Source organism: Polaromonas sp. (genome assembly GCF_012927455.1).
Classification (GTDB): Bacteria; Pseudomonadota; Gammaproteobacteria; order Burkholderiales; family Burkholderiaceae_C; genus Polaromonas.
This window is the reverse complement of sequence record NZ_JABBPE010000015.1, coordinates 1-227,860: the sequence shown is the minus strand read 5'-3', so window position 1 is coordinate 227,860 and position 227,860 is coordinate 1. Positions and strand designations below refer to the sequence as shown.

Genomic DNA, 227,860 nt, shown 5'->3' with positions numbered 1-227,860 from the left:
TTCCATCAGCGCTGTAAAGCGATCGAACAGATATGAAATATCGTGGGGGCCGGGCGACGCTTCAGGATGGCCCTGAAAGCAGAACGCCGGCTTGTCGATGCGGGCCAGCCCCTGCAGCGTACCGTCAAAAAGGCTGATGTGCGTTGGCCGAAGGTTGGCCGGCAGCGTTTTTTCATCCACTGCAAAGCCGTGGTTCTGGCTGGTGATGCTGACTCGGCCGCTGTCCAGATCTTTGACCGGATGGTTGGCGCCGTGGTGGCCAAACTTCATCTTGAAGGTTTTGGCGCCGCCTGCCAATGCCATGATCTGATGCCCCAGGCAGATGCCGAAAGTCGGGATGCCGGTTTCAATTAGCTCGCGAACAGCGTCAATCGCGTAGTCGCAAGCTTGTGGATCACCCGGGCCGTTGGCCAGGAAAATACCGTCGGGTTGCAGTTTGAGCACGTCGGCAGCAGGAGTCTGCGCCGGCACCACGGTAATGCGCGCGCCGCGCTCGGCAATCATGCGCAAAATATTCTTCTTCACGCCAAAGTCAAACGCGACGACATGAAAGCGAGGAGTGATCTGCACGCCGTAACCCGGCTTGCCATTGCTGCTGAGCAGCTTCCACTCGGTCTGGTTCCATTCGTAGGTCTGCTTGGCAGAAACTACTTTGGCCAAGTCCATTCCGTCCATGCTGGGAGCGTCTTTGGCAGTTGCAACCGCCTTGGCTATCGCCGACTTACCCACAGCCTCACCGGGCGCAAGGGCCACAATGCAGCCGTTTTGTGCGCCGCGAATTCGCAGGTGACGCGTCAATTGACGGGTATCAATCCCGGCGATGGCCACGATGTTTTCCTTCACCAAATACTCGGCCAGGGTCATGGACGCGCGGAAGTTGGATGCCAACAGCGGCAGATCCTTGATGATCAGGCCGGCGGCATGGACTTTTTCAGCCTCGACGTCTTCAACATTGACGCCGTAGTTGCCGATGTGGGGATAGGTGAGCGTGACAATCTGCTGGCAATAGCTGGGATCCGTGAGGATTTCCTGGTAGCCGGTCATGGCAGTGTTGAACACCACCTCGCCGATCGTGGAGCCCGCAGCTCCAATCGAATTGCCGATAAAGACCGTGCCGTCTGCGAGCGCCAGTATGGCGGGAGGAGTATTTCCCTTTAGAGACAAAAGCACTGGGTTCTCCGAATGGGTTACGGTTCGCCCAAGCGTGCGCAAGAAATGTCTCTATCGAGACCTTTGCAGGCTGCTATTGTGAGGGATTTGGCTTTGTCTGCGCTTGGGCGAAGCTGTGTTTTGAAAAGCCACTGATTATATAACGCCCCCAACCTGTGCTCACCGCGTGGGGCTCTCTGCCCCCAGGAAGGCTGGACTTGCTTGGACCGGCCCTGCGCTGCGGCCGCTGGTGCCCACTCTTTACCTTTCTCTCACAGGCTGAGAAGCTTTCAAATTCGTTGCCGGACCAGCGCGCTCGCATACAGGCAAATAGCCGCAGCGGCAGCCACGTTCAGCGATTCCTCACCGCCGGGCTGGTCTATGCGAACCTTCAGGCGAGCCCTGGCTATCAGTTCGTCACTGACGCCCTGCCCTTCATGGCCCATGGCCCAGGCGCAGGGCATGGGAATCGGCTGTTGGTGCAAAAAGCTGCCGTGGTGCGAACTGGTGACCACAATCGGCACTGTCAATGCTGCCAGGGCCTCGGGCTCAACACCTTCAACCAGCTGCAGGGCAAAATGCGCGCCCATGCCGGCGCGCAGCACCTTGGGTGACCACAGCGCGGCCGTTCCCTTGAGGGCAATGATCTGGCTGAAACCGAATGCCGACGCACTGCGCAAAATGGAGCCGACATTTCCGGCATCCTGCACGCGGTCCAGGATGACTGAAGCCACACCAAGCTGCAGGGGGCGCACCGAGGGCAGTTCCATCACAAAACCCATGTGCGCGGGCGACTCCAGGCTGCTGATCTCCGGCAGCAGTGCATCCGCAATTACTATGTTTTTGATAGCTGCTTGCGCCCATTGCGTATGGGCTAGAGGCCAAAAAGACTCCGAAAACACGGCCAGTACCGGTTTGCAGCCCCGTGCCAGCGCGGCGCGGCACAAATGATCGCCTTCCAACCACACACGGCCCTGCTTGCGGTAGGCCGTGCTGTCTTTGGAGGACTTGCGCAACTCTTTGATGAGCGGGTTGTCACGCGAAGCAACATGCGTGACGGGCACGGAAAAACCGGCGGTCACTTCAGCACCTTTGCAACCGGTGCAAAAGATTTGCGATGCTGAGGACAGGCGCCGTGCTCCTGCAAGGCGATCAAATGTGCGACGGTGCCATAGCCTTTGTGGCCGGCAAAACCATATAGCGGGTATTCCAGGTGGTAGTCGGCACACCAGCGATCGCGGTAAACCTTGGCCAGGATCGAGGCGGCAGAGATGCAGGGCACCAGCGCGTCGCCCTTGACAATGGCTTCGGCCAGAACCACCAGTGTCGGCAGGCGGTTGCCGTCAACCAGCACCTTGTTGGGCTTGAGCCGCAGACCTTCCACCGCCCGTTTCATCGCCAGCATGGTGGCCTGCAAGATGTTCAAGGCGTCAATTTCTTCGGCCGTTGCCAGCGCAATCGAGCAGCACAACGCTTTGGCGCGAATTTCGTCGTAAAGCTTTTCACGCCGCAAGGCCGTCAATTTTTTGGAATCGGCCAATCCCTTGATGGGGTTCAGGTCGTCAAGAATGACGGCGGCCGCCACCACCGGCCCTGCCAATGGCCCGCGCCCGGCCTCGTCGACACCCGCTATCAACCCCGGGATGTACCAGGACAAGGGGGTTTGCTCAGCCTTCAAGAATTTGCTGGATCGCATCGGTGGCCAATTGGGAAGTATCGCGCCGCAGTTCGGCATGCAACTGGGTGAAGCGCTGTTCAACAGCCGCTATTTTGTCGGGCGCCGCCGATTTTGCGTCAACCCACTGCAGTAACGCAGTGGCCAGCGCCTCGGGCGTAGCCGCACCCTGCAGCAGTTCGGGCACGACAAAATCCTTGCAAAGAATATTGGGCAGTCCAACCCAGGGCTGCAGTTTTTTGCGCCGCATGATCTGCCACGACAACCAGTTCATGTTGTAAGCGATCACCATGGGGCGCTTGAACAAGGCGGCCTCCAGCGTAGCGGTGCCGCTGGCGATCAGCGTAACGTCGCAGGCTGCCAGGGCGGTGTGCGACTGCCCTTCAAGAATTTGCAGGCCAGATTCTGAACCAGCTGCAAAGCCGGCCTCCCCGGCCAGCCGCTCAATCTGTTGTTTCAACAAAGGCACTGCGGGCACTATGAATTTGATAGCTGGCCGCGCCCGTTTTACAAGGGCTGCAGCCCGAAAAAACCGACTGGCCAGGTACTGGATTTCAGATAGACGGCTGCCCGGCAAAATGGCAATGACGGTATCTTCATCGCGCAGGCCTAGCTTGCGTCTGGCGCCGGCCCGGTCGGGCTGCAGCGCAATCACGCTGGCCAGCGGATGCCCGACATAAGTTGCGGAAATCCCGTGGGCAGCCAGCAAGGCGGGTTCAAACGGAAAAATGCACAGCACGCGGTCCACGCTGCGCCTGATTTTATCGACCCGGTCGGCACGCCAGGCCCAGATGGAAGGGCTGACAAAATGAACGGTTTTGATGCCGTCGGCCTTCAACGCGGCTTCAAGATCGAAGTTGAAGTCTGGGGCATCCACGCCGATAAACACATCGGGACGCTGGCCAGGCTCGTTAAGCAGGCGCTTTTTCAGTTGCGCGCGTATGCCGACGATTTCACGGTAACGACGAAGCACATCCAGGCCATAGCCGTGCACCGCCAGCTTGTCGCTGGGCCACCAGGCCTGAAACCCCCGGCTCGCCATCTGCGGCCCGCCTATGCCGCTGCACGTCAATGCAGGCCAGCGCGCTTTCAGGCCATCAAGCAGCAAACCCGCAAGCAAATCACCTGAAGTTTCGCCGGCGACCATGGCTATGCGCGGAGCGTTATTCAAGGTTTGCCTTGTGACGGCGGTCCCGGCAGCCTCTATACCGGCCGGCAGAGGGCCAGGCGCAAGTAACATGGGCGCTTAGCGGACGATACCGCGCTGCGGCGCGGTTTGCTGCAAAAAAGAGAGCATCATCTGCACGTCGGGCACGGACTCCGGGTATTTTTCAGGCAGCTCGGCAATGCGCAGCCGGGCCTGGTCCAGCGTGAGATCTTCGCGGTAAAGCGCCTTGTGCATAGCCTTGACGGCGGCAATCCGCTCGGGCGAAAAGCCGCGGCGCCGCAGCCCTTCAAAATTCATCGAACGCGCCTCGGCCGGCTGGCCCTGCGACATCACGAAGGGCGGCAGATCAGCAAACAGCAGAGAGCACATGGCCGTCATGCTGTGCGCGCCCAGTCGCACAAACTGGTGCACTACCGTGAACCCACCCAAAATGACCCAGTCACCCACATGCACATGACCGGCCAGCTGGGTGTTGTTGGCAAAAATGGTGTGGTCACCGACCAGGCAGTCATGCGCCAGATGCACGTAAGCCATGATCCAGTTGTCATCGCCGACACGGGTGACGCCAAGGCCGCCAGGCGACCCAATGTTGAAGGTGCAAAACTCGCGAACGGTGTTGCGGTCGCCAAGGACCAGTTCGCAGGGCTCGCCGGCGTATTTTTTGTCTTGTGGAATCGCCCCCAGCGAGTTGAACTGGAAAATCTGGTTGTCGCGGCCTAGGGTGGTGTGGCCTTCAATGACGCAGTGGGCACCGATGGTGGTGCCCGCCCCCACCCTGACGTGGGGCCCAATTACGCTGTACGGTCCGACGCTGACCGAGCTGTCGAGCTGGGCCGCGGGATCGACCAGCGCGGTGGCGTGAATGCGCGGCGCGGCGGTTGGCAGTTTCGTGTTCAAGTGCAAGCTCAAATGCGGGACGGCTTCAGGCAAGAGTGCGCATCGTGCACATCAGTTCGGCCTCGCAAGCAAGGGCCTCGCCGACGCGCGTCACGCCTTTGAACTTGAAGATGCCGGACTTCATGCGCTCCAGCGTCACGTCCATGATCAGCTGGTCACCAGGCTCTACAGGCCGCTTGAAGCGCGCGCCATCGATACCGGCAAAGTAGTACACGGTTTTCTCGCTGGGACTGACGCCCAGCGTGTCAAAAGCCAGCAAAGCCGCAGCCTGCGCCATGGCCTCCAGCATCAGCACGCCCGGCATTACCGGGTGATGGGGAAAATGCCCACTAAAAAAGGGTTCATTGATCGAGACGTTTTTTAGCGCCTTGATGCGCTTGCCCTTTTCGAGTTCCAGCACACGGTCGACCAGCAAGAACGGGTAACGATGCGGTAGCTGTTTGAGAATTTCGTGAATGTCCATCATGATTTATCTTGAAGATGCGAGAGAGCCTTTTCGGCCTGTTTGAGTCTGTCACGCAAAGCGTGAAGCTGCTTGAGCGTTACCGCATTTTTTTCCCAAGCGGTATTGTCGTCTATGGGAAAGAAGCCGGTGTAGTGCCCCGGCTTCAAAATGGAGCGCGTCACCACAGACGCAGCAGAAACATGCACATGATCGGCCAGCTGCAAATGGCCCAGCACCACGGCGCCGCCACCCACCGTGCAATGCGCGCCCAGCGTTGCGCTACCCGCCACACCAGCACAACCTGCCAGTGCCGTATGTTTGCCGATACGCACGTTATGGCCAATCTGCACCAGGTTATCGAGCTTGACGCCGTCTTCCAGCACGGTGTCTTGCAAAGCGCCGCGGTCAATGCAACTGTTTGCGCCGATTTCCACGTCATTGCCGATTCGCACCCCGCCGAGTTGCTCGATCTTGATCCACTGGCCCTCATGCAGCGCGAAGCCGAAACCATCTGCACCAATCACCGCGCCGGGATGGATGATGCAACGCTCGCCAATGCTGCACCCGTCTGCCACGGTGACCCGCGCTGACAGGCGGCTGTCCGCGCCAATACACACGTGTTGGCCGATCACGCAATGCTCGGCAATACGCGCGCCCGCAGCGATCTTGGTCCCCGCGCCAATACAGGCAAACGCACCTATGGCAACGCCGGGCGCCAACGTGGCATTGGAGTCGATAAAAGCACTGGGATGGATGGTTGGCGCTGCCAGCGGATCATGCCGCCGTTTCCACAGTTGCGTAATCAGGGCAAAGTAATGGTAGGGATCGTCCACCACGATGCAGACACCACGCTTCTGGGCCGCTTCACGCGCACTGGGGCCAACCACCACGCAGGCGGCCGCAGACTGCGCAAGTTGGCCAAGATACTTGGGGTGACTGAGGAAACTCAGATCGTGGGGGCCAGCGGCCTCCAGTGTGGACAGGCGTTCAATCACGACGTCCGGGTGACCCAGCAGTTCAGCATCGGCGTTGCCGGCCAGGGACTGCAGAATGTCGACGAGGCGCAACGTCATACGGCGCCTTCGATGTTGCTGACCGCGCGGCCGATGAACACCCGCAATTAACGGGCGGCGTTCAGCGCCTTGATCACCTTGTCGGTGATGTCATGCTTGGGATTTACATAGACCGATTCCTGCAGGATCAAGTCGTATTTTTCAGCTTCAGCCAGGGTCTTGACGACTTTGTTGGCGCGCTCAATGACTTGCTGGAGCTCTTCGTTTTTACGCGTGCTCAAGTCTTCCTGAAATTCGCGTCGCTTAGTCTGGAAAGTGCGATCCTGGTCGACCAGTTGCCGCTGCCGCACGGTACGCTGGCTTTCCGCCAGGGTCGGCGCCTCGCGCTCGAATTTCTCGGACAGTGTCTTCAACTGTGCCGAGATATCGTTCAGCTCCTTTTCGCGCTTGCTGAACTCCTGCTCCAGTTTGGTCTGGGCGGCCTTGGCAGAGTTGGCTTCACGGAAAATCCGGTCGAGATTGACAACGCCGACCTTAAACTCCTGCGCACCAGCGGAGAAACCCGCCAGGGCGATGGCAAGAGTAAGGGCAATTTTGCTTGAAAAGTGTTTCATTAGAAAGATGTACCAATTTGGAATTGCAAACGCTCTATTTTATCGCCTGCTTGTTTGCGTAGGGGCACCGCATAGGCAATACGAAGAGGTCCAACGGGCGAAATCCAGCTGATGCCCAGGCCGGTAGAAGCTCTAAGGCCGTCCGGACCATTCAAACGATAAGTATCTTTAAAGACATTGCCCGCGTCGACAAAGCCGTAGACGCGCAGCGTTCGGTCATTTCCGGCGCCCGGAAAAGGTGCGACCAGCTCGGCGTTGAGCGTGAGCTTCTTGGGGCCTCCGGTCGACAGCTCGGAGGAATCCTTGGGACCAAGAGAGCCCTGTTGAAATCCGCGAACTGACCCCAAACCGCCCGAATAGTAATTCTTGAACAGCGGGTAGGGCTGACCCTTCAGGCCTTTACCCCAGCCCAACTCCCCATTCAAGGCGATCGTAAACTGCTTATTCAGTGGTATGTATTGCTGGATCTGGTAATTGGCGCGCACAAACCGGATATCACCTGCAATTCCCCAGTCGCCATAGACACGCTGAAAGCGCCCCGAGGTCGGCACAATCGCACTGTCTCTGCTGTCGCGCGACCAGCCGACGGTCAGGGGAATGGAATTGCTCCGGTCGCCGAAGGTATTAGCGTAGTCCGCGTAGCTGGTAGGAAGGTTGGTGCCCCGGACGATTGTCAAGGACTCGTAGCCAGTACCAAAATACACCGTGTCGGTTTCGGTAAACGGAACGCCGAAACGGATACTGGCGCCCCGCGTTTTGAGGGCATAGTCACCGCCTTGGCCAGACAAGGGCTTGGACGTCCGGTCGTACACATCGATGGAGCGGGAAATCCCATCGGCCGTGAAATAAGGATCTATCGTATTCAAGACAAGCTGACGATTGGACCGGCTGGTGTTGAGTTCAATGCCGAGGTAGTTACCCGAGCCGAAAACGTTCTCCTGTTTGATGCCGAAGAGTACGGAAACACTGTCAGCACTGGAATAACCCGCGCCTAATTGCAAATTTCCAGTGGGCTTCTCAGCCACGTTCACGGTCACGTCGACCTGATCGGCTGTCCCGGTCACCTCCTGCGTCTCGACATTCACATCGGTAAAAAATCCCAAGCGGTCAACGCGATCACGCGACAGACGAATCTTGTCGCCGTCATACCAGGATGATTCGAACTGGCGGAACTCGCGTCGTACGACCTCGTCGCGCGTTCTGTTGTTGCCTGCCACATTGATGCGCCGCACGTAGGCGCGGCGCGAGGGCTCTGCCTGCATCACGAAAGCCACCCGGTTGTTGACCCGATCAATTTCGGGTGTCGCCTCGACCTTGGCAAAGGCATAGCCAAAGGTACCGAAGTAGTCGGTGAAGGCCTTGCTTGTTTCAGCGACTGCATCGGCGTTATAAGGCTCGCCGGCCTTGATGGTCACAAGGGACTTGAATTCTTCTTCCTTGCCCAAGTAGTTGCCTTCAAGCTTGATGCCCGACACCACGAAGCGCTCTCCTTCGGTGATGTTGACGGTGATCGCGATGCTTTGCTTGTCGGGAGAGATCGCGACTTGGGTTGAATCGATCTTGAACTCAAGGTAACCGCGCGCGAGATAATAGGAGCGAAGTGTCTCGATATCCGCATTGAGTTTGGTCCGGGAGTAGCGGTCAGACTTGGTGTAGAAGCTCAACCAGCCGCCGGTGTCGAGATCAAACAGGCCAAGCAATCTGGACTCGCTGAAGGCCTTGTTGCCGGTGATGTGAATTTCCTTGATTTTGGCCACATCACCTTCAACGACGCTGAAAGTAAGGTTGACGCGATTGCGCTCAATCGGGGTGACGGTGGTGACTACCTCGACACCGTACAGGCTCTTGTTAATGTACTGGCGCTTGAGCTCCTGCTCGGCCTTGTCGGCCAGCGCCTTGTCAAAGGGCTGACCGTCGGCGATACCGGCCTCGCGAAGCGCTTTCTTGAGAACTTCCTTGTCGAATTCCTTGGTCCCGAGAAAATCCACCTCGGCCACGGTGGGTCGTTCTTCAACAATCACTACCAGCACGTCGCCGCTGACTTCAAGCCGCACATCTTTGAACAAGCCCAATCCGAACAGCGCACGAATAGCCGTCGAACCTTTGTCGTCGTTGTAGGTTTCACCGACACGAAAAGGAAGCGAGGCAAAAATCGTTCCGGGCTCGACACGTTGCAAGCCCTCAACCCGAATATCCCGGACTGTGAAGGGATCAACGGCCCAGGCGGAGTGGGCTAAAAACAAACTGGCGATGGCGCAGACTGCACGAACTTTGAATCGAGTTAATTGTTTTTGCATGAAAGGAAAAGAGTTAGCCGAAAAGCCGGGTGATATCGTTAAACAGGGCGATAGACATCATGCCCAGCAAGATTGCAACGCCACCACGCTGCAACCGGTCCATCCACGCGTCAGACACGCTTCGGCCAGTGATTGCTTCCCAAAGATAATACATCAGGTGCCCACCGTCCAAAACCGGCAGCGGCAGCAAGTTGAGCACGCCAAGACTGACACTAATCAAGGCCAAAAACAGCAGGTAGGCACTCCATCCCAGGCTGGCCGACTTGCCGGCGTAGTCCGCGATGGTGAGTGGCCCGCTCAGATTTTTAAGAGAGGCTTCGCCGATCACCATCTTCCCCATCATTCGGAGCGTGAGAAGGGAGACTTCCCAGGTGCGAACGGCCCCCTGCCATAAACCATCCACCGGCCCGTAGCGTACCGTCACAAATTCTGGTGGTGCTCCTACATAAGCGCCTATTCGGGAAACAGTAGCCCCACCCTCCTGCTTGAGTTCAGGGCTCACCTGCAGCATCAGGGGCTGGCCGTTACGCAATACTTGCCAGCGCTGCGGCCCATTGGCTGCAGTGCCGTTCTTGCCAACCGCCGCGGCCCGCGCCGCACCACCAAAACCACGTATTACTTCGCGCAACTGCTGCCCATCAACAATGTAGGTGTCGCCCACGCGCTGGACCAGATCCCCCGCTCGCAGCCCGGATTTATCGGCGGCGCCACCGACCATAACCTCACCAATTACCGGCTGGGTCCATGGGCCCACGATGCCAATTTTTCGAAACAATTGGGCGTCCGCGTCGGTGGCTCCCAGCTTGCTCAATTCGAGCTGCACCGTCCGCCGGGCGTTCGCATCAGCGCCTACTTGCAGCAGCACGTCGCGCCCATTCAGCGCGCCCTGCGTAAGCCGCCAGCGAAGGTCTTCAAAAGAACGTACTTCTTGCAGTTCATCGCCCTCAAAGGCCGCCTGCTGAACGATTTCCTGGCCGCGCAGGCCGGCTCGCTCTGCGATGGAGCCCGCCACTGGACTAGCCAGAACCGCCCGGGGTTCCTGCATGCCGATCCAGTTGACCAGGGCATAGATCAGCACTGCCAATAGCAGATTGGCCGCGGGACCAGCCGCCACGACCGCGACGCGCGACTTGAGCGGCTGCGTGTTAAAAGCCAGGTGGCGCTCGGCCGGATCGACAGGCGCTTCGCGCTCATCGAGCATTTTGACGTAGCCGCCCAGCGGTAGCATGCCGATGGAAAATTCCGTGGGCTTGTTCTTGAGCCGCCAGCTGTAGATCGGCTTGCCAAATCCAATGGAAAATTTCAGGACCTTGATACCGCACGCAACCGCAACCCGGTAATGACCATACTCATGTACCGCGATCAGGATGGCTAGCGTTACAACAAAAGAAATCAGTGTCAGCATTTCAGGCTTCCAGACGTTCAATTATTTGACAGGCAACGCGGCGTGCCCGCGCATCCAGCGCCAGCAAACCCTCGATATCGTTGACTTCAGAGAGCGCCACGGCATCTAAAGTTGCATCATTTACATCATGAATATGGTCAAACCGAATTCGCTTGTTTAGAAAGGCGGCTACTGCCATCTCGTTGGCCGCATTAAGCACTGCCGTGCTGCCCACAGGTGCATTCAACACCTTCCAGGCCAGCGGCAAGCCAGGGAAAAGCTTGTCATCAGGCACCTCAAAGGTCATGGTGGCCAAAGCGGTAAAGTCCAGTGCCTTGGCGCCTGAAGTGATGCGATCCGGCCATGCCAGGCCGTAGGCGATGGGAACCCGCATATCGGGCGTTCCCAGTTGTGCTACTACGGAAGTATCGCGGTACTGCACCATCGAGTGAATGATGCTTTGGGGGTGGATGACCACCTCGATTTGCTGCGGCGTCAAACCGAACAGGTATTTGGCTTCAATGACCTCCAAGGCCTTGTTCATCATGGTGGCCGAGTCGACCGAAATCTTGCGGCCCATGACCCAGTTCGGATGCGCGCAGGCCTCGTCGGGGGTGACATGCCGCAGGCTGGCTGGCTGGCGCGTGCGAAACGGACCGCCCGACGCGGTCAGGATGATCTTTTCAACGCGTTGCGGCCAGCTTGCTGGATCTTCCGGCAATGACTGGAAAATGGCCGAATGCTCACTGTCAATGGGCAGCAGCTTGGCGCCGCCCGCGCGCACCGCTTGCATGAACACGTCGCCACCAACTACCAGCGCTTCCTTGTTGGCCAGCAACAGACGCTTGCCTGCCTTGGCGGCGGCCATGCAAGGCGCCAGCCCGGCAGCACCCACAATGGCGGCCATCACGGTGTCCACGAGCTCGTGAGACGCTATCATTTCAAGAGCACCTGGCGCCCACAGTACCTGGACCGACAGCCCATTAGCCTTGATTTTTTCAGCCAGCAGGCGGGCCGGCGGCTCGCTCACCATCACGGCATAGGTAGGCTTGAACTGTTCGCACTGTGCCAGCAACAACTCGACCTGGGTCGCCGCGCTCAGCGCAAACACCTCAAATCGTTCGAGGTGGCAGGCGATGACGTCCAGGGTATTGACGCCTACAGAGCCGGTAGAGCCCAGAACCGTGACGCGCTGCTTTTTGAATGTCATGAAGTAAGCGTAGCCATAAGCCTAAAGAGCAGCCAGCATCATGGCCAGCGGCAAGGTCGGCAACAAGGCATCAACGCGGTCCAACACGCCGCCATGACCCGGCAACAAGCCACTGGAGTCTTTGACGCCCGCGCTGCGCTTCACCAGCGACTCGACCAAATCCCCCACCACACTCATGGCTGAAAGAAAGACCACTGCCAGCAACATCATCGCAACGCCATGGTGCTCGACCAAGCGACTGTAAAGCGTCTGCCCTGCCGGAACAACGGTGCCAGATCCGCTGCCGGCATCGCCTGGCCCCATTGCGCCACTCAGGACGAGCCAGACCAGCGACAGAACCACCACACCTGCCATGCCGCCCCACACCCCTTCCCAGCTTTTTCCCGGGCTGATGGAGGGTGCCAGTTTGCCTTTGCTGAAGCGACCACCGAACGTGCGGCCCGCAAAGTAAGCAAAGATGTCGGCTACCCAGACCAGCAGCAGCACCGATAACAAAAAGTTGATGCCGATCACCCGCGCCTGCGCGACGGCCAGCCAGGCCAGACAAAGAGCCAGCAGCCCGCCAGACACGCGCAGCGCTGCAGGAATGCGCGGCCATCCAATCACGCCGTTGCGGAGCAGCCAGCCGCCTGCAAGTACCCATGCCGCGCCGGCCGCAGCCCATAACAAAGGCAAAGGCTTGTCAAGCCATCCACCGTACCAGGCCAGCCCACAGATCAGCACGCAAACTATGGCAAGCCCAACAGACGCCGAGGGGCCCAAGGCATTCAGACGGCCCCATTCCCAGGCGCCGGCTGCAATCAACAGCAGCGCAACTGTGCAAAACGGAGTCGCTGTCTTATAGAACAGCGCAGGCAACAAAATCGCCAGCAGGACCAGCGCCGTGATCACACGCTGCTTCAGCATCAGGCGGCCTTTTCCTTCTGGCTTTTGTCAGGCGCGCTAAGCTGCGCAACGACCTGCGCAGAGGTCTGGCCGAACCGGCGCTCGCGGGCGCGAAAAACAGCAATCGCTTCATCCAGCGCTGCCTCGTCAAATTCGGGCCAAAGCTTGTCGGAAAAATGCAATTCCGAGTACGCCGCCTGCCACAACAAAAAGTTGCTGATGCGCAGTTCACCGCCGGTACGAATCAGCAAATCCGGGTCGGGAACGTGAGCCAGCGCCATAGCGCGGTCCAGCGACAGCTCACTAATGGCTTCGCCCCGGCTCACCAGTTTCTGCGCCGCCTGGGCAATATCCCAGCGCCCACCATAGTTAAAGCACACGTTAAAAATCAAACGCTGGTTGCCTGCAGTACTGGCCTCGGCCTTTGCCAGCCCTGCCTGCACTTTTTCAGAAAGCTGCGCGCGATTTCCTACGAAATGCAGCCTGACCTTATTGGCATTCAGGCTCTTTACTTCTTTGGCCAAGGACAGAACCATCAATTCCATCAGGCCAGAAACTTCTTCGGCGGGCCGGCTCCAGTTTTCCGAAGAAAACGCAAACACCGTCAATATGCCGATGCCGCGCTCCACGCAGGCTCGAACACAGCGGCTTAAGGAGTCAACGCCCTGCTTGTGGCCGGCGATGCGCGGTAGAAAGCGCTTGGTGGCCCAGCGGCCATTGCCATCCATGACGATGGCTACATGGTGCGGAACAAGGGTGCGAACAGTGCCCATGGTCGGTTCAGGCCAGCTTAAGCGGGGTCAAACCGCCATGATGTCATGTTCCTTGCCGATGACCAGTTTGTCGACCTCAACAATGAATCGGTCCGTGAACTTCTGGATCTCGTCCTGCGAGCGGCGCTCGTCATCTTCAGACGCGAGCTTGTCCTTGACCAGTTTCTTGACTCCCTCATTGGCATCGCGGCGCAGGTTGCGAATCGCCACCTTGGCGTGCTCGCCTTCTGCCCGCACTACCTTGGTGAGTTCCTTGCGGCGCTCTTCGGTCATGGCGGGCATGGGAACGCGAATCAGATCGCCCTGCGCGGCCGGGTTAAGGCCCAGATCGGAATCACGAATGGCTTTTTCGATCTTGGCGCCCATGCCCTTTTCCCAGGGTGACACGCTGATGGTGCGCGCATCGAGCAGGGACACATTGGCTACCTGACTTATAGGCACCATGGAGCCATAGTAGTCAACGTGCACGGTATCGAGAAGGCCCGGGTTGGCTCGACCGGTACGGATTTTCGTCAAACTATGTTTGAACAAGTCCACGGACTGCTGCATCTTTTGCTCTGCATGCTGTTTGATCTCAACAACGCTCATGGTCGAATCTCCGAATTGATAGATGCAAAAAGTACAAAAGCACGGCCTTGGCGGGTTAGACGTGAACCAGGGTTCCTTCGTCCTCACCTTGCACCACGCGCTTGAGCGCACCATGCTTGAAAATGCTGAAGACCTTGATGGGCAGCTTCTGGTCACGGCACAACGCAAACGCGGTGGCGTCCATGACTTCAAGATTCCTGCTCATGGCTTCATCAAAAGTAATGTTGGTGTAACGCGTGGCGTTCGGATCTTTCTTGGGATCCGCGCTGTACACGCCATCGACCTTGGTAGCCTTCAAAACGATTTCTGCGCCCATTTCAGCGCCGCGCAATGCAGCTGCCGTGTCAGTCGTGAAAAATGGATTGCCGGTGCCGGCTGCAAAAATAACGACCTTGCCTTCCTCCAGGTATTGAAGGGCCTTGGGTCGGACATAAGGCTCCACCACGCGCTCAATGGCGATGGCAGACATGACCCGTGCAATCAGGCCGGCCTTGTCCATGGTGTCACCCAGCGCCAGCGCGTTCATCACGGTTGCCAGCATGCCCATGTAATCGGCGGTAGCCCGGTCCATGCCGACCGAGCCGCCCGCCACGCCGCGAAAAATATTGCCGCCGCCAATCACCACAGCCACCTGCACACCCATGCGGGTGATTTCGGCAATTTCTTCCACCATGCGCACAATGGTCGCGCGGTTGATGCCGAAAGCATCATCGCCCATGAGGGCCTCACCTGACAGTTTTAACAAGATCCGCTTGTAGGCTGGCATGCGAGGGCTTTCCATGAGTGAATTTGACTGAAGTTTAGCGGCCTTCCGGCGGGACTGAAATGCGTAGCGGCTTTGGTCGCTCTGCGGTTTTAACCGTTCAGGCAGCCTTTGCGGCAGCAATCTGGGCTGCGACTTCGGCGGCGAAATCATCAACCTTCTTCTCAATGCCCTCACCCACCACATACAGCGTGAAAGACTTGACAGTGGTGCTGCGCTCCTTGAGCATCTGTTCGACCGTCTGCTTGTCGTTCTTGACGAAGTTTTGGTTGTGCAGGCTAACTTCTTTGAGATACTTTTGAACGCCACCCTCAATACGTTTAGCAACAATTTCGGCAGACTGAACTGGCTTGCCTTCGGCTTGCGCCTTGCTGGCATCTTCGGCAGCTTTAGCGGCAGCAACTGATCGCTCTTTGGCAACCAGCTCTGCCGGCACGTCGGCACTGGAAAGCGAGACCGGCTTCATGGCGGCCACATGCATGGCAACGTCTTTGGCGGCGGCTTCGTCTCCCGCAAACTCGACCACAACACCGATACGTGTGCCGTGCAGATAAGTCGCCAGCTGACTGCCGGAAAAATGCTTGAAGCGACGCACGCTCATGTTCTCGCCGATCTTACCAATCAGGCCTTTGCGCACATCTTCCACCGTCGGGCCAAAGCCGTCCAGCGACAGCGGCATGCCACCAACAGCCGCCAGATCGGCAGGGTTGTGCTTAACAATACCTTGCGCCACGGCTTGCGTAAACGCCAGAAAGCTGTCGTTTTTAGTCACAAAGTCGGTTTCGCAGTTGACCTCGACCAGTGCACCCACATCGCCTTCACGGTGCACTGCAACGACACCTTCGGCGGTGATACGGGAAGCCGCCTTGCCGGCCTTGTTGCCAAGCTTCACGCGCAGAATTTCTTCGGCTTTGTCAAAGTTACCTTCGGCCTCGGTCAGTGCTTTTTTGCACTCCATCATGGGGGCGTCGGTCTTGGCGCGCAGTTCAGCGACCATGCTTGCAGTAATTAATGCCATTTTTCAATCTCCATTTGTCGTATTGACTTCGAGGGATGCTGACGTCGCACCCCCTACACCATCGGTCTGTCGTATCTTCAAGTTGCGAAAAAGGGGCTACGCGAGCCCCTTTTTCGCGTCTGGCGCAGCGCCGCAGTAATCAAGCAGCCGCGTTTTGCACTTCTACAAATTCGTCCGAGCTCTCAGCGGAAACCGCCTTGACGACATCATTCATGGCATTGGCGCGACCTTCGATGATGGCGTCAGCGATACCACGGGCATACAGGGCGACGGCCTTGGACGAGTCGTCGTTACCGGGAATGACGTAGTCAATGCCGATCGGGGAATGGTTGGAATCGACCACGCCAATCAGCGGAATACCGAGCTTCTTGGCTTCCAGCACCGCGATTTTGTGGAAACCCACGTCAATCACAAAGATGGCGTCTGGCAACGCAGCCATGTCTTGTATGCCACCAATGTCTTTTTCAAGCTTGTCGATTTCGCGCTTGAAGGTCAGTTGTTCTTTTTTGCTGATGGTGTCGAGGCCGGCTTCTTGCTGGGCCTTCATCTCTTTTAGGCGCTTGATCGAAGTTTTGACCGTTTTGAAGTTGGTCAGCATGCCCCCCAGCCAGCGCTGGTCAACGTAAGGAATCCCGGCGCGCTGGGCTTCCAGGGCAACGGTTTCGCGGGCGGTGCGCTTGGTGCCGACCATCAGGATGGTGCCGCGGTTGGCCGCCAGCTGCTTCGCGAACTTCATCGCGTCCTGGAACATCGGCAGCGATTTTTCCAGGTTAATGATGTGAATACGGTTGCGATGGCCAAAAATATAAGGCGCCATCTTCGGGTTCCAGAAGCGGGTTTGGTGTCCGAAATGGACGCCGGCTTCCAGCATTTCACGCATGGTGGTTGACATAGCTAATACTCCAAAGGTTGTGTCTAAAATCAGCGCTTATCGCCCGATTGCATTTAAAAAGCTACGGAACGACACCTTGAGTGGCTGATTTGCGATTTGCCCAGCAAACAACATAATCGTCATTCACAGAGCCTGTCGAGTATAACATTCCTCCTGCCCCATGAGTTCACTTAGCCAGCCGCGCATCCCAAGCGACCTCCACGCCACTCGCCAGGCGATTCAATCTGGTCAGACCAGCGCCCGGCAGGTCTTCGAGCGGGCCGCTGGTATCGCCAACAGCGCGGAGGGTCAGTATGTTTTCATGCCCGGCTCGGCACCCTCCCTTCTATTAACAACCCCAGCACCGCAACCATCGGCCTTCAATGATCCGGCCCAGCCGCTAGCCGGCATTCCGATTTCGATCAAGGACCTGTTTGACGTCGCTGGCGAAGTCACTGCAGCTGGCTCGACCGTGCTCGCGGGCGTCGCCGCCGCGGCGGCAGACTGCCCAGCCGTGGCGCGCTTGCGCGCGGCCGGGGCGGCGCTGGCCGGGCGTACCAACATGGTCGAGTTCGCCTTTTCAGGCGTGGGCATTAACCCACATTACGGCACACCGGTTAACCCGGGTGACCGCAGTGTGGACCGCATCCCGGGCGGCTCGTCGTCAGGCGCAGCCGTGTCGGTCGCCACCGGTGCTGCCTTGGTGGGCTTGGGCTCGGACACCGGCGGCTCCATCCGCATTCCGGCAGCGCTGTGCGGGCTGGTCGGTTTCAAAAGCACCGCGCGGCTGGTGCCGACACAGGGAGTGCTGCCGCTATCCACCAGCCTGGACACCGTATGCGCCCTGACGCGCTCGGTACGCGACGCGATCACGGTGCACCAGGTGCTGGCGGCCCGCAGCGTGCAACTCAGCGGCAAACCGCTGTCAACGTTTCGCCTTGCCGTGGCTCGCACGCAATTGCAGGATGGGCTAGACGACACTGTGGCCCAGGCTTTCGACCACAGCCTTGACGTGCTGCGCCGGGCCGGTGCACATATCGAAGACATCGCCCTTGAAGAAATCGGCGATCTGGCCGCCATCAACGCCAGTGGCAGCTTGTCGGCTGCAGAAAGCTATGCCTGGCACCGCAACCTGATTGGCAAGCATCAGGCCGAGTACGACCCCCGGGTGGCGCTTCGGATTTTGCGCGGCGCCAGCATGAGCGCCTACGAGTACGTCGACTTGCTGGCGGCACGCAAGCAGTGGATTTTCCGCATGGAAGCCAGTTTGAGCGGCTTTGACGCGGTGTTGTCGCCTACGGTGCCCATCGTCGCGCCGTCGATTGCCAGCGTGCTGAACGATGACGACGAGTTTTTCCGGGTCAACGGGCTGCTGCTGCGCAACACCGCGGTAGTGAACATGCTCGACGGTTGCGCGATTTCCCTGCCCTGCCACAGCCCCGACCAGTTGCCCGTGGGCCTGATGCTCTGGCACGCGGCGCTGCACGACGACACGGTGCTAGAACTGGCACTTCAGGTCGAGGCGGCGCTGCAGCAGTCGCTACACAAATGATAGCTGCTTGCGCCCGTAGCTATTGGTCTAAAGGCCTATTTTCTTCCTAAATTGGCGTTTTTGACCGACGCCAGCAACAACGAACAGCCACAGTGAACCACCTGAATTTCCGCTCCTGCTTTCCCGGCGCTATGCACAATCGCAGCGCATGAGGGTTGCTGTCATTGGCGCCGGCATCATCGGCATCACCACGGCCTATGAACTGGCAGCTGACGGTCACGAAGTCACCGTTTTTGAACGCCGTGGCGCTGCGGCAGAAGAAAGCAGCTTTGCCAACGCCGGCGTGGTCGCGCCCGGCTACGTCACGCCGTGGGCGGCCCCGGGCATGCCGGGCAAGGTTTTTCGTTCCCTCTTCAGCCGCCACGCAGCGGTCAAGGTCGGTCTGCCCTTGTCACGCCACGAGTTGGCGTGGATGCGGAAATGGTTTCACGCCTGCAATCTGGAGAGTTACCGGCTTAACCGCGCGCGCATGCAGCGCCTGGCCTTTTACAGCCGTGAAAGACTGCACCAGCTCAGCGTCGAGCTGGAGCTCGACTACGACTGCAGCCCGGGTTACTTGGTGCTGCTGCGGGCTGAAAAAGACTGCCGGCTGATTGAACCCGGCTTGCAGGTATTGCGCGACGCGGGCGTGGGGTTTCGGCAAATCAATGCAGATGAGGCGCGGCTGATCGAGCCGGCTCTCAACCCCGACACCGCCTTGGTCGGCGCCGTGCACCTGCCCGATGATGGCGTGGCCAACTGCCGCCAGTTTGCCCTGCTGCTTAAGAACGAAGCCCAGCGCATCGGCGTCATTTTTCAGTTCAATACGGCTGTAGCCCAATTGAGTCCGGCGCAACCCGCTAGCATTTTAATAGCAGGCGAGGGCTTGCCACGGGCCTTTGACAGCGTCGTGTTGTGCGCCGGCTTGGCCAGCGCGGCATTGCTGCGGCCGCTCGGGCTGAAAATTCCGATGATCGCCGTGTATGGCTACTCCATCAGCGCACCGATTCGCGAGCCACTCAATGCGCCGCGCAGCGCGCTTATGGATGAACGCTACAAAGTGGCCATCTCTCGTCTGGGCAACCGCGTGCGCGTGGCCGGCAGCGCCGAACTCGGCGGCTCGCTCGATAACAAACGCGCCTCGTCAATCCAGACCCTCTACAAGGTCTTGCAGGACTGGTTTCCCGGCGCAGCGCAGCTTTCCAACCAGGGTGCCACCGTGCAGGAGTGGAAAGGCGCGCGGCCGATGCTGCCCGATGGCCCGCCCATCATCTGCCACAGCGGACTGCCCGGCCTCTGGCTCAATCTGGGTCATGGCTCCAGCGGCTGGGCGATGAGCTGCGGCAGCGCGCGCGCCCTGGCCGACCTGATGGCGGGTAAAGCGCCTGACGTTGACATGGAAGGGCTGGACATCAGCCGCCTGACGTAAGCCCGCAGCCAACGCGGATTTGTCCTACACGCTTTTGTTGGAAGCCGGCGCGGATCTGTCATGGCGTGGCGCTAAAGTCAGTTCAACCCGGCAGTTGGTGTCGGGCACACAACCACTGATTGGAGCATCCATGGGCATGTTAAGTTTTATCAAGGAAGCCGGCGAAAAGCTGTTCGGGCGCGGCGAGGCCAAGGCCGCCCAGGAAGCCGCAGCAGCGACGCCGACGCCGGAAAACATCGCAGCACTGAGTAAAACCGCCGGTGACGCGATTGAGACCTATATCGGCACCATGGACCTGAAAGTCGAAGCGCTCGATGTCAGCTTTGACGCTCCCAGCGGGACAGTGACGGTATCGGGCGTAGCACCGGACCAGCAGACCAAAGAGAAAGTGGTTCTGTGCTGCGGCAATGTGGCGAATGTTGCGGCGGTGAATGACCTGATGACGGTGGCGAACCCAGAGCCTGAATCGCAGTGGTACGTAGTGGTGAGCGGCGACAACCTGTCCAAAATCAGCAAGCAATACTACGGAACACCGAACAAATATACGCAGATCTTTGAGGCCAACAAGCCGATGCTGACCCACCCTGACAAAATTTACCCGGGGCAAGTCCTGCGCATTCCGCCCGAAGCCTGAGAACGGCACGGTGCGCCAGACGATGAGCGCATCAGTCCGCGAGATTTTTGGTTGCCACAATGATCTGGAAGTTGCCGAAGAAAACCGTGCGGCGCTCACAGGTAAAACCACCCATGGTTTCGAGCTGCATGAGTGGGTCGTGCGTATCCCAGAGCGCCAGCCCCAAGGGCTCGAAGACCTTGAAGTAAGTCCAGCTCAGGGTACGCAGCACCCACACATCAGGGCGATGAAATTCGGCCAGATAGAGCTTTCCGCCCGGTGCCAGCACCCTGCCCGCCTCGCGCAAAGCCTCGCCCTTGAGATGGTGCGGAAGTTCGTGCAACAGGAAAAAAATCACGTTGGCCGCGACCGAGCCATCGGCTTGCTTCATGGCCGTGGCGTTCTCTTCCAGCAATTCCAGTTTTCCCGGGAGGGACGCCAGCTTGCTTTGGGCATGTGTCAGCTCGTTCTTGATGATGTCGGCAATCAACACCCGGTGCGCGCCCGATTCGATGGCCGCCGTGACGACGCGCGGGATCACATTGCCGAAGGCACAAGACGTAATCAGCACACGCTGGCCGGCCAAGTCCGTGTGGCGCAGCCCGCTGGTGATGGCAGAAACCAGCCGGTCGTACTGAAACAGCAAAATGGCGGCAATGATCGGCTGAAAATCGATCAGCTTGATCAGTCGCATATTGGAATAGATCGGATAGACATGCGCCGTGTCGTTGCCCAAGCTGCCCATGGCGCCGCGCACAAGCAAGGCACCGCGCGTCAGCGTGAAGAAGAAAAGTGCAGTGCTGGCAAGAATGAAAATTACCGAAAAAACGCCGTACAACAACCAGACTGGCATAGTGTTCCTATGAAATTAAAGAGGACATGGCAATCAGCATGCCCATGACCCAAAGAGCCGTGCTGCACGCCAGAAGACTAGCATCTTCATATGCGCCACAAGTACAGCAGCGCCAAAGCCGTGCCTGCCGCAGCGACAAGATAGACCACAACGGCAACCAGATGGTCCTGGCGCAAACCGAAGTCATGCAGCGTTACGCGTAAACGATGCGCTGCATGCCAAAGAAAAAGCGTAATCACCGTCAGCAAAAACAGTTTGCCCAGCCAGTTAGCACCGAACGCATGCAACTGTTCGTAGCCCAGCAGGCCGGGTCTAAAGCCCAGCGCCGTCAGCAAAAAAAGCACTACCAGCACCGGCGCCAAAAAGGCCGCCAGCGTACCGCCTGCGGCGAAAAGGCTCCAGAAAATGGGCTTGTTGGACTTGGCCATGGCTACACCACTCCCGCAAAGAACAGCACCGCCAGCGAAGCCAGAACCCACACGGCATAGTGCGCGCCGACGATGTACTTGCCAGCCAGAAATTCCTCGCCGATCTGCACCGGCAGGGCTTTGGGTGTCACGTTAAACCAGCTGGTGGCGTTGTGCACGGCAAATGCCAGCACCACGGTCAATCCCACAATGCCCCACGGCCCTTGCAGCGAAACCAGAAACGACTCATAGGCAGCCTGTCCCTGCGACAGGCGCTCCACGGCGCAAAGCAGCAGCAGCGCGAAAGCGCCAATAAAAATGCAGGTTACTTCACGGGACATGTAGCGCAGGTAGCGCGGATGCTTGAAGTACCAGCCGGTTTTGGAAACCTCGCGCACAAATGGTTTGCGGCTCATGATTTAACTCCAGATAGCAGGTGTTCCTTAAACCAATCGATGGTGCTGGCCACTTTGACCTGTTGCAGTGCGCCGGCCGGGTCTACCGCCTTGGGGCAGACCTCGGAGCAGGCGCCTACAAATGAACACTCCCACACGCCTTCGTTGGTGGCGATGACTTCCTGCCGCTCCGCCCTGCCGCCGTCGCGCGAGTCCAGGTTGTAGCGGTGCGCCAGCGTGATGGCGGCCGGGCCGATGAACTTGGGTTGCAACGCATATTCCGGGCAGGCGGCGTAACACAGCATGCAATTGATGCACATGGAAAACTGCCGGTACTTCATGAGTTGCGCGGGCGTCTGCTTGTACTCGCCCTCGTCGATCGATTTCTTATCCCTGGGGATCAGATAGGGTTTGACGCGCTTGAGCTTGTCGATGAAGTCATCCACCACCGTGACCAGGTCGCGCTCGATCGGAAAGTTGGCCAGCGGCTCGACGCGAATCACGCCTTCATAATCACGCAAAAAGGCGTGGCACGACAGCTTGGGTTCGCCATTGATCATCATGCCGCAACTGCCGCAGACTGCCATGTGGCAGGACCAGCGATAGGCCAGCGTTGGATCCATGCTTTCCTTGACGGCATTGAGCGCGTCCAGCACCACCCACTCTGCCTTGCACAAGACATCGTAGTGCTGAAAGTGCGGCTCGGAATCCGTTTCCGGGTCGTAGCGCAGCACTTCCAATTGAACCAGGCGCTCTTTCATTTGTGGTCTCCCGAATAATCACGCACGCCAGGTGGTGACTTGGTGATGACCACGTCGAGGTAGTCCAGACGCGGGGCATTCAGGCCCTGGTAATAAACCATACTGTGGCGCATGTAGCTGGCGTCATCGCGCTGCACGAAATCGAGCCGCTGGTGGGCGCCGCGCGACTCCTTGCGCGCCAGGGCGCCCACCGTCAGCGCCTCGGCGCAATCGAGCATGCAGCCGAGCTCCAGCACCTGAAACAGATCGGTATTGAAGACATTGCTTTTGTCGTTCACTACCACGTTCTGGTAGCGCAGGCGAAGCGCAGCAATCTTGTCCACGGCTTCCTGCAGCCCGGCCTCGTTGCGATAGATGCCGACGTTTTTCTCCATCGTGTCCATCATCTCCTTGCGCAGGCCGGACATGGATTCGGTGCCATCGGTGCGTGAGAACAGCGCGCGGATGCGGGCCTGGCTTTCGCCAGCCCTGGCCGCTAGCGCTGCGGCATTCGCGACGTTCGCGGCAGGCAGAGCCTGAATGTGCTTGATGGCCGACAGCGCCGCGCTCTTGCCAAACACCAGCAGTTCCACCAGCGAGTTGGAGCCCAGACGATTGGCGCCGTTGAGGCTGACGCAGGCGCATTCACCGGCGGCAAACAAGCCTGGCAGCGGTGTTGCGGCCTGCATGTCGGTCGAGATGCCGCCCATCATGTAGTGAACCACCGGACGGATAGGCACCGGGTCCTTGACGATGTCCACGCCCAGGTAGGCGATGGCCAGTTCACGCACCAGCGGCAAGCGCTCATTGATGCATTTTTCGCCGAGGTGGCGCATGTCCAACATCACGCATTCGCCCCACTGGGTACTGACGGTGTTGCCTTTTTGCAGCTCGTGCCAATAAGCTTGGCTGACGCGGTCGCGCGGGCCCAGCTCCATGGTCTTGAGCTGCGGCTTGCCCAGTGGCGTTTCCGGGCCCATGCCGTAATCCTGCAGGTAGCGCCGTCCGTCCTTGTTGACCAGCACGCCACCTTCGCCGCGACAAGCTTCGGTCAGCAGGCTGCCAGTATTGGGCAAGCCGGTCGGGTGGTACTGCACGAACTCCATGTCCTTGAGCGGCACCCCGGCGCGGTAAGCCATGGCCATGCCGTCGCCGGTCTTGATGGCGCCGTTGGTGGTGAATGGGAAGATGCGCCCGGCGCCGCCGCCGGCAATGATGACCGCCTTGGCGTTGAACTGTTTAATCATGCCGCTGCGCATTTCCATCGCCGTGAGGCCCTGGCAGCGACCCTCATCGACCAGCAGATCAAGCGCGTAGTACTCGTCAAAGCGGGTGATGGACGGGTACTGCAAGGTCGTTTGAAACAGCGTGTGCAGAATATGAAAACCTGACTTGTCCGCTGCAAACCAGGTGCGCTGCTTTTGCATGCCGCCAAAGGGCCGCACCGCCACTGAGCCGTCAGTCTCGCGATTCCAAGGGCAGCCCCAATGTTCCAGCTGGGTAAGTTCTTTGGGCGCCTCCTTGACAAAATACTCGACGCAATCCTGATCAGACAGCCAATCGCCACCGCCCACGGTGTCGTCAAAATGCATATCGAGGCTGTCGTCGGATTTGATGACGCCTGCTGCCCCGCCCTCGGCCGCGCAGGTGTGGCTGCGCATCGGATAGACCTTGGAGATCAGCGCAATGCGCAGCGTCGGGTCGGCTTCAGCCAGTGCAATGGCCGCCCGCAAACCGGCGCCGCCCGCGCCGATGATTGCGACATCCGTGTTGATCAGTTCCATGATTGCCTTTCCATCACCGCATTAACTTCAATCTTGCAATGATCAGCCACCGGTAAAGAACCCGATCCCCACGAGGGTCAGCAAACTCAGGCCCATTGCGATCAGCGTAAAGCCCAGCACTTTGGAAGCGGCTAGCTTGGCTGAAGATGGCGCAGCCACCAGATACTGCTCAAGCTCGCCGGCATCGACCAGGCGCTGGTATTCCACCGCGTGCTCACGCTTGAATTCTTCCAGCGAGAAGGTGCCGGTAAACATCACCACTTCGAGCGGGAATTTATCCGGACGAAAGTGGTTGTTGAAGAAGTGCACGGTGAACAGGAAGACCACCGCCAGGAAGGCTTCTTCGCCGTGGAAGATCGCCGCAACGTTGAACACCCAGCCCGGCAGGAAGGCGCCGAACACATTGGGCAGCCACATGATCAGGCCACTGACGCCAATGATGGTCACACCCCAGAACGGTGCCCAGTAGTCAAACTTTTCCCAATACGTCCAGCGGTCAAACACCGGGCGTTGGCCCTTGCCGAAGAACCACTTGAACATGCCCAGCATGTCCTTGCCGTCCTGCAAGTTCGGAATCAGCGAGTTCGGGCCGAAGAACCTGAAGTTCTTCCAGTCGCGTGCAATGCGCACGGCGATGTAAAGCAGATGCCAGAAGAACACAGCGGCAAAAATGACGGCGTTGACGCGGTGGATGTTGCCAGCTATTTCGGGGCCACCCAGAAGCCTCATGAGACCCGCTGCCCACGGCGCGTCAGGGTAGAACAGCGGCATGCCAGTGAGCGTCAAAATCATCAAGCTCAAGGCGAAAGTCAGGTGCGCAATGCGCCAGGTCAGGCTGAAACGTTTGACGTGCCTGCCCTGCAGTTCGGCGGGCAGTGCTTCGGCCTTGATGCGCGGATGGCGGCTCAGCTGCCGGCGTTCCTTGTACTCGCGGTAAAACCACAGCGCCGTGTGCAGCCAGAAGAAGGCAAAGGTGCCCACCAGCAACTGCAGCATGATCTGCCATGCGACCCAGATTTGTGGGTAGCGCTCAAAATCTCCCGAATGCCCGTGCGGCTGAAAGCTGGCAAAGCCCACAGGTGCGTCAGCGAGTTCCTTCTTGCCGTTGTGGCACTGGCGGCAAGTCTTCATGCGGTTGTCAGAATGGACCTTGGACTGCGCATCCTTGGCCTCCAGTATTTCATGACTGCCATGGCAGTCAAAGCACTTGGCCGTGTTGGCATAACCCAGCGTGGTGATCTGGCCGTGGTAGGTGGCCTTGTAGGACTTGAGATTGGCCTCATGGCAAGAGCCGCAGTTTTCCGCGACGCCCAGCTTGAAAGGAATGGCCGACGAGTTGCCCACCTCATGGGAGCCGTGGCAATCTGAACACACGGCCGACTTGACGTTCTGTTTCTCGCTGATTTCCTGGCCGTGCACGGAGGCCGCGTAGGTTTCGAGCTGCTCCTCATGGCAGTTCTCGCTACAGGTTTTTGGAACACTCAGGCGCCACTGCGCGTACTGCGGCGAATCCTTGGCTGGTACGTTAAAACTGTGGGTGTCATGACAGTTGTCGCAGGAGGCATTCGGTTTGCTCTTGTCGTCGGCATTGGGTCGCGCATGAAAAGATTTTTTGTAGGCTTCGATGTTCTTGACGACCACCTCCAACCGTGGTTTGTCTTTGGCCGTGCCGTCATTTTTGGCCGCGTCAAAAAGGCCTTGGTGGCAACCCGCGCAATTCACCTTGTTCAGCGGCTGGGCCGGGTTTTTCTGGTGGACATTGGCGGTTTCAGCGTTGTCCGTGATGTCGGTGTGGCAAGCCACGCATTGCATCTTGGCGTGCACGCCTTTGCCGAATGCTTCGGAAACCACGCTTTTCAAGGCGCGTTTCGTGTCTTCAGGGCCCGGCCCTTCCAGTTTGCCCTTGCTGCCATCATGACAACTCTGGCACCTGACGTTGTCCAGCTTGGCGACAGGCGCCGGGGCCGGCGTAGCACCGGTGGCGGCCAGGGCCACCGGGCTCAGGAAGGCGGCAAGCAACCACGATAGAAGCACGCGTGCAGGAAACGACGGGAGTCGCATGATCAGGGGTATCCAAAAAAACGTAACAGCAGCGCTTTGCCAGGCCACCTACAAAGCCCGAAGCAACAACACCCTTGAAAGCGGACCTGCCTCAAGGGGCAGGTACGGGAAAGAAGCAAGGCAGCCCACAAAACCGCTTCTTGTTTAAGAAAACTCAATGCGACAAGTACCAGTCGGCCAGGTTCTTCAGCTCTTTGATATCTTTGGTGTCGATGATCTTGTGATCTTCTTCAGTGCCGTCTTCCAGCTTGACTTTCTGGCCGGCTGTCATGTTCTTGATGGCTTTTTCCTGACCTTCGGGCTTGCCCCGGTATTTGTCAGATATCTTCTTAAGTGAAGGCCCTTTTTTGGTCTTGTCGATGGCGTGGCACTTGAAGCAATCATTCTTCTTGGCCAGTGCCTTTGCGGCGTCAACATCGATCTCGGCCTGTGCAGACGTCATAGCGGCAAAGAAAAGCGCGACAGCGCTGAGAATCAACGCGAGTGGACGGTGTTTCATGGATAGTCCTGGAAGTATTGATAAAAATTTGGTAACTAAAATCGATTTTATTAGTTACATCAGTTGCACCTCTTGACAGATATCAAACTTACGCAAGCGATTGGTGGATATATGCCTGCAGTAATGCAATCGCGCAACAAAATCGCCTCCACACCGCCGAAGCTCAGCGCTATTTCTAAGGCAGCTGGTAGATATACGTGACCCCAATGAAGCTGACCTTTTGTGTCGCGTTCTGCGCCACGGTTGTGCCATCCGAGTAAGCGAACGGCACGCCGTTGTAGCCCCAGGTCCAGTCATCGACGCTGGCTCGCTGGTGAACCAGATTGATGCGCACGGCAGAACGCTTGCTCAACGCGTACTTGCCAAACAGGCTCAACGAGGTCTGGCGGTACACCACATTGGGCAGGCCGCCGGTGGCAGCCAGCAGGGCCGCGCTGTCAGCACGCGCGAAGGTATCCAGGGTCTGGGCGTAAATGCTCTTGTCGCTCGCATATGACAAGTTGCCACCAACTTCCAGCTTGCTAATGGGTTTGCCTGTGATGCCAATGCCGGCGTTCAGGCTGGTGTTTTCAAATGCCATCACCGCACCGCCAAAGCGTGACTGGTTGAGCGTCTGAACGCCTCTGGAAGCAAAGGCGTTCAAGGCCCACCTGGAGGACAACTCATACCCCATGTCCACGCTGAACTGATTCATATCGGTCTTTTGAAGACCATAGGATGTTGGGGCGCTGTAGCTGTCTTTGCCAGCTTCCACACTGAACTGAAGCGACAAGTCCTTGTTCGGCTGCCAGTCAGCAAACAGCTTCGCCTTGTCGCGTTGACGGTCGGCCAGCGTGGGCATGAAGATCGACGACGACAAAAAGCCGGTGGCCGGATCATTCGGGTTGGCGACTTCGGTCACGCCCCCGGCCACACCGTTGGGCCTTAACCAGTTCGAGCCGTCGCGGCGGCTGCTCGACAGCGTGAGGGCCGTACTGAAATCTTCTGACATGGCGCGGCGCAGTTCTGCGTTAACGCCGGTCTCCTGGGTTTTCTGGCGCAGCGCACTAGTACCAAAAATAGCGCCGGATGACGTGAAGACGCCGCGATCAATGGCTTCAAAGTCGGCGCCAATACTGCCCCGATAGTTGCTTGAAAACTGCCAGCCCGCCTGCAGCTTGCCATGCGTCTTTTTGTAGGGGAGCGCCCGGTTGGTCCAGGTCCGTGAGCCCAACGCGTTGTACGCGGCTATCGGCGTGTTGTCGTCCTTGTTTTCATAGCGCCAGTCGGCCAGCAGCGAGAGCTTGGGGATAGGCCGCGAGGTGACGCCGAACTTGGCCAGCGTCGTAACGGCCTCGCCGTCCAGGCTGGCACGACCCGCCGGGGCGCCGACCAGGCCAGCGCCAGCATAACTGTTGTCTTGCGTGGCCTTGGTATACGCCAGCTTGAAGTTGCCCGTTGTTTTTCCGGTGAAGCGGTAGCTGCCGCCCACGTCAAGCTGATGCGCCTGGTTGTCCGGCGCCAGGGCCACCGGCTGACTCAGCATCGCCCGCAGGCCGGGGTTCAGCGTGAAAGGCGAACCGACAGGGTTATTCAAACTTCCAGGGATCGTGGGAATCAGGGTGGCGTTCTCATTGCGGTAGATCGAGCCGTAATAACCGACGTTGACGCGAAGTTTCTCGAGGGCATAGCTCAGCCGAGCTTCCACCTGAACGTGGTTGGCATTGATCGGCTCTGGCAGCAGGAGTGCCGCCCAACCCGTGCTGGCGCCACCGATGCCGCCACAGGGCGCAAACGCTGACACGCAGGTCGCGCCTATGCCGAACAAACGAGCGCCCTCTTTTTTCTCTGTCTTCACGTCCATTTCAAACTGAAGCGCCGGCGAAAGCCATTTCGTCATGCCGACGCCCAGGCCAGTGCGCTTGGTCTTCAGGTCAAAGTCAAAGCCGCTTCCCAAGGTGGGCAGGAGCACCACCTGCGGCGTGGTCGATCCGGCGCCCAGCAGGCCGGTGTTGACCGTATAGGGGTCATAGCGCACCAGTTCGTTGTAGTCGGCCGTGAACTTCCAGTCGCCCGGGTGCTTCACAACAAGGTTCATCTCGCGCGTGTCGCCCAACAAATTGGCGCCCAGAAAATCCACCCAGCGCGCAGTTGCTTCGTCGCGCAGCGTGTAGTCCACGTCCAGCGTGGCGAAGGCGCTGTGCTTGCGCAAGCCGTTGTACTGGCCGAACTGGGCGCGGTCAGCCTTGGAGCCATCGATCACGCCTAGGCCGGCGCTGATGGTGGTTTCGGTGACTTTGGTTTGCGCATGCACCGGCACAAACAGGGCGCACACGGCCAGGGCCAGCACGGTGCGGTGAAAGCGAAATGAGGAATTGGAACGGGTCATCATGGCTCTCCGTGTTTCAACGCTGCAAGAGCTGTGGCGTCGGGTTGCTGGTCGACGGGTTGTTGGAACCATGAATTTGCGTGTGGCAATTCATGCAACTGCGGCCCTGCCACATATTGATGACGTTCTTGCCATCCGTGGTGCGGTTGATCAGCGCTTGAGACTGGCCGGGCGCGGCAGGTCCAAACACACCGCGCTGGCCACCAACAGCACCAACGCCACCGGCCTCGTGCGGCGTATGGCATTGCTGGCACAGCATCGGTGGGCGCGACTTGAGCATGCCCGCAACCGTGCTGCCATGCGCGCTGTGGCAAATCGCGCAGTCTTCGGCGACCGGTTCATGCTGGCGTACGAACGGCCCTTGTTTTTCAGCGTGACAGGTGTAGCAGGTGGCGTTGGTGCTGTCGCGCTTGGCCAGCTTGGGCCCTGCCGATCCGTGCACGTTGTGGCAATCCGAGCAAGTCATCTTGCCTTCAGGAATTGGATGACGCGAAGTCCGGCTGGCTTGCGCCCGCTGCTCTTTATGGCAGGTGTAGCAAAACTCAGCCTGCGTGGCCTTCTTCAAGACCTTGTCACGGTTGGCATGCACGATGTGGCAGGAGTCGCAAGCAACATCAGCCGTCTGGTGCTGGCTGCCTTCCCAAAGCGCACGCTTGGCGTCCTTGTCATGACAGGTCTGGCAGACCTGGTTTCTGTCGTGGGCCGCCAGCTTGGTCAGCTTGCCCCGTATCTTGCCGAAGGTGAAGTCCGGCTTGGGCAGCTCTTTGACATCTTTCGGCTTGTGTGCATGCGCTTCACTGGCGCCGTGGCAGCTGATGCAGTCGGGTGCACGCTTGTCGGCCGCAAAACCGTGTTGGGACCGGCTCATGTCCGTCAGGTCGGTGTCGTCGTGGCAGGTAATGCAGAACGCCGCGCCCTTGGGCTCAGGCTCGGTCTTGGGCTCCGGCTCTGCACCCCAGGCTGACCCGACCAGCCCGAGCAGACAAAGGCCGACAGCGGCTATTGCTGTTTTTGCACTCTTGATTCGCATCCCAAACTCTCCTGAACAAATTCCGATAGCTGGCGTAACGCCGAAGACATGGCGGTCACAAAAAAAGGGAGGACTGGTGACAGCCCTCCCGTTCTTGCGACCACGGCGTGTTTACTTCTGATCGTGGACCGTGTCCACACCCTTGAAGCCGCCGCTGGCGTGGCAGTCTTCACAGGTTTCGCGCGGCAGAGCAGCGATCTGCGCCTGAGTTTTGTCTCCGACCGCGGCACCACCGAAGCTGGTCACATGGGCCATGGCCTTGCTGGAGTCGTGACAAGCGGTGCAACTGGCGGCCTTGGGCGAGATCACAAGCCAGTTGTTCGGGTTTGCGTCGGCGGCGACAGTGAACCCACTACCCACCAAGGTGACGGGTCCTTTCAGGACGACGGCGCCCAGCGGTCCCAAGTCCTGCTTGTACGAGTTGTTGACATGGCATGCGTTGCAGTTAACGCCAACGCCCGGCCATGCGACCTCGGCTGCGTAGTTCTCTACGGTGCTTGCAAGCGAGGTACCACCGGTGGTCACCGACGTGCCGTCCTTCTTAAACGCCCCTACCACTTTGTTGCCATAAGTGAATGGGTAGCTGCGCTTGGTGTTGCCGTGGATGCCGTGGATCAGCCTCTTGAACTGGTAAGACTCGTTGTAAGCCAGACCATTGGTCATGACGGTCGACGAAGGCCGATTTGCGTCGTGGCAAACAACACAAGCCTCGACCGTATTGCGGGCGCCGCTGTGGAAGGCCTCGGGGAGCGTGTTTGCACCTGAAGTGGTTCCCAGCGAACCATGGCAGACGTTGCATTTCTCGTTGGAAACGATGACGCGGCGTGGGTTCAAGGTACCGGCCAGGGCCAGTTCTTTGAATGTGTGCTGCACCACGACGTTGACGAGCGGAATGGGGGTCACGGAATCATCGACTGGCCGCGGCTCTACATTCGTCTTCACTTTCAGTTTGGGCTCCCTGATCTGGCCAATGCTGACGACCCGGGCCGTTCCCGCTGCGACAGATATGCCCGAAACATCGGGAGGCAGCGGGATGTCTACTGTGTAGTGGTTGCTGCCATCATTGCTCCCCATGTGGGCAAAGGCATTGGCATTGCTGCCCCCGTTGTTGTATGAGGAGTACTCAGTGACAGCAGCTGACTGACCAACCATGTTCTGGTAAGCAAGAAAGAATCGTAGATTGCCGAATTTCGTATTGCTGATCGGGCGGGTGCCGGCGGGCATGCAAATACCGGGAGTTCCCGTAAACGTACAGTCAGGCGTCACCAGGTTATAGGCTGAATTGCCATTGGTCGGATCAGAGAGAAAGTATTTGACCGTCACCTTGCGCGCGCCTGCGTCATAACTGGTGCTCTCAATGTTCATCTTGTACTTGGCAGAGTTCTCTTCGTTCTGGTTCCAGTGCACGCGTTCTGAAGAAATGGCGCCTACGTGGCAATTGACACACTGCGCGTTCGGCAGTGCCTTGGCGGCAGCTCCAGCACCCACGAAGGTGCCAGCGAACACCTTGTGGCTGGTATCCCAGGCAGAACCCGCGTTGTTCGCATGGCAGGTCAGGCAGGCTTCCTTGCTGGGCTTAGTCTTCCAGTTGTCACCCTGAGGTGTTTTGGGGTTGGCCGCGGTGTGGCAAACGGTGCAGTTGCGCAGATCCTGCGGGAAGCCGACTTCGGCATAGTTGTATTTTTTGCTGCTGTAGCCCCAGATCGTGTAGTCCTCACCACCCGCAGCGAGCTTGCTCTTGAGCGACTTGCCCGAGTGGATCTTGTGGACCATGGTGGCCAGGTTGAGGTTGTTGCCGCTGTTGGCGTCGGTGGTGCCCGGGTTGTGGCACATCACGCACCACTGGGTATCAACCCATCCGCCACCGTGCAGGGCCAGTTTTTCGTGGCAACCGTTACACGACGCGACGTCGGTCATCTTGCGCGTCTTGGCCGGGTCGGTGACTGCGACAGATTTGCCATCCACGACGGTGAAGTCGAAGTAAGGGTTGACCAGCACCGTTTCACCGGCTGCGTTCTTGTAGCTGAGCATCATCGCGATGCGATGGGTCAGCCCTGGCTCAAAGACCACATTGTTGGTTTTAGTCGGATCTGTGATGTTGGTTTTGAAGGTGTAGCTGAAGTAGCCATCAGGATTGAAGGACAACTGCCCTGTCAGCCCGGCGGCCGTCAGTTCTGTCGCCGACATTTTTCCGTCGGTGGCGGCTTGCATGGCCGTGGCCAGCACGGGCGTGGGCGGAGTACCCGGGCCAACACCAGCTTTCGCCGTCTCTTTGTTGTAGACGTAGTTCACCCACTGGTCCGGATTGCCATTGGTGCCAGGCACTAACTTGGCGATGGCAAAGCGCACATCGGCAATGACCACATCGGTTTTAGCCTTGCCATCGGAAAACACCGCGAAATTCACCACCGGCGGGCTGTTGATGGTGACGGCTGGTATGCCGGCATCTTGCAGAACCGTGAAAGACGCCGAGGTGTTGGTGGCCGTATCGTTGGACGGCACTGCAGCGGCGGCACTGATGGAAGCAGCAGGCGTCCCTGCGGGAGCCGTACTAACTGTGCCTCCGCCACCGCCGCCACCGCAACCAGCGAGAGCTGCGGCCAACAGGCCAGCTGCGCTCCAACGAACCAGTAATGAATGTTTCATTTAATCCTCCACCCTTTTATTAACCGTGTTGACATTTGCTGTCTTTAACCGCGCTTGAGCATTGCTCCGTCCAAAAACCTATTGGGACAAAATCCGGTTGGCGCTCAGCATGAGCGAGAGTGGACGGAGTTTCTTGAAAGTTTTAGAAAATTCAGGAGAGAAGCGCGACTGGATTTAATTTTATTGATCACATCAGTTGCATCATTTGACATTTATCAAACTAAAGCCAATGTCAAGCGAAGGGACATTTAGCGCTGCAGGCAGCCTGACCTGTCAGCGCTGTGGCGGCGCACAATCGCTCGATGCAAAAGATCTCCAGCCTCTTGAGCTACCCGCTGCACAGCGTAGCGGCAACACAACAAATCGAACGCCAGTCCGCCATCAGCTTGGCGCCGCACACGCTGATGCAGCGTGCCGGTCTTTCGGTTGCCCGTCTGGTGCTGGCACTGGCGCCGCACGCCCAGCGCATCTGGATTGCCTGCGGGCCCGGCAACAACGGGGGCGACGGTTTTGAAGCGGCGCTGCAGTTGCACCAGTGGGGCAAGGCGGTCGTGGTGACCTGGACCGGTTTGCCCGGCGGAAAAACAGAGTCGCCGCCCGATGCCCGCGCTTCCCGGGCGCGGGCTTTGGCCGCTGGCGTGCCCATGGCCACCGAGCCGCCGTCCGATTTTGATTTCTGCATCGATGCCCTGCTCGGCATTGGCGCCAGGCTGGATCCGAAACGCGACGGCAGCGCGCTGATGCTGCATTGGCTGGCGCGTATGCAGGCCAGTCCGGCACCGCGGCTTGCGGTGGACATTCCAACCGGACTGGATGCTGACACGGGCTCGGCAGCTCCTGTCGCTCCTTCACCTGACGCTATTAAATCAATAGCAGCTTGCGCCCGTCCCTATTGGGCTGGAGCCGTTTTTACCCTAACTTTATTAACATTAAAGCCGGGACTGTTCACCGCCAGTGGACGCGACCGTTCCGGCCAGGTGTGGTTTGATGACCTGGGCATCACAGCGCAAGCGGCCGGCGCCCTAGCGCAGCCCTGCGCCTGGCTGCTGGGCGCGGACCGCGCCAGTCCGGGGCTGCGCAGTCACGCCGCACACGCCAGCCACAAAGGCAGTTTTGGCGACGTGGCCGTTTTGGGCGGCGAATCCTCAATCGCCAGCCACATGACGGGTGCTGCCTTGCTGGCCGCCAGGGCGGCACTGCATGCCGGGGCGGGCCGGGTCTTTGTGGCCTTGCTCGGCAAGGCCGCTCTGAACGTCGACCTGCAGCAGCCCGAACTGATGTTTCGCGCGCCCGAGGCGCTGGACTTGAAGCACCAGGTGGTGGTCTGCGGCTGCGGCGGTGGCGACGCCGTTAGAAGCGTCATAGCCAAAGTGCTGGCAACGGCGCCGCGGGCGGTGCTGGATGCCGACGCACTCAATGCAATTGCTCTGGATTCGCAATTGCAGGACCAGTTGCAAGCCCGCCACCACAGGGGTTACAGCACGGTGCTGACGCCCCACCCGCTGGAAGCGGCTCGCCTGGCAGGAAGCAGTGCCGCGCAGGTGCAGGGCGACCGCCTGGCAGCAGCGCGCCAGCTGGCCGAGCGGTTTCAGTGTGTGGTGGTGCTCAAGGGTTCCGGCAGTGTCGTCGCCGCTCCCGGCCAACCCCCGTTCATCAACGCCAGCGGCAATGCCTTGCTGGCCACGCCGGGTACCGGCGATGTACTGGCCGGCATGATCGGGGCCTACCTGGCCAGTGGCTTGAGCGCTTTTGCGGCGGCCTGCAGCGCGGTGTTTGCGCACGGACAGGCAGCCGATGCGTGGGCAACCCAGCGGCCAGGCCAGCCTTTTACGGCCTCGGCGCTGGCGCGCCTAGACCAAAACCATCATGCCGATTTGCAGCAGCAGCAACAGCACCAGCGCTGACAAATCCACGCCGCCTATGGTGGGAATCACACGCCGCAGCGGCGCCAGCAAGGGATCAGTGAGGCGAGCCAGCAACACATAGGCGGACGAACCGGGCTGGACCCATGACAGGATGGCAAAACCCAGAACCAGGATCAGTAGGGTTTGCAGCGTCACCCGGATTAGCATCTTCAGGGCAAAACCCAGCAGCGCCAGCAAGACCGTCAGCTCGAAACCCGAGGACCAGGATGCCGCCAGCACGCCGAACAACGCCGCCCACACCAGGGCGTAGATGAGGGCCAGCAGCACGGCGGCCAGCACGCTGGCCCAATCCAGCCGTGACTGCGCCAGCGCCTTGGGCAAGACACGTCGCAGCGGTTTGACCAGCCAGTCGCTCACGGCCATCACAAAATGACCCGGTTGCGCGCTCATGTTGATGCGCAGCCAGTTCATCCAGGCACGCAGCAGCGCCGCCGCAATCAGCACGAAGAACAGGGTTTCAAGCAAGAAGCCAAGGACACGGATCAGCATAGATTCCTTAGCCTTCAGGAAATGAAAAAAAACAGGTCATGGGAATCCTAGCGACGTGGCTTTTTGCCCAGCTTGCGTCCAGTGTTGCTCGCGGCCTTTTTGACTGCCGCTTTCAGCGCCTGGATAGGCGATTTCGGCGCCCTGTCTGACCCGGCATCGCGGCCACCGGAACGCGACTCTGAACGCTTGCCCGCGCCTTTTTCACTGGCTTGGCCCGCACCCCTGCCGCCCGCTTGGCGCGGTGCACCGCGTTCCTGCGCTGGCGACTCTGCGGCATGGCTGCCGTTCTTGTCTTTCATGGCCCGGCCCACCAGATCTTCGCCCTCATTGACCAGACGAAAATCAATTTTGCGGCCATCCAGGTCAACCCGACTGACCTGCACCCGCACCCGCGTTCCGATGGCATAGCGCAGACCGCTGCGCTCGCCGCGCAACTCCTGGCGGGCTTCGTCGAAGCGGAAATATTCGCTGCCGAGTTCGGTGATGTGCACCAGACCTTCCACGTACATGGCGTCCAGCGTCACAAAGATGCCAAAACCGGTGGCCGCCGTGACCACACCGCCAAATTCTTCGCCCAGATGCTCGCGCATGTATTTGCACTTAAGCCAGGCCTCGACATCGCGGCTGGCTTCGTCAGCGCGGCGTTCGTTGGCGCTGCAATGCAGGCCCGCAGCCTGCCAGGCCAGTTCGTCGGCCGTGGCTTTTTTGGGTTTCTGCGTCGGTTCCTTCACATCCCTGATGCGCGAGGCCAGCCGTTTGGACAGCTTGGCCTCGGCCTCGCCCGGCGTCGGCAAGGTCGGCAACTGATATTTGCCCTTGTTCAGGACGGCCTTGATGACACGGTGCACCAGCAGGTCCGGATAACGCCGAATCGGGCTGGTGAAATGCGTGTAGGCCTCGTAAGCCAGCCCAAAATGACCGCTGTTCATGGGGGTGTAAATAGCCTGCTGCATGGAGCGCAGCAGCATCGAGTGGATCTGTGGCGCATCCGGCCGGTCTTTGGTGGCCATGGCAATCTGCTGGAACTCACCAGGGGTCGGGTCGTCGCTGATGGTCATGCCCAGGCCAATCGCCTTGAGGTAGGCGCGCAGCATGTCCTTTTTCTCGGGCGTCGGACCTTCGTGCACGCGAAACAGACCAATGTGCTTGCTCTGCGCGATGAAGTCGGCCGAGCAGACGTTGGCTGCCAGCATGGCCTCCTCGATCAGGCGGTGCGCCACGTTGCGGGTGCGCGGCACGATTTTTTCAATCCGCCCGACTTCGTCGCAAACAATCTGGGTTTCGGTGGTTTCAAAATCCACCGCGCCGCGTACGCCGCGCTCCTTGAGCAGGACCTGGTAGACCTCGTTCAGATCCAGCAAATGCGGCACCAGCGCCTTGCGTTGCGCGGCTTCCGGGCCGCGTGTATTGGCCAGGATGGCGGCCACTTCGGTGTAGGTAAAGCGGGCCTGGCTGAACATCACGGCCGGGTAAAACTGGTAGGCGTGCACCTCGCCTTTGGCGTTGACCAGCATGTCGCACACCATGCACAGGCGCTCAACATTGGGGTTGAGTGAGCACAGACCGTTGGACAGCTTTTCCGGCAGCATGGGAATCACGCGGCGCGGGAAATACACGCTGGTGGCCCGGTCGTAGGCGTCAATATCGATGGCGCTGCCGGTCTCCACGTAGTGACTCACGTCAGCGATGGCCACCAGCAGGCGCCAGCCTTTGCCTCGTCCGACTTTGGCGGGCTCGCAGTAAACGGCGTCGTCAAAGTCGCGCGCGTCTTCACCGTCAATGGTGACCAGCGGCACATCGGTCAGGTCAATACGGTGCTTTTTGTCAAGAGGTCGCACGGCGTCCGGCAAGGTGCGGGCCAATGCCAGCGCCTCGTCGCTGAACTCGTGCGGCACGCCATATTTGCGCACCGCAATTTCAATTTCCATGCCCGGATCGTCAATCTCGCCCAGCACTTCCTTGACCCTGCCCACTGGCTGGCCAAACAGGGCGGGCGGCTCGGTCAGCTGCACCACCACGATCTGGCCAGGCTTGGCGGTGCCGGTAGCGGCTTTGGGAATTAACACATCTTGCCCATAGCGCTTGTCTTCGGGCGCGACCAGCCAGACACCGCTTTCCTGAAGCAGCCGACCGATGATGGGGTTGGACGACCGCTCGATGATTTCGGTCACGCGGCCTTCAGGCCGGTTCTTGCGGTCATGCCGCACGATGCGCGCTTTGACACGATCCTTGTGCAGCACAGCGCGCATTTCATTGGGCGGCAAGTAGATGTCGGCTTCGCCGTCGTCACGCTGAACAAAACCATGGCCGTCGCGGTGGCCGGAAACAGTTCCCTCGAATTCAGCGAGGAGTCCGGACGATGTGCCGGATAGTTGGTGAGTTGTTTTGATAAAAAAGTCTCTTTCGTGAGATGCCCTGGCAACACGTGGCTAAACCAGAAGCATGAATAAGTAATGAATGAAAAGGGTCAGGTCGGGACCGGTTTTGTATAGTTGCTCATGCAGATACTAGCCGCGATTCATGACATACCGGCCTGCCGCATCGGCGCAGTTCAGGCAGGAAGATGGCAGAGCTCTCCGCCCGCCTTAAGTGCATGCAGTTTTTAGGCATGGAATTGCGCATGACACTGAAATATTTCAGAGGCGTGACCCGTTAAAACGTTGATGTAATGGTACACTGCTTGATGTGCCCGGGTGGCGGAATTGGTAGACGCGCACGGTTCAGGTCCGTGTATCGCAAGATGTGGAGATTCGAGTTCTCTCCCGGGCACCAAAATTACTCAAGCGTCTAAATATTTAACTGATTTTCGTTGAGTTAGCGAAATTAAGGCCACTGCCAAACAGTGGCCTTTTTGCTTTCCAAGCCGCATGTCACGGCCACTCGCCAACATGCTGACTTTCAACATCAGCCTCGCGACGGCTCAGGCAACGCATCCGGTAACGGAACCAAAGTATCAGCCCACAAACCGTGTCCACAAACGTAGTTCAGACCGGTACAGCGATCAGGTCGTGGCCCTGGGTTCCGACGATGCGAGCCTTGGTGAATTCACCCACCTTCAGCGTCTTGCTGATTTTCTCCGGCGGCAGCAGCTTGACCACGCCATCAATCTCGGGCGCGTCGGCATAGGAGCGACCGGTACCGCCTTTTCGACCCAGCGCCGGCGCCGAGTCCACCAGCACCTGCATGATGGCGCCGATGCGCTGCTGCAATTTTTGGCTTGAGACGGCTTCGGCCACAGCCATGAAACGGGCTCGTCTCTCTTCACGCAAGGCCAAAGGAAGCATGCCGGCAATGTCATTGGCAGCAGCGCCCTGCACCGCGCTGTAGGCAAAGCAACCGGCGCGGTCAATTTTTGCTTCGCGCATGAAATCCAGCAGATGCTCAAATTCGGCTTCGGTTTCGCCCGGAAAGCCGGCAATGAAGGTGCTGCGAATGACAATCTCGGGGCAGATCTCGCGCCAGCGCGCAATGCGTTCCAGGTTTTTCTCGCCGCTGGCTGGCCGCTTCATGCGCTTGAGCACATCCGGGTGGCTGTGTTGCAAAGGCACGTCCAGATAGGGCAGCACCTTGCCGGTTGCCATCAAGGGCAGCACTTCATCCACACTGGGATAGGGATAAACGTAGTGCAAGCGCACCCATGCCCCGTAGGGCTCAGCGATATCACCCAGGGCCTGGACCAGTTCCAGCATACGCGTCTTGATCGGTTTGCCGTCCCAGAAGCCGGTGCGGTATTTCACATCCACGCCATAGGCGGAGGTGTCCTGGCTGATCACCAGCAGTTCCTTCACGCCACCCTCGAACAAGGCACGTGCTTCGTTGAGTACATCGCCAATAGAGCGCGACACCAGGTCACCACGCATTGATGGAATGATGCAGAAGGTGCAACGGTGGTTGCAGCCCTCACTGATCTTCAGGTAGGCATAGTGCCTGGGAGTGAGCTTGATGCCGGCAATGCCAAAGGTGTTGGGCACCAGGTCAATAAACGGGTCATGCGGCTTGGGAAGATTCAGATGCACCGCATCCATGACTTCTTGCGTGGCATGGGGGCCGGTCACCGCCAGCACGCTGGGGTGCATCTGGCGCACCAAATTGTCACCGCTTTCGCCGGCCTTGGCCCCCAGACAGCCGGTGACAATGACCCTGCCATTGGCGGCCAGCGCTTCACCGATGGTGTCCAGGCTTTCCCTGACGGCATCGTCAATAAAGCCGCAGGTATTGACAATCACCAGGTCCGCGCCTTCAAAGGTTTTGGAGGTCTGGTAACCCTCGGCACTCAGTTGCGTGAGAATCAATTCGGAATCCGTCAGCGCCTTGGGGCAACCCAGGCTGACAAAACCTACGCGCGGGATGGATTTTGCGGGATTGGTGGCTGAAATAGGGGGTGGGGTAAAAACGTCGCTCATGGCCTCTATTGTCTCAGAGCAGTCCAGGCGGCAGTCCTCGGCCTCGAATAGATCCTAAAAAGCAAGCCCAAAGTCAGCGCTTCAGACCAAAGGCCGAGAGCATTTGTTCGCTCTGCTTTTGCATTTGCTCCTGCATCTGTGTAAATACGTTCTTGGACTGCTCGACATAGTTGCCCATCATGCCCTGCATCATGGGCGATTTGGCACTCATGACTTGCGCCCACATTTCGGGGCTCAAGCCCTTCGATTGCTCAGCCATCTTGACCTGCAGATCCATGAAAGTCTGCACGTTTTTTTCGAGATACGCACCCATAAAGCTTTGCATCGCGTTACCGTAGAAACGGATGATGTTGGCGAGCACAGCCTCGGTAAACATCGGGGCTCCGGCCGTCTCTTCTTCAAGAATAATCTGCAGCAGGATGCTGCGCGTGAGGTCTTCATTGGTCTTGGCGTCGCGCACCACAAACTGCGCGCTGGCCATCACCAGGTTTTGAACGTCGCTGAGCGTGATGTAAGCCGAAGTCTCGGTATCGTAAAGCCGCCGATTCGGATACTTTTTGATGACACGGGTGGGTGCAGAACTTCCTTCATCCGCCTTATTGTCATCGGCGGCAATGTTGTCCGCAGCAAAGCCGTCCGGCGTGGCTGGCACGCGGGACTTGGCACTGACGGATTTGCTTTTTTGCACTGAATATTCCTTTGAATGACGCCCTGCGTCATAGCGCCAGGGTTATGTACATTCTAGGAACTCTGAACGGTCGCAATCCCCTTGGTTTACCCTGCCGCAAAAAGACTACATCCCGAAGGAATATTCTTAAGAAACAGGAAACGATTTAAAGGAATTGGTAGGCGCGATTGGACTCGAACCAACGACCCCCACCATGTCAAGGTGGTGCTCTAACCAGCTGAGCTACGCGCCTAAGGACTGTTCGAAGCAATGATTGTAGCAGGGCAGAACACCAGTATTGCCTTGCTCCATAAAATTACCAAATAAAAACCAAACTGCGAATCAGCGTCTCCGGGCTGAGCGCACGCCCGGCACTTCAGCCACCAGCCCCAGCACCTGATTGAGCCGGCCCGATTGCGCCACCTCCACCGTGAAGGTCATCCACGCAGTGCCACCGCGATTGTCTTTGACCGACTGCGTTTGCACGCCAATGACGTTCATTTTTTCCTTGGTAAACACTTCGGAAATATCGCGCAACAAACCTTGCCGGTCGGCTGCCTCAATGGCCACATCTACCGGGTAGACCGAGCCGTCTTGCGTACCTGGCAAACTCCATTGCACCTCGATTACCCGGTCGGGACTACCGCTGGCCATGTTGCGGAAATTGCTGCAATCGGCGCGATGAATACTCACTCCCCTGCCCTTCGTGACAAAGCCGAGAATCTGATCCGGTGGCGCTGGTTTGCAGCACTTGGCCAGTTGAGTCAAAAGAGAGTCGATGCCTACCACCAGCACGTTGCCCTTGCCGCGCTGGCCAGAGCGTTCGGAATGCCGTATTTTTTTGGGCAGCACGAAGTCGCCCGCAGGCACCACGGGCTCTGGGGGGCGCAGCATGTTTTCAATAGTGCGCAACGACAACTCGTCCTTCCCCACGACTTCAAACAAATCCTCAGCCGTCTTAAAGCCCAAAAGCACCGCGAGATCGAGCAGCTTCATGGCGGTTTTACCTTCGCGCTGCAGCAGCTTTTCAACCGCCTCCCGACCCTTCGCCATCGTTTGCTCCATCGCCAAAGCGTTGAACCACGCACGCACTTTCGATTTCGCCCGGTGGCTGGACAAAAAGCCCAGTTCCGGGTTAAGCCAATCGCGCGACGGCCCGCCTTCCTTGGCCGTAATCACCTCCACGGTCTGGCCGTTTTGCAACGGCGTGTTGAGCGGCACCATCGCGCCGTCGACACGCGCGCCGCGGCAGCGGTGTCCCAGGCTGGTGTGCACGCTGTAGGCAAAGTCCACCGTGGTCGCGCCCTGCGGCAATTCGACGATGACCGCATCGGGCGTCAACACGTAAATGCGGTCTTCAAACAGGCCCTGATTGGCGTCCCGCGCGCGCTGCGCAGCCGGCACCGACAGGTCGCGCTCCCATGCCAGAAGTTGCCGCAGCACGGCAATCTTGGCGTCGTATTCGCTGCTGGCCGATACGCCGGCGTAGCCCTTGGTGCCGGCCTCCTTGTAAGCCCAGTGCGCTGCCACGCCGTGTTCTGCATGGTCGTGCATGGCTTGGGTGCGAATCTGGATCTCGACGGCCCGCCCCGCCTCGTCGCGCACCACGGTGTGCAAAGACTGGTAACCATTGCTCTTGGGTTTGGCGATGTAGTCATCAAACTCGCCAGCCACCGGTGAAAAACGCGAATGCACAAAGCCCAGGGCCGCATAGCACCCCTTCACGTCGGCCGCAATCACGCGCAGGGCGCGTATATCAAAAACATGATCAAAGTTGAGCGACTTGCCGCGCATTTTTTTGACAATGCTGTAGATGTGCTTGGGCCTGCCTTGCACCAGCGCGGCGATACCGCCTCGGTTCAGCTCGCGCTCCAGCTGCGCGCGCAGGGCCTCCATGAAGCCTTCGCGCTGCACCCGTTTTTCATCAAGCAGGCGGGCCGTCTGCCGGTACGTCTCGGGTTCCAGAAAACGAAAAGCCAAGTCTTCCATTTCCCATTTAACCTGCCAGATCCCCAAGCGGTTAGCCAGCGGCGCAAACACATGCAGCGACTCATGCGCCAATACGGCCGGCGCAGCCTGTTTGGTGGCGGCATAGTGGCGCAAGGTTTGCAGGCGCGAGGCCAGCCGCAGCATGACCACCCGCAAGTCGCGCGAGAACGCCAGCAACATCTTGCGTACGTTTTCGGTCTGTGCCGCCGGGTCGTCCAGCAGTTGGGCTTTGGCCTGCGCGCCGCGTGCCTGGCGCTGCACGTGGACCAGCTTGGTCGTTTCCATGGCCAGCGCAGCAAAATTGGCACCAAAGGCCTTGGCAATAACTTCCTGCGGCTTGTTCAGGTGCTGGCACGAATGCACCAGGTAGGTAGCGGCCTGCATGGCTTGCGAGCCGCCAATCGCCTTGAGAATGGCAGCCACCGCATCGGCGTGTGCCAGAATATTTTCGCCTGTGTCCAGCGTTTCACCCGCAATCAGCGGTTCGGCAAAGGCGCGCGCGCGCGCCAGCGCATCGGGCTGGTCCGGCAGACTGTCAGCGGTGGCCGTCATGATGGAAGCGTTGGCGCCCCGGGCTATGGCCGGCCCACCCCGCCCTGCCTCGTTGCTTTTCATGAAAATTCGATCAAGTTGCGATCGCGTTTGATCACGTTCACTCACGTTGTTACCCGGCATCAGGCCAGAAGAAAACCCACCACCACGTCGAGCTGATCTTGCGCTATCAGCGTGGGCACATGCCCGACCCCTTCAAATTCAACCAGGCGGGCATGCGGGCCGCGTTCAGTCATGGCCTGGGCGGTTTCAACACCCAGCAAATCCGATTGGGCACCGCGCAGCAGCAGCGTTTCGGCCTCGATATTGTCGTAGAGTTGCCAAAGCAAGGTCTCGCCTTGCTGCGTAGACGCTTCGGTAGCCGCCTTGAACGGCACGGAGATCGCCGGGTCGTAATGAAGTCGCCACAAGCTGCCGGCAACGGTGGACACCGGTCGAACCATGGGCCGCGACAGGGCGAGCCATTGCTCGGGGGTATGCGGACCAAAGCCTCTGGATATTGCCCACATCGCGTCGGCCGCCGCTTGCACTGAGCTGAAATGCCCGGCTTCCCCCAAATAGGCGCTGATCCGCTCAATCGCCCGCCACTGCAGCGCCGGTCCAACATCGTTGAGCACCAGCCGGCGCACCGGCACGGGTAACGCGGGTTTACCCCCCAGGCTGGCCGCTCCACTTGCCGCTCCACCGGCTGCACTGCCCGCCGCAGGCTGCGCGGCGCCACGAAGGGCCGGCTGGCCGCACACCACCACGCCAATCAGCCCCCCCATGCTGGTGCCAACCCAGTCCAGCGAGCTGACGGGGGACTGCTTGTGCAGTTCGGCCAGCAGCACCAGCATGTCAGCCGCATAGGCCGCCACTTGGTAGCCCATCGGATCTTTCAGCCAATCGCTTGCGCCACGGCCCACTACATCCGGGCAGATCACCCTGATACCGCCCGGCTGCTGCATGCCCTGCGCGCAAAGCGTTTGCGCCAGCACGTCAAAATCGCGCCCCTGGCGCGACAGGCCATGCACGCACAGCACGACATGGGCGCTGTCCGGCTGGCCCCATTGCCAGTAGGCCATCCGGTGGCCGCCGGTAGCATCGGGGCAATTGACGTAGTTCAGGCTGGGTTCATTCATGGTGCAGGCAATCCGCATAAATTGGTTGATGGGCTTTGAGAAGGCTTGATAATCACGTCGACAATTTTTTTTGGGAAGCGCGTCATTCGCAGAAGCGGCCCAAATTTCACTTCAACCATCGTAAGTCATCCGGAGAAATTTCATGCTCAAAGGTAAAACAGCGCTCGTCACCGGCTCCACCAGTGGTATCGGCTTGGGCATTGCGAAAGCACTGGCCGCACAGGGCGCCAACATCGTTCTGAATGGTTTTGGTGATGTGGAGGGTCCCAAGGCCGAAATTGCTACGCTGGGCGTGCAAGTGGCGTACCACGGCGCCGACATGAGCAAGCCCGCCGACATCGAAGACATGATGAAGTTTGCCGCGGCGCAGTTCGGCCAAGTTGACATTCTGGTCAACAACGCGGGCATTCAGCATGTCGCCCGAATCGAAAACTTCCCGGTTGAAAAATGGGACGCCGTGATCGCTATCAACCTGAGCAGCGCCTTTCATGCCACCCGACTGGCGCTGCCCGCCATGCTGGCGGCCGACAAGGGCAAAGGCTGGGGCCGCATCATCAACATCGCGTCGGCGCACGGTCTGGTCGGCTCGCCGGAAAAATCGGCCTACGTGGCCGCCAAGCACGGCATCGTTGGGCTGACCAAGGTCACCGCCCTGGAAAACGCCACCACCGGCGTGACCTGCAACGCCATCTGTCCGGGCTGGGTACTGACGCCGCTGGTGCAAAAACAGGTGGATGCAAGGGCCGCAGCGGGCGGCATTTCGATTGACGCGGCGACGCAGCAACTGCTGGGTGAGAAAGAACCTTCGCTGCAATTCACCACGCCCGAAGAACTGGGCGCACTGGCGGTATTTTTCTGCTCCCCCGCCGGCAACAATGTGCGCGGCGTGGCCTGGAACATGGACGGCGGCTGGGTCGCGCAATAAACCAATTCTGCCCGGTTCAGACCAACTGACAGACGTACTTACCAATCGCCAGGGAACTCGTGAGCCCCGGCGATTCAATACCAAACAGATTGACCAGCCCGGGTACACCGTGCACGGCCGGGCCCTGAATCAGAAAGTCCCGGGCCGGCTCGCCGGGTGCCTGGATTTTCGGGCGTATGCCGGCGTAGCCCGCCATCAGGGCGCCATCAGGCAGCGCTGGCCAGTACTTGCGCACTTCCGCATAAAACGCATCCCCACGCGCCGGGTCCACCAGCAAATCGTCGGGCGAGTCGACCCACTGCACATCGGGACCAAACTTGGCCTGGCGCGCCAAGTCGATCGTCATATGAACGCCCAGGCCTGCGGCCTCCGGCACCGGATAAATCAGGCGACTGAAAGGTGAACGGCCCGTGAGGGTGAAGTAATTGCCCTTGGCGTAATGGCTGGGCGGCACAAACTGCGCAGCCAGTCCGGCAAAGCGCCGGGCCAGCACCTGGGCATGCAGGCCTGCCGCGTTGACCACGATGTTAGCCTGCAATTCAGTGCCGTCTTTCGCTATCAAAGTGATAGCACCTTGCGCACATTCTGCTTGGGCTAGCGGCGTATTTAGCACTACCAAACCACCGGCGTTGTGCAGATCCCCCTGCAACGCCAGCATCAACGCATGGCTGTCGACAATGCCCGTGCCGGGTGAATGCAGCGCGGCCAAGCATTCGAGTTGCGGCTCCAGCGCCCTGGCCTGCTCGCGCGTCAGCAGCACCAGGTCATGCACGCCATTGGCCACCGCCTTGGCCAGCATGCCGTGCAACTGCGCCACCTGCGCGTCGCTGGTGGCCACGATCAGCTTGCTGCAACGGCTATGACCAATGCCACGCGCGGCGCAATAGTCGTACAGCATCGCCTTGCCCGCCACGCACAAGCTGGCCTTGAGTGAGCCTTCCGCGTAATAAATGCCCGAATGAATGACCTCGCTGTTGCGCGAACTGGTGCCGATGCCAATCGCCGGCGCAGCTTCCAGCACCATCACTTCCCTGCCCTGCAGCGCCAGGGCGCGCGCCACCGCCAGCCCCACAACGCCCGCGCCTATCACCACGCAATCCATCTGATCCATTCAACAGTCCCCAAGACTTTGAGTTATTTACGCCGCCCGAAAAACAATTCAAAGCGCACGGGGATCGGTTTTCAGAAGCACCTCCACCAGCGTACGCAACGTGTCCTTCAGGGGCCCGAAACCCGGCGTCAGCGCCAGCGTCTCTTCGTTCATATAGAGCTTGCGGTTGATTTCCAACTGCAGGCTGTGCCGCTGCCCGGCCGGGTTGCCGTACCTGCGTACCAGCTCCACACCCTTGTAGGGGTGGTTGTATGACACGTTGTAACCCCGTGCGCGCAAGTGCTGGCACACCAGATCGGACAACGCCACGCTGGCCGTACTGCCGCCCCGATCGCCCACCACAAAGTCCGCATGCGCCTCACCCGGAAAGTCGGTGGCGCTGCCAGACGCAATAGCCGGCATCGAGTGGCAGTTGATGTGGATGCTGTAGCCGTGCTGCAAATGGGCAGCATCAATGGCACGCGCCACAGCCGCGTGGTAAGGCTTCCAGCACTGTTCGATGCGCCCCTGCACCTCGGGCACCCCGAGCTTGCGCGCGTAAATCGGCGCGCCTTCGTCGGTGGTGCGCCAGACCAGCCCTTTGCCGAGGCGAACCTTGGAGAGGATGGCGGGGTCGGTCTCCACCGGGTCCGGCCAGAGCGCGTCAAACAGGGAAATGTCGATTTCGGTCGTGTTGCGGTTGGCGTCCAGATAGCTGCGTGGAAAATGCGCTTCAACCCAATGAACGCCCAAGGCGGGGGCGAAGTCGTAGAGTTTTTCGACATGCGTGTCCTCGGCGCGACGCAAGGTGGCCATATCGCAAGCAGGCAGAAAGTCCGGCGGATAGATGGTCCCGCTGTGCGGCGAATCGAGTACCAGAGCGGTATGCCCAGGCTTGTGGGTGATGAACTGCATAGCGCAACTTTAGCAGCAGCACTTAAGCGCGTACACAGGCGTCACTTTTAAATTTTGAGCCGGAAACCGAGTTTAAAACTCCGCCATTTACCCCGACCTGTCATTTTGAAAATCTCCCTTTTTCCCATAGTTTTTTACGTCTTGTACCCATAGCCACACTGGCTTTACTGCTCTAGAATAAAAGTTAAAAAGCAAAAAAAAGAGCTTTTCCCTTGAGGTGTCGGCAACTTTATCCATTGAAGGAAGCACCATGCACTCACTCACTCGAACCTTGTCAGCTACCCTTTTGGCGCTCGCCGCATTGGCGGCCGCCACCGGTGCGCAGGCCCAGAGCGGCAACTACTCCCTCTACGCGCCGGGCGCCAGCTATGTGGGACTGAACGCCGGCAAGTCCGACTTTTCACTGGGCAGTGGCATCGGAAATTTCACGTCCGACAAGCGGGACACGGTGTACAGCATTTATGCCGGGAGCTACTTCAACCCCAACCTGGGCCTTGAACTGGGCTATACCAATTTGGGCAAAATCAACCGGGCAGGCGGCAACACCAAGGCGGCGGGCGCGAACCTGAGCCTGGTCGGCAAATTGCCAGTGGGCTCTTCGTTCAACCTGCTGGGCAAATTAGGCACCACCTACGGCCGAACCGACGTGAGTTCCGCGCCCGGGTCGGGCATCGTGGCTGGTAACGAAAGCGGCTTTGGGGTGTCTTACGGTCTGGGCGCCGAATACACCTTCAACCCCAACTGGTCGGCCGTGCTGCAGTACGACGCCTATGACCTGAAATTCCCCGGCAGCGGGCGCGACCGCGTGAGCGCAGCCACAGCCGGCCTGCGCTACCGGTTCTAGCGCTCAGAGCGCGCCCCCAGCGCCGCCCGATACAAAGTCTGCAAACCAATGGGTTGCAGACTTTTTTGCTATTAAATTAGTAGCGTATTGCGCCCGTACTGTATGGGCCAGGGCCGCATTCCTAAGTGAAACCAGCTTGGCCAAGTCAATCCCTCCGCCGCCCGGACCCGTCTAGTTTAAGGACCATTCGCGCGGTCCAGCAGCAATGCGCTGGTTTGCACCACCTCAAACCGCCCTGTCGCCGCGCGGTAGTCCCAACGCTGCAACTGGCACTGCTGCGGCAGGCTGCCAGCGTCATAGCGCAGCAGGTTCACCGAGTTGGGCGCCTCCTGGCGCACCCGCGACGAAAGTGCGGTGCCCGCCTGCACGCACCAGATGCGCCTACCCAGGCCAGCCACGCAGGATGACAGCTCGCTCACGTACGGCAGGTGAATGTGCCCCCCCATCACGATGTCGGCCCCGGCGGCCGCCCAGGCGCGCACCGCAGCTTCCCAGCCGCGCAGGCGGTCATGCTCATCTTCGGCGCGCAAAACATACACCGGCTGGTGCACCACCACCACGCGCAACTGCCCGGGCTCCGCCTTCTGCAGGTCAGCCACTACCCGCGCTATCTGCGAGGCCGACACCTCGCCGTTTTTATGGCGCCAGCGCCGCGTGGTTTTGACACTGACCATGCGCAGCCAGGGCGTCTGCAAAGCGCTTTCCAGATCCGGACCAAAGGCACGCAAGTAGCGCGCATATGGGCTGCACAACCTTTGGAAGGGGTTGAACAGGGGAATGTCATGATTTCCCGGCAACGACAGCATGCGCGGGATCCCCAGGCGGTCGCAAAATGCTCTTGCCTCACTGAACTGCGTAGCGCCCGCGCGCTGCGTGATGTCGCCCGACAGCACCAGAATGTCGGGGCGTTGCGCCTGTGCCAGCTGAAACAACGCCTCCATCACCAGCGGCAGCGCGGTACCGAAATGTGGGTCTGAAATGTGCAGCAAGCTCCGCATAGAAGGTTCAGGCCACTTCGGCCCGGTCAGCTGGCGCGGGAACTAGCAACAGCAAGGGCTCGGCTGCCACCTGAAACAGCAGCGGCGGCTGCATCCAGACGGTCTCGCCATCGGTGGCCACCTTGATGCGATTGCGGCGTTTCCGGAGTTTCGGCGTCACGGTCAGGCGGCGGAAGGAAAAGCTGCTGACATGATCAGCATCGCCCAGCCGCCCCAACACGCCGCGCAGCAGCAATCCCAGCATCGCCAGCGAGCCAATCGGTCGCACCACGATGCCGGCCAGTTCGCCAGCTTGCAGCGCCTTGACTTCCTTTTCGTCAATGCCGACTCGGGCTAGCTGCAACCGGTTATTGCCGACGAACAGCGTGGGCGTGCGCAGGGTCGCCGTTTGACCGGCCGACTCGATGTTCAGATGCAGTTGCTTGCGCCACTTCAGCAGCGTCGCAATTCCTGAGACAAACGCCACAATGCGGCTGCGCCCCCACTTTTTCTTCCAGGCCTCCCGGTCTTCCAGCAATTGCGGATACAGGCCCACACTGGCATTGACCAGAAATACCCGCCCGTTGACCTGCCCGACCTGTACCGGCGTGATGCTGGCGCCGAGAAGCGCGCGGGCCGCCGCCTCGGTATCTTGCGGAATCGCATTGTCACGGCCAAAATAATTGAAGGTCCCCTCGGGCAAGACGCCAAAAGGGCAGCCACTGCCAAGTACGGCGCCGGCCACTGCACTAATGGTGCCGTCCCCGCCAGCCGCCACCACCACGCCGCGTCGTGCCTGCGCCAAAGCAACCGCACTATTGGCAATTTCGTTGATGTGGGCGGTATCCTTGATGTGCAAAAACTCGAACTCGCGCCCGGCCTGGCTGAAGACCTGCGCCATTACCTGCTGTTGAGAGCCCTTTTGGTGGCGGCCCGAGCCCGCGTTAAGCACCACGAACAATGGCCCGCTGCGTGCGGCGTCTTGCGCGAAAGGGTCAACGGTATTCATGCAGAAAGCATAAGCGCGGCCACGCTGGGGGTCTGTCAGCCGAGCACCCATTCGGCCCGTGCATCCAATCTGACCGTGGCAGTTGGACGCACCCGAGTAAGCGCGTCTGTTGTTGCAGGCGCCGCGCCAAGCCGCACTACTTCATCTGCACCGAGCCGGACACCGTGACGAGCACCGTGCTTTTTCCGGCCTCCACGGGGATGGACGACTCCGCCATGTCGGACTTGGCCTGCATGGCCATGACGCGAGGGCGCGGCGTGTAGCCCTGATCGTTGGCGTTGATCGACACCTCACGCAACGAGTAGCTGGAAAAACCAAAACTTTTGGCGATCTCGCCGGCTTTGACCCGAAAGCGTTCAATCGCCAGGGTTTGCGCTTCGCCCTCGACTTTGGTGCGCTGTTCGCGGCTCAGGGCAAAGCTCACACCGCCCATGGTCAGGGTCTGGATCTTGCCGGCGGTACTGGTGATGCGCGGGAAGTCCTTGCCTTCCAGCACCAGCTCGGTAGAGCCTTGCCAGCCGTTGATTTTTCCGTCTTTTCCATAACGCGGGTACAGACTGAAATTGCCGGTGCGCACCTCCATCTGGCCCGGCACTGCAGCCTGTTTGGCCAAGGCCAGCGCGCTATCGAGTGCCTGCTTGAGCTGGCTCTGCACGGCCGTGGCATCAACACCGTCGCGCGTGCTGTTCATGGAAATGGACAGCAAGTCCTGCTGCACTTCGACCGAGCCGCTGGCTGAGAGCTGGGCCACGTTCTGCAGCGGTTCACGCGGCGCTGGCTGGGAAAAAGAGCCTGCAGACCAGGTAAACAGGGCGCAGGCAGCTATAACTTTGATAGTAGAGATGAATCGATTCACAACAGGTTGACCTTTCGGTTAGTCAGAAGTCAGCAAAAAAAGTTGAGGAAATGAGTGTTCGGCCATCGGTGCAAGCGCGCATGGTGCGGGGCAAAGGTCCTGATGGCACCGCCAGTATCCGGCAGCCGGCCAGGTGCGACTGATTTCTTTCGTCCCCTTTGGCACACAAAGAAACACCACAATCACCGAATTGCACCGGCCCGGGCTAACGCCAACGACCAAGAAACGATTATGTCAAGGCAGCGCGAAGGCAAGCGGCCCGGCCGTTTTTGTTTTTTTTGAAGGGCATGCCGCACAAAACTGCTGCGACCAGACATCGCATTTTCAAGGTTTTTAGGACAGCGCAGAAGCTGTCCCACAAGGGGTACGAGCCCCTCGATCAAAAATTGCGTTCATCCGCAACTTTTGTAACAGTGTGTCAAAGTCCTCAAAAAAAACCACAACATATGATTTCAGCCTTCAAAATGGCTCTGTTACAAATAACTAAATAATCATGATCCAAGCAACAACCAACGCTCGTGCCGACAAAATCCTGATTCTTGATGACGATGCGCGCATACGCGATCTGCTGCGCCGCTATCTGGCGCAAGAGGGATTTGAAGTCATTCTTGCAGAGGACAGCAAGGCATTGAACCGCATCATGCTGCGCGACGCGGTCGACCTGATCGTGCTTGACCTGATGATGCCCGGCGAGGATGGCCTGTCTATCTGCCGCCGCCTGCGCGCTGCCAATGACCGCACCCCCATCATCATGCTGACGGCCAAAGGCGAAGACGTGGACCGCATCGTCGGTCTGGAAGTTGGTGCAGACGATTACCTGGCCAAACCCTTCAACCCGCGCGAGCTGCTGGCCCGCATCCACGCCGTGCTGCGCCGCCGGCCCACAGCCGAAGTGCCGGGCGCGCCTTCCAGTGACCAAGAGGTGATTACTTTCGGACCGTTTTCATTTGACATGGGCCTGCGCACCCTGCATAAAAACGGCGAAGAGTTACCGCTGACCACGGGCGAATTTGCCATGCTCAAAACCCTGGTTCGCCATCCGCGCCAGCCGCTGTCGCGCGAAAAGCTTGCGCAACTGGCACGCGGGCGCGAGTTCGAACCGTTTGACCGCAGCCTGGACGTGCAGGTGTCGCGCCTGCGCAAGCTGATTGAGGTGGACGCGGCCGTGCCCCGCTACATCCAGACTGTCTGGGGTATCGGCTATGTGTTTGTACCGGACGGAACCAACTGAACTTTAGTCCAAGAATTACCCCGCAATCGGGATTGGCCAAGGCAAGCCCGATAGCCCCGCCGCCTGGCTTAGCGCGCATGACGGCGCTAGGCATGCTTCCTCTGGCTGTCTCTTCTCTTCCATTTCTTTTTTTCTAGGCCTGCCAAGGCTCTCCAATGGAAGATACCAATCCGATTCCGCTTGAAACTGCCCCAGCGCCGCTGGAGATGCGCGCACGCCGGGGTTTCAACCTGTTCTGGCGGACCTTTTTCTTTCTGGCGCTGCTGCTGTTTGGCTCTATCGTGGCGTGGCTTCAGACGTTCCGCGCACTGGAGTCCGAACCGCGTGCGATCCAGAGCGCGCAACAACTGGCCTCAATGGTCAACCTCAGCCGCGCCGCGCTGCGCTACTCCGACTCCATCGCCCGCGTCTCGCTGATCAAGACCCTGGCCGATGAAGAACAAGTGCGCATCACGCCACGTGAGCCCAAGGACAAATTCGAGCTGTTTGGCGACGACGAGTTTGTCGAGCGCATCGCCGGCGAACTGAAAACCCGGCTGGGCAGCGGCACCGTGGTAGCCAGCATGGTGAATGGCCAAAAGGGCCTGTGGGTAGGCTTTGCCATCGACGGCGACTCCTACTGGCTGCTCACCGACCCGTCCCGGGTAGGCCCGTCGCGCAACACCACCTGGGTGATCTGGCTCGTTATCGCCGCCGCCTTGTCGCTCACCGGCTCGGCCTTCATCGCACGCCTGATCAACCGTCCGCTCAAACAGCTTTCGTTTGCGGCCAGCCGCATGCGCGACGGTGATTTCGATGCCAGCCTGCTTGACGAAAAAGTCGCCACCAGCGAGATCCGCGAGGTCAATATCGGTTTCAACCGCATGGCCGAGCAACTGTTCAAAATTGAGCAGGACCGCGTCATCATGCTGGCCGGCATTTCTCACGATTTGCGCACGCCGCTGGCCCGGCTGCGCCTGGAAACCGAGATGAGCGTGGCCGATCCCGATGCGCGCGAGCACATGGCCGCCGACATCGCCCAGCTTGACCGCATCATCGACAAGTTTCTCGATTACGCCCGGCCCGAGCCGCCGCGCCTGGAGCGGGTGTCACTCAATGCCGTGGTGGACGCTGCAACGTACGCCGTGGCCGACTATGACGACATGCGCGTCACTGTGAGCATCCCTGAAAACCTGGCCGTTCTGGCCGATGAAGTCGAGTTGTCCCGGGTCATCTCCAACCTGCTGGAAAATGCCCGGCGTTATGGCAAAACGCCGGATACCGGCGTGGCCCTGGTCGACATCGCCGCCAAAACCCGGGACCAGTGGGTGTTGATCAAAATACGCGACCACGGCACCGGCGTTGCGCCGGAAACCCTGTCCAAGCTGACACGCCCGTTTTTCCGCGGTGACGCGGCGCGTACGGCCGCTACCGGCGCCGGACTGGGCCTGGCGATTGTCGAAAAAACCATTCACCGCATGGGCGGCATGTTTACTCTGGCCAACACCAACTCGGGCGGGCTGGCGGCGCATATCAAGCTGCGCCGGAGCTAAGCCGCTGGCTTCCGCCCTGGCCCTGTCTGGCTTACAAAAAACAGTCATTTAAGCCTATAGCCCAATCAACACGGGCGTTAACAGCTATTAAAAACGTAGCATCAGAAAAGCAGCACGACGGCCCGGGCTTCCATGCTCAAGCCCTGCCCGACCGGCCCCAGCTTTTCGGCGGTCTTGGCTTTAACGTTGACCTGGCCGGCTTGCAAACCCAGCGCCTCGGCGATGCGCGCGCGCATCGCTGCAATATGGGGGGCGAGTTTTGGCGCCTGCGCTACTACTGTGCTGTCGATGTTGCCAATCTGGTGACCTGCATCGGCCAGCAGGCGCCCAACCTCGCGCAGCAGCGCCATCGAATCGGCACCCTTGAATCGCTCATCGGTATCGGGGAAATGCTTGCCAATGTCGCCCAGCCCGGCGGCACCGAGCAAGGCGTCGGTGATCGCATGCAGCAGCACATCGGCATCCGAATGTCCCAGCAAGCCCTGCGTATGCTCAATTTCAACGCCGCCGATGATGAGCTTGCGCCCGGGAACCAGCGCATGCGTGTCCCAGCCTTCGCCAATACGAAACGGGGGAAACCTGGCGGGCTGGGGCGCTGGGGCAGCATTCATGGCGTCGGCTTTCATAGTGAATGGAACATCGCGTTTGGCGTTGCAGGCGCGGCAGGGGTTGGCATCAGCCAGCACCGTGCCGGCTGGTCAGAATTGCTTCGGCCAGGCCGAAATCCTCGGGGTAGGTGACCTTGAAATTTTGCGCGCTGCCGGCCACCAGTTTCGGCGCCAGCCCCAGCGCTTCGATGGCGCTGGACTCGTCGGTGACAGCCCCGCCGGCAGCATCAAGCGCTTCCATCAGCATGCCGATACGAAACATCTGCGGTGTCTGCGCCAGCCATTTGTCGCTGCGGTCCAGCGTGGCCGCCACACGCGACTCGCCCACTTGCTGCCCCGCTTGCCAGCCCGAGCGCCTGAGCTCGCTCTTCAGCGTGTCCGGCAGCTTGTGCGCCAACAGCCCGCCCACCGCATCGTGCGCGCAGGCCTCCATCAACTGCCTGATTTGTGCCGGGGTGACCAGGCAGCGGGCTGCATCATGCACCAGCACCCAGTCGTGGGCGCCTGCTCCGGCATCGAGCAGCGTCTGCAGGCCATTGCGCACACTGTCGGCCCGGCTGGCGCCACCGCACGCGGCCACGTCAAACGAGCTGTGCGGCAGCGCCTCAAAAAACCGGTCGCCGGGGGCGACCACCACCAGCGTTCTGGACAACTGGGCCACGGCCGAAAAGGCCGCCAACGTGTGCAGCACCATGGCTTGGCCGGCAATCACCTGGTACTGCTTGGCCCCTGGTGATGCGGCACGGCTGCCTTGCCCGGCGCAAGGAATCAGCGCAAAAAAAAGAGCCTCTAAAGGGGGATAGGCGCGGTTTATCGTCATCGCTTCATCATAGATTCTAAAATCGGGGCTTGAAGCCAAGGAAGTAGCACCCGACGGCACCCCACTCCAGATGGTTTGGGGTGCTTGGCTTTTTCCGCCTGCTTTGGCTAAATCCTGATTTCCTGACGGCGCACTTAACCCATGCAATTACCTTCACTCGTATCCGGCAAACGCTACACCCTGCCCCAGCCGGCCGGCTCAGCCGATGCCTTGCTGCTGGCCCGCCTGGGGCAACGCGAAAAAGCCTCCGGTAAGCTCACCGCCATCATCACGGCTGACGCCAGCACCGCACAGCGCTTGATGGACGAGATTGCCTTTTTTGCGCCCGAGCTGCGCTGCGCCCTGTTTCCCGACTGGGAAACCCTGCCCTACGACACCTTTTCGCCGCACCAGGACCTGATTAGCGAGCGGCTGGCCACGCTCTGGAGAATCCAGCAGCGCGACAAGGAAACCGGCGCTGACGTCGTCATTGTGCCGGCGACCACCGCGCTGTACCGGCTGGCGCCCCCCAGCTTTCTGGCGGGCTACACCTTCCAGTTCAAGGTCAAGCAAAAGCTCGACGAAGCGCGGCTGAAAGCCCAGCTTACGCTGGCCGGCTACAGCCACGTCACGCAGGTCGTCAGCCCAGGCGAGTACGCGGTGCGCGGCGGCCTGATTGATCTGTTCCCCATGGGTTCCCAGGTTCCTTACCGGGTTGACCTGTTTGACGACGAGATCGATTCCATCCGCACCTTTGACCCCGACAGCCAGCGCAGCCTATACCCGGTGCCCGAAGTGCGCCTGCTGCCTGGGCGCGAGTTTCCGATGGACGACGATGCCCGCGCCAAGTTCCGCAGCCGCTGGCGTGAACTGCTTGAGGGCGACCCGACCAAAAGCCGCATCTACAAAGACATGGGCAATGGCGTCGCCACGGCGGGCATCGAGTATTACCTGCCGCTGTTTTTTGAAGAAACCGCCACGGTGTTTGACTACTTTGGCAGCCAGGCCACGGTCGTCTTGCACGGGGAACTGGAGCCCGCGTTTCAGCGCTTCTGGCAGGACACCAAAGACCGCTACCGGCTGGTACGCGACGCACCTGATCGCCCGGCCTTGCCGCCCGAATCGCTTTTCCTCAGCACCGAGCAGTTTTACGCACGCGCCAACGGCTACGCCCAGCTGGCGCTGCGTGCCTCTATAGAAGATGTTCCCGACAATGCCCAGTTTCAAAAACTCGGTGAAATGGCGGTGCAGCGCGGAGCCGAAGACCCGCTGGCCGGCTTCAAAAAGCACGCCCGCAATACCGCGCACCGCGTGCTGTTGCTGGCCGAAAGCGATGGCCGGCGCGAGAGCCTGCTCGACTTCCTGCGCGCCAGCAATGTCAGCCCGCCGGCGTTTGATTCGCTGGAAGATTTCCAGACCAGCCGCGAAATGCTCGGCATCGCCACGGCGGCGCTGAACACCGGCTTCAGCTGGCTGGAAGAAGGCATTGACTTCGTCACCGAGACCGAGCTGTTTGCCGCCGGCGTCACCATACGCCGGCGCAACAAAAGGCAAGAGCAGGTCAGCGACGTTGAAGCGCTCATCAAGGACCTGTCAGAGCTCAACGTTGGCGACCCGGTGGTGCACAGCGCCCATGGCATTGGCCGCTACCGCGGGCTGATCAATATGGACCTGGGCCAGGGGAAAAATCCCGATGGCACGCCGCTTCTGCAGGAATTTTTGCATCTGGAATACGCCGACAGTGCCACGCTGTATGTGCCGGTCAGCCAGCTGCACCTGATCAGTCGCTACACCGGCGTCAGCGCCGAAGAAGCGCCGCTGCACCGGCTGGGTAGCGGTCAGTGGGAAAAAGCCAGACGCAAGGCGGCCGAGCAGATCCGCGATTCGGCCGCCGAACTGCTCAATATCTATGCCCGGCGCGCCGCGCGCGAAGGCCACGCCTTTCGCTACTCACCGGGCGACTATGAAGCTTTTGCCAATGATTTCGGTTTTGAGGAAACCCCGGACCAGCGCGCCGCCATTCATGCGGTGATCCAGGACATGATCAGCCCGCGCCCGATGGACCGGCTGGTCTGCGGCGATGTGGGCTTTGGCAAAACCGAAGTGGCCCTGCGCGCCGCCTTCATCGCCATCATTGGCGGCAAGCAGGTGGCCTTGCTGGCGCCCACCACGCTGCTGGCCGAGCAGCATTACCAGACGCTGGTGGACCGCTTCTCCAAGTGGCCGGTCAAGGTTGCCGAAATGAGCCGCTTTCGCTCGGCCAAGGAAATCAGCACCGCCATCAAGGGCCTGGCCGACGGCAGCGTCGACATTGTGGTGGGCACGCACAAGCTGTTAAGCCAGGACGTGAAGTTCAAGCAGCTGGGCCTGCTCATCATTGACGAAGAGCACCGCTTTGGCGTGCGCCACAAAGAGGCCATGAAAGCCATGCGCGCCGAGGTTGATGTGCTGACGCTGACGGCCACGCCGATCCCACGCACGCTGGGCATGGCGCTCGAAGGCCTGCGCGACTTGAGCGTGATTGCCACCGCGCCGCAACGCCGCCTGGCCATCAAGACCTTTGTCCGCACGGAAGGCAACGGCGTGATCCGCGAAGCCGTGCTGCGCGAATTGAAGCGCGGTGGGCAGGTCTATTTTCTGCACAACGAAGTCGAAACCATCCAGAACCGACGCCAGAAGCTTGAAGAGCTGCTGCCCGAGGCGCGCATTGCCGTGGCACACGGCCAGATGCCCGAGCGCGAATTGGAGCGCGTGATGAAAGACTTTATCGCCCAGCGTTACAACCTCTTGCTGTGCTCGACCATCATTGAAACCGGCATTGACGTGCCGACCGCCAACACCATCGTGATGAGCCGCGCCGACAAGTTCGGCCTGGCGCAACTGCACCAGCTGCGCGGCCGCGTCGGCCGCAGCCACCATCAGGCCTATGCCTACCTGATGGTGCCCGACCTTGAAGGCCTGACCAAACAGGCCAGCCAGCGACTTGACGCCATCCAGCAAATGGAAGAACTCGGCTCGGGTTTTTACCTGGCCATGCACGACCTGGAAATTCGCGGCACCGGCGAAGTGCTGGGCGAAAGCCAGAGCGGCAACATGATGGAAATAGGCTTTCAGCTGTACAACGAGATGCTCAACGAAGCGGTGGCCTCGCTCAAGGCCGGCCGCGAGCCCGATCTGCTGTCGCCGCTGAGCGCTACCACCGAGATCAATCTGCACGCACCGGCGCTGCTGCCTAGCGACTTTTGCGGCGACGTGCATTTGCGCCTGTCCTTCTACAAAAAGCTGGCCACCGCCAAAAACACCGACCAGATCGATGCGCTGCTGGAGGAAATCGTCGACCGCTTCGGCAAGCTGCCGCCGCAGGCGCAAACGCTGATTGACGTGCACCGCCTGCGTGTCATTGCCCGGCCGTATGGCGTGGTCAAGGTCGATGCGGCGCCCGGGGCGATCACGATCACCTTCAAGAAAGACCCGCCCATCGATTCGCTGGCCATCATGCAGCTGATCCAGAAAAACCGGCACATCAAACTGGCCGGCAACGACAAGCTGCGCATTGAGCGCGCGCTGGAAAACCCCAAGGACCGTGCGCAAATGGTGCGGGATGTGTTGCGTAGTCTGGGGCAACCCAAAGCTGTGGAAGTGACGGCATAGGCTTTAGCCTATGCTAGGCCGCAGGCAGCCATATTTCAGGAGAAGCACCATGCCTCACGCCTCTGAAAAACTACCACCACACACTGCTGAAACACCCAACGACGCAAAAGAGCGCCATGCGCGCCTGTTTCGCAATGGCGCAAATCAGGCCGTGCGCATTCCCCGCGAGTTTGAGTTGGCCGGAACCGAAACGGTGATGCGAAAGGTAGGCAATACGCTGGTCATAGAGCCCGTCGCCGTGGAGTACCCCCGGGGGTCACCGCAGGCTTTCTTGCAGGCCCTTGACGAAATCGCCAAACTAGGGCCCTGCGACGAGGAGTTTCCCGACGTAGACACTGGCCTGCTTTCGCTTGACGACATCGTGCTGTGAGCGGGGCTGCAGACATGGCATCAGGCCCTTTTTTGCTTGACACCAACATCATCAGCGATCTCATGAAGGGCGCAGGCAGCCTGGCAGCACAGCGCGGCCGCCTGGCAATGCAAAGTGGCAAAGTAATTTGTGTGTGTACCAGCGTAGTCGTGCAACGCGAATTGGTGCTTGGCCTGACAAAGCGGCCTTCAGCCCAACTGCAAGCCGCTTACGATCTTGAAATGGCCAGGTTGCAGATACTTCCGCTCACCGACAGCGTACCGCTGCACTACGCCCGTCTGCGCGCCCACCTTGAAGCGATCGGCCAGCCCATAGGCCCCAACGACGCCCTGATTGCCGCGCACGCACTGGCCATAAATGCCATTCTGGTGAGCGCCGATGCCAAATTTCTCCGGGTACCGGGTTTGCGGGTCGCAAACTGGCTTTCTACTGAAAAAGATGCTGAAAACAGCCTCTAGCCCAATAAATACGGGCGCAAGCAGCTATCAAAATAATAGTGAACTACCTATGACTCCTATCGAAACCGCCTCCGGCCTGGTCATCAACATCGCCACGCCAGACCTCAAACTCAGCGACTTCAAGCTGATCGCCTTTGACATGGACTCCACGCTCATCAACATCGAGTGCGTGGACGAAATTGCCGATGCCGCAGGCCGCAAGGCAGAGGTAGCCGCCATCACCGAAGCCGCCATGCGCGGCGAGATTGCCGACTACAAGGACAGCCTGCGCCAGCGCGTTACGCTGCTCAAAGGCGTCAGCGTGGCGCGCTTGGAAGAGGTCTACCAGCGGCGCCTCAGGCTGAACCCCGGTGCAGCTGAACTGGTGCATGCCTGCAAGTCCGCCGGCCTGAAGACGCTGCTGGTGAGCGGCGGCTTCACCTTTTTCACCGACCGCATTCGCGACGAGCTGGGCATTGACTACACCCGTTCTAACGTGCTGGAAACGCGGGACGGCCTGCTGACTGGGCGCATGGTGGACCAGCCCTGGGGCGACATTTGCGATGGCGAAGAAAAACGCACGATGCTGCTGCAAACCTGCGCAGCACTTGGCATTACCTCGCAGCAAGCCATTGCCATAGGCGACGGCGCCAACGATCTGCCGATGATGGGCGTGGCCGGGCTGTCAGTCGCCTACCACGCCAAGCCCACGGTGCGCGCCCAGGCGATGGTCGCTATCGACGAAGGCGGGCTGGACCGGCTGCTTGAAGTGCTGAAATAGCCTTCACGCGCATGACGCGTGCGCGGGTCTGAACGCCAAGGCCACAGCCGCTTATCGGATTGAAGTAGAAATGGAATCAGGCAATTGGCGCCGGATCTGCTTCCTTGCGCCTGACCTGGCCGGGAGACGCTGATGCTGGAACCAGACCGGTCGCATGTCTCTGCCCATTGCAGAGCTCGTGGCTGATGGCCAGATTCTCGGCGTGGCTATTGCCGCCCTCGCTCAGCGGCTGAATGTGCTCCAGCGTGGCGGCCTCGGGTGTGACGTGCTGGCCGCAGACCCAGCAGGGCACCATACCGTGCAGCTGGCGCGCCAGCGTCTTGTACATCTTGTCGCGGGTATGACCGAGACGACTCATCGCGGCGCGCCTGAAAAAGAAGGAACGCAGGCGCCCGGGTGAACTTGCCGGCCAGGGCGCGCCACAGCGTTTTTATTCAAGCCGCGCTGGCCGCGTGTCAGCCGGATGAATGAAAGAGTCTTCCCATTGCACGGCAAGCCGGTCCGGCTGGTCAGCCTTGTTCGGGACGGCGCCTTGTGCGCCAACGCCGGCCTTGCGGTCCAGTGCTGCGGGTATACGCTGCTGCTCGTCTTTGTTGAGTTCTTTCAGCGCTACGAGTTTGGCTGTTTTCATCTTCTGCCGGGTAAAGGCATCTACTTCTGCGTTAAAGCTGCTGTCTCCGCCGCGCGTCTCGCGAAACGCCCGCACTTGTTCGACCGCGCTTTCGCCCAGAAAGGCAGCGCGCATGGCAATGCTGGTGGGCAGCTGGACGCCGCGAACCACGGTGTAGGCAATGCCGCAGTCTGCCAGCAAGGCTTCCTTCACTTCGAAATCGTCTTGGCTCAGCCCGCGTTTGCCGGGGACATCGACACAACCCACCACTTTGCCGTCGGTCGTGGAGACGGTGAAGGTCGTATAAATCCCAGTAAGTAACTCCAGCAATTGCTTACTTTGTGCCTGGCCCCTGCCGCCGCGTTTGCCATTTCCCCGGTCAAGCGGCGTGGTGAAACGCTGCACCGGTATCTTCACCAGCACGACATGGTCATGAAAGGTGTGGCGCAGCCAGGTCCAAACTTCGTGTTCATGGGTGGTCACCAGCCCGCGTGGGCCCAGCGGCCACTTGCCGACAGAGCGCAGCTCGACGCCGGCTTTGCGCCGCAGCCACCACACGCAAATCAAAGCGCCCAGCAGCAGGCCTATGGCCACGTCCAGGCCCGTCATTAGCAGTGTCGTCAAATTCACGATGGTCTCATTTCATTTTTCAGATCGCTGCGACAGGAGCAGCTACCACCTTGAGCAGCACAGAGAAGTGCTCGGCACGCCAGCATGATGCAGCACGTCTGAACACCATTACAACAGGAATTCCCCGAATTTCCACCCAATTAATACCCTAAAAGCGATGCTAGCCCAAAGGCAGCGGGCGCAGACAGCTACATTTTTTATAGCACACAAGGCTTCCCGCGGGGCGCCGGGACGGCCAGCGTGCGGGCATGGCGGATGCGGCCCTTGGCACGCCTGCCCGGCCCAAGCAGCGCGAAGGCGTGCGCGCGCTTACAGGCGTTACCATTGGCGCACTTCCGTTGCCGCGCTTTAACGCGTTTCGTTTCAACCCTTTTCACGCCACCCCGAGATCTGGCAGTCGCAACCATGAACCTTCCTCAAAAAATCGCGGCTCCGGCCAGCGCGCGCACCAGCCGCAAACGCCTGCTGGCCGAAGACCACGCTGGCCCGCCTTGCCAGTCCATTAAGTCCTGAGTACACCGGTTATGGATCAAGTTCTCTGGTTCGGCTGGTTTCGCGCCGACATCATTACCCAGTATGCAGGGCTGTTCTGGCAGGGCCTGCAAATGACCGTCCTGATCACGCTGATCTGCATTGTGCAAGGCACGGCGCTGGGTCTGGCGGTTGGCCTGGCCAATCTGGCTGAAGCGCGCCGCGCCCCGGCCAGGCAGCTTTGCAAATACGCCTTGCGCTGGCCGGCGACAGTTTTTGTCAGCTTTTTTCGTGGCACGCCGCTGTTTGTGCAGATTTTGCTGATTCACTTTGCCGTGCTGCCACTGTTTATCAACCAGGCCGACGGCCTGCTGATTTCGGGCGAAGCGGCGCGCAACATCAAGCAAAACTACGGTGCCTTTTTGTCGGGCGTGGTGGCGCTCACGCTGAACGCGGGTGCCTATATTTCCGAAATTTTCCGCGCCGGCATCCAGTCGATCGACCGCGGCCAGGTAGAAGCTTCGCGCTCGCTCGGCCTGTCATTTCCGCGCACCATGTACCACGTCATATTGCCGCAGGCATTTCGCAGAATGCTGCCACCGCTGGGCAACAACGCCATCGCGCTGCTGAAAGACTCCTCACTGGTTTCAGCAATTGGCCTGGCCGAGCTGGCCTATGCCGCGCGCACCGTGGCAGGTGCTTATTCGCGCTACTGGGAACCCTACCTGACGATCTCACTGATGTACTGGGTATTGACGCTGGGCCTGGCCTACGTCGTGAAGAAACTGGAGGATCGTTATGGACGAGGTGATACGCGTTAAGGCACTGACCAAGCGCTTTGGCCAGCTTGCCGTGCTGCGCGGCATTGACTGCGCCATCAAAGCCTCGGAAGTGGTCTGTGTGATTGGGCCTTCGGGCTCAGGCAAGAGCACGTTCTTGCGCTGCCTTAACGGCCTGGAAGACGCCTCGGGCGGAGAGGTGCTGGTGCATGGCGTTTCAGTGCACGAGGCTAAAACCGATGTCGATGCGCTGCGCTCGGAAATCGGCATGGTGTTTCAGCGCTTCAATCTTTTCCCGCACAAGACCGTGCTGGAAAACATCACGCTGGCGCCCACCAAGGTGCGCGGCTTGACCACCGCACAAGCGCATCTGCGCGCCAAGGAGCTGCTCGACAAAGTCGGGCTGATCGACAAGATTGACGCCTATCCCAACCAACTGTCGGGCGGGCAGCAGCAGCGCGTGGCGATTGCACGGGCGCTGGCCATGCAGCCGCGCATCATGCTGTTTGACGAACCCACCTCGGCGCTGGACCCGGAAATGGTCGGCGAAGTGCTGGCCGTCATGCAAGCCCTGGCTGAAGAAGGCATGACCATGGTGGTCGTCACGCATGAGATGGGCTTTGCCCGCCAAGTGGCCGATCGTGTGCTGTTTATCGACGAGGGCCTGGTGGTCGAAGAAGGAACACCGGCCGACATCTTTGACCGGCCGCAGGAAGAGCGCACGCGCAAATTTCTGAGCAAGGTGCTGTAACAACCGCTTCCGCCCGTTCGCCAGTTTCTACAAGAAAATAGCCTGCAGCCCAATAATGACGGGCGCAATCAGCTATTTTTTTTATAGCATCCTGACGTCGAACCAGCCCTCCCTCACACTCCCCACGGTGTGCAGCGACTGGGCAAGCCAGTCAAGAAAGATACAGGGCGACAAGCTGATGGGCGCAGGGGCAGCTACAGCAAGGTTTGAGAAATCAATACTTTCCCCAAGCCATCCCTGCCGGATTCGCTGCCCGGGCGATGCGTAACGAACGCCTGACCGGGCAGAGCAAGCACCGGTCAAAGTCCGGAACCTCGGGTGAGCCTTATCGTGACGCCCACTTCACGGATTTCCGAATCGCTACAGGCTAGTTGATACTTTATATTACATATCGCACATTTATTGCTGTAGCGAACTGTGATGAAAACATCCGCACTCTCAAAATGTGGCAAATATGACCTGAAATTTTATTTTTGGATTTGAACTTCGACGCCATTTTAATCGATACATTTAGAAATATTTGTTAACACTAAAAGGCGAAATTGCCCGAAAAACATGACGCGTCGGGTGCAATAGCCCAACATGTGCCAGCGCGCACAGCAAACCACGCAAGCCGAAAATTCAGTGCTTCCAGCCTCTTGATTGGCCTCGCCGTTTTCGTTTTTGCCGGACACGCCCGCGCTCAATCCGCACCTCAGCCACCTCCCCTGCCCGCTATCGTGCTGGCTCCGCAAAGCAGCGATGCGCAAGAGCAGCGCCGTGTGCAAGAGCGCGATCGCGCGCTACGCGAGCAGCAAGAGCGCGGACCAGACGTGAGGTTACCCAAGGCTCCAGAAGCCGAAGCCGGAAAATTGCCCAGAGTTGAGTCACCCTGTTTTGTGATTCATCAACTCACGCTCAAGTCTGCCGCCAGCGATAAATCCACCTCGGCTTACCCATTCGCCTGGGCGCTGGATGCGGCGGCAGGCCCCGACCGAAGCGACTCTCCACTGGAACGCTGCCTTGGCGCTGAAGGCATAGGCCTTGTGATCAAGCGGGTACAAAATGCTGTCATCGCAGGCGGCTATGTCACCACCCGCATCCTGGCTGAGCCGCAGGACTTGCAAAGCGGCGTATTGGCGCTCACGGTTATTCCTGGTCGCATTCAGGCTATCCGGTTTGCGCCAGGCAGTGGCGCCCGCGGTAACGCGTGGAACGCAGTGCCGGCCAGGCCTGGCGACATCCTCAACCTGCGCGATATCGAGCAGGCACTGGAGAATTTCAAGCGTGTACCGACGGCCGAAGCCGACATTCAGATCGAGCCGGCGGCCGGCCCTGATGCTCAGCCAGGGCAAAGTGATCTGGTGATCAGCCATCAACAACCGTTTCCTTTCAGGCTCTCACTGAGCGCAGACGACAGCGGCTCTAAAGCAACTGGCAAGTATCAGGGCGGTATGACGTTGTCTTACGACAACTGGTGGACGCTCAACGATCTACTGTATCTCTCGCTCAATCGCGACCTGGGCGGCGGCTCGTACGGGGACCGCGGCACCCGTGGCAACACGGCGCATTATTCGGTGCCGCTGGGCTACTGGCTGCTGGGCACCACCGTCAGCAACAGCCGCTACCGTCAATCAGTGGCCGGTGCCAGTCAGACCTATATGTACGGCGGCACCAGCAGCAACGTGGAGGCCAAACTGTCACGACTGGTTTACCGCGATGCTGCGCGCAAGACCACGCTTGCTTTGCGGGCGTTCCAGCGCACCTCGAATAATTTCATTGACGACACCGAGGTTGAAGTGCAGCGCCGTAAAGTCGGCGGCTTTGAGGCGAGCGTCAATCACCGCGAATTCATCGGCGCGGGAACCCTGGATATGAATCTGGCTTACAAGCGCGGCACCGGTGCTTTCGGTTCGCAGCCTGCACCCGAAGAAGCCTTTGACGAGGGCACCTCGCGCATGAAAATCACCACGGCAGACGTGACCCTCAATGCGCCATTCAAAGCGCTTGACCAGCGCTTCAGATACACCGGCATTCTGCGCACCCAGTTCAACCACACCCGCCTGACACCGCAAGACCGGTTTGCCATTGGCGGGCGTTACACCGTGCGCGGTTTTGACGGCGAATCTTCGCTATCGGCAGAGCGTGGCTGGCTGGTTCGCAATGAACTAAGTGGCGCATTGGGTGCAAGCGGACAGGAAGCTTATATCGGCCTGGACTACGGCAGGGTGGGCGGGCCAAGCAGTGAATTTTTGCTCGGCAAAAGCCTGGCCGGTGCGGTATTCGGTGTGCGTGGCGCCGTTAAAAATCTTCAGTACGACCTCTTTCTGGGCAAATCACTCAGCAAACCCGCTGGCTTTCAAACTGCTTCCGTGACTGCCGGTTTCAGTCTGAATTACAGCTTTTAGTTTCCGAATCTCAACATCGAGCCCTTCTATGAACAAGCACCTGCACCGCATCATCTTCAACCCAGCGCGCGGCCTGCGCATGGTCGTACAGGAAACGGCGACCAGTGCAGGTAAAGCCAATGGAGCGACACGAGGATCGCGCCCAACAGTTGGTTTCGCGCCTGCAGGAGTTGGCTACGGCCGCCTGGCCCATCTTGCGTTCGCCGTGTTGTGTCTGCTGGGTGTGCCGTTGCAGCTGACCTCAATGGCGCACGCGCAGATCGTGGCCGATCCCAACGCGCCGCGCAATCAGCAACCGACCGTTTTGAACACGGCAAACGGTCTGCCCCTGGTCAATATCCAGACGCCTAGCGCAGCCGGTGTTTCACGCAACACCTACGGCCAGTTTGACGTCAATGCCACCGGCGCTGTCCTCAACAATTCTCGTACCAATACGCAAACGCAGCTTGGCGGCTGGGTACAGGGCAACCCCTGGCTGGCTACCGGCAGCGCCCGGGTGATTCTCAACGAAGTCAATTCGAGCAACCCCAGCCAGCTGCGCGGGTTTGTCGAAGTGGCCGGTAGCCGAGCCGAAGTCATCATCGCCAACCCGGCTGGCGTGAACATTGACGGCGCCGGGTTTATCAACGCCAGCCGCGCCACGATCACCACCGGCACCGCGTCTGTGTCGGGCGGCAACCTCGACGGCTATGTGGTGCAGCGCGGCCTGGTCACCATTAACGGGGCCGGCCTCGATGCGCGTCAGACCGACTACACCAGCATTCTGGCGAGGGCCGTCGAAGTCAATGGCCAGATACTGGCCAACGAACTTAAAGTCATCACAGGTGCCAACCAGATAGACGCGGCGCAAACCAGCGCCACGCCGGTCGCAGGCACTGGTGCCGCGCCCGCCTTCGCGCTGGACGCATCGGCCCTGGGCGGCATGTACGCCGGCAAGATCACGCTGATCGGGACCGAAGCCGGCGTGGGCATGCGCATCGGCGGCGTCATAGGAGCCACCGCAGGCGACGTTGTCTTGCAAGCCAATGGCTGGCTGACCAATATCGGAAGCATTCAGGCCACCGGCAATGCGCAGATCAATACCGGCGGCAGCGTTACCAACCGCGGCACCGTTTATGCCAATGGCAACACCGGTCTGGCGGCGGTTGACGGCATCACGAACACCGGTCTGGTTGCGGCGCAGGGCAACACCAGCGTGCAAGCCACCGGCGCAGGCGCGCAGATCAGCGCCAGCAAGGGCTCCGTCATCGCAGCCGGCCTCAATCCTGACGGCACCCTCAGGACCAGCGGCGACCTCATCGTCTCCGGCACTGCTGCCGTGGCCCTAATTGGCCAAACGATTGCCGGCGGCAACGCCGAGGTCTCCGGTGCCCGGCTTGACTTGTCCGGCGGCAAACTCGCCGCGCAAAACTTCACCTTGAGCGCCGCAGCCGGCGACATGGACGCCAGCCAGGCCGGCATCAGCACCCAGGGCGTGCTGGCGATCAGTGCCGCGCAGACCGTGCGCACCGATGGCGCAACCGTTGCAGCCCAGCAACTGAGCCTGAAGGCGCGCGACCTGTCTAACATGGCTGGCGAGATCGTCCAGACCGGCAATACCGACCTGGCGATCTTGCTCTCATCGCCGACCGGCACGCTGGACAATACGCGGGGCCGCATCGCCGTCAACAGTCAAAACCTGACGCTCAGCGCCAACACCCTGACCAACACCGACGGCAAGATCGAGCACGCTGGCTCCGGGACGCTGGCTATTGATGCCACAGTGCTCAATGACCAGCGCGGCCAGATCACCGGCAACGGTGCGCTAAGCATCACTGCGGACAGCATCAACCACCAAAACGCCCACAGCCTGGCCCAGCAAGTCACGGTTGCGGCTGGCAACCTGAACAATCATCAGGGCGAGATCACACAAGTCGGCAGCGGCCAAGCCACCCTCAGCGTCAGGGGCACCCTCGACAACAGTGCAGGCACCATTGCCAGCAATGGCAGCGCCAGCATCAGCGCGCAAACGCTTGACAACTCGCAAGGCCGCATCACGTCCGCGCAAAGCGCCGACTTTACGGTCGCAGCCAGCCTGAACAACACAGATGGCTCCATCGCCGCTGGCCAGAACTTGAGCCTAGCCAGCGGCAGCATCGACAACACCCGCGGCACGCTGCAATCCACTCAAGGCGACACCACCTTGAATGTTGGCAACCTGAACAACCATGCGGGTAGCGTTTATGCCGGTGGCAGTCTAAGTACCACCGCAGTAAACGTCACCAGCACCGGCAGCCTCTACGCCGCAGGAAGCCAGATTCTCACTGTCAGCGGAGCCGTCAGCAACACCGGCGTGATCGCAGCCCGGGGCAATACCACCATCACAGCGGACAACCTGAACAGCGCAGCAACCAGCCTGCTCGGCGCGGGCATTGCATCGGATGGCAGCTTAGGCAACGCTGGCAACCTCAGCGTGAGCACGACTGGGGCGCTGACGGCCCGCGGACAAAATCTTGCAGCGGGCGATGCCACCATGAGCGGCGCTTTGGTTGACCTGAGCAGCAGCCAGACCAGCGCGTCGGCTATCACCCTCACAGCCACCGCAAGCAACGTTAACACCAGCGCCGCAACCCTCACCACCCCGGGCACGCTGCACATCACCGCCAAAACGCAAAACGCGCAGACGCTGAACAACCGTGGTGGCACGTTAAGCGCAGGCCAACTGAACCTCGACAGTGCCAACCTGAACAATGCCCAAGGCCAGATCATCCAGACAGGTGCAAGCAACACCACGATTGCCTTGAGTTCTCCCACCGGCACGCTGGACAATACGCAAGGCCGCATCGCCGGCAACAGTCAAAACCTGACGCTCAGCGCCAACACCCTGACCAACACCGACGGCAAGATCGAGCACGCTGGCTCCGGGACGCTGGCTATTGATGCCACAGTGCTCAATGACCAGCGCGGCCAGATCACCGGTAACGGCGTCTTGAGCATCACGGCTGGCAGCGTCGATCACCGCAACGCCAGCACCATCGCACGGCAGGTCACGATTGCCGCTAGCAGCCTCAATAACCAGCAAGGCGAGATCATTCAGACCGGTTCTGGGCAGACCCGCATCACGGCCACTGACTTCATCAACAACACGGCGGGCCGCATTGAGACTAATGACGCAGCCTTCATCAGCACCGGCACCCTTGACAACACGCAAGGCCGCATCACGTCCGGGCAAAGCGTTCTAATCACGACCAGCGGCAGCATGAACAACACCGATGGCACCCTCGCCGCCAGCCGGAACCTGGGTCTGGTGGGTGGAAATGTCGACAACACGCGGGGCACACTGCAGGCCGTGACCGGAAACGTCACGCTGCAGGTAGGCGATTTGAGCAACAACGCAGGCGCCGTTTATGCGGGGGCAAACCTCACCACAAGCGCCAGCAACGTCATCAACACGGGCAGTTTGTACGCAGGCGGCAACCAGGTTCTTGCCGTCAGCGGCAACGCCAGCAATGTCGGCGTGATTGCCGCGCAGGGAGATGTCAGCATCACCGCGGATAGCATGAACAGCAGCGCCACCGGCCTGCTTGGCGCAGGCATCCGGGCTGATGGCAGCCTGTCCACCGCAGGTCAACTGCGCGCCGCGACAGCCAACGGCCTCGTTGCCAAAGGGCAAAATCTTGCCGCTGGCAGCGCCACCCTTACAGGAGCGTCCGTCGATCTGACGGGCAGCCAGACCAGCGCCGCCAGCATCGCCATCACGGCCACAGCGGGCAACGTCACCACCAGCGCTGCAACTGTCACAACCCCGGGCACGCTCGACGTCAGCGCCAAAGCGCAGGGCACCCAGAGCCTCGTCAACAGCCAGGGAACGATCAGCGCCGGCCAGTTGAATCTGGACGTAGCCAATCTGAACAACGCGCAGGGCCAAATCATCCAGACGGGCCTAGGCAACACGACGATTGCCCTGAGTTCACCCCTCGGGACGCTGAACAACAGCGCCGGCCGCATCGCGGTTAATAGCCAGAACCTGAGCCTCAGCGCCGCCAGTTTCCTCAACACCGACGGCAGGATCGAGCACGCAGGCACCGGAACGCTGGCTATCGACTCGAACTCACTGAACGACCAACGCGGCCAGATCACCGGCAATGGCGCCCTGATCGTCAATACAGGCGTCTTTAACCACGACAACGCCAGCACCGTCGCCAAACAAATCAGCCTGTCTGCCACCAGCCTGAGCAACCGTTCCGGCGAAATCATTCAGACGGGGTCTGGGGTGACCACTTTCACCGCGCTCGGCGCAATTGACAACACCGCAGGCGTCATCGCCAGCAATGGCACTACCAGCGTCAGCGGGCAAACCCTGAGCAACCAGGGCGGCACGATTCAGGCCACGGGCGCCTCTGGTCTGAGCCTTTCGGTCAATGCCGGGCTTGACAACAGCGGCGCAGGCAAACTGGCCGCTGGTGGTGACTTCAATTTAGTAGCGGGTGCATTGAATAACAGTCAAGGCAGCATCACAGCGGGTGGCGGTTTGGATGCAGCGCTTGCCCAGGGCCTCAGCAACAGCCAGGGCTTGATCGCCGCCAATGGTGATGTATCGCTTGCTGCGGCGTCGCTGGACAACAGCCGCGGCACGATTGCCTCGGTGCAAGGCAGCGCCACCATCAACAGCATAGGTGCCACGCAAAACGACAGCGGAAAAATTCAGTCTGCGCTCGACGTCACACTTGTCAATACCGGACTGAGTAACGCCATGGCCACCGGTGCCGCGCAGGCAGGCAGCATCACGGCGGGCAGAAACGCCAGCATCCAAACCAACGGCCAGGCGCTGCACAACGCGCAGGGCACTATCGCCGCCAGCCAGCTGGCCGGCTTGCAAACAGGCGCCTTGAACAACGATGGCGGCTTGATTCAGGCCGGAACCGCCCTGAGCGTCAACACCAGCGGCCAAACCCTGAGCAATGCCAATGCATCGCAGCATGTCACCGGCGCTGGCGGCATCACGTCGCAAGGCACGATGGCGCTTGCGACGGGCGATATCAACAATGCGCGCGGCTTTGTGGGCGCAAAGGGCGCGTTGACCGCGACCGCCGCCAACATAGGCAACACGGCAGGCGGTCAAATCGTGGGGCAGTCCGGCGTCAGCATCAGCAGCAGCGGCTTTGACAACTGGGGTGGCCAGGTCCAGGCCTTGGGCAGCTTGGGCATCGACGCGGGAGCGGGCAGCATCAACAACAGCGACAGCCTGATGCGCAGCGCAGAGAACCTCAGCCTGAGTGCGGCTACGGTCCTCAACAGCAACACCCTGGGAGGCAACCAGGGCATGGAAGCCAAAAACGTGGCCATCACGGCCAGCGCGATTGCCAACAACCAGGGGGCGATCCGGGCTGACAACAATGCGATCCTGACCAGTTCGGGCAGCATCGACAACTCCGGCGGTCTGATCAGCGCCGGCAACACCGCTTCACTTCAGGATCTGGCTGCCGCCAAAACGCTGGCCATCAGCAACACTGCTGGCACTCTCATTGCCGGGCAAAACACTGTGATCAACGCATCCAGCCTGAGCGGCGACGGCAAAGTGCTGTCGCGTGGCGACCTGTCCATTGCTTTGGTCAGCGACTTTAACAACAGCGGCGAAGTCACGGCAAACCGCAATGCCAGCATCACGACGGGGGCCAACCTAAGCAACAGCGGCAAGCTGCAGGCAGGCAACATTTTGACGGTCAATGCGCAAAGCATCGACAACGCTGGGACAGGCGAAATCACGGGCGCGGTGACGCAAGTCAACGCAGCCAATGCGCTGACGAACCGGGGGCTGATTGACGGGCAGGACACGCGCATCAATGCCGCCACGCTCAACAACCTAGGCACGGGCCGCATCTATGGCGACCGCCTCAGCATAGCGGCCGTGACCGTCAACAACGACTTTGAGAACGGCAGGGCGGGCACTATCGCCGCGCGCGAGCGTCTGGATATTGGCGCGCAAACCATTAACAACCGCGAGCATGCGCTAATTTTCAGTGCGGGCAATATGGGCATTGGCGCCACACTCGATGCCAACAGGCAGGCTAGCGGTCAGGCAAGCGCATTGAACAACAACAGTGCCACGATTGAAGCCTTGGGCGATCTAAATCTGAGCGCGGTTCAATTGAACAATACCAATGAACACTTTGCTTACGAGTTGAGGGTGACCTCCGTAGAGGTCAACGTGCGCGAAGACATCAGTCCGACGCTGTACCGAGTCTTCACGCGCACGACTCAAACTCCTGTTGCCACCTACAGCGATCCTGCCAACCTGCTGGCCGGCGGCAACCTGACGCTTAACAGCCAAAATCCAGTCAATGCCAATAGTCACATCGTGGCAGGCGGCCTTCTAAAGATTGTTGCAGCGCCACTAGTAAACGCTGACGTAATGGCTGACAAGCTGGTCACCGATTCGGGAACCACCTACACCCTGGTGCATTACCCAACAACAGGCCATTGCGGCTTCATCAAAATCAACTGCGTTCGCGCCCATGATGACTGGGTTCCCGGGCCTTACGACATCACCACGCCTCTTAGTGTGCCCGTCAGCCAAATCACGCCAACACAGGCCAGCGGTGAAACTATCAATGCTTCTGTTTTAGCGAACGTCAGCACCGGTACTGTTGCCGCCAGCGCCACGATGGCTGGATTCAATTCGGCGGCTATCAACCCAGATGCAGGCACCGCTGGTCAATTCAACGCCATTGCTGCCGCCGGCAGGTTGGCCAATACAGCCTATGGTGCGGGCGGTTTGACACAAGTTGCCCCCTCCCTTGCAGCAAGAGTCACGATCACGCCCGCATCGGGTAGCGCAGCCCAAGCCGCCTTGGGTGCCAACGCCCTTACCCGAGCCCAAGTCAACCCGATTACACAAGTCAAACTGGCCAGTCCATCAGGTGGCGTGCAAGTCGTGCGCACTACCACGCCACCCACGCTAGTTCCCAACACAAGCCTGTTCAGGATTAACCCCGCACCTGCAGCAAACTTCCTGGTCGAAACCGACCCGCGCTTTGCCAACTATCGCCAATGGCTTGGCAGTGATTACCTGCTAAGCCAAATTAAGCTAGACCCTGGAGTCACGCAAAAGCGCCTGGGCGACGGCTTTTACGAACAAAAGCTGGTCCGCGAACAACTCATGCAGTTAACCGGCCAGCGCTTCCTTGCCGACTACAGCAGCGACGAAGCCCAATACCGCGCCCTGATGGACTCCGGCCTGACCTTCGCCAAAACCCACAACCTGCGCCCTGGCATCGCCCTGAGCGCGGCCCAGATGGCCCAGCTCACAGCAGACATCGTCTGGCTGGTCGAGCAAGAAGTCACCCTGGCAGACGGCTCCCGACAAAAGGCCTTGGTGCCCCAGGTCTACGTGCGCGTGCGTGAAGGCGACTTGAACGGTAGCGGCGCCCTGCTGGCAGGAAAAGAAATCAATATCAATTTGACGGGCAACCTCACCAACAGCGGCACCATCGCCGGGCGCAGCATCGTCGCCTTAAGCGCTGACAACCTCAACAACCTGGCCGGCCGCCTCAACGGCGACGCCGTGTCGGTGACGGCGCGAACCGATTTGAACAATATCGGCGGCACCATCAGCGCCAACAACCGGCTGGAAGTGGCCGCCGGACGCGACATCAACCTCGAAACCACCACCCGCAGCGCCAGCAATGCGGTAGGCGCCAACACCTTTAGCCGCACCGGCATTGACCGCGTGGCCGGACTGTATGTGAGCAACCCGGGCGGCGTGCTGGTGGCAAGCGCCGGGCGCGATACCAACATCCTCGGCGGCGTGATCTCCAACGCCGGCGAGGGCGGCGCCACGGTGCTCGCGGCAGGGCGCAACCTCAACCTCGCCACAGTAACAACGCAAGAAGCCAACATGCTCGTCTGGGATGCACAAAACCGCCTCAGCTACAGCCACAGCAATGAAGTAGGCAGCCAGGTCAACGCCCAAGGCAGCGTTCTTTTGCAAGCCGGTGCGGACATCAACGCCCGCGCCGCCAACGTGCAGGCGGGCAACGCGCTGACAGCCGTTGCCGGCAACAACATCAACATTACAGCCGGTCGAAACACCAGCACGCTCGACGAGGCGCATCAGTTCAAAAGCAGGGGCTTTTTGTCCAGCACCACCACCACGACCTTAAACCAGTTCAACCGGGTCGAAAGCGCAGGCTCCAGCTTCGGCGCAAGCACGGTGATGATGAGTGCAGGCAATAACCTGCTGGTGAACGGCTCCAGTATCACCAGCGACAAGGCGACTGCCCTGGTGGCCGGCAACAATCTCATCATCGAGTCCGCACAAAATACCACCTCCGAGTCCCACTTCCTGCAAGAAAAGAAGTCCGGCATCATGCTCAACGGATCTCTGTCCAACCCCAACTCCTTAAGCCTGGACTTCAAGCGCGGCGCCTCCAGCAATGCCACCAGCGCCAGCACGACCGAAGCCGGTAGCACCGTCACCAGCGCCAACGGTGCCACCACACTGATCGCACAAAACGGCATCCTCGCCGTCATCGCCTCCAACGTCAGCGCAGGCAGCGACAAGCAGCTCAAGCTGCAAGGCGCGCAGGTGTATTTAAGCGGCGGGCTCAACAGTGAAGAGACCACGCTGGAGTCCAAACAGAACGCGACCAACATTCACGCCGGCATCGTCAAGCCCAGCGAAGGCCTCTTCTCGCGCGGCGGCGTCAAGGGCACCAGCGGGCAGACCACGCTGGCGGCCACCACGCTGGCGGGCGGCAACATCTCCATCCAGGCCACCGGCAAACCCGGCCAGACAGCAGACGGCCAGGATCTGCCCAGCGGCATCTCCCTGGCCGGCGTCAAGCTCACCACACCGGGCGAGCTCAAGCTGGACGCAGGAGACGGCAAGCTGGCCTTCAACATCATCCAGACCACGACCAGCACCAGCCGCGAGAGCACCCAGCGCGACCTGGTGTACCAAAAAGCCAAAGGCCAAGGCACCACCAGCACCGACGCCGAATACAACGACCTCACGTACGGCAAGCTGACGATCAAAACCCCGAACGTCGTGATCCAACAAGCCCGGTCCGCAGGCGCGGCCGGTGCCCTCACCCCGGCCAGCTTGAGCGAGCTAGGCAGCAAACCCGGCATGGGCTGGATCGCCGACGTGCAGCGCCAGCAAGCCGAGCTCGCCCGCACCAACCCGGCCGCTGCGCTTCATATCCAAAACGTCAAGCTCGCCCATGAGCAGTGGGACTACAAGCAGCAGGGCCTGACGCCCGAAGGCGCCGTGATCGTGACGATTGTGGTGGCCTACTTCACGGCCGGGGCCGGCACCAGCCTGGTGGGCGCGGCTACAACCACGGCTGGGGTGACTACGACCACTGTGGCAGGCGCAGCATTGGCCACGACCACTGCAGTAGGGGTCACAACCTACACCGCAGTAGGAGCGGCAATCAACGCAGGCTTTAGCTCGTTGGTGACACAAGCGAGCATTGCCTTTGTGAACAACAATGGCGATATTGGTGCCACGCTGAAACAATTGGGCAGCAGCGACAGCATCAAACAAACAGTGGCTGCGATGCTGACGGCTGGGGTCGGCACGGAGCTGCCCAGCACCGGTATTTCCAGTGTCGCGGCACAAACGGCGACTGGGTGCGTGACGGGCAGCATAACGGGAATTGGCTGCTCGCGAGGGGCAACGAATGCGGCGTTTACGAGTGGGGCTGCGTTTACTTACAACGGCGCGGTGGGGTATGCAGCTAGTGCGGGGCCGGGGTTTAATCCTGAGAATCCCATTTATGAGGTGAATACAACTCCTGGCTCACCGGTTTATGGACAACAGCCGATAGTGTCTCAGGGTGCCAATGTAATAGGATTTAACGGTCCAAACTCTGCATTTTCGCAAGGCGGACAAATTAGCCAAACACTAAATCGTGTCCCATTTATTAATGCAACTGCAGGATTTCATGACTGGCTGTTTAATGCGAATCCAAAATTCAATGACTGGTTTAGTGTATTAAACGTTCCCACTATGATTCCTGCAGCCTTATTATCAATACCTGCGGCACTTAACAACCCGAATTTGTCATGGGTGCTTGTCAATGGCGCACCTTACAACCTAAACTATCCGAACAGACCTCCAACCACCCCAAGTGCTTTTCGAATTTCAGAAACTGGACCCCGTCAGCCTGGCTTCGGCGCTTCGACTTTGAGGATAATTCCATGAAGAGATATCACAGTATTTTTTTAGTTGTATTTTTTTTACTTGGCGTCTCCACGGCGATGACAGGATGCGTATTTAATAATAGCGTTCAAGGCAGACACGAGATGTTTATAGATGGAATGAACTCTTATGTTGGAACAAAGACTATTAACTACCATGAGAAATCGGGGGCAGTTGCTATTAGCAAAAAATCTTTGGCCAATGGGAATATCGAAAATGAATATGGTTATGCAACAAGCTTTGTTATAAGTCCGGATGGGAAAGGCGGGACTTTCCACTGTCATTATTTCTTCGAGTACCAACCTCAATCAGGCTTGATCGTGAAATTTAGATTTGAAGAAACATCTAAATATGCTTGTAGAGGCAGCGGTGCCTGACAATTCGTGAAAACCCCGCCTCTACTGCATCCTCCTCAACAAATCACGCGGCCGGCGCATGGAGATCCATGAATTAGCCAGCATCTGCAACAAAAGTGCTGGTGGCACGACCACTGGCACCCGTAAAGGGCTCTCCTTCCGCATCAGCCAGAGCAGACCTTAATGAAGACCCCGCCCCAAGGGGCGGGTTATCAGACACCACAAACACCATACGGCTCACTTGCGTTCGCCTTGCAGAGAAACGCCGCAAGCGGCGGGGGATTTACCCGCCATGATTAAGGCATCAAAATTGCCTCCTGCCCAATCAATACGGGCGCAATCTGCTATGAATTCAATAGCGTTTCAAATATTATTAAGCGACGGCTTCTACGAGCAACGCCTGGTCAGGGAGCAAGTCGCCCAGCTCACCGGCCGCAGGTTTCTGGCCGACTACAGCAGCTACGAGCAGGAGTACCAGGCCCTGATGGACGCAGGCATTACCTATGCCGGGCAGCACCAGCTGCGCCCCGGCATCGCCCTGAGTGCCGCCCAGATGGCGCAACTCAGCAGCGACATCGTCTGGCTGGTCGAGCAGGACGTCACGCTGGCAGACGGCTCCCGGCAAAAGGCTCTGGTGCCGCAGGTCTACGTCCGCGTCAAGGACGGCGATCTTGCCCCCAGCGGCGCGCTGCTCGCCGGCAGCAGCATTAACCTGAACCTCAGCGGTGACCTGACCAACAGTGGAACCATCGCAGGGCGCAGCATCGTCAGCCTCACAGCAGACAACGTGCACAACTTGGGCGGGCGCATCACGGGCGATGCCGTCTCCGTCACCGCCAGAACCGATCTCAACAACCTGGGCGGCACGATCGCCGCGGGCAGCGCACTGATCGCAACTGCCGGACGCGACCTCAACGTGCAGACCACCACCAGCAGCGCCACCAACCAGACGTTCAGCAACGGCAGCGCCAACACCTTCAGCCGCACCGGCATTGACCGCGTGGCCGGGCTGTATGTCAGCAACCCGGGCGGCGTGCTGGTGGCCAGCGCCGGGCGCGATGTCAACCTGATCGCAGGCGTCATCGCCAACAGCGGCCAGGGCGGCATTACCGTCATCGACGCCAGGCGCAACCTCAACCTGGGCGTGGTCAACACATCGAGCAGCAGCGCCTTGGTGCGCGACGCCGACAACTACCTCAAAGACAGCCAAAGCGCCGAGCTCGGCAGCCAGATCCAGGCCGCGGGTAACCTTCGCCTGGCCGCCGGCGTTGACCTGAACGCCAAGGCCGCCAGTGTGCAGGCGCAAGGCGCCCTGCTGGCCACGGCCGGCAACAACGTCAACATCACGGCAGGCCAAAAAAGCAATGGCTACAGCTTTGGCCTGACCACCAGCGAAAGCGACCTCTTCAGCTCCACCAGCACCATAGAGCGCCGCGCCAGCCAGCAGGCCAGCGCTGTCGGCGCCAGCCTGGGCGGCAACACCATCACCGTGGTGGCCGGGCAGGACCTCAGCGTCGAGGGCTCCAACATCGTCTCGGACAGCGCCACCACCCTGATCGCCAAGCGCAACATCACGGTAGCGGCCGCGCAGAGCAGCCAGGCCAGCAGCAGCTTCAAGCAAACCACCACCTCGGGCCTGCTCGACGGCGGCGGCATCGGCATCACCATCGGCACGCGCGAGCAATCCCTGGCGCAGCAAGACCGCTCCACCACGGCCGCAGCCAGCACCGTGGCCAGCATAGGCGGCAACGTCACCATCATGGCGGGCAATCAGTACACGCAAATCGGCAGCGACGTGGTCGCGCCAGGCGGCGACATCACCATCCTGGCCAAAAAAGTCGACATCACGGAAAGCCGGGAAACCAGCGCCAGCCAGAGCGAGCAGAAGTTCAAGCAGTCCGGCTTGAGCCTGGAGCTCACCTCCCCCGTAATCAGCGCGCTGCAGACTGCCCAGCAGATGGGCCAGGCGGCAGGCAACACCAGCGACGGGCGCATGAAGGGCCTGGCCGTGGCCAACAGCGCCCTGGCCGCCAACAACGCCGCCAACGCCGTCAAAGCCGGCCAGGGCACGACTATAGACGGCAAGCAAGGCCAGATCGCGACTTTCGATGACAAAGGCAATTCCACCGGATCGCGCGATGCCACTGCCGCAGACAAAGCCGGCGGCATCAACATCTCGTTGAGCTACGGCAGCAGTAAAAGCGAGAGCAAGCAGCAAAGCCAGAGCGACAGCGCCCGCGGCTCCAGCGTGACTGCCGGCGGCAACATCGCCATCATCGCCAGCGGCGGCGGCAAGGCAAGCGACCTGCTGATCCAAGGCAGCACGGTAGCGGCCGGCCAGTCTGTCCAGCTCAGTGCAGACCACGACATCCGGCTGCTGGCAGCAGCGAACAACGCAAGCCAGACCGACACCAACACCAGCAGCTCCGGCAGCATCGGCGTGAGCTACGGCACCGACGGTTTCATGGTTAACGTCAGCGCCAGCGGGGCCAAGGGCAAGGCCGATGGCGCGGACACCAGCTACACCAATACCCAAATCAAAGCAGGCAACAAAGCAGGCGACAGCGTTACCCTGAAGTCCGGCGGTGACACCACCTTGCAGGGTGCAGTCATAGCGGCCAATACCGTCAAAGCCGACGTGGGCGGCAACCTCAACATCGAGAGCCTGCAGGACAGCAGCCAGTACGCCAGCAAGCAGCAAAGCATGGGCGGCAGCGTCTCGGTGGGCTACGGCAAGATGAGCGGCAGCTTCAGCGCCAGCAAAAGCGACATCAACAGCACTTACGCCAGCGTGACCGAGCAATCGGGCATCAAGGCCGGCGACGGCGGGTTTCAGGTCGATGTGAAGGGAAACACCGATCTGAAAGGCGCCGTGATTGCCAGCACCGACCAAGCGGTACAGGACAACAAGAACACTTTCATTACGGCAAGCCTCACCACCAGCGACCTCCAGAACAAAGCCGACTACAAAGCCAGCAGCGCCAGCCTGAGCGTAGGGGCCGGCCAGCAGGGCAGCACCGCCAGCATGAGCGGCGTCGGCGCGGGCATAGGCAGCGACAAGGGCAGTGCCTCCAGCACGACCAGCAGCGGCATCTCGGGCATTGCCGGCAACACCGCCGTGCGGAGCACCGACGCGCCCACCGGCCTTGGCAGGATCTTTGACGCCGACAAGGTGCAAAAGGAAGTCAACGCGCAAATGCAGATCACCCAGGCGTTCAGCAAGGAAGCGCCCAAGGCGGTGGCCAGCTATGCGGCGGGCCAGGCCGCAGACCTCAGAAAACAAAACAACGAGGAAGAAGCCAAAAAGTGGGATGAAGGCGGCGTTTACCGCATCGCGCTGCACACCGCCGCTGGTGCGCTGGGTGGAGGCGCCAGCGGCGCGGCAGGCGCGGCCACCAGCGCCAGCGCAGCGCCGCTGATGAACCAGTTGCAGGACGGCATTCAGGAGCGCCTGCAGACGGCGGGCCTGAGTCCCAACGCGGCCAAAGGCATTGCCCAGGGCGTTACCGCCTTGACCGCAGCGGGGGTGGGTGCGGCAGTCGGTGGCGCGCAGGGGGCGGCAACTGCGCTGACGGTGGATGCCAATAACCGGCAACTGCATCCGACGGAGCAAAAGAAAGCCCAGGAACTGGCGGCCAAGAGCGGCAGCAAGTACACCAAGGAACAGATTGAGGAGCAGATGCGCCTGATGGGCAACGAGGCGTCGGGCGTTAAGGCGAACAAGATCGAAGTGCTGAATAACTCCGAAGCGATTGCTGGCAACCTCAGTCAGGACCCGGGCATGCCCAAAATCGTCGGTGGCACGGTTGTGATTGAGAAAACGGGCCAAGCCAACGCAGAGATTCAGCTGTTCATCATTGCCAACACCAAAGACGGCTCGGGTTTCATTCCCGGTCAGTCGCAATACACTCTGAGCAGCACAAGCTCGAATGCGCCAACTCTCACCAACACACCAACGGCCATGCAGTCACAAACGGCCAATTGTGCAAACAATGATCTGGCTTGCAGGTCGGGGGTTGGAGCGCAGCAAAATGCGCCGTTGAGCCAGCAGACGCGAGAGGCTATTGCTGATGGGGCATCTACTTTGAGCCGGCAAGCGGGGGTGGTTGCGGCGGGTGCGGTTGCCGTCAGCAGTCAGGTTGGTCCTTACGGACAATCCGCAAAAGCCGTTGCAGTCGGTGCTACTGTCATTGGCTTTGGTGCGGATGTTGTGGAGCAGGTGATGAAGCCCAATGTTGGACAAACGTCTGCCAATCTGATTGGCTTTGGTGTCGGGGTGAGCATTGAGCCGTTACCGGGAGGAAAGGTAGTCGCACCACTCACAAATGAAATTATCGAGGCTGTAAAAAGTAGCTCTACGGTACAAAGCATCAGCACACGCATTAATGAGTTTCTTAATCCTTCAACCGAAGGGGTAAAAAAATGAAAATAGAACTATTTTTGAAGGATGGCTGGTTTACCAAAATAGGCTCCTTTTCATGCCTATTTTCAGGCGTAGCTATCGTTGGGTTAGTCGTGTGGCTTGAGCCGCCAAAAATAATTTATATAATTTTTCTGATAATTGGATTGGTACTTGTGGGCTTGGCGGGATGTGAAGCGCGTGCGCGGGCACTTGATCTACAGCCGCCTTTCACTAGCGACCCATTAGGCTGGCGCAAAGCCAAAGAGAGTTACAAAACACCAGAAGATCCAGAAGGCCAAGCGACTAAGGACAAGTGACAACTCAGCCCGACGGTGCTTGACTCAGCTGAATCAATTAGCGAACTAAAAATAAATATAACCATGAAAATGTTAAAGCATCTAATCTGCCTAATCGCATTGACCTCCTCTTCGGTGTTCTCGGCAGAGCCCCCAGAATGCAAACAGCAAACGGTTGAAAAATCAGTGATTGAAATGTGTCTGCTTCGCGGAGCTGCGTTCCAACATGACTTGTACACACTGAAAGCAGACAAGGTATTAATTTTCGCGTTGGTGGATGACTTCTCGGAAAAAGTTGAAATAGAACACGCCGTTCCTTCGGGCCCTTCCATTGAGTTTCCCCTGTCAAAGCAGGACGTCTCCTCAGTAAAAATTACGGGAGGCTGCGCTCCTGAAAGCAAAGACGGAATGGAAATCGCACGACTTTGTAATTTCTATTGGGGCAAATTTCAAGTCGTCAAAGATGTTCGTTTTGAATTCAAGTAGCCTTTGATTGTATGGGACATGGCGGTCATGACCCATGAACAAACACCTATCCAGAATAATTTTCAACCCAGCAAGCGGCCAGCGGATGAGTTTGCAGAGTATTTGAAAAATCTGGGTTTGATACAAAGCGCGAAAGATAAGGTAGGCAGATGAAAATCGTTAAAGATGGAAACTTGCACTTTTGGATAAGAACCGGACTCAGTTTTGTTGGCGCTGGCGCCATCTTTTTATCGGTCCTATTCATCCATGAAAAAACTGTCATGTGGGTTGCGGCTTGCTTGGGGTTGGGCCTAGGTGCGATTGGGTACTACTCTGCACAGGCCGCAATTTTCGGCGTTAAGCCGTTTGCCAATAAACCAGTTCAACATGTGAGGGAGAAAGAAACGCCTTTAAAAAATAACCGTGCGATGAAATTGCTTCTCATCACGATGATTTCTTCCTCAATATTTCTGCACTTTTTTGCATCCTTGAGCAACTATGGCGCATTGGCGATATTGGTATGGACCAGCCTATGCTGCTGGAACGTATACGCATTTTTCAAGGATCATGACATGTGGCCTTATCAGTTTTTCGAGTTGAAAGCTAGCGGAAATGTCAGCGGTCGCACCTTCGTGCTTTGGGTTTCGGTTGGCATTTTCTTTCTAGGACTAGTAGGAATTGCGTGGCAAGCCTGGTCATAGCGCCTGCCAAAAGCGCAAGTATCAGCCCGACTGTCCCCAGCGCGGATGAACCTCAAAAACCCACCGCCTCGTCGTCAACAGGACCAGATGCTGTTTGATGGCAGTGGCCGAAACTGCCCACAGTTGCAGCGAGTCCGACGCATCTGGCGCAAGGCACAGGCCACACCGCCGCAGTCGTTGTGCGTGCTCAATCCATGCGCCTTATGCATCAAAAGTGCCTCCGCCTCAGGCAGAACATGCGCAAGCAGCTATCAATTTGGTAGCGTTTCAGACCAACTACCGCCAGTGGCTAGATTCAGACAAAAGTGACCCCGCAATTTTGAACAGCGCTATAACTGGGAACTCCGGACAGGGTTCCAACGGTGCAGAGTTTTTCACGGCAGCGGCGGTTGCTTGCGTCGAGCCGACCAACTCGGTGGGGAACCGGGTTTTCCTTTTCCTGCAGCCTCTGCGAGTTTGGGTAGCACTGCACCCATGCTCCAAAGCATCATTTCAAGCATGAAAAATGCCCGAAGCCGCCGTTCTATATGCGCAAGCAGCTACGAATTCGATAGCACTTAAAAAAACAGGCAACGGCTTCCACGAGCAGCGCTTTTGATCAGAGAGCAAGTGAGCCTGCTCACCAGCCGCAGGTTCCTGGACGATTACGGCAGCGACGAGCAGGAGTACCAAACCCTCATAAACGCGGGCAGCGCCCTCATCGCCACTGCCGGGCGCGACCTCAACGTGCAGACCACCACCAGCAGCGCCACCAACCAGACGTTCAGCAACGGTAGCGCCAACACCTCCGGCAGCATCGGAATCAGCTACGGCACCGATGGTTTCATGATCAACGTCAGCGCCAGCGGGGCCAAGGGCAAGGCCGATGGCGCGGACACCAGCTACAGCAATACCCAAATCAAAGCAGGCAACAAAGCAGGCGACAGCGTTACCCTGAAGTCCGGCGGTGACACCACCTTGCAGGGTGCAGTCATAGCGGCCAATACCGTCAAAGCCGACGTGGGCGGCAACCTGACTATCGAGAGCCTGCAGGACACCAGCATCTACAACAGCAAACAGCAAAGTATGGGCGGCAGCCTGAGCATCGGCTTTGGCGCCATCAGCGGTAGTGTCAGTGCCAGCAAGAGCAGCAGCAGCAACAACTACGCCAGCGTGACCGAACAGTCGGGCATCAAGGCGGGTGACGGCGGATTCGATGTCAGCGTCAAAGGCCATACCGATCTGAAAGGCGCTGTCATTGCCAGCACGGGTCAGGCTATCGCAGACAATAAAAACCGCTTGGGTACCGGCACGCTCACCACCAGCGATCTTCAAAACAAATCAGAGGCGAGCGCCAGCAGCAGCGGCATCAGCCTGAGCTCGGACATGCTGAGCCAGGGCAAGTATGGCGCGGCCAAAGCGGTGGCGGGCAACGCGCTCAACACTGCCAGCGCATCGGGCAGCTCTTCGGGACAAACCAGAAGCGCGGTGAGTGCGGGCGCGGTGACCATCACCGATGAAGCGGCGCAGCAGGCAAAAACCGGTAAGACCGGCCAGAAAACAATTGCCAGCCTGAAGCGGGACACTGCCACTGCGCAGACAGCGGCTGTCAAGCAAGATGCGCAAGCCATGCAGCAGACGGTGGAGGCCGAACGGGCGATTAAGCAGGAGGCGGTCAAGATCGTCACCACCTTCACCGACGAGACTTACAGATCAAGGTTTCAAGAAAAGCCGAAGTTCTTCAAAGTGGAGTGCCCGGCCGGGGCCAACTGTGTGGCCGACCCGAGCAAGCTCAGCCGCAGTCCAGCCACACCGCAGGAAGTCGCCGCCAACGCCAGTCCAGACATGGTGATGGCGGTCAATGGCATCTTCAATGATGAAAAGCGCGCGGTGGAGTTGGCATATCAAAATGCAGCGAACGTTGACAAGACAGACCAAAACCCCGGTGGAAATAAGCCTGCTACCATTTATCTGATGCACGTTAAGCCGGCCCAAAACTCCATCTCGGAACTGATGGGCGTGGCCTATGAAAAGGCGATCAATTCCATGGACTACGGCGCCGCCAACTTCTTCGGCTACACGAATGCAGCCGAAACCTATGCCGGCGCACTGTCCAGCCGTGAAGACAAAGCGACCAATTCGCTGGGCCACAGCCGGGGTACGCTGGTTCAAGAGAGTTCGTTCACGATTTTGGCTAATCGCCCGGATGAAAGCGGCAAAACCTCTACCAACCCCAATCTATCGGTGCGTGGGGTGGGCGGGGCGGCTGATTTGCAGAGTTATACGGAGGCGGCTGTCAAGATCACGGGTGAAAAAGCAAGGGACAGCATTACCTACAGCTACTTCAGCAACGACCCCGTTTCGACTTCCAAGTTCTCCGGCGGCAACCCCGGTGTGTGGACGTTAAAAGACTTATGGCAGGTATATGACACCAGCAACAGCATGCACAGTTGTTACGGTACAGGTGGCAATAATTGCTCACAAGTGGAGACACCTGTGCGTAACGGACCGCAAGGCACTCCGGAGGGCAATGCCAGACTGATTCAATTTAAAGGCGGTCAGCAAGTTGCTCGTGACGACAACCCAATCACTGGAGCGAAGTGAGGTTGACCGTGGAAAATAAAACAGCAATCTTTGTCAGTTGCCTTGCGCTGCTTGCCACATTGTCAGCTTGCGGAGTAGAACAAGAGGTCAAACGTAACGATGATCGCTATATGCAGCCCGGCGCGCTCGATGGGCCGTTGACGGGCTTTTACGATACCTACCGCATTAAGTTTCTCGATAAATATCGCGTTACGCATCAATGGCCTGTTATAGGTAATTGCAAATACAGCAAATTGCCGACGCTTGGTCGAAAAAATGATCGCTATAAGGGTGAGATTTACGCCGTCGACGACATTTATGAGGACAGTGGTGGCACAAAACAACGCGGCGCCCATCCGCAGTGGAACTTCGACCGCTTTGTTCGCAGCGTTAAAGTAATGAATCCTGTCTATGGTCAGGTCAACGGCGTGCGGCAAAAAACAGGCGAAGAAGAAATTGAGGCAGGGCTGCAGTCGCTGTGCTTTGAATCCTGGTACGCGACCAGCCATTCATTGGTGATGCGGCTGCACAAGCGAGATCTGGAGACTTGGAAGGCGTTCAATACGCAGTTCAATCAAAAAGGAAAATGGTCTGAGCAGCGTGTCGCGGGCAATGTCTGGACCGTGCAAGAAGTCCCGGAGCAAGAACTTTCGTCCCGAGCACGCGGTGCCGCGGGAGGATGGTTTCAAAGCTGGCTCATGCCCATTGGCGATACTGGCTACACCATTTCCCTGCAGCTGGGTGCCAGTCAGGAGTCAATGCAACATCCCGAAGCCCATGCCCGCATGAAGGCGATGTTCCGCCACCTGATCGAGTCCATCAAGATCGAATCATTGCAACCTTGAAAATTGCATTCATCACAAGTGAGAATAAAAAACCATGTTGCACTGTCTGCTCTTATTTATTTCCTTGGTTTTTATTGCCGGATGCGCCGGCACTGGCCAGCAGAGCAAGCAACCCAGTCCGCAGCAAATAAAAGTTGTTGCTTGCATGGCTGCAATCCAGTCGACTGATTGGATAGCTCTGGAAGTGCCCTCTTCTAAAAGCGGCATCGCCAACAAGATGGCAGCTGCAACCATGAAGATGGGGGGCTCCATCACGGTGGATGCGCTGGTCAAGGTTTTGTCGCAACCGACGCGACCCGCCCTTGCCGTCATTGGAGAAAGCGACGAACTAACGGCTGCCACCTTGCAGGCAGCTTTGGACAAGTTGGCACCTGCACCGGGGCGTTCAAAAAAACCAATTTGTTTTGTTGGTGAGGCGTCCTATGCCGCGCAACTCAAGCCTGTGGCCGAAAGCGTCGGACTCCCCTTGTTTGTAGTTCCCCACCCCTGAACCAAGCGTCTGGTCTGACCGGTACGGTCAGTGCCGCCTTTGTAACCGGCACCAGCCTGCGCTACCAGCTGGCCGGACTTGCTTCGCAGTCATTCGGCGCGGCAACTCAGGTGGTGCAAGACGCCACAGGTGCCGTGACCAAGCTGGCCGGCGTCACGCTAACCGGCAGCCCGACCGCGACCCACGAAATCAGCGGGGATGCCAACTATGCCCAGGGCCGCTGGGTGCAAGGCACGGTGACGAGTGCCTCTGGTGGCACAACGCTGACGGGCACCTCCAACGACGCCTACCACTATGTCGTATTCAACCAATTGGCAGCGCTGCCCACCACCGGTGCGCCCTCCTGCGCTGCCGGGCGCATGACGGCGCCCACGTACACGGGCGGCGGCACGCCCGGCAGTGCGGCCAACAGCGGAACCGCAAGCGCCACGGCAACCTTAAGCTTCAGTGGGACCATCACGACGATCGTGGTGACCGTGACGGCGCAGGCCGGCGGCAGCAGTGGCACGGTCAATGGAAACACCTCGATTTCCTCACCCACGCAGAGCGGAATTACCGGCTCGTATTTAGGCAACGGCCCGGGCACGCAGCTGGCGGTGGGCGATGGCGGCACCGGTAAATACATCGTAGCTTCAGGCTATAAGGTGACCCTTGCCAATGGCGCCAATTACCAGGGCGTGGCAACCTTCCTTTGCCAATAGCCTGCAGCGCAAGCCGTCAGAGCGTCCCGGCAGTCAATCCGGGGCGCTTTTGATCGGCAATCGGATGAATAAGCAAAGGGCGCATTCGAGCCCCGAGGGCAACAGGTTTGAGTTTATTCGTCCTTGAATCCAAGGTCTAACAGGCCTCTAGCCCAATAAAAACGGGCGCAACCAGCTATGCTTTTAATAGCAATCGGCGGCCGAACAGGCACCCCCTTCAAACCCCCGCGATGTGCAGCGCCTTGGACAGATAGGCAAAAAAGATGCGATACAGGGCAATCGGCAGGGGCAGGCCCAGCGCGGTGCGTATGAGGTAACTGCGAAAACTCACGCCCGACAGCGCCAGCGTGTAGTTCAGCGCCGGCACGGTCTGCAGCAGCATCCTGAGCAGCACGATGGCGCTGATAGGTCGCGCATCGAGCCGCGCCAGCAGCCGCCTGGCCCGCCGGCCATTGAGCTGCCGCGGGGCATCACCGCCGAACAGGCGGATCAGCCAGAAGGTCAAGGCACACGACACCACAGCCGCCAGATAAGTCGCCACGCCGCCCCAGACCTAGCCATGCCGACCAAACTGGACTACAAGAATCCCAAACACATCCAGGCGCCTTTTGTCACCAACACCTAACCCGGCGGCTACTGCGAAGACCAGGGCTACAACTGGTTTGGTGGCAGTTGAGCGCACCCGATCGCCGGGCAGTACTGCAGCTCCTGGGCGGCCAAAAATATCGAATAAAAAGGCCTTTAGCCCAATAAAGACGGGCGTAAACAGCTATGTTTTTTATAGCGCTCCGGGTCCTACGGTGGCGCGCCATGGGCGGGACTGCGCTGGCTTCTCCCAAGCCGCACGATGTGGCGCAGCCATCTCAGCGCTTACGCAGCGGATCGAGCAATGCCGACAATCCGTTGTGGTCGATCTCGTGCATCAGTGCCAGCAGGCGGCCAATTTCACCTTTGGGAAAGCCCTCGCGGGCAAACCAGTTGAGGTAGTTGCCGGGCAGGTCGGCAATCAACCGCCCCTTGTACTTGCCAAAAGGCATTTCGCGCGTCAGCAAGAGTTGCAGGTCTTCGGGGTTCAAGCGCTTTACCCGCCCGCCCGTTTGGCCGCGTAGCCGTGCTTTTGCAGGGTCTGCAGCACCAGCTCGCAGTGGTCGCCCTGCACTTCAATTACGCCGTCTTTCGCCGTGCCACCCGAGCCGCACGCCGCCCGCAGCTGCTTGCCAAGCTGGGCCAGCGCCAGCGCATCGAGCGCCAGCCCCTTGACCACGGTGACCGTCTTGCCGCCGCGGCCTTTGGTCGATCTGGAGACGCGCACCACGCCGTCGGATGGCGCCACACTCTGCGCCTGCCGGCAGACGCAGCCGCTGATCGGTTGGCGGCAATCGGGGCACATTCTCCCGGCGCCGGTGGAATAGACGAGCCCGCTGCCTGAAGGGTTTCTCTGCATCGTGGAATTATGACGGCCCATGACGGCCCATGACGGCCCATGACGGCCCATGACGGCGCAACCGGGCTGCGCGTACCTGCCCGCCAGTGCTTATTTGCCGTTAAGCAAAAATGTCATCGCCGTGCCTGCCAGCTCCAGCACATCGTTGTGCGCCAGCGCAACCGCCTCAGGCCCAATCGTCTTGCCGTTAAGCGTGGGCACGGTCTCGCCGTCTATGCGCGACACGTAGTAGCCGTCACGCCGGTGCGAGACCGACACGCGGGCGACCCCCGGCTGGCCAAACGTCGTCACAGCCTTGAGCAGCGGCAGCTCCAGTCCGGCGGTGTCCCCCGACAGTGTCTTGAAACAGGCCTGCAACACGCCCGAGGTGCCGGGCAGTCCCAGTGCATCGAGCGACATCGCCGTTGTCGGTTGCGGCGCGCCCGGCTGCTCGCTAGCCGAGGCGGTGAAATACTGCAGGCGAAAATTGCCGATGGTGATGATGTCCTTGTCCTTCAGCGCTTCCCGGGACTTGATCATGTGGCCGTTGATATAAGTGCCATTGGTGCTGCCGAGGTCTTCGATCGTCACGTCCGCAATACCCTGAAGCGAAAACACGCAGTGCTCGCCACTGACCACCGGGTTGTGCAGCACGATGTCGTTATTCGGCTTGCGTCCAAGCGTCGTGCTTTCTTTTTTTAGATTGACGCGTTCGACTTCAACACCTTCGACGGACGCGATGAGCTGGGGCATGGGAACTCCTGCATGCGAATTAATATTCAGTCACGCCCAATGCGTTTCCGGTGATGAATGGTAGCCGCCCCGACGCAACGGCACAAGGTTACGAGTGCTAAAACAGGCTGCTGTCCGACAGCCTGAGGGGATGACTTTCGAGCTCAATGCCCAGGCGCTGCATAGCCGATGCCGGTGCTACGATCATTTCCATCGAACGGCACCGAACAGTACCGAACACACAGGACACACCATGACATCCACCAAGATTCTTGTAGCGCAGGGAGGCGGCCCGACCGCCGTCATCAACCAGTCGTTGGTTGGCGTGACGCTGGAAGCGCGGCGCTTTCGCAATGTCGAGCATGTTTACGGTGCGCGCCACGGCGTGCGCGGCATCGTCAATGAAGACTTCGTGCATCTGACGCAAGAGACCAGCCACAACCTGGAACTGGTCGCCAGCACGCCGGGCTCCGCGCTGGGCTCGACACGCGACAAGCCCGACGCCAAGTATTGCCAAGAGATCTTCAAGGTGCTGCAGGCGCACCAGATCGGCCACTTCTTCTACATCGGCGGCAACGACTCGTCCGATACGGTGCGCATCGTCAGCGCCGAAGCGCACAAGGCCGGCTATCCGCTGCGCTGCGTGCACATTCCCAAGACCATAGACAACGACCTGGTCGGCAACGACCATACGCCGGGCTTCCCCTCGGCCGCGCGCTTTGTGGCGCAAGCCTTTGCCGGCGCCAATCTGGACAATGCCGCCCTGCCCGGCGTGTATGTAGCCGTGGTGATGGGGCGCCATGCCGGGTTTTTAACCGCCGCTTCCGCGCTGGGCAGAAAATTTTCCGACGACGGCCCGCACCTGATTTACCTGCCAGAGCGCACCTTCGTGATGGCCGACTTCCTGGCCGATGTCAAGGCCACCTATCAGCGACTCGGGCGCTGCGTGGTGGCGGTGTCTGAGGGCATACACGACGCGTCGGGCAACCTGATTGCCAGCAGCCTTGCCAAGAACCTCGAACACGATGCCCACGGCAACGTGCAGCTGTCCGGCAGCGGCGCGCTGGCCGACCTGCTGTGCGAAGAAATCAAGGGCCAGCTGGGCATCAAGCGCGTGCGCGGCGATACCCTGGGCTACGTGCAGCGCTCATTTATCGGCTGCGTTTCTGATGTCGACCAGCGCGAAGCACGCGAGGTTGGTGAAAAAGCTGTGCAGTTCGCCATGAGCGGCCAGCGCGACGGTTCGGTCGCCATCAAACGCACCGGCTTTTATTCGGTCGACTACGAACTGCTGTCATTGGAGGCCGTGGCCGGTAAAACGCGGGTGATGGAGGATGAATTCATCTCGGCCAGCGGCACCGACGTGACCGATGCGTTTCGGCTCTACCTGCGGCCCCTGCTGGGCTCTGGCATGCCCGACGCATTCCGGCTGCGCAGCAACCCGGTGGCCAAGGTGCTGCGCCCGGCCTGAGGCGCGGCGCGGCTGCACTCACCACTAACTGCCGGCAGCGATCTGCCACCAGAGTCGTTTTGTTAGTCAAATACGTCTGCAGCCCTCTTACTCATTGCGTTACCAGCTATTAATTCAATAGCAGTCTGCGGATTCCCGGGCCTCATGCCCGGCGCAGGCTCATAGTGCAATTTTGACGCACCGAGCCGTTCCAGGCGGGAAGGGGCAAGTCCGCCGGATCAGCAGCAGGCGTGCCGCCACGCCCTGCAACCGGGCACACATAATGAACCTGAACCGACGCCGCATTTCAGCCCTGCCTTTCCTCAACATGGAGTGTTTCTACGATGACCGATTTCTTTCCAGGCGGACTGTCCTTCGTTCCCGCGCTGGTGTTTTTTGGCGTCGCCGCACTGCTGGTAATTGTCATCTGGTCCATCAGACGTCATCGCAGCCCGAAGCTGCGCATCGAAGGTGGTTCGTCCATCGCCGAGCTTATTCCGTCCCTTGCCGGCCTGACACTGAGCACAACCGTTGTCGGCAATTCGGTCGAAGTTCTTGAGAACGGTGCTTTTTTTGAGGTGCTGTTGAGGCGCATCGGTGCCGCCCAGAAGTCGGTGCACTTCGAAACGTTTTTATGGAAAGAAGGGGTGCTGGGCCAGCGCGTGGCCGACGCGCTGTCGGAGCGGGCGCGCGCCGGCAAAATAGTGCGGGTTCTTCTGGATGCGACCGGTTCCAGGAGAATGGGCGAAGCGGCTTGTCGCCAGTTGGTAGAAGCCGGCTGCAAGCTCGCCTTCTTCCATGAAAAAAAGTTTCGCAATATCGGCGTGCTGAACGACCGCGATCACAGAAAACTCGTGGTCATTGACGGCCGCGAAGCCTTCGTCGGCGGCCATTGCATCGTCGACAGCTGGCTCGGTGACGCCCAGGACCATGAACACTACGGCGACCTCAGTGTGCGCTTGCACGGCCCCATCGTGCACAGCGTGCAGGCCGCGTTCAGCGAAAACTGGGGCGGACAAACCGGCGAACTGTTCGTCGGCGACGCGGTGTTTCCTCACTTAGCCGCGGCAGGCAACGTGACGATTCATGCGGCCTACGCGAAGCCGGAAGGCTCGGCGCCAGCCGTGAAGATTCTTCACCACACCGCCATCTGCCTGGCGCGCAAGCGCATCTGGATTCAGAACCCCTATTTCATTCCCAAGCCCGAAGCGATAGACGCATTTGGCGAAGCCGTCAAGCGTGGTGTCGACGTGCGCGTACTGATGCCCTCGACCAGCGGCTCCGACAACCCCATGGTGCAGCACGCCGGCCACCGCAACTTCGAAAAGCTGCTGCGCTGCGGCGTGCGCCTGTTCGAATACCCGCACACACTGCTGCACCAGAAGGTGATGACCGTCGATGGCGTCTGGAGCGCCATCGGTTCGAGCAATTTTGACGACCGGTCTTTTGACACCAACGACGAAATTACCCTAGGCATTCTGGACGCCGCCGTGGCGCAGCGGCTTGATGCTGTCTTCGAAAAGTACACGCCGAAGTGCAAGGAAATCAAGCTCGAGGCGTGGAAGAAACGCGGGCTGTGGCACAAGCTGAAAGACAACGCGTTTTACCTGCTCCACGCCATCCTCTGATCCGGACGGCAGGCGCACCGGCGTTGAAGTGTCCTGCCAGCTTGACGCCAGACGCGTAGCCGGCAGTAACGGGCTCTAGACGGTCTGAACCTCGGGTTTGGCCGAATATTTAGACTAAATAGGCCTGTAGCCTATATGGTGCGGGCGTAAGCAGCTATTATTTTCATAGCAGGCAGAGCCCACTGGCGACTCCATCACCGGATGCCAGCAGCACCCGAAATCACGGTGCAAGCCGCCAGTTTGATCCGCTCAAACTTTGCGCTTCAGCGGCTGCCAGCCCGCAAACTCGGGGTGGTGGCGCTGCACCGCCGCACCATCAAAATCCCAGGCGATGCATTTGCCAAGGTGAAACGGCGGTGAGGGCGGCTCGGCGCTTTGCGGCTCGGGCAGGCCGGCTTGGCGGCGCAAGCGGTCGCGGTATATGGGAATGGTCTGGTAGGCCGCCGTTGCCATGTTAAACAGCAATTCGCGCAAATGCGTGCAGCCGCGCACGCCGCCCAGCGCCCGCTCTATGGCCTGGCGCCAACCCGGCCCCATGGTTACGCCCACCATCTGCTGCATCGGGTCGGTGCCTTGCCCGCATTCGGCAAACGGCGTGTGGTCACTTGAACTGGCGATCGCCCGAATCGTCAGCTGGTCGTCCAGTGTGGCGCGGATGGACATGCCGTGAATCGGGGTGCCCGCCGGCATGTCGCGGCTTTCGAAAGGCTGCAGCGCATAGGTTTTGGTGTCGCTCAGTTCGGCCTCGATGTCCCACAGGCCGTCCTCGCGGTGGTAGCCGCGAAAGACGACGGCGCGGGTGTGCAGGTGGGTTCGGGCTTGGGGTGCAGGCAGGGGCATAAAAGGTTTTCGTTAAGCAGACAGCTGTGATTTTCCCAGAATGCCGGCCCTGGCGTCGCTCTGTGTCGCTCGCTGGCCGCCAATTGGCCCTGTTGGCGTCGCGACTGTAAGAAACACCGCGCCACACTGACCAACAGCAAAGCCACAATGGGTCCAGCAAAAGGAAACTCCATGATGAGCCGAAGAAATGTTCTAAATACGCTGCTAGGCCTTGGCACTGTTTCCGCAGCGCTTGCCGGCGTGCGTAGCCTGTTCTCTAGCGGCCCCGCACATGCGGCGCCAAGTTATGAAGTCACGCGCAGCGACGCCGAATGGGGAAAACTGCTGCAGCCCGACCAGTACCGCGTCCTGCGCAAGGCCGGCACCGAGCGCCCGCACAGCAGCCCTTTGAACCAGGAAAAGCGCGCCGGCGTTTACGGCTGCGCGGGCTGTGCCCTGCCCCTTTTTTCATCTGCCAGCAAGTTTGAAAGTGGCACTGGCTGGCCCAGCTTTTGGCAGCCGCTGGACAAGGCGGTGGTGGAAGAAAGCGACACCACCTTGTTCATGAAGCGCACCGAAGTGTTATGCCAGCGCTGCGGCGGGCACTTGGGCCATGTGTTTGACGACGGCCCCAAACCGACCGGCCTGCGCTATTGCATGAACGGCGTGGCCATGAACTTCAAGGCGACGTGATCATGCGCAACTCGTTAATCCTGATGGTCGGCGGCGTGATCGCCATGTCGGCCTGGGTCTACGCGGGTGCAGGCGTGGGCGGCGGCATCAGCAGCAGTGCGGCAACCGAAGCGGCCGTCAAGCTGCCCGCCCCGGCGTTTGACTCCGCCACTTCCGCCACTGCCGCGCCGGCCGCGCCGGAAATCGCCGTGTTTGCCGGCGGCTGTTTCTGGGGGGTGCAGGCGGTGTTTCAGCACACCCAGGGCGTGCTCAATGCCGTCTCCGGCTACGCCGGCGGCGACAAGGCCACCGCCAGCTACAGCATGATCGGCTCGGGCCGTACCGGGCACGCCGAAGCCGTCCACATCACCTACGACCCGAAGCTGGTTTCTTACGGCAAGCTGCTGCAGATTTACTTTTCCGTCGTGCACGACCCGACCCAGTTGAACCGCCAGGGGCCGGACTCGGGCACGCAATACCGCTCTGCCATTTTTTACCAGAACGATAGCCAGAAGCAGGTGGCCGAGCGCTACATCGCGCAGCTGGAAGCCGCCAAGGCGTTCCCCGGCAAGATCGTGACCCAGCTCACGCCGCTGGCGCCACCGCTGGCCTTCTACCCGGCCGAAGGCTACCACCAGGACTACGCCACGTTGCACCCGCGCCAGCCCTACATCGCGCGCTTTGACCTGCCAAAAATCGCCAACCTCAAAACCATGATGCCCGAGCTGTACCGCGACATGCCGGTACTGGTGTCTCAGGCGGCGCAGTAGCGTGGTGACAGCGCCGTAATAACGCATCAACCCCGTTTTTCCGGATTGACCAGGCCAAATCAGGCTCTTGGCACGGCAGCTGGTGCAATTTAGACATCAAATATGCCGCTAGCCTATACAGTACGGGCGTTAGCAGCTATTATTTTCATAGCACGCGATGAACGAACTCGGACCAGCTCTGCCCACCCGCACCGGTGAGTCATGCAGCCTGGATGCCGGATCAAGCCCCGGGCTTGCTGCCGACACTACTCACTGGTCGCGCAAACTGGTAGATCGTGTCATTGAGGTGGCGGGCCACGTCATCAATGTCGGCCTCGCTCCAGCCCAGGCCCGTAGTTCCCTGCCAGCGACGCACCTGCGCCTTCAGCGTGACCCAGTCATACGCCTGCCTCTGGGCGCGCCAGTGAATCTGCGTCGTGTGGCACTCGATGCAGTGGGTCGAGTACAGCAATTGGCCGCGCGTTGAAACCGCTTCAGGCGCAGGCTGCGCCTGGGCCCACGTCGCCGCAGCCACGAAGGCTGCGAACGCGACGCGGCGGATCAGCGAAGGGGCCAGCGCTACGTGGAAGCCGGCACGGGCGGTCATGGAGTGCATGAAACCATATTAGTAGCGGGACGCGCTTCGACGTTGATATGGATCAAAAGCCAGGCAGTTGTTGCAAGGAAGGCGACAAGCGGCAGCTGCAGCCATAAAATCAGGGTAAATCGGGCTGCAGCCCAATAGGGACGGGCGGGAGCAGCTCCTTTTTTTATAGCAGTCCAGCAACGGCAGTTATTGCCGGTTTGGCCCGCTGTTCATGCGCGCGAGGCAGTCATCAGCCAACGCGGATGCCAAATCAGGTTCAGACTCACCTGTCACCCTTCCACCTTCCACCTTCCACCTTCCACCTTTCAACTGGCGTGGGCTATAAAGTAACGGTCTCAAGAAATCGATTCAACCACGGAGTTTTCATGCCGACACCCATCTCGGACGTTCACATTGCCCGCGCAGACCCGCTGCCGGAGCCCCGGCTGCTGCGTGCCGAACTGCCGGCGGGCGAGGCCGAGGCCGCGTTTATCGCTGCGTCGCGCGTCGCCACCCGCGCCATCCTGCGCGGCGAAGATGAGCGGCTGCTGGTGGTGGTCGGCCCCTGCTCGGTGCACGAGCCCGCGTCGGCGCTGGAGTATGCGGCCCAGCTGCGCCAGGTCGCCAGCCGCCTTGGCGATTCGCTGCTGCTGGTGATGCGCGTTTACTTTGAAAAACCGCGCACCCGCATGGGCTGGAAAGGCCTGATTTACGACCCGGGCCTGGACGGCCAGGGCGACATTGGCGAAGGGCTGCGGGCCGCCCGGCGCCTCTTGCTGGAGTGCGCGCGTTTGCAGGTGCCGGCCGCCTCGGAAATCCTCGACCTGGTGACGCCCCAGTATTACGCCGAGCTGCTGACCTGGGGCGCCATTGGCGCGCGCACGGTCGAAAGCCCGCTGCACCGGCAGATGGCTTCGGCCCTGTCGGCGCCTGTGGGCTTTAAAAACGCCACCAACGGCAGCGTGGCCGCCGCCATAGACGCCATCCATGTGGCCGCCCAGTCGCACCGCTTTCCGACCATTTCACTTGAAGGCAAAGCCATCGTCATCACCACCACCGGCAACCCCGACGGCCACCTGGTGCTGCGCGGCGCCAGCGACGGGCCCAACCACGAGGCCGCCAGCGTGGCCCGCGCCACTGCAGCGCTCGCCCAGTCCGGCCTGCCGGCGCGGCTGATGATCGACTGCAGCCACGGCAACAGCAACAAGGACTATTCCAGGCAGCCCGCCGTTGCGGCCGACATCGCGCAGCAGGTCGCCAGCGGCTCCATCGGCATTTGTGGCCTGATGATTGAGAGCCACCTGGTCGAAGGCCGGCAGGACATCGTCGCTGGCCGCCAGGGCCTGCGTTATGGGCAGAGCGTGACCGACGCCTGCATAGGATGGGACGCCACCGTGGCCGTGCTGGAACAGCTGGCCGACGCCGTGCGCCAGCGCCGCGGGGCAGGTCCTAGAATGAACTGCTTACCCGCAACCACTCCCTGGAGCCCGCGATGATCGTCGAACGCATCTGGACCGCCAACGCCTACCGCAACTTCAACTACCTGATCGCCTGCCCCGAGACCGGCGAAGCGCTTGCGATTGACCCGCTGGACCATGAAAAAACGCTGGCCACCGCTAAGGTCAAGGGTTGGCAGATCACCCAGGTTCTCAACACCCACGAGCACCACGACCACACCGGCGGCAACGAAGCCGTGATCGCGGCCACCGGCGCCAAGCTGATCGCCCATCACCGCGCCGGCGGGCGCATCGCCGGCGTGGACCGGGGCGTCAAAGCCGGCGACGTAATCAAAGTAGGCAAAACGGTAGAACTCGAATGCCTGGACACGCCCGGCCACACCCTGTGCCATGTCTGCCTGCGCTCGCACACCGAGCAGCCCGCGCTGTTTTCGGGCGACACGCTGTTTAACGCCGGCGCCGGCAACGTGCACAACGGTGGCGACATCAACGCCATGTATGCCACCTTCGCGGAACAACTGGCCCGGCTGCCCGACAACACCCTGGTCTATCCCGGCCACGACTACATCGAGAACAACCTCAAATTCACCCTGGCGCGCGAGCCCGACAACGCCGCCGCAAAAGCCCTGCTGCCAAGCGTGACCGACCATGACCCGGCGCGCTCCGCCGTCACCACGCTGGCGCAAGAAAAGCTAATCAACACCTTCTTTCGCCTGAGCAGCGCCAGCGTCATCGCCAGGCTGCGCGAAAACTTCCCCGACCTGCCGGACCAGCCAGACGCCAAAACCGTATTCACAAAGCTGCGGGAGCTGCGCAACCAGTGGTGAGCGGCCGCTATTTAACCCAACCTGAAGGATGCCGCCATGACAGACAACGCCCTGGTCACCATTGCACCGCGCAAACTCTGGCTGCGCGCCCTGCTGATGCTGCTAATGTGTATTGCCTTCCAGCTGGCCACCTGGGTGCTGATCGCTGTCGCCCTGCTGCAACTGGTGTTTGCCATCTTCAGCGACGCACCCAACCCGCGCCTGCAAGGTTTTGGCCGCAGCGTGGGCCGCTACCTGGCGCAGATCGCGGCCTTTGTATCCTTCGCCACCGAAGCCTTACCCTTCCCCTTCAGCGACTGGCCGCTGGCTGATCTGTGAAGAAAATACAGACTGCGACCACCAAGGATTTGCTATGCCCTCCTTGCCTGAAAACTGCCGCATCAACTACATCGAGCTGAACGTGCGCGACCTGGACCAGGCCAAAGCCTTTTACGGCCAGGCTTTCGGCTGGACCTTTACCGATTACGGCCCGCAGTACGCCGAGTTTTCGGACGGCGCGATGAAAGGCGGCCTGACGACGATGGAGCCGCCCTCGCCCGTCGGCGGCCCGCTGGTCATCCTCTATGCCGACAAACTCGAAGCCGCGCGCGACAGCGTGCTGGCGGCCGGCGGCGCTATCTGCCGCGAGATCTATTCCTTTCCGGGCGGGCGTCGCTTTCACTTCAAGGATGCGGACGGCTACGAGTTGGCGGTCTGGAGTAAGAATTGAGCCTTGAATGCGCGCGATCCGCTGCCATGAGCAGCCCGGCTTTCGCGCGGTGCGGCAATTGCAAACGCTCGATCGCGTGGCCATGCTGATGGTTTGCGAACGGCCAGCACGGGAGCCATAGTGCGCATGCCATCACGCCGCGCCAGTCGCGCCGCCCTGGCCTTCATCTTTCTGTGGTTCTTGCTGGGCGGCATCGCGCACTTCGTTTTCACCGAAGCCGAAATGCGCATCGTGCCGCCCTACATCCCCTGGCCGCGCGGCGCGGTGCTGGTCAGCGGCGCTTTCGAAATGCTGGGCGCCGTTGCCCTGCTGTGGCCGCCCAGCCGGCGCGCCGCCGCCTGGGGACTGTTCGCCCTGACGCTGGCGGTGACCCCGGCGCACATCTACATGCTGCAGCAGCCTGGGCTTTTTCCGTCTGTGCCTTACTGGGCGCTGGTGTTGCGGCTGCCGCTGCAGGTGGCTTTGCTGGCGCTGATTGCGTGGATTGCGTTGCGGCCTGTTGCTTCGTCATCTCCTGCAGCGCCGCCATCGCGGGTTTGATTCGGGATTGAGGCTGGCTGAATTGGAGTTTTGGCTGATTTTTAGATTAAATAGGGCTCTAGACCGAGTGGATCGGGCTAGAGAAGCTATTATTTTTATAGCACTCAGCTTTCGCCGACGACTCAATCATCGTGATCTGCGGACATCGCAAAAGCACGGGGAAAAAGTTATCCATTTCTCCAGTAACAACGATAAATCGCAGTAACTTAGATAAACCTCAGTAACTTCGATAGAAATTGAAGCTGCCCTGCAGCTGCCAATATCCAGAACCCGAAAGGCAAGGCCAAGCCTTACCAGGTCCGGCAAGTCCTGCAATCCATTGACAAACTGAAAGGTAAATCATGAACATCAACCACTACACCTACCGCGTCTCATGGTCGCTCGAAGACGACGAGCATCTGGGTCTGTGCGCTGAATTTCCTTCGCTAAGCTGGCTGGCAAAAACCCCTGAGGCCGCGTTCAAAAATATTGGAAAAGTCGTCGCCGACGTGGTGGCCGACATGCAGGCCAGTAATGAGCCCGTGCCCGTGCCCACGGCTGAAAAGCATTACAGCGGTCAGTTCAGGGTTAGCATACCGCCGCAGCTTCACCGCAACCTGGCATTGATGGCGGCGGAGCAAGGGGTTAGTTTGAACCGGCTGGCGAGTGCGAAGCTAGCGGCTTGAGGGCACTTGGAGCCCCCAATAAGCCTCCATATGCTGAAATCACGGCACAAGCCGCCGGCTTCGAACTCTGCCAAGACAATATGACCGAATTGCTCCCGGTGACTTCTTTTTAGTTCGAGCCACTGCTGGCGCCCCAAGCCTGTTGATGATGAGAACTGGGAGGTTCGGATTGACGGGCGATATTAAGCGCTCACCATAGGGCCGGGGTGATTGACTAGACACCAAGCGTTTCGTCCGACTTTGAGGAAGCACATCAATGCCAAAGTTACAGCGCCCACTACTACCCCGAGTGCCAGATGGAATGACGCGGCTACGGCTGTAGCGATCACCGTGATGGTGTTCTTGATAGTAAGTAGTCCGTCCGCTCGCTCTCCAGAGTATCTTGTGGAATTCGTGCAGAAAAGGTCATAAATTTCACCTTTTATGGCTGACCATAAACTATTACCCGAGGAATTTCCTGTCGACGTCAAAAAAAGGAAACCAGCATTCGCTTGTTCTCCGGTAAGCGCCGTTCCTAATCGATCAAAGTCAGCTTCCGTCGGGTCTTTCAAGTCGAGGGCAGATGTCACTTGAATCCGCTGGTGGGCAGGAACCAGATCAGCGATCACCTCCCGAAACTTGTCAGCATCAAAAGTTAGCTCATCCATTTAGGCCCTCACTTTTCATGAGTTGCAGTCCATAGCGGATGGCCGTGGCGTATGAAATAGTGCTCTCGGTTCCGAGGGCATGGTTCCCAATTCGGATTCCGCCACCATTACCCGTGGGACTGAATCTACCGCTAACGATTCCGATGATTTGACCTGTGCCGACATCAATTAAGGGGCCACCACTATTACCTGCCTCAACCATGGCGTCGAACTGAAACTGTTTCGTACCAGCAGCAGAAATGACTTTCGAGCTGATTACACCGCCCGACACCTTAAGTGCGTGCTGCCCGGAATGGGCATACGGAAAACCTAGATAACAAATGCTTGCGCCTACCGGTGTCTGGTCTTCATCGCCGAATAAGTTCGCCGGTACAAGGGCGGTAGCAGACTCAGCAATTCTTAGTAGTGCGGCATCGTTAACGGCGTCATATTGGGCAACGGTCACTGATATAGCGTTAACACGCTCCAAATGGGATGGATTGAACTGATCGATCGGCAGTGGTGGAATAAAACAAAGCTGATCGGTTAGGTTGATGGAATGCGCACATGTCAGCAAGTAGCCTTTAGCATGGCATAAGAATGCACTCCCAATCACATCAATAGTCCCTTCACTCGACTTGCGTCCGAGCATGACGCATCCTCCACCGTGATGCTTTGCAACGTTTCTGAGCATTTGAATCCTCCATGGTTTCGCCCCGTTCATATAACACGGGGGCTATAAATACAAAGAACACATAGTAAGGGGTTCACTACAACTACTCTCATCTAATTCGATGACGAGCGCATGAAGAGCTGGCTGCGGCGACGCGTATCACACGCCATTCATGCACGGCGGAAAGTGGCTTTGCCAAAACGCCACAGCAAAAAGGGCACTCACTATAAGAACGCCCCATCCCCAAGTAATTGGCTCCCCATGCTGGGCTCGACCACGACCATTAAGGCGGATTCAACAATGCCAGAGCAGCTGCTTAAATCGCCTTCCCCAACCTCCCGACGCCCTCTTCAATCTTCCCAACATCCGCAGTAGCAAAGCTGAGCCTGAAAGTAGCCACATCCGGATCAGCCGCATAAAACGGCGCCCCCGGCACAAAGGCCACGCCCTTTTCAATCGCGCGCTTGGCAAACTCGCCGGCGTCTTTCGTATTGCCGCCGGCCCCCGTCAACCGCACCCAAAAGAATAAGCCGCCCTGCGGTTGCGTGAACTCAATTGCGTCGCCCAGTTCGCGTTTCAGCGCGGCGCCCATCGCAACAGCCCGCTCGCCATACACCTTGCGCACATTCGCCAGCGTGGCGGGCATGCGCCCGGCCTTCAAGTAATGCGCAGCGGTCGCTTGGGCAAACGTGCTGGTATGCGCGTCGCTGAACTGCTTGCACATGGTGGCTTTGGCCAGCAGTTCGGCCGGGGCAATCATCCAGCCTACGCGCAGGCCGGGGCTTAGCACTTTGCTCAGGCTGCCGCAGTGCGCGATCAATTCACGGCTGCCGGGCACGTCTTTGCTGAGTGACAGGATGCTCGGCGGCGGCGCTTTATTGAAGTAGAGGTCGCCATAGGGGTCGTCTTCGACGATCAGCGTCTGGTACTTCACGGCCAGCTCCAGCACCTTTTTGCGGCGCTCCAGGCTTAGCGTGGCGCCGCTGGGGTTGCCGAAGGTGGGGATCAGGTAGACAAACTTTGGCTTGTGTTCGGCGATGAGTTTTTCGAGTTCGTCGGTCTTCACGCCGTCGGCGTCTATCGGCGCGCTGATCAGTTCTGCGCCATAAAGGCGAAAGCACTGGATGGTGGCTAAAAAGGTGGGCGCTTCGACTATCACCTTGTCGCCGGGGCTGATCATGGTTTTGCCGAGCAAATCAAGTGCCTGCTGGCTGCCGGTGGTGACGATCAGGCCCTCGGGGCTGACGTCTACGCCCTTGCTTTTCATGAAGGCGGAGAGTTGTTCGCGCAGCGGGTTGTAGCCTTCGGTGGCGCCGTATTGCAGCGCGGCGCCGGGCTCTTGCGTCAGCGCCAGGTTCACCGCCTCCTTGATGCCGGCCACGTCGAACATGGCGCTGTCTGGAAAGCCGCCGGCAAAGCTGATGATGCCGGGCTTGCCTAGCAGCTTGAACAGCTCGCGGATGGCGGAGGTTTCTACGTTGTTGAGGCGGTCGGCAAATTGCATGGGAGCCCAGTAGAGAAAAGTTAGGGATGAATTGAGAAAGGGGTAGCGGACCATGGTAACCAAAGTTTCCGCGCAAAGTTCCAGGCGACAGCCGCCGACGCGGGCCCGTGGCCACAGCCGATGCAACTCCGGCATGAGACCATGCTTTGCCCCTGCGGAAGTCATCCCCAGACCACCGGCAGGCCTAGAATCTTCGTACCCATTCGTCCCCTTCCGTACCCGTTCTTACAAAGAACGAAAACAAGAAAACAACCGCCGGAGACACCATGAACCACTCACCGCTTGCAGATCTGCTGGCCTATACCGCCGAGCATGCCGGGTCCAATACCAAACGGCTTTCCGAGTTTGTCTCGGCCTACTTTGAAAACACCGACCCGGACGAAATTCTTGCGCGCGGGCCGGCCACGCTGTTTGGCATTGCCAGCGCCCACTGGCGTTTGCTGGATGCGCCCCGCGCCAGCCAGAGCGCCCGGATACGGGTGTTCAACCCGACGCTGGGAGAAGACGGTTTTGTCAGCGACCACACCTCGGTCCAGATCGTGCACGACAACATGCCCTTCCTGGTCGATTCGGTCACCATGGCGATCAACCGCAGTGGCCGCACGGCCCACTGGATCGTGCACCCCCTGCTGCGCGTGGCCCGCAATGCGCAGGGTCGTCCAGAGACGGTCAGCAGCGTGGCGGGCGGCAGCGCCACCGCACCAGACGCGCCTATCGAGTCGCTCATCATGGTGGAATGCGACCGCATTCTGGGCGCCGCAGATCGCGATGCGCTGGGCCGTGATCTGGACGGGGTGCTGGGCGACGTCAGGGCCGCGGTGCAGGACTGGCGCGCCATGATTGAGCGGGTTCAGGCCCTGGAATCGGAGGTGGAGCGCTCGCAGCTGTCGTCCACCAGCAAGCAGGAAGGCCTTGAATTTTTGCGTTGGCTGCAAGACCGGCATTTCACTTTTCTGGGTGCGCGCGACTATGACATGCAGCGCGATGGCGACACCGTCAGCCTGATCGCGCGGCCCGACTCTGGCCTGGGTATACTGCGCGGCGTGCCGCAAACGGCGGCGTCGCGCCTGCCGCCAGAGGCCGTGGCCTTGCTGGCAACCGACGAACTGGTGCTGATCACCAAGGCCATGACGCGCGCCACCGTGCACCGTCCCGCCTGGCTGGACTACATCGCGGTCAGGCGCTTTGACGACAGCGGCAAGATAGTCGGCGAGGCCCGTTTTCTGGGGCTTTACACCTCGACCGCCTATGCCGCCGCTGTGACCGATATTCCGCAGGTGCGGCGGCGTGCGGCCGACGTGATCGCCGGCGCGGGGGTGGTGCCTGAGAGCCACGCCGCCAAGTCGCTGCAGTCCATCCTCGACGTCTACCCGCGCGACGAATTGTTCCAGATCGATACCGCCACGTTGGCCGAGCATGCCATCGGCATCTTGCGGCTACAAGAGCGCCAGCGCACCCGGCTGTTCCTGCGCCGCGACCCGTTTGGCCGCTTTACCTCAGCCCAGGTCTTTGTGCCGCGTGACCGCTACAACACCGAGCTGCGCGTGAAGATTGGCAACGAGCTGATGGCGGCGCTGGACGGCCAGTCGCTCGAATTCACGCCCATGCTGACAGACAACCCGCTGGCGCGCATCCACTACCTGGTGCGCGCCAAAGAGCGCGCGCCCATGAGCGTTGACCTGCGCGCGCTTGAGGCGCGGCTGGCGCGGCTGGCCGAGCGCTGGGAAGACGAATGCACCAGCGAACTGCTGCGCTTGCACGGCGAGGGGCCGGGGCTGGCGCTGGCGCACCGCTTTGCCAGTTCATTCCCCACGGCCTACCGTGAGGATTTTTCTGCGGCGGTGGCGGCTGAAGACGCCGACATGCTGGCCAGCCTGAGCCCCGCCTCGCCGCTGGCGGTCAAGCTGTACCGCCCGCTTGACGCCGGCGAAGGCCTGCTGCGGCTGAAGATCTACAACACCTCCAAAGTCCCGCTGTCGGACTCGCTGCCGGTGCTAGAGCGCATGGGCGCCCGGGTGCTTGACGAGCATCCCTATCAAATCGGCAGCGACAACCTGTGGATTCACGACCTGGGCTTGCAACTGCCGGCCAGTACCGATCTGGCCACTGTCAGGGCCCGCTTTGAAGACCTGTTTGCGCAAGCCTGGCGCGGCGAGGTGGAAAGCGACGACCTGAACCGGCTGGTGCTGACGACGGCACTCGACGCGCGCGCCATTGCCGTGCTGCGCGCCTACACGCGCTACTTCAAGCAACTGGGTTTTGCCTTCAGCCAAAGCTACATCGAGGCCACGCTGAATAACAACGCGGGCATTGCAGAAAGACTGCTGGAGCTGTTCAACGCGCGCTTCGACCCGGCCCTTCCCGGTAATCGCGATGAAGCCCAGCAACGGCTAACGCAGCAGATCGAGGCCGATCTGGGCGCGGTGGCCAGCCTGGACGAAGACCGCATCCTGCGCCAGTTCTTTCTTACGCTGCGTGCCACCCTGCGCACCAACGCGTGGCAACAAACTGCGACCGGCCAAGCCAAACCTTACCTGGCGCTCAAGCTCAACCCGCGCGAAGTGCCCGGCGTGCCCGAGCCCAAGCCGCTGTTTGAAATATGGGTCTATTCGCCGCGCGTCGAAGGCGTGCATCTGCGCGGCGGCAAGGTGGCGCGCGGCGGCCTGCGCTGGTCTGACCGCCGGGAAGACTTCCGCACCGAAGTGCTGGGGCTGGTCAAGGCCCAGCAGGTCAAGAACACCGTGATAGTGCCGGTTGGATCCAAGGGCGGCTTCGTGCTCAAGAACGCCCCGCCGTCCAGCAACCGGCCCGCATATCAGGCCGAGGGCGTGGCCTGCTACAAGCTCTTTCTCTCGGGCCTGCTGGACCTGACCGACAACGTGGTGAAGGGCACGGTGGTGCCGCCGGCCAATGTGGTGCGGCATGACGAGGACGACCCCTACCTGGTGGTGGCGGCCGACAAGGGCACGGCCACCTTTTCCGACATTGCCAACAGTGTGTCGGCCGACTATGGCTTCTGGCTGGGGGACGCTTTTGCCTCGGGCGGCTCGGTCGGCTACGACCACAAGAAAATGGGCATCACGGCGCGCGGCGCCTGGGAATCCGTCAAGCGCCACTTCCGCTCCTTGTCGATCAACACCCAAACGACGCCGTTCACGGTGGCGGGCATCGGCGACATGTCGGGCGACGTGTTTGGCAACGGTATGCTGCTGTCCGAGCACATCGGGCTGGTGGCGGCGTTTGACCACCGCCACATCTTTATCGATCCCACGCCCGATGCGGCGCGCTCTTTTGCCGAGCGGCAGCGCCTGTTTGCGCTGCCCCAATCAAGCTGGGACGACTACGACAAAAGCCTGATTTCCCTGGGTGGCGGCGTGTATGCGCGCTCGGCCAAGGCCATCCGCTTGAGCCCGCAAGCCCGCGCCGCGCTGGGCATCGAGGCCGCCGAGCTGGCCCCGGTCGAGTTGCTGCGGGCCATCTTGCTGGCGCCAGTGGACCTGCTCTACAACGGCGGTATCGGCACCTATGTCAAAGCCAGTTTTGAGAGTCACGCCCAGGTGGGCGACAAGGCCGGCGACGCGTATCGCGTCAACGGTAACGAGCTGCGCTGCAAGGTGCTGGCCGAGGGCGGCAACCTGGGCTGCACGCAAAACGGCCGCGTCGAATATGCGCGCAAGGGCGGCCTGATCTACACCGATGCCATCGACAACTCGGCCGGTGTTGACTGCTCCGACCACGAGGTCAACATCAAGATCCTGCTGGGCAGCGTGGTGGAAGCGGGCGACTTGACGCTGAAGCAGCGCAACGACCTGCTGGCCTCGATGACGGACGAGGTTGGCCTGCTGGTGCTGACCGACAACTACTACCAGACGCAGGCGCTCAACGTCGCCAGCCATCGCCCGCTGTACGTGCTGGACGGGCAGCAACGGCTGATGCAGTGGCTTGAAAATGCCGGGCGCCTGAACCGCGCGCTGGAGTTTCTGCCCAGCGACGAAGAAATTGCGCTGCGCAAGGCCAAGAAGTCCGGACTCACGGCACCCGAAGGTGCGGTGGTGCTGGCCTACGCCAAGATGTCGGTGTTCGACGAGCTGTTGGCCAGCAACTTGCCGGACGACCCGTACTACAGCCGTGCGCTCAAGGCCTACTTCCCCAGGGTTCTGACCGAGAAATTCGGCGCGGCCATTGCCAGCCACCCGCTCAAGCGCGAGATCATCGCCACCGTCATCACCAACACGGTGCTCAACCGCACCGGCGCGACCTTCGTCAACTACATCGCGTCGGAGTCGGGCGCGACAGCGGCCGACGTGATTCGCGCCTTCACACTGGCGCGCGAAATCTTCGACCTGGAAGCGCTGTGGGATCAGATCGACGCGCTGGACTACCAGATAGAGGCAACACTGCAGCTAAGCCTGCTGTCAAAACTGATGGCCATTGCCCAGCGCGCGTCGCGCTGGATGTTGCGCGTGCGCACCCAGAGCACCGATCTGCCGACTCTGATTGAGCGCTACCAGCCGGCCGCGCGCGAGCTGCGCGCCCATCTGGCGGACTGGCTGCCGGCACCCGCCCACTCGCGCTGGGAGCAGGCGACGCAGGCACTGGTGCAGGCCGGCGTGGCGCCGGCGCTGGCGCAAAACCTGTCAGCACTCGATTTCATCTTCCCGGCACTCGACCTGGTCGATCTGGCGCAAAACGCCAGTACCGGGCTGGAGCAGGCGGCGCGCGCTTATTTTGGTGTGGACGCCGAACTCGGCCTGACGCTCTGGCGCGCGGAAATCAAGCGCTTGCCCGCCGACACGCTGTGGCAAACCCAGGCCCGTGGCAGCGCGCGCGACGACGTTTATTCGATCGCCAGCCAGATCACCCAAGGCCTGTTGTCGCGTGGCGAAGATCTGGCGGCCTGGCAGGCCCAAAACGCGCAGTCGATTGAACGCCTGCGCCAGATGCTGACCAGCATCAGCACCCAGAGCGCAGACCTGGCACCGGTTTCGGTGGCGCTGCGCGAACTGCGTCACCTGGCCTGAGCGGCGGCGCTGTCAGCCCCCATGAAACAGGACTACATCGAGCCCTTTTTTGCGACGCTCAAGGCCGCCAACCCGATGCCGGTGACCGAGCTTGAATACACCAGCGTGTTTGAGCTGTTGGCCGCCGTGCTGTTAAGTGCGCAGGCCACTGACGTGGGCGTGAACAAGGCCACGCGCAAACTGTTTGTGAAGGCCAACACGCCACAGGCGATTCTTGATCTGGGGCCGGAAGGTCTGGAGGGCTATATCAAGACCATTGGTCTTTACCGCAGCAAAGCCAGACACCTGATGCAAGCCTGCCGCATGCTGGTGGACTTGCACGGCGGGCAGGTGCCACGCACGCTCGAGGCGCTGCAAGCCCTGCCCGGCGTGGGCCGCAAAACTGCCAACGTGGTGCTGAACTCGGCTTTTGGCGAGGCCGTGATGGCGGTTGACACACACATTTTTCGCGTCAGTAACCGCACCGGCCTGGCCCCCGGTAAAACCCCGGTGGAAGTGGAAATGAGGCTGATGCAGCGCGTACCCGCCGAGTACCTGCTGGACGCCCACCATTGGCTGATCCTGCACGGGCGTTATGTCTGCATCGCGCGCAAGCCGCTGTGCTGGCAATGCGCGGTGGCGCCCTTTTGCGACTACAAACCCAAGACCGAGCCGCCGCCTGCCTGAAGAAGGGCTCGGTCAGCCTTGTTAGACGCAGCTTATTCCCCGCTCCAGACAGGAGGACGCTTGCTCACAAACGCATCAACGCCCTCCCGAAAATCATTGCTGCCATAACAACGGCGGATCAAATCTTCATCAGCCGGCGAGTTCTGACTCACCAGCCGGCGCAGGCCTTCCTTGGACACGCTTTGCGTGACGGGCGCCAGCGTCCCAAGACGTTCGCACAGCCGGGCCAACACAGCTTCGATTTCGCCAGCCTCGCTGATCTGCAGCAGAAAACCGCAATTCAGCGCTTCCTCGGGGACAAGCACCTCCGCCAGCATCAGCATGCGCCTGACGCGCGGTATCCCGAATACGGCGCTCAGCCGGGCAAGATTGGCCACCGACAAACAGTTGCCCAATGTTTTGGCAATCGGCACGCCAAAACGGGACGCAGGCGTCGCAATGCGGAAATCGCAGGCCGTGGCAATCGCCAGGCCGCCGCCAATTGCCCAGCCCTCAATCGCGGCCACAGTGGGCATGCGCAGCGTTTCCAACTGCTGGATGCACTGGTCGATCTGCCGCTCGTAGGCCACGCCGTCATCGCCACTGTGAAAGGCCTTGAACTGTTCGATGTCGGTGCCAGCCACGAAGGCTTCACCGCCGGCGCCGCGAAACGTGACCACGCGGACCGCAGCATCGGCCTGCAACTGCTCGCAGATCTTGCCCAGTTGCTCGTACATCGCCCAGGTCATGGCATTGCGCGCCCGGGGACGGTCAAACGTCACCGAAGCCACACCGCCCTGGATGCTCAGGCGAGTCGTACCTTCGCTCATGGCGCGAACGCGCCCTGCGCTTCGAGTTCGGCCTGCTCATCGGCGCTGATACCCAGTTCGGCCAGCACTTCGGCGTTGTGCTCGCCCAGTAGCGGCGGATGGCGGCGCACCTGCTGCGGCGTGCCCGAGAGCTTGACCGCAAAGCCGATGTTGGGCACCGTGCCTTCAATCGGGTGGTCAATCTCCATTCGCATTTCGCGCGCCCGGCCGTGCTCGCTCTCGAACGCTTGCGGATAGGTGAGGATGGGGCCGGCCGGAATGCCTGCCGCCAGCAGCGTGTCTACCCAGTAATCTTTGGGCTGCTGGCGAAAGCTGCGCTCCAGCTCCTCCTCCAGCGTGGCCCGGTTGGCCAGCCGCAGCGAGATGGTGGAAAAGCGCGCGTCCTCGGCCAGATCAGGCCGATGAATCAACGCGCACAGCTTGAGCCACAACTTCTGGTTGTTGGCGCCCATCACGAAATAGCCGTCGGCGCTGGCCATGGCCTGGTAAGGCGCGGTCATCTTGTTGGCCGTTCCCAGCGGCTCGGGCGGCTTGCCGGTGCCCCAGTAGTCGCAGATGTCCCAGACCGAAAACGCCAGCGCCGAGTCGAACAGCGACGCATCGATGTACTGGCCCTGGCCCGTGGTCTTGGCGCCGATGTAGGCTGACAACGTGCCGTAAATCGCAAACAGGGCGCAGCCGATGTCGGCCACCGGCACGCCGGCCTTGACCGGCGGGCCGCCCGGGTAGCCGGTCACGCTCATCACGCCGGACATGGCCTGCGCCATCAAGTCAAAGCCCGGGCGGTCGGCCCAGGGACCGGTCTGGCCGAAGCCGGAAATGCTGGTGTAAATGAGCCGTGGGTTGATCTCCTTAAGCACGTCGTAGCCCAGGCCCAGGCGCTTCATGGCGCCGGGACGGTAGTTCTCGATCAGGATGTCGGCGTCCTTCACCATACGCAGCAGCAATTCGCGTCCGGCATCGGACTTGAGGTTGAGCGCGACGCTGCGCTTGTTGCGGTTCATGTTGAGAAAGCCCATGGAATCGGGGCCCTTCATCTTGAAACCCATGGCGCCACGGGTTTGGTCGCCGCCGCCGGGCGGCTCGATCTTGATGACGTCGGCGCCCAGGTCGGCCAGCAGCATGCAGGCATACGGGCCGGCCATGACCTGGCTGATGTCCAGCACACGGACGCCGGCAAGCGGCAGGGGGCGCTTTTCCCCGCTGTCCATGCCACTCATGCGTCACCCTTCACATTGGCCTCTTTCACGACCTTGGCCCATTTCTTCGACTCAAGCTTGATGAAATCCGCAAACTTTTCAGTCGAACCGCCGCCATCCTCGGCGCCATACTGCTCGAACTTTTCAGCCACGTCGGGCATCTGCAGCACCTTGTTGATGTCCTCGTTCATGCGTCTGGCTAGCGGCGCAGGCAGCTTACCGGGACCAACCAGGCCATACCAGGTAGTGGCCTCGAAGCCCGGAAAACCCGATTCGGCCATGGTGGGCACATTCGGATGCCCCGTGGCGCGCTTCTGGCGTGTTTGCGCGATGGCAATCGCCTTGCCGCTTTTGACGTGAGGCGTGGCCGCTGTCATGGTGTCAAAGCTGTAGTTGATCTGGCCGCCGATCAGATCGGTCAGCATCGGGCCAGAGCCCTTGTAAGGCACATGAATGGCATCGATTTTGGCCGCCAGCTTGAACATCTCCAGCGCCAGGTGCTGCGCCGAACCATTGCCGGCCGAACCGAAACTTATCTTGCCCGGATTCTTTCTGCAAAGTTCGACCACGTCCTTGACGGTGCGCGCCTGCTGCTGCTCATTGCAGATCAGCAAATTGGGCGTCACGCCCACCAGCACGACAGGCGTGAAGTCGTTCTCCACGTTGTAGGTCATTTTTGGCGTCAATGCAGGCGCAATGGCATGGCTATTGATGTGTGCCATCAACAGCGTGCTGCCGTCGCTGGGCTGCTTGGCGACGTAATCGGCGGCAATCATGCCGGCCGCGCCGGCCTTGTTTTCGACCAGCACAGTGGTGTTCCATATCACCGAGAGCTTCTGTGCGATGACGCGCGCCAGAATGTCGGTGCCACCGCCCGGCGCGAAGCCGACGATGATGCGGATCGCCCCGCTAGGCAGGTTCTGCGCCCACAGCATGGGTGCGGCCAGTGTGGCCACCGTGGCGGTTGTGGCATTGATAAAAGTTCTACGATGCATGATTTTGTCTCCATAATTAAACAAAAAGGCCTATAGACCTTACAGCACAATCGCTACCAGCTATTAATTTGATAGCAAATTGATTGTCGGCTCAAGCCGCCCTGCGCTCTGGCACAACAGCGGCATGGCTTGAAAAGTGATCCATCGCCGCCAGCACGCCCGAGCCCGCCAGCTTCACGCCGGAGAGCTTCAAACCCATCTCGCAGCCGCTCAAGGCCGCCATCAGCGTCAGGTCGTTGCAGTCGCCCAGGTGGCCGATGCGGAACATCCTGCCTTTGACCTTGCCCAGGCCGGTGCCCAGTGAACAGTCAAAGCGCTGGTAAATGATCTTGCGCACGGCATCGGCATCCACGCCTTCGGGCGTCATCACGCCGGTCAACACGGGCGAATACAGCGACGCATCGGCGCACTGGATCTGCAGTCCCCAGGCCTTGACGGCGGCGCGCACGCCCTCGCCCCAGCGCTGATGCCGGGCAAACACGGCCTGCAGTCCGTGTTCAAGCAACATGTCGCAGGATTCGCTCAGCGCATAGAGCAAGTTGGTGTTGGGCGTGGACGGCCAGTAGCCGGCCTTGTTCATCTCGATGATCTCGTCCCAGGCCCAGAAAGCCTTGGGCAGCGTGGCCTTTTTGCTGGCTTCAATCGCCTTGGCCGACGGCACGTTAAAGCTGATGCCGGGCGGCAGCATCAAGCCTTTTTGCGAGCCGCTGATGCTCACGTCCACGCCCCATTCGTCGTGGCGGTAATCGGCCGAGGCCAGGCCCGAAATGGTATCTACCAGCAGCAGCGCCGGGTGCCTGGCGGCATCCATCGCCCTGCGCACGGCAGCGATGTTGCTGGTGACGCCGGTACTGGTTTCGTTGTGCACCACGCAGACCGCCTTGATGCTGTGTTGCGTATCGAGCTTCAGGCGCTCTTCAATCAGGCTGGCCTGCACGCCATGGCGCCAAGCTTGCGCACCGGGGGTACCAATCACCTCGGTTTTCAGGCCCAGCCGCGCGGCCAGCTTTTGCCACAACGCGGCAAAGTGACCGGTTTCATACATCAGCACAGGGTCGCCCGCGCTCAGCGTGTTGACCAACGCGGCTTCCCAGGCGCCGGTGCCAGACGCCGGGTAAATGATGACGGGCTGCGAGGTCTGGAAAATTTTCCGCATATCGGCCAGCACCTTCAGGCCGAGCACCGCAAATTCGGGGCCGCGGTGGTCAATGGTGGGCAGGCTCATGGCCCGCAGGATGCGGTCGGGCACCGGCGACGGACCGGGTATCTGCAAAAAATGTCGTCCTGTGGGGTGAAAGTCGAGCATCAACATGACGGGCTACTCCTGAATGAAGAAGCTATTTTTTGCATGCAAAATTTATTTGTCAACAAGTCCTAGGGTTAACGATTGATTTGACAGCCTTATTTTTTGCATACAAAATTTAACCCATGTCAGCTGAAATCATTTCCATCGCCCCCAAGACTCGGGTTCCGCGGGCTGCCCTGCACGAACAGGCAGCGCACCGTTTGCGCCAGATGCTGGTCGAAAACCGCGTCGCGCCCGGTGCCAAACTCAATGAGCGGGCGCTCAGTGAAGAACTCAAGGTATCGCGCACGCCACTGCGGGAAGCCATCAAGATGCTTGCCGCCGAAGGCCTGGTCGAGTTGTTGCCCAATCGCGGGGCGATTGCGCTGGCACTCAGCGAAGCCGATGTGCTCAACACCTTTGAGGTCATGGCCGGGCTGGAAGCCCAATCGGGTGAACTGGCGGCCCAGCGCATCAGCGACGCCGAGCTGGCTGAAGTCAAGGCCATGCACTTTGAAATGCTGGCCGCCTACACGCGCCGTGACCTGCCCAACTATTACCGGCTGAATGCGGCCATCCACAACGCCATCAACGCGGCGGCCAAAAACCCGGTGCTCACCGCTACTTACCAGCAACTCAATGCACGGCTGCAGGCACTGCGTTTTAGCTCGAACAAGGACGAAGAAAAATGGCAGACCGCCATGCAGGAGCATGAGCGGATGATCAGCGCCCTGGCCGCGCGCGATGCCGCCGCCATGCGCAGCGTGCTGCTGACGCACCTCGGCAACAAGCGCGATGTGGTGGTCCAGCAGCTGCGCGCCGCTGCTGCCGCAAGCCGGCCGCTTGCAAAGGCCTGATTAAAAAAGCACTGACACACCAGCCACAATGACAGCCCCCCTGCCCCTGAAAATCACCCGCGAAACGGCGGCCCAGGCCTACGACGAGGTGGCGCGCGCCAGCAATGAAGTGGCGGGCCGGCTGGCGGCGCGGCTGGCGGCGCAAACGCAGGGCGAGGTGCTGTTCTCAGCCGCCGACCGTGGCCGTTACGCCACCGATGCGTCGATCTACCAGGTCATGCCGGTAGGCGTATTCGTGCCGCGCTCGGCAGATGAGGTGAAGACCGCACTGGATATTTGCCGCGATCTGCAGGTGCCAATAGTTCCGCGCGGCGGCGGTACCAGCCAGTGCGGCCAGACCGTGGGTGCGGGCCTGGTGATTGACCACAGCAAGCATGTGCGCAAGCTGCTAAACCTGGACCTGACGCAGCGCAGCGCCGAGGTCGAGCCCGGCATGGTGCTGGATCACCTGAATGCTGCATTGAAATCACACGGTTTGTGGTACCCGGTCGATGTGTCCACCAGCGCGCAAGCCACGCTGGGGGGCATGGCCGGCAACAATTCCTGCGGCAGCCGAAGCATCGCCTACGGCAACATGGTGCACAACGTGCTGGGCGCCACCGCTTGGCGCTCCGACGGCAGCCTTTTGGCCCTTGGGCGTTACGACAAGGCCAGCGGCGCGGCGCGGCAACTAGGCGACTACATCAAGACCCTGTCCGACCAGCTAGCGCCGCAACTGCAGGCGCACTGGCCCAAAGTGCTGCGCCGCGTGGGAGGCTACAACCTGGACATCTTCAACAACCAGAACGAAAGGCCCTACACGACGGACGGCTCAGTCAATTTGGCGCACCTGCTGGTGGGTAGCGAAGGCACGCTGGCGCTGACCCGGTCATTGAAGTTGTCGCTTTGCGAATTGCCGCGCGCCAAGGTGCTGGGCGTGGTTAACTTCCCGACGTTTTACCAGGCCATGGATTCGGCCCAGCACATCGTCAAGTTGGCGAATTCGGACGGACGCGGCGGCGCGACCGGGACGGCAACCCTGACGGCCGTTGAACTGGTAGACCGCACCATGATCGAGCTGTCGCTGCAAAACCCGGCTTTTGCAGCCACCGTCAAGACGGCGCTGATCGGCCGGCCCGACGCCATTTTGCTGGTTGAATTTTCAGGCAACTCCAAGGCTGATCTCCTTCCAAAAATTAAGCAGCTGGTGGAGTTAATGGGCGACCTGGGCTTGCCCGGTTCGGTGGTCGAAATGATTGACGACGCGCCGCAGAAAAACCTGTGGGAAGTGCGCAAGGCCGGACTCAACATCATGATGAGCCTCAAGGGCGACGGCAAGCCGGTCAGCTTTATTGAAGACTGCGCCGTGCCGCTGGAGCACCTGGCTGAATACACCGACGCGCTCACACAGGTTTTCAGAAAACACGGCAGCAAAGGCACCTGGTACGCCCACGCGTCGGTCGGTACGCTGCATGTGCGGCCGATTCTGGACATGCGCCGCGAGGGGGCCAGCAAAATGCGGGCCATTGCCGAAGAGGCCTCGGCCCTGGTGCGCCACTACAAGGGCGCCTACAGCGGCGAGCACGGCGACGGCCTGTGCCGAGGCGAATGGATTGAATGGCAGTTTGGCCCGCAGATCACGCAGGCGTTTGCGCAGATCAAAAACTTTTTGGACCCGCTCAATCTGCTCTGCCCGCAGCGCATCGTCAACCCGCCCAAGATGGACGACACCCGCTTGATGCGCTTTGCGCCCGGCTACCGGGTCATCCCGATCAAGACCGCGCTGGACTGGAGCGCCTGGAACGTGCAAAACAACCCGCTGACCGAGCAAACCAGCGCCCCCGGCAGCGGTGGCGACCCGGCCCAGGGCTTTGCCAAGGCCGTCGAAATGTGCAACAACAACGGCCACTGCAGGAAATTCGACGCTGGCACCATGTGCCCGAGCTACCGCGTCACGCGCGATGAAAAGCATTTGACGCGGGGCCGCGCCAACACGCTGCGCCTGGCACTCTCTGGTCAGTTGGGTGGGCAGCTTGAAGGCACCAAGGCCGAAGACGCCTTCACCAGCGAAGCGGTCAAAGAGGCTTTGGAACTGTGCGTCAGCTGCAAGGGCTGCAAGCGCGACTGCCCCACCGGCGTCGACATGGCCAAAATGAAGATCGAGTTTTTGCACCACTACAAGGCAAGACACGGCTACACATTGCAAGACAAGCTGGTGGCCTATCTGCCCGACTACGCCCGCTGGGCCAGCCGGCTGGCGCCGCTACTCAATCTGCGCGACAAAATCCCCGGCCTGGCCGCCTTGAGCGAAAAGCTGACCGGCCTGTCGGCCAGGCGCACCCTGCCGCAGTGGAAGAGCAAAAACTTCTTCAACTCGGCGCCCACCAGCGCGACGCGCGAAGAGGTTTTAGGCGCCAGCAAACCGGTCGTGCTGTTCGTCGACACATTCAACGGCTACTTTGAGTCGGACAACGCCAGTGCCGCATTAAAAGTGCTGCAAGCGGCCGGCTACACGGTGCATGTTGCTACTAAAAAAGTATCAGACGGCAAAAGCCTGTGCTGCGGTCGCACTTACCTGGCCAGCGGCATGGTGGATCAAGCCAAAGCCAAGGCACGCGAACTGGTCACGGCGCTGCTGCCTTTTGCCGAAAGAGGCATCGCAATCGTCGGACTGGAGCCCTCTTGCCTGTTAACGATGCGCGACGAAATACTGGTGATGGGCCTGGATGAATTGAATCAGGCCGCGCAAACCATCAGCCGCCACGCCCTGCTGCTGGAAGAATTTTTGGCGCGCGAGGCCGCCGCCGGCAAGCTGGAAGCGCTCAAGGCCAGGCTCAAGCCCGCCACGCAGGCCATCTTGCTGCACGGCCACTGCCACCAGAAAGCGTTTGGCGCGGTCAGCCCCATGCTGGACGTACTCAAACTGATTCCGGGTGCGCAACCTGAATTGATCGAATCGAGCTGCTGCGGCATGGCGGGCAGCTTTGGCTACGAGGCCAGCCACTACGAGGTCTCCATGCAAATGGCCGAACTCAGCTTGCTGCCCGCGGTGCGCCAGCAACCCGATGCCATCGTGGTGGCCGACGGCACCAGTTGCCGCCATCAGATCCGAGACGGCGCGCAGCGCGAAGCGATTCATGTGGCACTGCTGCTGGCGCGGCAGCTGCAACACTGAAAAAGCGGCAATTTCCGGAGAAAATAAGGCTCTAGCCCAATAAAAACAGGCGCAAATAGCTATGTTTTTTATAGCAAATAAGTCATCATGACGCAGCGTTAAATATGCCCCACCGTCAGAGGTGCATGCCGCAAATGCAGCGCCAGGCCCAGCGCCGCCATGTGGTTGCCATCGCGGCCCAGGATGCGCTCGGCAAGTGGAAAAAAGCGCTCCTCCTCGTAACGGGCATGCGCCAGGTAGGCTCGCACCAAGGCATGCACCTCCTTATGGTCCAGATCGACCGGTTCGGCTTTGGTGGCGGCCTTGACGGCCGGCTCCAGCTTTTTCCAGCGCGCTTCGATGTCGCGGTGCTCCGCAGTCAGACGCTGCACCATGGCCTGGACGCGCAAGACTTCTGCGCCCTTGGCAGCGCTGCGCAGCACGGCCGGAAACAGCTCGTTTTCCTCGTCCGCATGGTGCTCATGCACCGAGAGCTTGAACAGCGCCAGCGTGCTGGCCGCTACCTCGCGCGCCTGCACGGCGGCCGCCAGCAGCACCGGCAATTGCGCCAGGGCGTGCAGCTTCGAAACAATGCCCAGATGGCATTGCGAAAAATTGGCCAGCGGTTTATTGCAGTTGCGCGGAGTTCGGGAAGCCGTATGCGTAGACATTGTTTTAATATAGGGCGCCCAAGGTGCGTGGATGTTGACCCACATCAAGAAAGACGACGCGCGCTGGCGGCAAGATCAAGACTCATTAATCAGCTTGAAAACGAGATAACCATGTTCAAACACATTTTGCTCGCCACCGATGGCTCCGCCGCGTCCGAACACGCAGCGCAATTGGCGGTCGAGCTGGCCCGCACCCACGGCGCCAGCCTGACGGCGCTTTATGTGGTCGACCCATACCCGTATCTGTCTATCGGCGAGACCAACCCGCTGGGCTTCCAAGCCTACATGTCGGCTGCCCAGGAGCACGCGGCGCAGGCCCACGCCAAGGTCGCGGCCTTGTGCCAAGTCGAGCCGCCCATTGCCTTGCAAGTGCGGCTGGTCGAAGACGTGACGGCTTCATCTGGCATCGTGCAGTCCGCCATCAGCGAGGGCGCCGACCTGATTGTGGTGGGCTCGCACGGCCGCACCGGCATGAGCCGGATCATGCTGGGCAGCGTCGCCGCCAAGGTGGTGGCCGAGTCGCGGCTGCCCGTACTGGTGGCGCGCTAAGGTTAGCCAAGGGGGCCGGCAATGTCGCCTCAATCGGAGTTGATAGTAAAAATAGGCCTGTAGCCCAATAGATACGGGCGAATGCAGCTATATTTTTTATAGCATCAAACGGCCACTGGCTGTGCCGGTGTGGCGCGCCGGACGCTCTGCTAGTATCAGCGCAAGCGCACCAGCTGGTCCGCCTCGCCGTCCTTCACGTCCACCAAGGCAGCGAAGGCTGTGAGCAAGGCCAGAAAATCAGCGTGGCCGTGTTCCCGGAGATCAAAGGTCGGGTCGAGCCGTTTTATCATGGGCCAGATAGCCGCCTGATTGACCCAAGCATCTCCCTTGGCTTCAGCCAGCAGGCGCAGCGCCCGCTGGAAGATTTCTGCTGCAGGAGTAGCCATTGCCGATTGATCTTGCTGCGCCGGTGAAAGCGTGGACTGCGGCAAGCCCTCCACCAGATTCTCGTAATAGCGAAACGCGTGGCAGCTTTTGGCCCAGTGGCGGTTGGTCGCCTTGCGCGCGCCGACACCAATCAATGTGCGGCCGGCTGCCTTGACCTTTTGGGACAGCGGCATGAAATCGCTGTCACCGCTGACGATGATGACGGTGCCGATGTGGTCAAAGCGGCCCATGTCTTCCATGGCGTCCAGACACAGCTTGATATCGGCCCCATTTTTGGCCGTACCGCCGGGGGGAAACAGCTGGATCAGCTCGACGGCGCTTTGCAGCAGCGCATCGCGGTAACGGCTGAAGTACTGCCAGTTGCAGTAGGCCCGATCAATCGCGATGGGGCCAAACGAGGCAGCCAGTTCAACCACCGCCTGCACGTCAATCAGCGGCTCCTGCACCTTGAAGCGGTTGTCCTGCTTGCTGTAAGCGCCCTCCTGCCTGGCCTCGCACAGGCTGGCATGCAGGTTCTCGAAGTCCCAATACAGTGCAACCGATTGATCTTGTTCGCTGGCGCGCTTGAGCATGTGAATCCCTTGTGTGAGGCTGCCATGCTACCGCGCCGCGGCAGTGCGCCAGTCAGTTCGCGCGAAGGGTGACAGCCGCAAATTTCAGCGCGGCTGCGACTGCGCCCAGCGCACGATATCTGCGGCAACGGTCAGGGCGCCGGGTTGGCGCGCTACCTCACGGCCGCCCACGAACAGCGCCAGGGTCGGAATGCTGCGAATGTTAAAGCGCGTGCCCAAGCTGGCCGCCGCCTCAGTGTTGACCTTGACCAGCCGAAAGTTTGGCTCCAGCTGCGCCGCAGCTTGCTCGAACGCGGGCGCCATGGCACGGCACGGACCACACCAGGGCGCCCAAAAGTCCACCAGCACGGGGATCTCGTTGCGGCTGATGTGCCGGTCAAAACCGGCTTCGTCCAGCGCCACCGGGTGGCCATTGAACAGCGGCTGCTTGCATTTGCCGCAGTCCGGCGCACTGCCCAGCTGGTCGGTGCGAACGCGATTGGTGGTGTGGCAGTGTGGGCAGACAAGGTGCAGTGATTCGCTCATGCCTTGCAGCTTGGGACCGGCGCTGCCATTTCAAGCGCCAAGCCGTCTATTGGCAGCAGACCGTATAAGTCGCCTGACGCGGGGACGCTACAAGAATCATAAATAACAGCCGCTAGCCCAATGGAATCGGGCGCAAGCAGCTATTAATTCAATAGCAAACAGTTCTAGCCCGCCGCCGCAATCTGGCGCAGCGCCTGCTCAAAGACCTCTACGGGCTGGCCGCCCGAGATCAGATGGCGCTCATTGATGATGACTGCCGGCACAGAATGAACGCCCTGGTTCAGGTAAAACTGCTCGCGCTCGCGCACCTCGTCGGCGTAGCGGTCAGAGGCCAGAATTTCTCGGGCCAGCGTCGCATCCAGACCCACCTCGGCGGCCGCGCGCACCAACACCTCGTGCGAGGCGGGGCTTTGTCCCTCGGTGAAATAAGCCTTGAACAGCGCTTCTTTCAGCGCCTTTTGTTTGCCCGCGCCTTGCAACTCGGCCCAGTGCAGCAAACGGTGCGCGTCAAAGGTGTTGTAGATGCGGTGGCGCCCACCACCGGGCTCATTGGGCCCGCTGAACTTGAAGCCCAACTCGGCGCCGCGCGCGCGAATGTTCTCGCGGTTGGCATCCGCCTGCATCGGCGTGATGCCGTACTTTTGCGTGATGTGCTCGGTAATATCCTGGCCTTCCGCAGCCATGCCGGGATTGAGTTCAAACGGCTGAAAATGCAGATCGGCGTTGATATCGCTGCCGACGCGCGCCAGGGCCTGGTCGAGCGCCTGCAGGCCAATCACACACCAGGGGCATGAGATGTCGGAAACAAAATCAATTTTGAGCGTTGTAGGCATGGTTGTGCTTTAGAAGAAATTCAAAAATCACGATGTCATTTGTATTTTGCTGCAATGGCGCCAGGCGCGTGCTATTGGGCAGCTTCGTCCAGACGCCATCAAGGGTGATCGCGCCCCACATGTTGGGCCCTTGGCAGAGTGGTCGTGACTGTGCAAATGGTCCGATAGCCGAGCCCGCACTATTTCGACCAAGCGTTTGATAGCAAGCTTGATGTTGCCTGTCTCAACCAGGAAGTGAAAATATAAGGGCGCGGCGCATCAATTTCTAAGCTTGGGTAGGTCTGCACTGACAGGCATCAGCGCCTGCCCCCGATTGCCGGCAAGCACACAACCACCCACAGTAAGAGCGTCACTTTGGGAGAAAACAATGTCTTTTGCGCTTTACATGGTCGGTTTCGTCATTTTTCTGGGCGGCATTATCTGGGGCGCCGTCGTCGCAGGTATTCCGACCCTTTACATCGCCATAGGCTCGCTGATCATTTTGGGCATAGGCATTTTCAGCGCCGTCGGTCGTACGCGCGGCAAGGACCCGTCCTGAGCGGTCTGATTTTCGACAGCGAATCTAGTTGATGTCGCTCAGGTCGACTTGGCGCAGCGTAATTTGACAGCCCTTGCCAGCGCCGTCAACGTCGGGTGAAGCCTGCGTTTAACCCGACCTGCGGGAATAGCGGCGGCAACGCAGCTTATCCATAAAAAATAGTAAAAAAATAGCTAAAAGTGGCTGCGACCGCTGTGTAACGGGTGCTAGCAGCTATAAAAAGCATAGCGCCAAGACAAGCCAGCAGCGCAGTCTGCAAGCCCTGCCGCTGATCCACTTGGCGGCCTGACCCCCTGCCTGCAAAATCACCTCTTCAAAGTGCGGCCACTGCACTTGCCAAGTTCCCACGTCCTTTTTTTCAGGAAGCCTCCCATGACCGAAGCCTTCATCTACGACGCCATTCGCACGCCGCGCGGCAAGGGCAAAAAAGACGGCAGCCTGCATGAGGTCAAGCCCGTTGACCTGCTGGCCGGGGTACTTATAGCGCTGCAGCGGCGGAGCGGCTTTGACACCGCCGCTGTCGATGATGTGGTGATGGGCGTGGTTTCGCCCATTGGCGAGCAGGGCGCGGTCATTGCCAAGGTGGCGGCGCTTAAAGCGGGCTGGGACTTTCAGGCCTCGGGCGTGCAGATCAACCGTTTTTGCGCCTCAGGCCTCGACGCGGTGAACCTGGCCGCGCAAAAAGTGCGTTCGGGCTGGGAAGACCTGGTAGTTGCCGGTGGCGTGGAAAGCATGAGCCGCGTGCCGATGGGCTCCGACTGGGGCGCGTGGGAGCAAGACCTTGCCACTGCGCAGGTGCCGGGTGCCACGTTGTGGGTGCCCCAGGGCATAGGCGCCGACCTGATCGCCACCCTGGAAGATTTTACCCGCGCCGAGCTGGATGCTTTTGCTGTGGAAAGCCAGCGGCGTGCCGCCCGGGCGCAAGCGGCTGGCTACTTTTCCAACTCCCTCGTGCCGGTCAAAGACTCACTGGGCCAGACCCTGCTGGACCACGACGAATTCATTAAACCGCAGAGCACGCTGCAAGGCCTGGCAACGCTGAAACCGGCGTTTGAGCAGCTTGGCGCCACCGGCTTTGACGCCGCAGCGTTGCAACGCTACCCGCAAGTCAAGCGAATCATTCACGTTCACCACGCCGGCAATTCGTCGGGCATTGTCGATGGCGCGGCGGCTGTACTGGTTGGCTCTGCAGCGGCCGGCAAAACGCATGGCCTGAAGCCGCGCGCCCGCATTGTCGCGGCAGCCCTGAGCGGCGCCGACCCGACCATCATGCTGACCGGGCCTATGCTGGCGGCGCGCAAGGCGCTGGCCAAGGCCGGCATGACGATTGAGCAGATCGACCTGTTTGAAGTCAACGAAGCCTTTGCCGCCGTGGTGCTGCGCTTCATGAAGGAAATGAAGGTGCCGCATGACAAAGTCAACGTCAATGGCGGCGCGATTGCGATGGGCCACCCCCTGGGCGCGACTGGCGCGATGATTCTGGGCATGCTGATTGATGAGCTGCAGCGGCGCCAGCTGCGCTACGGCATGGCCACACTGTGCGTAGGCGGCGGCATGGGCATTGCGACGATTGTGGAGACACTTTGACGAAGGCCGTCCTGCCCCTGATGCCAGCCGATGCACTCCTGGCTTTGTCAGTCTTTTAGCCCTCTAGCCCATACAGCGCGGGCGCAGGCAGCTATATTTTCAATAGCATGGCAGCGGCCGCCACGTCAAGCCTGCGCCCGCGCTGCCGGCTACCCGCAGTGATAATCGACCCATGAACTCCCTGCCTGCGCAAGATCGTCCACAACCCAAATCCCTGACCGACCTGTTTGTATCCTTCACCTTGCTGGCGCTGCAGGGCTTTGGCGGCGTGCTGGCCGTGGTGCAGCGCGAACTGGTGGAAAAAAAGCGCTGGATGACGCGCGAAGAATTCATCGAAGACTGGGCGGTGGCGCAAATCATGCCCGGCCCGAATGTGGTGAACCTCTCGCTGATGGTGGGCGGGCGCTACTTCGGCCTCAAGGGTGCCATGGCCGCACTGGCGGGCATGCTGACGGTGCCGTTGCTGCTGGTGCTGCTGCTGGCGCTGGTCCATGCCCAGTTTGCCGACCACCCCGGCGTGGCGGGCGCCCTGCGCGGCATGGCTGCGGTGGCCGCCGGGCTGATTGCGGCCACCGGCCTGAGGCTGTACGGCGCGCTGCAAAACAACGTGCTGGGTGCGCGGCTGTGCGTGGCGCTGGGCCTGCTCACCTTTGCGGCGATTGCGCTGCTGCGGCTGCCGCTGGCCTATGTGCTGCTCGGGCTGGGCGGCCTGGCCTGCGTGCTGGTATTTCGCCGGCTCAAGCCATGAACGAGCCGCTGCAACTGGTGTTTGTCCTGCGCGACTGGTTTGACCTGTTCATGCACTACCTGTCGCTGTCGCTGCTGTCGGTGGGCGGCGCCATCAGCACGGCGCCCGACATGCACCGCTTTCTGGTCGACAAGCAGCACTGGCTGACCGACGCGCAGTTCAACGCCTCCATCGCCATTGCGCAGGCCGCGCCCGGCCCCAACGTGCTGTTTGTCGCGCTGCTGGGCTGGAATGTCGGCCTGAACGCGGGTGGCATGCTGAGTGGACTGCTCGGCGTTTTTTTGGCGCTGCTGGGCATCCTGATCCCCAGCACCGTGCTGACTTACTCGGCGGCGCAGTGGGGCCACCGCAACCGCGAGTTGCGGGCGGTGCGCGCTTTCAAGCAGGGCATGGCGCCCATCGTGGTCGCGCTGATGCTTGCCACCAGCTGGATTCTGGCCAGCAGCAACGGCGGCACGCTGAAAGACTGGCCGGTCTGGCTGCTCACGGCGGCAACGGCAGTGATCGTCTGGCGCAGCAAAATTCATTTGCTGTGGCTGCTGGGCGCCGGTGCCTTGCTGGGCTGGTTCGGCCTGATTTAACGAACGTGCCCAGGCCCGCAAAGGCAGCGGGCGCCCTCAGTGAAACAGCTCATTGCGGGCCGCTGCCGTGATGGCGGCAACGGCCGGGTGCCTGATCCGGCGCTCTACCGAGATGGCGTAGAACTCCTCCGTCAGGTCGGGCGCGGCGCCCAGCATCACGACGCCATACTGGCGCCGGATCTCGGCTTGTAGCACAGTGGGCGCGACAAACACGCCGCGCCCTTCCCTGCCAAAGTATTTCATCAGCGCGCTGTCATTGAACTCCCCGCTGATTGCCGGACTGAGGGTGTGCTGGTCCAGCCAGTTTTCCAGCCGGGGCCGCAGTGCCGCGTCAAAGGCCGGCAGCAGCAAGGGCAGACGCTGCAGGCATTCAGGAAACGTCGCGCGTGCGCGCGCCGGCGAAAGGCCCGCCGCCTTGAGCAGTGCCGGGGCCGCAAAAAAACTGCTGCCGCTACGGCCCAGCGCATGGCTGAAGGCCTTGACGCTGAGATTGGCGGGCAGCGGGACATCGGAAATCACCAGATCGAGCCGATGCACGGCCAGCTCGGCAAGTAATGACGGCAGCTGGCCTTCGGTGCAGTGCAAACGCACCGCCGGCTCAGTCCTCAAGCCCGGCTCCAGCACGCGGTAGGCGACCGATTTGGGCACCGAGTCGGTGATGCCAACACGAAAAACAGGCACTTGAGCGCCATCGCGTCCGCTTTGCAGCGCGTCTTGCAGCTCGGCCCCGAGCGCGAAGATGGCGTCGGCATAGTGCAGCACCAGCTTGCCCACCGCCGTGGGCTGCAGCCCACGGCCGGCCTTGCGCAGCAACGGGCGCCCGATACGCGCTTCCAGCATCTTGATCTGCCCGCTCAGCGTCTGCGGCGTTAGGTGCAGTTGCTCACCGGCGCGTGCCATGCCGCCTGCATGAACGACCGTCCAGAAGTAATAAAGGTGTTTGTAGTTCATGGCCCGGCCGCAATCAGGATAAAGCAATGGTTTTTTCGATGTATTCATATTTTAAATTCGAATTTACTTTCATCATTATTGAATCTAAACTGGCTCTCCATGATCAGGCTTCCAACCACCCCCACCACCCCAAGCACCCCAACGACTTCTCTTTTGAGCCAGACCCGCCGGTGCTGGCTCGCTTCGCCAGGCAGGGTCGCGACCTTGCCGGTTTTTGAGCTCAGCGGAGCGCCCACTGATGCCTGACGCCATCGTGCTATTTTTTCTGCTGGGGCTGGCTGCGCGCCTGGTTCGCAGCGAGCTGCGCTTGCCCGACGGGCTGTACGACATGCTGTCTTTCTACCTGCTGCTGGCGATCGGCCTGAAGGGTGGCGTCGAACTCAGCCGCCAGCCGATGGCCGAACTGGCGCCGCAGGTGCTGGCCTGCATAGGCCTGGGCGCCGCCATTCCGTTTGCGCTGCTGCCGCTGCTGCGCCGGCTCGGGTTTTCGCTGGCCGACAGCGCCTCGCTCGCCGGCCACTACGGCTCGGTCAGCGTGGTGACCTTTGCCGTGGCCTGCGCCTATCTGCTCAAGGCTGGCGTATTTTTTGAAGCACACGCCGCGTTGTGGGTGGCGCTGATGGAAGCGCCGGGTCTGGTGGCCGCAATTTTTCTGGCACGCTGGGGGGCCAAAGGGCCAGGCGCTGACTGGAAGAAGCTCGCGCATGACGTGTTTCTGGGCAAGTCGGTACTGCTGCTGGCCGGCGGCCTGCTGATAGGCGCGGCCGCCGGTGAGGCCGGCATGGCGCCGCTCAACGCCGTTTTTGTCGACCCGTTCAAGGGCGTGCTGGCGCTGTTTTTGCTGGAGCTCGGGCTGGTCGTGGGCAGTCGCCTTGGCGAGGTGCGCCGCTTCGGCCCGCGCCTGCTGGTGTTCGCGCTCGGCGCCCCGCTGCTGCTGGCAGTCGCCGGAGCGCTGACCGGCAAGCTGCTGGGCCTGAGCGTGGGCGGGACGGCGCTAATGGCGACGCTGGCCGCCAGCGCCAGCTACATTGCCGCACCGACGGCCATGCGCATTGCGGTGCCCGAGGCCAACGCCGCGCTGTCCATCACCGCGGCGCTGGCAATCACGTTTCCGTTCAACCTGGTACTGGGCATTCCGCTGTACCTGGCGCTGGCCCAGTTCCTGAATTGAAAAATGGCTGCCAGTCCTCGCCCCGCCTGCGCTATCAGCTATCAATAAAGTAGCAAACTGCGCCTGTCACTTAAGCAACTCAGATCCTCTGGCGCAGCGCCTCGTACAGGCAGACGCCGCTGGCCACCGAGACGTTCAGGCTTTCGACCGCGCCGCGCATCGGGATGCTGACCAGTTCGTCGCAGGTCTTGCGCGTGAGCTGGCGCATGCCTTCGCCCTCTGCGCCCAGCACCAGCGCCACCGGGCCCTTAAGGTCGACGTCGTAAATCGTTTTAGGGGCATCGCCCGCGGTGCCTATGCACCAGATGGCGCGCTCTTTAAGCTCACCCAAGGTGCGTGCCAGATTGGTCACCATGAAGTAAGGCATGCTGTCGGCCGCGCCGCTGGCGACTTTGGCCACGGTGGCGTTGATGCCGGCCGCGTGGTCTTTCGGGGCAATCACGGCATGCGCGCCGGCGCCGTCGGCCACGCGCAGGCAGGCGCCCAGGTTGTGCGGGTCGGTCACGCTGTCGAGCACCAGCAGCAGCGGCTGCTCGATGCCGGCCGCCTCCAGTTGCTCCAGCAGTTCATCAAGCGAGGTGACCTGCGCCACCGCATTGACCCGCGCCACCACGCCCTGGTGGCCGTGGCTGCCGCACATCTTGGACAGGCGCAGCCCATCGGATTCGATCAGGCGGGCGCCGAATTCAGTGGCGCGCTCCAAAAACTGGCGCATGCGAGCGTCGCGGCGCGAGGCTTCGTAATAGATTTCAATGACCGATTGAGGCGCGGTCTTCAGACGCACACCGACAGCGTGAAAGCCGAAGAGAACTTTGGGAGAAGAGGACATGCGGGAATTATCGCTGCTGGCGCACTGGTCACCGGCGCAAGAAACCTGCGTCGGTAATCGATGCGGGCGCGTTCAGTTTCTTGCCGCTTGCTTGCTATTATTTCAATAGCTGCTTGCGCCCGTATTCATTAGGCTATAGGCCTAAAACACCCTTAAACGACGCGAATTTTCCAGCCTTGACCATGACTCGGCGCTGGCGACTTTGGCCGCGGTGCCGTTGAGACATGCGCAACGGTCGCCGATACAAAGCACACCGGCTGGCGCTCAGGTTTTGAGCAAGTTCTCCAGATGCGCGCGCCCGCCCGGGCTGGCCATCAAAACCAGCGCAGCACCGGCTTTGACCAGATGATCATCGGCCGGATTGAACACCCACTGGCCATCCTCATGGGTGGCCATGAGGATGTAGTCCCTTGACTTTGGAATCAGCTCGGCCAAAGGTGTAGCCGGAAAGTCGGCCGGCACCATCACTTCCTCGACGCGCAGCCCTTCATCGCTGCGCATCATCTGGTCCATAAAATTGACGACATGCGGGCGCACCATGGCCGAGGCAATGCGCATGCCACCGGTGAAGTCGGGCGAGACGGTTTCATCGGCCCCGGCTCGTCGCGCCTTGCTGGCGTTGCGCACGTCATGCACGCGCGCCACCACCCGCGTCTTTGGGTTCAGCAGCTTGACCGACAGCGACACCATGAGGTTTTGACTGTCGTCTCCGGCTACCGCAAACACGCCGGCCGCTGCCATGACCCCTGCCTTGCGCAGGGCATCGTCGTCGGTCGCATCGTCATGCAGGTACAGCGTGTCGGGGTGATGCTCCAGCCAGCGCTCGAGCGCTTCACGGTCGCTCTCGATGACCACCGGTACGCGTTTGGTCTTGAGCAGTTCATCGGCCACGTTGGAGCCGACGCGACCAATGCCGCAGACGATGTAGTGACCGGCGAGCTTGGCGATGTCCTTTTCCATGCGTTTTTTCCTCAGGGCGGCGTTGAGATCAGATTCGAGCAGCAGGGCCACAAAAGTGGAAAACATATAGCTCATCGTGCCAATGCCAATCACGGCAATGAACACGGTGAACAAACGCCCTATCGGGTGCCGGCTTAAATCCACTGTTTCACCGTAGCCGATGGTGGCCACGGTGATAAAGGTCATGTAGAAGCTGTCAATCCAGCTTGCCGACGGTTGGCCGAGGTATCTGTAGCCGAGCGTGCCTATGACATGAACCAGGATCAGCAGCACCGCGCCGCACATCAGCCCCGAGACGTGCCTGCCTCGCAAGATTTTTTTCAAGCCGCTTCCCGCCCAGATAGATTGATGATGCGCTAAATTGTAGCCAGCATGGCGTTATGACTGCCTTTGCGATTGGGACCGGAATCAGGATCCATCCCGGCCGATGCTGAAGCGGCCTGATCGGGCGGCCACCCGGCCTGCTGCTCGGTGGAGAGGGGGCTTATAGTTCGAATATTCGCTATGTTTTTAATAGCTACTAACGCCCACGGAACATAGGCTACAGCCATTTTTTATACTTATGCAGCGGGCACCAGCTGCCCCGCCTCGATAGTGATGCGCCTTTCGCAGCGCGATGCAATCGCTTTGTCATGGGTGACCAGCACCAGCGTGGTACCGAGCTCCTGGTTCAGCTCAAACATCAGCTGCATGACGGTTTCGCCGGTGGCAAAGTCCAGGCTGCCGGTCGGCTCGTCGGCCAGCAGCACGGCGGGTTGCACGACAAAGGCGCGCGCCAGCGCCACGCGCTGCTGCTCGCCGCCCGACAGCACCTTGGGGTAGTGGCCCAGCCGCTCGCCCAGACCGACTCGCTTGAGCATGTCGGTGGCCTGCGCGCGGGCGCCTTTGCTGCCCGACAATTCGAGCGGCAGCATGACGTTTTCAAGCGCCGTCAGATTGCCCATCAGCTGAAAGCTCTGAAACACAAAACCCACCTGCTGAGCGCGCAGGGCGGCGCGGTCGTCTTCGCTGATGGCAAAGATATCGTGGCCGGCCAGCCGCACTGTGCCCTGGGTCGGGGTGTCGAGCCCGGCAATGATGGACAGCAGCGTGCTTTTGCCCGAGCCCGAAGCGCCCACAATGGCGGCGGTTTCGCGCGCATTCAAGGAAAAATCAATATCGCGCAAAATAGTTAAAGTGCCGGTGGAGTCGGTGACCGACTTGAAAACATGCTCAACGGAAATAATTGAAGATCTGGGGGACGCTGGTGTAGCGTCGCCACGAACGGAAGAAACTGCGGGTTCAAACATGTCAGCCTTATCAGAAAACTTGAAATTTGCCTGGCTCGACTTTAGCAAGCCTGACCGGGCGGCGCAAAACCGGTGGTCAAGCTGGTTAGGTTGGTCAAGGCCACTCGGCGCGCTGCTGGTCGCGACCTGCTTAAACACGCCCGGCGGGGTTCACGCGCAGGCTGAAGCTAAAACGCTGACGGCGCCTGCAGGCACCATTTTGGTGGTCGGCGATTCGTTGAGCGCTGAGTACGGTCTGAAACGCGGCACCGGCTGGGTGCCCTTGCTGGAAAAGCAGTTGGCCAGTGAGAAGAAAAGCGCCAGGGTCGTGAACGCCAGCATCAGCGGCGACACCACGTCGGGCGGACGTTCGCGTCTGCCGGCCCTGCTGGCGCAGCACCGGCCCGCCACGGTGGTGATTGAGCTGGGTGGCAACGACGCCCTGCGCGGCTTGCCACTGGACATGACGGCGCAAAACCTGGCCGCCATGACGCAGGCCGCCAAAAAGGCCGGCGCCAAGGTGCTGCTGGTCGGCATGCAGGTGCCGCCCAACTATGGCAGCGCCTACACCAACGGTTTTGCACGGCTGTTTGGCCAGGTAGCCAAGGCCGAACAGGTAGCACTGGTGCCGTTTTTCCTTAAAGGCATTGCCGATGTGGACGACGCGGCCAGCCGCTTCCAGGCCGACCGCATTCACCCCAACGAGCAATCGCAAAGCCAGATGCTGGCCAATGTGTGGCCCGAACTGAAGAAATTGATCAAGTGAGTCTAGAGCGCATATCGGCCGAGCAAGCGCTCGGCAAATTAGGTGATTTTTCCGACGTGATTGACGCGAGAAGTGAGGGCGAATACGCCGAAGACCACCTGCCCGGCGCCGTGAACTGGCCCAGCCTGCATGACGACGAACGCAAAATCGTTGGCACGCAGTACAAGCAGATCAACGCCTTTGAGGCCAAAAAGCTGGGCGCGGCACTGGTGGCCCACAACATCGCCGCACACATCCAGCGCGAGGTGCTGGACAAACCGCGCGACTGGCAGCCGCTGGTGTACTGCTGGCGCGGCGGCAAACGCAGCGGCTCGCTGGCGCTGATCCTCGACCAGATCGGTTTTCGGGTGACGCTGGTCGACGGCGGCTACAAGGCCTTCCGGGCGGCGCTGGTGGCCGATCTGCCGCAGCTAGCGGCGCGCCACCACTACCAGGTCGTCTGCGGCACCACGGGCTCGGGCAAAACCCGGCTGCTGCAGGCACTTAGAGCCGAGGGCGCGCAGGTGTTGGACCTGGAGGCGCTGGCGCAGCACCGCAGTTCGGTGCTGGGCATGATTCCAGGCGTGCCACAGCCCAGCCAGAAAGCCTTTGACAGCCGCATCTGGGCGGCGCTGCGCGGTTTTGACCCGGCACGTCCGGTTTACATTGAAAGCGAAAGTAAAAAAGTCGGCAATGTGGCGGTGCCCGAAGGCCTGATAGCGGCCATGCGCGCCGCCCCTTGCCTGCAGCTGGAACTGGCCGAAAACGAACGCGTGGCGTTGTTGCTGGAAGACTACGACTTTTTCGTCAAGGACACGGCCTTTTTCTGCGAGCGCTTGCAGGCCCTGACCGAGGCGCGCGGCAAGGACACCGTGCAGGATTGGCAGGTGCGCGCGCGCAGCGGTGACGTGGCCTCGGTGGTGCGCGAATTGCTGGTCAAGCACTATGACCCGGTTTACCTGCAGTCGATGCGGCGCAACTTTGCGCACTATGCAACGGCCCGGGTGATTGCCCCGCGCGACCACAGCGAGGCGGCGATGAAAGTGCTGGCGCAGACCATGCTGGCCGAGCCGCAAACGACAAACCCGGCCTGACTGCTGCGCAGTGAAGCCGGGTTGCGTGTGGAATGCTATTAAATAAATAGCTGACTGCTCCCGTATTTAAAGGGCTAGAGCAAGTTTTTACCTGTTTTTTTAGCTGGCCGCCAGTTCACGGTGCGGCTTCGGCCGGCGGCTGGTCTGGCTGGCCGTCGGCGGAGGTTTCCGAAGTCTCGGAAGTCTCGGTGCCGTCATCGGGCTCGTCGGGCTTGCCTTCGGTTTTACGCTTGAGCTTGTCCTCTTTTTTACGTTTTTTAGCAAGCTCTTTCTGGCGCTTTTCATAGGAGTAATTGGGAGTTGCCACGGCGTGCTTTCTTGAATGAACAACCCTTACTGTACTGCATTAGCCTGTTGGCCCAACCAGCCTGAAATCAGGCCTTCTCAAGTGCCTGGGCCAGGTCGGCCTGCAGATCGGCCACCGCCTCCAGGCCGACCGAAAAACGCACCAGCCCCCCATGATGGGGCCAAGGCGTGGTGCGCACGGCCGGCACGTCGTAAGGCGCGCACAAGCTCATAGGACCGGCCCAGCTGTAGCCCAGCCTGAAAAGGCGCAGGCTGTCGCAGAAACGGTCAATCCGCTGCTGCGTGAACTCGGGCTTGAAGACGGCGCTGAGCAGGCAGGCGGCGCCGCTGCAGTCGCGCTGCCACACCGCATGACCGGGCGAGCCTGGCAAGGCCGGATGCAGCACGGCTGCGATCTGTGGCTGGCGCTGCAGCCAGAGCGCCAGCTGGCGGGTGGCGGCATCTTGCGCGGCGTAACGCAGCGCCATAGTGTTCAGGCCGCGCAGCACCAGCTCGGCGTCGTTGCCGCTGACGCCGTAACCCACGCGCATGTGGCAAAAGTGGACAAGGTGATGCAGCGCTTCGTCGTTGGTGACCACCGACCCCATCAGTACGTCGGCGCCGCCGCTGGGGTATTTGGTGAGGGCCTGCACCGACACATCGGCGCCTAGCGTGAAGGCATTGAAGGCCAGGCCGGCGCCCCAGGTGTTGTCCAGCGCGGTGATGCTGCCCAGCGGATGGGACTGCTCAGCGGTCTGGTTGTGCGCCTTGACTACTGCCACCAGCGCAGGCAGATCCGGAAACTCCAGCGTGACGGAGCCCGGCGCCTCGAGCCAGACCAGCCGCGTCTTGCGGCTGAGTTTGGCCGCCAGATCGGCCGGATTCATGGCGTCATAAAACTGAAAACTGATGCCCCAGGATGTGAGTTCGGCGTGGGCAAACGCCTTGTTCGGGCCGTAGGCGTTGTCGGGAATCAGCAGCTCATCGCCCGCCTTGAGGAACGCCATGTCCACCAACACCACGGCAGCCAGGCCGCTGGGCGCCAGGGTGCAGAACTTGCCGCCCTCCAGCGTCGCGATGCGCTCTTCTAGCGTGAAGGTGGTGGGCGTGCCGTGCAGGCCATAGGTGTAGCCGGTCTTGTGCTTCCAGTCGCGGCTGCGCAGCGCAGCGACGTTGGGAAAGATCACGGTGGAGGCTTTATGAATGCCCGGTTGAACGGCCTGAAAACCAGCGGGCGGCTCGTATGCGTGGTGGATCAGTTGTGTGGAGGTGTGGGGTATGTCGCTCATGAGCCCATATTAACGGCTCACTTCATACGGCGCGGTCAGCGATCGCGGGACTTAAACCCAGCAGGGGCCGCGGGACTGGCTTTGCCAGGCCGCAGGCGCAGCGGCCCCCTCGGGGGGCAGGGAGCTACGCGCAGCGAGCGACCGTGGGGGTCATATCTTCCACTTGGCCATCAGCTGCACCGGCGTGAGCGCGTCGTAACTTTCAAACGGCTGGTGAATCCACGGATTGGTGGGCAGCAGGTCCACTGAATAATCGGCCTGGAAGGTGGACACGCCTTTGGTCCAGATCACGGCGCTGCGTAGCTCGGTGATCGGCTTGTAGTTGTTGCGCAGCTGGTGAATCACGGCGTTCAGCGTCTTTCCGGAATCAGCCAGATCATCGACCAGCAGGACCTTGCCGGCGATCTCGCCCTTGGGCGTGGTGATGAAGCGCGCGATGTCGAGCTTGCCCTGCAGGGTGCCCGCATCGGCGCGGTAGGAGCTGGTGGACATGATGGCCAGCGGCTTGTCAAAAATGCGCGAAAGAATGTCACCAGGGCGCATGCCGCCGCGCGCAAGGCACAAGATCACATCGAACTGCCAGCCGGACTGGTGCACCTTGATGGCCAGTTTTTCGATCAGATTGTGGTATTCGTCGTAGCTGACGTAGAGATGCTTGCCGTCTTCGGTCAACATGGAATTACTCCTGATTTGATAGCTGGTTGCGCCCGTATTCATTGGTCTTGAGGCATATTTGACTGGAATTTAGCCCGCCGCAGCCGCGTAGGGGTTGCGCAGCAAGATGGTGTGGTCCCGGTCCGGGCTGGTCGAAATCATGTGAATCGGCACGCCCGTGATCTCTTCAATGCGCCGCAGGTAATGCTGCGCCGCCGCGGGCAGCTGCTCGTATTTCGTCACGCCCACGCTGCTCTGGCTCCAGCCCGGCAGCGTTTCGTAAATCGGCACGCAGCGGGAAATTTCTTCGGCGCCCATGGGCAGGATATCGGTGATGTGGCCGTCCAGCTCATAACCGGTGCACAGCTTCAATTCATCGATGCCATCGAGCACATCAAGCTTGGTGATGCACAAGCCTGACAGGCCATTGACCTGCGCCGAACGTTTGAGCAGGGCCGCGTCAAACCAGCCGCAGCGCCGGCTGCGACCGGTGACCACGCCCTTTTCGGCCCCTACGGTGGACAGGTGATAACCCACGGTGCCCGGCGTCTGCCAGTCGAGCTCTGTGGGGAAAGGCCCGCCGCCAACGCGGGTGCAGTAAGCCTTGGTAATGCCCAGGATGTAGTGCAGCATGCCCGGTCCGACGCCCGAGCCGGCGGCTGCATTGCCGGCGACGCAGTTGCTGGAGGTCACATACGGGTAGGTGCCGTGGTCAATGTCGAGCAAGGTGCCCTGCGCGCCTTCAAACAGCAGGTTTGCGCCGTCGCGATTCGCGTCATTGAGTTCGCGCGAGACGTCGGCCATCATGGGCTTGAGTCGTTCGGCATCCTCCATGGCGCGCGCGTAGACGCTGTCGAAATCGATAGCCGGCGCATGCAGCCAAGTGGTCAAGATATGGTTGTGCAGCTCCAGCAGCACGCGCAGCTTGGCGGCAAAGCGCTCCGGATATTTCAGGTCCTGCACGCGCAGGGCGCGCCGCGCAATCTTGTCCTCGTAAGCCGGGCCTATGCCTTTGCCGGTGGTGCCGATCTTCTCGCTGCCGGCGTTTTCGCGCACGGCTTCACGCGCGACGTCAAGCGCCGCATGGAAGGGCAGAATCAGCGGGCAGGCTTCGCTGACGCGCAGACGCGACCTCACCTCGACGCCAATGGCTTCGAGTCGCTCGATTTCCTTGAAGAGCTGCTCGGTGGACAGCACCACGCCGTTGCCGATGTAGCACTTGACGCCGGGGCGCATGATGCCGCTGGGGATCAGGTTGAGGGCGGTCTTGACGCCGTTGATGACCAGCGTATGGCCGGCATTGTGGCCGCCCTGAAAGCGCACCACGCCCTGCGACATCCCGGTCAGCCAGTCGACCAGTTTGCCCTTGCCTTCGTCACCCCACTGGGTGCCGACGACCACGACGTTGCGGCCGGGGGCGGCGATTGATTGCTGTGTCATCTTGAGGTTTCTCATTAAGGTTTGATGGAATCAAGTTGGCCCGGGAGCTGTCCCGCCCGGCCGCTCTTCAGGAGGATTTTCAGCCGACTTTTTGCAGGAGCCGGACCGCCCATTGACCGGCCGCTTCGACCAGTTCGCGGTCGCAGTCAAATTCATTGACTTCATGTTCATGACCGGGCAGCACGCAGACTACCGTCTCGCCACCGGCACGCAAACGAGCGATGGCAGCGCGCAGGCCGGCGTCTTCGCCCCAGGGCGCGCGAATGGCGGCCTTCAGGGGTCGAGGCGGCAATACCCGCACCAGCTCCTTCAAATCGAGGCTGAAACCGGCGGCCGGACGGTTGCGGCCAAACACAGCGCCGACCTCGTCGTAGCGCCCGCCCCGGGCCAGCTCGGCGCCGTGTCCGTAAATGGCAAAACGCGTGCCGCTGTAATAGGCGTAGCCGCGCAGGTCGGCCAGGTCAAAACTGACCTTGACATCGCCCACATGAACTCCCAGCCACTTCAAATTTTGTAGCGCCTCGCGCAGTCCCGGCGCGGGCGGCAAGACTTTTTCGGCCTCCAGCAAGACCCGGTCATCGCCATACAGCTGGAGCAGCGCTTTCAGGCCTTCGCGGGCCGCCGCCGAGATGTCGCCCTTCAAGCTGGCGGTGAGGCTGTCCAGCTCGCTGGCATCCTTGGCCGCCAACGCGGCATGAATCAGCGCCAGCGTGCTGCCCTTGATGGTGGCACCAGCTAGCAGGCTGCTGACGATACGGACGTCGGCCATGTCGACCGCCAGTTCGGTCACACCGGAAGCGCGCAGGCCTTGCAGCGCGAGCTGCTGGGCTTCCAGATCGGCCTCCAGCCCGGCATGGCCGTAAATTTCGGCGCCGAATTGCAAGGGCTCGCGCGTGGCGTGCGGGCGTTCGGCCCGTGTATGCAACACCGGGCCGCAGTAGCACAGACGGGCCACGCCGTTACGGTTAAGCAGGTGCGCGTCGATCCGGGCCACTTGTGGCGTGGTATCGGCGCGCAAGCCCAGGGTGCGGCCCGACAGCTGGTCAACCAGCTTGAAGGTCTGCAAATCAAGCGCTTCGCCGGTCCCGGTGAGCAGCGACTCAAGGTGCTCCAGCAAGGGCGGCATGACCAGTTCGTAGCCATAGCTGCTGGCGTTATCCAGAAACAGGCGGCGCAACTCTTCGATGTGACGCGCCTCGGAGGGCAGGACATCGGCAATTTGATCGGGCAATTGCCATGATGACGACCAGGCGGGCATTGTGTTTTTCGTGGGGCGTTTAAAAACCAGATTTTACCGGTCTTGGGGCCGCTTTTTAAGCTGTAGACAGCCAGATGCAGCAGTCAACGGTAAATATCCAAGCCAACGCTAGGCGCGCTCAGTGTGCCGCTAGCAGCGGATTCAGGCCAGCAGCGCCAGCAAAACCAAGCCTGACGCGATGCTGCAAAGGCCAAAAAACCGGATCTGGCCGTTTCCCAGTTGCAGAAGCTGCTCAAACATCCGGCGCCACGCGGCCGGCGAGATTAATGGAAGCAGCCCTTCAATTACCAACAGCAGGGCCAGCGCTTGCCAGAAAATGTCGCCGCTCACCTTGGTTTATTTTTTTGCCGGCATAGTTGCGCTGCTGGAAGAACCACCCGAGCTGCGCATGGCCTTGAAGAAGTCGGACGACGGATCAAGCACCAGCACGTCGCTTTTCCGGCTGAAACTGGCCTTGTAGGCATCCAGGCTGCGGTAAAACTGGGCAAACTGTGCATCCCGGCCAAATGATTCGGCGTAAGTACGGGCAGCTTCGGCATCGCCCTCGCCCTTGATCTTCTGGGCATCGCGGTAGGCGTTGGCAATCGTGACTTCGCGCTGCCTGTCAGCGTCGGCGCGGATTTTTTCGCCTTCGGCGGCGCCGGTCGAACGCAACTCGTTGGCAACCCGCTTGCGCTCGGCTTCCATGCGCCGGTAAACCGATTCAGTGATTGCCTCCACGTAATCGACGCGGGTGATGCGCACGTCAATCACATCGATGCCCCAGGGTTTGGTACCACGGACCACGCCCAGCACTTCTTTTTTGACATCAGCCATCAGCTGCTCGCGTTTGAGCGACAGCAGATCCTTGACGGTGCGCCGATTGATTTCTTCCTGAAAAGCGTTGCGAACCACCCGGTTGAGCTGATTGGCACCGGCCTTTTCATCAAGGCCTACGTTGCGGATGTACTCAGACGGATTGATGATGCGCCAGCGCACATACCAGTCAATGACGACACGCTGCTTTTCGGCGGTCAGCATGGGCTCTGAATCAGTGCTGTCCAGTGTCAGCAGACGCCTGTCGATATAAGAAACGTTTTGAAAAGGTGGCGGCAGCTTGAAATTAAGGCCTGGCTCCAACACCACTTCCTTGATCTGGCCGAGTGCGTAGACCACGCCGAACTGGCGCTGGTCAACCACAAACAACGTGGAGCTAAGCAGCGCCAAGAGCACCAGCAACGACGAAACGATAAGTCCAACTCTGTTCACTTTTGTTTTCCTCAGCGGGTTTCACGGTCACGGGTGCGCGATGAATCGCGGGCGCGGGCATCAAGCGGCAAGGTGCTTGCGGGAGCGGCAGGCAGCACAGACGACGCAGCGCCGGTGCCCGGTAGCAGTGGTGCATCGGCCCCACCGGCGGCACCCCCCTGCCCGCTCATCTGCATGATTTTGTCGAGCGGCAAATACAGCAGATTGGAGCCTTGGCGCGATTCCACCAAAACCTTGGTGACGCTTGAATAAACCTGCTGCATGGCGTCGGTATACATGCGGTCACGCGTAACTTGCGGTGCTTTTTGATACTCGGTCAACACCGAGCCGAAGCGTTGCGCATCGCCTTGCGCCTGCGCCACGATGCGCGCCTTGTAAGCTTGCGACTCTTCATTCAGCCGGGATGCGGAACCCACGGCCCGCGGAATCACATCGTTGGCGTAGGCTTGGGCTTCGTTCTTGGCGCGTTCGCGTTCCTGGCCGGCCTTGAGCACATCATCAAACGCCGCCTGCACCTGCTCGGGCGGGCGCACCCCGCTTTGCTGGAGATTGATGGCGACGACTTCCACCCCGACCTTGTAGCGATCGAGAATGGTCTGCATAAGTGCCCGCACGCGCGGAGCGATCTGGTCGCGCTCTTCAGCCAGCGCCATGTCCATTTTCATCTTGCCGACGACCTCACGGACCGCCGTTTCGGCCGCCTGAACCACTGCAGCAGCGGGATCCTTGCTTTCAAACAAATAGGCGCGTGCATCGTTCAGGCGGTATTGCACGGCAAACTTGATTTCGACGATGTTCTCATCTTCCGTCAGCATGGCCGATTCGCGCAAGCCGGTGGCCTTGATGATGGAGTCGCGTCCCACATCGACCGAGCGGATCTGCGTCACCACCACAATTTCATGACGTTGCACCGGATAAGGCAAACGCCAGTTAAAACCTGCGCCTACCGTCGAGTGGTACTTGCCGAACTGGGTAATGACCGCCTGCTGGCCCTCTTGCACAATGAAGAAACCGGTGCCCAACCAGATCAGCAAGACGACACCGGCGATCAGGCCGGCGCCAATGCCGGCGCTTTTCATGTCAGGCTGAAAGCCCCCGCCATTGCCACCGCCGCCACCAAAACCACCGCGGTTACCGCCGCCTTTTTTCCCACCAAACAGGCCCCCCAGCTTGCGATTGAAATCGCGCCAGAGTTCGTCCAGATCAGGCGGACCCTGCTTGGGACCCTGACCCTGCGGACGATTAGGAGGCCGGGTCGGCTGCTTGTCGTCGCGCGGCGCCTCCGGCTTGGTTTCATCGGGCGACGCTTTGTCGTCGTCCCGGCCCCAACGTGGATCATTGAGGTTAAACATGCCACGGGCTCTCTGTTTGAGCCGGCCTGGCAAGGTCGTCAATGTCTGCAGCACGGGGTTCAGATTCATGGGAAGAGACTCACTTTTTTTTCAATACAACGCATTGTGCCTAATGAAATTGCCAGATCAGGTATCGTCCTCGGTTGTTTGAGGAATTTTTTCTGAGGGTGAGCTTGGCGCCTGACTGGCCAGAAGTTCGCGCAGCAAGGGCAAGCCCTCCCCGCTCTGCGCACTGACAAAGACCCGTTCAACGCTGCGGCTTGGCCCCTCAAACGCGCCCCTGAGTTCAAACCTATCACGCAGATGCAGGGGCAAGCTGCCTTTTTCAACAGCATCGAGCTTGTTGAAAACCAGTATCTGCGGCACGTCAGCGGCACCAATCTCGGACAGCACACGCTGTACCTGCTCGATTTGTTCAAGATAATCGGAGTTTGCGCCATCTACCACATGCAGCAGCAGGTCTGCATCGGCCGCTTCCTGCAGTGTGGCAGCAAACGCATCAACCAGCCCGTGCGGCAGATCCCGGATGAAACCGACCGTGTCGGACAGCGAGGCCGGGCGCGCACCATCGCCCAGGTAGAGTTGCCGAGTCGTGGTGTCGAGCGTGGCAAACAGCTGGTCGGCCGCGTAGGCACGCGCCTTGACCAGCGCATTAAACAGTGTTGTTTTGCCAGCATTGGTGTAGCCTACCAGCGAGATCGTGAAAGAATTACGCCGCTCTCGCTGTTTGCGCTGCGTCTGCCGCTGTTTCTTGACCTTGCTCAAGCGCTCTTTGGTGCGCTTGATGGCTTCGCTGATCATGCGTTTGTCGAGCTCGATCTGCTTTTCGCCCGGGCCACCGCGCACCCCTGCGCCACCGGTTTGCCGCTCCAAGTGAGACCAGCGCCGCACCAAGCGTGTCGACACGTACTGCAGCCGGGCCAACTCGACCTGAAGTTTGCCCTCGTGGCTGCGCGCACGCTGGGCGAAAATTTCCAGAATCAACATGGTCCGGTCATTGACAGGCATTTCGAGATGCCGCTCCAGGTTGCGCTGCTGGGCCGGACTGAGCGACTGATCGAACAGGATTTCGGAGGCTCCGGTGTCCAGAGCCAGCATTTTGATTTCGTCGGCCTTACCCGTGCCAATGAACAACGCGGCATCGGGAGCCCTGCGCTTGCAGGTGACGCGCGCAACGGGATACAGGCCCGCAGTTTGCGCGAGCAAGCCAAGCTCCAGCAGAGCGCTGTCAAAATTGGGTGAGCCGAAGTCAACCCCTACCAAAAGGACGAGAGGTTGAGTTTCCACCGGTGCGCCGTACGAACTCAGCTGGCGGGGCTTTCTTCAGTGACGCTGGACGCAAAGGTCACAGCACGACCAGGAACAATGGTGGAAATCGCATGCTTGTAGACCATTTGGGTCACGGTATTGCGAAGTAGAACCACATATTGATCGAAAGATTCGATCTGACCCTGCAATTTAATCCCGTTGACGAGATAAATCGAAACAGGCACATGCTCGCGACGCAAAGTGTTGAGAAATGGGTCCTGCAGCAGCTGACCTTTGTTGTTGCTCACGATATTTTCCGTGTTCAAAAGTTGATAGAACTTAACGTTACCACAGCCCCATAGCGCATGCTGTAGTCTTAGACCGATTCCTTATCTGTGAAGGGGTTGTGGGAGCTTTTCATCTGAATGCGCAGCGGCGTTCCGACCAGGTCGAACTCCTTGCGAAAGCGCCCTTCGAGGTAACGTTTGTAGGCTGCGGTGACATGCTCCAGCGAATTACCGTGAACGATGATGATAGGGGGGTTCATGCCGCCCTGGTGTGCATAGCGAAGCTTGGGACGAAACATACCCGAACGCTGGGGTTGTTGAAACTGGACCGCCTCTAGCAGCAGGCGCGTCAGCACCGGGGTTGACATTTTTCGATTGGCGGAGGCGTGGGCCTGGATGATGGACTTCCACACCGGCGCCAGGCCCTGGCGCTTGATGGCCGAAATCGGATGAATCGCGGCAAACTTCAAAAAACCGAGCCGGGTTTCAATAGAACGCTCCAGCAGTTGGCGCTGGTAAGCGTCAATCGCGTCCGATTTGTTGATGGCCAGCACCACCGCCCGCCCACTTTCCAGAATGTAGCCGGCGATATGTGCGTCCTGGTCGGTGACGCCCTGCGTGGCATCTAATAAAAGCAATACGACATTGGCGCTTTCAATCGCCTGCAAGGTCTTGACCACGGAAAATTTTTCAATCGCCTCGAAAACCTTGCCTTTACGGCGCAGACCGGCGGTATCGATCAGTTCAAACTTCTGCCCGGCACGCTCGAAAGGCACGGAAATCGCGTCGCGCGTGGTGCCTGGCAGGTCAAATGCCACCAGACGCTCTTCACCGAGCCAGGTGTTGATCAAGGTCGACTTGCCCACGTTGGGTCGGCCCGCCACGGCCAGCTTGATAACCGACGGGTCCTGCGCTTCAGCCTCCTCATCGGGATCGGGGAGCTCGAGCGGCGCCAGCGCCAGTTCCACCAGCGTGTGCATGCCCTGGCCATGCGACGCAGAAACCGGTAGCACCTCGCCCAGACCGAGTTCAAAAAACTCCGACAGCTGGACCCCTTCGGTCATGCCCTCAGCCTTGTTGGCAGTCAGCACCGTCGGCTTGCCCAGCTTGCGCAGGTACCTGGCAATGTCATGGTCTTGCGCGCTGATACCTGCCCGGGCGTCCACCACAAAAACCACCACATCGGCTTCGGCAACCGCTTGGCGGGTCTGCTTGGCCATTTCCTTGTAGATGCCGGTCGTGGCATCGGGCTCGAAGCCACCGGTGTCAATGACGATGTATTCGTGCGTACCAAGATTACCGTTGCCGTAATGCCGATCACGCGTCAGCCCGGCAAAGTCGGCCACGATCGCATCCCGCGTCTTGGTCAACCGGTTAAAAAGTGTCGATTTGCCCACGTTGGGGCGGCCGACTATTGCAATGACAGGTTTCATTAATCAGATTTCTCGAAGGGCTGCGCTTATTCGGGCTGAAAGCCGTAAATTCCGCCATTTTGGGTCACCGCGATCAGCGTGGTGCCAGCCAGTGCAGGCGCTGCCGCGATGGCCGAGCCGTCGGTGGGAAGGCGGTTGAGGAGCGAGCCGTCTTCACGCGACAACAGGTGGATAAAACCGGCAAAATCGCCGACCACCACGGAGCGCCCGGCCACCAGGGGCGCCGTCAGGCTGCGGTAACGCAGGCGCTCGACCGACCAGACCCGCTCGCCGTCGCTGCGTCTCCAAGCCAGCACCGTGCCGTCTGCTTCTGTACCAAATAGCAGGCGATCATCACCGTGTATGCCCTGCACGCCATTGGCGGGCTTGCTCCAGAGCAGACTGCCACGAGCGGCGTCCACGCAGCCAATACTGGCCTGAAAGGCCCGCGCGCAGACATTGTTACCGTCCCTGCTGACGCGCCCTACCAAATCGACCAGACGCTCGACATCGTTAATGCCGCGGGGCGAGGCAATGGGCGCTTCCCACCGAATACTGCCGTTGGCAGGGTTCAGGCCGGCCAAGCGACCCGCCAGACCAACCACCAGCGTATCGCCTACCGCCAGCATGACACCCGACTGGCGCAGCACTAAGGGCTCATTGGGGCGTTGCTGGGCCCACAGCTTGCGACCGGTCAGGCCGTCAAAAGCATTGACCGAGCGGTCTGCGGCCAGCACAAATACCCTAGCGCCGGCCACAAACGGCGCAGTGAAGGCTTGCGCACTGAGTTTTTGACGCCAGAGTTCCCGACCGTCCTGCAGTGCCACGACTTCGTTGGCTCTGGTGACCACCGCCACGACCTTTCCGTCACTTCCGACACCTGCTGCGATAGGCGTGTTGAGCGCAACGCGCCAGATGTCACGGCCGGTTTGCGCGTCCAGCATGGCCACGGCGCCATCGCCGCTGGCAAGCGCCACGCTGTTACCGAGAATAGCAATTTCCAACGGAAAATTCACAGGTCCGATGCGGGCATTCCAGCTTTGACGGGCTGATACCAGAGGTGTCACGGCTTCCAACTCAGCTGGTTTTGATTTAGGCGAACCGCCCGAGCAGCCCACCAAAAATGCTATTAAAACTATAGCAGCCAGCGCCCGTATTTCATGGGTCAAACGCATATTTGACCTACTTATCATGGTTTCACCCCGATATCGGGTGAAATTGTTGTTGGCTTGCTTTGGGCAGCAGGGTCAACACCCATGGCATTGAGCTTGACCTCCACCATGCGCCGGTACTCCGCGCGCTCATCCAGCCCTTTATAGGCTTTTTCGTATTCCGCCCTGGCTTCAACTTTCTTGCCCTGGGCTGCCAGAATGTCGCCGCGCCGGTCGGCCGCGAGGGCTACGAATTCTTTCGGAAAGGAACTGGCAAGCTGCTGGAGGGCCTCGTCGTAAGCCTTCTTTTCTAGCAGAAGCCCGGCAAGGCGCAATTTGGCAATGGCCTGATAACCTTCATCGGCAGCTTTCTGGGCGACCCAGCTCAAAGCCGCGCGGGAGGCATCGACATTGCCTTTGTCGTAATAGGCCTTGGCGCTCAGCAGGCCGGCTTGCTGTGCATAAGTGGTGCCACCAAAGCGGTCTTTCATGTCTGCCAAAGAGCGCTCTATTTTGGCAGCGTCACCCGATTGCACGGCGCGTTCTACCTCGTCATACATCACGGCCGCCTGCGCTGCCTGGTTGCGCTGCCAGTATTGGTAGCCGTTCCAGGCGGCAAAGGCGCCCAATACGACAATCAGCGCCCAGGTAATGAGGTTGCCATACTGTTTCCAAAAGTGCTTGAGCTCGTCAAGTTGTTCCTGTTCTTCCAGATCAAGGTGTTTTGCCATAAAAGTCTTGTTGTTTTGGCCGGTAACGGCACGATTAAGTTGAGAACGATTGTAGGGGGCCGAGTTTCGCGCATGAGTTGGCGTCTGGCGGGATGCTCAACTGCAAGGCGGTGTGCGCAGCGTGTCGGCCCAGGCCGCCACATTGTTCAGCGGCTGCAAGGTTTGGACCTGCGCACCGCCGGCTTTTTCGCCCCGCAAAGGTTTGAGGGCAACACTTCCTTGGGCGAGCTCGGTGGCACCAAAAATCAGTGCAAACCTGGCACCGCTATCATCGGCCTTCTTGAATTGCGACTTCATGCTGCCCAGACCCTCGGCGCTGGCACCAGCGTGCATTTGCACACTCACACCTGCCGCACGCAAAGCCTGCAGCGCCTGCAGCGCAATGGGCAAGCCAGAAACCTCTGGAATTACCGCGTAGGCATCCGGCACGGGAAGCACAATGGCGTCGCCCTGCTCCTTGATGAGTTCCAGCACCCGTTCCACACCCAAAGCCCAGCCCACAGCCGGCGCCGCCTTGCCACCCATCTGTTCAATCAGGTAGTCGTAACGGCCGCCGGCGCAAATAGTGCCCTGCGCGCCCAGCCTTTCCGTCACAAACTCAAACACCGTGAGGTTGTAATAATCCAGCCCACGCACCAAGCGAGGGTTGAGCGTCCAAGGGATGTTGTTGACATCCAAAATGGCTTTCAGGCCGTCAAAATGCGCCAGCGACTGGGCTCCCAGAAAGTCGATCAATCGGGGGGCGCTCTCAACCATTGCCTTCATGGCTGGATTCTTGGTGTCCAGAATGCGCAACGGGTTGCTGCGCAGGCGCCTTTTTGCCTCTTCGTCCAGTGCGTCCGCATGCTGCTCGAAATGAGTGATCAGCTGGGCACGGTGCTGCGCGCGCTCTTCGGGCTGACCCAAACTGTTGATTTCCAGGCGCCAATCGCTCAGACCCAGCTCTTTCCAAAGCGCCGCGGCCAGCAAAATCAGCTCTGCGTCGACCTCGGGGCCGGCAAATCCCAGCGCTTCGGCCCCGATCTGGTGAAACTGGCGGTAACGGCCACGCTGCGGGCGCTCCCGGCGGAACATCGGACCCATGTAGTAAAGGCGCTTGCCACCGTCGTAGAGCAGGTTGTGCTCGGTCGTCGCGCGAACCACACTGGCCGTATTTTCCGGCCGCATGCTCAGGTGGTCGTAGTGGCCATGTTTGTCCGAACGATCTTCAAAAGAATACATTTCCTTTTCGACGATATCGGTGACTTCGCCAATGCCCCGCACAAACAGCTGTGTGTGCTCAAGAATGGGTGTGCGAATATTGCGATAGGCGTAGCGTCCCATCAGAGAGCGGACCTTGTCCTCCAGCCATTCCCAGCGCGCCGAGTCGGGCGGCAGGATGTCGTTCATGCCTTTGACGGCCATTAGTTTTTCTGTCTTTGCCACAGGCGATTTCACCTCCCTGCCGGCATTCATTTTTTCAAGCATGGCTCAGTACGTATTAGGCGGCTTTGGCGACAGCGGGCGTGCCAAAGCGCTTTTCAATGTAGTTCTCGACGATGACCTGAAACTCCTGCGCAATGTTTGCGCCGCGCAACGTCAGTCTTTTTTCGCCATCAATGAATACTGGCGCGGCCGGTGCTTCGCCAGAACCAGGCAGGCTGATGCCGATATCGGCATGTTTGCTTTCACCCGGCCCATTAACGATACAGCCCATCACGGCGACCTTGAGACCTTCAACGCCCGGGTATTGCACACGCCAGACCGGCATCTGAGCACGCAGGAAGTCATCGATCTGCTTGGTCAGTTCCTGAAAAGTGGTACTGGTGGTCCGGCCGCAGCCAGGGCACGCCGTCACACTGGGAACAAAGGTGCGCAAGCCGAGGGCCTGGAGGATCTCAGATGCAATGACGACCTCCTGGGTGCGAGCCTCCCCGGGCTGGGGGGTCAGAGAGACACGAATGGTGTCCCCGATGCCCTCCTGCAGCAAAATCGCCAGCGCCGTAGTGGAAGTAACGGTGCCCTTGGTCCCCATGCCGGCTTCGGTCAGGCCGAGGTGCAGTGCGTAATCGCTGCGCTTGGCCAGTTCACGGTACACCGAGATCAGATCCTGAACGCCGCTGACTTTGCAGGACAGGATGATCTGGTTGCGGCGCATGCCCATTTCCTCGGCACGCCGGGCGGAATCGATAGCCGAAGTAATCAGTGCCTCGTACATGACCTGTTTGGCATCCCATGGGATGGCACGCGCGCTATTCTTGTCCATCAGGCTGGCCAACAATTCCTGGTCAAGACTGCCCCAGTTCACGCCAATGCGCACCGGTTTTTTCCAGCGCATGGCAACTTCTATCATCTGACCGAACTGGCGGTCACGTTTGTCACCCTTGCCCACATTGCCAGGGTTGATCCGGTATTTGGACAATGCCTCGGCACAGGCGGGATAGTCGGTTAGCAACCTGTGACCGTTGTAATGAAAGTCGCCGATCAGCGGCACGTCGATGCCCATGCGATCGAGTTGATCCCGCACGTGCGGCACGGCCTCGGCCGCCTCTGGAGTATTGACGGTGATGCGAACCATTTCGGAACCGGCCAACGCAAGCTCTTTGACCTGAATGGCGGTGCCGATGGCGTCCACCGTGTCGGTATTTGTCATTGACTGAACCCGCACCGGTGCGTCGCCGCCCACGGTCACCACACGGTCACCCCAGACGACCTGAACCTGAGTGCTAGGCCGCGCTTTCGGAAAAGCCGACTCGATAGGTAGACAAGGCTGCATTACTTCACCTCAAATCGGGCTACGTTATCTTTGGTCACCAAGCTCAGGTCGAAGGCCTGCCCACGCACCTGGACCTGTGTGGCGTCCGCCCGGCCCACTACGGCCGTCAGCGGCAACGCTCCGGTAGCGCCTACGAGCTCGCCGGCGGCGAGCGTACGGCGAAGCACCACCGTCCCTTTTGCATCGGTCACCTCGACCCAGGATTGTCCCTGCGCGCGGAATGTCACGAGACCGGTGACTGCGGCTTGCACGGCCGGATCACCAGGTGCAGCGGCAGGCATCGAAGCCAAGGCTTGGGCTGGCACAAGTGTTGTAGATGTAATTGAATCGGTGACCAGCAAGCCCCCGGTTGGGGCCGCATTGACGGGAGCAGCGGCTTCGCTTGTTTGCCGCGCTGACAGCACAGACTTGGTACTTTCCGCCAAGTCAGCGCCGGCCTTGGTCAGGGCTGCGGGCAGCCCCTTCAGTGATTCACCGGTGACCAGCGCGCCCTCTGTCCCAGCTGTGCCAGGAACCGCGTCCGGCTTCTTGGCTGGCAAGAAAATCAACACCAGTGCGCCCAGCAAAAACACAATGCCGGTGAGAACCGCGGGCCGCGAAAGCTGCGCCCGAAACGACGTCCCAGAGCTGGACCCATAACCTGACGAGCGAAACGGTGTGCTGCTGCGGGTGGTTGGGTAACTCAGTTTTGGCGTACTGGTTCTGGGTAGCCGCTCAAGCACCGTAGCCGCATCCAGCTTAAGGGTGCGACACACGCTGGCGGCCAACGCCCGAGCAAAAACGGCGTCCGGCAACAGGTCGAATCGATCCTGCTCCAGCGCTTCGAGTTTTCTTACCGGCACTTTAAGCGTGACTGCCAAAGCTGCAATGTGCACGCCTGCCGATTCTCTCGCATCGCGAAGCAATGCCCCGGCGGTCGGCCCCGGTCCGCTCGAGCCTTGGCCGCTGGCAAAGCCGTCAAACGCGGTATCTGCCCCGGAACTTCCTGCCAACGCCGGGTCCAAGTTAGTCATTGAAGACACCTTTTTCGTACAAAGCAGCCTCAGGCGATTGCGCAAAACGCTTTTTGAGCTGGTCGGCAAGTTGCAGCAAAGTCTCACGATTGTTAAGCTTGCGTTCGGTCTTGATGCCAAGCCAGAGAGTTTCAGCATTGGCAAATTCGCTGTTATTCAAGCGGCGGATGTAAAACTGCGCACGCGTCAACTCTCCGCGCGCGTAAAGCAGATTGGCAAGGCTATAGCTCGTGACTGGGTTACCGGCATCCAGCTCATAAGATTGCATCAGACTTTGTTCAGCCTCAGTCCGCTGCCCCGCACGAACCTGACAGACGCCTTGGGCCATCCATGTTTTGGCTTTGCCGCTGTAGGTGGGATTGGCTGTGGCCTGCGCAAACAGCCGGAATGACTCGCTGTAACGGGCCTGCTGGCAAAGCAGCCATCCATAGTTATGCGCCACATCAGCATCGCGCGGATTTAACGCAAGGGCACGGCGAAAACTGTCTTCGGCCAAAGGAATGTCATTGAGCCGCATGTAGACCAGCCCGCGCAAGTTGAAAGCGTCTCCGTAGCTTGGATCTGTGGCCAGCGACTGCTTGATTTCATCGAGCGCAACCGTGGTCTGCCCTTGTTCAAAATAACCGGTTGCAAGCTCCAGGCGTAGCCGCGCGCGTCGGCGTTGATCGGGTTCATCTGACTCTGTGACGAGGTCGGTTCGGTTGCCCGATATCCCCGATACCCCAGGAAGCCCCGATTGATTTGCACAACCCGCCAGCAGCAGCGCAATCCAGCATGCTGGCATCCACAACCCATTGCCGAAAAACCTCATACATCAATCCCCTTGAGCACCACCACCTTGATTCCACCTAGCATACCTTGCCGCTGCGTGGCCATGCGCTGGTCCACACCGGTTCGATCCTGAACGTCACCCGCCAATTGCCCGCAGGCTGCGTCAATGTCATCTCCACGGGTTTTCCTGACAGTGGTGACGATGCCCGCATCCATGAGGATTTTTGCAAAGGCTGCGACTTGCGGCATGGCAGAACGCGTCAGACCGGAGGCCGGAAACGGATTGAACGGTATCAAGTTAAATTTGCACTTCAGGCCGTTTGCCGCATGGGCTTGTATCAACGCCAGCAGCTGATGCGCGTGCGCAGGCTGGTCATTGACCCCATCGAGCATGCAATACTCAAAAGTAATGAAGTCGCGTGGAGCGGCCGATTGGTAGCGGGTACAGGCCTCCAGCAGCTCAGCGATAGGAAATTTTTTATTGAGCGGAACCAGGTTGTCACGCAACGCATCCAGCGGTGCATGCAGCGACACAGCAAGTGCCACAGGACAATCCTCGGCCAGCCGGTCAATCATCGGCACAACGCCGGAAGTGGACACCGTCACCCGGCGACGCGACAAACCATAAGCATGGTCATCGAGCATCACCTTCAGGGCGGGCAGCAGTTGCGAGTAATTCTGCAAGGGCTCACCCATGCCCATCATGACGACATTGGAAATGACGCGTTCTTGCCGGCCAAGGTGACGGCGCAGGAAGTGCTCTGCAAACCACAATTGGAAAACAATCTCCCCGGTGGTGAGGTTGCGACTAAAACCCTGGTGCCCGGTCGAACAAAACCGGCAACCCACTGCGCAGCCTGCCTGCGACGAAATACACAGGGTTCCGCGATCTGCTTCAGGAATAAAAACAGTCTCGATGACGTTGCCAGCACCGACATCAAACAGCCATTTGACGGTGCCGTCAGCCGAATCGTGACGAGATACCACTTTGGGGCCCTGAATGTGGGCCGAGACGGCCAGTTTTTGGCGAAGGGACTTCGCCAGATCGGTCATCTGCGCAAAATTTGAAGCACCTTTTTGGTGAATCCAACGGAAAAGCTGGGTAGCACGAAAGCGCTTTTCACCAAGCTCCTCGCAAAAGGCGGTCAGACGCTCCAGATCATAGTCAAGCAGGTTGGCCGTCATCCTAGTAAGCAATAGGCTCGCCCACCCCAAGCAAGCGTCGCCCCGGGGAAGGCGAAACAAGGCGTGGGGTGGTACATGGTTTAACGCGAGTAAACGTTCATGCCAGGAAAGAAGAATGCGATTTCTTCCTTGGCTGTCTCGGCAGCATCTGATCCGTGAACGGCGTTGGCATCAATGCTATCGGCGAAATCAGCACGAATGGTGCCGGCAGCGGCCTTCTTTGGATCGGTAGCGCCCATCAGGTCACGATTCTTTAAAACGGCGCCTTCGCCTTCCAGGGCCTGAATCATCACCGGACCGGAAATCATAAAAGAGACCAGATCCTTGAAAAAAGGACGCTCTTTGTGCACCGCATAAAAAGCTTCGGCTTCACCCTGTGACAGATGTGCCATTCTGGCTGCGACCACTGTCAGGCCAGCAGCTTCGAAACGAGCATAGATTTTTCCAATGACATTTTTTGCCACTGCGTCAGGCTTGATGATGGACAAAGTGCGTTCGATCGCCATAAATTTTCCTTAAGACTTGGATTTTTAAATTGTTCAACAAACTGAATAAAGCCACTGATTTTAACCTGCGGGCCAAGACGTTCTCGCCCACCCGGAGAATCGAAATGGCTAAGCCAAATCTAGCGATTTCCGTTGCGGTTCCCCCCGCCACCACGATTACCGCCTCCCCGATTTCCGCCTCCAGTGCCACCGCCGCGCTGACCGCCAGTCCCACCGCCCCCCATGCCGCCCGCGTTACCGCCGCCACTGCGACGCTGCCCCTGCCCCTGCCCCTGTCCTTGCCCTTGTCTTTGCCGGGTGAAGGTTTCGGCACCGATGTAGCCAAACGACGTTTTCATGGGATCAGGCTGCGCACCACCAGGCGCTTTGTCGCTCCTGTCGGCACGGTCATCGCGCCTACGTGGCCCTTGCGCGCCACCGTTTCCCACCGACTGCCCAGTCCAAGAGCGGGAGCCGGGATTACCTGCCGGGCTGCGTCCTTTTCCACCGCGACGCTGGTTGTAGTCTCTGGGTGTGGCTTCCATGCGGTGCGGGGGCGGCTGCAGCTCATAGGGCTCATGCTCGACGTCAGCTGGCGGCAATGCAGCGGCTTGCCCGGTATCGGACTCCGAAGGTCGCCCACGGCCGCCGCGCCCGCGATCATCTCTGCCGGCGTCACGACCGCGTCGGGATTCATTGCCGCGGTCATCCCGGGAGGACAAGTTTCTGGGCGCTCCCCGCGGATCGACTCGCGCTTCGGAGCGCGTCACAGCGCCGGTCAACGCCCAAATATCCTGCTCGTCGAGCTCTACAAAGGCGCCCCGCTTCAGTCCCCGCGGTAGCACCATGGCGCCGTAGCGGATCCGGATGAGGCGGCTAACCGCATGACCAACCGCTTCGAACATGCGACGGACCTCGCGGTTACGCCCCTCGGAAATGGTGACCCGATACCAGCAATTGGCGCCCTCGCCCCCGCCGGCTTCGATGGAGCTGAACTGAGCCAGGCCATCGTCGAGCGTTACCCCTTCGAGCAGACGTTTTTTTTCTTCGTTGTTCAGCGCACCCAACACGCGCACGGCGTATTCGCGCTCTAGCCCAAAGCGCGGATGCATCAGCCTATTGGCCAACTCGCCAGAACTAGTCAAAAGCAGCAAGCCCTCGGTGTTCAGATCCAGACGTCCGACCGACTGCCATTTGCCCTGAAATAGTTTGGGCAGCCGCCTGAACACGGTCGGCCGATTTTGCGGATCGTCATGCGTCACGACCTCGCCGGCCGGCTTGTGGTAAGCGATAACGCGGGGAGGCGGCGGATCAATCCGCACCCGAACCGGTTTGCCATTGACCTTGACGGAGTCACCGAACTGGATGCGCTGCCCGATGTGGGCGGGCTCGGCATTGACCGAAATGCGTCCTTCAAGAATTAACTGCTCCATTTCCAGCCGGGATCCCAAACCGGCTTGCGCAAGCACTTTGTGTAATTTGGGGGTTTCAGGCTGTGGCGACAAAACCCGTTTAGGCAAATCAAGCGCCACATCCTCCTCGTCAGCGTCAAATTGACCGGTCACCACGTCTTCAAACCGCATGGTGGTTGCCCCGGGCGCAATAGGACGTCGTTCAATTGCCTCAGGCTGCGTCAAAGTATTTGACTGTTTACCAGACGCTATTAAATGAGGAGCATCCTCCCCATTTTTTTCGAAGGTTAGCGCCTTGTCTTGACTTTGGTCAGAGTTAGCGGGGACTTCGGAAGCAGGTTGGTCTTGTGGGTTCATGCTTTTACATTCATGAGTGAGGATCGCTTACGCACCGAGCCGGGGAATCGTGTTCAGGATTGTTGGCCGCGTCGGATGACGAATTTTCCTGGCTTTCTGAGGCTGGCGGATCCAGTGCCTGCACAGCGGTTTCGCCATCGGCAGTTTCCGGCGAGACCCCCTGCTCTTCTGAACGCATGGGTGCATTTTCTGCAATGCCAAACTCAATTTGCTCGATCATGGAGCCTTGACCGGAACTGCTGTCCATTGCAGGCAACTGGTCCAGGGATTCGACGCCCAAATCATCCAGAAATTGCTTAGTGGTTGCGAAGAGCGCCGGCCGCCCAACGGTTTCGCGGTGACCAATCACCTCCACCCAACCACGATCTTCCAATTGCTTGAGCAGCAGGCTATTGATCGTGACACCGCGTATGTCTTCCATATCGCCGCGCGTCACGGGCTGGCGATAGGCAATGATGGCCAGCGTTTCCAAGGTCGCTCGGCTGTAACGGGGAGGCTTCTCGGGATGCAGCCGGTCAAGGTATTCACGCAATTGGGGCCGACTTTGAAAGCGCCAGCCCGTCGCCACCTGCACGAGTTCCACACCGCGCCCAGACCAGTCGTTTTGCAAGTCTTCCAGCACCAACTTCAGGCTGTCGGCAGTCAGCACCCCGTTAAACAACACGCCCATTTCACGCAAAAGCAGCGGTTGCTGCGCGCAAATGAGGGCTGTTTCGAGGATGCGCTTAGCATCCGTCGTGTTCATGATTGGTCGTTCCGAAAAAAGGCGGGAAAGAGCGCTTGTCCGCTCGTTGCATCCATACGCTGTCTCTTCGTCAGGGGGCGCCTTGGTGCTGGTAGCTGAAAACTACAGACTTTAATTATATATCAGTCCCAAATCCGCGATGGCTGCCAGCAGGTCAGCCGGCGGTGGCGATCTGAATTCCATTTTGGCACCAGTGACGGGGTGCTTAAAGGCCAGTCTGCAAGCGTGGAGCGCCTGGCGATGCAAACCGCCTCCCGCTGCGCCACCATAGAGTTCATCCGACACCAAAGGGTGGCCCAGAAACGCCATGTGTACCCGAATTTGATGTGTGCGGCCAGTATGCAACTTGCATTTGACCAAGCAGTGCCGCTCTCCGTTATGCAGCAGCGCTACCACGGTAGATGCCGTCTTGCCGGAATTTTTTTCCAGATCAACCACGGCCATGCGCAGGCGGTTACGGGTATCACGGCCAATCGCCGCATCCACCTCGCGGGTTTTAGCCCCTTGCCATGCTTCGTGGGCCAGTGCGATGTATTCCCTGCTGACGTTACGCGCAGCAATCAGGTCTACCAATTGATCCATGACCTGGCGCTGGCGGGCAACCACCATAAGCCCGCTGGTGTCCTTGTCAAGCCGATGCACGATGCCGGCGCGCGGCAAGAATGACGCCTGCGCGTCATAGGCCAGCAGTCCATTGAGCAAGGTACCGCTCCAATTACCAGGCGCGGGGTGCACAACCAGTCCGGCAGGCTTGTTGATCACCATTAAGTACGGGTCTTCAAACACGATATCCAACACCATGGCTTCGGGCTTGAATGCCTGACTCTGCAGCGTTGGCCGCAGTTCAATGGCGAGTTCATCGCCGGCCTTGACCTTGGTCGACGTTTTGGTTACTACCAGACCCCTGAGCTGGACCACTCCCCCCCCTATCAGTTGCTGTAGATAATTACGGGAGAACTCGGGCACTATGGCAGCCAGCGCCAGGTCCAGCCGAAGACCATGGCTTGCGGCAGGAACCAGTTCCCGCCGCAATTCCGTCTCGGCACCGCCGTCTGCATCTTCCGGCACCCCATCGTGCACCGCAATGGGCAATTCATGGGCGGCAACAGCGCCCGATATAATCAATTTGCTTTGTTCAGAATCAGTCATCAAGAAGGTCGATCGCAATGTTTTTCACCAAATTATCGGTTGCCCCCAAGGCATTGCCGCTTCTTGCAGCCGTTTTCGCATTGTCCCTTGTAGTGGCGGGCTGCTCAAGCACGCCAACGCCGGATCGGACCGCTTCCTGGAGTCCAAACAAGATATACGCCGAAGCCAAGGATGAGGCGAGCTCCGGCTCTTATGACAAGGCGATTCCCCTTTACGAGAAGCTGGAAGGCCGCGCAGCCGGAACGCCTCTTGCCCAGCAAGCCCAGCTTGAAAAAGCTTATGCCCACTACAAGGGCGGCGAGCAAGCGCAGGCCGCCGCCACGCTGGACCGTTTTATGAAGTTGCATCCGGCTAGTCCCGCTATGGATTACGCGCTCTACCTCAAAGGCTTGGTGAACTTTAACGACAATCTCGGGCTTTTCGGGTCCATCTCACGCCAGGACTTATCGGAACGCGACCAAAAATCAGCCAAGGAATCGTTTGAATCTTTCAAGGAGCTGGTAGGCCGCTTCCCGGATTCACGTTATGCGCCGGACGCACGCTTGCGCATGAATTACATTGTGAATTCACTGGCCCAATCTGAAGTTCACGTGGCCAGATACTACTATTCCCGCGGTGCCTACGTTGCCGCCATCAATCGCGCCCAGAGTGCCATAGCCGACTACCGCGACGTTCCGGCGCTTGAAGAAGCCACCTTTATTCTTTTTAAATCCTACGATGCACTGGGCATGGCCGATATGCGCGATGACACCCGTCGCATCATGGAAAAGACTTACCCGCGTAGCCAGTACATCAGCAAGGGATTCAAGTCTATAGACAACCCGTGGTACAAATTCTGGTGAGTTCCTGCAGCCGCTCCATCAACGCCTGCTCTGTTGTCAATCTTTGCATAGCGGGCAGCGCCCTCAGCAGCCGCCGTCCGTAGCCCATGGAAGTCAGGCGTCCGTCACACACCACCAGGACACCCTGATCGGTCTCCCTGCGTATCAAGCGCCCGGCACCCTGCTTTAAGGCGACGGCAGCCTCGGGCAAAAAATAGTCGTTAAATGCACTGCGCCCCTGTAACTCAAGCAATTTTGAGCGGGCTTCGGCCAAAGGGTCGTTCGGCGGAGGAAAAGGCAGCTTATCAATGATGACCAGTTGAAGTGCGTCGCCCGGCACATCAATACCCTCCCAAAACGACGCCGACGCCACCAATACGCAACCCTTTCCGCCGCAGGTATTCCCTTGCCGGAAGCGCTCAATCAAGACCCTCTTGGGCATGTTCCCCTGAACCAGCACTTCCATTTCACTCGAATGCTCAAAAGCGGACCGAAGCGCGTCCCCAATCGTCCGCAAAGCGCGCAGCGTGGTGGTCAGCACCATGGTGCGCCCGCCCAGTTGCCGCGACCATACTGCCGCTGATGCTGCTACCTTGGCTGAATGAGAAGGATCAGCGGGCTTGGGAAAGTCCTGCGGTATGTACAGCGCAGCCTGGCGCTCATAGTCAAAAGGGCTACCAACCCGCAACACTCTGGCATCGGCCAGCCCGCAAGGCTGCGTGAACCAGCTCAGTTTGTCATCGTCGCCCAAAGTTGCCGAGGTAAATATCCAGGATTTTTCGAACTCCCCGGCGCCACTCAACACCTTGCTCTTCACGGCATTGGAAATATCCAGCGGTGATTCGACAAGCCGCAACTGCGCGCCGACATCAAGCCAGCGTACACATCCGGGCGCACAGGCATTAAAAAAACCTTCGGCGCGTTTTGCGAGTTCAGTGCCGCGCTCATGCAGCCTGACAAAGTCAGGCGCAATTTCACTGACCATGTCGAGCGCTGCGCAGGCCGCGATGCAAGAGGCAAGAACCGCCTTCAACGCTTCCTGCCAGTCACTGGCACTCAGGCTTTCAGGCGCCTCGTCGGTCCAGCGCAGCTTGGTTCCCGGGTAATGCTTGCCGACACACAGGCGCAATTCACGGGCCGCCTGCTCAGTGGCCGCAACCACGCCGTTCCAGTCAACCAGGCCACGGGCCAATTGCAACCCCGCCGCAAGCATGTCACGGGAGAAGTCCAGCAATTGACCGGTGGTCAAGTTACTTCCTAAAAACTGCACGCCAATTTCATTTAACTGATGCGCTTCGTCAAAAATCGCAATGCGTACCGAGGGCAGCAGTTCCGCCACGCCCGACTCGCGAACCGCCAGATCGGCAAAAAACAAATGATGGTTGATGACCACCACATCCGCTGCCATAGCCTCCCGACGTGCCAGGTTGACATGACAGGCACGAAAACGCGGACATTGCGCGCCCAGGCAGTTTTCACGGGTAGACGTCACCAGCGGAATCACCGGTGAACGCTCATCAAGCCCAGGGAGCTCCGCCAAATCGCCGCTGCGCGTCACTTGCGACCACTCCTCGATTCTTGCCAGCGATCGCACCGATATACCGTCAGGAAAATGGGTTTCCAGCCGCGCCATCTCCATGCGGTGCAAACACAGGTAGCTGCCACGTCCCTTGAGCAGCGCCGTGCTCACCGGCAGGCCAAGCGCCTCTACCAAGCGGGGTAAATCGCGGCCAAATAGCTGGTCTTGCAAGGCCTTGGTTGCGGTAGACAACAAAACGCGCTCACCGCTCAGCAATGCAGGCACGAGGTAAGAAAATGTTTTGCCGACCCCAGTACTGGCTTCCACCACCAGCGGATAGGCGCCTTCAATGGCCTGAGCAACGGCAACAGCCATCTCGGTCTGGCCACTTCGCGGTACAAAATACTCAGCCGAACGCGACAACGCGCCACCCGGGGCAAAAGCCTCTTCCACTTCAAACGTTAGGTTCATCAGGCAGGCTCGGGGGGGTCCAAAGACAGTTCGAGCTGAGATATCTGATCACGAAGCTGCAGGCGCCGTTTTTTGAGACGCCGGAGCATTAACTCATCAATTGGTAAGGCCTGGGCCGTCATGTCTACCAAAGCGTTCAGATCTGCGTGCCCAATTTTAAGCTCGATCAGCCGCCTCTCTGGGGAATGTAAATTTAAGTCCAAGGTTTTATCCGTGCGCGCTGCTTCCTCTGATAATACGTGCATTGCCGCCATAAATCGAGCCTTATGGCTTGAACGACCACACGATGTCCAAAGGTTATCGAATCACAGCCTCCACGGGCCTGCACAAAGGCGACCGGGACTACCAGCAGGATCAGGTCAGCCTGTTAAGTCACCCACGGTTTCCTGGCTGCATGTTGGGCATAGTGGCCGACGGCATGGGCGGACGAAGCGGCGGGCGCAAGGCGTCCGACCAGGTCATGCTGACAGCAAAACAGTTGTTTGAACGCTATGCACCTGACTCGGATGACGCGCCATCCATGCTCAAGCAGATCGTTGAAGAAGCGCATATCGTCATCAGGCTCACCGCGATCTCTGCCGAACAAGAGCCTCATAGCACGCTGGCGGCCTTCCTGATCAATCCCCGCGGCGATTGCCACTGGGTGCACACTGGCGACTCCCGTATCTACCATTACCGGGGCAACAAGCTGGTCCGCAAGACGGTGGATCACTCGTATGTACAAAGCCTGGTTGACAAGGGCGAGATCACAGAGGATGAGGCCAATATCCACCCGCAGTCCAATATTTTGATGGGCTGCCTGGGCACCGAAGAACCACCGCCCATCTTGCAGCACTTCATTCCCCAATTGCGTCCTGACGATGTTTTGCTGGCTTGCAGTGATGGCGTCTGGCATTACTTCAGCGCCAGCGAAATGGGCTCCGCCCTGTCCATGTTGTCGCCCCGCGAGGCAACAGAATTCCTGATCCAGAAAGCCAGATCACGCGCGCGGGGCGGCGGTGACAATCTTTCGCTGGTAATCGTTAAGTTCGACGCCTTGAGCTAAAAAGCCTACTCCGGCAAAGGCAAGGATTTCGCTGAAGGCTTGACCTGCTTGAGCCGTTCGCTTTCATGCTGCGCCCGCCGCGCCTGGGACTCCTTCTGGCGGTCATTGAATTTCTTGGCTTCTTCAGCGGCAGCCGCCTGTTTGTCGCTTCGTGCCTGCGCTTTTTGCTGGCTGTTCCTGAGTTTCGCAGCGCTGGCATCGCTGTTAGCCTTGGCTTTGGATGGGGCTGCGGCGCGTTCCTGCTGCTTGTTTTTGTCACGCTCCAAGCGGGACTGGGCATCTTCCAGCGCTTTGGTGCGGCTGCTTGCCGCCTCCTGCTTCCGTTCAGGCGAAGACTTTTCCTCGGTCCTGCGCAGTTGCTCCGCACCCTTGAGTCTTCGCTCCTCATCGTTCAGCGAAATCTCTTGCCGCCGCAGGTCCGCGAGGGCTTCGCGCCGCCGGCTATTTACCTTGCCCAGACAATTATTGACGGCAAACTTTTTGTAGCAAGCTACGTCTTCCGTCAAAAATCCCGCCTCCAGCCTGGCCCGCTCAGCGCTGATTCTGGCGCGTTCGGTTTCGGTGTTACCGGGCTCCAGCGCAGGCGCAGGCAATGGTGCGGCAGTCTGCGCGCCGGCCAGCACACTCAAGGTAATTAGGAAGAAAGCAATAGCGAATTTTTTCATGTCAGTGTCGTATCCACATTTCTACGCTGCAGGGCCAAAAACTCTTTAGATTGCATTTCCCCGAGGCGTGAAACCGTCCGGGGAAACTCATGCACCAGCGGACCTTCCGTGTACAACGCCTCGGGCTCCACCGCAGCCGACATGATCAGTTTCACGCGCCGGTCATAGAGCACATCGACCAACCAGGTAAATCGCCTGGCCTCGGATGCCATTCTGACCGGCATATGGGGTACGTCGCTCAGCAGCACGGTATGAAACTGGCTGGCAATCTCCAGGTAGTCGTTTTGCGAGCGCGGCCCGCCGCACAAAACCTTGAAATCAAACCACACCACGCCGCCCGCCTTGCGCCTGGCCTGGATCTGCCTTGACTCAATGTGCAAAACCGGATTCTCGTCGCGGGACTCCGCAAGACGGTTAAATGTTTCCGTCATCTCGGCATCGGCCTGAGGACCAAGCGGCGTGTGGTACAGCTTGGCCTGCTGCAGCGTGCGTCCGCGGTAGTCCGTCCCGTTATCGACACTGATGACTTCCAGATTGGCCTTCAATAACGCAATGGCGGGAAGAATCCGGTCCCGGTGCAACCCATTGGGATAAAGACCGTCAGGATGAAAATTGGACGTTGTGACAAAGCCCACACCGTTATCAAACAGGGCGCTTAGCAGCCGATGAAGAATCATCGCGTCCGTGATGTCCGCCACATGAAACTCGTCAAAGCAAATTAGCCGGTAGCGCCTGGCGATACGCTTGCCCAGCTCGTCAAGCGGGTTGGCAATACCTCGCAGGTCCAGCAGTTCCCGGTGCACTTCACGCATGAATTCATGAAAATGCAGCCGGGTTTTGCGCCTGAGCGGCACGGCGCCATAAAAACAGTCCATCAGGAAGCTCTTGCCTCGCCCTACCCCACCGTGCATGTACACGCCACGCGGCACGTCCGGCCGGTTGATCAGCTTCTTCAAAGCATTCGATCGCTGTCCCCTGAACGCAGCCCATTCAATCGCGCAGCGCTCCAGCGCATCCACGGCGCGCAACTGTGCCGGGTCACTGGCATAGCCCCGTGTCGCAAGTTCAGCCGCATAGGCCGAGCGCACCAGCTGAGTCACCGCGTCCGCGCCGCGACGTCAGAAATTCAACGTGCGCTTGTCAACTGCAAGCGCTGCCTCTTTCGTGGCTTCGCTGAGCGAAGGATGCGCGTGGCAAATGCGGGCAATGTCCTCACTACTGGCGCGAAACTCCATGGCCACCACGCATTCGGCAATCAGCTCGCTGGCCATCGGGCCCACAATGTGCACGCCCAAAATTTCGTCCGTGACGGCATCCGCCAGCATCTTCACCATGCCGGTGGTGTCGCCCAGCGCACGCGCGCGGCCATTGGCCATGAAGGGGAAGGTGCCGGCCTTGTAAGCACGCCCTGCGGCCTTCAACTGTTCTTCGGTTTGCCCGACCCAGGCAATTTCAGGATTGGTATAAATCACCCAGGGTATGGTGTTGAAGTTGACATGGCTATGCTGGCCGGCGATGCGCTCAGCCACCGCAACGCCCTCTTCCTCGGCCTTGTGCGCCAGCATCGGGCCACGCACCACATCGCCGACGGCCCATACATTGGGCAAATTGGTTTTGCATTCACCGTCCACCAAGATGGCGCCACGCTCGTCCAGCTTCAGGCCCACCACTTCAGGCGCCAGCCCGATGGTATTGGCGACCCGGCCAATCGAGACAATCAGCTTGTCGACTTCCAGCGTCATGGCCTGGCCCTTGGCATCGACATAGGCCACCGACACACCCTTCTTGCCGGACTTGATTTCGCCCACCGTCGCGCCAAGTTCGATCTTCAAACCCTGTTTGACAAAAGCCTTGTGGGCTTCCTTGGCAATCTGCTGATCGACCGCGCCCAAAAATGTGGGCAAGCCTTCCAGCACAGTGACTTCGGCACCCAGACGACGCCAGACCGAACCCATCTCCAGGCCAATCACGCCGGCACCGATCAGGCCGAGCTTTTTGGGCACAGCGCCGATGCGCAGCGCGCCGTCGTTCGACAGAATGGTTTCTTCGTCGAACGGTGCACCGGGCAAGGCACGAGCGTTGGAGCCGGTGGCCACGATGACGTGTTTGCCGGCTATGGTTTCCTCAGCCGCACCCGCCACCTTGATGTCGTAGCTGCCGTCTTTGGCAGCCGCGAAAGAGCCGCGGCCATGGAAAAAAGTCACCTTGTTCTTTTTAAACAGGTAAACGATGCCGTCGTTGTTCTGCTTGACGACGGTGTCCTTGCGACCCAGCATCTTGGGAAGATTCAAACTCAAGCCCTTCACCTCAATGCCATGGTCGGAAAAGTGGTGGCTGGCGTGCTCGTAATGCTCCGATGACTGCAGCAGCGCCTTGGAGGGGATGCAACCGATGTTGGTGCAAGTGCCGCCCAGGGCCGGGCCGCCCTTGGCGTTTTTCCACTCGTCGATACAGGCGACGTTGAAACCCAGTTGGGCAGCGCGGATGGCGGCGATGTAGCCACCGGGGCCGCCACCGATGACGATGACGTCGAATTGTTTGGACATGGTGTTCTTTCAATAAAGCTTGCCGGTGGCAATACCTCGGTTTGCATCGCACCGGCGAGCGAAGCAAAGCCTGTTTGCAAGACACCGCGGAACCGGCTTTGCCGGGCCGCAGGTGTCGCCCCCTGGAGGGGGGAGGCCGCTACACGCAGTGAGCGGCAACAGGGGTGTCAAATATCGAACAGCAGACGGGTCGGATCTTCCAGCGCCTCTTTCATCGCCACCAGGCCCAACACTGCTTCGCGGCCGTCTATGACGCGGTGGTCGTAGCTCATGGCCAGGTAATTCATCGGCCTGACCACAACCTGGCCGTTTTCGACGACGGCACGGTCTTTGGTGGCGTGCACGCCCAAAATGGCAGACTGTGGCGGATTGATGATGGGTGTGGACAGCATGGAGCCGAAGACGCCGCCGTTGGAGATGGAGAAGGTGCCACCCGTCATTTCTTCGATGCCCAGCTTGCCGTCACGCGCCTTGGCGCCGTATTCGGCAATCTTTTTCTCGATCTCGGCAAAACTCATCTGGTCGGCATTGCGCAAAATGGGCACAACCAGGCCGCGCGGCGAACCGACCGCGATGCCAACGTCGAAGTAGCCGTGGTAGACGATGTCGTTGCCGTCGACCGACGCATTGAGCACGGGGTATTTCTTCAGCGCATGCACGGCAGCCTTGACGAAGAAGCTCATGAAGCCAATCTTCACGCCGTGGGCTTTCTCGAATTTCTCCTGAAAGCGCTTGCGCATTTCCATCACCGGCGCCATGTTGACTTCATTGAAGGTAGTCAGGATGGCGTTGGTCGACTGCGACTGCAGCAGACGCTCGGCAATACGCGCGCGCAGCCGGCTCATGGGGACGCGCTGTTCCGGCCGCTCGCCCAGATCAACGGGCTTGGCAGACGCTGCCACCTTAGGCAAAGAAGCGGTCGGAGCGCCCGTGGGTATTGCGGAAGCTGCTATCGCCTTAGGAGCGCCTGCAGCCGTTGCAGCCAACACATCGCCCTTGATAACACGGCCATCCTTGCCAGTTCCAGCCACTGAACCTGCGGCCAGATTGTTGTCTGCCATTAATTTGGCAGCGGCCGGCATGGCCACGCCGGCCATGCTGCTGCCCGCCACGGGCGCTGGTGCTGCGACCGGTGCCGAAGCTGAGGCAGCCGCTGGCGCTGCCGCCGCCGGTGCGGAGGCTGCGGTGGCGCCGGCTCCGGCCTTGCCTTCGGTGTCGATTCTGGCAATCAGCTGCTCGGCCGCCACCGTGCCGCCATCGGGCACCAGCAGTTCGGTCAACACGCCGGCTGAGGGCGCGGGCACTTCGAGCACCACCTTGTCGGTCTCGATTTCAATCAGTATTTCGTCGATGGCAACGGCATCGCCGACCTTCTTTTTCCACTGCAACATGGTGGCTTCCGCCACGGACTCGGATAACTGGGGAACTTTGACTTCTACGATAGCCATTGGGATTCTTTCGGGTGTTTCTGGTGTTTTTTGGAGGGATGGCAGCGGCCTTACTTGGTCCGCGCCAAACCTTTGATCTTGGCAAACGCACCGTCAACCAGCGCCTTTTGCTGTTCCTGATGCAGGTACGAATATCCTGCGGCCGGGGAAGCAGATGCGGCACGGCCCGAGTAACCGAGCTTTTGGCCGTCGAACATGTTTTCGTGAATGTAATGCTGCACAAAGAACCAGGCGCCCTGGTTTTGCGGCTCGTCCTGGCACCACACGATGTCGGTGACGTTCGGGTATTTTTTCAGCTCGGCCGCAAACGCCTTGTGCGGGAACGGATAGAGCTGCTCGACACGCAGAATCACGGCATCGTCAAAACCTTTTTCATCGCGCTTCTTGACCAGGTCGTAATAAACCTTGCCCGAGCAGGCGATGACGCGCTTGACCTTGTCGGCCTTCTTGATGACCTCTTCCTTGTTCTCGGGAATGACGGTCTGGAAACCGCCTTTGGTGAACTCGGAAAGCGGCGAGGTCGCGTCCTTGTTGCGCAGCAAGGATTTGGGCGTCATGATGATCAGCGGCTTGCGCAGGCTGCGCACCATCTGGCGTCGCAGTACGTGAAAGATCTGACTGGCGGTGGTGGGTTGCACCACCTGCATATTGGTGTCGGCCGACAGCTGCATGAAGCGCTCCAGGCGCGCCGAGCTGTGCTCCGGTCCCTGGCCTTCGTAACCATGGGGCAGCATCAGCGTGATGCCGTTGACACGGCCCCACTTGACCTCGCCAGAGGCGATGAACTGGTCAATCACGACCTGCGCGCCATTGGCGAAATCGCCGAACTGGGCCTCCCAGATCACCAGCGTGCTTGGGTCGTTGGAAGCGTAACCGTATTCAAACGCCAGCACGGCTTCTTCGGACAAGATGGAGTCAATGACGACAAATGGCGCCTGCTTCTCGGCGACGTTTTGCAGCGGCACGTAGGTGCCGGTATCCCACTTTTCGCGGCTCTGGTCGTGAATCACGGAATGCCGGTGCGTGAAGGTACCGCGTCCGCAGTCCTCACCCGACAGCCGTACCGGGTAACCGCTGGCCACCAGCGAGGCAAACGCCATGGTCTCGCCCATGCCCCAGTCCACAGGAATATCGCCACGACCCATGGCGGCGCGGTCGTCGTACACCTTTTTGACCAGATTGTGCGGCGTCACGCTGGCCGGAATGGTGGTTATTTTCTCGGCCAGACGCTTCCACTCGGCCATGGGAATGGCGGTATCGCCCGCATCGGTCCACTTCTGGCCCACATAGGGGCGCCAGTCGACCGCGTACTTGCTTTTGAAATTCGTCAGCACCGGATCAAACGTGCTCTTGCCAGCGTCAAGCGCTGCGCGGGTGGCCTTGAACATGTCGTCGCCCAGGGTCTCCCCCATGCCTTGCGCCGTCAGCTTGTCGGCGTACAGGCGGCGCGTGCCGGCGTGTTGCGCGATCTTCTTGTACATCAGCGGCTGCGTCAGCGCCGGCGTGTCCTGCTCGTTGTGGCCGAGCTTGCGGAAACAGATGATGTCAACCACCACGTCTTTCTGGAACGCCATGCGGAACTCCAGCGCCAGCTGGGTCGCCAGCACCACGGCTTCCGGGTCATCGCCGTTAACGTGCAGCACCGGCGCTTCAATCATTTTGACCACATCGGTGCAATACAGCGTGGAGCGGCTGTCGCGCGGGTCGCTGGTGGTAAAGCCGATCTGGTTGTTGATGACGAGGTGGACCGTGCCGCCCGTGAAGTAACCACGGGTTTCGGCCAGCGCCAACGTCTCCATGACCACGCCCTGCCCGGCAAAGGCGGCGTCGCCGTGCACCAGCACCGGCAACACCTGCAAACCCTTGGGGTCGGCGCGGCGGTCCATGCGGGCGCGCACCGAACCCTCCACCACCGGGTTAACAATTTCAAGGTGCGACGGATTGAATGCCAGCGACAGATGGACAGGTCCGCCCGGGGTCGTCACATCGGAGCTGAAACCCTGGTGGTATTTGACGTCGCCGCTGGGCAGATCTTCCGGGGCGGTATGGTCAAACTCGGCGAACAGGTCGGCCGGCACTTTGCCTAGCGAATTGACCAGCACATTGAGGCGGCCGCGGTGCGCCATGCCAATGACGATTTCCTGCACGCCGACTTCGCCGCCGCGCTGGATCAGCTCGTCCATGCTGGCGATAAAGCTTTCACCGCCTTCAAGCGAGAAGCGCTTTTGCCCCACGTACTTGGTGTGCAAAAAGCGCTCCAGGCCTTCGGCGGCGGTGAGCCGGTCCAGGATGTGGAGTTTTTTCTCTGCCGTGAAATTGGGCTTGCTGCGAATCGCTTCGAGCTTTTGCTGCCACCAGCGCTTCTGGTTCTGGTCGGTGGCGTACATGTATTCGGCGCCAATCGTGCCGCAATAGGTTTCGCGCAGCGCGTTCATCAGCTCGCGCAAGCTCATGGTGTCTTTGCCGAAGAAGGTGTTGCTGGTGTTGAACACTGTCTCCTGGTCGGCATCGCTGAAGCCGTAAAACGACGGGTCAAGTTCCGGGATATGGTCGCGTTCGGCGCGCTTGAGCGGGTCCAGATCGGCCCAGCGGGCGCCGACGTTGCGGTAAGCGGCAATCAGCTGCTGGACCGCCGTGCGTTTACGCCCCATTTCGGAGTCTGCACCGCTGGCGACCACCACTTTGGTCTGGCCTTGCTTGGCGCGCTCGGCAAAAGCGTTAACCACCGGCAGGTGCGGCACATCCTTGGCGTTGCTGCCATCGACCGCGGGCACATGCTGCAGGGCGTCGAAGTAATCGCGCCAGTTGTCAGGCACGCTGCCGGGATTGGCGAGGTAGTTTTCGTAGAGCTCTTCGACGTAAGGCGCATTGCCGCCGAAAAGATAGGTGTTGCCCTGATAGGCGGTGTAAATGGACGCTGCTGCGATTGCAGGCGACGGGGGAATAGAACTCATATTCGCTGACCTCCGTTTCCCTTGAGGAAACATAAGCTGGCCACAACGACAAGCTATGGCTGGTTGATTAACCTTCCGCAACACGGCTTTACCGATTAGCGGATGCGACTGTGGCAGGAAGGGCCTTCAGAAACACTTCGGATTGTGCCACTGAACGCAGGCGGCCCCAAAAACCGGGGTGCCGCAAAGCAACACAGCCGGTAGCTGTAAGGCAGTCGTACTGACGGTCCTGTAAAAGAAATTACAGGTCAGCAGCCAGGCCGGGATTACCCGCCACGCCGATCAGCTGCGGCGTATTGGGCTTGATGGGTTTGATAATTTTTTGCGCTTTGAGGTAGCTTTCAAGTACCTCCCATACCGGCGGCCCGGCATTTTTGCTGGCCTCCTGAACTGGCGCCCAGCCAGCCACCTTGTAGCGCTTGTCGGCCTCGATCAACTGGCCGTTCAGGCGCATGTTCTGGATGCGCGATCCCATCTTGGCGCCGGGCTCGCAGCTGTAAGTCAGGCCGCCGACGCGGACCATGTCGCCGCCCTGCTGGTAGTAAGGGTCGGGGTTGAAAAGGTTGTCGGCGACGTCTTCCAAGATGGTCTTGATCATCTCGCCAGGCAACTCCGTCAGCGTCGTCCAGGGGTAGGTGATAGCGGTCTGGTCCATCACGTGCTCGCGCGTAATGGCCTGCCCCGGCAAAAGCGATGTGCCCCAGCGAAAGCCCGGCGAAAAGGCGATGTCGGCGCCCCGCACGTCCATCAGTGCATCCAGGATAAGCTGGTCGAAAGTGCCGTTGAAATTGCCACGGCGGTACAGCGTGCCGTCGGTGACCGCCAGGGTTTCCGACAGCCTGGCCTGATACGGCGCGCGCACTTTGGCAATCAGCGCGCTCATAGCCGGGTCAGCCGGCAAAAGATTGGCAAACACCGGCAGCAGGCGGTAGTTGAAACTCACCACTTTCTTGCCCTTGACGTCCAGATCGAGCACGCCCAAAAACTTGCCGTTGCTGCCGGCATTGGTGACGATGGTCTGGCCACCGGCGTTTTTGACGATCACCGGCTGCGGCACGCCATCGTGCGTATGGCCACCCAAAATGGCGTCCAGGCCGGTCACGCGAGAGGCCATTTTCAGGTCCACATCCATGCCGTTGTGGCTGAGCAATGCGACCGCCTGGGCGCCCTTGGCACGCGCCTCATCGATGGTCTGCTGCATCTCGCTTTCGCGAATGCCGAAGGTCCAGCTCGGCGTTTGCCAGGCCGGATTGGCGATCGGCGTGTAGGGAAAAGCCTGGCCAATGATGGCTACCGCGACGCCATTCATTTCCTTGATGACGTAGGGCTTGAACACCGGGTCGCCAAAATCGCTGGTTTTGACGTTTTGCGCCAAAAAATCGACCCTGCCGGCGAAATCGTTCTCGATGATTTTCTGGATGCGCTCTTCGCCGTAGGTGAAGTCCCAGTGTCCGGTCATCACCTCCACGCCCAACAGCTTGGCGGCGTCCACCATGTCCTGGCCCTGCGTCCACAGCGCCGTGGCACTGCCCTGCCAGGTGTCGCCGCCATCAAGCAGCACGGCGCCGGGGCGCCCTGCCTTCAGTTGCCGGATCAGCGTGGCCAGGTGCGCAAAGCCGCCTACCTTGCCGTACTGGCGCGCCGCCCGCTCGAAGTTCAGGTAAGTGAAGGCATGCGCCTCGGGCGTGCCCGCCTTCAGGCTGGCCGCCTTCAAGAGCTGCTCACCAACCCGGTGCGGCGACTGCCCGCGCATGGTGCCCACACCCAAATTGACCGAGGGCTCGCGAAAATAACTTGGCAGCAACTGCGCATGGCAGTCGGTCAGGTGCAGCAAATGCACATTGCCGGAGCGCGGCACGTTGTACAGGCTGCGCGCCTGCGCGGCGCTGGCGTCCCGCTGCAGCGGAAAACCGGCGGCCAGCGCGGCCGCCATGACACTTGCAAACTCGCGGCGAGACAGATTCATGGCGATAGGCTTCCTGCCCGGCAAAGCGGGCTGCATTCACGTTGCTATTACTTTGATAGCTGCTTGCGCCCGTATTCATTGGGCTATAGGCCTAAAATGCTGTCAATTATTTATTGACCGGTGATTGCGGGTCAAGCAGCAAGGCCATCACGTCGCGAATTTGCTGTTCACTCAAAATACCCGCGTGGCCAAAGCGCGGCATGTCGGAGCAAGCCTTGTAGGCTTTGGCATTCCACAGCCGGCCCCAGGTGTACTCCACGACGGCTTTGCTGTCGGCGGCCGCCGGATCACTGACGCCGCGCAGCTTGCCGTAGTTGTACAGGCTGGGGCCGATGGAGCCGAAGGACAGCTCGGCCTTGCTGATCTGGTGGCAGTTGTAGCAGCTGCCACCGTTGGCCTCGCCGGGCCTGTCGCTCCAGGTCATACCGCGGCCGTTCTGGGCAATTTTTTCGCCCTCGCTCCAGTTGCCGATGTATTTTCCGTCCAAGGGCAGCTTGACCGTCTTCAGGTTGGCCGCTTCTATCGATTGGCCCAGCTTCTGGTCGAGTGACGCACCCGCCGCGTCCGAGCAGGCCTGATTGGAGGCGTCGAGCTTCAGGCGATCGAGTTTGGCCACGCCTTGCTCGCGAAACGAGCTTTGCATGGCCAGCCGGGTGGCTTCGTCAACTTGCTGCGCGCTGGGAGAAGTCGGCGCCACGGCGCAACTGGTCAGCGCCAGGCTGCAGGCCAGGTTCAGGGCCAGCAGCGCCGCGTTTTTGGGTGTCTTGTTCATGTCAATCCTTCTTGCCGGGGACGTCTTAGCGTTTCAAGGCAGGCGCCGTAGCCGCCCCGCCCTCGCTGTTCACGCCCATGTACACGCCCAGGGCGATGGTTGCGTCGGAGGCATAGCCCGGAAACGGAAAACGCTGTTGCCGGTAACAATCGTTGAGGCGGCGCTGCATGCTCCACAGCTCGCCACTGGAGACCCGATAAGCTGGCCAGGCACCAAACCCGATGCTGGCGCCTGGCTGACGCGTCAGATTGGGCAGGTCTTGCAGCCGCACGCGCTTGTTGTCTTCGCCATGGCAGGAAGCGCATGAAAAATCGTAGGGGCCGCCGCGCAGGTAAAACACCTTCTTGCCGACTTCGTACATCAGCTTTTCCTTGACGTGGCTTTGCGGCAGATTGAATTGCAGACCGCGCGACTCGCCGGAAATATAGGCCACCAGCGATTCCATGGTCTTTTGCTCGCCGGCACCGAACGGGGTTTTGGCAATCTCGGCGGCGCTAAAGCCCTGCAACTGCTCCATGCAACTGAGCAGGCGCGACTCCAGGTCCTGCACGCGCTGCGTGTCAGCAAAAAAACGCGGCAATTCGACAAAAGCGCCCTTCACCACGCCAGCCCCCTGGCCCAGGTCGCATTTTTCCAGCGATGCCTTTTTGGGACCGCGTGGCTGCTTCCAGAGCACCTCGCCCCGGCCCTCAAACAACTCAGCCGGATTGCCGTCAGCCAGCATGGCACGATATTCGGCAATGCCTTCCGCCGTGCTTTTCTGCGCAGCCGCAGGCAGGGGTGCAAAGCCCAACGTCGCCAGCCCCAGCACCGTTAGAGGCCCGAAAAGGCTGAATTTCATCATGGTTTTCTCACTTCCTTTTTGCATCGCGCGCCTGCTGCAGCTTGGGGCAAGTTGATAGAAGGCTCAAGTAATGACGGCTTCGTCGGTGCGCTGCTCACCGCGGTTGTCGGTCCAGCTCACGGCGATCTTGTCGCCGGCCTTGCCGCCCTTGAAGCTGAACTGTACGAAGGGATTTTTGGAGACCGCCGTACCCCATTGGGCACTCATGACAGTTTTGCCATTCCAGCTGGCGCTGATCATCTGGATAAACCAGGCCGGCACGATTTTGCCTGCGGCGTCCTTGCGTTGACCGCTTTCCATCTCGTGGCTGACCAGCACGCGCACCATGGTCTTATCGGCCAGGGCCTGGGCCCGAATTCGCATGGGATCTGACATTTTTTTCTCCTGACTTCGAATGTTATGTAGGTTAAACAGGGCTGCTGCGCGCCTTAACTGAGTTACCCGCCGCAACCGCCCAGCGTGACCTTGACTTCCTTGACAGCGTAAAAATACTTGTCGCCCACTTTGGCCAGCGCATACACATTGGACGACTGGCCCATCTTGATGTTGGTCGAGACATTGGCGTCGGTACCGGCAGGCACCTCAAACAGCGCAGCCAGGGCGTTCGGGTTCTTCTCGACGATGAAGGCAATCTGCACGGTACCTGGCAGGCTGCTTTGCGCGGCGACGCGCACCACACTGCCGTTTTCGGCAATCTCGGGCGCTTGCAACAGCAACTCCTTGCTTTCTACCGGCGCGGCGCTGGCGCCCAGGGCCTTGGCAACCTCGGCCAGCGATTTGCCTTCAAAAGCTACCTTATTCCAGCCCGGCGCGTTTTGCGCATAGGCTGGCGTCAAGCCCGAAGCGCCAGCCAATGCCAGCGCGCCAGCGCCTGAGCTGCTGGCCAAAAATTTACGACGTTCCATGGTTGAACTCCTTTTTTATATGACTTGACTGTCTTTACAGTCTTGAAACTTGACACGACTAAATGAATACTTGGGGACGAGAAACTCAAACCTGCGCAAATTTTCCTCTCCAAAGCCTGTCTCCACACGGTAATTTCAACTCGGTCTACCTATCCCCTGCAGCCAACGGCGACTGCATCAGCCACGCGGCCAGTTGCAGCGATTGCTCCTCGCTCAGGGCCTGCGCCGGCATCGCCATTGCGCCCCAGACACCCTGTCCGCCGGCTCTAATTTTGCCCGAGAGGTAATTTACAGCGTCGGGGCGGTCCTTGTATTTGCTGGCGATGTCCTTGAAGGACGGCCCCAGCAGTTTGATATCCATGCTGTGGCAAGCTGCACACGCCCCGCTTTGCGGCGGCGGCTCTATAGCCACACGCGGCGCCTGCGCCGCAGCAGCCACCCCGGCACCCGCTAACAGGCCCGCAGGCGCTCCTTTTTCAGGAGCAGCTTGCGCCCGCTGCGTCTGGGCTGCAGCCGTATTTGGCTGTGCGTTTGCAGCGATTGAAAGTTGACGGGTATCGGCCCCGCGGCTGGCACCCACCAGGCGCGACTGGTCCGCCAAGTAGCCATGGGCGTTGCGCGCATGCTCGGGCAAAACGCTCGTAATGACGACTTCAGTCTTGCAGTTACGCATGCAAGCCGATCCCTGGACGTCGGGCTTTGCGGGGCAGCCCAGATACAGGATGTAGGCAGTAGCGGCGTAGACCTCGTCGGCCGTCAAGGTTTTGGGCGCGTTCAAGGGCATGGCCCGGTTGATGTAATCCCACAGCGTAGACAGCGTGGACAGCTTCATCAAGGTGGTGCGGTTGGGTTGGTTGGCGCCCGGCAGCAGGCTGGCCACCCGGCCGGTTTTCAGGTCCTGGGCCGCCACGCCGCCGGCTATCGGCGTGAACACATGGGACGCTTCGGCAAATGTGCCATGGCAGGAGGCGCAGCGCGCTTCCCATAACAGCTCGCCCTGATGCACCGAGCCCTGCCCGGCCGGCAGCCCCTTGAAGTCGGGCCGCACATCGATATCTCAGGCGCTGATTTCTGCGGCGCTGGCGGTTCGCCCAATGTCCGCCAGCGGGGTCTGCGACTCACGCGATTCATTCGGCTCAACGCGCGCCTAGCCCGGGGAACTAAGCAGGCCTTGAAAAAGAGAAGAAGGAAAGGAATGGCGTCCCAACCATGAGCGCCGGGCAATCGGCCCTTCCGGCCAATTCCCGGCGCCGCTATGCAGCTACTGCGGGGGTGCCGGCATGCTATTTTTTATATAGCACACCACGCCCGTAAAACATGGGCTGCAGGCACTTTAACACCCAGGATGGGTGTTGTAAGCGGGCCGCGCAGCGTCAGGCGGCCGCCACTTTGTCTTTGATTTGCTGCAGCACAGCGGGGTCGTCCATGGTCGTCAGGTCGCCGGCATCGCGGCCTTCGCACACCGCCTGAATCGCGCGGCGCAGCAGTTTGCCGCTGCGCGTCTTGGGCAAGGCCGACACAAAGCGCACCCTGGCCGGCCGGGCCAACGCGCCCAGGTCACCGTCCACGCGCTTCATGATCTCCGCCTCCAGTTTGATCGCGGCGGCGCTGTCGTCCAGCAGAGCCGCATCCCTGAGCACGACAAAGGCCATGGCGACCTGCCCTTTCAGCGCGTCGGCCACGCCGACCACTGCCACCTCGGCCACCTGCAGATGGCCCGAAATGCTTTCTTCAATTTCACGCGTGCCCAAGCGGTGACCGGCCACGTTGATCACGTCGTCGGTGCGGCCCAAGATGAAATAGTAGCCGTCCGCGTCGCGAATGCCCCAGTCAAAGGTGTTGTAGACCGTCTTGCCCGGCACGGTCTTCCAGTAGGTCTGGACGAAGCGCGAGTCGTCTTGCCAGATGGTTTGCATGAAGCCTGGGGGCGTCGGGCCTTCAATCACGACCACGCCTTTTTCTCCGGGCGCGGTCAGTTCCTCGCCGGTGGCTTCATGCAGCAGCTTGACGTTGTAGCCATACATCGGAACGCCGGGGCTGCCGAACTTGCTGGGCTTTTGCTCCACGCCGTTGGCAATCGTCAAGATTGGCCAGCCGCTTTCGGTTTGCCAGTAGTTGTCGATGATGGGCACATTCAGGCCTTCGCTGATCCAGCGCGCCGTCGGTTCGTCCAGCGGCTCGCCCGCAAGAAAGAGCGCGCGCAGACTGGACAGATCGTATTTTTTCAGCAGCGCCGGGTCTTGCTTTTTCAGCACGCGCACCGCCGTGGGCGCGCTGAACATCACCGTCACTTTGTATTTTTCGACCAACTCCCACCAGATGCCGCCATTGGGTTTTTTGTCCATACCCTGCGTCGGCAGGCCTTCATACAGGATGGTCGCCATACCGGCAATCAACGGCCCGTAGACGATGTAGCTGTGGCCCACGACCCAGCCGATGTCGCTGGTCGAAAAGAAGGTTTCGCCGGCACGGCCGTCAAAGATGTGCCTCATGCTGGCGGCCAGCGCCACGGTGTAGCCGCCGGTGTCGCGCTGCACGCCCTTGGGCTTGCCAGTGGTGCCGCTGGTGTAGATGGTGTAGCTGATGGCCGTTGCATCCAGCCATTCGCACGGCACTTGGGCATCGCGATGCGTTTTGCGCAGCTCGTTCCACAGATGGTCGCGACCGGCCACCAGGTCCATGGGCGCCAGGCTGCGGTCGGCCAGCAGCACGGCGTTGGGTTTGTGGCTGGACAAGCGGATGGCTTCGTCGAGCAGCGGCTTGTAGGGCAGCGCCTTGCCACCGCGCGAGCCGGCATCGGCACTGACAATGACTTTGGGCGTCGCGTCTTCAATGCGCGAGGCCAGCGAGCCACTGGCAAATCCGCCAAACACCACACAGTGAATCGCCCCAATGCGGGCGCAGGCCAGCATGGCAAAAGCGGCCTCGGCAATCATCGGCATGTAGATCAACACGCGGTCGCCCTTTTGCACACCGAGCGCTTGCAGACTGGCTGCCATGCGCTGCACTTCGTCATGCAGGTCCTTAAAGCTGTAGGTTTTCTCCAGGCCGGTTTCGCTTGAAACGGCAATCAAGGCGGCCTGGTCAGCGCGGTCTTTGAGGTGCCGGTCCACTGCGTTGTGGCACAGGTTGGTCAGGCCGCCTTGAAACCAGTGAACAAAAGGCGGATTGTCGTAGTTGCAGACGCGATCAAAAGGCTTGTGCCAGTCGATCAACTGGCCCTGTTCGGCCCAAAAAGCGTCGGGCTGGTCTATGGACTGGCGGTAGAAATCGGCGTAGCTTGTCATGCGTTGTCTCCAAACTATTTCAATGTTGAATGTTTCAGATTTTGATCACCACACGGCCACGGACCTTGCCGGCCATCAACTCAGCGGCTTTTTCAGCCACGCGGCTCAAGGGCACTTCTTCCACCATGGCTTCAAGTTTTGCCGGATCCAGGTCTTTGGCCAGACGCCCCCAGGCCAGCTGCCGGCGCGCCAGTGGCGCCATCACGCTGTCGATACCGGCCAGCGTGATGCCGCGCAGAATGAAAGGCATCACGGTAGTCGGAAAATCGGCGCCCTGCGCCAGCCCACAGGCCGCCACCACACCGCCGTAACGGGTCTGCGCGCAGGCGTTGGCCAGCGTGTGCGAGCCCACGGCGTCAATTACCGCGGCCCAGCGTTCTTTTTGCAGCGGTTTGCCCGGCGCCGACAGCTCGGCCCGGTCCATCACGCGGCTGGCGCCCAGTTGCTTCAAATAGCTTTCTTCGCTGGACTTGCCGGTAGCTGCTACCACGCTGTAGCCGAGTTGGCCCAGCACGGCTACCGCCACGCTGCCGACGCCGCCGGTCGCGCCGGTGACCAGCACTTCACCATCGCCAGGCTTGCAGCCATGCTGCTCCAGCGCCAGCACGCACAGCATGGCGGTGTAGCCCGCCGTGCCAATTGCCATGGCCTGCCGCGTGTTGAAGGCAGCCGGCAACTGCACCAGCCAGTCGCCTTGCAGGCGGGCCCGCTCAGCCATCAGGCCCCAGCGCGTTTCGCCCAGGCCCCAGCCGTTGTGCACAAACTTGTCACCGGCCTTCCAGGCTGCGTGGCTGGATTCCAGCACCGTGCCCGCGCCATCAATGCCCGCCACCATGGGCCAGCTGCGCACCACCGGGCCGCTGTTGCTGATGGCCAGGCCGTCCTTGTAGTTCAAGCTTGAATAGTCCACCTGGACCAGCACGTCGCCAGCGGGCAACTGGGACTCTTCGGTGTCGGTGATGGCGGCTGAAAAACCGGCATCGGATTTGCTGAGTTGAAGGGCTTTGAACAAGGTGATGTCTCCTTGAAGGATGGAAAAACAGACGAACGGTGAAGGCTATCGCCAGAAAGCTGAATTGCTAATTATGGATAGAGGACTTGCGGCAAGCTGACGGCACCGCAAGTGACGACGAGGCGCCCTTGAGCGCTATCAAATAAATAGCTGCTTGCGCCTGTAGATATTGGTCTACAGCCAATTTATTTTGGAAAATCGGTGATTTCCCGAGCAGTCCATAGAGCCCGCCAAGCGAACCGCACTGCGATGCAATGCAACAAGCTGTTTGTTGAGGTGCCGTCCGTTTTCCGTTTCGGTGCACATCAGAGAAGCTGCTGCAGCACGGTCGACCCAGTCAAACATTTTTGTACCGAGCTAGCGTTCGTGGCCCCCATACGACTGTGACGATTGCAGCCAAGAAGACGGCGACCAGTGCGCTGATACGCGGATCGAGGTATGAGCCGTAGACCGGGAACACGAACCAGCTGACGTTTAGCATGGCGTGAAACAAGGCTGCGCCAAATACGCTTGCGCCCGTGTTGTTGTAGAGCCAAACCATGAGGACCCGTGTCGCCACAGTGAAGAGGATGGCCCCGCCGATCCATGCGACCGAGCGGTGCGCCTGCATGTACGGAATGATGTGCCAGGCGGCCCACACCAACCCGACAAGAAGGCTGGCCTGAAGCGCGCTCCAACGAGCTTGCATGGGGTCAATGACATATCCCGACCAGCCCAGTTCCTCACCTAGACCGCCGACAAAGAACGCTAGAAACATGACGAGGACCGTCAGAGCCGGCACTTGCGGAGTCGGAAGCGGGAACCCCATCAAATGCATCAGTCCATACGCCAGGGCCATCACGCCAGGCATGAGAAGAATGATGGGTGCGTACCAAGCCTTTGCCCGGATTCGCTTGTAGTCGAACGATCTCTTCAGCAGCTTCGTCACGCCTGGCATCCTGTCCTCTCTGTAAACAAGAATCACAGCCGCCATCAGCGGACAGAACGCCCCGAGCGCACTGACCGAGAGACCCGGTAACAGCTGCAGTGCGGTGACTGCACCGATCAGCCAAAACGGAACAGCAAGAGCGAAAACCAGCATGAAGAACTTGAGGGGGAAGGCTTTACTCATGGAAGAACCTGCCCGTGACTGCAACATTCCACGCCAGGTTAAGCGTGAGCATGCTATGACCCATCGATTTTGCTTGCAGGTGTGTTTGTATGCGTGGGCAGGAGCGGCATATGGAACTCTTGCTGATACGTGCAGCCTTGCAGTTCGACAAATTAAGTGATGGGTCACTTTCGATTGTGGCCGGCACCGAGGTGCAGCCTGCGAAGATTCCCAAGAGGGAGAAAGCCATAGCGGTCACCAGCCTGTTTGCTGTGGGACATCACTTTATAGTCCCAAGATTCGGGTTCACCAAAGTCGCAGGACGCATCACGCGACGCCCTGACGCTGCCGATTTCAGGATTTAGTTCCAACCATCTTTTCCATGCAGTCAAAGAAGTCTGCCTGCCAAAGCGATTGAGCGCCGCGCTGGCAAATACCGGCGCCACCGGACTCACCATGGTAGACCACCCTCGTGACACTCCGGTGTCCAGTCAATCGCCGCTTGAAGTGCGCTACTTCGCTAACAGGAACGAAGCATCACCGGCGCTAAGCCAGCAAGCGAAGCACCGCTGGTCAAAGCTCTGTTTCAAGCCCGGGTTGGCGGCACTGCACTCACTTTGAGCGGCCACCAAAGTTCTGTACCGGATCGGATGCCAGATCAAGGTTTTCGAGACAGCGAATATTGATCGCAGCCGTTCGATTGCCCTTTGCATCGACGCCTTCGCCGTGCGGATGAACGCCACAGGTCAGGCAGAAATGGTGCTTGATGACGTGCTTGTTGAACGTGTACGTCCCACGTCGGTATTCCAGTCGATCGTGGCCGGCGACTCTGGTTTGCCGTGACCGCTGATTCTGGTCGATCGTGACCGTTTGTGTGCCTTGACCGGGACGGCCGGTCACGAAGCCGGAGTCGATGGTCACGACGCCAGAATGACATTAAAACGGCAGCGTGTGCTGCTGCGCATATTCTTCCCCAACCGATACGGGTGGCCCTGCCAGCTTTTTGCTGGAGCCAGCATGCCCGACAACCGAAGGATCACTATGCGAGAAATCGATGCCTCGCGCTTTGTCGTCTTGAATTTAAATCCGATAGCCCTGCGTGCCCACCTGAATTGCTATCAATTTAGAAGCGTCTTGCGTCCATCCTGTATGGGCTAGAGCCACTTTAAATGATAAATCCTGGGGAACGCGCTACTTCACCAGTCCCAGCACTTCCTTGAACGCCGGGTGCTCGGAGGTGCGCAGCCACTCAAACGCTACCATCTCGGTGGTCACCAGTTCGGCGCCGTTGCCGGCCAGCCGGTCAAAGGCGGCATCGCGGTTGCGCTCGCTGCGCGAACTGCAGGCATCGGTCACTACCCACACCTCAAACTCTTCTTCAAGCAGGCCGAGCGCTGTCTGCATCAGGCAGACATGCGCTTCGCAACCGGCTATCACGATGGTGCTTCGGCCCAGCTCTTCTTCTGGCGCTTTTTGCAGGTGCTTGGGCAGGCTGCGCGCGTTGCCGCCGGATGAGGGCTTGCGCACAGGGGGGCGCAACCAGTCGCCCAGGCCGTCGGCCGCCGCGTTGAAATGCGTCTTGGCCAGCGTCTTGCCGCCAGCCGCGTCGACTGCCGCCTGCAACTCGGGCACGTTCTGCCCGAGCGCGTCAGGGGCTTGCGCGGTGCCCCATACCGGCACCTGCAGCGCCCGCGCCAGGCGGGCCAGGCGCAGCGCATTGGCAATGACAAGTTCATTCTCGAAAATGACAGGCATCAAACGAATCTGGTAGTCCACCAGCACCAGTTGGCAGTCATCAGCATCAAGCAACATAGCAATTCCTGAAAAAGTTAGCGGGCGGCCCGATCAAACAGGCCTCGAATAGCAGCGTAGCGTCTTGCCCGAACATGCGGATACGCAGATATGCGAATCTGACCAGTATGCAGCAGCGTCAAACGTGCAGCCGGTCTGATCGGTTTCCAATTCTGGCAACTATAGGCCTGAGCCGGTCGGTACGCACTGTCGCTATCAAATAGATAGCTGCCTGCGCCTTAATTCATTGGGCTAGAGCCGTTTTTAATGCCTATTTCGGCAAAAACAGCAGCCAGTACACCAACAGCAGATTGAACAGCCCAGACAGCACCAGAGCGAGCTTCCAGATCGCCGCCGGGTCCCGCTGTATCAGCGGGGTCGGTTGTGGAGCACTCAAAGGCCGCGATGCGCCACGCTCCAGCGCCAGCAGCAGCTCCTCTGCCGTTTCAAAACGTCTGCGTTTGTCGCGCGCCACGGCTTTCAGCACGATGTGATCAAGCCAGATTGGCACCTGGGGGTTGAGGCGGCTGGGCGCTTGCGGGTCGCGATAGTAGCGGCCGGCCTGATAGGGCAGCACCTCGCCGTAGGGCAGCTTGCTGGTGAGCAATTGGTACAGCGTCACCCCAAGTGCAAACAGGTCGCTTTGCGCATCGGGCAGTTCTTCCGGCCCGTCGCTTGACGCGGCGCTGTAACCCCACTGCTCGGGGTTGATAAAGCTGGGGGTGCCGGCGTGCAGCCGGCGCATGGCCGCCGGCTCGCGCCCGCTTAGCGCCACGCCCAGATCGAGCAGGCGCAGCACGCCGTCTTCGCCCTGGTGCAAATTGGCGGGCTTGATGTCGCGGTGAATAACGCACTGGCGGTGCAGTTGCCCCAGCGCGCGCGCCGCCTGCGTGGCCACGCCCAGGGCTTGCTGCACGCTGAACAGCTGGCCGCGATCAATTTGCCGCTGCAGTGTTTCGCCGCTGTGCCAGTCGTAAAGCAGATAAAAGGCGCTGCGCTCGCGCCCGCTGGGCAACTGTTCGTGCAGCCTGACCAGATGCTCGGCCGCGCGGCCGGTCTGCATGCGGCTGGCCAGCCAGGACTCGTGCGCCAGCATGGCGCGTTCCTGCTCATCGTGGGCTCTGGCCGGGTTCAGCGTCTTCAGGGCATACCGCTTGCCGCTGCTGCCGGGCGTGGGGGCAACCGAACGCCGCGAAGGGCCGCCCCGAACAAGTTCAGCCCCCTCGGGGGGCAGCACGGACACATCAGTGCCGGGCGTGGGGGCCACATACTTGACTTGGTAGATCACATTGATGCCGTTGTCGGCCACAGGCGCGGTCACGCTCAAGCCGTCAATCACCTCGCCCACCTTCAGACGCGGCGGAATCGGCAGGGTCTGCGCGATGCGGTTGACGTCTTGCAGCGTAGCGTCCAGCAGGCCCAACACGCGCACCACCAGCGCGGTCGCGTTGTCAAGGCTGCCTGCGGTCAGGGCGACGCTCACCAGTTGTTGGCTGGCGTCTTGCGCATTGCCGGATTCGGTCAATTGACCCAGGCTCGCCTCGAACACGCTGGCGCGCAGCGCGCCATGCACGCCGTCAGTCACCAGCACAAACACATCGCCCACATGCAAATCGCCCTGCAGGTAGTCCACCATCAAATGGTCTTCAGCGCCAACCGAGCGCAGCAGCTGGTGCTTGAAATCGGGATGCGGCACGACGTGGTCGTTGGTGAGTTGCACGGTGGTGCCGCCACGCAGCAGGTAGGCCCGTGAATCGCCCACATGCGCCAGCGTGTAGGACTGGCCACGCAGCACCAGCGCCGTCAAAGTGGTCAGGCCCATGGCCGGCTGACGGCGCCGGTTGATGCCGGCCAGCCAGGTGTTTTGCGCGGCAATGATGCGGTCCAGTGCCACCGTGGTGTCCCAGGTCTCTGGCGTGCCGAAGTAGTCGCGCACCAGGCTGGTGACCGTGGTTTGCGCCGCCTCCTTGCCCATGCCACCCGCGCTCACGCCATCGGCAATCGCCGCGATCGAGCCCATGCCTTCGCTTCCCGGCTCTGGCAGCATGGCGGCGCAAAAGTCCTCGTTGATGTTCCTGCGGCCAGGCAGCGAAGTAAACCCAATGTCAATTTCAAAAGTCATGCGTGTGTCCCCTGCACCAGTGACGCAAGATTGATGCCCCAATGGTGCACGACTTTGCACTGATGCACTCCAACACTGCCTTGCTTTTTCGGCTTGACACGCGGTGGTCAGCCAATAGCGAAAGCTGCGCTACAGGCGCACACCTCTCAAACACTTCTGCTTCCAGGCTTGTTCCCGTACGATGGTGCTGATCGAAATGAGGCGAGTCTAATCATCACAAAAAACGGAGGGGACATGCTTGAGGTTGATAACAAAAAAATTCTTTACTACTGCCAAAGTCTGGTGGGGGTTGGGCATCTCGCCTGTAGTTTGCGCATCATCAGCGAGCTGCTGCAGCATGCCCGGGTCGATCTGATTCAAGGGGGGCTCGATACTGGCACGACGCTGGAGCACCCCGGCTTTCGCAGCCTTATTCTGCCGACGCTGCTCCATGACACTGAATCGGGCGGCTTCTTCGATCCCGACGACCAGCGCGGCATTGACGAAATATGGGGCGCCCGCAGTGAAGCCATCACCAGCTTTTTGGGCGGACCCTACGACGCCATAGTTGTCGAGTTCTACCCTTTTGGACGCCGGCGTTTCAAGCGCGAGATCCAGGATCTGTTTCGGATGGTGCGTGAAAGCTCCGGCCCGGTGCCGATCTTTACCTCGGTGCGCGAGGTGCTGGTGCCGCGCGCGCCTGAGAAAGAACGCCGCATGGTGGACACAGTGAAGAAGCACATACACACCGTGTTCATTCGCGGCGACGCGCAAATCATTCGCTTCGATGAAACTTTCTCTCTGGCGCATGAGATTGCCGACCGACTCTGCTACACCGGCTACATCAGTCCGCCGCCGCCGCAGTTCAGGCCAGCGCGGAAAAAGCAGATTCTGGTCAGCCAAGGTGGCGGCAATGTGGGCCGGGAGTTATTGGAGGGGGCCATAGGCGCCGCAGCCTTGATGCCAGATTACTTCTTCATGCTGGCCACCGGCTCGCGCACCACGCAGGCCGAACTTGACGCGCTACGCGCAACGGTGCGCAGCAGCAATGTAGAAATCACGCCTTTCCTGCCCGACTTCCAGCGCCACCTGATGGAGTCCGCCGTGTCGATCAGCATGGGGGGGGACAACACCCTGCTAGAAGTGATCACTGCCCGCACGCCTGCGCTGGCCTACCCCTACCAAGGCAACAGTGAGCAGGGTTTTCGCATCAAGAAGTTCGCCGAAACCGGCCTGCTGCATGCGCTGGACGGAGCCGATCTGGCCCCAGAACTTCTGAAAGCCAGGATTGAACTGGCCCTGGACACGCCCTACCCCGCCCGTAACATTGCGGTCAATGGTGCTTTCGTCACGAGCGAAAAGATCAGATGCATTTTGGCTGGCGCGGCCTAGCTCGCGATGCCGACGAATTGCCACAACACAATCTTTGCAGAGAATCTGCGACCCGGCACGCGCGACTGGCAGCTGACTTGCCCCGCCACGGCGCGCGAGATCGAAGGTTATGCATCAGCCACCAGCGTCAACCGGGGGGATGTGATTCATTTGTACGTCAACACCGGCTCGCCCACTTTCGTGCTGGAAGTCTTTCGCATGGGCTGGTATGCGGGGCTGGGCGCCAGGCGTGTTGTCGGAGCTAGGGCGGTTGCGGGCACCGCGCAGGTGATGCCGACGACAGACTCGGAAACGGGTCTGACGGATTGTGCGTGGGTCCACCCCTTCGCCCTGACCACCAGCAACCTTGACGATCCGGCAGACTGGGTAAGCGGTGTTTACCTTGTAAAACTCACTGAATCCAGCGGTGGTGCGCAAAGTTACATCATCTTCGCGGTGCGCGATGATCAGCGCGCGTCTGACCTACTGTTCCAGCTCAGCGTCACCACCTACCAGGCCTACAACTATTGGGGAGGAAAATCCTTCTACAACTGGGGCAGCACAGAGCGCAAACGTGCAGCGAAACTCTCTTTTAATCGCCCCTACGCAGCCAACGCTCAGAACCCGGCTGCAGCCTGCGGCGTGGGTGCTGGCGAGTTTTAACCAACTTGCAACCGCACCCGGAGAGTTACAAAGTGAGCAACGCCGGTTGGGACTACAACATGGTGCGCTGGCTGGAGCGCGAAGGCTACGACCTGAGCTACTGCAGCAACCTCGATACCCATACAAACCCGGGGCTGCTGCGCCCGCACAAGGCGTGGGTCTCCGTCGGGCATGACGAGTACTGGTCATGGGAAATGCGCCAGCATAATGAAGCCGCGCGCGATGCCGGCGTGCATCTGGGATTTTTTTCAGCGAACAGCGCGTATTGGCAAATCCGCTTTGAGGCAAGCGCTGCCTCCAAAACGGCCGACCGCATCATGACGTGCTACAAAAAGGCGTCGCGCGATCCGCTCGCCACAATCGGCACCGACCCATTGCGCACTACCGATAAATGGCGCAGTGCCGCGGTCAATCGACCCGAAGAGCAGCTGATTGGCGTGATGTATGCGGGCGACCCGGTTGATGCCGACATCGTGATCACAACGACGCAGCACTGGGTCTTTGCCAACACCGGACTTGAGCCCGGCGCCACCTTGCCGGGACTATTGGGCTACGAGGTGGATTGCGTGCATGCCGATGCCGATTTGCCATCAGCCGTTCAAATACTGGCTGAGTCGCCGTGGACCGCACTCACCGATGCCAGCAAGCAGGGTGTGGCGCATATGAGTATTTACACCGCGCCCAGCGGCGCAGTCGTTTTTGCTACCGGCTCTATCCAGTGGGCCTGGGGCCTGGACGACCACAACGCACCCGAATTGCGCCCATCACGCCTGAATCCGGCGGCCCAGCAAACGACACGCAACGTATTAAAGCGCTTCCTGTCGACAAGCGGCAAAGCTTGATTCCGTTTTCAGATCATTCGTGAAGGCGAAGGCGATGCGAGACATCACCGACAAGCGCCTGCGCCGCGGTGTGTTCGCCAGCGCGGCCAAGTTGAAGTCGGCCATCCATGCGTACATCGCCATGCCCAAACCGCTTATCTGGGCCGCCACGGTCAGCGACATCCAGGCCAACGTCACTTGAGCGCGGGCCTTTGTGAATAAGCGCACTTCTATTTGACGCGCCACACTAGCGCCCGCCAGCGGCCCGCAGCAGCTGCGCCACGCGGGTCTGCTGGCGCGCCAACGCATGCTGCAAGGGCGTGACGCCCTGCCCGTCCGGCAGGTTCACAGAGGCTTTGGCCGCCAGCAGCAGGCGCACGATCTCACTGTGCGCGGGGCCACCGTCGCCCAGAATCACCGCCTCCAGCAAGGCGGTCCAGCCGAGCTTGTTGACATGGTCCACCGCAATGGCGGTGCCCAGCAACAGGCGCACAGTCTCCACATGGCCGTGGTGGCAGGCCGGAATAAGCGCGGTACCGCCATAGCGGTTGGTACTGCTCAGGTCGGCGCCGGCCGCCAACGTGGCCCGCACGATGTCGGTGTAGCCACTGGCGCTGGCCAGCAGGAAGGCGCTGTCTTGTTGCTCATCCTGCGCGTTCACGTTGGCGCCGCGTGCAATCAGCAGGCGCACCACCAGGGCATGGTTGCCCTGCGTGGCGGCCAGCACCGGGGTGACGTTACGGCTGTGCTGCGTTTCACCGCGTGACTCCAGCGGCGCGCCGGCGTCCAGCAGGCGGCGCACCTGGGGCAGATCGCCGCGCGCCGCCGCCGCTACCAATGACGTGCCTGCAGGCTTGGTGCCCTGGGCGGCCAGGCCTGTGCAAAGTGTCAGCATGAGGGTGGTGGTGATGGCTTGGCGGCGTTGCATGATGATTTTTCTGCTACGGTAATGATAGCTGCTTGCGCACATTCCATAGGGGCTAGACCCTATTTTTACCCTTTTTACGTAACTACGCAGCTCGTGCTGCGTTTTGAATCGAGTTGGTGCTGTTTTGCTGTTCTGCTGTTCTGCTGTTCCGCGGGCTGATGCCGAGCTGCGCCGGGATGGAGCCGTCACGGATGGGGACGCCGCTCCCGGAATCGGTCGCGCCGAAAAAGGCGCGTCGGCCAGCTTCGCGGGCGCCGACCAGCTCACGCCTTTGTCGCTCCAGAGGATGACGTGCAGCGACACATCGTTGGTGATCAAGTCGATCAGCGTGAACAGGTTGACCAGATGGCCATATCTCTTAGCCCTGACTTAATTTGAGTACAAGTTAGTCTCGCTGAAACCAATGGCTGGCGGACTCAACTGAAGCCGCTTGAGCGGAATTCCTGCTGCATTAGAACGGCTACCCATGAACTTAAAAAACTCACACTCGCTCTCTTTTATATAGCTGCTTGCGCATGCTGCACGGGGGCTTTGGGGGATTTATTTTAATTTTTAGACGGATACGCGATACCAGATTTAGCCGACCATCCTGCGGTCGCGCCGATGACACCGACCGACGTACACTCGGCCCGATGCGTCCTCTACCCCTTACCCGCATGCCAGCGCGCCTGATCCGCTTCAACAAACCCTTCGGCGTGCTGAGCCAGTTCACGCCCGAGGGGCGCTGGCGCGGGCTAAAGGACTTCATCGCCTTGCCCGACGTGTATGTGGCGGGCCGGCTTGATGCCGACAGTGAGGGCCTGCTGCTGCTGACCAGCGACGGCCAGCTGCAGGCGCGCATTGCGGACCCGCGCTTCAAGATGGAAAAGACTTATTGGGTGCAGGTCGAAGGTCTGCCAGACGAGGCCGCGCTGCAAGCCTTGCGCGCCGGTGTGCAACTCAACGATGGTGCTACGCGAGCAGCCCGCGCCTGTTTGATGCAAGCGCCGTTTGGATTGTGGGAGCGCGTGCCGGCGGTTCGCGTGCGCCAGTCCATTCCCACCGCCTGGATTGAGCTGGCTATTAAAGAGGGCCGCAACCGGCAGGTGCGGCGCATGACGGCGGCAGTGGGATTTCCAACGCTGCGGCTGATACGCGCGGCGATTGGCCCCTACACGCTGGACGGCCTGGCGCCGGGCTGCTGGTGCGAAGTTGAGGTGGCGCCGTAGCTGGACAGTGCCCGCCCGGCGTCAAGGCGCTTGTTCGGCGCTTTTATCAACTACCAGATAACGCTTCACCAGGTCAAAAAACCGATCATAAAAAGCGTCGGTGGTGATGGTTTTGCTGGCGACCTTGACCATGGCGTCGTTGCTTGAACTGAATGGCAGCGAGACGGAACCAAGCGCGCCCACGCCCAAGCTGGCCGAATTGTTGCTTTTCTTCAGCGCGTAAACGTCTTGCAGGGCGGTGACAAAACCCAGGCTGACTTTGCCGTCACCGCTGTCTGGCGCACAAACCACCCGAATTTCCATTTGCAGGTGCGACTCAGGCTCGGGTTGAAAGCTTTTCTGTCCATTGACCAGGTCTTCCCTGGCCGTGCCAATGATGTAGCCCTGGCTCAGCAAAGCCCTTCGGGCGGCCTCGCAGGTTTGCGCGGCGGTGGCGTCGAACTGCCTCGAATAGGTTGCGGTCGAGCCGAATTCTTCCTGTGACGGAAACGCCTTTAACGGCGTTCCGCACGCTGACAGCAAACCTGACAGGCCGCACAAGCTAATCAGCGAAATGGTAGCGCCAGGGGGCATCCAGAACAAAGTCAAAACCAGGCACTCCTTCAGGCATCAACAAATATCTTTTCCGCTTTACCATCCCCACACGCGAAGCCAGAAGCCTTGGCGCGCTTATGGGGCAAGCAGTACAGGCAATAGTAACGGCAAGCGTTTAGGCAAAGTTTAGGTATAACCATCACGCCGGCTGGGAACGCCAATCAGATGTGACTGGAATTGGCGGCGTTCATGGCCCATCGGCGTCATCATGATGCTATGATTTAGATAGCTACTAACGCCCATATTCATTGGGCTACAAATAGATTTTTCACTGAAACCGCCACTGCATAGCGGTTTCAGTGCCAGGTACCAAGACGCCCGCTTTCGCCGCCCTGGCGGGCTGCCTGCAAGCCTCAAGCGCTTGATGAGCCTGAAGCGCGCTTACCCATACTTGGCCTGATTAACCGCGTCCGCGGCGCTCGTTGCGCATCATGCGCTCGACCTCGCCGCGCAGCCCAGTCACTTCATTACGCAGCTGGCGGCGCTCTTGCGGGGTCACCACACCATCAGACTTGAAGCCGGCCTCGTGGCGCGCAATGTCGCGCTCCCGGCGATGCAGTCTGCGTGCTTCACGCTCGGTGATGTAGCCGGCGCGCACGCCCTCGTCAATGCGGTCGCTGATGCTGTTCTGCGCATTGTCAATACCCGGGGTATTGGAATTGCCGGGCCTGACTACGTCGCGGTTGGTCATCATGCGTTCGACGTCGGCGTTCAGACCCTCGAGGTCGGCACGCAAGGTCTGGCGTTCTTGCGGCGAGGTATTGCCATCGGATTTAAACTGGTTTTCGCGCATTTCAATTTCGCGGCTACGCCGATTCAGGGCTAGCGCCTCCGAGGGCGTGAGGTCGCCGCTGCCTATGCCCTGTTGAATGCGTGCACTGATCGTCTGGTGTGTACGGTCAATGCCGGGTGTGGCGGTATTGCCAGGCCTGACCACATCGCGGTTGGCCATCATGCGTTCGACGTCGGCGTTCAGACCATCGAGGTCGGCACGCAAAATCTGACGCTCTTGCGGTGAGGCAGTGCCGTTGGATTTGAACTGTTGTTCGCGCATTTCAATTGCGCGGCCACGCTGATACAGCGCCTGCGCTTCGGTCGGCGTGATGGAGCCGTTGCTGATGCCCTGCTGGATGCGCGCACTGATTTCCTGGTGTGCACGTTCAATGTTCGGTGTGTTGGTGTTTTGCGCCATGACTGGGGCAAGCCCCAAACCGGCGAACAGGGCCGCAGCCAACAACGAAGAAGTTAACAATTTCGATTTCATAGAATTCCCCTACTGGTGAATGAACTGTCCAGCGATTCGAAGCGCAATTTGTATCAACCCGATGGATCGGCAAACAGCGCCTGGAATTGCGCCTGAACCGTGGGTGTACTAGAACGCCTTGGCGATTCAGACGGTTCATTGTTGCTGTGCATTTGTTAACACGGTGTAAGGAAAACGGAGTTTTACCCGGTATTTACGGCGCGACTTCAGTGGTGTCCAAATGTGCTTTTGCCTTGATTGCAAGGCCTGTCTCGCGGGCAAAGCTTGGCCTGATTGGAGAATTCAATCAGTTTTAATGGCTTGTACCTGCGTCCATCTTGGGCACCAGCATTCCCAACTGATAGCGACCAAAGTCTGATCAATTTTGAGACCAAGTTCGCGGACAAATCGCGACCATCGATCATGCGTTTTAAAGTCTTCCCTTCTTATATTCAAGTTGTGTGGAAGTTTTTCACACACGTCCACAAAACTTATTCAATTCAACTTTCATTCAGGAGATTCATCATGATCAAGCTCAACAAAATTGCCATGGCTGCCGCCGTCTTCGCGATTGGTGCCAGCGCAGTAACCGCTTCTTTTGCCCGTGAGGCCGGCGAAGGCGCACGCGGTGAAGGCAGGGGCCACCCCGCCATCGAAACCATGGGCGACGCCGTTGCCCGCGAAGCCGGTGAAGGCGCGCGCGGCGAGGGCGAAGGCAAAGGCCGGGGCAAGGGCGAGGGCAAAGGCCATCCCCTGAGCGACGTCAAAGGCGATGTCGTCGCCCGCGAAGCCGGTGAAGGCGCGCGCGGTGAAGGCAAGGGCCACCCCCTGACCGACGTCAAAGGCGATGTCGTCGCCCGCGAAGCCGGTGAAGGTGCGCGCGGTGAAGGCAAGGGCCACCCCCTGACCGACGTCAAAGGCGATGTCGTCGCCCGCGAAGCCGGTGAAGGTGCGCGCGGTGAAGGCAAGGGCCACCCCGCCATCGACAGCCAGGTCGACATGGTCGCCTAACAGCATTAACGACCTGAAGAGCTGGCAGCACTGCTGCCAAAACGCCCGGCGTTGCGCTGCAACGCCGGGCGTTTTTCATTCTCATTACATTTCTATTCGATGCGAGACCAGGCGCACCACCGCAGACAGTGCCGTAGCACGGCAAGGTGGGAAACAACGTATCGCTTTGAAGTAAAAATGAAATCAGGTCATGAAGGCGACTGGCACCGGCGCCTCACCCATGGCCTGGCGCAAGACGGCCCAGTGCATGGCTTCGTCGCCCAAGATGCTGGCGGCGGCCTTGGCCAGGTCACGGTTGCCAAACAGCGGAACGGCACCCAGATAGGCGCTGACGGCGCCCTGCTCCAGCTTGGCGGCAAACTTCAGTACGTCGAGCTCGGTTTTGAGCTGATCCACCGGAAAGTCGTACTTGCCTTTGCCTGCGGCCGCTTTGCCGCCCAGCTTTTGCACAGTGCCGGAAAGCAGCGCCACATGCGCCTTGTGGTGGCCCTGAAACGTCAGCGCCAACTCCAGCACCGGCTTGCTGAGCAGTTTGCTTTCGGCGCCCAACTGGTAGGCGGCGATGGCCTCGAGTTCGGCACCGATGGCGGTGTTCAAAATATCGACATCACCGGCCTTGGACCCCTCTGACTTGGCGGCCAGTACATCGTTGCCGGCCAGCAGCGCCACCGCAGCCCCCGACAACACCAGGCCGCCCGAGCGACCCAAAAACAGCCGACGCGCGGCGAGCGGACTAGACATCTGAAAAAACGACATGGCAATCTCCGGTTGAAAAAAACTGACTCAAATATTGATTGACTTGACTTAACTTGACTTGACTTGACGGGTCACGCGCCTGGCAGTTGGCGCTCGCGCTCAAGCCGGGCCAGCACGTTTTCAACCATACGATCGCAGCGCTGGCCGGCAAATGAAAACGCGTCGCCCACGGTCATGTCAACGTCGCGCGCCAGACCTTCGCGCAAAATGCCGCGGGCCCGAAAAAAGCGCGACCTGACAGTAGCCTCTGGAATATCCAGCGCGGCTGCGACTTCCTCCACGCTCATCTCCTCCACCCCCCTGAGCATGAAGACGGTGCGAAAGGCTTCGGGCAAGCTGTCGATGCGCGACTCAATTTGCTGGCGCAGTTGCGCACGCATGGCCGAGGGCTCAGGCTGCTCATCGGGGTTGGCTGGCATGTGCATCTCCGGTGTTTCGCCATCGCTGTCCACGGCGGCATTGAGGGGCACGACACGGGCCGGCTGGGCGCCCTGGCGCCGCAGCCGACCCAGCGCTTCATTGACGACGATGCGCACCAGCCAGGTCGACAGCCTGGCATCGGCGCGAAAGCTCGCCAGTGCACGCCAGCCGCGCATGTAGGCATCTTGCAGGGCATCTTGCGTGTCGTCGTCGTTCTTAAGAATGCTGCGCGCCGTGCGAAACAGCAGCCGGTTATAGCGCCGCATGATCTGTGCAAAAGCCAGGTCGTTACCGGCAATCGCCAGACTGACCAGTTCTATATCGGAGCGGGCATCGAGCGGCTGGGGGAGCGCTTGTAAGGTGTTCATAGCGGTTCCTGTTTATTTGAGGGTCATGATGCCAGTGGCTTTCCGGATTTTCCGGCCGCCTGAATGCAGCGCCGCGCCTAAGCCAACACCACCAGGCGGATCAGGCCGGTCAGTAACCGTAAAACTCTTCGCTGCGAATGTCGTCATCGTTGACGCCTGCATCACCCAGGCTGTGTCGTACGGCCTCGACCATGGCCGGCGGGCCGGCCAGGTAGCAGATGGGCGCCGCAATCTCAGCGCAGATCTGCCGCACCAGCGCTTCGTCGATAGCGCCCGTTGCGCCGTCCCAGGGTTGCTGCGACTTTCCCATGCCGGTCATGGTGGCGACCAGCCGGAAGTTCTGCGGTTGCTGACGCGCGAGCTGCTGCAATTCGGCGAGAAAGGCCGCGTCCTCGGGCCGGCGGTTGGAATACAGAAGCACCATCTGCTGCGGCAACCGGTCCTTCGCCGCCTGCCGCAAAATGCTCATGAACGGCGTGATGCCAATGCCTCCGGCCATGAAGAGCGCCGGCCGCGCGCGATCGCTGTGCAAGGTCAGCGAGCCAGACGGCCCTTCGAGCCTGACCTGCGTGCCGATAGGCAGCGCGCTCAAAGCGCGTTTGTAGGCGCTGTCACGCATGCGCGTGGCCACCACCAGTTCGTCCTGAAACGGCGCGCTGGCGATAGAGAAGGTGTGACGGGCGCTGCCGGCGACCAGGTCGGGCGCATCGGGCAACAACAGGTCGATAGCCTGGCCGGGTTTGAAGATAAAGCCGGCGGGCTTCTCGAAATGAAAGGCCATCGTGCCTTGCGCGATCTCTTCGCGCCCTTGCAGTTTTGCTTCGTAAGTGCTCATGCGATGTCCCCAATTGATAACAGGCACGGATGATGGCGCTGCGGCGCGCTCATAGCGACTTCAGATACTGCGCCAGATCCGCTGCTTGCGGCGCCGTCAGGCCCAGCGCCTGCTTGCGGTTGTAGGCTTGCACCACATCATCAAGCGTGGCGGCCGACCCGTCGTGAAAGTACGGCGCATGCTGCCAGACACCCTTCAGGGGCGAGGTGCGGTACTGTTTGGTCGCCGAGCGGGAAGCGTAGCTTGGCGACTCGGGTTCGGCCATCGAGTTTGAAGCCGGATGCAGCCGGCTGTTGGCGTCCGTAAACGTTGCCCCGCTGTGGCAACTGGCGCACCTGCCCGCGCCTTCAAACACCAGTTTTCCGCGCGCTGCCGCGACCGCGTCAAAGCTGCCGGCCGGTGCCTCGGGCGCCTTCAGCGTCAGCTGATAAGCCTGCAGCGCGGGCAGCTTGCTGCTGACCAGGTCTTGTGTGCCATGCGTGATGCTGAGGTTCAGCCGGGGCTCGGTGACGGTTCCGAGTCCGCCCATTTCAGCCACCGCCACATAGCGATTCCAGTAGGCAATGTCCTCGCCGTCGCCGGTGAAGGTGATGCGGTGTATGCCGTCCAGCCCGTAGGCGGGCGGGATCACCACCGGCTTGTTGAGGCCGTCGACGTTGTGGCGCGGATCGAACTTGCCAGCACCCCAGGTCTTGAGGGCCGCCACCTCCTTGGCGTCCACGGCCGGTGACAGGGCGATGATGGCGCCCGGATTGAGGTCGCGATTCGGCCAGCCATCCAGCCGCTTGCCGATGCCGGGCGCGAACGAGTTGTCTACCGTCGAATGGCACAGCGCACAGGTAATGCCGACGCGGGTCAGCGTGTCCGCGCCATTGACGGCCTCAACCGTACCCTTGAGGCCCACGACGGCATTGAGCTTGAGCAAGGCCACGGTGGTGGCCGGACTCTTCAGATCGATGCTGCCGTTCTGGATGCCAGCGACCACGGCGGCGGGCAAGGCCTCGGCGTCTACCTTGAGGCCAACCGACAAAGCCGTCACCGGATCGACCGCGGAACGGATGACCTCGTGCATGCGCAGCGTGTCGGTCCACTGCGCCTCGTCGCCAAAGGTGTCGAAGCGGAAGATCTGCTTGCCCTGTTCAGCTTGCGCAGCCTGGGCGGCCCGCGCCAGCGCGGCGGAGTCGTCCGAACCACCGCCACAGGCCGAAAGCAGGGCCAGCGTCGCGGCTGCGGCGATCACACTCAGCGACGGCCGCCACGCGGCTGTAAACCGGATTGATTCGCCGCTTGTTGTGTAAGTCATGCTCTTCATGGTTTTTCTCCTGGAGTTCCATCAAAACAATTGAATTCAGCCCCTGCGCGTTTTTTTTCGACCCTGCAAGAACTGGCGCCCTCTTCCCCGGTGAGCGGTCAAGCCGCGATCAAGGGGCACAGTGGGCAGGGTTTGCGGGGCATTCACGAGCTTCCTGTCCATTAGATGGACGGGATGCGCGCGGCGTTCCGGATTTTTCGAGCGGGGGGTGCGCAGGCGAAGTGCCAGGGCATAGCCGCTCGGCCTGTCGGGGGGCTTGATCGCTATGCTTTTAATAGCTGCCAACGCTGGTGCATGCTGCGCTAGCAGGCAATTCAAGGGATGACTTGGGAAGCCCTTTGCGCGCTGGGCCAGTTGCTGCCCGGCGTGTCAGGGCTGGTAGCGGGCGCAACCGGCAGCGCCAAGGGCTGTAAGCGTGGCGCGACTGACTTACAGCGCCGGGCCCGGCTTACGGGCTTAAAGCAGCATTAATGAAGCGTAAATGCAGCGTAAGTGCAGCCTTAACGCAGCGGTTTGGCCAGCACCATGGTCCAGTAGCTGCCGAAGTTCTTTGGATCGTTGGGCTTGGCGACGCAGGCCACGCCGATGTCTTGCGCGCTGACGTTCATGATGTTTTCGCAGTGACCCGACGTGCTTTTCATCCAGCTGTCGACCACGGTGGCAACGCTCCCCTGACCTGCAGCGATGTTCTCGCCGACAAAACCCCAGCGGTAGCCCTGATCAGTGACCCGGTCCCCCACTTGTTTGCCGTTGCTGCCGGCGTGCCCGAAGAAACTGTTGGTGACCATATCCTGAGACTGAACCAGGCCTGCTTTGAACAGCGCGCTGCTCCACTGCAGCGCGGCTACGGCAGGGACCGGCCGGCCATTGCAACTGGTGCCTGCCGTGCGCAGGGCGTTGATTTGCTGCAGCAGCTGTTGCTGGAAATCAGGAAGAGCGCAGCTTGCCTCTGCGCTGATGGCGCTGGCTGAAGCTGGTACGGGAGCGGGCGCGGGTGCTGGAACTGGAGTTGGTGCCGGTGCCGTTGTTGGAGCCGGTGTTGGAGCTGGAGCCCGCGCTGCTGCGGGCGTCTGGGCTGGGGTTGGCGCAGCAGCCGGGGCGGCCGAGGGGGTTGATGTTTGCGTCTGCGTTGGGGCCGGAGTGGGCGTACTGGCGGGCTGCGCAAGCGCGGCGCTGACGCCGTTTGCCGTCACGGACGGTGGCGCATCGCTGACCGCGCCCTCACTGCCGCTGCCGCCGCCCCCGCAGGCGCTCAGCCCAGCTATCGAAATGGTCAGCAAACCCAGGAAAGCAAATCTTGAAGGTGTTAAATGTGTCATGGGCGTACCTTATGGCCGCAAATTACAACGGACGTTTCGGGCTGTAAGCGCCGCGTTAGCGCTTTTTCGGCCGATTCCACTTGTTTGATGGCGCCGCCAAAGCCGTAGCGGCGCCTGACGGGCTGCTCGCAAACGACCGTATACGGGCACATCGTTTGCGCCAAGTGTTTGATTTTTAAAGATTTTTTTGAACAACCGACGCCAACGGGCAGCCTGGATTGGCCTTGCCACGCCAACGTCTGCTTGCAAGTAAGGCGTCATCTGTTGTAAGACGATGACGCGACATGACGTCAGCTTGAGCATTTCGCCCTGCAATACCGGCCGCCCTCGTGGCCAGCCCCCGTACACTAAAATTGAGGGACTAGACTGCTATCGTTTTAATAGCTGCTTGCGCCCGTTTAATAAGGGCTAGAGGCTTATTTGATGCCTTTTTAAGGCCCCCATCACCCCATTTGAATGAAATAACCGCCCCATGAATCCTTCCTGGTACGAGCGCACCATCTTGCCGCCGGTGCTGGACTTTGCCTGCGGCCTGCCTATGGTGAGCCGGCAGCGCCAGCTGGTGGTGCCGCTGGCGCAGGGGCGCGTGCTTGAAGTCGGCATTGGCACCGGGCTGAATATGCGCTGGTACGACAAAGCCCGCGTGACCCACATCACAGGGCTGGACCCGGCTCTGCAGCTGCATGCGCTGGCGCGCGAGCGCATTGCCGAGGCGGGGCTGGAGGTGGATCTGGTTGCCATGTCGGCTGAAACCATCCCGCTGCCGGACGCCAGCTTTGATACGGTGCTGATCACCTACACGCTGTGCACCATCGCTGATCCACTGGCCGCACTGCGCGAAATGCGCCGCGTCATGGCACCAGGCGGGCGCCTGCTGTTTTGCGAACATGGGCGCGCGCCAGACGAGTCGGTGCGGCGATGGCAGGACCGGCTGCAGCCGCTGTGGGGCAAGCTAGCCGGTGGTTGTCACTTGGGGCGCGACATTCCGGCGTTGCTGCGGCAGGCAGGTTTTCGGCTGCGCGACCTGAACACCCGCTACCTGCCGGGGCCGCGGCCCCTGAGCTTTAACTACTGGGGCGAGGCCCTTCTTTATTACGAAGCCTAGGTCAAAGGCTTGGCGGCCGCTTCAAACACCCCGCTCAGCAACTCGGGCAGGCGCTCGTTGCCCATCTTGAAGCCGCAGGCCTGCGCGTGACCGCCGCCGCCCATGCTTTCGGCCAAGGGAATGCAGTCAAAGCCGCGTTGCGAGCGCAGCCCGACCTTGATGACGCCGTCCTTGGCGACGACCCACATCAGCGCGAACGTGGCACTTTTTTCAGACAGTGTGTTGCCGATCAGGCTATGAAACACGCCGGGCGCGTTGACCATCAAGCCGTGCTGGCCATTGAAGGTAACGGGCTGTGCGCCCTCGGCAATGTCGGCGGCCAGCTTGCTGAATTTCTCATCCATGGCTTGGCCGCGCGCCATGAAAGCCGCCAGCTGCACTGGACTGAACGAGGCGATCTCGGCCCAGCGGGCAAACTCGAAGGCTTCCATGTCAAGCGCGGCCAAAAAGCCCGCGCTTTCGGGGTACTGCCAGACCCAGATGTCGCGGTCTTCGATAAAGCGCACCAGATCCGGCAACGGTCTGGCGGGCTGGAAGAACTCCCAGGCCAGGCGGGCGCCGGACTTGTGCATGTCAAAGTGAACGACGCCGCAGCGGCAGGCAAAGCCGCTGAGTTTCTCGGCCGCGCTCTTGTGGTGGTCAAGCAGCACCAGCTTGGCGGCCCGCGCCTCGATGCCGCGCATGATTTCTGGCGAGAACGAGAAGTCGAGGATATATACGGCGCGGCGGTCAAGCGCGGGCAAATCGTCCGGCGACTTGATGTCGCCGTGATCGAGTCCCAGAAATTCTGCCCGACCTTCGTAGAAAAGCCAGGCGGCCAGCGCGGAGGCAAAGCCGTCGGGGCAACGTCGGCCGTGGTAGATGACCAGCGGCTGCGGGTCGTTGAGGTCGGGGGCAACGGGTAGTTGCAAGGGAGTCATGGTTTTCGTGGCGTTGTGGTCAGGCATCGGTAGGTGTGGGCAAGCGTCGGCGGGTTGCGCTCCCGGGCTTCGGCCGATTGTCGATGTTTTCTGCAAGTGCAGACGCTGGCCCGGCTGGTGGCGGCGCTGGTCAGGCGCAGCTCAGGCTGTGGCGTGCTATTTCACGCCGAAGCGCTGATTCAGCGTTTGCACCACGCGCGGCGGGAACAGGCCGCCGGCCAATTCGCCGAGCATGGCCTTGCGCTCCTTGGCCGGCGCCTTGTCGAGTTCCTGCACCAGGCTGGCGGCCAGTTCGTCCTGTTCCTCGGGCGACAGGGCGCGCATCTGGTCACGCGCGTCGCGAAACTGCGGCAGCATCGGTTTCATCATGCCCATCGCCATGCCCATGGCGGGCGCCGCATGCGGCAGCAGCACCATACACTCTTTCAGCTCGGTGTTCATCGCGTGGCTCAACAGGCCGAGTTCGCTCATCTCGTCAATGGTGGCCAGCGTTTCGGCCGGCGCCAGCGCCGCACCCATGCCGCCCTGCAGTTGGGCAAGCATGGCCGCCTGTTCGGGGTCTAGCGCCATGCCGGGGGGCATCGCGCCGCCGGGCAGTATGCGCGCCATCATGGCCGCCATGTCGGGCGAACCCGGCGGCAGCGCGCCCATGCCGGGCATCATTGGCATGCCACCGGGCAGGGTCGACATTCCGGGCATTCCGGCTATTCCGGGCATCGTGTGCAGAGCCATACCTGATGGCATGCCGCGGCCAGCGCCGACGTTGCCTACCGAGTTGATGGCGTTCGCCAGGGCCTGGCCCTTGCAACCCATGCCGTCCAGGCTCCCCCGCAACATGCTTTTGGCGGTGGAGGTGACCATGTCGGTAAGCATCTGCTTGGCGAGAAGCGCGATGATGGGCGCAATCGCCTGACTGGGTGCCGGCGCCAGGGCCAGCGTGATCGCCACGGTGCCTAGCGTCGCGCGAACGAGTTTTGTCATGAAGGGTCTCCGCGATGGGGCGTCGAAATGAGAAACCGGAAATTCAACGCCCCTTTCAGCGAAATCTAGTCCGCAAGCGCTGGCGCGTCAACCTGAGTCAGGTCCAGGGCGCGCTGACAAGTGGGCGCTGCGTAGCAGGCGGGACGCGGGCAGCCGGCCCCAGTCACCCGGGCCCGGCCGGCAAAACAGCGCGGCCTGGGCTGCACTACTCATCGGTCGCTATAGTTTTAATAGCTGCTTGCGCCCGTCCTGTATGGGCTTGAAGCCAATTTGATGGATAAATCAGCAAATTCTGCTGTCACACCCGTATCCGGCCCGGGAACCGCCTGCAGCGGGCGCAGAACGCTACAAATTCAATAGCAGCTAGCGCCCGTTCCATAGGGTCTGCAGCCTGTTTTTATATCCGCCACGGGCGCACGCAGCGGCTCGCCGCAGCGTTACCTCAGCGCCCCGTGCAGCGCCACCAGCGCCTGCGTTAGCTTGTGGCCGGGGTCCAGGTAAATCATGGGCAGCGACTGCTCGTGCGATTCGCGGATCTTGACGGAGGATGGCAGGTAGGGCTGCAGCACCGGCAGGCCTTCGGCGATCAGTTCATCGACCAGGCGCTGCGGCAGGTTGGCGCGCGGCTGGAACTGGTTCACCACGATGCCTTCAACCACCAGCTGGGGGTTGTGGTCGGCCTGGATCTCCTGCACGTTCTCCAGCAGCGTGTACAGCGCCTTGCGTGAAAAATCGTCGCAGTCAAACGGAATCAGGCAGCCGCGCGCGGCAATCAGCGCCGAGCGGGTGTAGAAATTAAGCGCCGGCGGCGTGTCGATGTAGATGCGGTCGTAGTCGCCGGCGAGCTGCTGCAGGGCTTCCCGCAGCTTGTAGATCTTGTGGCGCGATTCGAGCTTACCCTGCAATTCGCCAAGTGCCGGGCTGGAATGCATCAGGTGGAGGTTTTCATGCGGTGTGGCCACGATGAATTCGCTGGGGGCGACGCTGCGCAAACTGTAGCTCAAGGTGTTTTCAAAGAAGCCGGCCACGCTGGGCATGTCTTCCGTTGCCTGCGCGCCCATCAGATAGGCGCTGGAGTTGCCCTGCGGATCGAGGTCTATGACCAGGGTGCGCAGACCCTGGCTGGCGCTGATGGCGGCCAGGTTGCAGGTGATGGTGGACTTGCCCACTCCACCTTTTTGATTGAAAACGACGCGCGGCATGGCGAGACTCCTTGTGCGACCGGGTTGAAGCCCTGATTGTGCCTGCCGGCGGCGCCGCACCCGCCTGCTTTGACTCATTTTCGCGGGGTGCGGGCGCGCAGCGCCGAAAGTCGGGCAGCGCGAGGCCGTTGCGAGCCACCCTTCGCCCGCTGCTGGCCTAGCGCGAGAAGAACGAAAAGCGCGCGCGCAGGCGTGAAAGGCTTCCCGTCACCAATGCGACCAGCGACATGTCTTCGGGCTCGGTGGCCTTGGCAACGCTGACCCGGCTCATCATGCGGGGGTCGCTGCGAAAGCGCCGGTGCTCCTTCATGGCCGCCGACACCGCGAGCTGGAACACGCCGGCGCGTATCGGCTTCATCGCAAAGCGGAAGATCTGCGCTTGGTTGATCATTTTGATGATGAGGTCACTGTCGGCCGAACTGGTGAGCATCACCGTGGTGATCATCGGGTAGTTCTGCTTGAGAATGCGCAGCAGCTGTCCGGTGTCTTCGCTGCCTACGCGCGCTTCCGAAACAATGACGCCGACATCGTGCTGTTCGATCACCTTAAGCGCCTCGGCCACGTTGGCCGCGCCGTGCACGCGGTAGTCGTTGCTGAACAGCTGCATGATCTGGCGCCTGTCGTTGTCGCTGTCGTCCAGCACCAGCAGGGCCGGCATGGCCAGCGAGGCAAGTTCCGCCGACGGCGGTAGCGACTCCGGGGACGACAGAGCGGCATCCTGCGTTGCCAGCGCAATCTCCGCGGCCTCGCCGACGATGGCTTTCATCTCGGCGTTATCCCAGGGCTTGCTGACAAAGCGGAAGATCTCGCCGTCGTTGACCGAGCCGACGATGGCCGCCAGGTCCGAATACCCCGTCAGCAAGATACGCATGGTGCTCGGCGATTTCTTGCGCACCGCCAGCAGCAGTTCGGTGCCCAGCATGCCGGGCATGCGCTGGTCGCTGACGATGACCTGGATCTCATTGGCGGCGATGATCTCCAGCGCCTCTGCCCCGCTGGTGGCGGTAAACACCTCGTGGGTGGCGCGAAACATCATCTTGAGCAGGTTGACGACGCGCTCCTCGTCGTCAACGAAGAGTAGTTTGGCTTTGGCTGGCATTTTTTGTTTTCTTTCTTCGAGTTGCTGGTGCGAGCGGGGTCAGCGGGTCAGGCCACAAGCAGCAGATCGTCGCTCTCGACGGCCGACTGCTCTAGCGCGCGAATCGGCAGCAGGATGGAAAACACCGTGCCGACGCCCTGTTCGGAATCGACCAGGATCATGCCACCGTGCTGCTGAATGATCTTGTAGGAGATCGACAGGCCCATGCCGGTGCCTTTGCCGATCGGCTTGGTCGTGAAGAAGGGGTCGAAGATTCGGGGCAGCACGTCCTTCGGAATTCCACTGCCGTTGTCCTGAATCTCTACGCGCACCATCTCGTCGCCTTCGCGCATGGTGCGCAGCGTGATGACGCCCTTCTCTGCACGATCAGCCATGGCTTGCGCCGCGTTGCTGATAATGTTCAAAAACACCTGGTTGATCTGCGATGGCGAGCACTGGATCTTGGGCACATCCAGGTGCTCCTGCCGGATCTCGACGGTATTTTTAAGCAGATTGCGGGCCAGCAGCAAGGTGCTGTTCAGGCCTTCCTGCAGCGAGAACTCGGTGACGCGCGCGCGGTCCAGGCGGCTGAAGTTTTTCAGGTTCAAGACAATCTCGGAGATTTGATCGATGCCATGCACCCCGTCCTTGAGCAGCGTATTCATGTCTTCGAGCACGCCCGCTTCGATCAGGTTGCGGCTGACCGTTTCGACGCCGAGCAGCTGCAGCTTGACCGCCGCATTGTCGCGCTCTTGGGCAGGCAGGCGCATGGCGCTGACGAACTGCTGGCAGCGCTGGGCCAATTCCTTGACCGGCGCCAACTGCTCGGCCAGCACGTCGATAGTGCCCTTGACGTAGGCCAGCGGTGTGTTGATCTCGTGCGCGATGCCGGCCACCATCTGGCCTAGAGCCGACATCTTTTCGGTCTGCACCATGTAGACCTGCGATTCCTTGAGTTCGGCATTGCTTTTTTGCAGCGCAGCGTGGGTCGCATTGAGCAAGCGGTAGCTTTTGAACAGACGCCAGCCGATGTAGGCGATCAGCAACAGCAGTAACACCGAATATGCGACCAGTACCTGACCGTACTTTTGCTGCGAGACGAGCAGCTTTTCGTGCTCTTGCGCATGCGCGTCGCCCAGCGCGTCGATCGCGTTGACGACCGGCAAGGCGGCGAGTTCTCCAAGCAGCCGGTTGCCGATCTGCTGCTGCTTCAAAATCGTGGCGACGTGCGCGGCCAGCGTGTCTGCGCGTTCGCGTACATCGTCGGGAAAGCCCTGCACCTGTTGCTTCAATTCACGCGAGCCGGCTTCGATGCGCTCCTTCAAGGCCGTCTCGGGCGTCAAGGCGTAAGTCATGGTGTTGGTCAGCAGTGTGTTGAGCGACTCTTCCACCTGTGCCTTGCTGGCGGGCGCCGTGCTGCCTGCACGCACCGCTTCGATCAGATCGGCCGCAGCCACAGGCAGAAAGCGTGAGGAGTTGCGCAGGATGGCATTTTGCGACTTGAAGTTTTCGATCAGCGCGATCTTTTGACCCATTGCCTTCTCGTAGGCCGCCAGCAGTGGCTGCAACCGCTTGCTGCTCTCGGCGCTCGCGCCCATCACTTCGGACTTGTTCTGCAACTGGACGGCGAGCGCCTCGATCAGCGGCAAGGGACTCGCCACCGGGTCGTAGCTGTTGTTCAGTCCGGTCTTGGAGCGCAGCACGTCAACGTTCCATTCGGCGTCAATCTGCTTGAGCTGGCGAAGCGCGGCGACGATCTCGTTGTTCGCGCCGAAACCGACTGATCGCGTCATCACGATCAGGAAGCCGAGCACGGCAATTAGCGCGAGCGCGGCGAAGGCGTAGCCAATGCGTGTTTTGTTCATTACGGTTCCTTGGGAAGGGATGTCGGCGGGCTAGGGAGGTAGGCGGGCTTGGCTGCTGATGAGCTATTTCGCGGCGGTCCGTTGGATGCGGTCCAGTGGCTGGCCTTTGTATTCGCCGGTCAGCGTGCGCAGGAACATCACGATCTGGTCCTTATCCTGCTGCGAAGCCGTGCGGCCAAGCTGGTACTTGAACATCACGGCTACCGCATCGTTCAAGGTCTTGGCCGAGCCGTCGTGAAAATACGGCGCGGTCAGCGCCACGTTGCGCAGGCTGGGCACCTTGAACACATGCTTGTCCGCCTCGTTCTTCGTAACGTTGTAACGGCCCATGTCGGCCGCGGTCGGGTTGCCGCGCTGGGCAAAATAGTCACCCATCACGCCGAAGGTCTGGAACATGTTGCCGCCGACCGCGACGCCCTGGTGGCAGGCTACACAGCCGTATTTCTTGAACAGCTCGTAACCCTTGAGCTCGTCGCTGCTGATGGCGTTTTTGTCACCGCGCAGGTACTTGTCAAAGCGCGCATTTGGCGTGACCAGCGTACGCTCAAAGGTGCTGATGCCATCCTGGACATTTTTTGACTGAAGACCATCGGGATAGAGCTCCTTGAACTGGGCGACCAGCGCGGCGTCCTGGCTGAGTTTGCTGAGAACTTCCACCCAGCTGCTGCCCATCTCCTTGGGGTCATGAATCGGGCCGGCGGCCTGTTCTTCGAGCGAGTTGACGCGGCCATCCCAGAACTGGCGAAAATTCAAGGCGCTGTTGAATACCGTCGGGGCATTGATCGGGCCTTTGGCGCCGCCTATGCCCACCGAGCTTGCCATTCCGTCGATGCCGCCTGCGCTCAGGTTGTGGCAGCTGGCGCAAGACAGGGTGTTGTCGCGCGACAGGCGCTTGTCGTTGAAGAGCTTCTCGCCGAGTGCTACCTTCTTTGGGTCCAGCTTGAGCTCGGTGGGTATCGGCTTGATCGGCTCGTCGCTCTGCGCGGCGGCACCGCCCGGCAGCACGGCAGCCGCCGAAGCGCACAGCAAAAGCGCACCAGTGAAGTTACGGAGTGAAGTGTTGGAGCGCATGGTCGGATTTTTTCGGTTGGTTGGTGGTCGGTGTGCCGCGGTCGTTGATCGGTCTGAAGGGGTAAATCGATATCGTTACTGTGAATGAATGTAATTTACTGTAAATTTTTGCAATGAACAATGTGCTACCGCGCGCCGACAGTAGAAATTTGCGGATATACGCGACTTTGTTCACGGGGTAATCGAAATTACCGCAATTTAGGGACTGAAAGCGGAGCGAATGAAGCGCTGAGGCTGTCTGGCAGCCCGGTCGTACAGAGGGGCGCGGCGCTGTTTTTGGGCGCGCAGACTCCGGGTGCGGCAGATGGCCGCGCCCCAGATGTCACTGCCAGGCATCACTCAATTGCTGTTACTTTTGTATCCGTGGTCGAATAACAGAAAACCGGGGGCCCGAAAAGATTTGCGGGCTAAGCCCAGTCAAGGAAGGAGTGGCCATGCCGGCCGACACCGGGACCGCTGCTCAGTCGTTGCCCAGGCCGATAGGGGCCGGCGCCTTCATCACGATGCGCGTGAAGAGACGCGCATAGGCGGGGTCGGGCGGGTACTTGCCAGTCAGCGGGTCGCAGTTTTTTTCGAACGCGGCGTCCAGTTCTTTCCAGTCGGCCTCGGTCAGCATCTTCTCGGCCTCCGGAATGATGACGGTTTCCTCCATCCGCATGTGAGCCAGATAGAAGTCAACATAGTGCCGGCATTGCTCGACGAAGGCAGTCCGGCGCGTCTCGCCCAGCAGCTCCCAGGCCAGCAGCAGGTGCTGCAGTTCGCGCACAGCCTGCTCGCCGTTAAGGTGGTCACGCTCCAGCAGCGCGACCGCCGCCATGACGCTAGGCGCCGCCCGCACCACGCGCGGAAACAGCAGATTCGACTCCTTGGGGTGGTGCAGGCGCTCGGGGAACTCGTCAATGTAAAACAGCATGGAGCGCAGCACGTCAAAGAACTGCTGCGGATCATCACCATAGCCGCGCTCCACCATCAGGAGCATGGACCGCAGCATGGCACCCAGCGACGAATGCTCATCGCGGATGATTTGCAGACTGGTATGTTTCATGACGCGCCCCTGGGAATTGATCTAACAGCAGCCTTGAGGATGCCCGATCCGGCTAGTTCAAGCCCTGATCCAGATCAAGTCTTGCGCAGGAACTCGCCGACTGCTCCTACTACGCCTTCTACGCCTTCTATTCCTCGTCTACCGCGCGACCAGAAAATCAATCACGATTTCGCCCGGTGTTCGCGATACGTAGTTGATTTTGACCTGCGCGCCGAAGCGACCTTCAATCTGCGACAGCAGCGGCAAGGGATCGTGGTCGTTGCAAAAGCGCATAGTCTCGCCGGGCTGCAGCGCATCAAGAGCGCCAAAGATCGCGGCATGCCGGAATCGTTTGGCGACGCCGCGTGCGTCGAATGGGTAAACGCCTTCAGAGGTGACGGGAAGAGAGCAGTTGTGGCTCATGAAATACTCCTGAGAAAAAGTTGCTGGAGTTGTCAAAAAAAGAGGCCGGCACAGGCCGGCCTCTTGACTGTCAACGGTTGCCTGGCCGAATCAGGCCCGTTTGGCGCCTGCGGGTTCCAGTGCTGGTTTATCTTTGCCGCCGGACAGCAGGCGAACCGCAAACCAGGCCAGGAACACGGTGCCGATGGCAAACACGATGTCGCCTGGAACGCGCATCCAGACCAGGGTTTCCATGATGGGTGAATGCACGAAATCGGCCGAGCGGGCGTACCACATGCCTTGGGTAATGCTGGCCCAGGCCTGGTAGATGCCGGCGGGAACAAGCGAGATGAACACCATCATTCCCAGGCCGATATTAAGACACCAGAACATCGGCGCCAGCAGCTTGTCCGACCATGCCAGGCGGCTTGAAAGGCCGCGCAGGCAGAACAACAGCAGGCCAATGCCCAGCATGCCGTAGACACCGAACAGCGCAGCATGGCCGTGGGCCGCAGTCATGTTCAGGCCCTGCATGTAGTACAGCGCAATTGGCGTGTTGATGGAGAAACCCAGCAGACCGGCACCTACCACGTTCCAGAAGCCGACGGCGATGAAACACTGAATGGGCCATTTGTAGGCCTGAACCCAGGGAGCCGATTTCGAACGCTGGTAGTTGCGCCAGCCTTCGACGCCAATCATGGCCAGCGGCACCACTTCGAGCGCAGAGAACATCGCGCCAATCGCAATGACGAAAGTCGGTGTGCCGGTGAAATACAAGTGGTGCAGCGTGCCCAGGATGCCGCCGAACAGGAACACGATGGTTTCCAGAACGATGGCGGTGTTGGCGGTGGCGGCGTGGATCAGGCCCAGGCGGGTAAACAGCAGCGCAATGACGGCGGTGGCGAACACTTCGAAAAAGCCTTCAACCCACAGGTGGACCAGCCACCAGCGCCAGTACTCGACCATCGAATAATGGGTGGTCTGGCCCCAGGTCAGCGAGGTGGCGTAAAAGCCGCCTATGCACAGGGCTGCCAAAAACACCATGGCGATCAGGCCGCGGCTTTCAGACGGCTTTTTCAGCGCAGGCAAGAGGCCCCGGCCGAGCAACGTGACCCAGAACAGCAGGCCCACAAACAGCAGGATTTGCCAGACGCGGCCCATGCTGGTGAATTCGAGGCCCTGGTTGCCGACCCAGAAGCTGAAGTTGGTGCCCAAATGCTGCAAGGTGCCGATCCAGCCGGTGGCGGTCGAGCCAACCACGATGAACAGCAGCGCATAAAACAGCACATCGACGCCGAGCTTCTGGTACTTGGGCTCGTGGCCGGAAATGGCCGGCGCGATATACAGTCCGGTCGCCAGCCAGGCGGTGGCAATCCACAGCACCGCGAACTGCGTGTGAATGGTGCGGCTCACGGTGAACGGCAAGATCTCGCCCAGCGGGATGCCGAAGAAGCTCTGGCCTTCGACCGCATAGTGGGCGGTGATGACGCCCATGCCGACCTGCGCCAAGATCAGGCCGATCACCACATAGAAGTACTTCTTCGTCGCCCTCATCGACGGCGTCGGTTTCAAGTCGAACAGCGGATCAGTTTTGGCGGGCTTGGGGTCGCCCGGCTCTTTCGACATCGAGTGGTAGAAGATCATGCCGGCGATCGCCGCGATCATGAAAATGATGCTGGCAATTGACCAGATGCCGGCGCCGGCGGTCGGCGTGTTGTCCACCAGCGGCTCATGCGGCCAGTTGCTGGTGTAGCTCAAATCGGTTTCGCCCGGCCGGTCGGTGGCGGCAGACCATGAGGACCAGAAAATGAAGGCGGGCAGCGCTTTCAGGTCATCCGCGTTAGGCAGCAGGCCCGAGCTCATCGCATATTGCTCGCGCAGCTTGTCGAGCGATGGCGCATCGCCGAACAGGTCGGTGTAGTGCTTGACCACCTGTTGCACGGCCTCGGCGCGCTCGGGCGACAGGGTAATTGCGCCGGTGGCCGCGTCATAGGTATTGCCGCGCATCTCGCTCTTAAGCCGCGCGTTCAGCTCGCCTTGCTGGCCAACGCTCAGCTGTTCATAGGTTTTGCCAAACTCGCGCTGAGCCCAGACGCCACGCAATGCCAGCGCTTCGCGGTGCAGCCAGTCGGCCGACCAGTCGGGCGCCAGGTAGCTGCCGTGTCCCCAGACCGATCCGAGCTGCTGTCCACCGGCGGAAAGCCAGGCTTTCTGGCCGCGTTGGACCTGGCCTTCGGAAAATAGCACCGCGCCCTTGGTACTGATGACTTGTTTGGGAATCGGCGGCGCTGTCAGGTAAATCTCTGTTCCGACCCAGCCCAGAACGGCAAAGGACATTACACAGATGACAGCGAGCCAGGTCCAGAGTTTGCGCGTAGCGTGCATGGCAAATTTCCTTGGTTGTGGTGTTGAAAGCATGTCTCGGATGGATTCCGATTTAAGATGCATTCTATCTGCATCATTTATAACATGCAACGCATATGCACCTTATTTGACACACCAAATGCAAAAAAATAATCAAACCTATAAAATCAATGCAGCATTAAGCGCAGGCAAGCTGCCGTATTAATTTTTCTTCAACCGGACTTGATCTCGCCATGAGACTGACTACCTACACCGACTACGCGCTTCGCACCCTGATGTACCTCGCCGGCAATCGGGACCGGCTGGTGACCATCCAGGACATCGCCGATGTGCACGGCATTGCCAAAAACCACCTGACCAAGGTGGTGCATCAGCTGGGCATCCTGGGTTTTGTCGAAACCGTGCGCGGCCGCAACGGCGGGCTCAAGCTGGGCAAGGAGCCGGCGCAGATCAATATCGGCGCGGTGGTACGCAGCACCGAGCCCGATTTTTTCATGGCCGAATGCTTTGACAAGAGCAGGAACGAATGCATCCTTTCCCCTTCCTGCGGCTTGAAGGGCGTCCTGCGCAATGCCACGGCCGCCTATCTGGAGGTGCTCGACGACGCGACGCTGGAAAACCTGGTCAGGAAAAACAGCGCGCGTTCCGCTGGCGCTGGCGCGCTCAAGCCGGTGCGACTGCACGCGCCGGTGAGGACGCCACTAAGAACGCCAGTTAAGAAGCCAAAATAGCATCTGCACCGGGGGCGGTGCCTGGGAAAACCGCCTGCAGACAGGGCAAGCAGCCTTACGCTTAAATCAGCTTGGAGTAGGTCGAGGTGGTCGGCTGACCGAGGTACTTGTCAAACACCATGCCGCTGGCGCGCACGAACAGACGTCCTTTGGCGGTGACCCGAATTGCCGCGGGGTCGATAGTGATCAAGCCGGCATCTTCGTACTGCTTGAGCAGCGACAGTTCGCGGGCAAAATAGCTATTGAAATCGATGCCATATTCGCTGTTGATGGCGTCAATTTCGACTGGTGCGCTGCACATCAGGGTCATGATGATTTGCCGCCGCAGCAGATCGTCAGTACTCAAATCAAAGCCTTTCTCCGTCGGCAGCTGGTCTTTGTCCAGGTGCTCGTAATAGGCGTTGACGGTCCGTACCGACTGGCCGTAGGAATTGCCGACCTTGCTGATGGCCGAGACACCCAAACCAATCAGGTCGCATTCTGCACGCGTGGTGTAACCCTGAAAATTGCGGTGCAAGCTCTTGTTCAAGCGCGCCTTGTTCAACTCGTCATCGGGTTTTGAAAAATGGTCCAGCCCGATATACACGTAGCCGGCAGCCAGCAGTCGGTGCATAGACATCAAAAAAATCTGCAGCCGCGCCTCGGCCGAAGGCAGGTCGCTTTCCACGATCAGCCGCTGCGCCTTGAAACGCTTGGGCAAATGCGCGTAGTTATAAAGCGCGATGCGGTCAGGTGAAATGCGGATCAAGTTGTCCAGGGTACGGCCGAAGCTCTCCAGCGTCTGTTTCGGCAGGCCGTAAATAAGGTCGGCGTTGATGGACTGGAAGTTGGCCGCGCGGCTTTCTTCAACCGCCTTCTCCACCATTTCCAGCGGCTGAATGCGGTTGACGGCCTGCTGCACGGCCGGATCAAAGTCCTGTACACCAAAGCTGTTGCGGTTAAAACCGAGCTCGGCCAGCATGGCCAGCGTTCCGCCCCGTACGGTACGGGGATCTATTTCGACGCCCATCTCAGCATCGGGCGTGAAGTTGAAGTGTGCACGCAGCATGGTCATCAGCTGGCGCAATTCGTCTGCGTTGAAGAAGGTCGGCGTTCCGCCACCCAAATGCAACTGCACCGCCTTGCGGTCGCTGCCAAGACGGGATGCCACCAAAGCCATTTCCTTGTCGAGGTAGCGCAGGTATTCGGCAACCCTCTCATGGTCTTTGGTAATGATCTTGTTGCAGGCGCAAAAATAGCAGAGCGATTCGCAGAACGGCAAATGCACATAAATCGACAAGGGGGGATTGCTGGCCTTTCCCGCGCGCTCTTCCAAGTAGCCCTGAAATGACTGATCGGTAAAAGCAGTGTTGAAGCGGTCAGCAGTCGGGTAAGACGTGTAACGCGGACCTAACGTATCAAACTTTCGTATTAATTCTTCAGACAGTTCGATATCAGGCAAGGGAATAGTCATTGGCAAATCCGGAAGGTGGTCGTGGTCTCTATTTTGTTCCAAATCAGGTTCTTGAAAAAAAATCCCTATTGCATGTAAGTGCGGCGCGGCACACAGGTTGACTTCTCGAACCCCGTAACTCGGCAACAGCTGCCCGCGGTGCGCTGTAGCCCATCGTGTAAGAACGCAGTCTTTGTTGCGGCGCTTCATGTTGATCTGCGTCAACATTAAAGATGCATTATGAATGTACTATTTTGTCAAGCAGATCGAAAAAGCTTAGCGCCGGACCCGATGCATGCACCAGGCAAGACGACGAACAACACTAAAAGGTGATTTAAATGAGAAACGGTTTTCTAAAAAAAATGATGGCGACCGCTGTCATTGGCCTTGCCAGCTTGTCGACGGCCTTTGCCGCAGAGCCGCATCACGATACCGGCGTCAAATACCGTCCAGACGTGACGTTTACTTTGCGCACCGATATTGCTGACGGCAAGCTGGTGTTTGTAGGAGAGACCGGGGCCATCAAAGGCCAGGTCAATCCGCAGCTGGCCGTGGCCGAAGGGGCGATTGTGCAAATCAATCTGGTTAACGGCGATGGCGCGACGCACGACATCAGCGTTCCCGACTTTGGCGCGACCTCCAATCAGCTCAACACCAAGGGCGCCAGTACCGCCATTGTGTTCAAGGCTGACAAGAAAGGTGACTTCAAATACATCTGCACACTGCCGGGCCATGTCCAGGCCGGCATGATAGGCAAGATCGTGGTTGGCGGCGGTGGCATTGCCAAGCCGGAAGCCAAAGGCGCGGAAGTATCGCGCAGCCCGACGGAAGTCGGTCAACCGATCGGCAAGCGCGGCCCCCAGAGCGTGACAGTTAATCTGGAAACCACTGAGGTGCTGGGCCAGCTGGCAGATGGGACCACCTACAAATACTGGACCTTCAACAGCAAGGTGCCGGGCCCGTTCATTCGCGTTCGCCTTGGCGATACCGTGACCGTTAACATGGCCAATGCCAAGGACAGCCACATGATCCATTCGGTGGACTTTCATGCGGTGACCGGACCGGGCGGCGGCGCTGCGGTGACCCAAGCCGGCCCCGGCACCAGCAAGAGCTTCACCTTCAAGGCCATCAACCCGGGGCTGTTTGTTTACCACTGCGCCACACCGATGGTGGCGCAGCATATCTCGAACGGCATGTACGGCATGATCCTGGTCGAACCTGAAGGCGGCTTGCCCACGGTAGACCGCGAGTTTTACGTGATGCAGGGCGAGTTGTACACCAACCAGCCGCACGGAACGCTCGGGGAAAACGAGTTTTCCCTGGAAAAACTTCTCAAGGAACAGCCTGAGCACATGATGTTCAATGGCACCATGGACGCGCTGACCAAGACCCACAAGATGGAAGCGAAAGTCGGCGAGACCGTGCGCATCTTCTTCGGCGTCGGTGGCCCCAACGCCACGTCGAGCTTTCATGTGATCGGCGAAGTGTTCGACCGCGTCTACAGCCAGGCAGACCTGACTTCCGCGCCACTCAAAAATGTCCAGACCATCTCGGTGCCACCGGGCGGTGCTTCCATGGTCGAGTTTAAGGTTGAGGTGCCGGGCCGCTACATTCTGGTGGACCATGCCTTGTCGCGACTCGAAAAAGGCCTGGCCGGCTTTCTGTACGTGACGGGCCCTGCGAATCCTGCGGTGTTTCACACGACACAAAAAGCGGATCCGAATTCCGGCCACTAAAGGTTTGCGTTATCAGGTCAGCAGCCGTGCTGGCCAACCCTGCGGGGGTGATGCCATGACCATGGTTTCACCCCCGCTTTCTAATCAGCTTTCACATTAGTCAATAGCCCACGCCGCTACCCTGTCGGGAAGCGCTCTGGCTTCTGGCTGCTTGCACCGCATGGCGGGCCGCCTGCGACAGCATTCCCACGTCATGGCCCGGTGTTACCAGCAAGAAACCTTCGGCCATACGCTGCGCCGCCGCTTCTCCACTGGAGCAAAAAATGCCCGGAATTTTTCCGCTGGCGCGGGTCCGTTCGCAGATATGGGCAATGGCCTGGCGAACCTCTTCATCGTCGGGCTCGGAGCTGGGCGCCTTGCCGAGCGCCAGCGCCAGATCGTTAGGTCCAATAAAAATTCCGTCGAGACCTTCGACCGCCAGGATGGCATCGAGCGCGTCCAGGCCGGCACGAGTTTCAATCATGGCCAATGTCAGAATCGCCTGATTGGCGCCCTGGAAATAGTCCGGGCCGCCGTACAGCATGCCCCGCGCTGGCCCGAAGGAGCGCGTCCCCTGCGGCGGGTAGCGGCAGGCCGATACAAAAAATTCAGCTTCGAGCGCAGAAGAAATCATCGGGCAAATAATGCCGTAGGCGCCAGCGTCCAGCAGTTGCATGACCAGCGCCGGATGGTTGCAGGACACGCGCGCCAGGGGCAGCGCCGGTGTCGCCGACAGTGCCTGCAGCATGGCTATCGCCTGGTCAAACCCAATCATGCCGTGCTGCATGTCCACCGTCACCGCATCAAAGCCCTGGTACCCCATGACTTCAGCGGCATAAGAAGAGGGAATACCGAGCCAGCCATTGACAGCCGCTTCCTGCCTCTGGCACATTTCTTTCAGACAATTGGGGCGCATCACGGTTCCTCCGGTAAATGGAAATTATCGACAGAAGACGAAGCATATCGTCTGCACGCACTTCAAAGACTAGGATTTTCCCAGCGCCAGCGGCTCGCCTCGGGTCTTCCACCGAAGGAGCCGTCCAGCGTTAATACGATGTCGGGCGCAAGAAGGCTCAGCGCAAAGCTGGTGGCGGCGACCTTCGCGCTAAACAGCAGCGTGAGGAAAAGCTGGCACCGGTGTTGCGCAGCACCGGACTTGCATCAGGCGAGATGCCCGACGTGGCCTCGCCGTTGCCGGGCGCGCAGGCGTCAGCGAACAATCAGAACGGGGGCTCTGGCCTGGTGCACAACCTGGAAAGTCACCGATCCGAGCAACAGTGATTGCGCAGCGGTCAAGCCTTGCGAGCCAATGGTGATGCCGCGACTACTCAGCGCATCGGCCATGTTCACAATCTGTTCCGCCGCCTCCCCCATGACAACGTGCAGGCGCCAGCGCACCGAAGCCGCGTCGAGCAACTGGCGCGCCCCGGCCGTCGCCGCCCAGCCGCGCGGCGCCAATTCGGTCTCGGCGGACTCCTTGTTAAGCCAGGACTGGACATGCACCACATCAACCTCGGCGCCCGGCTCCGGTGTCACCCAATTGGCCACCATCGCAAGGGCGCGCAGCGAGCACGGCGAGCCATCGACCGCCGCCAGCCAGCCAGCGCGGCCGGCGTCATCACCTGCGCCATGCCAGGTCACGCCAACCAGCCGGCCCATGTCGTCGCGCAGTTCCAGATTGGGTAACGGCATGGCGCCCTGCATTGCGGAATCAGTCATAAGGTACTCCCGGACGGTTTGCGGCTTGAGAGCTTCAGGCTGAGGACCACGGAAATCAAGATGATGGCGCCCACAATCCCCAGCGACCACTGCACCGGCATATGAAACCAGGGCATCACCAGCATCTTGCCGCCGATAAAGACCAGCACCAAGGCCAGGCCGTATTTGAGCAGGTGAAAGCGTTCGGCCATGTCGGCCAACAGAAAGTACAGCGCCCGCAAGCCCATGATGGCGAAAATGTTGGAGGTGAACACGATGAACGGATCGGTGGTCACCGCAAAGATCGCCGGGATGCTGTCGACGGCAAAGACCAGGTCGCTGGCCTCGATCATCATCAGCACCAAAAACATCGGCGTTGCATAACGCAGACCGTTGATGCGCACGAAGAAGGCCTCGCCATGAAAGCCCGGCGTGATGCGCAGGTGGCCGCGAAGCCAGCGCAAGAAAGGGTTTTTCTCCAGGTCGGGCTTTTGATCGGCCATCACCAGCATCTTGATACCGGTTACCACCAGGAACAGCCCGAACACGTAAAGCACCCAGGCAAACTCCGAAACCAGCCAGACGCCGGCCATGATCATCGCGGCGCGCATGACGATCGCACCTATCACGCCGTACAAGAGCACGCGGCGCTGCAACTCCGGCGGCACGGCGAAGTAGCTGAAGATCATCACGAATACGAACATGTTGTCCACCGACAAGGTCTGCTCGATCAGGTAGCCGGTAAAGAACTCCAGCGCCTTGCGGTTGGCGATCTCGCGGCCAGCCGTGCCGTCCAGGTACCACCACAACAAAGCGCCAAAACTGGCGGCCAGGAGCACCCAGGCCACGACCCAGCTCCCGGCCTCCTTGACGCTGACACGGTGGGCCTTGTTGCCGCCGAGGACAAACAGGTCCAGGGCCAGCATGGCCAGCACAAAGGCAATGAAACCAGCCCACATCGGGCCGGTGGCGAAGGATTCGATGTTGTTCATCTGTAGTTAAAGTTGTAGTAGTCGATCTCAAAACCTTGACCGTCCCCCGTCACCAGGAGCAGTTCATGCAGTTCATGCAGTTCATGCAGTTCATGCAGTTCATGCAGTTCATGCAGTTCATGGTGAGGCTTTCGGCCTCCAGCACCGTCACGGGTATCAAATCAGAGGCCCAGCGATGCGCTCCAGGAAGTGCCGCGGCACCGCTCCAACTGACTCCTTCAGCTTGCACGCCAGGGTCGACCGATAGTCTACGGCCTGCCGGGTCAGACCAGCCACACTGCGGCGCCCGCCAGCATTCCGCCGGCGCCGCACGCGACCAACAACTTGGCATCGCGCCGGTTATCCCTGGCGTACTCGCGCCAGGCGCCCAGCAAGATCAAGACCCCTAGCGACACGATTGCAGGCGCGTAGTCAGACATGTTCCAAGCTCCGTTGGGTGCGTCCCGTCTGCAGCATCCATTGATGCAGGCCCCACTGTTCCACCGCCGCCATAAGCACCATCGATTCGTCCTCAGCGACATTCCCGTCCGCCTCAACCAGTGCAACGCACAGGCGCAGAACTTTAAGACGCAGGCCGGGGTCATCGACCTCGTCCATCAGTTGCCTGATCATTCGAGGGTTTAGCAGGCACACATCGGCCCCGCTCGGTCGCACGAATTCGGGCAGGTGTTCAGAGACGGCGTGTATGACTTCCTGCAACTCGAACCGCGCAAGGCCAAGTTGCGCGTGAACGCCTAGCCGGTCGAGCATGTCGAGCTCTGCCTTGTGCAGTTGGCCGTCTGCCAGCAGGGCCAGCGCGACAACACGGGCGGCCGCTTGGGGACTGTTACTTGGGTAGGGTCGCATGATTTTTTGTTCCTTGGCTAAGGTAAAGCGAATCAGTCAAAGATGTCACTCATCCAGGACTTTTTGCGGCGCGGATGATGTCCTTGCCCGCCCCGATAGTCTGAGTCCACGAAGTCTGGCTGCGACGATGCGGCGGCAGAGTGCGCTGGCGCGGCTGCGCCGGCGCGATCAATCAATTTGTCGAGTTCACCGCGATCGAGCCAGACCCCCCGGCATTGAGGGCAATAGTCAATTTCCACGCCCTGGCGATCGGTCATCGCCAGAAGGCTGTCGGGACAGGAAGGACATTTCATGCGTTTCTCCTTTTAAAAAAATGGTCATTCGTCCGAACCGCCTAAGCCGAAGAGGCTAAGCAGGCTGGAGAACAAATTGAAGATCGAGACGTATAACCCGACCGTGGCCAGCACGTAGTTGGTTTCGCCGCCGTGCACGATGCGACTGGTGTCGTACAAAATCAGGCCAGCTGCGAGCAAGGCCACCATGGCCGAGACCGCCAGCGCCAGCGCCGGTAGTTGGAAGAACACCGCAGCCAGCGCCGCCAGCAGGGCAATGACCATGCCTGCGAACAGAAAGCCGCCCATGAAGCTGAAGTCGCGCCGGGTCGTCAAAACCCAGGCCGACAAAGCCAGGAAAGTGGCGCCTGTGGCGCCTAGCGCCATGGTCACGATCTGCCCGCCCCCAGGCAGCGCCAGCGAACGCGACAGCAGCGGGCCCAGCGTGTAGCCCATAAAGCCGGTCAGCGCGAACACCGCAGGCAACGCCCAGCCGCTGTTTTTGAGCTTGAAGACCGCAAACAACAAACCGAAGTAGCCCGCTAGCGTCAACAAGATGCCGGGCGCCGGCAGTTGCAGCACCACGCTGGTTGCCGCAACGCCTGCGCTGAAGAGCAGCGTCAGTGCGAGCAGCGCGTAGGTGTTGCGCAATACGCGACTTACCTCGGTGCCCAGGCCCATTGGCGCTGGACCAAGCGACTGGGAGCCTGCGTCGGTGGTGTCAGGGCGAATCGTCTGTGTAGGGTGTTCCATGGTCTTTCCTCGTATCTGATTGCTGATGGCTGATTGCTGTGCCCTGTTCAAGCGTGAATGCCAGTGCGCAGATGGCCGGGGCGATGCTGGTCGCGTGCCTGGCGGCGGCGCCAGTTGCGCATCACCAGCTGCGCGGCGCGGCCGAGCGCACTATCGAGCGCTGAACGCCAGTCGCGCCCGAGAGCGGTAATCACCACGGTACCGATGCCGTCAGTCTTGAGTTCCAGTTGGCAGCGCTTGTCAATGCCGCCACGCGGGCCGTTGACATCTGACAGCTGTACTTTGGCGCGCGGCACCAGCCAGCTCAAGCGGCGCATGACGAAGCGCGCGCGGTTCACCGCCAGGTCGCGCATCTGAGCGCCTTCAGGGTCGCGGGATTCAAAAATCACTTGCATCACATTGCTCCTATGAGTTGATGAAGGCCAACTTTAGGGCTTTGCGCAATTCTGTAAAAGCAGATAATCAAGAAGCCACAGTTCCGAAAAACCTGAACATCAAACTGGACATGAGCATGAGCACGGACTTCAGCTACCGGCATCTTTACTACTTCTGGGTTGTCGCCAAGGAAGGCGGCATGTCGCGCGCCGCCGACCGGCTCGGCATGGCGGTGCAAACCGTCAGCACGCAGGTGCGCGAGCTTGAGCGCTCGCTCGGTTACGCCCTGCTCAAACCGGCCGGGCGCGGCATCGCGCTGACTGATGCCGGCGTGGCGGTGATGCAGCAGGCCGAAAAAATCTTCCAGCTCGGTGAACAGCTGCCGGCGGCGCTGCGTGACGCGGTGGGCTCGCCCCGCGTGCGCCTGGCGGTGGGCATCTCCGACGGGCTGCCGAAACTGGCGGTCTGGCACCTGATGCAGCCGGTGATGCAAGACCCCAACCTGAAACTGATTTGCCACCAGGATGAATTCGAGGACCTGCTGGGCGACCTGGCACTGCACCGGCTCGATGTGGTGCTGGCCGACAGGACGGCTCCGCCCAACCCCAACCTCAAGGTGTACAGCCATTCGCTCGGCTCATCGACGTTGGCTTGGTACGCACCACCGGCGCTGCTGGAGGCCGCCCGAAAGGGCTTTCCGCAATCGCTGAGCCGGGTTCCCGTGCTGCTCCCGACGACGCATGCCGCTGTGCGCCCCCGCATCGACCAGTGGTTCGAGCGCCTTTCGATCAGGCCCAACGTGGTCGGTGAGTTCGAAGACAGCGCCCTGCTAAAAACCTTCGGGGCTGCCGGAATGGGGGTTTTTCCGGTGGCTGAACTGGTCGAGTCCGAGCTGATGGCGCGCTACGGCGTCAAGCGAGTGGGCGCTTGCGAGGGTGTCGAGGAGCATTTCTTTGCCATAGGCGCGCAAAAGAAGGTGCTGCACCCGCTGGTGCAAAAACTGTTGCCGGCTCCGCGCTAGACCTTCCGCTTCCGCTTGGCGCTACGTAAAATAAGCTGCGGAACTGATAACGCCAGGCCGACCATGAATCCCTGCCGGCCCATGACCGCTATGTTTTTGATAGCTGCTTGCGCCTGATCCATATGGGCTAGAGGCATTTTTTGCACCTAAAATGTGTTTTTTATTTGCAATTCAGCGTTAATCTGGCGCATACCATCCCGCGGGCGCCGGCCTGACTTAAGGAAGCCACTCATGCTGAAAACCCTCAAAGACCTGTTCGATAGCCTCACCTCCGCGCCTGGTTCGCAGTCTCCCGCCGAGCGCGAGCACGCGCTGCGGCTTGCCACCGCAGTCTTGCTGGTCGAAGTCATGCGGGCCGATCCGACGATTCAGCCCGCTGAACGCGCTACTGTGGTGGCCAGCCTGGCCGGAAAATTTTTATTTGCCGATGACGAGCTGGCCCGGCTGATGGAGCTGGCCGAGCAGACCGCGAAAAACGCCTATGACTACCACCGCTTCACGTCCAGCATTAACGACAACTTTACCCACGCACAGAAGATTTTGATGGTCGAAAACATGTGGCAAGTGGCTTATGCAGATGCCCATCTCGACGCCCATGAAAACCAGGTAATCAGCAAGATTGCCGGGCTGCTGCATGTCACCCACGGCGAGTACATCGCCGCCAAAATGCGGGCCAGGGAAGACGCTGGTCAGGCCTGAAAGGCGCGGTCCGCGTTGATAGTCTGGGTGATAGCGCTCAGCAGTACCGGCCGGCCGATGGCGGGGCCAGCCTATTTCAAGATGCGGGCTGCTGAATTGTCTGGGGGTTTGTTGACACGCATCAAGCAAATGGATGGCCAGAAGAGTAGCCTGAAAAACGCCTCATTGCAGCAACCAGGCCGACCCAATGGATTCACCTCGAGGAGAGAAAAATGTTCACGCATCTTCTATTGCCTACCGATGGTTCCCCAGCGTCCGAAGCTGCAATTCAACAAAGCATTGAACTCGCCAAAGCAATCCATGCCAAGGTCACCGGCCTGCATGTGATTCCGGAGTTCCATGTATTCACCTACCAGACCGAAATGCTGGAGGACACCCGGGAACAGTTCACCAAAGACAGCCAGAGCCACGCCGTTAAATTTCTGGCGGTGATACAAAAGGCAGCTGAAGAAGCTGGCGTGGCGTGCGAAACGGCCTATGTCGAGAGCGACCATCCGCATGAGGCCATCATCAAGGTGGCCGAAGAGCGGGGCTGCGACCTGATCGCCATGGCCTCGCATGGCCGCAAAGGCATCAGCGGCTTGCTGCTGGGCAGCGAAACCCAGAAAGTGCTGACCCACAGCAAGAAGCCGGTGCTGGTATTCAGACAGCGTTGGGGTCAGGATAAAACGCCCGCGCCCGCCCTTTGAGGCCGGCGAATCAGCATCGCTTGCCCGGCGCCTAACCGGTCCGCACCGCTGTTTTTTTACCCCAACAGCAAGGCCTTACCCCCCGATTCTGTGCGCCACCCTGTGGATAACAATGTTTATAAACCGCTGAGGCCACGCCAGTGCTGGGTTGGCAGGCGCTGCCTTGAAATTGACCACAGCCGCGCTGTTGTGCTTCAGCCGGCATGTTTTTTCCCTCTGGCAATCAGGTTTACGGGCTTATCTGTGGTAGGTCCGGCGTTACTCCTTTTAAATCTCGAGTTGAGTCTTTTAGCCTAAATCTGGTCTCCCGCCCTGTGGATAACAGTGCAAGCAAATGTCACTGGAATTTTCGGGTTGATCACAGCAATTGGGGATCTGCGGGAGCTTGCGGCGCTCAAGGGGTTCTCAAGCGGTTCTCTATCAACCCGAGACACGCTTAAATTTCGGTAACAGCTCAGGAAGAAATGACTACTTTTGATTTATTTTTCAACAATCCCAAGACAGACCGATGGTTTCCCCGGGCCGGGTGCAGCGCAAGCGCAGGACGGAATGGCCCTCAAGCCTCGTCCGGCTTGGCTGGCCGGGGAATCTTCTTGAACTTGATCAGCCGATTGGTTTCAATCAGGTCTTTTTTGACCTGCCGTTCTGCGTCGATTTTTTGCCCGGCGGCCAGCCATTGGGCAAACTCTTCGGGCGTCTCCAGCGTGATGCGGCCCAGCGTGGCGGCGCGAAACTCGTAAATCACGATTTCGGCGGCTTTCTGCAGATTGATGCGGCCTTTGCTCAGCACGGCGCCACGCTTGCGACCGATTTCTTCAAGCAACTGCTCATCAGTGACGCCTGGCGCCAGCTTGAGCTTGTAGCGCGCCTCCAGCATCTCCGGGTAGTGGGGAATCAGGTAATCGAGCAATTCCAGCGCCACTTCTTCTTCCTCAAAAGCGTTGCGGCCAATCGCGCCGCTGGCGGCCAGGTTGTAGCCGCTTTTGGCGACGATGATGCGCGGCCACAGCATGCCGGGCGTGTCCCACAAATAAAAACCATCGGCTAGCACGATGCGCTGCTCGAGTTTGGTGATGCCCGCTTCGTCGCCGGTTTTGGTCGCGCGCTTGCCCGTAAAAGTGTTGATGAGCGTGGACTTGCCGACGTTGGGAATGCCGCAAATCAGCACACGCATGGGCTTGACCATGCTGCCACGGCTCGGTGCCAGCGCATGGCAGGCCTCGATCAGCGCTTTGGCCGGCGTGCTCATGCTGGCGTCTAGCCCGATAGCGCGGGTGCCCGGCAGGCTGTTGTAGTGGGCCAGCCAGGGCGCCGTGCGGGCCGGGTCGGCCAAATCCTGTTTGTTGAGCACCTTGAGCGCGGGCTTGGCCCCGGTCAGTTCGGCCAGCATGGGATTGGCGCTGGAGCCGGGCAGGCGCGCGTCGAGCAGCTCGATCACCACATCAATTTCCTTGATGCGCTCGCTGATGGCCTTTTTGGTCAAATGCATGTGACCCGGAAACCATTGAATAGCCATTGCTGAATGTTCTTTCTTTACTTGTTGCCGCGCATCGGCAGGCGCTGCGTCCATTGTCCGCGCCAGACCGGATTGTGAACGCTGTTGCGGGCTTGGGAGCTTGCCGGACCTGGCTCGCTTCCCCATGCGGCCTTGGCTGGCAGGCAAACTGCCAGTACGCCTGCACCAGCAACTACCGCGCTTTGGCCGGTACCAGCATTCCGGGCGCTCAGGCCTGCAAAAACCCTCATGCTGTGTCGTCCCGGGATGGGTGAAAATCAGGGCAAGGCGAGTCAACTGCCGGCAGTCTTGGTGCAGCTCCAGCGCCTTCAACTTTTCACACCGCTATTCCCCACTTCATGCCCCTCCCCGACGCCCCCACCCGCCGCCCCAACAACCCGGGCAACCGCCTGGCCAACAGCAGGGCCAACAACGACTTGCTGATCAAGGGAATTTTGTGTGCCTTCATTGGCCTGGGTGTTCTGCTGGCGCCCTACTACATCACCTCGCCCGGCATGCAGGGCATTGTGGCCAAGTCCTCGCTGGTAGGCTGGTTTGCGCTGGTGCTGGGCTGCGCATTCATTGGCGTGCATGTCTGGCGACGCGTGGCCGCTCAGGCAAAGCCGTAAGCTGGCGCGAGCGGCAGCATTGCTTCGTAATTCGCTACTAAATTGATAGCTGTTTACGCCCGTTCTATATGGGCTAGAGCACTATTTACCTGTAATTTTCGGCTTCTGGATCTTGTCAGGCATGCACCGCCACTTGGTCCGGAACACCCAGCCGCTCGGCCGACACATACTGCTGGCGGTAGACCTCAAAGGGCATGGCGTCCGCCGCTTCAATTTTCTTTTGCTCCAGGATGGATTGCTCGCTCAGGGCAACCAGCCGCGCCTGCTGCTCGGCACTTAGCGGCAGAGCTTGCAGCGCAGTTCGGGTCTTCTTGGACTGGGCCCGGGCAAACTTGACGAAGGAGTTGTCAAAGTCCTGCACCATGGCGGCCAGCACGCGCGCCGACGGCAGGGTGCTCGCATCAAGCAGCGCTGCATCGGCCGCCGCCAGGGCGTCGCTGTAGCAGCTGTCGCCTTGCGCGGCATCCAGCGCGGAGGCGATGGGCGCGCATTGTGCGAGCACCTCGGCGCCCCACTCGGTCAGCGCCACCTCGCCACCGGCGCGCTTTAACGCAAGGCCGGGTTCACGGCCGCGCGCAGCGGTGTGGTGCTGGTTGTGTTTGAGCTCGGCGATCTCGGCTGGCGTGTCGGGCGGGCTATCGCTCAGCAGGCAGTGCAGCAAGAACACATCGAGAAAACGCATGGTTTGCGCGGTGATGCCGACCGGCTCGAACGGGTCCAGGTCCATCAGGCGCACTTCGACATACTCGACGCCGCGCTCGCGCAGCGCGTGCAGTGGGCGCTCGCCCGGAAAGATCACGCGCTTGGGCCGGATGGTGCCGTAAAACTCGTTTTCAATCTGCAGCAGCGTGGTGGCCAGCTGGTTGTAGTCGCCGCCCGGGTTGCGTATGCCCACCGCCTCGTAGGCCGGATAGGGCCGGGTCAGCGCCTCTTGCAGCGATGCGCCGTAGCCCTCCAGACTGTTGTAGCTGACTGCAAGCGATGCCTGCGCATCGCTCTGGTAACCCAGCCGCCCCATGCGCAGCGAAGTGCCGTGCGGCATGTACATGGTGCTTTTCGACAGCGGCTGCAGCTCGTGCGGGCGGCCTGCCACAAAGGTTGAACAGACGGCGGGCGAAGCGCCAAACAGGTAAAGCAGCAAGAACGCGTGGCGCCGAAAATTGCGAATTAGCGCAAAGTATTGCTCGCTCGTGACCTCGGGCAAGGACCAGTTGTAGTGAATGCCCGAGATGGTCTGCATGCGCCGCCCATAGCGGTGACTCAGGCCCATGCGGTAGACGCTTTTGGCGCGCCCGACGTTGGACGCGCCAAAGCGGGCAATCGGAATGGTCTCGTCTGTCGGCAAATCGCAGGGCATGCTGGACACCCAGAGCATTTCGTCGCCCATGTCTTTCATGGCGCGCAAGGTGAACTGGTGCAACTGCGTGAGTTCTAGCAACGCCGCTTCAGCGCTCGGGTGCGCGGCCGTGACCAGCTCCACCTGCGACTCGCTGAAGTCGGTAGTGATGCCCGGGTGCGTCAGTGCCGAGCCAAGCGCCGCCGGGTGCGGCGTCAGCGCCAGACCGCCCCCGGGCTGGGCACGCAGGCTTTCTTTTTCGATACCGCGGCGCATGCCCTTAAGCCGGGCCGGGGTCAGCGCTTTCAAGCGCTCCTGCATGGGCGCGCCCGCAGGCGCCTGCAACTTGGTCATAAGGTGATTCCCCGAGATTCTTGAAGTGTCGTGAAAGGTAGCACAGGCCAGCGCTTCGCGCAGGCGCCCTGCGGCTTGACTGCATGGCGCGGGCGGGGTGTTGAAGGTGGCAGTCAAGCCTGGCGCTACGGCCTGTCAAGCTAATGGTGGCGCCCTTCCGCGCCGCAATGCCAGGACATAAAGACAAAATGAATTTTAGCCGCCCTCCGCCGCAAACTTCCGTCGCCTGATCCGCAGCCGAAATTTGGTCATATAACATTTAGTAACACTCTGATAACATGACGGCTCTACGAGACTTTAATCAGCAAAAAAGAGTGTTGGAGCTTGGATAACTATGAAAAATATGATGCGAAGGTTATTTGGCGCGCCAAAAGCCGCGTTAGCCGCCGCCGAGCGCACCAGCGGCGATCACCCTCCGACGATAGAAGATGGCTCGGACAACGCCATGCGGCGCCAGTTGGTACAGGTGCTGCTGCGCGACTTGCTGCGCAAACACGGCATTGCGCCCCACTGGATCGAGTTGCAGATGCTGGTGGTATCACGCAGCAGTCGCGGCACCGGCCTGTTTGTACGTCTGATCATTAGGCACTGGGACGCTCGTCTGATGAACTATGCCGTGGCCTTGCAGAACGCGCTGCTGGCCGACGTTGCACGCTTTGAACCACGCGCCTCCGAATGGCTGCATGGCATTTCGTGGCAGTTCGAAATGACCGACAGCTGCCCCTACACCACTTTGCCAGACAAGGCTTTCTGGGTTGAATCGGTAAGGCCGGAAACCCCGGTGATAGGGGTCTCGCCCCCCGCGCTATCCTCTAATCCATCCGCCTTTACGCCGATTGCCCTGGCAGTCCCGCGATCGGAAGAAAGCGAAGCATTGGAAGATCTGCAGCGCCTGTTCCAGGTCCGCGACGAGCTACTGGGCAAACACTTTGACGGGATTGCCGTGGGGTACGAAAAAACACAGCCCTCGGCGCTGTAGGCCAACGGCGCCAACTGAGGTAGAGGCGCGCCTGTTTGCTATGCTTTTTATAGCTGACTGCGCCCGCTATTCATGGGCTAGAGCCATTTTTCCTAATGAAATGTGGGCCTGCCACCCCAGATCAAGCCAGCACGCGCTGCAGCCAGCGCTCCAGGTCGCTGATCTCCTGCGGACACACCGAGTGCTCCATCAGGTACTCATGCCACTCCAGCGAATACCCCAGTGCCGTCAGCGCATCACGCGTCGCGGTAGCGCGCGGCAGTGCCACCACACCATCGCGCGTGCCATGGGCCAGAAAGATCGGCGTGTCCTGATTGGCGGCGCTGCGCTCTGCAGCGGTTTTGTCGGCCAGCGGCAAGTAGCCAGACATGCCCACAATGCCGGCCAGCCGTTCGCTGTGGCGCAAGCCCGTCATGAGCGCCAGTGCGCAACCCTGGGAAAAACCTGCCACCACAATGCGGTGGGCCGCCATGCCGCGCGACTTTTCGTGGGCGATCAACGCTTCGATCGCTGCCTGTGAGTGGCGCAACCCGGCTTCGTCTTCGCGCCTGACCAGATCGGTGACCAGAATGTCGTACCAGGCGGGCATCACGTAACCGCCATTGATGGTGACAGGGATGCTGGGGGCGCTTGGAAACAAAAACCGCACCGGGCCCACGCTGGACAAATCAAGTTGTTCGGCAATCGGCACAAAGTCGCGCCCGTCCGCCCCCAAGCCGTGCAATATCAGGACGGTGGCGACCGGGTTGTCGCCGGTCTGGGCTTCAATAACTTCAAGAGACATGCGTTTACCCAAAAAGAAGAGGTGGGATGGAATGGTGCCAGTCGACGGTTCCGTAATAAATCGGTAACAATTTAATCACAGCAAAAACCGGCTAGAGCCCGATTTTAGGCCGGCCCGCCTGAGCTGTTTTTCTAGCAGGGCTTCCCGGTTGTTACATCTGGCACCCCGGCGGGGACTACTCCCCCTGTTGCCACACCGCATTCTTTGGTAGTATTTTTTTAGTCAGAATTTTCTGATGCTTATTGGAGATTTGAATGAAACTTATCATTGCTGCCATAGCCCTGACCGCGTCATCGTTGGCTTTTGCCAACCGCTGCCCGATGGAAATGAAAGCCATTGACGCCAAACTCGCAGAAACCACCACACTGTCAGCCGCAGACATGACCAAAGTCAAACAGTTGCGCGCCGAGGGGGAGACGTTGCACAAGGCTGGCAAACACGCCGAGTCAGAGAAAGCCCTGGACGGCGCCAAAAAGATGCTGGGTATCTGACAGGAAGGCGCAAACAGCCCCCACTGCTATATTTTGAATAGCAATTAACCTGGGGGAACCCCCAGCGAATTTGGCGACGTTACGCTGCAGGCACTTGCTTGCTGGCTAGCGTCGCGTCGCTGCTGGTGCCTGGTAAAGAAAAACGTAGAGACCCCGGGAGGCGCTGCCATGAATGTCCAATCGCATGCCGTTTTAGGGCGGCTGTCATGGCTGCTGATAACCGCAGTTTGCAGTTTGACGCTGTTCGCTCCGGCACGTGCGGCACCGCTCAGTGCAGCCGACGAAAAAAGCGTGCGTGAGGTGGTGGAGGGCCAGCTGGAGGCTTTGGCCAGGGACGATGCAGACAAGGCGTTTTCTTATGCTGCCCCCAATGTGCGGCAAGCGGTAGGCACGGCAAGCGGTTTTTTAGCCATGGTGCGCGATGGCTACCCGGTGGTCTACCGCCCTGCCTCGGTGGCTTTTCTCAAACCCGAGGGCCAAGGCGACCAGGTGATCCAGCGGGCCCACATGCTCGACGCTGCAGGAAATTCCTGGTTGGCAATTTACAGCCTGCAGCGGCAAATCAGCAAGGCGTGGCGCATCACGGGCTGTGTGGTGGTTAAAAACAAGGGGCGCATAGTGTGAGCTCCCGGCCTTGTTTGCTATATTTTTAATAGCTACTTGCGCCCGTAGCTGCTGGGCTAGGGCCCTATTTTAGTAAGAAAAACAGAAACTCGGGTGTTCGCGGACTCATGCCCTGTTCAGTAAGCGCCGATGTAATCTTTCTTGCCTACTTCAACGCCGTTGTGCCGCAAGATAGCATAGGCCGTGGTGGTGTGAAAAAAGAAATGCGGCAAGCCGTAATTGAGCAGATAAGACTGCCCGGTAAAACGCTTTTCCTTGGGTGTGCCGGCTTGCGTCACGATTTCGCGTGTGGCGGCATTGTCGAACTGGGTTACCTTCAGACTGCCAATAAACGCCAGTACCGTGGCAATGCGCACCTGCAGATCGGCGAAGGACGACTCGGTATCCTCCAGTTTGGGTATTTCCACACCGGCCAGCCTGGCTGAGACGCTTTTGGCGAAGTCGGTGGCCACCTGGACTTGGCGCAACAAGGGAAACATGTCGGGAAAAAGGCGAGCCTGAAGCAGTGCAGTGGGATCGATTTTCTTCGTTTCAACGTGTGCTGCAGCTTTACTCAACACCTTTTCGATCCCTCCGAGCATCTGATTAAAGACGGGAACGGATGTGGCGTAAATCGTCGGTGCTCGAACAGCGCTTGTCATGGATTCTTTCAGTGAAAAGGTTAACACAGGAGCATCCCAGGAGATCAGCAACAGAAGGCTGCACATGCCAGGATTTTAAGTATTCTCGTCGGCTTAGGCGCTGAAAGCCACCGCCCCGTGCAATGACCTGACAACGGCGCGCCCGCAGTGGCCCGTGTGCTTCTTACCCTTACTTAACAAGCAGTTACAGCCCAGTAGTAGGAGCTGATCTTTGGAGAGCAACCCGGGTTGGCGAACTTGGCGACATAGAACTGGCCTCAATACGACACGACTATGCCAGCCGCATCTTGTTGTCCTTGAGCCCAGCTGGAGCCGGTACATGCAAATGCTGGCGCTGGTGCGGAACCTGCTAGCGAGACACCTTGTAGTCATGCACAGCGATGTCGCCAGTTCCTTCCACCGGCTCGACCCCCAGCTCGACGCTGCTGACATACTCATTGCCCAGCGCCCACGGATTTCCCTTGACGTCTTTGCGGGTGGCGACATGGTTGATAAATGCGGCAAGGTCCAGCTCCCCAGCGGGCACAGGAAACACATCAGGCACGAAAGCAATCAATTTCCAGCCGGTCTTGCCGTAACTACCATTGAGTGAGCCTTGGGCAAAGTTGTACAGGAGCGCCCCGTCCGCCTCCTTGGTTGCATAGACGTGATAGAGCCTTCCACCAATGGTGACATCATGGTCATACCAGCCGGGATTTCTTCCGTTGAGAAGACTGTTGTGTCCCCCATAGTTGCCCCAGTTTTGCAAGGGAATCATGATTTCGTGGGTGATCGAAGAATTGGCCTTTGGGAAGTCCTGAGCCGGAGAAGACTGAAGCCAAATGTCGTAGGCCAGATGTCCCTGGCCCGTTGGCGCAGTCACATTTTTGACAGCAAATTTGGACTTGAGCGATTTGATCGGAAGTTGCAGGGGAAAGATCGTCCCGGGCGTCACGCCAGAGCGTTCAGACATTGAGCCATTGGGCAGCATGACCGGGTTGCCACTGGCAGCGCCGGGCCTTTTGCCGCTGATGATTGAAGGGTAGGCCTTGACTTCGGTTGCGCCTGCTGGCCAGCGCCACTTCATGCGGTATGCCACTTCCCCGCCGGCGCCAACGGCCGGATCAACCCCCACAGCCTGCTCATACTGATTGGCGGCGCCTCCCTCGGTGATAGCACCCGCACCCCAACGATTGTCATCAACAAAGTAGGCATCTGCGGGATTGCCGGCTTGCAAAAAGATGTTGTCATGGCTACCCACGGGGATTGCGGCCGGGTCAAGCGCGCTAATTGCAGGAAACGAGGCGCTGGCAGGTGCAGGTAAAGTACCGGCAGTTGGAGAGGAGGCGCTTGCAGACGAGGCGCCGGCTGCTGGAGAAAAAGCGTCAGCGGCCGCTGTAGTGGCTTGTCCCCCACCGCCGCAACCTATCAAAAAGCTGACTGTAGCCAGTGCACTGGCAACCTTCGAAAATTTACATTTACGCATCAAATATCAATCAATTAAATGTAAATAAAGTTGTTATCAAAAAATGACGGTCAAACACCGTCAGATAGCGCGATGCAAATTGCAAAAGAGCCTGTTGATGCGCTGAAGGGCGTGCTGCGAGGTATTCAAAAACCAGCCGGCAACCCATGAAGGTAGTGTGCAAGCCACCCCTTCAACCTTGACAGTACGTGCGCTAGCGCACACAACTTGTACGACTGGTCCTACAACATGTAGGAAAATTTTGAGGAAACTGACGCTTCCTTATCGCCATATTTTTCTAAAAACAGCTCAATTTTATTTAAAAAGTCGTCGTCGATGCTCTTTAGTAGAACCAGAAAATGCTGATTCATAAGAGGAACGGCATAAAACTGCCTCTTCTTATCCAGAAGGGGTTGGTGGTTCAACAACTTAAAGCCTTGTAGGAAAAAGCGCACAAAATAAATGCTGAATTCCAGGTCTGATGATCGGCCGCTTGAACGCACCTGAAGTGCCTATGAAATCCTTCAGATTCGTGTGATCACTGGAATTGATCGTCCTTTAAACGCGCAAAACGTTGTCAAAATGACGAATATTTGACTTTATCTGTTACTTTATGTACCTAAAAAGTCACGTTTTTTTACGATTTTTGGATGACTATTTGCGACGCAGGGCGGGCTGGCCCCCTGCGTGATAGTCGACGTCCGGGTTGGGCTGGCAACGAGCTTTGCGCTTTGCAGGTGCTGCTGCTCGTGCCAGGACTTTCAAGCATTCGTCGTCGCTTCTGTATCGGCATAGTCTGAATGAGCTATAGAAGTTCATCTTTCTTACCAATAATATTTGCTCAGCTAATGCAGTGCTGGGTGAACCTTGTTTTCGCCTCGACCGACTTTAAATTTTCAGGAGGGAATATGGATAACGCATTCCAAGGTATCGAGGTTGCTGTTCTTATCCCCTGTTACAACGAAGAAATAGCAGTCCCGCTTGTGATTCGGGGTTTTAGACAGGCGCTTCCTACCGCCCGGATCTACGTCTACGACAACTCGTCAACTGACCGGACCGCCGAGGTGGCGGCGCAAGAGGGCGCAATTGTTGGGCACGAGCCTTTCCCCGGCAAAGGCAATGTGATGCGACGCATGTTCAGCGACATTGAGGCCGATGTGTACGTGCTGGTGGACGGCGACGACACCTATGACCCCCAGATTGCGCCAAAACTGGTAAAAATGCTGTTGGATAAACAACTTGACATGGTTAATGGCGCGCGCGTTTCTACCATTCAAGAGGCCTACCGCTTCGGTCACCGCTTCGGCAACCGCGTGCTGACCGGTCTGGTGCAGGTCATCTTTGGCAAACAGTTTGGCGACATGCTATCGGGATACCGAGTATTTTCGCGCCGCTTCGTAAAATCGTTTCCTGCCCTTTCCAGGGGTTTCGAGATCGAGACAGAGCTCACTGTTCATGCGCTCGAATTACGGATGAAGACGGTTGAGGTACCGACGCATTACAAAGACCGGCCCACAGGTTCGTCATCCAAACTCAACACGATTCGCGACGGTTTGCGCATCTTGCGAATGATCGGCCACTTGGTAAAGGAAGAGCGCCCATTGATGTTCTTCGGCTACACGTTTGTCGTGCTCGCGCTGCTATCGATAGGACTCGCCACCCCTATAGTTCTGGAGTTCCTTCGCACTGCGCTTGTACCCAGGCTGCCTACAGCGGTGCTGTCGCTCGGCATCATGCTGCTGGCTTTTCTGTCATTGGCTTGCGGGCTCATTCTCGACACGGTCACTCATTCACGGCGCGAGCTCAAGCGTCTGGCCTATCTTGAGATCCCAGCGCCCAAATGGCCTGCGTTGGGCGTGTTGCAACCACTTCCCGCTCGAGTGGGATCCATACCTGTGGCAGCGCGGGCTGGCAACGAAGTAGAACGAGCAGGCGTGCTGCTGACCGTTTCATGAATTACCCACCAGTCGCACCGGTGCCTGCCGAAGCTGGATTGTCTTTTCCTGAGGGATCGGGCGCTGCCCGGTTTTCCGGTGTGCTGGCGAAGCCAGCTGGTTTATTACTCCTGCTGCTTATCGTCGCCCTGTTCGCGGTCAATGCGCTCATGCATTACCCAGGGATGATGAACAACGATTCGATCAACCAGTACGGTCAAGCGATCAGTGGCCGCTACGCCGACTGGCACCCTCCCGTGATGGCCTGGCTATGGTCTTGGCTTCGGCTGGCAGGCAACGGGCCCGGACCTTTGCTGCTGCTTCACCTCACCCTTTATTGGCTCGGGTTTGGTTTGCTGGCTGACGGGCTGCGGCGCTCTGAACGCCCACGGCTGGCAATTCTGATGGCTCTTGCAGGCGTCTTTCCGCCCTTTCTTTACATCAATGCCACAGTCACCAAGGACGTCGGCCTGGTAGTCTCTTGGTTGGCAGCGGTTGGACTAATTTTCTGGTTCCGGGCTCAAGGGAGGCCTATCCCCGTTCGATGGTGGGCGGTGGTAGCTGCTCTCATGATTTACGGTACCTTGGTGCGCACCAACGCGGTGTTCGCTGTTGGCCCCCTGCTTGTGTATGCGCTTGCCCCGCCTCACTCTCACTGGTTACGCAGCGTCCGGTTAATCACTTCAGCTATGGTGGTTGCCGTACTGGCTATTCCCGTTGCGATGCAAGCAAACCGGTGGCTCTTCAATCCTTCCCCGACGCATCCTGAACAGTCGCTGTTCCTGTTCGATCTGATGGGTATGGCCGTGTACGAAACAGATCCCAGTCTCATAGAGCCACGCGCTACCCTGGCGGCTAGTGACTTGCAGGCCTGCTACTCGCCTTACTGGTGGGACAGCCTGAGTCCGTGGGGCCGCTGCGGCGCAAAAGTACACCGACCCACCGCCGATTCGGTCACGATCACTGAGGGTTTGACACTACAGTGGGCCAGGACGATCTTTCAACATCCGGTTGCGTATGCTGCGCACCGCCTCAAGCACTTCAACTCATCTCTGTTGTTTGCCGTGCCGCTCAAACACATCCGGCTGACGCCCGAGTACCGTACCGACGATCCGGCCATTGCACCCAGGGAAGTGGTCACCGATCGCGACGTGCGTTTGGACCTGCTGCGCAAAAATCCGTTCGTCTGGCCCGTTACCTGGCTGGTTTGGGGTGGCTTTTTGCTGGCCTTTATTAGCCATCAAAACCCTTCCCCCACGGTCCAGCTTGCAAGGGTTCTGATTGTCTCGGCGTTAGGCTATTCCTGTGCCTATTTGTTGATCGGCGTGGCCACCGACATGCGCTATCACTACTGGTCCCTGATGTCGATCCTTGTCGGGACCTTGCTGGTCCTGCCAGTGCTAGTGCAAGGATTACGTAGCCGCTCCGGCCTGCTGCTAGGTGGAATAGGCGCGACGGGGCTGGCCGTCAGCATTGGGGTTGCCGCGCGGCTTCTCGACTTTCGCGCCTTCCTCTGAGGTCGGTTACAGCCATGTCAAGTCTGCCGAGTTTCGTGCGGTTCGGCCTGGTCGGTACGCTCGGCTTTTTGGTGGACGGCGGGTTGCTCCAGGCACTCGTCGACTTGGCCGGGTGGGGCGTGATACAGGCGCGCCTCCTGTCGTTCCCGGCGGCGGTCTTCGCTACTTGGCTGCTCAACCGAAATTTCACCTTTGACCAAGCCAACGACGGCGCTGCCGGCCACAGCTTTGCACGTTACGTCGCAGTCAGTCTGGGGGGGGCAAGCATCAATTTCATTATTTATACGGCGCTCGTGTTGAGCGTGGCGCCCATGGCGGCATTTCCGATCATGCCGCTCGCCATTGCATCCATCGTAGCGCTGGCATTCAATTACCTCGGCAGCAAGCACTTCGCCTTTCGTTAAGGTGCTTTGTTGCTGGCATGTTGTCCCCGAGTACAAGGCCTGCAGCCGTGCTGACACGCGGGTTCTGCGGGCGGTTCGCTCTACGTTCAGGAGCTTGTTGTTCCTAAACGTCCCAGTCAAGCCGCCGGGTGCCCGAATCGGTCATCAGCTTTTCTATCAAAGTGAAAAGCTGGTTGTCATCCGTGCAGGCAATCTGGGCGTAAATACTGTTCTGTCCACCAAACGAGATGCTGAACTGGCCGCCGGCGACCCCGAAGTTGCGCGCATCCGGAAGCTTGTTCAGCAGATCAGCATCAAGAGCGCAAGTCCCTTTGGTAATGGCAAAGACAAGCGTCGAGCTGTTCAGAGCTGACGCTTGTTTTGCCAGAGCGAGATTTGAGCTTTGACGCTAGACCAAGACCACATCATTTGAATTACATGCGGCGTCAGGATGTCCAGGCATTAATTAGCAAGCGGTTCCAGACCAGTAGTAGGTGCTGACCGTTGGGATGTAGCCAGGGTTGGCATATTTGGCAACATATGGCTTGCCCCCATAAGACACGACGTTGCCCGCGGCATATTGTTTTCCTTGAACCCAGCTTGGACCGCTGCATGCGGATGCAGATGCTGGGGCTGGGGCTGCTGCTGGTGCTGGGGCGGATGAGCCACCGCAGAAATATGCAGACCAGTAGTACGTGCTAATCGTAGGGGTGTAACCCGGATTGGCGAACTTGGCAATATATTGCTTGCCTCCATAAGACACGACGCTGCCCGCGGCATATTGTTTTCCCTGGACCCAGCTTGAACCGCTGCTACATGCCAGTGCTGGTGCTGGTGCTGGTGCTGGTGCTGGTGCTGGTGCTGGTGCCGGTGCCGGTGCCGGTGCTGGCGCCGCTATTGATGCGGAACCTGCTGTCGAGACCTTGTAGTCGTATACGGCGATGTCGCCAGTTCCTTCCACCGGCTCGACCCCCAGCTCGACGCTGCTGACATACTCATTGCCCAGCGCCCACGGATTTCCCTTGACGTCTTTGCGGGTGGCGACATGGTTGATAAATGCGGCAAGGTCCAGCTCCCCAGCGGGCACAGGAAACACATCAGGCACGAAAGCAATCAATTTCCAGCCGGTCTTGCCGTAACTACCATTGAGTGAGCCTTGGGCAAAGTTGTACAGGAGCGCCCCGTCCGCCTCCTTGGTTGCATAGACGTGATAGAGCCTTCCACCAATGGTGACATCATGGTCATACCAGCCGGGATTTCTTCCGTTGAGAAGACTGTTGTGTCCCCCATAGTTGCCCCAGTTTTGCAAGGGAATCATGATTTCGTGGGTGATCGAAGAATTGGCCTTTGGGAAGTCCTGAGCCGGAGAAGACTGAAGCCAAATGTCGTAGGCCAGATGTCCCTGGCCCGTTGGCGCAGTCACATTTTTGACAGCAAATTTGGACTTGAGCGATTTGATCGGAAGTTGCAGGGGAAAGATCGTCCCGGGCGTCACGCCAGAGCGTTCAGACATTGAGCCATTGGGCAGCATGACCGGGTTGCCACTGGCAGCGCCGGGCCTTTTGCCGCTGATGATTGAAGGGTAGGCCTTGACTTCGGTTGCGCCTGCTGGCCAGCGCCACTTCATGCGGTATGCCACTTCCCCGCCGGCGCCAACGGCCGGATCAACCCCCACAGCCTGCTCATACTGATTGGCGGCGCCTCCCTCGGTGATAGCACCCGCACCCCAACGATTGTCATCAACAAAGTAGGCATCTG

208 protein-coding genes, 2 tRNA genes and 2 pseudogenes (1 of these 212 cut by a window edge) are annotated in these 227,860 nt (G+C 60.0%); 73 read left to right on the top strand and 139 right to left on the bottom strand.

The features are described from left to right. The 17 genes from carA to rpsB form a co-directional block, all read right to left on the bottom strand. Window positions 1–1,170: the 5' portion of a glutamine-hydrolyzing carbamoyl-phosphate synthase small subunit gene (gene carA, locus HHJ18_RS13285; RefSeq protein WP_296916000.1), read on the bottom strand. The gene continues 24 nt to the left of window position 1, outside the view; 1,170 of the gene's 1,194 nt are visible here — the first part of the coding sequence; its start codon is at window positions 1,168–1,170; the stop codon falls past the left edge of the window. Between the two features lie 269 nt (window positions 1,171–1,439). After that, window positions 1,440–2,231, bottom strand: coding sequence for an RNA methyltransferase (locus HHJ18_RS13280; protein WP_296915999.1), 792 nt, complete (start codon window positions 2,229–2,231; stop codon window positions 1,440–1,442). Then, a complete protein-coding gene (rnhB, locus tag HHJ18_RS13275; RefSeq protein WP_296915997.1) occupies window positions 2,228–2,845 on the bottom strand; it encodes a ribonuclease HII in 618 nt (205 codons plus the stop codon). The genes HHJ18_RS13280 and rnhB overlap by 4 nt, the downstream gene beginning before the upstream one ends. Continuing rightward, a complete protein-coding gene (gene lpxB / locus HHJ18_RS13270; RefSeq protein WP_296916609.1) occupies window positions 2,817–3,971 on the bottom strand; it encodes a lipid-A-disaccharide synthase in 1,155 nt (384 codons plus the stop codon). Before lpxB ends, rnhB begins: the two co-directional genes overlap by 29 nt. A 99-nt stretch (window positions 3,972–4,070) precedes the next feature. Continuing rightward, window positions 4,071–4,889 (bottom strand): acyl-ACP--UDP-N-acetylglucosamine O-acyltransferase, encoded by an 819-nt coding sequence (gene lpxA, locus HHJ18_RS13265; RefSeq protein WP_296915996.1) that lies wholly within the window; start codon window positions 4,887–4,889, stop codon window positions 4,071–4,073. 25 nt (window positions 4,890–4,914) lie between these two features. Further along, window positions 4,915–5,355: a 3-hydroxyacyl-ACP dehydratase FabZ gene (fabZ, locus tag HHJ18_RS13260; RefSeq protein ID WP_296915993.1), complete on the bottom strand. Its 441-nt coding sequence runs from the start codon at window positions 5,353–5,355 to the stop codon at window positions 4,915–4,917. Then, window positions 5,352–6,407 (bottom strand): UDP-3-O-(3-hydroxymyristoyl)glucosamine N-acyltransferase, encoded by a 1,056-nt coding sequence (lpxD, locus tag HHJ18_RS13255; RefSeq protein WP_296915991.1) that lies wholly within the window; start codon window positions 6,405–6,407, stop codon window positions 5,352–5,354. The genes fabZ and lpxD overlap by 4 nt, the downstream gene beginning before the upstream one ends. 47 nt (window positions 6,408–6,454) lie before the next feature. Continuing rightward, on the bottom strand, window positions 6,455–6,961 hold the full coding sequence (locus HHJ18_RS13250) for an OmpH family outer membrane protein (protein WP_296915990.1): 507 nt from the start codon (window positions 6,959–6,961) through the stop codon (window positions 6,455–6,457). After that, entirely contained in the window at window positions 6,961–9,258 is a 2,298-nt protein-coding gene (gene bamA / locus HHJ18_RS13245; RefSeq protein WP_296915988.1) for an outer membrane protein assembly factor BamA, read from the bottom strand. Before bamA ends, HHJ18_RS13250 begins: the two co-directional genes overlap by 1 nt. Before the next feature lie 13 nt (window positions 9,259–9,271). Continuing rightward, complete coding sequence (gene rseP, locus HHJ18_RS13240) at window positions 9,272–10,663, bottom strand: RIP metalloprotease RseP (protein WP_296915986.1); 1,392 nt, start codon at window positions 10,661–10,663, stop codon at window positions 9,272–9,274. A 1-nt stretch (window position 10,664) separates the two neighbouring features. Further along, window positions 10,665–11,852 (bottom strand): 1-deoxy-D-xylulose-5-phosphate reductoisomerase, encoded by a 1,188-nt coding sequence (gene ispC, locus HHJ18_RS13235; protein WP_296915984.1) that lies wholly within the window; start codon window positions 11,850–11,852, stop codon window positions 10,665–10,667. A gap of 21 nt (window positions 11,853–11,873) precedes the next feature. Continuing rightward, a complete protein-coding gene (locus HHJ18_RS13230; RefSeq protein ID WP_296915982.1) occupies window positions 11,874–12,758 on the bottom strand; it encodes a phosphatidate cytidylyltransferase in 885 nt (294 codons plus the stop codon). Beyond that, a complete protein-coding gene (uppS, locus tag HHJ18_RS13225) occupies window positions 12,758–13,510 on the bottom strand; it encodes a polyprenyl diphosphate synthase (RefSeq protein ID WP_296915981.1) in 753 nt (250 codons plus the stop codon). The genes HHJ18_RS13230 and uppS overlap by 1 nt, the downstream gene beginning before the upstream one ends. A 27-nt stretch (window positions 13,511–13,537) precedes the next feature. Beyond that, entirely contained in the window at window positions 13,538–14,098 is a 561-nt protein-coding gene (gene frr, locus HHJ18_RS13220; protein WP_296915980.1) for a ribosome recycling factor, read from the bottom strand. Window positions 14,099–14,153: 55 nt separating this feature from the next. Continuing rightward, window positions 14,154–14,864, bottom strand: a complete 711-nt coding sequence (gene pyrH, locus HHJ18_RS13215; protein ID WP_296916608.1) for a UMP kinase — start codon at window positions 14,862–14,864, stop codon at window positions 14,154–14,156. 97 nt (window positions 14,865–14,961) lie between these two features. Next, the gene (gene tsf, locus HHJ18_RS13210; protein WP_296915978.1) at window positions 14,962–15,879 is read right to left on the bottom strand and encodes a translation elongation factor Ts; all 918 of its coding nucleotides are present in this window, start codon (window positions 15,877–15,879) and stop codon (window positions 14,962–14,964) included. A 139-nt stretch (window positions 15,880–16,018) separates the two neighbouring features. Then, the gene (gene rpsB / locus HHJ18_RS13205) at window positions 16,019–16,771 is read right to left on the bottom strand and encodes a 30S ribosomal protein S2 (protein ID WP_296915977.1); all 753 of its coding nucleotides are present in this window, start codon (window positions 16,769–16,771) and stop codon (window positions 16,019–16,021) included. 160 nt (window positions 16,772–16,931) lie between these two features. Between rpsB and HHJ18_RS13200 the strand changes: the two genes are divergently transcribed. The 3 genes from HHJ18_RS13200 to lysM all read left to right on the top strand — a co-directional run bounded on the left by HHJ18_RS13200 (window position 16,932) and on the right by lysM (window position 20,344). After that, window positions 16,932–18,302, top strand: coding sequence for an amidase (locus HHJ18_RS13200; RefSeq protein ID WP_296915976.1), 1,371 nt, complete (start codon window positions 16,932–16,934; stop codon window positions 18,300–18,302). 148 nt (window positions 18,303–18,450) lie between these two features. After that, window positions 18,451–19,710: a D-amino acid dehydrogenase gene (locus tag HHJ18_RS13195; protein ID WP_296915974.1), complete on the top strand. Its 1,260-nt coding sequence runs from the start codon at window positions 18,451–18,453 to the stop codon at window positions 19,708–19,710. A 130-nt stretch (window positions 19,711–19,840) separates the two neighbouring features. Continuing rightward, the gene (gene lysM, locus HHJ18_RS13190) at window positions 19,841–20,344 is read left to right on the top strand and encodes a peptidoglycan-binding protein LysM (RefSeq protein ID WP_296915972.1); all 504 of its coding nucleotides are present in this window, start codon (window positions 19,841–19,843) and stop codon (window positions 20,342–20,344) included. 31 nt (window positions 20,345–20,375) lie between these two features. Here the strand turns inward: lysM and HHJ18_RS13185 are convergent, their stop codons facing one another. The 10 genes from HHJ18_RS13185 to HHJ18_RS13140 form a co-directional block, all read right to left on the bottom strand. Continuing rightward, window positions 20,376–21,176, bottom strand: a complete 801-nt coding sequence (locus tag HHJ18_RS13185; protein WP_296915970.1) for a class I SAM-dependent methyltransferase — start codon at window positions 21,174–21,176, stop codon at window positions 20,376–20,378. Window positions 21,177–21,262: 86 nt separating this feature from the next. Continuing rightward, window positions 21,263–21,604, bottom strand: coding sequence for a fumarate reductase subunit FrdD (gene frdD / locus HHJ18_RS13180; RefSeq protein ID WP_296915969.1), 342 nt, complete (start codon window positions 21,602–21,604; stop codon window positions 21,263–21,265). Window positions 21,605–21,606: 2 nt separating this feature from the next. Further along, on the bottom strand, window positions 21,607–21,999 hold the full coding sequence (locus tag HHJ18_RS13175) for a fumarate reductase subunit C (protein ID WP_296915967.1): 393 nt from the start codon (window positions 21,997–21,999) through the stop codon (window positions 21,607–21,609). Then, window positions 21,996–22,739 carry a succinate dehydrogenase/fumarate reductase iron-sulfur subunit gene (locus HHJ18_RS13170; RefSeq protein WP_296915965.1) on the bottom strand — a complete coding sequence of 248 codons (744 nt, stop codon included), beginning with the start codon at window positions 22,737–22,739 and terminating at the stop codon, window positions 21,996–21,998. Before HHJ18_RS13170 ends, HHJ18_RS13175 begins: the two co-directional genes overlap by 4 nt. After that, window positions 22,736–24,502, bottom strand: a complete 1,767-nt coding sequence (gene frdA, locus HHJ18_RS13165) for a fumarate reductase (quinol) flavoprotein subunit (RefSeq protein WP_296915963.1) — start codon at window positions 24,500–24,502, stop codon at window positions 22,736–22,738. Before frdA ends, HHJ18_RS13170 begins: the two co-directional genes overlap by 4 nt. Before the next feature lie 42 nt (window positions 24,503–24,544). Next, window positions 24,545–26,563: a multiheme c-type cytochrome gene (locus tag HHJ18_RS13160; protein ID WP_296915962.1), complete on the bottom strand. Its 2,019-nt coding sequence runs from the start codon at window positions 26,561–26,563 to the stop codon at window positions 24,545–24,547. 154 nt (window positions 26,564–26,717) lie between these two features. Then, window positions 26,718–27,062 carry a c-type cytochrome gene (locus tag HHJ18_RS13155; protein ID WP_296915961.1) on the bottom strand — a complete coding sequence of 115 codons (345 nt, stop codon included), beginning with the start codon at window positions 27,060–27,062 and terminating at the stop codon, window positions 26,718–26,720. Window positions 27,063–27,237: 175 nt separating this feature from the next. Next, the gene (locus HHJ18_RS13150) at window positions 27,238–29,430 is read right to left on the bottom strand and encodes an MtrB/PioB family decaheme-associated outer membrane protein (RefSeq protein WP_296915959.1); all 2,193 of its coding nucleotides are present in this window, start codon (window positions 29,428–29,430) and stop codon (window positions 27,238–27,240) included. A gap of 16 nt (window positions 29,431–29,446) precedes the next feature. Continuing rightward, entirely contained in the window at window positions 29,447–30,460 is a 1,014-nt protein-coding gene (locus HHJ18_RS13145; protein WP_296915957.1) for a DmsE family decaheme c-type cytochrome, read from the bottom strand. A 111-nt stretch (window positions 30,461–30,571) separates the two neighbouring features. Beyond that, window positions 30,572–33,106: an OmcA/MtrC family decaheme c-type cytochrome gene (locus HHJ18_RS13140; protein WP_296915956.1), complete on the bottom strand. Its 2,535-nt coding sequence runs from the start codon at window positions 33,104–33,106 to the stop codon at window positions 30,572–30,574. A gap of 302 nt (window positions 33,107–33,408) precedes the next feature. Between HHJ18_RS13140 and HHJ18_RS13135 the strand changes: the two genes are divergently transcribed. After that, window positions 33,409–35,010: an NAD(P)H-hydrate dehydratase gene (locus tag HHJ18_RS13135; RefSeq protein WP_296915954.1), complete on the top strand. Its 1,602-nt coding sequence runs from the start codon at window positions 33,409–33,411 to the stop codon at window positions 35,008–35,010. On the opposite strand, the gene HHJ18_RS13130 is transcribed toward HHJ18_RS13135, so the two are convergent. Together HHJ18_RS13130 and rnr are read right to left on the bottom strand one after the other, a co-directional pair. Continuing rightward, entirely contained in the window at window positions 34,957–35,520 is a 564-nt protein-coding gene (locus tag HHJ18_RS13130) for a YggT family protein (protein ID WP_296915952.1), read from the bottom strand. The two genes, HHJ18_RS13135 and HHJ18_RS13130, sit on opposite strands and share 54 nt — an antisense overlap. 47 nt (window positions 35,521–35,567) lie before the next feature. Then, complete coding sequence (gene rnr / locus HHJ18_RS13125) at window positions 35,568–37,910, bottom strand: ribonuclease R (protein WP_296916607.1); 2,343 nt, start codon at window positions 37,908–37,910, stop codon at window positions 35,568–35,570. Window positions 37,911–38,207: 297 nt separating this feature from the next. On the opposite strand from rnr, the gene HHJ18_RS13120 reads away from it, so the two are divergent. Next, a tRNA-Leu gene (locus HHJ18_RS13120) sits at window positions 38,208–38,292 on the top strand. A 212-nt stretch (window positions 38,293–38,504) separates the two neighbouring features. On the opposite strand, the gene rimO is transcribed toward HHJ18_RS13120, so the two are convergent. The 5 genes from rimO to HHJ18_RS13095 form a co-directional block, all read right to left on the bottom strand. Continuing rightward, complete coding sequence (gene rimO / locus HHJ18_RS13115; protein WP_296915950.1) at window positions 38,505–39,923, bottom strand: 30S ribosomal protein S12 methylthiotransferase RimO; 1,419 nt, start codon at window positions 39,921–39,923, stop codon at window positions 38,505–38,507. Window positions 39,924–39,996: 73 nt separating this feature from the next. Continuing rightward, window positions 39,997–40,539, bottom strand: a complete 543-nt coding sequence (gene phaR / locus HHJ18_RS13110) for a polyhydroxyalkanoate synthesis repressor PhaR (RefSeq protein WP_296916606.1) — start codon at window positions 40,537–40,539, stop codon at window positions 39,997–39,999. Window positions 40,540–40,766: 227 nt separating this feature from the next. Then, a tRNA-Val gene (locus tag HHJ18_RS13105) sits at window positions 40,767–40,843 on the bottom strand. 89 nt (window positions 40,844–40,932) lie between these two features. Continuing rightward, a complete protein-coding gene (locus tag HHJ18_RS13100) occupies window positions 40,933–43,194 on the bottom strand; it encodes a bifunctional (p)ppGpp synthetase/guanosine-3',5'-bis(diphosphate) 3'-pyrophosphohydrolase (RefSeq protein WP_296915948.1) in 2,262 nt (753 codons plus the stop codon). 59 nt (window positions 43,195–43,253) lie between these two features. Further along, window positions 43,254–44,252, bottom strand: a complete 999-nt coding sequence (locus HHJ18_RS13095) for an alpha/beta hydrolase (protein ID WP_296915947.1) — start codon at window positions 44,250–44,252, stop codon at window positions 43,254–43,256. Window positions 44,253–44,394: 142 nt separating this feature from the next. On the opposite strand from HHJ18_RS13095, the gene HHJ18_RS13090 reads away from it, so the two are divergent. After that, a complete protein-coding gene (locus HHJ18_RS13090; RefSeq protein ID WP_296915945.1) occupies window positions 44,395–45,177 on the top strand; it encodes a 3-hydroxybutyrate dehydrogenase in 783 nt (260 codons plus the stop codon). A 16-nt stretch (window positions 45,178–45,193) separates the two neighbouring features. On the opposite strand, the gene HHJ18_RS13085 is transcribed toward HHJ18_RS13090, so the two are convergent. Next, on the bottom strand, window positions 45,194–46,288 hold the full coding sequence (locus tag HHJ18_RS13085) for an NAD(P)/FAD-dependent oxidoreductase (protein WP_296915944.1): 1,095 nt from the start codon (window positions 46,286–46,288) through the stop codon (window positions 45,194–45,196). 48 nt (window positions 46,289–46,336) lie between these two features. Then, window positions 46,337–47,182 carry an N-formylglutamate amidohydrolase gene (locus HHJ18_RS13080; RefSeq protein WP_296915943.1) on the bottom strand — a complete coding sequence of 282 codons (846 nt, stop codon included), beginning with the start codon at window positions 47,180–47,182 and terminating at the stop codon, window positions 46,337–46,339. Window positions 47,183–47,432: 250 nt separating this feature from the next. On the opposite strand from HHJ18_RS13080, the gene HHJ18_RS13075 reads away from it, so the two are divergent. Continuing rightward, on the top strand, window positions 47,433–48,026 hold the full coding sequence (locus HHJ18_RS13075; RefSeq protein WP_296915941.1) for an outer membrane beta-barrel protein: 594 nt from the start codon (window positions 47,433–47,435) through the stop codon (window positions 48,024–48,026). A gap of 176 nt (window positions 48,027–48,202) precedes the next feature. On the opposite strand, the gene HHJ18_RS13070 is transcribed toward HHJ18_RS13075, so the two are convergent. The 3 genes from HHJ18_RS13070 to HHJ18_RS13060 all read right to left on the bottom strand — a co-directional run bounded on the left by HHJ18_RS13070 (window position 48,203) and on the right by HHJ18_RS13060 (window position 50,856). After that, window positions 48,203–49,024, bottom strand: coding sequence for a metallophosphoesterase (locus HHJ18_RS13070; protein ID WP_296915939.1), 822 nt, complete (start codon window positions 49,022–49,024; stop codon window positions 48,203–48,205). A gap of 7 nt (window positions 49,025–49,031) precedes the next feature. Next, window positions 49,032–50,012, bottom strand: coding sequence for a diacylglycerol kinase family protein (locus HHJ18_RS13065; RefSeq protein ID WP_296915937.1), 981 nt, complete (start codon window positions 50,010–50,012; stop codon window positions 49,032–49,034). A gap of 136 nt (window positions 50,013–50,148) precedes the next feature. Next, a complete protein-coding gene (locus HHJ18_RS13060; protein WP_296916605.1) occupies window positions 50,149–50,856 on the bottom strand; it encodes an SIMPL domain-containing protein in 708 nt (235 codons plus the stop codon). 505 nt (window positions 50,857–51,361) lie between these two features. On the opposite strand from HHJ18_RS13060, the gene ompR reads away from it, so the two are divergent. Further along, complete coding sequence (gene ompR, locus HHJ18_RS13055; RefSeq protein ID WP_296915935.1) at window positions 51,362–52,099, top strand: two-component system response regulator OmpR; 738 nt, start codon at window positions 51,362–51,364, stop codon at window positions 52,097–52,099. Between the two features lie 155 nt (window positions 52,100–52,254). Beyond that, the gene (locus HHJ18_RS13050) at window positions 52,255–53,631 is read left to right on the top strand and encodes a sensor histidine kinase (protein ID WP_296915933.1); all 1,377 of its coding nucleotides are present in this window, start codon (window positions 52,255–52,257) and stop codon (window positions 53,629–53,631) included. Between the two features lie 101 nt (window positions 53,632–53,732). Here the strand turns inward: HHJ18_RS13050 and ispF are convergent, their stop codons facing one another. Together ispF and ispD are read right to left on the bottom strand one after the other, a co-directional pair. After that, entirely contained in the window at window positions 53,733–54,242 is a 510-nt protein-coding gene (ispF, locus tag HHJ18_RS13045) for a 2-C-methyl-D-erythritol 2,4-cyclodiphosphate synthase (RefSeq protein WP_296915932.1), read from the bottom strand. 64 nt (window positions 54,243–54,306) lie between these two features. Then, complete coding sequence (ispD, locus tag HHJ18_RS13040) at window positions 54,307–55,059, bottom strand: 2-C-methyl-D-erythritol 4-phosphate cytidylyltransferase (RefSeq protein ID WP_296915930.1); 753 nt, start codon at window positions 55,057–55,059, stop codon at window positions 54,307–54,309. A gap of 141 nt (window positions 55,060–55,200) precedes the next feature. Between ispD and mfd the strand changes: the two genes are divergently transcribed. From mfd to serB, 4 genes are read left to right on the top strand one after another with little or no spacing between them, the layout of a single operon-like run. Beyond that, the gene (gene mfd / locus HHJ18_RS13035) at window positions 55,201–58,689 is read left to right on the top strand and encodes a transcription-repair coupling factor (protein ID WP_296915929.1); all 3,489 of its coding nucleotides are present in this window, start codon (window positions 55,201–55,203) and stop codon (window positions 58,687–58,689) included. A gap of 49 nt (window positions 58,690–58,738) precedes the next feature. Further along, window positions 58,739–59,059, top strand: coding sequence for a virulence-associated protein VapB (locus HHJ18_RS13030; protein ID WP_296915927.1), 321 nt, complete (start codon window positions 58,739–58,741; stop codon window positions 59,057–59,059). Between the two features lie 14 nt (window positions 59,060–59,073). Further along, complete coding sequence (locus tag HHJ18_RS13025; RefSeq protein WP_296915925.1) at window positions 59,074–59,517, top strand: PIN domain-containing protein; 444 nt, start codon at window positions 59,074–59,076, stop codon at window positions 59,515–59,517. A 49-nt stretch (window positions 59,518–59,566) separates the two neighbouring features. Then, window positions 59,567–60,277 (top strand): phosphoserine phosphatase SerB, encoded by a 711-nt coding sequence (gene serB, locus HHJ18_RS13020; RefSeq protein ID WP_296915923.1) that lies wholly within the window; start codon window positions 59,567–59,569, stop codon window positions 60,275–60,277. A 76-nt stretch (window positions 60,278–60,353) separates the two neighbouring features. Here the strand turns inward: serB and HHJ18_RS13015 are convergent, their stop codons facing one another. After that, window positions 60,354–60,635 (bottom strand): HNH endonuclease signature motif containing protein, encoded by a 282-nt coding sequence (locus HHJ18_RS13015; RefSeq protein ID WP_296915922.1) that lies wholly within the window; start codon window positions 60,633–60,635, stop codon window positions 60,354–60,356. A 72-nt stretch (window positions 60,636–60,707) separates the two neighbouring features. After that, complete coding sequence (locus tag HHJ18_RS13010; protein ID WP_296915920.1) at window positions 60,708–61,517, bottom strand: DUF2726 domain-containing protein; 810 nt, start codon at window positions 61,515–61,517, stop codon at window positions 60,708–60,710. 524 nt (window positions 61,518–62,041) lie between these two features. On the opposite strand from HHJ18_RS13010, the gene HHJ18_RS13005 reads away from it, so the two are divergent. The 14 genes and pseudogenes from HHJ18_RS13005 to HHJ18_RS12945 all read left to right on the top strand — a co-directional run bounded on the left by HHJ18_RS13005 (window position 62,042) and on the right by HHJ18_RS12945 (window position 86,909). Continuing rightward, window positions 62,042–62,809 (top strand): amino acid ABC transporter permease, encoded by a 768-nt coding sequence (locus tag HHJ18_RS13005; protein WP_296915918.1) that lies wholly within the window; start codon window positions 62,042–62,044, stop codon window positions 62,807–62,809. After that, complete coding sequence (locus HHJ18_RS13000; protein ID WP_296915916.1) at window positions 62,787–63,518, top strand: amino acid ABC transporter ATP-binding protein; 732 nt, start codon at window positions 62,787–62,789, stop codon at window positions 63,516–63,518. Before HHJ18_RS13005 ends, HHJ18_RS13000 begins: the two co-directional genes overlap by 23 nt. 719 nt (window positions 63,519–64,237) lie before the next feature. Next, a complete protein-coding gene (locus HHJ18_RS12995) occupies window positions 64,238–65,905 on the top strand; it encodes a ShlB/FhaC/HecB family hemolysin secretion/activation protein (RefSeq protein ID WP_296915915.1) in 1,668 nt (555 codons plus the stop codon). Window positions 65,906–65,933: 28 nt separating this feature from the next. Next, entirely contained in the window at window positions 65,934–76,094 is a 10,161-nt protein-coding gene (locus HHJ18_RS12990) for a filamentous hemagglutinin N-terminal domain-containing protein (RefSeq protein ID WP_296915913.1), read from the top strand. Further along, window positions 76,091–76,468: a hypothetical protein gene (locus HHJ18_RS12985; protein WP_296915912.1), complete on the top strand. Its 378-nt coding sequence runs from the start codon at window positions 76,091–76,093 to the stop codon at window positions 76,466–76,468. Before HHJ18_RS12990 ends, HHJ18_RS12985 begins: the two co-directional genes overlap by 4 nt. A 325-nt stretch (window positions 76,469–76,793) precedes the next feature. Continuing rightward, entirely contained in the window at window positions 76,794–80,873 is a 4,080-nt protein-coding gene (locus tag HHJ18_RS12980; protein ID WP_296915910.1) for a hemagglutinin repeat-containing protein, read from the top strand. Beyond that, window positions 80,870–81,166, top strand: coding sequence for a hypothetical protein (locus tag HHJ18_RS12975; protein WP_296915908.1), 297 nt, complete (start codon window positions 80,870–80,872; stop codon window positions 81,164–81,166). Before HHJ18_RS12980 ends, HHJ18_RS12975 begins: the two co-directional genes overlap by 4 nt. Before the next feature lie 63 nt (window positions 81,167–81,229). Next, the gene (locus HHJ18_RS12970) at window positions 81,230–81,631 is read left to right on the top strand and encodes a hypothetical protein (RefSeq protein ID WP_296915907.1); all 402 of its coding nucleotides are present in this window, start codon (window positions 81,230–81,232) and stop codon (window positions 81,629–81,631) included. A gap of 149 nt (window positions 81,632–81,780) precedes the next feature. Further along, window positions 81,781–82,311 carry a hypothetical protein gene (locus tag HHJ18_RS12965; protein ID WP_296915906.1) on the top strand — a complete coding sequence of 177 codons (531 nt, stop codon included), beginning with the start codon at window positions 81,781–81,783 and terminating at the stop codon, window positions 82,309–82,311. Between the two features lie 67 nt (window positions 82,312–82,378). Further along, window positions 82,379–82,813 (top strand): annotated as a pseudogene (locus tag HHJ18_RS20985) (hypothetical protein); the annotation flags it as partial. A gap of 107 nt (window positions 82,814–82,920) precedes the next feature. Beyond that, the gene (locus HHJ18_RS12960) at window positions 82,921–84,894 is read left to right on the top strand and encodes a hemagglutinin repeat-containing protein (protein ID WP_296915905.1); all 1,974 of its coding nucleotides are present in this window, start codon (window positions 82,921–82,923) and stop codon (window positions 84,892–84,894) included. An 8-nt stretch (window positions 84,895–84,902) separates the two neighbouring features. Further along, on the top strand, window positions 84,903–85,718 hold the full coding sequence (locus HHJ18_RS12955) for a hypothetical protein (protein WP_296915903.1): 816 nt from the start codon (window positions 84,903–84,905) through the stop codon (window positions 85,716–85,718). Window positions 85,719–85,752: 34 nt separating this feature from the next. Next, window positions 85,753–86,208, top strand: a complete 456-nt coding sequence (locus HHJ18_RS12950) for a hypothetical protein (protein ID WP_296915901.1) — start codon at window positions 85,753–85,755, stop codon at window positions 86,206–86,208. 113 nt (window positions 86,209–86,321) lie between these two features. Next, window positions 86,322–86,909 carry a hypothetical protein gene (locus tag HHJ18_RS12945; protein ID WP_296915900.1) on the top strand — a complete coding sequence of 196 codons (588 nt, stop codon included), beginning with the start codon at window positions 86,322–86,324 and terminating at the stop codon, window positions 86,907–86,909. A gap of 217 nt (window positions 86,910–87,126) precedes the next feature. Here HHJ18_RS12945 and HHJ18_RS12940 read toward each other — a convergent pair whose 3' ends face one another. From HHJ18_RS12940 to HHJ18_RS12925, 4 genes are all read right to left on the bottom strand, one after another. After that, the gene (locus tag HHJ18_RS12940) at window positions 87,127–87,450 is read right to left on the bottom strand and encodes a VTT domain-containing protein (RefSeq protein ID WP_296915898.1); all 324 of its coding nucleotides are present in this window, start codon (window positions 87,448–87,450) and stop codon (window positions 87,127–87,129) included. 322 nt (window positions 87,451–87,772) lie between these two features. Further along, window positions 87,773–87,985, bottom strand: a complete 213-nt coding sequence (locus HHJ18_RS12935; RefSeq protein ID WP_296915896.1) for a DUF3820 family protein — start codon at window positions 87,983–87,985, stop codon at window positions 87,773–87,775. A 5-nt stretch (window positions 87,986–87,990) separates the two neighbouring features. Further along, the gene (locus HHJ18_RS12930; RefSeq protein ID WP_296915895.1) at window positions 87,991–88,353 is read right to left on the bottom strand and encodes a translation initiation factor Sui1; all 363 of its coding nucleotides are present in this window, start codon (window positions 88,351–88,353) and stop codon (window positions 87,991–87,993) included. A gap of 90 nt (window positions 88,354–88,443) precedes the next feature. Next, window positions 88,444–89,085, bottom strand: coding sequence for an FHA domain-containing protein (locus HHJ18_RS12925; protein WP_296915893.1), 642 nt, complete (start codon window positions 89,083–89,085; stop codon window positions 88,444–88,446). Between the two features lie 232 nt (window positions 89,086–89,317). Between HHJ18_RS12925 and HHJ18_RS12920 the strand changes: the two genes are divergently transcribed. Then, window positions 89,318–90,535, top strand: coding sequence for a 6-phosphofructokinase (locus HHJ18_RS12920; protein ID WP_296915892.1), 1,218 nt, complete (start codon window positions 89,318–89,320; stop codon window positions 90,533–90,535). Window positions 90,536–90,858: 323 nt separating this feature from the next. Then, entirely contained in the window at window positions 90,859–92,142 is a 1,284-nt protein-coding gene (locus HHJ18_RS12915) for a phospholipase D-like domain-containing protein (RefSeq protein WP_296915890.1), read from the top strand. A gap of 249 nt (window positions 92,143–92,391) precedes the next feature. Here the strand turns inward: HHJ18_RS12915 and HHJ18_RS12910 are convergent, their stop codons facing one another. Then, window positions 92,392–92,982, bottom strand: a complete 591-nt coding sequence (locus HHJ18_RS12910) for a DUF2889 domain-containing protein (protein WP_296915888.1) — start codon at window positions 92,980–92,982, stop codon at window positions 92,392–92,394. A gap of 171 nt (window positions 92,983–93,153) precedes the next feature. On the opposite strand from HHJ18_RS12910, the gene msrB reads away from it, so the two are divergent. Continuing rightward, window positions 93,154–93,654: a peptide-methionine (R)-S-oxide reductase MsrB gene (gene msrB, locus HHJ18_RS12905; RefSeq protein ID WP_296915887.1), complete on the top strand. Its 501-nt coding sequence runs from the start codon at window positions 93,154–93,156 to the stop codon at window positions 93,652–93,654. A gap of 44 nt (window positions 93,655–93,698) precedes the next feature. Further along, window positions 93,699–94,403, top strand: coding sequence for a peptide-methionine (S)-S-oxide reductase MsrA (gene msrA, locus HHJ18_RS12900; protein WP_296916604.1), 705 nt, complete (start codon window positions 93,699–93,701; stop codon window positions 94,401–94,403). A gap of 220 nt (window positions 94,404–94,623) precedes the next feature. Here the strand turns inward: msrA and HHJ18_RS12895 are convergent, their stop codons facing one another. Then, entirely contained in the window at window positions 94,624–94,998 is a 375-nt protein-coding gene (locus HHJ18_RS12895; RefSeq protein WP_296915886.1) for a cytochrome C, read from the bottom strand. 356 nt (window positions 94,999–95,354) lie between these two features. Here HHJ18_RS12895 and HHJ18_RS12890 point away from each other — a divergent pair, with 356 nt between their 5' ends. From HHJ18_RS12890 to HHJ18_RS12865, 6 genes are all read left to right on the top strand, one after another. Continuing rightward, complete coding sequence (locus HHJ18_RS12890; RefSeq protein WP_296915884.1) at window positions 95,355–96,464, top strand: 3-deoxy-7-phosphoheptulonate synthase; 1,110 nt, start codon at window positions 95,355–95,357, stop codon at window positions 96,462–96,464. After that, a complete protein-coding gene (locus HHJ18_RS12885; protein ID WP_296915882.1) occupies window positions 96,461–97,252 on the top strand; it encodes a hydroxyacylglutathione hydrolase in 792 nt (263 codons plus the stop codon). The genes HHJ18_RS12890 and HHJ18_RS12885 overlap by 4 nt, the downstream gene beginning before the upstream one ends. A gap of 36 nt (window positions 97,253–97,288) precedes the next feature. Beyond that, window positions 97,289–97,570 (top strand): DUF4389 domain-containing protein, encoded by a 282-nt coding sequence (locus tag HHJ18_RS12880; protein WP_296915881.1) that lies wholly within the window; start codon window positions 97,289–97,291, stop codon window positions 97,568–97,570. Window positions 97,571–97,604: 34 nt separating this feature from the next. After that, window positions 97,605–97,961: a VOC family protein gene (locus HHJ18_RS12875; RefSeq protein WP_296915879.1), complete on the top strand. Its 357-nt coding sequence runs from the start codon at window positions 97,605–97,607 to the stop codon at window positions 97,959–97,961. Window positions 97,962–98,087: 126 nt separating this feature from the next. Beyond that, the gene (locus HHJ18_RS12870; RefSeq protein ID WP_296915878.1) at window positions 98,088–98,501 is read left to right on the top strand and encodes a hypothetical protein; all 414 of its coding nucleotides are present in this window, start codon (window positions 98,088–98,090) and stop codon (window positions 98,499–98,501) included. A gap of 341 nt (window positions 98,502–98,842) precedes the next feature. Next, a complete protein-coding gene (locus tag HHJ18_RS12865; RefSeq protein ID WP_296915876.1) occupies window positions 98,843–99,166 on the top strand; it encodes a toxin-antitoxin system HicB family antitoxin in 324 nt (107 codons plus the stop codon). A 182-nt stretch (window positions 99,167–99,348) separates the two neighbouring features. Here HHJ18_RS12865 and HHJ18_RS12860 read toward each other — a convergent pair whose 3' ends face one another. The 3 genes from HHJ18_RS12860 to HHJ18_RS12850 all read right to left on the bottom strand — a co-directional run bounded on the left by HHJ18_RS12860 (window position 99,349) and on the right by HHJ18_RS12850 (window position 101,969). Then, window positions 99,349–99,813 (bottom strand): hypothetical protein, encoded by a 465-nt coding sequence (locus tag HHJ18_RS12860; RefSeq protein WP_296915873.1) that lies wholly within the window; start codon window positions 99,811–99,813, stop codon window positions 99,349–99,351. Then, entirely contained in the window at window positions 99,806–100,444 is a 639-nt protein-coding gene (locus HHJ18_RS12855) for a serine protease (RefSeq protein ID WP_296915872.1), read from the bottom strand. The genes HHJ18_RS12860 and HHJ18_RS12855 overlap by 8 nt, the downstream gene beginning before the upstream one ends. Before the next feature lie 337 nt (window positions 100,445–100,781). Next, window positions 100,782–101,969: a PLP-dependent aminotransferase family protein gene (locus tag HHJ18_RS12850; RefSeq protein WP_296915870.1), complete on the bottom strand. Its 1,188-nt coding sequence runs from the start codon at window positions 101,967–101,969 to the stop codon at window positions 100,782–100,784. Window positions 101,970–102,235: 266 nt separating this feature from the next. Here HHJ18_RS12850 and HHJ18_RS12845 point away from each other — a divergent pair, with 266 nt between their 5' ends. Both HHJ18_RS12845 and nth read left to right on the top strand, forming a co-directional pair. After that, a complete protein-coding gene (locus HHJ18_RS12845) occupies window positions 102,236–106,990 on the top strand; it encodes an NAD-glutamate dehydrogenase (protein ID WP_296915868.1) in 4,755 nt (1,584 codons plus the stop codon). 21 nt (window positions 106,991–107,011) lie between these two features. Then, window positions 107,012–107,656: an endonuclease III gene (gene nth, locus HHJ18_RS12840; protein WP_296915866.1), complete on the top strand. Its 645-nt coding sequence runs from the start codon at window positions 107,012–107,014 to the stop codon at window positions 107,654–107,656. 32 nt (window positions 107,657–107,688) lie between these two features. Here nth and HHJ18_RS12835 read toward each other — a convergent pair whose 3' ends face one another. The 4 genes from HHJ18_RS12835 to HHJ18_RS12820 all read right to left on the bottom strand — a co-directional run bounded on the left by HHJ18_RS12835 (window position 107,689) and on the right by HHJ18_RS12820 (window position 111,971). After that, window positions 107,689–108,465 (bottom strand): enoyl-CoA hydratase/isomerase family protein, encoded by a 777-nt coding sequence (locus HHJ18_RS12835; RefSeq protein WP_296915864.1) that lies wholly within the window; start codon window positions 108,463–108,465, stop codon window positions 107,689–107,691. Next, the gene (locus HHJ18_RS12830; RefSeq protein WP_296915862.1) at window positions 108,462–109,685 is read right to left on the bottom strand and encodes a CoA transferase; all 1,224 of its coding nucleotides are present in this window, start codon (window positions 109,683–109,685) and stop codon (window positions 108,462–108,464) included. The genes HHJ18_RS12835 and HHJ18_RS12830 overlap by 4 nt, the downstream gene beginning before the upstream one ends. Further along, on the bottom strand, window positions 109,682–110,659 hold the full coding sequence (locus tag HHJ18_RS12825) for a tripartite tricarboxylate transporter substrate binding protein (protein ID WP_296915861.1): 978 nt from the start codon (window positions 110,657–110,659) through the stop codon (window positions 109,682–109,684). Before HHJ18_RS12825 ends, HHJ18_RS12830 begins: the two co-directional genes overlap by 4 nt. 91 nt (window positions 110,660–110,750) lie before the next feature. Further along, the gene (locus tag HHJ18_RS12820; protein ID WP_296915859.1) at window positions 110,751–111,971 is read right to left on the bottom strand and encodes an aminotransferase class V-fold PLP-dependent enzyme; all 1,221 of its coding nucleotides are present in this window, start codon (window positions 111,969–111,971) and stop codon (window positions 110,751–110,753) included. A 116-nt stretch (window positions 111,972–112,087) separates the two neighbouring features. Between HHJ18_RS12820 and HHJ18_RS12815 the strand changes: the two genes are divergently transcribed. Continuing rightward, a complete protein-coding gene (locus HHJ18_RS12815; RefSeq protein WP_296915857.1) occupies window positions 112,088–112,801 on the top strand; it encodes a GntR family transcriptional regulator in 714 nt (237 codons plus the stop codon). Between the two features lie 28 nt (window positions 112,802–112,829). Then, the gene (locus tag HHJ18_RS12810) at window positions 112,830–115,955 is read left to right on the top strand and encodes an FAD-binding and (Fe-S)-binding domain-containing protein (protein WP_296915855.1); all 3,126 of its coding nucleotides are present in this window, start codon (window positions 112,830–112,832) and stop codon (window positions 115,953–115,955) included. Between the two features lie 98 nt (window positions 115,956–116,053). On the opposite strand, the gene HHJ18_RS12805 is transcribed toward HHJ18_RS12810, so the two are convergent. Next, window positions 116,054–116,605, bottom strand: a complete 552-nt coding sequence (locus HHJ18_RS12805) for a hemerythrin domain-containing protein (protein ID WP_296915853.1) — start codon at window positions 116,603–116,605, stop codon at window positions 116,054–116,056. Between the two features lie 111 nt (window positions 116,606–116,716). Between HHJ18_RS12805 and HHJ18_RS12800 the strand changes: the two genes are divergently transcribed. Then, window positions 116,717–117,154 (top strand): universal stress protein, encoded by a 438-nt coding sequence (locus HHJ18_RS12800; protein ID WP_296915851.1) that lies wholly within the window; start codon window positions 116,717–116,719, stop codon window positions 117,152–117,154. 155 nt (window positions 117,155–117,309) lie between these two features. Here HHJ18_RS12800 and HHJ18_RS12795 read toward each other — a convergent pair whose 3' ends face one another. From HHJ18_RS12795 to HHJ18_RS12780, 4 genes are all read right to left on the bottom strand, one after another. Beyond that, complete coding sequence (locus tag HHJ18_RS12795; protein WP_296915849.1) at window positions 117,310–118,113, bottom strand: NYN domain-containing protein; 804 nt, start codon at window positions 118,111–118,113, stop codon at window positions 117,310–117,312. An 84-nt stretch (window positions 118,114–118,197) separates the two neighbouring features. Continuing rightward, window positions 118,198–118,638 carry a thioredoxin TrxC gene (gene trxC / locus HHJ18_RS12790; protein ID WP_296915847.1) on the bottom strand — a complete coding sequence of 147 codons (441 nt, stop codon included), beginning with the start codon at window positions 118,636–118,638 and terminating at the stop codon, window positions 118,198–118,200. Between the two features lie 164 nt (window positions 118,639–118,802). Beyond that, window positions 118,803–119,471: a DsbA family oxidoreductase gene (locus HHJ18_RS12785; RefSeq protein ID WP_296915845.1), complete on the bottom strand. Its 669-nt coding sequence runs from the start codon at window positions 119,469–119,471 to the stop codon at window positions 118,803–118,805. Further along, window positions 119,449–119,592, bottom strand: a complete 144-nt coding sequence (locus HHJ18_RS12780) for a hypothetical protein (RefSeq protein ID WP_296915842.1) — start codon at window positions 119,590–119,592, stop codon at window positions 119,449–119,451. Before HHJ18_RS12780 ends, HHJ18_RS12785 begins: the two co-directional genes overlap by 23 nt. 246 nt (window positions 119,593–119,838) lie before the next feature. On the opposite strand from HHJ18_RS12780, the gene HHJ18_RS12775 reads away from it, so the two are divergent. From HHJ18_RS12775 to HHJ18_RS12760, 4 genes are all read left to right on the top strand, one after another. Next, window positions 119,839–120,009 carry a hypothetical protein gene (locus HHJ18_RS12775; RefSeq protein ID WP_296915841.1) on the top strand — a complete coding sequence of 57 codons (171 nt, stop codon included), beginning with the start codon at window positions 119,839–119,841 and terminating at the stop codon, window positions 120,007–120,009. A 372-nt stretch (window positions 120,010–120,381) separates the two neighbouring features. Then, entirely contained in the window at window positions 120,382–121,596 is a 1,215-nt protein-coding gene (locus HHJ18_RS12770; protein ID WP_296915840.1) for an acetyl-CoA C-acetyltransferase, read from the top strand. 172 nt (window positions 121,597–121,768) lie between these two features. Continuing rightward, complete coding sequence (locus HHJ18_RS12765; protein WP_296915838.1) at window positions 121,769–122,344, top strand: chromate transporter; 576 nt, start codon at window positions 121,769–121,771, stop codon at window positions 122,342–122,344. Next, window positions 122,341–122,925, top strand: coding sequence for a chromate transporter (locus HHJ18_RS12760; RefSeq protein ID WP_296915837.1), 585 nt, complete (start codon window positions 122,341–122,343; stop codon window positions 122,923–122,925). Before HHJ18_RS12765 ends, HHJ18_RS12760 begins: the two co-directional genes overlap by 4 nt. A gap of 36 nt (window positions 122,926–122,961) precedes the next feature. Here HHJ18_RS12760 and nhaR read toward each other — a convergent pair whose 3' ends face one another. Next, window positions 122,962–123,876: a transcriptional activator NhaR gene (nhaR, locus tag HHJ18_RS12755; RefSeq protein WP_296915835.1), complete on the bottom strand. Its 915-nt coding sequence runs from the start codon at window positions 123,874–123,876 to the stop codon at window positions 122,962–122,964. Window positions 123,877–123,902: 26 nt separating this feature from the next. Here nhaR and HHJ18_RS12750 point away from each other — a divergent pair, with 26 nt between their 5' ends. Together HHJ18_RS12750 and HHJ18_RS12745 are read left to right on the top strand one after the other, a co-directional pair. Next, entirely contained in the window at window positions 123,903–124,094 is a 192-nt protein-coding gene (locus HHJ18_RS12750; RefSeq protein WP_296915833.1) for a hypothetical protein, read from the top strand. A gap of 20 nt (window positions 124,095–124,114) precedes the next feature. Next, window positions 124,115–125,047 (top strand): sodium-dependent bicarbonate transport family permease, encoded by a 933-nt coding sequence (locus HHJ18_RS12745; RefSeq protein ID WP_296915831.1) that lies wholly within the window; start codon window positions 124,115–124,117, stop codon window positions 125,045–125,047. A 79-nt stretch (window positions 125,048–125,126) separates the two neighbouring features. On the opposite strand, the gene rlmB is transcribed toward HHJ18_RS12745, so the two are convergent. The 3 genes from rlmB to HHJ18_RS12730 form a co-directional block, all read right to left on the bottom strand. Then, window positions 125,127–125,876 carry a 23S rRNA (guanosine(2251)-2'-O)-methyltransferase RlmB gene (gene rlmB / locus HHJ18_RS12740; protein ID WP_296915829.1) on the bottom strand — a complete coding sequence of 250 codons (750 nt, stop codon included), beginning with the start codon at window positions 125,874–125,876 and terminating at the stop codon, window positions 125,127–125,129. A 264-nt stretch (window positions 125,877–126,140) separates the two neighbouring features. Next, window positions 126,141–127,160 carry a TrkA family potassium uptake protein gene (locus tag HHJ18_RS12735; RefSeq protein ID WP_296915827.1) on the bottom strand — a complete coding sequence of 340 codons (1,020 nt, stop codon included), beginning with the start codon at window positions 127,158–127,160 and terminating at the stop codon, window positions 126,141–126,143. A gap of 236 nt (window positions 127,161–127,396) precedes the next feature. Further along, complete coding sequence (locus tag HHJ18_RS12730) at window positions 127,397–128,125, bottom strand: ABC transporter ATP-binding protein (RefSeq protein ID WP_296915825.1); 729 nt, start codon at window positions 128,123–128,125, stop codon at window positions 127,397–127,399. On the opposite strand from HHJ18_RS12730, the gene HHJ18_RS12725 reads away from it, so the two are divergent. Together HHJ18_RS12725 and mnmH are read left to right on the top strand one after the other, a co-directional pair. After that, window positions 128,124–128,870: an arylesterase gene (locus HHJ18_RS12725; protein ID WP_296915823.1), complete on the top strand. Its 747-nt coding sequence runs from the start codon at window positions 128,124–128,126 to the stop codon at window positions 128,868–128,870. The two genes, HHJ18_RS12730 and HHJ18_RS12725, sit on opposite strands and share 2 nt — an antisense overlap. Then, window positions 128,867–129,943: a tRNA 2-selenouridine(34) synthase MnmH gene (gene mnmH, locus HHJ18_RS12720; RefSeq protein WP_296915822.1), complete on the top strand. Its 1,077-nt coding sequence runs from the start codon at window positions 128,867–128,869 to the stop codon at window positions 129,941–129,943. Before HHJ18_RS12725 ends, mnmH begins: the two co-directional genes overlap by 4 nt. A 115-nt stretch (window positions 129,944–130,058) precedes the next feature. Here mnmH and HHJ18_RS12715 read toward each other — a convergent pair whose 3' ends face one another. From HHJ18_RS12715 to HHJ18_RS12610, 22 genes are all read right to left on the bottom strand, one after another. Next, complete coding sequence (locus HHJ18_RS12715; RefSeq protein WP_296915821.1) at window positions 130,059–130,250, bottom strand: hypothetical protein; 192 nt, start codon at window positions 130,248–130,250, stop codon at window positions 130,059–130,061. A 67-nt stretch (window positions 130,251–130,317) separates the two neighbouring features. After that, window positions 130,318–131,517: a PLP-dependent transferase gene (locus HHJ18_RS12710; RefSeq protein ID WP_296915820.1), complete on the bottom strand. Its 1,200-nt coding sequence runs from the start codon at window positions 131,515–131,517 to the stop codon at window positions 130,318–130,320. 150 nt (window positions 131,518–131,667) lie between these two features. Next, window positions 131,668–132,192, bottom strand: coding sequence for a phosphoribosyltransferase (locus HHJ18_RS12705; protein WP_296915818.1), 525 nt, complete (start codon window positions 132,190–132,192; stop codon window positions 131,668–131,670). A gap of 69 nt (window positions 132,193–132,261) precedes the next feature. Next, on the bottom strand, window positions 132,262–133,611 hold the full coding sequence (locus HHJ18_RS12700; protein ID WP_296915816.1) for an adenylosuccinate synthase: 1,350 nt from the start codon (window positions 133,609–133,611) through the stop codon (window positions 132,262–132,264). Between the two features lie 79 nt (window positions 133,612–133,690). Beyond that, window positions 133,691–134,869: an ATP phosphoribosyltransferase regulatory subunit gene (locus tag HHJ18_RS12695; protein WP_296915814.1), complete on the bottom strand. Its 1,179-nt coding sequence runs from the start codon at window positions 134,867–134,869 to the stop codon at window positions 133,691–133,693. Window positions 134,870–135,010: 141 nt separating this feature from the next. Continuing rightward, a complete protein-coding gene (locus tag HHJ18_RS12690; protein WP_296915812.1) occupies window positions 135,011–135,199 on the bottom strand; it encodes a DUF2065 domain-containing protein in 189 nt (62 codons plus the stop codon). Window positions 135,200–135,205: 6 nt separating this feature from the next. Continuing rightward, complete coding sequence (gene hflC / locus HHJ18_RS12685) at window positions 135,206–136,117, bottom strand: protease modulator HflC (protein ID WP_296915810.1); 912 nt, start codon at window positions 136,115–136,117, stop codon at window positions 135,206–135,208. Between the two features lie 11 nt (window positions 136,118–136,128). Next, window positions 136,129–137,538: an FtsH protease activity modulator HflK gene (hflK, locus tag HHJ18_RS12680; RefSeq protein ID WP_296915808.1), complete on the bottom strand. Its 1,410-nt coding sequence runs from the start codon at window positions 137,536–137,538 to the stop codon at window positions 136,129–136,131. 57 nt (window positions 137,539–137,595) lie between these two features. Then, window positions 137,596–138,756: a GTPase HflX gene (gene hflX, locus HHJ18_RS12675; protein ID WP_296915806.1), complete on the bottom strand. Its 1,161-nt coding sequence runs from the start codon at window positions 138,754–138,756 to the stop codon at window positions 137,596–137,598. A gap of 17 nt (window positions 138,757–138,773) precedes the next feature. After that, on the bottom strand, window positions 138,774–139,043 hold the full coding sequence (hfq, locus tag HHJ18_RS12670; RefSeq protein WP_296915804.1) for an RNA chaperone Hfq: 270 nt from the start codon (window positions 139,041–139,043) through the stop codon (window positions 138,774–138,776). 50 nt (window positions 139,044–139,093) lie between these two features. Next, window positions 139,094–140,437, bottom strand: coding sequence for a ribosome biogenesis GTPase Der (der, locus tag HHJ18_RS12665; protein ID WP_296915802.1), 1,344 nt, complete (start codon window positions 140,435–140,437; stop codon window positions 139,094–139,096). 26 nt (window positions 140,438–140,463) lie between these two features. Then, window positions 140,464–141,609 carry an outer membrane protein assembly factor BamB gene (gene bamB / locus HHJ18_RS12660; RefSeq protein WP_296915800.1) on the bottom strand — a complete coding sequence of 382 codons (1,146 nt, stop codon included), beginning with the start codon at window positions 141,607–141,609 and terminating at the stop codon, window positions 140,464–140,466. After that, window positions 141,606–142,298: a tetratricopeptide repeat protein gene (locus tag HHJ18_RS12655; RefSeq protein ID WP_296915798.1), complete on the bottom strand. Its 693-nt coding sequence runs from the start codon at window positions 142,296–142,298 to the stop codon at window positions 141,606–141,608. The genes bamB and HHJ18_RS12655 overlap by 4 nt, the downstream gene beginning before the upstream one ends. 96 nt (window positions 142,299–142,394) lie before the next feature. Then, window positions 142,395–143,765 (bottom strand): histidine--tRNA ligase, encoded by a 1,371-nt coding sequence (gene hisS / locus HHJ18_RS12650; RefSeq protein WP_296915796.1) that lies wholly within the window; start codon window positions 143,763–143,765, stop codon window positions 142,395–142,397. A gap of 13 nt (window positions 143,766–143,778) precedes the next feature. Further along, complete coding sequence (gene ispG / locus HHJ18_RS12645; RefSeq protein WP_296915794.1) at window positions 143,779–145,053, bottom strand: flavodoxin-dependent (E)-4-hydroxy-3-methylbut-2-enyl-diphosphate synthase; 1,275 nt, start codon at window positions 145,051–145,053, stop codon at window positions 143,779–143,781. Beyond that, the gene (locus HHJ18_RS12640; protein ID WP_296915793.1) at window positions 145,053–146,066 is read right to left on the bottom strand and encodes a helix-turn-helix domain-containing protein; all 1,014 of its coding nucleotides are present in this window, start codon (window positions 146,064–146,066) and stop codon (window positions 145,053–145,055) included. The genes ispG and HHJ18_RS12640 overlap by 1 nt, the downstream gene beginning before the upstream one ends. Then, the gene (pilW, locus tag HHJ18_RS12635; protein ID WP_296915791.1) at window positions 146,059–146,877 is read right to left on the bottom strand and encodes a type IV pilus biogenesis/stability protein PilW; all 819 of its coding nucleotides are present in this window, start codon (window positions 146,875–146,877) and stop codon (window positions 146,059–146,061) included. Before pilW ends, HHJ18_RS12640 begins: the two co-directional genes overlap by 8 nt. Beyond that, complete coding sequence (rlmN, locus tag HHJ18_RS12630; protein WP_296915789.1) at window positions 146,874–148,022, bottom strand: 23S rRNA (adenine(2503)-C(2))-methyltransferase RlmN; 1,149 nt, start codon at window positions 148,020–148,022, stop codon at window positions 146,874–146,876. The genes pilW and rlmN overlap by 4 nt, the downstream gene beginning before the upstream one ends. An 80-nt stretch (window positions 148,023–148,102) precedes the next feature. Continuing rightward, window positions 148,103–148,528, bottom strand: a complete 426-nt coding sequence (gene ndk / locus HHJ18_RS12625) for a nucleoside-diphosphate kinase (protein WP_296915787.1) — start codon at window positions 148,526–148,528, stop codon at window positions 148,103–148,105. Between the two features lie 119 nt (window positions 148,529–148,647). Next, window positions 148,648–150,276, bottom strand: a complete 1,629-nt coding sequence (locus HHJ18_RS12620) for a pseudouridine synthase (protein ID WP_296915785.1) — start codon at window positions 150,274–150,276, stop codon at window positions 148,648–148,650. Window positions 150,277–150,286: 10 nt separating this feature from the next. Further along, the gene (gene scpB / locus HHJ18_RS12615; RefSeq protein ID WP_296915784.1) at window positions 150,287–151,021 is read right to left on the bottom strand and encodes an SMC-Scp complex subunit ScpB; all 735 of its coding nucleotides are present in this window, start codon (window positions 151,019–151,021) and stop codon (window positions 150,287–150,289) included. Between the two features lie 111 nt (window positions 151,022–151,132). Next, a complete protein-coding gene (locus HHJ18_RS12610; RefSeq protein WP_296915783.1) occupies window positions 151,133–152,170 on the bottom strand; it encodes an RluA family pseudouridine synthase in 1,038 nt (345 codons plus the stop codon). 17 nt (window positions 152,171–152,187) lie between these two features. Here HHJ18_RS12610 and HHJ18_RS12605 point away from each other — a divergent pair, with 17 nt between their 5' ends. Further along, window positions 152,188–153,012, top strand: coding sequence for an outer membrane protein assembly factor BamD (locus HHJ18_RS12605; RefSeq protein WP_296915781.1), 825 nt, complete (start codon window positions 152,188–152,190; stop codon window positions 153,010–153,012). Here HHJ18_RS12605 and HHJ18_RS12600 read toward each other — a convergent pair. Both HHJ18_RS12600 and HHJ18_RS12595 read right to left on the bottom strand, forming a co-directional pair. After that, window positions 152,981–154,981 (bottom strand): ATP-dependent DNA helicase, encoded by a 2,001-nt coding sequence (locus tag HHJ18_RS12600; protein WP_296915779.1) that lies wholly within the window; start codon window positions 154,979–154,981, stop codon window positions 152,981–152,983. The genes HHJ18_RS12605 and HHJ18_RS12600 overlap by 32 nt on opposite strands. Next, the gene (locus tag HHJ18_RS12595) at window positions 154,981–155,184 is read right to left on the bottom strand and encodes a YdcH family protein (RefSeq protein ID WP_296916603.1); all 204 of its coding nucleotides are present in this window, start codon (window positions 155,182–155,184) and stop codon (window positions 154,981–154,983) included. The genes HHJ18_RS12600 and HHJ18_RS12595 overlap by 1 nt, the downstream gene beginning before the upstream one ends. 83 nt (window positions 155,185–155,267) lie before the next feature. On the opposite strand from HHJ18_RS12595, the gene HHJ18_RS12590 reads away from it, so the two are divergent. Next, window positions 155,268–156,026: a protein phosphatase 2C domain-containing protein gene (locus HHJ18_RS12590; RefSeq protein ID WP_296915777.1), complete on the top strand. Its 759-nt coding sequence runs from the start codon at window positions 155,268–155,270 to the stop codon at window positions 156,024–156,026. 5 nt (window positions 156,027–156,031) lie between these two features. Here HHJ18_RS12590 and HHJ18_RS12585 read toward each other — a convergent pair whose 3' ends face one another. The 14 genes from HHJ18_RS12585 to HHJ18_RS12520 all read right to left on the bottom strand — a co-directional run bounded on the left by HHJ18_RS12585 (window position 156,032) and on the right by HHJ18_RS12520 (window position 173,536). Continuing rightward, entirely contained in the window at window positions 156,032–156,691 is a 660-nt protein-coding gene (locus HHJ18_RS12585) for a hypothetical protein (protein ID WP_296915775.1), read from the bottom strand. Further along, complete coding sequence (gene zapE / locus HHJ18_RS12580; RefSeq protein WP_296915773.1) at window positions 156,688–157,791, bottom strand: cell division protein ZapE; 1,104 nt, start codon at window positions 157,789–157,791, stop codon at window positions 156,688–156,690. The genes HHJ18_RS12585 and zapE overlap by 4 nt, the downstream gene beginning before the upstream one ends. A gap of 18 nt (window positions 157,792–157,809) precedes the next feature. Further along, entirely contained in the window at window positions 157,810–159,237 is a 1,428-nt protein-coding gene (lpdA, locus tag HHJ18_RS12575) for a dihydrolipoyl dehydrogenase (protein ID WP_296915771.1), read from the bottom strand. Window positions 159,238–159,404: 167 nt separating this feature from the next. Continuing rightward, entirely contained in the window at window positions 159,405–160,685 is a 1,281-nt protein-coding gene (gene odhB, locus HHJ18_RS12570) for a 2-oxoglutarate dehydrogenase complex dihydrolipoyllysine-residue succinyltransferase (RefSeq protein ID WP_296915770.1), read from the bottom strand. Between the two features lie 50 nt (window positions 160,686–160,735). Then, window positions 160,736–163,639 (bottom strand): 2-oxoglutarate dehydrogenase E1 component, encoded by a 2,904-nt coding sequence (locus tag HHJ18_RS12565; RefSeq protein WP_296915769.1) that lies wholly within the window; start codon window positions 163,637–163,639, stop codon window positions 160,736–160,738. A gap of 241 nt (window positions 163,640–163,880) precedes the next feature. After that, window positions 163,881–165,605, bottom strand: a complete 1,725-nt coding sequence (gene soxB, locus HHJ18_RS12560) for a thiosulfohydrolase SoxB (protein WP_296915767.1) — start codon at window positions 165,603–165,605, stop codon at window positions 163,881–163,883. Window positions 165,606–165,711: 106 nt separating this feature from the next. Next, the gene (gene soxX, locus HHJ18_RS12555; protein ID WP_296915765.1) at window positions 165,712–166,377 is read right to left on the bottom strand and encodes a sulfur oxidation c-type cytochrome SoxX; all 666 of its coding nucleotides are present in this window, start codon (window positions 166,375–166,377) and stop codon (window positions 165,712–165,714) included. Between the two features lie 25 nt (window positions 166,378–166,402). Beyond that, entirely contained in the window at window positions 166,403–167,218 is an 816-nt protein-coding gene (gene soxA / locus HHJ18_RS12550; RefSeq protein ID WP_296915763.1) for a sulfur oxidation c-type cytochrome SoxA, read from the bottom strand. A 66-nt stretch (window positions 167,219–167,284) separates the two neighbouring features. Further along, entirely contained in the window at window positions 167,285–167,596 is a 312-nt protein-coding gene (gene soxZ, locus HHJ18_RS12545) for a thiosulfate oxidation carrier complex protein SoxZ (RefSeq protein ID WP_296915761.1), read from the bottom strand. Window positions 167,597–167,658: 62 nt separating this feature from the next. After that, window positions 167,659–168,126: a thiosulfate oxidation carrier protein SoxY gene (gene soxY, locus HHJ18_RS12540; RefSeq protein WP_296915759.1), complete on the bottom strand. Its 468-nt coding sequence runs from the start codon at window positions 168,124–168,126 to the stop codon at window positions 167,659–167,661. Window positions 168,127–168,271: 145 nt separating this feature from the next. Next, the gene (locus HHJ18_RS12535; RefSeq protein ID WP_296915758.1) at window positions 168,272–169,174 is read right to left on the bottom strand and encodes a c-type cytochrome; all 903 of its coding nucleotides are present in this window, start codon (window positions 169,172–169,174) and stop codon (window positions 168,272–168,274) included. 325 nt (window positions 169,175–169,499) lie between these two features. Continuing rightward, window positions 169,500–171,413, bottom strand: a complete 1,914-nt coding sequence (locus tag HHJ18_RS12530; protein WP_296915756.1) for a propionate--CoA ligase — start codon at window positions 171,411–171,413, stop codon at window positions 169,500–169,502. 34 nt (window positions 171,414–171,447) lie between these two features. Next, window positions 171,448–172,425, bottom strand: coding sequence for an MDR family oxidoreductase (locus HHJ18_RS12525; protein WP_296915755.1), 978 nt, complete (start codon window positions 172,423–172,425; stop codon window positions 171,448–171,450). A 337-nt stretch (window positions 172,426–172,762) separates the two neighbouring features. Continuing rightward, window positions 172,763–173,536, bottom strand: a complete 774-nt coding sequence (locus HHJ18_RS12520; protein ID WP_296915753.1) for a CPBP family intramembrane glutamic endopeptidase — start codon at window positions 173,534–173,536, stop codon at window positions 172,763–172,765. A gap of 110 nt (window positions 173,537–173,646) precedes the next feature. On the opposite strand from HHJ18_RS12520, the gene HHJ18_RS12515 reads away from it, so the two are divergent. Next, window positions 173,647–173,880: a hypothetical protein gene (locus tag HHJ18_RS12515; RefSeq protein WP_296915752.1), complete on the top strand. Its 234-nt coding sequence runs from the start codon at window positions 173,647–173,649 to the stop codon at window positions 173,878–173,880. A 247-nt stretch (window positions 173,881–174,127) separates the two neighbouring features. Here the strand turns inward: HHJ18_RS12515 and HHJ18_RS12510 are convergent, their stop codons facing one another. The 3 genes from HHJ18_RS12510 to HHJ18_RS12500 all read right to left on the bottom strand — a co-directional run bounded on the left by HHJ18_RS12510 (window position 174,128) and on the right by HHJ18_RS12500 (window position 177,428). Next, window positions 174,128–174,436, bottom strand: a complete 309-nt coding sequence (locus HHJ18_RS12510) for a hypothetical protein (protein WP_296915750.1) — start codon at window positions 174,434–174,436, stop codon at window positions 174,128–174,130. A gap of 270 nt (window positions 174,437–174,706) precedes the next feature. Beyond that, the gene (locus HHJ18_RS12505) at window positions 174,707–175,327 is read right to left on the bottom strand and encodes an isochorismatase family protein (protein WP_296915749.1); all 621 of its coding nucleotides are present in this window, start codon (window positions 175,325–175,327) and stop codon (window positions 174,707–174,709) included. 250 nt (window positions 175,328–175,577) lie between these two features. Then, a complete protein-coding gene (locus HHJ18_RS12500; protein WP_296915748.1) occupies window positions 175,578–177,428 on the bottom strand; it encodes a bifunctional protein-serine/threonine kinase/phosphatase in 1,851 nt (616 codons plus the stop codon). 234 nt (window positions 177,429–177,662) lie between these two features. On the opposite strand from HHJ18_RS12500, the gene HHJ18_RS12495 reads away from it, so the two are divergent. Genes HHJ18_RS12495 through HHJ18_RS12480 form a run of 4 tightly spaced genes read left to right on the top strand, consistent with a single transcriptional unit; the run spans window position 177,663 to window position 180,464 of the window. Further along, complete coding sequence (locus tag HHJ18_RS12495; RefSeq protein WP_296915746.1) at window positions 177,663–178,799, top strand: glycosyltransferase; 1,137 nt, start codon at window positions 177,663–177,665, stop codon at window positions 178,797–178,799. 6 nt (window positions 178,800–178,805) lie between these two features. Further along, window positions 178,806–179,441, top strand: a complete 636-nt coding sequence (locus HHJ18_RS12490; RefSeq protein ID WP_296915744.1) for a N,N-dimethylformamidase beta subunit family domain-containing protein — start codon at window positions 178,806–178,808, stop codon at window positions 179,439–179,441. 32 nt (window positions 179,442–179,473) lie between these two features. After that, complete coding sequence (locus tag HHJ18_RS12485; protein WP_296915742.1) at window positions 179,474–180,283, top strand: N,N-dimethylformamidase beta subunit family domain-containing protein; 810 nt, start codon at window positions 179,474–179,476, stop codon at window positions 180,281–180,283. Between the two features lie 34 nt (window positions 180,284–180,317). Then, window positions 180,318–180,464, top strand: coding sequence for a hypothetical protein (locus HHJ18_RS12480; RefSeq protein ID WP_296915740.1), 147 nt, complete (start codon window positions 180,318–180,320; stop codon window positions 180,462–180,464). A gap of 45 nt (window positions 180,465–180,509) precedes the next feature. Here the strand turns inward: HHJ18_RS12480 and HHJ18_RS12475 are convergent, their stop codons facing one another. Next, on the bottom strand, window positions 180,510–181,190 hold the full coding sequence (locus HHJ18_RS12475) for an ankyrin repeat domain-containing protein (protein ID WP_296915738.1): 681 nt from the start codon (window positions 181,188–181,190) through the stop codon (window positions 180,510–180,512). Between the two features lie 632 nt (window positions 181,191–181,822). Between HHJ18_RS12475 and HHJ18_RS12470 the strand changes: the two genes are divergently transcribed. Next, window positions 181,823–182,398: a pseudouridine synthase gene (locus HHJ18_RS12470; protein ID WP_296915736.1), complete on the top strand. Its 576-nt coding sequence runs from the start codon at window positions 181,823–181,825 to the stop codon at window positions 182,396–182,398. 21 nt (window positions 182,399–182,419) lie between these two features. Here the strand turns inward: HHJ18_RS12470 and HHJ18_RS12465 are convergent, their stop codons facing one another. Both HHJ18_RS12465 and HHJ18_RS12460 read right to left on the bottom strand, forming a co-directional pair. Continuing rightward, window positions 182,420–182,971 carry a DUF2242 domain-containing protein gene (locus HHJ18_RS12465; protein ID WP_296915734.1) on the bottom strand — a complete coding sequence of 184 codons (552 nt, stop codon included), beginning with the start codon at window positions 182,969–182,971 and terminating at the stop codon, window positions 182,420–182,422. A 421-nt stretch (window positions 182,972–183,392) separates the two neighbouring features. Then, window positions 183,393–184,256: a hypothetical protein gene (locus tag HHJ18_RS12460; RefSeq protein ID WP_296915733.1), complete on the bottom strand. Its 864-nt coding sequence runs from the start codon at window positions 184,254–184,256 to the stop codon at window positions 183,393–183,395. A gap of 504 nt (window positions 184,257–184,760) precedes the next feature. On the opposite strand from HHJ18_RS12460, the gene HHJ18_RS12455 reads away from it, so the two are divergent. Then, window positions 184,761–185,246 carry a hypothetical protein gene (locus HHJ18_RS12455; RefSeq protein WP_296915732.1) on the top strand — a complete coding sequence of 162 codons (486 nt, stop codon included), beginning with the start codon at window positions 184,761–184,763 and terminating at the stop codon, window positions 185,244–185,246. A 183-nt stretch (window positions 185,247–185,429) separates the two neighbouring features. On the opposite strand, the gene HHJ18_RS12450 is transcribed toward HHJ18_RS12455, so the two are convergent. From HHJ18_RS12450 to HHJ18_RS12430, 5 genes are all read right to left on the bottom strand, one after another. Then, on the bottom strand, window positions 185,430–186,002 hold the full coding sequence (locus HHJ18_RS12450; RefSeq protein ID WP_296915731.1) for a ferritin-like domain-containing protein: 573 nt from the start codon (window positions 186,000–186,002) through the stop codon (window positions 185,430–185,432). A 71-nt stretch (window positions 186,003–186,073) separates the two neighbouring features. Then, on the bottom strand, window positions 186,074–186,790 hold the full coding sequence (locus tag HHJ18_RS12445; protein WP_296915729.1) for an RNA polymerase sigma factor: 717 nt from the start codon (window positions 186,788–186,790) through the stop codon (window positions 186,074–186,076). A gap of 109 nt (window positions 186,791–186,899) precedes the next feature. Continuing rightward, the gene (locus HHJ18_RS12440) at window positions 186,900–187,625 is read right to left on the bottom strand and encodes a ferredoxin--NADP reductase (protein WP_296915728.1); all 726 of its coding nucleotides are present in this window, start codon (window positions 187,623–187,625) and stop codon (window positions 186,900–186,902) included. Between the two features lie 49 nt (window positions 187,626–187,674). Beyond that, window positions 187,675–188,937, bottom strand: a complete 1,263-nt coding sequence (locus tag HHJ18_RS12435) for a c-type cytochrome (protein WP_296915726.1) — start codon at window positions 188,935–188,937, stop codon at window positions 187,675–187,677. Window positions 188,938–189,437: 500 nt separating this feature from the next. Next, window positions 189,438–190,256 carry a CAP domain-containing protein gene (locus HHJ18_RS12430; protein ID WP_296915724.1) on the bottom strand — a complete coding sequence of 273 codons (819 nt, stop codon included), beginning with the start codon at window positions 190,254–190,256 and terminating at the stop codon, window positions 189,438–189,440. Window positions 190,257–190,728: 472 nt separating this feature from the next. Between HHJ18_RS12430 and HHJ18_RS12425 the strand changes: the two genes are divergently transcribed. Further along, window positions 190,729–191,361: a methyltransferase domain-containing protein gene (locus HHJ18_RS12425; protein WP_296915723.1), complete on the top strand. Its 633-nt coding sequence runs from the start codon at window positions 190,729–190,731 to the stop codon at window positions 191,359–191,361. On the opposite strand, the gene HHJ18_RS12420 is transcribed toward HHJ18_RS12425, so the two are convergent. From HHJ18_RS12420 to HHJ18_RS12380, 9 genes are all read right to left on the bottom strand, one after another. Further along, the gene (locus HHJ18_RS12420) at window positions 191,358–192,281 is read right to left on the bottom strand and encodes a DHHA1 domain-containing protein (protein ID WP_296915721.1); all 924 of its coding nucleotides are present in this window, start codon (window positions 192,279–192,281) and stop codon (window positions 191,358–191,360) included. The two genes, HHJ18_RS12425 and HHJ18_RS12420, sit on opposite strands and share 4 nt — an antisense overlap. A gap of 156 nt (window positions 192,282–192,437) precedes the next feature. After that, a complete protein-coding gene (locus HHJ18_RS12415; RefSeq protein WP_296915720.1) occupies window positions 192,438–193,262 on the bottom strand; it encodes a hypothetical protein in 825 nt (274 codons plus the stop codon). A 437-nt stretch (window positions 193,263–193,699) separates the two neighbouring features. Then, window positions 193,700–194,464, bottom strand: coding sequence for a ParA family protein (locus tag HHJ18_RS12410; protein WP_296915718.1), 765 nt, complete (start codon window positions 194,462–194,464; stop codon window positions 193,700–193,702). A 157-nt stretch (window positions 194,465–194,621) separates the two neighbouring features. Beyond that, window positions 194,622–195,563, bottom strand: a complete 942-nt coding sequence (locus HHJ18_RS12405) for a response regulator (protein WP_296915717.1) — start codon at window positions 195,561–195,563, stop codon at window positions 194,622–194,624. A gap of 47 nt (window positions 195,564–195,610) precedes the next feature. Beyond that, a complete protein-coding gene (locus tag HHJ18_RS12400) occupies window positions 195,611–197,407 on the bottom strand; it encodes a DAHL domain-containing protein (protein ID WP_296915715.1) in 1,797 nt (598 codons plus the stop codon). Window positions 197,408–197,470: 63 nt separating this feature from the next. Then, a complete protein-coding gene (locus HHJ18_RS12395) occupies window positions 197,471–198,478 on the bottom strand; it encodes a cytochrome-c peroxidase (RefSeq protein WP_296915713.1) in 1,008 nt (335 codons plus the stop codon). A gap of 460 nt (window positions 198,479–198,938) precedes the next feature. Beyond that, entirely contained in the window at window positions 198,939–199,523 is a 585-nt protein-coding gene (locus HHJ18_RS12390; protein ID WP_296915711.1) for a hemerythrin domain-containing protein, read from the bottom strand. Between the two features lie 138 nt (window positions 199,524–199,661). After that, window positions 199,662–199,925 (bottom strand): DUF2249 domain-containing protein, encoded by a 264-nt coding sequence (locus HHJ18_RS12385; RefSeq protein ID WP_296915709.1) that lies wholly within the window; start codon window positions 199,923–199,925, stop codon window positions 199,662–199,664. Between the two features lie 90 nt (window positions 199,926–200,015). Beyond that, window positions 200,016–202,289: a nitric-oxide reductase large subunit gene (locus tag HHJ18_RS12380; protein WP_296915707.1), complete on the bottom strand. Its 2,274-nt coding sequence runs from the start codon at window positions 202,287–202,289 to the stop codon at window positions 200,016–200,018. Between the two features lie 212 nt (window positions 202,290–202,501). Here HHJ18_RS12380 and HHJ18_RS12375 point away from each other — a divergent pair, with 212 nt between their 5' ends. After that, the gene (locus HHJ18_RS12375) at window positions 202,502–202,999 is read left to right on the top strand and encodes an Rrf2 family transcriptional regulator (protein ID WP_296915705.1); all 498 of its coding nucleotides are present in this window, start codon (window positions 202,502–202,504) and stop codon (window positions 202,997–202,999) included. Window positions 203,000–203,060: 61 nt separating this feature from the next. Here the strand turns inward: HHJ18_RS12375 and hemN are convergent, their stop codons facing one another. Then, on the bottom strand, window positions 203,061–204,452 hold the full coding sequence (hemN, locus tag HHJ18_RS12370; RefSeq protein WP_296915703.1) for an oxygen-independent coproporphyrinogen III oxidase: 1,392 nt from the start codon (window positions 204,450–204,452) through the stop codon (window positions 203,061–203,063). Between the two features lie 344 nt (window positions 204,453–204,796). Between hemN and nirK the strand changes: the two genes are divergently transcribed. Beyond that, window positions 204,797–206,167 (top strand): copper-containing nitrite reductase, encoded by a 1,371-nt coding sequence (nirK, locus tag HHJ18_RS12365; RefSeq protein ID WP_296915701.1) that lies wholly within the window; start codon window positions 204,797–204,799, stop codon window positions 206,165–206,167. Window positions 206,168–206,267: 100 nt separating this feature from the next. On the opposite strand, the gene HHJ18_RS12360 is transcribed toward nirK, so the two are convergent. The 8 genes from HHJ18_RS12360 to HHJ18_RS12325 form a co-directional block, all read right to left on the bottom strand. Continuing rightward, window positions 206,268–207,062 carry an aldolase/citrate lyase family protein gene (locus HHJ18_RS12360; protein ID WP_296915700.1) on the bottom strand — a complete coding sequence of 265 codons (795 nt, stop codon included), beginning with the start codon at window positions 207,060–207,062 and terminating at the stop codon, window positions 206,268–206,270. A 293-nt stretch (window positions 207,063–207,355) separates the two neighbouring features. After that, complete coding sequence (locus tag HHJ18_RS12355) at window positions 207,356–207,865, bottom strand: universal stress protein (protein ID WP_296915698.1); 510 nt, start codon at window positions 207,863–207,865, stop codon at window positions 207,356–207,358. Then, window positions 207,862–208,836 carry a TerC family protein gene (locus HHJ18_RS12350; RefSeq protein ID WP_296915696.1) on the bottom strand — a complete coding sequence of 325 codons (975 nt, stop codon included), beginning with the start codon at window positions 208,834–208,836 and terminating at the stop codon, window positions 207,862–207,864. The genes HHJ18_RS12355 and HHJ18_RS12350 overlap by 4 nt, the downstream gene beginning before the upstream one ends. Before the next feature lie 263 nt (window positions 208,837–209,099). Continuing rightward, window positions 209,100–209,255 (bottom strand): hypothetical protein, encoded by a 156-nt coding sequence (locus HHJ18_RS12345; RefSeq protein WP_296915695.1) that lies wholly within the window; start codon window positions 209,253–209,255, stop codon window positions 209,100–209,102. Continuing rightward, complete coding sequence (locus HHJ18_RS12340) at window positions 209,248–209,682, bottom strand: TerB family tellurite resistance protein (protein WP_296915693.1); 435 nt, start codon at window positions 209,680–209,682, stop codon at window positions 209,248–209,250. Before HHJ18_RS12340 ends, HHJ18_RS12345 begins: the two co-directional genes overlap by 8 nt. A 32-nt stretch (window positions 209,683–209,714) precedes the next feature. Then, complete coding sequence (locus HHJ18_RS12335) at window positions 209,715–209,975, bottom strand: zf-TFIIB domain-containing protein (protein WP_296915692.1); 261 nt, start codon at window positions 209,973–209,975, stop codon at window positions 209,715–209,717. Window positions 209,976–209,999: 24 nt separating this feature from the next. Beyond that, window positions 210,000–210,635: a Bax inhibitor-1/YccA family protein gene (locus HHJ18_RS12330; RefSeq protein ID WP_366558840.1), complete on the bottom strand. Its 636-nt coding sequence runs from the start codon at window positions 210,633–210,635 to the stop codon at window positions 210,000–210,002. 119 nt (window positions 210,636–210,754) lie between these two features. Further along, window positions 210,755–211,102, bottom strand: a complete 348-nt coding sequence (locus HHJ18_RS12325) for an HPF/RaiA family ribosome-associated protein (protein WP_296915688.1) — start codon at window positions 211,100–211,102, stop codon at window positions 210,755–210,757. A gap of 116 nt (window positions 211,103–211,218) precedes the next feature. Between HHJ18_RS12325 and HHJ18_RS12320 the strand changes: the two genes are divergently transcribed. The 3 genes from HHJ18_RS12320 (at window position 211,219) to HHJ18_RS12310 (ending at window position 213,491) form a co-directional block, all read left to right on the top strand. Beyond that, complete coding sequence (locus tag HHJ18_RS12320; protein WP_296915686.1) at window positions 211,219–212,103, top strand: LysR family transcriptional regulator; 885 nt, start codon at window positions 211,219–211,221, stop codon at window positions 212,101–212,103. A 231-nt stretch (window positions 212,104–212,334) separates the two neighbouring features. Beyond that, the gene (locus HHJ18_RS12315) at window positions 212,335–212,802 is read left to right on the top strand and encodes a TerB family tellurite resistance protein (RefSeq protein ID WP_296915684.1); all 468 of its coding nucleotides are present in this window, start codon (window positions 212,335–212,337) and stop codon (window positions 212,800–212,802) included. A gap of 212 nt (window positions 212,803–213,014) precedes the next feature. Next, window positions 213,015–213,491: a universal stress protein gene (locus tag HHJ18_RS12310; RefSeq protein WP_296915682.1), complete on the top strand. Its 477-nt coding sequence runs from the start codon at window positions 213,015–213,017 to the stop codon at window positions 213,489–213,491. A 556-nt stretch (window positions 213,492–214,047) separates the two neighbouring features. On the opposite strand, the gene ylqF is transcribed toward HHJ18_RS12310, so the two are convergent. Then, window positions 214,048–215,007 carry a ribosome biogenesis GTPase YlqF gene (ylqF, locus tag HHJ18_RS12305; protein ID WP_296915680.1) on the bottom strand — a complete coding sequence of 320 codons (960 nt, stop codon included), beginning with the start codon at window positions 215,005–215,007 and terminating at the stop codon, window positions 214,048–214,050. Between the two features lie 17 nt (window positions 215,008–215,024). Then, on the bottom strand, window positions 215,025–215,237 hold the full coding sequence (locus HHJ18_RS12300) for a hypothetical protein (protein ID WP_296915678.1): 213 nt from the start codon (window positions 215,235–215,237) through the stop codon (window positions 215,025–215,027). 108 nt (window positions 215,238–215,345) lie between these two features. On the opposite strand from HHJ18_RS12300, the gene HHJ18_RS12295 reads away from it, so the two are divergent. After that, a complete protein-coding gene (locus HHJ18_RS12295; protein ID WP_296915677.1) occupies window positions 215,346–215,615 on the top strand; it encodes a hypothetical protein in 270 nt (89 codons plus the stop codon). Window positions 215,616–215,730: 115 nt separating this feature from the next. On the opposite strand, the gene gshA is transcribed toward HHJ18_RS12295, so the two are convergent. After that, window positions 215,731–217,305 (bottom strand): glutamate--cysteine ligase, encoded by a 1,575-nt coding sequence (gene gshA / locus HHJ18_RS12290; protein WP_296915675.1) that lies wholly within the window; start codon window positions 217,303–217,305, stop codon window positions 215,731–215,733. A gap of 346 nt (window positions 217,306–217,651) precedes the next feature. Here gshA and HHJ18_RS12285 point away from each other — a divergent pair, with 346 nt between their 5' ends. Continuing rightward, window positions 217,652–218,284 (top strand): hypothetical protein, encoded by a 633-nt coding sequence (locus HHJ18_RS12285; RefSeq protein WP_296915673.1) that lies wholly within the window; start codon window positions 217,652–217,654, stop codon window positions 218,282–218,284. Between the two features lie 121 nt (window positions 218,285–218,405). Here the strand turns inward: HHJ18_RS12285 and HHJ18_RS12280 are convergent, their stop codons facing one another. Next, entirely contained in the window at window positions 218,406–219,068 is a 663-nt protein-coding gene (locus HHJ18_RS12280; protein ID WP_296915671.1) for an alpha/beta hydrolase, read from the bottom strand. Window positions 219,069–219,322: 254 nt separating this feature from the next. Between HHJ18_RS12280 and HHJ18_RS12275 the strand changes: the two genes are divergently transcribed. Both HHJ18_RS12275 and HHJ18_RS12270 read left to right on the top strand, forming a co-directional pair. Next, window positions 219,323–219,559, top strand: coding sequence for a hypothetical protein (locus HHJ18_RS12275; protein ID WP_296915669.1), 237 nt, complete (start codon window positions 219,323–219,325; stop codon window positions 219,557–219,559). A gap of 168 nt (window positions 219,560–219,727) precedes the next feature. Further along, window positions 219,728–220,183: a DUF4864 domain-containing protein gene (locus HHJ18_RS12270; RefSeq protein WP_296915667.1), complete on the top strand. Its 456-nt coding sequence runs from the start codon at window positions 219,728–219,730 to the stop codon at window positions 220,181–220,183. Window positions 220,184–220,299: 116 nt separating this feature from the next. Here the strand turns inward: HHJ18_RS12270 and HHJ18_RS12265 are convergent, their stop codons facing one another. Together HHJ18_RS12265 and HHJ18_RS12260 are read right to left on the bottom strand one after the other, a co-directional pair. Continuing rightward, a complete protein-coding gene (locus HHJ18_RS12265; protein WP_296916602.1) occupies window positions 220,300–220,824 on the bottom strand; it encodes a DUF1993 family protein in 525 nt (174 codons plus the stop codon). A 349-nt stretch (window positions 220,825–221,173) separates the two neighbouring features. After that, window positions 221,174–222,064 carry a hypothetical protein gene (locus HHJ18_RS12260; protein ID WP_296915665.1) on the bottom strand — a complete coding sequence of 297 codons (891 nt, stop codon included), beginning with the start codon at window positions 222,062–222,064 and terminating at the stop codon, window positions 221,174–221,176. 1,112 nt (window positions 222,065–223,176) lie between these two features. Between HHJ18_RS12260 and HHJ18_RS12255 the strand changes: the two genes are divergently transcribed. The 4 genes from HHJ18_RS12255 (at window position 223,177) to HHJ18_RS12240 (ending at window position 226,475) form a co-directional block, all read left to right on the top strand. Continuing rightward, a complete protein-coding gene (locus tag HHJ18_RS12255; protein ID WP_296915663.1) occupies window positions 223,177–224,223 on the top strand; it encodes a glycosyltransferase family 2 protein in 1,047 nt (348 codons plus the stop codon). Further along, window positions 224,220–225,719, top strand: coding sequence for a glycosyltransferase family 39 protein (locus tag HHJ18_RS12250; RefSeq protein ID WP_296915662.1), 1,500 nt, complete (start codon window positions 224,220–224,222; stop codon window positions 225,717–225,719). The genes HHJ18_RS12255 and HHJ18_RS12250 overlap by 4 nt, the downstream gene beginning before the upstream one ends. Window positions 225,720–225,733: 14 nt before the next feature. Continuing rightward, window positions 225,734–226,123 (top strand): GtrA family protein, encoded by a 390-nt coding sequence (locus tag HHJ18_RS12245; RefSeq protein ID WP_296915660.1) that lies wholly within the window; start codon window positions 225,734–225,736, stop codon window positions 226,121–226,123. 97 nt (window positions 226,124–226,220) lie between these two features. Beyond that, entirely contained in the window at window positions 226,221–226,475 is a 255-nt protein-coding gene (locus HHJ18_RS12240) for a hypothetical protein (RefSeq protein ID WP_296915658.1), read from the top strand. Between the two features lie 93 nt (window positions 226,476–226,568). On the opposite strand, the pseudogene HHJ18_RS12235 reads toward HHJ18_RS12240, so the two are convergent. Then, window positions 226,569–227,860 (bottom strand): annotated as a pseudogene (locus HHJ18_RS12235) (hypothetical protein); the annotation flags it as partial.

What these genes read in the sequence shown, in the direction of transcription:
- HHJ18_RS12600 (WP_296915779.1), bottom strand. Translation starts at nt 154,981, where the DNA reads ATGAACCTAACGTTTGAAGTGGAAGAGGCTTTTGCCCCGGGTGGCGCG.
- HHJ18_RS12300 (WP_296915678.1), bottom strand. Translation starts at nt 215,237, where the DNA reads ATGAGGGTTTTTGCAGGCCTGAGCGCCCGGAATGCTGGTACCGGCCAA.
- HHJ18_RS13185 (WP_296915970.1), bottom strand. Translation starts at nt 21,176, where the DNA reads ATGCCAGTCTGGTTGTTGTACGGCGTTTTTTCGGTAATTTTCATTCTT.
- bamB (WP_296915800.1), bottom strand. Translation starts at nt 141,609, where the DNA reads ATGATAAGTAGGTCAAATATGCGTTTGACCCATGAAATACGGGCGCTG.
- HHJ18_RS12490 (WP_296915744.1), top strand. Translation starts at nt 178,806, where the DNA reads ATGCCGACGAATTGCCACAACACAATCTTTGCAGAGAATCTGCGACCC.
- HHJ18_RS12500 (WP_296915748.1), bottom strand. Translation starts at nt 177,428, where the DNA reads ATGACTTTTGAAATTGACATTGGGTTTACTTCGCTGCCTGGCCGCAGG.
- HHJ18_RS13170 (WP_296915965.1), bottom strand. Translation starts at nt 22,739, where the DNA reads ATGAAAGAGCGCCTGGTTCAATTGGAAGTGCTGCGCTACGACCCGGAA.
- HHJ18_RS12270 (WP_296915667.1), top strand. Translation starts at nt 219,728, where the DNA reads ATGAATGTCCAATCGCATGCCGTTTTAGGGCGGCTGTCATGGCTGCTG.
- HHJ18_RS12430 (WP_296915724.1), bottom strand. Translation starts at nt 190,256, where the DNA reads ATGACACATTTAACACCTTCAAGATTTGCTTTCCTGGGTTTGCTGACC.
- HHJ18_RS12835 (WP_296915864.1), bottom strand. Translation starts at nt 108,465, where the DNA reads ATGAGCGAAGGTACGACTCGCCTGAGCATCCAGGGCGGTGTGGCTTCG.
- HHJ18_RS12395 (WP_296915713.1), bottom strand. Translation starts at nt 198,478, where the DNA reads ATGCGCTCCAACACTTCACTCCGTAACTTCACTGGTGCGCTTTTGCTG.
- HHJ18_RS12385 (WP_296915709.1), bottom strand. Translation starts at nt 199,925, where the DNA reads ATGAGCCACAACTGCTCTCTTCCCGTCACCTCTGAAGGCGTTTACCCA.
- HHJ18_RS13000 (WP_296915916.1), top strand. Translation starts at nt 62,787, where the DNA reads ATGGACGAGGTGATACGCGTTAAGGCACTGACCAAGCGCTTTGGCCAG.
- HHJ18_RS12255 (WP_296915663.1), top strand. Translation starts at nt 223,177, where the DNA reads ATGGATAACGCATTCCAAGGTATCGAGGTTGCTGTTCTTATCCCCTGT.
- HHJ18_RS12410 (WP_296915718.1), bottom strand. Translation starts at nt 194,464, where the DNA reads ATGCCGCGCGTCGTTTTCAATCAAAAAGGTGGAGTGGGCAAGTCCACC.
- HHJ18_RS13140 (WP_296915956.1), bottom strand. Translation starts at nt 33,106, where the DNA reads ATGAAACATTCATTACTGGTTCGTTGGAGCGCAGCTGGCCTGTTGGCC.
- HHJ18_RS12420 (WP_296915721.1), bottom strand. Translation starts at nt 192,281, where the DNA reads ATGACTCCCTTGCAACTACCCGTTGCCCCCGACCTCAACGACCCGCAG.
- HHJ18_RS12505 (WP_296915749.1), bottom strand. Translation starts at nt 175,327, where the DNA reads ATGTTGCTTGATGCTGATGACTGCCAACTGGTGCTGGTGGACTACCAG.
- HHJ18_RS13005 (WP_296915918.1), top strand. Translation starts at nt 62,042, where the DNA reads ATGGATCAAGTTCTCTGGTTCGGCTGGTTTCGCGCCGACATCATTACC.
- lpxD (WP_296915991.1), bottom strand. Translation starts at nt 6,407, where the DNA reads ATGACGTTGCGCCTCGTCGACATTCTGCAGTCCCTGGCCGGCAACGCC.
- soxB (WP_296915767.1), bottom strand. Translation starts at nt 165,605, where the DNA reads ATGAATCTGTCTCGCCGCGAGTTTGCAAGTGTCATGGCGGCCGCGCTG.
- trxC (WP_296915847.1), bottom strand. Translation starts at nt 118,638, where the DNA reads ATGAGCGAATCACTGCACCTTGTCTGCCCACACTGCCACACCACCAAT.
- HHJ18_RS13065 (WP_296915937.1), bottom strand. Translation starts at nt 50,012, where the DNA reads ATGAATACCGTTGACCCTTTCGCGCAAGACGCCGCACGCAGCGGGCCA.
- tsf (WP_296915978.1), bottom strand. Translation starts at nt 15,879, where the DNA reads ATGGCATTAATTACTGCAAGCATGGTCGCTGAACTGCGCGCCAAGACC.
- HHJ18_RS12910 (WP_296915888.1), bottom strand. Translation starts at nt 92,982, where the DNA reads ATGCCCCTGCCTGCACCCCAAGCCCGAACCCACCTGCACACCCGCGCC.
- HHJ18_RS12845 (WP_296915868.1), top strand. Translation starts at nt 102,236, where the DNA reads ATGAACCACTCACCGCTTGCAGATCTGCTGGCCTATACCGCCGAGCAT.
- bamA (WP_296915988.1), bottom strand. Translation starts at nt 9,258, where the DNA reads ATGCAAAAACAATTAACTCGATTCAAAGTTCGTGCAGTCTGCGCCATC.
- HHJ18_RS12765 (WP_296915838.1), top strand. Translation starts at nt 121,769, where the DNA reads ATGAACTCCCTGCCTGCGCAAGATCGTCCACAACCCAAATCCCTGACC.
- rnhB (WP_296915997.1), bottom strand. Translation starts at nt 2,845, where the DNA reads ATGCGATCCAGCAAATTCTTGAAGGCTGAGCAAACCCCCTTGTCCTGG.
- HHJ18_RS12355 (WP_296915698.1), bottom strand. Translation starts at nt 207,865, where the DNA reads ATGACTGATTCCGCAATGCAGGGCGCCATGCCGTTACCCAATCTGGAA.
- HHJ18_RS13090 (WP_296915945.1), top strand. Translation starts at nt 44,395, where the DNA reads ATGCTCAAAGGTAAAACAGCGCTCGTCACCGGCTCCACCAGTGGTATC.
- HHJ18_RS13015 (WP_296915922.1), bottom strand. Translation starts at nt 60,635, where the DNA reads ATGAGTCGTCTCGGTCATACCCGCGACAAGATGTACAAGACGCTGGCG.
- HHJ18_RS12250 (WP_296915662.1), top strand. Translation starts at nt 224,220, where the DNA reads ATGAATTACCCACCAGTCGCACCGGTGCCTGCCGAAGCTGGATTGTCT.
- HHJ18_RS12885 (WP_296915882.1), top strand. Translation starts at nt 96,461, where the DNA reads ATGATCGTCGAACGCATCTGGACCGCCAACGCCTACCGCAACTTCAAC.
- ispC (WP_296915984.1), bottom strand. Translation starts at nt 11,852, where the DNA reads ATGACATTCAAAAAGCAGCGCGTCACGGTTCTGGGCTCTACCGGCTCT.
- HHJ18_RS12620 (WP_296915785.1), bottom strand. Translation starts at nt 150,276, where the DNA reads ATGAACCCACAAGACCAACCTGCTTCCGAAGTCCCCGCTAACTCTGAC.
- HHJ18_RS12445 (WP_296915729.1), bottom strand. Translation starts at nt 186,790, where the DNA reads ATGAACACCTTACAAGCGCTCCCCCAGCCGCTCGATGCCCGCTCCGAT.
- HHJ18_RS12820 (WP_296915859.1), bottom strand. Translation starts at nt 111,971, where the DNA reads ATGTTGATGCTCGACTTTCACCCCACAGGACGACATTTTTTGCAGATA.
- HHJ18_RS12815 (WP_296915857.1), top strand. Translation starts at nt 112,088, where the DNA reads ATGTCAGCTGAAATCATTTCCATCGCCCCCAAGACTCGGGTTCCGCGG.
- rseP (WP_296915986.1), bottom strand. Translation starts at nt 10,663, where the DNA reads ATGCTGACACTGATTTCTTTTGTTGTAACGCTAGCCATCCTGATCGCG.
- hflK (WP_296915808.1), bottom strand. Translation starts at nt 137,538, where the DNA reads ATGAATCTGAACCCCGTGCTGCAGACATTGACGACCTTGCCAGGCCGG.
- HHJ18_RS12700 (WP_296915816.1), bottom strand. Translation starts at nt 133,611, where the DNA reads ATGACACAGCAATCAATCGCCGCCCCCGGCCGCAACGTCGTGGTCGTC.
- HHJ18_RS12375 (WP_296915705.1), top strand. Translation starts at nt 202,502, where the DNA reads ATGAGACTGACTACCTACACCGACTACGCGCTTCGCACCCTGATGTAC.
- HHJ18_RS13155 (WP_296915961.1), bottom strand. Translation starts at nt 27,062, where the DNA reads ATGAAACACCGTCCACTCGCGTTGATTCTCAGCGCTGTCGCGCTTTTC.
- HHJ18_RS12245 (WP_296915660.1), top strand. Translation starts at nt 225,734, where the DNA reads ATGTCAAGTCTGCCGAGTTTCGTGCGGTTCGGCCTGGTCGGTACGCTC.
- scpB (WP_296915784.1), bottom strand. Translation starts at nt 151,021, where the DNA reads ATGAACACGACGGATGCTAAGCGCATCCTCGAAACAGCCCTCATTTGC.
- HHJ18_RS12920 (WP_296915892.1), top strand. Translation starts at nt 89,318, where the DNA reads ATGACATCCACCAAGATTCTTGTAGCGCAGGGAGGCGGCCCGACCGCC.
- rpsB (WP_296915977.1), bottom strand. Translation starts at nt 16,771, where the DNA reads ATGTCAACCACCATGCGTGAAATGCTGGAAGCCGGCGTCCATTTCGGA.
- HHJ18_RS12470 (WP_296915736.1), top strand. Translation starts at nt 181,823, where the DNA reads ATGCGTCCTCTACCCCTTACCCGCATGCCAGCGCGCCTGATCCGCTTC.
- fabZ (WP_296915993.1), bottom strand. Translation starts at nt 5,355, where the DNA reads ATGATGGACATTCACGAAATTCTCAAACAGCTACCGCATCGTTACCCG.
- HHJ18_RS12870 (WP_296915878.1), top strand. Translation starts at nt 98,088, where the DNA reads ATGCCATCACGCCGCGCCAGTCGCGCCGCCCTGGCCTTCATCTTTCTG.
- HHJ18_RS12800 (WP_296915851.1), top strand. Translation starts at nt 116,717, where the DNA reads ATGTTCAAACACATTTTGCTCGCCACCGATGGCTCCGCCGCGTCCGAA.
- msrA (WP_296916604.1), top strand. Translation starts at nt 93,699, where the DNA reads ATGTCGGCCTGGGTCTACGCGGGTGCAGGCGTGGGCGGCGGCATCAGC.
- HHJ18_RS12325 (WP_296915688.1), bottom strand. Translation starts at nt 211,102, where the DNA reads ATGCAAGTGATTTTTGAATCCCGCGACCCTGAAGGCGCTCAGATGCGC.
- HHJ18_RS12775 (WP_296915841.1), top strand. Translation starts at nt 119,839, where the DNA reads ATGTCTTTTGCGCTTTACATGGTCGGTTTCGTCATTTTTCTGGGCGGC.
- HHJ18_RS13025 (WP_296915925.1), top strand. Translation starts at nt 59,074, where the DNA reads ATGGCATCAGGCCCTTTTTTGCTTGACACCAACATCATCAGCGATCTC.
- HHJ18_RS12975 (WP_296915908.1), top strand. Translation starts at nt 80,870, where the DNA reads ATGAAAATAGAACTATTTTTGAAGGATGGCTGGTTTACCAAAATAGGC.
- HHJ18_RS12475 (WP_296915738.1), bottom strand. Translation starts at nt 181,190, where the DNA reads ATGCAACGCCGCCAAGCCATCACCACCACCCTCATGCTGACACTTTGC.
- HHJ18_RS12655 (WP_296915798.1), bottom strand. Translation starts at nt 142,298, where the DNA reads ATGGCAAAACACCTTGATCTGGAAGAACAGGAACAACTTGACGAGCTC.
- HHJ18_RS12750 (WP_296915833.1), top strand. Translation starts at nt 123,903, where the DNA reads ATGGTTTTTTCGATGTATTCATATTTTAAATTCGAATTTACTTTCATC.
- HHJ18_RS12640 (WP_296915793.1), bottom strand. Translation starts at nt 146,066, where the DNA reads ATGACTAACTTGGACCCGGCGTTGGCAGGAAGTTCCGGGGCAGATACC.
- HHJ18_RS13085 (WP_296915944.1), bottom strand. Translation starts at nt 46,288, where the DNA reads ATGGATCAGATGGATTGCGTGGTGATAGGCGCGGGCGTTGTGGGGCTG.
- HHJ18_RS12605 (WP_296915781.1), top strand. Translation starts at nt 152,188, where the DNA reads ATGTTTTTCACCAAATTATCGGTTGCCCCCAAGGCATTGCCGCTTCTT.
- HHJ18_RS12895 (WP_296915886.1), bottom strand. Translation starts at nt 94,998, where the DNA reads ATGCACTCCATGACCGCCCGTGCCGGCTTCCACGTAGCGCTGGCCCCT.
- uppS (WP_296915981.1), bottom strand. Translation starts at nt 13,510, where the DNA reads ATGGGCACTGTTCGCACCCTTGTTCCGCACCATGTAGCCATCGTCATG.
- pilW (WP_296915791.1), bottom strand. Translation starts at nt 146,877, where the DNA reads ATGAGGTTTTTCGGCAATGGGTTGTGGATGCCAGCATGCTGGATTGCG.
- lpdA (WP_296915771.1), bottom strand. Translation starts at nt 159,237, where the DNA reads ATGTCCAAACAATTCGACGTCATCGTCATCGGTGGCGGCCCCGGTGGC.
- HHJ18_RS12495 (WP_296915746.1), top strand. Translation starts at nt 177,663, where the DNA reads ATGCTTGAGGTTGATAACAAAAAAATTCTTTACTACTGCCAAAGTCTG.
- HHJ18_RS13095 (WP_296915947.1), bottom strand. Translation starts at nt 44,252, where the DNA reads ATGAATGAACCCAGCCTGAACTACGTCAATTGCCCCGATGCTACCGGC.
- HHJ18_RS12425 (WP_296915723.1), top strand. Translation starts at nt 190,729, where the DNA reads ATGAATCCTTCCTGGTACGAGCGCACCATCTTGCCGCCGGTGCTGGAC.
- pyrH (WP_296916608.1), bottom strand. Translation starts at nt 14,864, where the DNA reads ATGCCAGCCTACAAGCGGATCTTGTTAAAACTGTCAGGTGAGGCCCTC.
- HHJ18_RS12460 (WP_296915733.1), bottom strand. Translation starts at nt 184,256, where the DNA reads ATGAAATCGAAATTGTTAACTTCTTCGTTGTTGGCTGCGGCCCTGTTC.
- nirK (WP_296915701.1), top strand. Translation starts at nt 204,797, where the DNA reads ATGGCGACCGCTGTCATTGGCCTTGCCAGCTTGTCGACGGCCTTTGCC.
- HHJ18_RS12450 (WP_296915731.1), bottom strand. Translation starts at nt 186,002, where the DNA reads ATGTCGTTTTTTCAGATGTCTAGTCCGCTCGCCGCGCGTCGGCTGTTT.
- HHJ18_RS12770 (WP_296915840.1), top strand. Translation starts at nt 120,382, where the DNA reads ATGACCGAAGCCTTCATCTACGACGCCATTCGCACGCCGCGCGGCAAG.
- HHJ18_RS12760 (WP_296915837.1), top strand. Translation starts at nt 122,341, where the DNA reads ATGAACGAGCCGCTGCAACTGGTGTTTGTCCTGCGCGACTGGTTTGAC.
- HHJ18_RS12810 (WP_296915855.1), top strand. Translation starts at nt 112,830, where the DNA reads ATGACAGCCCCCCTGCCCCTGAAAATCACCCGCGAAACGGCGGCCCAG.
- HHJ18_RS12785 (WP_296915845.1), bottom strand. Translation starts at nt 119,471, where the DNA reads ATGCCTACAACGCTCAAAATTGATTTTGTTTCCGACATCTCATGCCCC.
- HHJ18_RS12875 (WP_296915879.1), top strand. Translation starts at nt 97,605, where the DNA reads ATGCCCTCCTTGCCTGAAAACTGCCGCATCAACTACATCGAGCTGAAC.
- HHJ18_RS12980 (WP_296915910.1), top strand. Translation starts at nt 76,794, where the DNA reads ATGAATTCAATAGCGTTTCAAATATTATTAAGCGACGGCTTCTACGAG.
- HHJ18_RS12320 (WP_296915686.1), top strand. Translation starts at nt 211,219, where the DNA reads ATGAGCACGGACTTCAGCTACCGGCATCTTTACTACTTCTGGGTTGTC.
- soxY (WP_296915759.1), bottom strand. Translation starts at nt 168,126, where the DNA reads ATGGAACGTCGTAAATTTTTGGCCAGCAGCTCAGGCGCTGGCGCGCTG.
- HHJ18_RS12520 (WP_296915753.1), bottom strand. Translation starts at nt 173,536, where the DNA reads ATGAGTAAAGCCTTCCCCCTCAAGTTCTTCATGCTGGTTTTCGCTCTT.
- HHJ18_RS12725 (WP_296915823.1), top strand. Translation starts at nt 128,124, where the DNA reads ATGTCAGCCTTATCAGAAAACTTGAAATTTGCCTGGCTCGACTTTAGC.
- HHJ18_RS13230 (WP_296915982.1), bottom strand. Translation starts at nt 12,758, where the DNA reads ATGCTGAAGCAGCGTGTGATCACGGCGCTGGTCCTGCTGGCGATTTTG.
- HHJ18_RS12985 (WP_296915912.1), top strand. Translation starts at nt 76,091, where the DNA reads ATGAAGAGATATCACAGTATTTTTTTAGTTGTATTTTTTTTACTTGGC.
- HHJ18_RS13075 (WP_296915941.1), top strand. Translation starts at nt 47,433, where the DNA reads ATGCACTCACTCACTCGAACCTTGTCAGCTACCCTTTTGGCGCTCGCC.
- HHJ18_RS12610 (WP_296915783.1), bottom strand. Translation starts at nt 152,170, where the DNA reads ATGACTGATTCTGAACAAAGCAAATTGATTATATCGGGCGCTGTTGCC.
- HHJ18_RS12480 (WP_296915740.1), top strand. Translation starts at nt 180,318, where the DNA reads ATGCGAGACATCACCGACAAGCGCCTGCGCCGCGGTGTGTTCGCCAGC.
- rlmN (WP_296915789.1), bottom strand. Translation starts at nt 148,022, where the DNA reads ATGACGGCCAACCTGCTTGACTATGATCTGGAGCGTCTGACCGCCTTT.
- HHJ18_RS12405 (WP_296915717.1), bottom strand. Translation starts at nt 195,563, where the DNA reads ATGCCAGCCAAAGCCAAACTACTCTTCGTTGACGACGAGGAGCGCGTC.
- HHJ18_RS12310 (WP_296915682.1), top strand. Translation starts at nt 213,015, where the DNA reads ATGTTCACGCATCTTCTATTGCCTACCGATGGTTCCCCAGCGTCCGAA.
- frdA (WP_296915963.1), bottom strand. Translation starts at nt 24,502, where the DNA reads ATGGAACTGATCAACACGGATGTCGCAATCATCGGCGCGGGCGGCGCC.
- HHJ18_RS13195 (WP_296915974.1), top strand. Translation starts at nt 18,451, where the DNA reads ATGAGGGTTGCTGTCATTGGCGCCGGCATCATCGGCATCACCACGGCC.
- HHJ18_RS12465 (WP_296915734.1), bottom strand. Translation starts at nt 182,971, where the DNA reads ATGCCCCCTGGCGCTACCATTTCGCTGATTAGCTTGTGCGGCCTGTCA.
- HHJ18_RS12745 (WP_296915831.1), top strand. Translation starts at nt 124,115, where the DNA reads ATGCCTGACGCCATCGTGCTATTTTTTCTGCTGGGGCTGGCTGCGCGC.
- HHJ18_RS13250 (WP_296915990.1), bottom strand. Translation starts at nt 6,961, where the DNA reads ATGAAACACTTTTCAAGCAAAATTGCCCTTACTCTTGCCATCGCCCTG.
- HHJ18_RS12515 (WP_296915752.1), top strand. Translation starts at nt 173,647, where the DNA reads ATGGAACTCTTGCTGATACGTGCAGCCTTGCAGTTCGACAAATTAAGT.
- HHJ18_RS12850 (WP_296915870.1), bottom strand. Translation starts at nt 101,969, where the DNA reads ATGCAATTTGCCGACCGCCTCAACAACGTAGAAACCTCCGCCATCCGC.
- HHJ18_RS12440 (WP_296915728.1), bottom strand. Translation starts at nt 187,625, where the DNA reads ATGAGCACTTACGAAGCAAAACTGCAAGGGCGCGAAGAGATCGCGCAA.
- lpxB (WP_296916609.1), bottom strand. Translation starts at nt 3,971, where the DNA reads ATGGTCGCCGGCGAAACTTCAGGTGATTTGCTTGCGGGTTTGCTGCTT.
- ispG (WP_296915794.1), bottom strand. Translation starts at nt 145,053, where the DNA reads ATGCAGCCTTGTCTACCTATCGAGTCGGCTTTTCCGAAAGCGCGGCCT.
- HHJ18_RS12455 (WP_296915732.1), top strand. Translation starts at nt 184,761, where the DNA reads ATGATCAAGCTCAACAAAATTGCCATGGCTGCCGCCGTCTTCGCGATT.
- HHJ18_RS12830 (WP_296915862.1), bottom strand. Translation starts at nt 109,685, where the DNA reads ATGAGTGGCATGGACAGCGGGGAAAAGCGCCCCCTGCCGCTTGCCGGC.
- ylqF (WP_296915680.1), bottom strand. Translation starts at nt 215,007, where the DNA reads ATGGCTATTCAATGGTTTCCGGGTCACATGCATTTGACCAAAAAGGCC.
- HHJ18_RS13130 (WP_296915952.1), bottom strand. Translation starts at nt 35,520, where the DNA reads ATGCTGATCCGTGTCCTTGGCTTCTTGCTTGAAACCCTGTTCTTCGTG.
- HHJ18_RS12990 (WP_296915913.1), top strand. Translation starts at nt 65,934, where the DNA reads ATGAACAAGCACCTGCACCGCATCATCTTCAACCCAGCGCGCGGCCTG.
- HHJ18_RS12710 (WP_296915820.1), bottom strand. Translation starts at nt 131,517, where the DNA reads ATGAGCGACATACCCCACACCTCCACACAACTGATCCACCACGCATAC.
- soxX (WP_296915765.1), bottom strand. Translation starts at nt 166,377, where the DNA reads ATGAACAAGACACCCAAAAACGCGGCGCTGCTGGCCCTGAACCTGGCC.
- HHJ18_RS12415 (WP_296915720.1), bottom strand. Translation starts at nt 193,262, where the DNA reads ATGACAAAACTCGTTCGCGCGACGCTAGGCACCGTGGCGATCACGCTG.
- HHJ18_RS12350 (WP_296915696.1), bottom strand. Translation starts at nt 208,836, where the DNA reads ATGAACAACATCGAATCCTTCGCCACCGGCCCGATGTGGGCTGGTTTC.
- HHJ18_RS13080 (WP_296915943.1), bottom strand. Translation starts at nt 47,182, where the DNA reads ATGCAGTTCATCACCCACAAGCCTGGGCATACCGCTCTGGTACTCGAT.
- HHJ18_RS12390 (WP_296915711.1), bottom strand. Translation starts at nt 199,523, where the DNA reads ATGAAACATACCAGTCTGCAAATCATCCGCGATGAGCATTCGTCGCTG.
- HHJ18_RS12590 (WP_296915777.1), top strand. Translation starts at nt 155,268, where the DNA reads ATGTCCAAAGGTTATCGAATCACAGCCTCCACGGGCCTGCACAAAGGC.
- HHJ18_RS12880 (WP_296915881.1), top strand. Translation starts at nt 97,289, where the DNA reads ATGACAGACAACGCCCTGGTCACCATTGCACCGCGCAAACTCTGGCTG.
- HHJ18_RS12435 (WP_296915726.1), bottom strand. Translation starts at nt 188,937, where the DNA reads ATGAAGAGCATGACTTACACAACAAGCGGCGAATCAATCCGGTTTACA.
- ispF (WP_296915932.1), bottom strand. Translation starts at nt 54,242, where the DNA reads ATGAATGCTGCCCCAGCGCCCCAGCCCGCCAGGTTTCCCCCGTTTCGT.
- HHJ18_RS13160 (WP_296915962.1), bottom strand. Translation starts at nt 26,563, where the DNA reads ATGCGACTCCCGTCGTTTCCTGCACGCGTGCTTCTATCGTGGTTGCTT.
- HHJ18_RS12795 (WP_296915849.1), bottom strand. Translation starts at nt 118,113, where the DNA reads ATGCTCAAGCGCGCCAGCGAACAAGATCAATCGGTTGCACTGTATTGG.
- HHJ18_RS12825 (WP_296915861.1), bottom strand. Translation starts at nt 110,659, where the DNA reads ATGCATCGTAGAACTTTTATCAATGCCACAACCGCCACGGTGGCCACA.
- HHJ18_RS12285 (WP_296915673.1), top strand. Translation starts at nt 217,652, where the DNA reads ATGCGAAGGTTATTTGGCGCGCCAAAAGCCGCGTTAGCCGCCGCCGAG.
- HHJ18_RS12585 (WP_296915775.1), bottom strand. Translation starts at nt 156,691, where the DNA reads ATGAAAAAATTCGCTATTGCTTTCTTCCTAATTACCTTGAGTGTGCTG.
- HHJ18_RS12275 (WP_296915669.1), top strand. Translation starts at nt 219,323, where the DNA reads ATGAAACTTATCATTGCTGCCATAGCCCTGACCGCGTCATCGTTGGCT.
- HHJ18_RS12360 (WP_296915700.1), bottom strand. Translation starts at nt 207,062, where the DNA reads ATGCGCCCCAATTGTCTGAAAGAAATGTGCCAGAGGCAGGAAGCGGCT.
- ispD (WP_296915930.1), bottom strand. Translation starts at nt 55,059, where the DNA reads ATGACGATAAACCGCGCCTATCCCCCTTTAGAGGCTCTTTTTTTTGCG.
- HHJ18_RS12925 (WP_296915893.1), bottom strand. Translation starts at nt 89,085, where the DNA reads ATGCCCCAGCTCATCGCGTCCGTCGAAGGTGTTGAAGTCGAACGCGTC.
- mfd (WP_296915929.1), top strand. Translation starts at nt 55,201, where the DNA reads ATGCAATTACCTTCACTCGTATCCGGCAAACGCTACACCCTGCCCCAG.
- rimO (WP_296915950.1), bottom strand. Translation starts at nt 39,923, where the DNA reads ATGAGCGACGTTTTTACCCCACCCCCTATTTCAGCCACCAATCCCGCA.
- HHJ18_RS12965 (WP_296915906.1), top strand. Translation starts at nt 81,781, where the DNA reads ATGAAAATCGTTAAAGATGGAAACTTGCACTTTTGGATAAGAACCGGA.
- HHJ18_RS13070 (WP_296915939.1), bottom strand. Translation starts at nt 49,024, where the DNA reads ATGCGGAGCTTGCTGCACATTTCAGACCCACATTTCGGTACCGCGCTG.
- HHJ18_RS12970 (WP_296915907.1), top strand. Translation starts at nt 81,230, where the DNA reads ATGAAAATGTTAAAGCATCTAATCTGCCTAATCGCATTGACCTCCTCT.
- HHJ18_RS12695 (WP_296915814.1), bottom strand. Translation starts at nt 134,869, where the DNA reads ATGCCCGCCTGGTCGTCATCATGGCAATTGCCCGATCAAATTGCCGAT.
- nth (WP_296915866.1), top strand. Translation starts at nt 107,012, where the DNA reads ATGAAACAGGACTACATCGAGCCCTTTTTTGCGACGCTCAAGGCCGCC.
- HHJ18_RS13150 (WP_296915959.1), bottom strand. Translation starts at nt 29,430, where the DNA reads ATGACCCGTTCCAATTCCTCATTTCGCTTTCACCGCACCGTGCTGGCC.
- HHJ18_RS12860 (WP_296915873.1), bottom strand. Translation starts at nt 99,813, where the DNA reads ATGGATGAGCTAACTTTTGATGCTGACAAGTTTCGGGAGGTGATCGCT.
- HHJ18_RS12865 (WP_296915876.1), top strand. Translation starts at nt 98,843, where the DNA reads ATGAACATCAACCACTACACCTACCGCGTCTCATGGTCGCTCGAAGAC.
- HHJ18_RS12890 (WP_296915884.1), top strand. Translation starts at nt 95,355, where the DNA reads ATGCCGACACCCATCTCGGACGTTCACATTGCCCGCGCAGACCCGCTG.
- HHJ18_RS12345 (WP_296915695.1), bottom strand. Translation starts at nt 209,255, where the DNA reads ATGTCTGACTACGCGCCTGCAATCGTGTCGCTAGGGGTCTTGATCTTG.
- HHJ18_RS12340 (WP_296915693.1), bottom strand. Translation starts at nt 209,682, where the DNA reads ATGCGACCCTACCCAAGTAACAGTCCCCAAGCGGCCGCCCGTGTTGTC.
- HHJ18_RS13100 (WP_296915948.1), bottom strand. Translation starts at nt 43,194, where the DNA reads ATGAAAAGCAACGAGGCAGGGCGGGGTGGGCCGGCCATAGCCCGGGGC.
- HHJ18_RS12265 (WP_296916602.1), bottom strand. Translation starts at nt 220,824, where the DNA reads ATGACAAGCGCTGTTCGAGCACCGACGATTTACGCCACATCCGTTCCC.
- HHJ18_RS12915 (WP_296915890.1), top strand. Translation starts at nt 90,859, where the DNA reads ATGACCGATTTCTTTCCAGGCGGACTGTCCTTCGTTCCCGCGCTGGTG.
- HHJ18_RS13200 (WP_296915976.1), top strand. Translation starts at nt 16,932, where the DNA reads ATGAGTTCACTTAGCCAGCCGCGCATCCCAAGCGACCTCCACGCCACT.
- serB (WP_296915923.1), top strand. Translation starts at nt 59,567, where the DNA reads ATGACTCCTATCGAAACCGCCTCCGGCCTGGTCATCAACATCGCCACG.
- der (WP_296915802.1), bottom strand. Translation starts at nt 140,437, where the DNA reads ATGAAACCTGTCATTGCAATAGTCGGCCGCCCCAACGTGGGCAAATCG.
- HHJ18_RS13030 (WP_296915927.1), top strand. Translation starts at nt 58,739, where the DNA reads ATGCCTCACGCCTCTGAAAAACTACCACCACACACTGCTGAAACACCC.
- HHJ18_RS12530 (WP_296915756.1), bottom strand. Translation starts at nt 171,413, where the DNA reads ATGACAAGCTACGCCGATTTCTACCGCCAGTCCATAGACCAGCCCGAC.
- msrB (WP_296915887.1), top strand. Translation starts at nt 93,154, where the DNA reads ATGATGAGCCGAAGAAATGTTCTAAATACGCTGCTAGGCCTTGGCACT.
- lysM (WP_296915972.1), top strand. Translation starts at nt 19,841, where the DNA reads ATGGGCATGTTAAGTTTTATCAAGGAAGCCGGCGAAAAGCTGTTCGGG.
- gshA (WP_296915675.1), bottom strand. Translation starts at nt 217,305, where the DNA reads ATGACCAAGTTGCAGGCGCCTGCGGGCGCGCCCATGCAGGAGCGCTTG.
- HHJ18_RS13050 (WP_296915933.1), top strand. Translation starts at nt 52,255, where the DNA reads ATGGAAGATACCAATCCGATTCCGCTTGAAACTGCCCCAGCGCCGCTG.
- HHJ18_RS13175 (WP_296915967.1), bottom strand. Translation starts at nt 21,999, where the DNA reads ATGAGCCGCAAACCATTTGTGCGCGAGGTTTCCAAAACCGGCTGGTAC.
- HHJ18_RS12315 (WP_296915684.1), top strand. Translation starts at nt 212,335, where the DNA reads ATGCTGAAAACCCTCAAAGACCTGTTCGATAGCCTCACCTCCGCGCCT.
- HHJ18_RS12400 (WP_296915715.1), bottom strand. Translation starts at nt 197,407, where the DNA reads ATGAACAAAACACGCATTGGCTACGCCTTCGCCGCGCTCGCGCTAATT.
- HHJ18_RS12565 (WP_296915769.1), bottom strand. Translation starts at nt 163,639, where the DNA reads ATGAGTTCTATTCCCCCGTCGCCTGCAATCGCAGCAGCGTCCATTTAC.
- soxA (WP_296915763.1), bottom strand. Translation starts at nt 167,218, where the DNA reads ATGAAATTCAGCCTTTTCGGGCCTCTAACGGTGCTGGGGCTGGCGACG.
- HHJ18_RS12705 (WP_296915818.1), bottom strand. Translation starts at nt 132,192, where the DNA reads ATGTTGACCGAAGACGGCAAGCATCTCTACGTCAGCTACGACGAATAC.
- HHJ18_RS12730 (WP_296915825.1), bottom strand. Translation starts at nt 128,125, where the DNA reads ATGTTTGAACCCGCAGTTTCTTCCGTTCGTGGCGACGCTACACCAGCG.
- rlmB (WP_296915829.1), bottom strand. Translation starts at nt 125,876, where the DNA reads ATGTCCTCTTCTCCCAAAGTTCTCTTCGGCTTTCACGCTGTCGGTGTG.
- hisS (WP_296915796.1), bottom strand. Translation starts at nt 143,765, where the DNA reads ATGCTTGAAAAAATGAATGCCGGCAGGGAGGTGAAATCGCCTGTGGCA.
- nhaR (WP_296915835.1), bottom strand. Translation starts at nt 123,876, where the DNA reads ATGAACTACAAACACCTTTATTACTTCTGGACGGTCGTTCATGCAGGC.
- HHJ18_RS12780 (WP_296915842.1), bottom strand. Translation starts at nt 119,592, where the DNA reads ATGTGGGGCGCGATCACCCTTGATGGCGTCTGGACGAAGCTGCCCAAT.
- ndk (WP_296915787.1), bottom strand. Translation starts at nt 148,528, where the DNA reads ATGGCGATCGAACGCACTTTGTCCATCATCAAGCCTGACGCAGTGGCA.
- HHJ18_RS12805 (WP_296915853.1), bottom strand. Translation starts at nt 116,605, where the DNA reads ATGTCTACGCATACGGCTTCCCGAACTCCGCGCAACTGCAATAAACCG.
- frdD (WP_296915969.1), bottom strand. Translation starts at nt 21,604, where the DNA reads ATGGCCAAGTCCAACAAGCCCATTTTCTGGAGCCTTTTCGCCGCAGGC.
- HHJ18_RS12280 (WP_296915671.1), bottom strand. Translation starts at nt 219,068, where the DNA reads ATGTCTCTTGAAGTTATTGAAGCCCAGACCGGCGACAACCCGGTCGCC.
- HHJ18_RS12930 (WP_296915895.1), bottom strand. Translation starts at nt 88,353, where the DNA reads ATGCAGAGAAACCCTTCAGGCAGCGGGCTCGTCTATTCCACCGGCGCC.
- HHJ18_RS13145 (WP_296915957.1), bottom strand. Translation starts at nt 30,460, where the DNA reads ATGCGAATCAAGAGTGCAAAAACAGCAATAGCCGCTGTCGGCCTTTGT.
- HHJ18_RS12330 (WP_366558840.1), bottom strand. Translation starts at nt 210,635, where the DNA reads ATGGGCCTGGGCACCGAGGTAAGTCGCGTATTGCGCAACACCTACGCG.
- ompR (WP_296915935.1), top strand. Translation starts at nt 51,362, where the DNA reads ATGATCCAAGCAACAACCAACGCTCGTGCCGACAAAATCCTGATTCTT.
- HHJ18_RS12855 (WP_296915872.1), bottom strand. Translation starts at nt 100,444, where the DNA reads ATGCTCGGACGCAAGTCGAGTGAAGGGACTATTGATGTGATTGGGAGT.
- soxZ (WP_296915761.1), bottom strand. Translation starts at nt 167,596, where the DNA reads ATGTCAGATCCCATGCGAATTCGGGCCCAGGCCCTGGCCGATAAGACC.
- HHJ18_RS12380 (WP_296915707.1), bottom strand. Translation starts at nt 202,289, where the DNA reads ATGCACGCTACGCGCAAACTCTGGACCTGGCTCGCTGTCATCTGTGTA.
- HHJ18_RS13135 (WP_296915954.1), top strand. Translation starts at nt 33,409, where the DNA reads ATGCAAAAGATCTCCAGCCTCTTGAGCTACCCGCTGCACAGCGTAGCG.
- hemN (WP_296915703.1), bottom strand. Translation starts at nt 204,452, where the DNA reads ATGACTATTCCCTTGCCTGATATCGAACTGTCTGAAGAATTAATACGA.
- HHJ18_RS12335 (WP_296915692.1), bottom strand. Translation starts at nt 209,975, where the DNA reads ATGAAATGTCCTTCCTGTCCCGACAGCCTTCTGGCGATGACCGATCGC.
- HHJ18_RS12295 (WP_296915677.1), top strand. Translation starts at nt 215,346, where the DNA reads ATGCCCCTCCCCGACGCCCCCACCCGCCGCCCCAACAACCCGGGCAAC.
- odhB (WP_296915770.1), bottom strand. Translation starts at nt 160,685, where the DNA reads ATGGCTATCGTAGAAGTCAAAGTTCCCCAGTTATCCGAGTCCGTGGCG.
- HHJ18_RS12950 (WP_296915901.1), top strand. Translation starts at nt 85,753, where the DNA reads ATGTTGCACTGTCTGCTCTTATTTATTTCCTTGGTTTTTATTGCCGGA.
- frr (WP_296915980.1), bottom strand. Translation starts at nt 14,098, where the DNA reads ATGAGCGTTGTTGAGATCAAACAGCATGCAGAGCAAAAGATGCAGCAG.